The sequence below is a fragment of the Humibacter sp. RRB41 genome (genome assembly GCF_022761015.1).
Lineage (GTDB): Bacteria > Actinomycetota > Actinomycetes > Actinomycetales > Microbacteriaceae > Humibacter.
Genome location: NZ_JAKWJQ010000005.1, coordinates 1 through 226,707, shown reverse-complemented (window position 1 = coordinate 226,707; position 226,707 = coordinate 1). Strand labels below are relative to the sequence as shown.

General features: G+C 66.8%; 211 protein-coding genes, 3 tRNA genes and 1 pseudogene (1 of these 215 only partly in view). 86 read left to right on the top strand and 129 right to left on the bottom strand.

What is annotated here, in order from left to right:
- The 3 genes in view from MJ603_RS14710 to MJ603_RS14700 are tightly spaced (at most 8 nt apart) and all read left to right on the top strand, a layout consistent with a single transcriptional unit that may run on beyond the window.
- Window positions 1–401, top strand: partial view of a hypothetical protein gene (locus MJ603_RS14710; protein ID WP_243064493.1) — the 3' portion only. Its footprint begins 169 nt before the window's first position; 401 of the gene's 570 nt are visible here — the last part of the coding sequence; its start codon lies beyond the left edge, outside the window; the stop codon is at window positions 399–401.
- Window positions 398–1,009 (top strand): molybdopterin-dependent oxidoreductase, encoded by a 612-nt coding sequence (locus MJ603_RS18800; RefSeq protein WP_243064492.1) that lies wholly within the window; start codon window positions 398–400, stop codon window positions 1,007–1,009. The genes MJ603_RS14710 and MJ603_RS18800 overlap by 4 nt, the downstream gene beginning before the upstream one ends.
- 8 nt (window positions 1,010–1,017) lie before the next feature.
- Window positions 1,018–1,470 (top strand): hypothetical protein, encoded by a 453-nt coding sequence (locus MJ603_RS14700; RefSeq protein WP_243064491.1) that lies wholly within the window; start codon window positions 1,018–1,020, stop codon window positions 1,468–1,470.
- Here MJ603_RS14700 and MJ603_RS14695 read toward each other — a convergent pair.
- Genes MJ603_RS14695 through MJ603_RS14685 form a run of 3 tightly spaced genes read right to left on the bottom strand, consistent with a single transcriptional unit; the run spans window position 1,406 to window position 3,422 of the window.
- A complete protein-coding gene (locus MJ603_RS14695; RefSeq protein WP_243064490.1) occupies window positions 1,406–2,122 on the bottom strand; it encodes a methyltransferase domain-containing protein in 717 nt (238 codons plus the stop codon). The two genes, MJ603_RS14700 and MJ603_RS14695, sit on opposite strands and share 65 nt — an antisense overlap.
- The gene (locus MJ603_RS14690; RefSeq protein ID WP_243064489.1) at window positions 2,119–2,760 is read right to left on the bottom strand and encodes a DUF2064 domain-containing protein; all 642 of its coding nucleotides are present in this window, start codon (window positions 2,758–2,760) and stop codon (window positions 2,119–2,121) included. Before MJ603_RS14690 ends, MJ603_RS14695 begins: the two co-directional genes overlap by 4 nt.
- Complete coding sequence (locus tag MJ603_RS14685; protein ID WP_243064488.1) at window positions 2,757–3,422, bottom strand: glycosyltransferase family 2 protein; 666 nt, start codon at window positions 3,420–3,422, stop codon at window positions 2,757–2,759. Before MJ603_RS14685 ends, MJ603_RS14690 begins: the two co-directional genes overlap by 4 nt.
- 112 nt (window positions 3,423–3,534) lie before the next feature.
- Here MJ603_RS14685 and MJ603_RS14680 point away from each other — a divergent pair, with 112 nt between their 5' ends.
- Both MJ603_RS14680 and MJ603_RS14675 read left to right on the top strand, forming a co-directional pair.
- Entirely contained in the window at window positions 3,535–4,275 is a 741-nt protein-coding gene (locus MJ603_RS14680) for a response regulator transcription factor (protein WP_243064487.1), read from the top strand.
- Window positions 4,272–5,426 (top strand): sensor histidine kinase KdpD, encoded by a 1,155-nt coding sequence (locus MJ603_RS14675; protein ID WP_243064486.1) that lies wholly within the window; start codon window positions 4,272–4,274, stop codon window positions 5,424–5,426. The genes MJ603_RS14680 and MJ603_RS14675 overlap by 4 nt, the downstream gene beginning before the upstream one ends.
- 53 nt (window positions 5,427–5,479) lie before the next feature.
- On the opposite strand, the gene MJ603_RS14670 is transcribed toward MJ603_RS14675, so the two are convergent.
- Together MJ603_RS14670 and MJ603_RS14665 are read right to left on the bottom strand one after the other, a co-directional pair.
- Window positions 5,480–6,100 (bottom strand): response regulator transcription factor, encoded by a 621-nt coding sequence (locus MJ603_RS14670; RefSeq protein ID WP_243064485.1) that lies wholly within the window; start codon window positions 6,098–6,100, stop codon window positions 5,480–5,482.
- 4 nt (window positions 6,101–6,104) lie between these two features.
- Window positions 6,105–7,307 (bottom strand): sensor histidine kinase, encoded by a 1,203-nt coding sequence (locus MJ603_RS14665; RefSeq protein WP_243064484.1) that lies wholly within the window; start codon window positions 7,305–7,307, stop codon window positions 6,105–6,107.
- 151 nt (window positions 7,308–7,458) lie between these two features.
- On the opposite strand from MJ603_RS14665, the gene MJ603_RS14660 reads away from it, so the two are divergent.
- The gene (locus MJ603_RS14660; RefSeq protein ID WP_243064483.1) at window positions 7,459–8,538 is read left to right on the top strand and encodes an ABC transporter permease; all 1,080 of its coding nucleotides are present in this window, start codon (window positions 7,459–7,461) and stop codon (window positions 8,536–8,538) included.
- The gene (locus tag MJ603_RS14655) at window positions 8,535–9,272 is read left to right on the top strand and encodes an ABC transporter ATP-binding protein (RefSeq protein WP_243064482.1); all 738 of its coding nucleotides are present in this window, start codon (window positions 8,535–8,537) and stop codon (window positions 9,270–9,272) included. The genes MJ603_RS14660 and MJ603_RS14655 overlap by 4 nt, the downstream gene beginning before the upstream one ends.
- Before the next feature lie 24 nt (window positions 9,273–9,296).
- Here the strand turns inward: MJ603_RS14655 and MJ603_RS14650 are convergent, their stop codons facing one another.
- Window positions 9,297–9,818, bottom strand: a complete 522-nt coding sequence (locus MJ603_RS14650; RefSeq protein WP_243064481.1) for a hypothetical protein — start codon at window positions 9,816–9,818, stop codon at window positions 9,297–9,299.
- 73 nt (window positions 9,819–9,891) lie between these two features.
- Between MJ603_RS14650 and MJ603_RS14645 the strand changes: the two genes are divergently transcribed.
- From MJ603_RS14645 to MJ603_RS14625, 5 genes are all read left to right on the top strand, one after another.
- Complete coding sequence (locus tag MJ603_RS14645; protein ID WP_243064480.1) at window positions 9,892–10,260, top strand: metalloregulator ArsR/SmtB family transcription factor; 369 nt, start codon at window positions 9,892–9,894, stop codon at window positions 10,258–10,260.
- Window positions 10,257–11,264, top strand: a complete 1,008-nt coding sequence (locus MJ603_RS14640; RefSeq protein WP_243064479.1) for a cation diffusion facilitator family transporter — start codon at window positions 10,257–10,259, stop codon at window positions 11,262–11,264. Before MJ603_RS14645 ends, MJ603_RS14640 begins: the two co-directional genes overlap by 4 nt.
- A gap of 87 nt (window positions 11,265–11,351) precedes the next feature.
- Window positions 11,352–11,753 carry a VOC family protein gene (locus MJ603_RS14635; protein WP_243064478.1) on the top strand — a complete coding sequence of 134 codons (402 nt, stop codon included), beginning with the start codon at window positions 11,352–11,354 and terminating at the stop codon, window positions 11,751–11,753.
- Window positions 11,753–12,094 carry a helix-turn-helix transcriptional regulator gene (locus tag MJ603_RS14630; protein ID WP_243064477.1) on the top strand — a complete coding sequence of 114 codons (342 nt, stop codon included), beginning with the start codon at window positions 11,753–11,755 and terminating at the stop codon, window positions 12,092–12,094. The genes MJ603_RS14635 and MJ603_RS14630 overlap by 1 nt, the downstream gene beginning before the upstream one ends.
- Complete coding sequence (locus tag MJ603_RS14625) at window positions 12,091–12,513, top strand: SRPBCC domain-containing protein (RefSeq protein WP_308220603.1); 423 nt, start codon at window positions 12,091–12,093, stop codon at window positions 12,511–12,513. The genes MJ603_RS14630 and MJ603_RS14625 overlap by 4 nt, the downstream gene beginning before the upstream one ends.
- 117 nt (window positions 12,514–12,630) lie before the next feature.
- Here MJ603_RS14625 and MJ603_RS14620 read toward each other — a convergent pair whose 3' ends face one another.
- Both MJ603_RS14620 and MJ603_RS18875 read right to left on the bottom strand, forming a co-directional pair.
- Window positions 12,631–13,446 (bottom strand): substrate-binding domain-containing protein, encoded by an 816-nt coding sequence (locus MJ603_RS14620; RefSeq protein WP_243064475.1) that lies wholly within the window; start codon window positions 13,444–13,446, stop codon window positions 12,631–12,633.
- A gap of 63 nt (window positions 13,447–13,509) precedes the next feature.
- Window positions 13,510–13,632: pseudogene (locus MJ603_RS18875) on the bottom strand (LacI family DNA-binding transcriptional regulator); the annotation flags it as partial.
- Window positions 13,633–13,829: 197 nt separating this feature from the next.
- Here MJ603_RS18875 and MJ603_RS14615 point away from each other — a divergent pair.
- Window positions 13,830–15,020 (top strand): glycoside hydrolase family 76 protein, encoded by a 1,191-nt coding sequence (locus MJ603_RS14615; RefSeq protein WP_243064474.1) that lies wholly within the window; start codon window positions 13,830–13,832, stop codon window positions 15,018–15,020.
- Between the two features lie 164 nt (window positions 15,021–15,184).
- Here the strand turns inward: MJ603_RS14615 and MJ603_RS14610 are convergent, their stop codons facing one another.
- On the bottom strand, window positions 15,185–16,090 hold the full coding sequence (locus tag MJ603_RS14610; RefSeq protein ID WP_243064473.1) for a hypothetical protein: 906 nt from the start codon (window positions 16,088–16,090) through the stop codon (window positions 15,185–15,187).
- Window positions 16,091–16,463: 373 nt separating this feature from the next.
- Entirely contained in the window at window positions 16,464–17,063 is a 600-nt protein-coding gene (locus tag MJ603_RS14605) for a TetR-like C-terminal domain-containing protein (RefSeq protein WP_243064472.1), read from the bottom strand.
- A 52-nt stretch (window positions 17,064–17,115) separates the two neighbouring features.
- On the opposite strand from MJ603_RS14605, the gene MJ603_RS14600 reads away from it, so the two are divergent.
- From MJ603_RS14600 to MJ603_RS14580, 5 genes are all read left to right on the top strand, one after another.
- Window positions 17,116–18,000, top strand: coding sequence for an NAD(P)-dependent oxidoreductase (locus MJ603_RS14600; RefSeq protein WP_243064471.1), 885 nt, complete (start codon window positions 17,116–17,118; stop codon window positions 17,998–18,000).
- Window positions 18,001–18,016: 16 nt separating this feature from the next.
- Window positions 18,017–18,748: a YoaK family protein gene (locus MJ603_RS14595; protein ID WP_243064470.1), complete on the top strand. Its 732-nt coding sequence runs from the start codon at window positions 18,017–18,019 to the stop codon at window positions 18,746–18,748.
- 163 nt (window positions 18,749–18,911) lie between these two features.
- A complete protein-coding gene (locus MJ603_RS14590) occupies window positions 18,912–19,211 on the top strand; it encodes a hypothetical protein (protein ID WP_243064469.1) in 300 nt (99 codons plus the stop codon).
- Window positions 19,212–19,335: 124 nt separating this feature from the next.
- Window positions 19,336–19,494 carry a hypothetical protein gene (locus tag MJ603_RS14585; protein ID WP_243064468.1) on the top strand — a complete coding sequence of 53 codons (159 nt, stop codon included), beginning with the start codon at window positions 19,336–19,338 and terminating at the stop codon, window positions 19,492–19,494.
- Window positions 19,495–19,540: 46 nt separating this feature from the next.
- On the top strand, window positions 19,541–20,041 hold the full coding sequence (locus MJ603_RS14580) for a histidine phosphatase family protein (protein ID WP_243064467.1): 501 nt from the start codon (window positions 19,541–19,543) through the stop codon (window positions 20,039–20,041).
- Window positions 20,042–20,051: 10 nt separating this feature from the next.
- On the opposite strand, the gene MJ603_RS14575 is transcribed toward MJ603_RS14580, so the two are convergent.
- Window positions 20,052–20,528, bottom strand: coding sequence for an SRPBCC family protein (locus MJ603_RS14575; RefSeq protein ID WP_243064466.1), 477 nt, complete (start codon window positions 20,526–20,528; stop codon window positions 20,052–20,054).
- A 16-nt stretch (window positions 20,529–20,544) separates the two neighbouring features.
- Between MJ603_RS14575 and MJ603_RS14570 the strand changes: the two genes are divergently transcribed.
- Window positions 20,545–20,880 carry a helix-turn-helix transcriptional regulator gene (locus MJ603_RS14570; protein WP_243064465.1) on the top strand — a complete coding sequence of 112 codons (336 nt, stop codon included), beginning with the start codon at window positions 20,545–20,547 and terminating at the stop codon, window positions 20,878–20,880.
- Window positions 20,881–20,892: 12 nt separating this feature from the next.
- Here MJ603_RS14570 and MJ603_RS14565 read toward each other — a convergent pair whose 3' ends face one another.
- Window positions 20,893–22,755, bottom strand: coding sequence for a glycoside hydrolase family 15 protein (locus tag MJ603_RS14565; protein WP_243064464.1), 1,863 nt, complete (start codon window positions 22,753–22,755; stop codon window positions 20,893–20,895).
- A 48-nt stretch (window positions 22,756–22,803) separates the two neighbouring features.
- A complete protein-coding gene (locus tag MJ603_RS14560; RefSeq protein ID WP_243064463.1) occupies window positions 22,804–22,986 on the bottom strand; it encodes a hypothetical protein in 183 nt (60 codons plus the stop codon).
- Between the two features lie 174 nt (window positions 22,987–23,160).
- On the opposite strand from MJ603_RS14560, the gene MJ603_RS14555 reads away from it, so the two are divergent.
- The gene (locus MJ603_RS14555) at window positions 23,161–24,459 is read left to right on the top strand and encodes an MFS transporter (RefSeq protein ID WP_243064462.1); all 1,299 of its coding nucleotides are present in this window, start codon (window positions 23,161–23,163) and stop codon (window positions 24,457–24,459) included.
- Here MJ603_RS14555 and MJ603_RS14550 read toward each other — a convergent pair.
- Together MJ603_RS14550 and MJ603_RS14545 are read right to left on the bottom strand one after the other, a co-directional pair.
- On the bottom strand, window positions 24,437–24,790 hold the full coding sequence (locus tag MJ603_RS14550; RefSeq protein ID WP_243064461.1) for a YciI family protein: 354 nt from the start codon (window positions 24,788–24,790) through the stop codon (window positions 24,437–24,439). The two genes, MJ603_RS14555 and MJ603_RS14550, sit on opposite strands and share 23 nt — an antisense overlap.
- An 86-nt stretch (window positions 24,791–24,876) precedes the next feature.
- A complete protein-coding gene (locus tag MJ603_RS14545; protein ID WP_243064460.1) occupies window positions 24,877–25,047 on the bottom strand; it encodes a hypothetical protein in 171 nt (56 codons plus the stop codon).
- A gap of 269 nt (window positions 25,048–25,316) precedes the next feature.
- Between MJ603_RS14545 and MJ603_RS14540 the strand changes: the two genes are divergently transcribed.
- Window positions 25,317–25,874, top strand: a complete 558-nt coding sequence (locus MJ603_RS14540) for a hypothetical protein (protein ID WP_243064459.1) — start codon at window positions 25,317–25,319, stop codon at window positions 25,872–25,874.
- A gap of 70 nt (window positions 25,875–25,944) precedes the next feature.
- Here MJ603_RS14540 and MJ603_RS14535 read toward each other — a convergent pair whose 3' ends face one another.
- The 9 genes from MJ603_RS14535 to MJ603_RS14495 all read right to left on the bottom strand — a co-directional run bounded on the left by MJ603_RS14535 (window position 25,945) and on the right by MJ603_RS14495 (window position 36,670).
- Window positions 25,945–26,547 (bottom strand): GNAT family N-acetyltransferase, encoded by a 603-nt coding sequence (locus MJ603_RS14535; protein ID WP_243064458.1) that lies wholly within the window; start codon window positions 26,545–26,547, stop codon window positions 25,945–25,947.
- Window positions 26,548–26,603: 56 nt separating this feature from the next.
- Window positions 26,604–27,929: a multidrug effflux MFS transporter gene (locus MJ603_RS14530; protein ID WP_374230940.1), complete on the bottom strand. Its 1,326-nt coding sequence runs from the start codon at window positions 27,927–27,929 to the stop codon at window positions 26,604–26,606.
- 564 nt (window positions 27,930–28,493) lie between these two features.
- On the bottom strand, window positions 28,494–29,393 hold the full coding sequence (locus tag MJ603_RS14525; RefSeq protein ID WP_243064457.1) for a PfkB family carbohydrate kinase: 900 nt from the start codon (window positions 29,391–29,393) through the stop codon (window positions 28,494–28,496).
- Between the two features lie 84 nt (window positions 29,394–29,477).
- On the bottom strand, window positions 29,478–30,686 hold the full coding sequence (locus MJ603_RS14520) for an ROK family transcriptional regulator (protein WP_243064456.1): 1,209 nt from the start codon (window positions 30,684–30,686) through the stop codon (window positions 29,478–29,480).
- 163 nt (window positions 30,687–30,849) lie between these two features.
- Window positions 30,850–32,286, bottom strand: coding sequence for a GH1 family beta-glucosidase (locus MJ603_RS14515; RefSeq protein WP_243064455.1), 1,437 nt, complete (start codon window positions 32,284–32,286; stop codon window positions 30,850–30,852).
- 159 nt (window positions 32,287–32,445) lie between these two features.
- Complete coding sequence (locus MJ603_RS14510; RefSeq protein ID WP_243064454.1) at window positions 32,446–33,540, bottom strand: Gfo/Idh/MocA family protein; 1,095 nt, start codon at window positions 33,538–33,540, stop codon at window positions 32,446–32,448.
- Complete coding sequence (locus MJ603_RS14505) at window positions 33,537–34,283, bottom strand: ThuA domain-containing protein (RefSeq protein ID WP_243064453.1); 747 nt, start codon at window positions 34,281–34,283, stop codon at window positions 33,537–33,539. Before MJ603_RS14505 ends, MJ603_RS14510 begins: the two co-directional genes overlap by 4 nt.
- Before the next feature lie 53 nt (window positions 34,284–34,336).
- Window positions 34,337–35,344, bottom strand: coding sequence for a sugar phosphate isomerase/epimerase (locus MJ603_RS14500; RefSeq protein ID WP_243064452.1), 1,008 nt, complete (start codon window positions 35,342–35,344; stop codon window positions 34,337–34,339).
- A gap of 144 nt (window positions 35,345–35,488) precedes the next feature.
- The gene (locus MJ603_RS14495) at window positions 35,489–36,670 is read right to left on the bottom strand and encodes a Gfo/Idh/MocA family protein (protein ID WP_243064451.1); all 1,182 of its coding nucleotides are present in this window, start codon (window positions 36,668–36,670) and stop codon (window positions 35,489–35,491) included.
- A 129-nt stretch (window positions 36,671–36,799) separates the two neighbouring features.
- On the opposite strand from MJ603_RS14495, the gene MJ603_RS14490 reads away from it, so the two are divergent.
- The 6 genes from MJ603_RS14490 to MJ603_RS14465 all read left to right on the top strand — a co-directional run bounded on the left by MJ603_RS14490 (window position 36,800) and on the right by MJ603_RS14465 (window position 45,941).
- The gene (locus tag MJ603_RS14490; RefSeq protein WP_243064450.1) at window positions 36,800–37,870 is read left to right on the top strand and encodes a LacI family DNA-binding transcriptional regulator; all 1,071 of its coding nucleotides are present in this window, start codon (window positions 36,800–36,802) and stop codon (window positions 37,868–37,870) included.
- Between the two features lie 256 nt (window positions 37,871–38,126).
- A complete protein-coding gene (locus MJ603_RS14485) occupies window positions 38,127–39,452 on the top strand; it encodes an ABC transporter substrate-binding protein (RefSeq protein ID WP_243064449.1) in 1,326 nt (441 codons plus the stop codon).
- A 95-nt stretch (window positions 39,453–39,547) separates the two neighbouring features.
- Entirely contained in the window at window positions 39,548–40,510 is a 963-nt protein-coding gene (locus MJ603_RS14480; RefSeq protein WP_243064448.1) for a carbohydrate ABC transporter permease, read from the top strand.
- On the top strand, window positions 40,507–41,403 hold the full coding sequence (locus MJ603_RS14475) for a carbohydrate ABC transporter permease (protein ID WP_243064447.1): 897 nt from the start codon (window positions 40,507–40,509) through the stop codon (window positions 41,401–41,403). The genes MJ603_RS14480 and MJ603_RS14475 overlap by 4 nt, the downstream gene beginning before the upstream one ends.
- Window positions 41,390–43,486, top strand: coding sequence for a GMC family oxidoreductase N-terminal domain-containing protein (locus MJ603_RS14470; RefSeq protein WP_243064446.1), 2,097 nt, complete (start codon window positions 41,390–41,392; stop codon window positions 43,484–43,486). Before MJ603_RS14475 ends, MJ603_RS14470 begins: the two co-directional genes overlap by 14 nt.
- Before the next feature lie 85 nt (window positions 43,487–43,571).
- Window positions 43,572–45,941 (top strand): glycoside hydrolase family 3 N-terminal domain-containing protein, encoded by a 2,370-nt coding sequence (locus MJ603_RS14465; RefSeq protein ID WP_243064445.1) that lies wholly within the window; start codon window positions 43,572–43,574, stop codon window positions 45,939–45,941.
- Window positions 45,942–45,978: 37 nt separating this feature from the next.
- On the opposite strand, the gene MJ603_RS14460 is transcribed toward MJ603_RS14465, so the two are convergent.
- From MJ603_RS14460 to MJ603_RS14435, 6 genes are all read right to left on the bottom strand, one after another.
- The gene (locus MJ603_RS14460) at window positions 45,979–47,865 is read right to left on the bottom strand and encodes a beta-L-arabinofuranosidase domain-containing protein (protein ID WP_243064444.1); all 1,887 of its coding nucleotides are present in this window, start codon (window positions 47,863–47,865) and stop codon (window positions 45,979–45,981) included.
- A 35-nt stretch (window positions 47,866–47,900) separates the two neighbouring features.
- Window positions 47,901–49,031: a Gfo/Idh/MocA family protein gene (locus tag MJ603_RS14455; RefSeq protein ID WP_243064443.1), complete on the bottom strand. Its 1,131-nt coding sequence runs from the start codon at window positions 49,029–49,031 to the stop codon at window positions 47,901–47,903.
- A complete protein-coding gene (locus tag MJ603_RS14450) occupies window positions 49,028–49,825 on the bottom strand; it encodes a ThuA domain-containing protein (RefSeq protein WP_243064442.1) in 798 nt (265 codons plus the stop codon). The genes MJ603_RS14455 and MJ603_RS14450 overlap by 4 nt, the downstream gene beginning before the upstream one ends.
- A 44-nt stretch (window positions 49,826–49,869) precedes the next feature.
- Complete coding sequence (locus MJ603_RS14445) at window positions 49,870–50,730, bottom strand: carbohydrate ABC transporter permease (RefSeq protein WP_374230935.1); 861 nt, start codon at window positions 50,728–50,730, stop codon at window positions 49,870–49,872.
- Window positions 50,727–51,680: a carbohydrate ABC transporter permease gene (locus MJ603_RS14440; RefSeq protein ID WP_243064441.1), complete on the bottom strand. Its 954-nt coding sequence runs from the start codon at window positions 51,678–51,680 to the stop codon at window positions 50,727–50,729. Before MJ603_RS14440 ends, MJ603_RS14445 begins: the two co-directional genes overlap by 4 nt.
- Window positions 51,681–51,745: 65 nt before the next feature.
- Window positions 51,746–52,984: a sugar ABC transporter substrate-binding protein gene (locus MJ603_RS14435; RefSeq protein ID WP_243064440.1), complete on the bottom strand. Its 1,239-nt coding sequence runs from the start codon at window positions 52,982–52,984 to the stop codon at window positions 51,746–51,748.
- A 236-nt stretch (window positions 52,985–53,220) separates the two neighbouring features.
- Between MJ603_RS14435 and MJ603_RS14430 the strand changes: the two genes are divergently transcribed.
- The gene (locus MJ603_RS14430; RefSeq protein ID WP_243064439.1) at window positions 53,221–54,255 is read left to right on the top strand and encodes a LacI family DNA-binding transcriptional regulator; all 1,035 of its coding nucleotides are present in this window, start codon (window positions 53,221–53,223) and stop codon (window positions 54,253–54,255) included.
- A gap of 12 nt (window positions 54,256–54,267) precedes the next feature.
- Here the strand turns inward: MJ603_RS14430 and MJ603_RS14425 are convergent, their stop codons facing one another.
- The 3 genes from MJ603_RS14425 to MJ603_RS14415 are packed head-to-tail and all read right to left on the bottom strand — an operon-like array spanning window position 54,268 to window position 61,165.
- Window positions 54,268–56,784, bottom strand: coding sequence for a glycoside hydrolase family 3 C-terminal domain-containing protein (locus tag MJ603_RS14425; protein ID WP_243064438.1), 2,517 nt, complete (start codon window positions 56,782–56,784; stop codon window positions 54,268–54,270).
- On the bottom strand, window positions 56,781–59,093 hold the full coding sequence (yicI, locus tag MJ603_RS14420; RefSeq protein WP_243064437.1) for an alpha-xylosidase: 2,313 nt from the start codon (window positions 59,091–59,093) through the stop codon (window positions 56,781–56,783). The genes MJ603_RS14425 and yicI overlap by 4 nt, the downstream gene beginning before the upstream one ends.
- Complete coding sequence (locus tag MJ603_RS14415) at window positions 59,090–61,165, bottom strand: beta-galactosidase (protein ID WP_243064436.1); 2,076 nt, start codon at window positions 61,163–61,165, stop codon at window positions 59,090–59,092. Before MJ603_RS14415 ends, yicI begins: the two co-directional genes overlap by 4 nt.
- A gap of 158 nt (window positions 61,166–61,323) precedes the next feature.
- On the opposite strand from MJ603_RS14415, the gene MJ603_RS14410 reads away from it, so the two are divergent.
- Window positions 61,324–62,352 carry a LacI family DNA-binding transcriptional regulator gene (locus tag MJ603_RS14410; RefSeq protein WP_243064435.1) on the top strand — a complete coding sequence of 343 codons (1,029 nt, stop codon included), beginning with the start codon at window positions 61,324–61,326 and terminating at the stop codon, window positions 62,350–62,352.
- A 16-nt stretch (window positions 62,353–62,368) separates the two neighbouring features.
- Window positions 62,369–62,968 (top strand): YesL family protein, encoded by a 600-nt coding sequence (locus MJ603_RS14405; protein ID WP_243064434.1) that lies wholly within the window; start codon window positions 62,369–62,371, stop codon window positions 62,966–62,968.
- Between the two features lie 110 nt (window positions 62,969–63,078).
- On the opposite strand, the gene MJ603_RS14400 is transcribed toward MJ603_RS14405, so the two are convergent.
- From MJ603_RS14400 to MJ603_RS14385, 4 genes are all read right to left on the bottom strand, one after another.
- A complete protein-coding gene (locus tag MJ603_RS14400; protein ID WP_243064433.1) occupies window positions 63,079–64,842 on the bottom strand; it encodes an ABC transporter substrate-binding protein in 1,764 nt (587 codons plus the stop codon).
- A 36-nt stretch (window positions 64,843–64,878) separates the two neighbouring features.
- On the bottom strand, window positions 64,879–65,838 hold the full coding sequence (locus MJ603_RS14395; protein ID WP_243064432.1) for a carbohydrate ABC transporter permease: 960 nt from the start codon (window positions 65,836–65,838) through the stop codon (window positions 64,879–64,881).
- A 14-nt stretch (window positions 65,839–65,852) separates the two neighbouring features.
- Window positions 65,853–66,857 (bottom strand): sugar ABC transporter permease, encoded by a 1,005-nt coding sequence (locus MJ603_RS14390; protein WP_243064431.1) that lies wholly within the window; start codon window positions 66,855–66,857, stop codon window positions 65,853–65,855.
- 340 nt (window positions 66,858–67,197) lie between these two features.
- The gene (locus MJ603_RS14385) at window positions 67,198–69,534 is read right to left on the bottom strand and encodes a glycoside hydrolase N-terminal domain-containing protein (RefSeq protein WP_243064430.1); all 2,337 of its coding nucleotides are present in this window, start codon (window positions 69,532–69,534) and stop codon (window positions 67,198–67,200) included.
- Between the two features lie 162 nt (window positions 69,535–69,696).
- Here MJ603_RS14385 and xylA point away from each other — a divergent pair, with 162 nt between their 5' ends.
- Both xylA and MJ603_RS14375 read left to right on the top strand, forming a co-directional pair.
- Window positions 69,697–70,887, top strand: coding sequence for a xylose isomerase (xylA, locus tag MJ603_RS14380; protein WP_243064429.1), 1,191 nt, complete (start codon window positions 69,697–69,699; stop codon window positions 70,885–70,887).
- A 255-nt stretch (window positions 70,888–71,142) separates the two neighbouring features.
- Window positions 71,143–72,645: a xylulokinase gene (locus MJ603_RS14375; protein WP_243064428.1), complete on the top strand. Its 1,503-nt coding sequence runs from the start codon at window positions 71,143–71,145 to the stop codon at window positions 72,643–72,645.
- A gap of 44 nt (window positions 72,646–72,689) precedes the next feature.
- On the opposite strand, the gene MJ603_RS14370 is transcribed toward MJ603_RS14375, so the two are convergent.
- From MJ603_RS14370 to MJ603_RS14345, 6 genes are all read right to left on the bottom strand, one after another.
- Window positions 72,690–73,559, bottom strand: coding sequence for an LLM class flavin-dependent oxidoreductase (locus MJ603_RS14370; RefSeq protein WP_243064427.1), 870 nt, complete (start codon window positions 73,557–73,559; stop codon window positions 72,690–72,692).
- Between the two features lie 36 nt (window positions 73,560–73,595).
- The gene (locus tag MJ603_RS14365; RefSeq protein ID WP_243064426.1) at window positions 73,596–74,258 is read right to left on the bottom strand and encodes a PadR family transcriptional regulator; all 663 of its coding nucleotides are present in this window, start codon (window positions 74,256–74,258) and stop codon (window positions 73,596–73,598) included.
- 140 nt (window positions 74,259–74,398) lie between these two features.
- Entirely contained in the window at window positions 74,399–75,520 is a 1,122-nt protein-coding gene (locus MJ603_RS14360; protein ID WP_243064425.1) for a glycerate kinase, read from the bottom strand.
- 107 nt (window positions 75,521–75,627) lie between these two features.
- Window positions 75,628–76,485: a sugar phosphate isomerase/epimerase gene (locus MJ603_RS14355; RefSeq protein WP_243064424.1), complete on the bottom strand. Its 858-nt coding sequence runs from the start codon at window positions 76,483–76,485 to the stop codon at window positions 75,628–75,630.
- Window positions 76,482–77,690 (bottom strand): dihydrodipicolinate synthase family protein, encoded by a 1,209-nt coding sequence (locus MJ603_RS14350; protein ID WP_243064423.1) that lies wholly within the window; start codon window positions 77,688–77,690, stop codon window positions 76,482–76,484. Before MJ603_RS14350 ends, MJ603_RS14355 begins: the two co-directional genes overlap by 4 nt.
- Window positions 77,687–78,880, bottom strand: coding sequence for a Gfo/Idh/MocA family protein (locus tag MJ603_RS14345; protein WP_243064562.1), 1,194 nt, complete (start codon window positions 78,878–78,880; stop codon window positions 77,687–77,689). The genes MJ603_RS14350 and MJ603_RS14345 overlap by 4 nt, the downstream gene beginning before the upstream one ends.
- Window positions 78,881–79,147: 267 nt before the next feature.
- Between MJ603_RS14345 and MJ603_RS14340 the strand changes: the two genes are divergently transcribed.
- Complete coding sequence (locus tag MJ603_RS14340) at window positions 79,148–79,954, top strand: ThuA domain-containing protein (RefSeq protein WP_243064422.1); 807 nt, start codon at window positions 79,148–79,150, stop codon at window positions 79,952–79,954.
- Between the two features lie 286 nt (window positions 79,955–80,240).
- Complete coding sequence (locus tag MJ603_RS14335; protein WP_243064421.1) at window positions 80,241–81,227, top strand: type IV toxin-antitoxin system AbiEi family antitoxin domain-containing protein; 987 nt, start codon at window positions 80,241–80,243, stop codon at window positions 81,225–81,227.
- Between the two features lie 136 nt (window positions 81,228–81,363).
- Here MJ603_RS14335 and MJ603_RS14330 read toward each other — a convergent pair whose 3' ends face one another.
- From MJ603_RS14330 to MJ603_RS14310, 5 genes are all read right to left on the bottom strand, one after another.
- Window positions 81,364–82,056 carry a hypothetical protein gene (locus MJ603_RS14330; protein ID WP_243064420.1) on the bottom strand — a complete coding sequence of 231 codons (693 nt, stop codon included), beginning with the start codon at window positions 82,054–82,056 and terminating at the stop codon, window positions 81,364–81,366.
- Complete coding sequence (locus MJ603_RS14325; RefSeq protein ID WP_243064419.1) at window positions 82,053–82,964, bottom strand: carbohydrate ABC transporter permease; 912 nt, start codon at window positions 82,962–82,964, stop codon at window positions 82,053–82,055. Before MJ603_RS14325 ends, MJ603_RS14330 begins: the two co-directional genes overlap by 4 nt.
- Window positions 82,964–83,917 (bottom strand): carbohydrate ABC transporter permease, encoded by a 954-nt coding sequence (locus tag MJ603_RS14320; protein WP_243064418.1) that lies wholly within the window; start codon window positions 83,915–83,917, stop codon window positions 82,964–82,966. The genes MJ603_RS14325 and MJ603_RS14320 overlap by 1 nt, the downstream gene beginning before the upstream one ends.
- 105 nt (window positions 83,918–84,022) lie before the next feature.
- The gene (locus tag MJ603_RS14315; protein ID WP_243064417.1) at window positions 84,023–85,303 is read right to left on the bottom strand and encodes a sugar ABC transporter substrate-binding protein; all 1,281 of its coding nucleotides are present in this window, start codon (window positions 85,301–85,303) and stop codon (window positions 84,023–84,025) included.
- Between the two features lie 147 nt (window positions 85,304–85,450).
- The gene (locus MJ603_RS14310; protein ID WP_243064416.1) at window positions 85,451–86,470 is read right to left on the bottom strand and encodes a hydroxyacid dehydrogenase; all 1,020 of its coding nucleotides are present in this window, start codon (window positions 86,468–86,470) and stop codon (window positions 85,451–85,453) included.
- Window positions 86,471–86,634: 164 nt separating this feature from the next.
- Here MJ603_RS14310 and MJ603_RS14305 point away from each other — a divergent pair, with 164 nt between their 5' ends.
- From MJ603_RS14305 to MJ603_RS14295, 3 genes are read left to right on the top strand one after another with little or no spacing between them, the layout of a single operon-like run.
- Entirely contained in the window at window positions 86,635–88,680 is a 2,046-nt protein-coding gene (locus MJ603_RS14305; protein ID WP_243064415.1) for a heparinase II/III family protein, read from the top strand.
- Window positions 88,677–89,837 carry a substrate-binding domain-containing protein gene (locus MJ603_RS14300; RefSeq protein ID WP_243064414.1) on the top strand — a complete coding sequence of 387 codons (1,161 nt, stop codon included), beginning with the start codon at window positions 88,677–88,679 and terminating at the stop codon, window positions 89,835–89,837. Before MJ603_RS14305 ends, MJ603_RS14300 begins: the two co-directional genes overlap by 4 nt.
- The gene (locus tag MJ603_RS14295) at window positions 89,834–91,777 is read left to right on the top strand and encodes a DUF2264 domain-containing protein (RefSeq protein WP_243064413.1); all 1,944 of its coding nucleotides are present in this window, start codon (window positions 89,834–89,836) and stop codon (window positions 91,775–91,777) included. The genes MJ603_RS14300 and MJ603_RS14295 overlap by 4 nt, the downstream gene beginning before the upstream one ends.
- Window positions 91,778–91,916: 139 nt before the next feature.
- On the opposite strand, the gene MJ603_RS14290 is transcribed toward MJ603_RS14295, so the two are convergent.
- The 8 genes from MJ603_RS14290 to MJ603_RS14255 form a co-directional block, all read right to left on the bottom strand.
- Complete coding sequence (locus MJ603_RS14290) at window positions 91,917–92,981, bottom strand: LacI family DNA-binding transcriptional regulator (RefSeq protein WP_243064412.1); 1,065 nt, start codon at window positions 92,979–92,981, stop codon at window positions 91,917–91,919.
- A gap of 93 nt (window positions 92,982–93,074) precedes the next feature.
- On the bottom strand, window positions 93,075–93,977 hold the full coding sequence (locus tag MJ603_RS14285; protein ID WP_243064411.1) for a carbohydrate ABC transporter permease: 903 nt from the start codon (window positions 93,975–93,977) through the stop codon (window positions 93,075–93,077).
- On the bottom strand, window positions 93,967–94,890 hold the full coding sequence (locus MJ603_RS14280; RefSeq protein WP_243064410.1) for a carbohydrate ABC transporter permease: 924 nt from the start codon (window positions 94,888–94,890) through the stop codon (window positions 93,967–93,969). Before MJ603_RS14280 ends, MJ603_RS14285 begins: the two co-directional genes overlap by 11 nt.
- Window positions 94,891–95,080: 190 nt before the next feature.
- Complete coding sequence (locus MJ603_RS14275) at window positions 95,081–95,815, bottom strand: cupin domain-containing protein (protein ID WP_243064409.1); 735 nt, start codon at window positions 95,813–95,815, stop codon at window positions 95,081–95,083.
- Window positions 95,812–96,981 (bottom strand): Gfo/Idh/MocA family protein, encoded by a 1,170-nt coding sequence (locus MJ603_RS14270; protein WP_243064408.1) that lies wholly within the window; start codon window positions 96,979–96,981, stop codon window positions 95,812–95,814. Before MJ603_RS14270 ends, MJ603_RS14275 begins: the two co-directional genes overlap by 4 nt.
- A gap of 1 nt (window position 96,982) precedes the next feature.
- Window positions 96,983–97,963 carry a PmoA family protein gene (locus tag MJ603_RS14265; protein ID WP_243064407.1) on the bottom strand — a complete coding sequence of 327 codons (981 nt, stop codon included), beginning with the start codon at window positions 97,961–97,963 and terminating at the stop codon, window positions 96,983–96,985.
- Entirely contained in the window at window positions 97,960–99,315 is a 1,356-nt protein-coding gene (locus tag MJ603_RS14260) for a BNR-4 repeat-containing protein (protein WP_243064406.1), read from the bottom strand. The genes MJ603_RS14265 and MJ603_RS14260 overlap by 4 nt, the downstream gene beginning before the upstream one ends.
- An 89-nt stretch (window positions 99,316–99,404) precedes the next feature.
- Window positions 99,405–100,739, bottom strand: coding sequence for an ABC transporter substrate-binding protein (locus tag MJ603_RS14255; RefSeq protein WP_243064405.1), 1,335 nt, complete (start codon window positions 100,737–100,739; stop codon window positions 99,405–99,407).
- Between the two features lie 235 nt (window positions 100,740–100,974).
- Between MJ603_RS14255 and MJ603_RS14250 the strand changes: the two genes are divergently transcribed.
- From MJ603_RS14250 to MJ603_RS14230, 5 genes are all read left to right on the top strand, one after another.
- Window positions 100,975–102,003 (top strand): LacI family DNA-binding transcriptional regulator, encoded by a 1,029-nt coding sequence (locus tag MJ603_RS14250; protein WP_243064404.1) that lies wholly within the window; start codon window positions 100,975–100,977, stop codon window positions 102,001–102,003.
- 206 nt (window positions 102,004–102,209) lie between these two features.
- Window positions 102,210–105,596, top strand: a complete 3,387-nt coding sequence (locus MJ603_RS14245; RefSeq protein ID WP_243064403.1) for a carboxypeptidase regulatory-like domain-containing protein — start codon at window positions 102,210–102,212, stop codon at window positions 105,594–105,596.
- A gap of 223 nt (window positions 105,597–105,819) precedes the next feature.
- Window positions 105,820–107,160 (top strand): ABC transporter substrate-binding protein, encoded by a 1,341-nt coding sequence (locus tag MJ603_RS14240; RefSeq protein WP_243064402.1) that lies wholly within the window; start codon window positions 105,820–105,822, stop codon window positions 107,158–107,160.
- Window positions 107,157–108,239 (top strand): dienelactone hydrolase family protein, encoded by a 1,083-nt coding sequence (locus tag MJ603_RS14235; RefSeq protein WP_243064401.1) that lies wholly within the window; start codon window positions 107,157–107,159, stop codon window positions 108,237–108,239. Before MJ603_RS14240 ends, MJ603_RS14235 begins: the two co-directional genes overlap by 4 nt.
- Before the next feature lie 23 nt (window positions 108,240–108,262).
- On the top strand, window positions 108,263–110,905 hold the full coding sequence (locus MJ603_RS14230; protein WP_243064400.1) for a glycosyl hydrolase: 2,643 nt from the start codon (window positions 108,263–108,265) through the stop codon (window positions 110,903–110,905).
- Window positions 110,906–110,945: 40 nt separating this feature from the next.
- On the opposite strand, the gene MJ603_RS14225 is transcribed toward MJ603_RS14230, so the two are convergent.
- From MJ603_RS14225 to MJ603_RS14215, 3 genes are all read right to left on the bottom strand, one after another.
- Window positions 110,946–111,458 (bottom strand): DinB family protein, encoded by a 513-nt coding sequence (locus tag MJ603_RS14225; RefSeq protein ID WP_243064399.1) that lies wholly within the window; start codon window positions 111,456–111,458, stop codon window positions 110,946–110,948.
- 130 nt (window positions 111,459–111,588) lie between these two features.
- Window positions 111,589–112,761, bottom strand: a complete 1,173-nt coding sequence (locus MJ603_RS14220; protein ID WP_243064398.1) for a cystathionine gamma-synthase — start codon at window positions 112,759–112,761, stop codon at window positions 111,589–111,591.
- Window positions 112,762–112,819: 58 nt separating this feature from the next.
- On the bottom strand, window positions 112,820–114,184 hold the full coding sequence (locus MJ603_RS14215; protein WP_243064397.1) for a cystathionine beta-synthase: 1,365 nt from the start codon (window positions 114,182–114,184) through the stop codon (window positions 112,820–112,822).
- Window positions 114,185–114,354: 170 nt separating this feature from the next.
- On the opposite strand from MJ603_RS14215, the gene MJ603_RS14210 reads away from it, so the two are divergent.
- A complete protein-coding gene (locus tag MJ603_RS14210) occupies window positions 114,355–115,026 on the top strand; it encodes a metal-dependent transcriptional regulator (RefSeq protein WP_243064396.1) in 672 nt (223 codons plus the stop codon).
- A 31-nt stretch (window positions 115,027–115,057) separates the two neighbouring features.
- Here MJ603_RS14210 and MJ603_RS14205 read toward each other — a convergent pair whose 3' ends face one another.
- Window positions 115,058–116,326, bottom strand: coding sequence for an MFS transporter (locus MJ603_RS14205; protein WP_243064395.1), 1,269 nt, complete (start codon window positions 116,324–116,326; stop codon window positions 115,058–115,060).
- A gap of 321 nt (window positions 116,327–116,647) precedes the next feature.
- Between MJ603_RS14205 and MJ603_RS14200 the strand changes: the two genes are divergently transcribed.
- Together MJ603_RS14200 and MJ603_RS14195 are read left to right on the top strand one after the other, a co-directional pair.
- Window positions 116,648–117,328, top strand: coding sequence for a GntR family transcriptional regulator (locus tag MJ603_RS14200; RefSeq protein WP_243064394.1), 681 nt, complete (start codon window positions 116,648–116,650; stop codon window positions 117,326–117,328).
- A 41-nt stretch (window positions 117,329–117,369) separates the two neighbouring features.
- Window positions 117,370–118,251: a LysR family transcriptional regulator gene (locus MJ603_RS14195; protein ID WP_243064393.1), complete on the top strand. Its 882-nt coding sequence runs from the start codon at window positions 117,370–117,372 to the stop codon at window positions 118,249–118,251.
- Window positions 118,252–118,283: 32 nt separating this feature from the next.
- On the opposite strand, the gene MJ603_RS14190 is transcribed toward MJ603_RS14195, so the two are convergent.
- Window positions 118,284–119,258 (bottom strand): aldo/keto reductase, encoded by a 975-nt coding sequence (locus MJ603_RS14190; RefSeq protein ID WP_243064392.1) that lies wholly within the window; start codon window positions 119,256–119,258, stop codon window positions 118,284–118,286.
- Window positions 119,259–119,553: 295 nt separating this feature from the next.
- On the opposite strand from MJ603_RS14190, the gene MJ603_RS14185 reads away from it, so the two are divergent.
- The 10 genes from MJ603_RS14185 to MJ603_RS14140 all read left to right on the top strand — a co-directional run bounded on the left by MJ603_RS14185 (window position 119,554) and on the right by MJ603_RS14140 (window position 129,732).
- Window positions 119,554–120,849 (top strand): ABC transporter substrate-binding protein, encoded by a 1,296-nt coding sequence (locus tag MJ603_RS14185; protein ID WP_374230931.1) that lies wholly within the window; start codon window positions 119,554–119,556, stop codon window positions 120,847–120,849.
- A gap of 122 nt (window positions 120,850–120,971) precedes the next feature.
- Window positions 120,972–121,991, top strand: a complete 1,020-nt coding sequence (locus tag MJ603_RS14180) for a carbohydrate ABC transporter permease (protein WP_243064391.1) — start codon at window positions 120,972–120,974, stop codon at window positions 121,989–121,991.
- Window positions 121,988–122,911: a carbohydrate ABC transporter permease gene (locus tag MJ603_RS14175; protein WP_243064390.1), complete on the top strand. Its 924-nt coding sequence runs from the start codon at window positions 121,988–121,990 to the stop codon at window positions 122,909–122,911. Before MJ603_RS14180 ends, MJ603_RS14175 begins: the two co-directional genes overlap by 4 nt.
- Before the next feature lie 4 nt (window positions 122,912–122,915).
- On the top strand, window positions 122,916–123,191 hold the full coding sequence (locus MJ603_RS14170; protein ID WP_243064389.1) for a hypothetical protein: 276 nt from the start codon (window positions 122,916–122,918) through the stop codon (window positions 123,189–123,191).
- A 7-nt stretch (window positions 123,192–123,198) separates the two neighbouring features.
- On the top strand, window positions 123,199–124,203 hold the full coding sequence (locus tag MJ603_RS14165) for a LacI family DNA-binding transcriptional regulator (protein WP_243064388.1): 1,005 nt from the start codon (window positions 123,199–123,201) through the stop codon (window positions 124,201–124,203).
- 363 nt (window positions 124,204–124,566) lie between these two features.
- On the top strand, window positions 124,567–125,910 hold the full coding sequence (locus MJ603_RS14160) for an ABC transporter substrate-binding protein (RefSeq protein ID WP_243064387.1): 1,344 nt from the start codon (window positions 124,567–124,569) through the stop codon (window positions 125,908–125,910).
- A 75-nt stretch (window positions 125,911–125,985) separates the two neighbouring features.
- Window positions 125,986–126,945: a carbohydrate ABC transporter permease gene (locus tag MJ603_RS14155; RefSeq protein WP_243064386.1), complete on the top strand. Its 960-nt coding sequence runs from the start codon at window positions 125,986–125,988 to the stop codon at window positions 126,943–126,945.
- Window positions 126,946–126,947: 2 nt separating this feature from the next.
- Window positions 126,948–127,784, top strand: a complete 837-nt coding sequence (locus tag MJ603_RS14150) for a carbohydrate ABC transporter permease (protein WP_243064385.1) — start codon at window positions 126,948–126,950, stop codon at window positions 127,782–127,784.
- On the top strand, window positions 127,781–128,827 hold the full coding sequence (locus MJ603_RS14145) for a LacI family DNA-binding transcriptional regulator (protein ID WP_243064384.1): 1,047 nt from the start codon (window positions 127,781–127,783) through the stop codon (window positions 128,825–128,827). The genes MJ603_RS14150 and MJ603_RS14145 overlap by 4 nt, the downstream gene beginning before the upstream one ends.
- Window positions 128,828–128,925: 98 nt before the next feature.
- Window positions 128,926–129,732, top strand: coding sequence for a dienelactone hydrolase family protein (locus MJ603_RS14140; RefSeq protein WP_243064383.1), 807 nt, complete (start codon window positions 128,926–128,928; stop codon window positions 129,730–129,732).
- Window positions 129,733–129,759: 27 nt separating this feature from the next.
- On the opposite strand, the gene MJ603_RS14135 is transcribed toward MJ603_RS14140, so the two are convergent.
- The 4 genes from MJ603_RS14135 to rplJ form a co-directional block, all read right to left on the bottom strand.
- Window positions 129,760–131,001: an MFS transporter gene (locus MJ603_RS14135; protein WP_243064382.1), complete on the bottom strand. Its 1,242-nt coding sequence runs from the start codon at window positions 130,999–131,001 to the stop codon at window positions 129,760–129,762.
- 11 nt (window positions 131,002–131,012) lie between these two features.
- Window positions 131,013–131,513 (bottom strand): MarR family winged helix-turn-helix transcriptional regulator, encoded by a 501-nt coding sequence (locus MJ603_RS14130; RefSeq protein ID WP_243064381.1) that lies wholly within the window; start codon window positions 131,511–131,513, stop codon window positions 131,013–131,015.
- Window positions 131,514–131,811: 298 nt separating this feature from the next.
- Complete coding sequence (gene rplL / locus MJ603_RS14125) at window positions 131,812–132,207, bottom strand: 50S ribosomal protein L7/L12 (protein WP_243064380.1); 396 nt, start codon at window positions 132,205–132,207, stop codon at window positions 131,812–131,814.
- Between the two features lie 67 nt (window positions 132,208–132,274).
- A complete protein-coding gene (gene rplJ / locus MJ603_RS14120; RefSeq protein WP_243064379.1) occupies window positions 132,275–132,790 on the bottom strand; it encodes a 50S ribosomal protein L10 in 516 nt (171 codons plus the stop codon).
- Between the two features lie 371 nt (window positions 132,791–133,161).
- Here rplJ and MJ603_RS14115 point away from each other — a divergent pair, with 371 nt between their 5' ends.
- Window positions 133,162–133,653 (top strand): MarR family winged helix-turn-helix transcriptional regulator, encoded by a 492-nt coding sequence (locus tag MJ603_RS14115; protein WP_243064378.1) that lies wholly within the window; start codon window positions 133,162–133,164, stop codon window positions 133,651–133,653.
- A gap of 23 nt (window positions 133,654–133,676) precedes the next feature.
- Here MJ603_RS14115 and MJ603_RS14110 read toward each other — a convergent pair whose 3' ends face one another.
- Genes MJ603_RS14110 through MJ603_RS14100 form a run of 3 tightly spaced genes read right to left on the bottom strand, consistent with a single transcriptional unit; the run spans window position 133,677 to window position 137,030 of the window.
- Complete coding sequence (locus MJ603_RS14110; RefSeq protein ID WP_243064377.1) at window positions 133,677–134,522, bottom strand: NAD(P)-dependent oxidoreductase; 846 nt, start codon at window positions 134,520–134,522, stop codon at window positions 133,677–133,679.
- A gap of 5 nt (window positions 134,523–134,527) precedes the next feature.
- On the bottom strand, window positions 134,528–136,234 hold the full coding sequence (locus MJ603_RS14105) for a cell wall metabolism sensor histidine kinase WalK (protein WP_243064376.1): 1,707 nt from the start codon (window positions 136,232–136,234) through the stop codon (window positions 134,528–134,530).
- Window positions 136,235–136,271: 37 nt separating this feature from the next.
- A complete protein-coding gene (locus tag MJ603_RS14100) occupies window positions 136,272–137,030 on the bottom strand; it encodes a response regulator transcription factor (protein WP_279239419.1) in 759 nt (252 codons plus the stop codon).
- Between the two features lie 208 nt (window positions 137,031–137,238).
- On the opposite strand from MJ603_RS14100, the gene MJ603_RS14095 reads away from it, so the two are divergent.
- On the top strand, window positions 137,239–138,810 hold the full coding sequence (locus tag MJ603_RS14095; protein WP_243064375.1) for an ABC transporter permease: 1,572 nt from the start codon (window positions 137,239–137,241) through the stop codon (window positions 138,808–138,810).
- Between the two features lie 86 nt (window positions 138,811–138,896).
- The gene (locus tag MJ603_RS14090; protein ID WP_243064374.1) at window positions 138,897–139,568 is read left to right on the top strand and encodes an ABC transporter ATP-binding protein; all 672 of its coding nucleotides are present in this window, start codon (window positions 138,897–138,899) and stop codon (window positions 139,566–139,568) included.
- Between the two features lie 53 nt (window positions 139,569–139,621).
- On the opposite strand, the gene MJ603_RS14085 is transcribed toward MJ603_RS14090, so the two are convergent.
- On the bottom strand, window positions 139,622–140,458 hold the full coding sequence (locus MJ603_RS14085) for a TetR/AcrR family transcriptional regulator (protein ID WP_243064373.1): 837 nt from the start codon (window positions 140,456–140,458) through the stop codon (window positions 139,622–139,624).
- A 90-nt stretch (window positions 140,459–140,548) separates the two neighbouring features.
- On the opposite strand from MJ603_RS14085, the gene MJ603_RS14080 reads away from it, so the two are divergent.
- Window positions 140,549–141,730, top strand: a complete 1,182-nt coding sequence (locus tag MJ603_RS14080) for an FAD-dependent monooxygenase (RefSeq protein WP_243064372.1) — start codon at window positions 140,549–140,551, stop codon at window positions 141,728–141,730.
- A 44-nt stretch (window positions 141,731–141,774) separates the two neighbouring features.
- Here the strand turns inward: MJ603_RS14080 and MJ603_RS14075 are convergent, their stop codons facing one another.
- The 3 genes from MJ603_RS14075 to MJ603_RS14065 are packed head-to-tail and all read right to left on the bottom strand — an operon-like array spanning window position 141,775 to window position 144,730.
- Window positions 141,775–142,872 carry a Gfo/Idh/MocA family protein gene (locus tag MJ603_RS14075; protein WP_243064371.1) on the bottom strand — a complete coding sequence of 366 codons (1,098 nt, stop codon included), beginning with the start codon at window positions 142,870–142,872 and terminating at the stop codon, window positions 141,775–141,777.
- Complete coding sequence (locus tag MJ603_RS14070; protein ID WP_243064370.1) at window positions 142,869–143,984, bottom strand: Gfo/Idh/MocA family protein; 1,116 nt, start codon at window positions 143,982–143,984, stop codon at window positions 142,869–142,871. The genes MJ603_RS14075 and MJ603_RS14070 overlap by 4 nt, the downstream gene beginning before the upstream one ends.
- Complete coding sequence (locus tag MJ603_RS14065) at window positions 143,981–144,730, bottom strand: sugar phosphate isomerase/epimerase (protein ID WP_243064369.1); 750 nt, start codon at window positions 144,728–144,730, stop codon at window positions 143,981–143,983. The genes MJ603_RS14070 and MJ603_RS14065 overlap by 4 nt, the downstream gene beginning before the upstream one ends.
- A gap of 193 nt (window positions 144,731–144,923) precedes the next feature.
- On the opposite strand from MJ603_RS14065, the gene MJ603_RS14060 reads away from it, so the two are divergent.
- Both MJ603_RS14060 and MJ603_RS14055 read left to right on the top strand, forming a co-directional pair.
- Window positions 144,924–146,102 carry an ROK family transcriptional regulator gene (locus MJ603_RS14060; protein ID WP_243064368.1) on the top strand — a complete coding sequence of 393 codons (1,179 nt, stop codon included), beginning with the start codon at window positions 144,924–144,926 and terminating at the stop codon, window positions 146,100–146,102.
- 70 nt (window positions 146,103–146,172) lie between these two features.
- Window positions 146,173–146,841, top strand: a complete 669-nt coding sequence (locus MJ603_RS14055; protein ID WP_243064367.1) for a YqaJ viral recombinase family protein — start codon at window positions 146,173–146,175, stop codon at window positions 146,839–146,841.
- A 37-nt stretch (window positions 146,842–146,878) separates the two neighbouring features.
- On the opposite strand, the gene MJ603_RS14050 is transcribed toward MJ603_RS14055, so the two are convergent.
- The 3 genes from MJ603_RS14050 to aceA all read right to left on the bottom strand — a co-directional run bounded on the left by MJ603_RS14050 (window position 146,879) and on the right by aceA (window position 150,628).
- Complete coding sequence (locus MJ603_RS14050; protein ID WP_243064366.1) at window positions 146,879–147,421, bottom strand: GNAT family N-acetyltransferase; 543 nt, start codon at window positions 147,419–147,421, stop codon at window positions 146,879–146,881.
- 154 nt (window positions 147,422–147,575) lie between these two features.
- Window positions 147,576–149,234 (bottom strand): malate synthase A, encoded by a 1,659-nt coding sequence (gene aceB, locus MJ603_RS14045; protein ID WP_243064365.1) that lies wholly within the window; start codon window positions 149,232–149,234, stop codon window positions 147,576–147,578.
- A 53-nt stretch (window positions 149,235–149,287) separates the two neighbouring features.
- Window positions 149,288–150,628, bottom strand: coding sequence for an isocitrate lyase (aceA, locus tag MJ603_RS14040; protein WP_243064364.1), 1,341 nt, complete (start codon window positions 150,626–150,628; stop codon window positions 149,288–149,290).
- 210 nt (window positions 150,629–150,838) lie between these two features.
- Between aceA and MJ603_RS14035 the strand changes: the two genes are divergently transcribed.
- Window positions 150,839–152,338 (top strand): XRE family transcriptional regulator, encoded by a 1,500-nt coding sequence (locus MJ603_RS14035; protein ID WP_243064559.1) that lies wholly within the window; start codon window positions 150,839–150,841, stop codon window positions 152,336–152,338.
- A gap of 46 nt (window positions 152,339–152,384) precedes the next feature.
- Here MJ603_RS14035 and MJ603_RS14030 read toward each other — a convergent pair whose 3' ends face one another.
- From MJ603_RS14030 to MJ603_RS14010, 5 genes are all read right to left on the bottom strand, one after another.
- Entirely contained in the window at window positions 152,385–153,593 is a 1,209-nt protein-coding gene (locus MJ603_RS14030; RefSeq protein WP_243064363.1) for an MFS transporter, read from the bottom strand.
- A gap of 155 nt (window positions 153,594–153,748) precedes the next feature.
- Complete coding sequence (locus MJ603_RS14025) at window positions 153,749–154,471, bottom strand: tyrosine-protein phosphatase (protein ID WP_243064362.1); 723 nt, start codon at window positions 154,469–154,471, stop codon at window positions 153,749–153,751.
- 126 nt (window positions 154,472–154,597) lie between these two features.
- Window positions 154,598–156,250 carry an amidohydrolase gene (locus MJ603_RS14020; protein ID WP_308220602.1) on the bottom strand — a complete coding sequence of 551 codons (1,653 nt, stop codon included), beginning with the start codon at window positions 156,248–156,250 and terminating at the stop codon, window positions 154,598–154,600.
- Window positions 156,247–157,413 (bottom strand): acyl-CoA dehydrogenase family protein, encoded by a 1,167-nt coding sequence (locus tag MJ603_RS14015; protein WP_243064361.1) that lies wholly within the window; start codon window positions 157,411–157,413, stop codon window positions 156,247–156,249. Before MJ603_RS14015 ends, MJ603_RS14020 begins: the two co-directional genes overlap by 4 nt.
- Window positions 157,410–158,618: a CaiB/BaiF CoA-transferase family protein gene (locus tag MJ603_RS14010; RefSeq protein WP_243064360.1), complete on the bottom strand. Its 1,209-nt coding sequence runs from the start codon at window positions 158,616–158,618 to the stop codon at window positions 157,410–157,412. The genes MJ603_RS14015 and MJ603_RS14010 overlap by 4 nt, the downstream gene beginning before the upstream one ends.
- Before the next feature lie 119 nt (window positions 158,619–158,737).
- Here MJ603_RS14010 and MJ603_RS14005 point away from each other — a divergent pair, with 119 nt between their 5' ends.
- From MJ603_RS14005 to MJ603_RS13995, 3 genes are all read left to right on the top strand, one after another.
- Window positions 158,738–159,529, top strand: coding sequence for a FadR/GntR family transcriptional regulator (locus MJ603_RS14005; protein ID WP_243064359.1), 792 nt, complete (start codon window positions 158,738–158,740; stop codon window positions 159,527–159,529).
- Window positions 159,504–160,286 carry a cache domain-containing protein gene (locus MJ603_RS14000; protein ID WP_243064358.1) on the top strand — a complete coding sequence of 261 codons (783 nt, stop codon included), beginning with the start codon at window positions 159,504–159,506 and terminating at the stop codon, window positions 160,284–160,286. Before MJ603_RS14005 ends, MJ603_RS14000 begins: the two co-directional genes overlap by 26 nt.
- A 109-nt stretch (window positions 160,287–160,395) precedes the next feature.
- A complete protein-coding gene (locus MJ603_RS13995; RefSeq protein WP_243064357.1) occupies window positions 160,396–161,763 on the top strand; it encodes an NAD-dependent succinate-semialdehyde dehydrogenase in 1,368 nt (455 codons plus the stop codon).
- 138 nt (window positions 161,764–161,901) lie between these two features.
- On the opposite strand, the gene MJ603_RS13990 is transcribed toward MJ603_RS13995, so the two are convergent.
- The 9 genes from MJ603_RS13990 to MJ603_RS13950 all read right to left on the bottom strand — a co-directional run bounded on the left by MJ603_RS13990 (window position 161,902) and on the right by MJ603_RS13950 (window position 169,623).
- A complete protein-coding gene (locus tag MJ603_RS13990; protein ID WP_243064356.1) occupies window positions 161,902–162,246 on the bottom strand; it encodes an iron chaperone in 345 nt (114 codons plus the stop codon).
- 84 nt (window positions 162,247–162,330) lie between these two features.
- Window positions 162,331–164,298: a protease pro-enzyme activation domain-containing protein gene (locus tag MJ603_RS13985; RefSeq protein ID WP_243064355.1), complete on the bottom strand. Its 1,968-nt coding sequence runs from the start codon at window positions 164,296–164,298 to the stop codon at window positions 162,331–162,333.
- 247 nt (window positions 164,299–164,545) lie between these two features.
- The gene (rplA, locus tag MJ603_RS13980) at window positions 164,546–165,235 is read right to left on the bottom strand and encodes a 50S ribosomal protein L1 (protein WP_243064354.1); all 690 of its coding nucleotides are present in this window, start codon (window positions 165,233–165,235) and stop codon (window positions 164,546–164,548) included.
- 19 nt (window positions 165,236–165,254) lie between these two features.
- Entirely contained in the window at window positions 165,255–165,683 is a 429-nt protein-coding gene (gene rplK / locus MJ603_RS13975) for a 50S ribosomal protein L11 (RefSeq protein WP_243064353.1), read from the bottom strand.
- Window positions 165,684–166,089: 406 nt separating this feature from the next.
- Complete coding sequence (gene nusG, locus MJ603_RS13970; protein ID WP_243064352.1) at window positions 166,090–167,118, bottom strand: transcription termination/antitermination protein NusG; 1,029 nt, start codon at window positions 167,116–167,118, stop codon at window positions 166,090–166,092.
- Window positions 167,119–167,206: 88 nt separating this feature from the next.
- Window positions 167,207–167,482, bottom strand: a complete 276-nt coding sequence (gene secE / locus MJ603_RS13965; protein WP_243064351.1) for a preprotein translocase subunit SecE — start codon at window positions 167,480–167,482, stop codon at window positions 167,207–167,209.
- Window positions 167,483–167,521: 39 nt separating this feature from the next.
- A tRNA-Trp gene (locus tag MJ603_RS13960) sits at window positions 167,522–167,594 on the bottom strand.
- Between the two features lie 185 nt (window positions 167,595–167,779).
- The gene (locus MJ603_RS13955; protein WP_243064350.1) at window positions 167,780–168,439 is read right to left on the bottom strand and encodes a response regulator transcription factor; all 660 of its coding nucleotides are present in this window, start codon (window positions 168,437–168,439) and stop codon (window positions 167,780–167,782) included.
- Window positions 168,436–169,623: an ATP-binding protein gene (locus MJ603_RS13950; protein WP_243064349.1), complete on the bottom strand. Its 1,188-nt coding sequence runs from the start codon at window positions 169,621–169,623 to the stop codon at window positions 168,436–168,438. Before MJ603_RS13950 ends, MJ603_RS13955 begins: the two co-directional genes overlap by 4 nt.
- Window positions 169,624–169,776: 153 nt before the next feature.
- On the opposite strand from MJ603_RS13950, the gene MJ603_RS13945 reads away from it, so the two are divergent.
- Together MJ603_RS13945 and MJ603_RS13940 are read left to right on the top strand one after the other, a co-directional pair.
- On the top strand, window positions 169,777–171,339 hold the full coding sequence (locus tag MJ603_RS13945; protein WP_243064348.1) for a PspC domain-containing protein: 1,563 nt from the start codon (window positions 169,777–169,779) through the stop codon (window positions 171,337–171,339).
- Window positions 171,336–171,809 carry a hypothetical protein gene (locus MJ603_RS13940; RefSeq protein WP_243064347.1) on the top strand — a complete coding sequence of 158 codons (474 nt, stop codon included), beginning with the start codon at window positions 171,336–171,338 and terminating at the stop codon, window positions 171,807–171,809. Before MJ603_RS13945 ends, MJ603_RS13940 begins: the two co-directional genes overlap by 4 nt.
- A 24-nt stretch (window positions 171,810–171,833) precedes the next feature.
- Here MJ603_RS13940 and MJ603_RS13935 read toward each other — a convergent pair whose 3' ends face one another.
- The 3 genes from MJ603_RS13935 to MJ603_RS13925 are packed head-to-tail and all read right to left on the bottom strand — an operon-like array spanning window position 171,834 to window position 173,895.
- The gene (locus tag MJ603_RS13935) at window positions 171,834–172,985 is read right to left on the bottom strand and encodes a UDP-N-acetylmuramate dehydrogenase (RefSeq protein ID WP_374230938.1); all 1,152 of its coding nucleotides are present in this window, start codon (window positions 172,983–172,985) and stop codon (window positions 171,834–171,836) included.
- Window positions 172,986–173,020: 35 nt separating this feature from the next.
- A complete protein-coding gene (locus MJ603_RS13930; RefSeq protein WP_243064346.1) occupies window positions 173,021–173,449 on the bottom strand; it encodes a MaoC/PaaZ C-terminal domain-containing protein in 429 nt (142 codons plus the stop codon).
- On the bottom strand, window positions 173,449–173,895 hold the full coding sequence (locus tag MJ603_RS13925) for a MaoC family dehydratase N-terminal domain-containing protein (protein ID WP_243064345.1): 447 nt from the start codon (window positions 173,893–173,895) through the stop codon (window positions 173,449–173,451). Before MJ603_RS13925 ends, MJ603_RS13930 begins: the two co-directional genes overlap by 1 nt.
- A 173-nt stretch (window positions 173,896–174,068) precedes the next feature.
- On the opposite strand from MJ603_RS13925, the gene MJ603_RS13920 reads away from it, so the two are divergent.
- On the top strand, window positions 174,069–175,742 hold the full coding sequence (locus MJ603_RS13920) for a TIGR03767 family metallophosphoesterase (RefSeq protein WP_243064344.1): 1,674 nt from the start codon (window positions 174,069–174,071) through the stop codon (window positions 175,740–175,742).
- 65 nt (window positions 175,743–175,807) lie between these two features.
- Here the strand turns inward: MJ603_RS13920 and MJ603_RS13915 are convergent, their stop codons facing one another.
- On the bottom strand, window positions 175,808–175,912 hold the full coding sequence (locus MJ603_RS13915) for a ribonucleotide-diphosphate reductase subunit beta (protein WP_243064343.1): 105 nt from the start codon (window positions 175,910–175,912) through the stop codon (window positions 175,808–175,810).
- 334 nt (window positions 175,913–176,246) lie between these two features.
- Between MJ603_RS13915 and MJ603_RS13910 the strand changes: the two genes are divergently transcribed.
- Together MJ603_RS13910 and MJ603_RS13905 are read left to right on the top strand one after the other, a co-directional pair.
- Window positions 176,247–177,206 (top strand): hypothetical protein, encoded by a 960-nt coding sequence (locus MJ603_RS13910; protein ID WP_243064342.1) that lies wholly within the window; start codon window positions 176,247–176,249, stop codon window positions 177,204–177,206.
- A gap of 134 nt (window positions 177,207–177,340) precedes the next feature.
- Complete coding sequence (locus MJ603_RS13905) at window positions 177,341–178,726, top strand: hypothetical protein (RefSeq protein ID WP_243064341.1); 1,386 nt, start codon at window positions 177,341–177,343, stop codon at window positions 178,724–178,726.
- A gap of 131 nt (window positions 178,727–178,857) precedes the next feature.
- On the opposite strand, the gene MJ603_RS13900 is transcribed toward MJ603_RS13905, so the two are convergent.
- The 6 genes from MJ603_RS13900 to MJ603_RS13875 all read right to left on the bottom strand — a co-directional run bounded on the left by MJ603_RS13900 (window position 178,858) and on the right by MJ603_RS13875 (window position 185,403).
- Window positions 178,858–179,808, bottom strand: a complete 951-nt coding sequence (locus MJ603_RS13900) for a carbohydrate kinase family protein (RefSeq protein ID WP_243064340.1) — start codon at window positions 179,806–179,808, stop codon at window positions 178,858–178,860.
- Window positions 179,805–180,695, bottom strand: a complete 891-nt coding sequence (locus MJ603_RS13895; RefSeq protein WP_243064339.1) for a carbohydrate ABC transporter permease — start codon at window positions 180,693–180,695, stop codon at window positions 179,805–179,807. The genes MJ603_RS13900 and MJ603_RS13895 overlap by 4 nt, the downstream gene beginning before the upstream one ends.
- A complete protein-coding gene (locus MJ603_RS13890) occupies window positions 180,695–181,639 on the bottom strand; it encodes a carbohydrate ABC transporter permease (protein ID WP_243064338.1) in 945 nt (314 codons plus the stop codon). The genes MJ603_RS13895 and MJ603_RS13890 overlap by 1 nt, the downstream gene beginning before the upstream one ends.
- 22 nt (window positions 181,640–181,661) lie before the next feature.
- Window positions 181,662–182,975: an ABC transporter substrate-binding protein gene (locus tag MJ603_RS13885; protein WP_243064337.1), complete on the bottom strand. Its 1,314-nt coding sequence runs from the start codon at window positions 182,973–182,975 to the stop codon at window positions 181,662–181,664.
- Between the two features lie 58 nt (window positions 182,976–183,033).
- Window positions 183,034–183,915, bottom strand: a complete 882-nt coding sequence (locus MJ603_RS13880; RefSeq protein WP_243064336.1) for an SIS domain-containing protein — start codon at window positions 183,913–183,915, stop codon at window positions 183,034–183,036.
- A gap of 171 nt (window positions 183,916–184,086) precedes the next feature.
- The gene (locus tag MJ603_RS13875; RefSeq protein ID WP_243064335.1) at window positions 184,087–185,403 is read right to left on the bottom strand and encodes an alpha-glucosidase/alpha-galactosidase; all 1,317 of its coding nucleotides are present in this window, start codon (window positions 185,401–185,403) and stop codon (window positions 184,087–184,089) included.
- Window positions 185,404–185,595: 192 nt separating this feature from the next.
- Between MJ603_RS13875 and MJ603_RS13870 the strand changes: the two genes are divergently transcribed.
- Window positions 185,596–186,342: a DeoR/GlpR family DNA-binding transcription regulator gene (locus tag MJ603_RS13870; RefSeq protein WP_243064334.1), complete on the top strand. Its 747-nt coding sequence runs from the start codon at window positions 185,596–185,598 to the stop codon at window positions 186,340–186,342.
- 23 nt (window positions 186,343–186,365) lie between these two features.
- On the opposite strand, the gene MJ603_RS13865 is transcribed toward MJ603_RS13870, so the two are convergent.
- The 3 genes from MJ603_RS13865 to MJ603_RS13855 all read right to left on the bottom strand — a co-directional run bounded on the left by MJ603_RS13865 (window position 186,366) and on the right by MJ603_RS13855 (window position 190,317).
- Window positions 186,366–186,755, bottom strand: coding sequence for a VOC family protein (locus MJ603_RS13865; RefSeq protein WP_243064333.1), 390 nt, complete (start codon window positions 186,753–186,755; stop codon window positions 186,366–186,368).
- A gap of 77 nt (window positions 186,756–186,832) precedes the next feature.
- A complete protein-coding gene (locus MJ603_RS13860) occupies window positions 186,833–187,936 on the bottom strand; it encodes an IS1249 family transposase (protein WP_308220601.1) in 1,104 nt (367 codons plus the stop codon).
- A 377-nt stretch (window positions 187,937–188,313) separates the two neighbouring features.
- Complete coding sequence (locus MJ603_RS13855; RefSeq protein ID WP_243064331.1) at window positions 188,314–190,317, bottom strand: aldo/keto reductase; 2,004 nt, start codon at window positions 190,315–190,317, stop codon at window positions 188,314–188,316.
- A gap of 112 nt (window positions 190,318–190,429) precedes the next feature.
- Between MJ603_RS13855 and MJ603_RS13850 the strand changes: the two genes are divergently transcribed.
- Entirely contained in the window at window positions 190,430–191,395 is a 966-nt protein-coding gene (locus MJ603_RS13850; protein WP_243064330.1) for a LacI family DNA-binding transcriptional regulator, read from the top strand.
- Between the two features lie 12 nt (window positions 191,396–191,407).
- On the opposite strand, the gene MJ603_RS13845 is transcribed toward MJ603_RS13850, so the two are convergent.
- The gene (locus MJ603_RS13845; RefSeq protein WP_243064329.1) at window positions 191,408–192,187 is read right to left on the bottom strand and encodes a metallophosphoesterase; all 780 of its coding nucleotides are present in this window, start codon (window positions 192,185–192,187) and stop codon (window positions 191,408–191,410) included.
- Between the two features lie 21 nt (window positions 192,188–192,208).
- Entirely contained in the window at window positions 192,209–194,695 is a 2,487-nt protein-coding gene (locus tag MJ603_RS13840; RefSeq protein WP_243064328.1) for an MMPL family transporter, read from the bottom strand.
- A 133-nt stretch (window positions 194,696–194,828) separates the two neighbouring features.
- Here MJ603_RS13840 and MJ603_RS13835 point away from each other — a divergent pair, with 133 nt between their 5' ends.
- On the top strand, window positions 194,829–195,428 hold the full coding sequence (locus tag MJ603_RS13835; protein WP_243064327.1) for a TetR/AcrR family transcriptional regulator: 600 nt from the start codon (window positions 194,829–194,831) through the stop codon (window positions 195,426–195,428).
- Window positions 195,425–195,844 carry a nitroreductase/quinone reductase family protein gene (locus MJ603_RS13830; RefSeq protein WP_243064326.1) on the top strand — a complete coding sequence of 140 codons (420 nt, stop codon included), beginning with the start codon at window positions 195,425–195,427 and terminating at the stop codon, window positions 195,842–195,844. Before MJ603_RS13835 ends, MJ603_RS13830 begins: the two co-directional genes overlap by 4 nt.
- A gap of 3 nt (window positions 195,845–195,847) precedes the next feature.
- Here MJ603_RS13830 and MJ603_RS13825 read toward each other — a convergent pair whose 3' ends face one another.
- From MJ603_RS13825 to MJ603_RS13815, 3 genes are read right to left on the bottom strand one after another with little or no spacing between them, the layout of a single operon-like run.
- Window positions 195,848–196,084, bottom strand: coding sequence for a hypothetical protein (locus MJ603_RS13825; protein WP_243064325.1), 237 nt, complete (start codon window positions 196,082–196,084; stop codon window positions 195,848–195,850).
- A gap of 57 nt (window positions 196,085–196,141) precedes the next feature.
- Window positions 196,142–196,672, bottom strand: coding sequence for a hypothetical protein (locus MJ603_RS13820; protein WP_243064324.1), 531 nt, complete (start codon window positions 196,670–196,672; stop codon window positions 196,142–196,144).
- A gap of 54 nt (window positions 196,673–196,726) precedes the next feature.
- The gene (locus MJ603_RS13815; protein ID WP_243064323.1) at window positions 196,727–197,572 is read right to left on the bottom strand and encodes a Cof-type HAD-IIB family hydrolase; all 846 of its coding nucleotides are present in this window, start codon (window positions 197,570–197,572) and stop codon (window positions 196,727–196,729) included.
- A gap of 141 nt (window positions 197,573–197,713) precedes the next feature.
- Here MJ603_RS13815 and MJ603_RS13810 point away from each other — a divergent pair, with 141 nt between their 5' ends.
- Window positions 197,714–198,613, top strand: a complete 900-nt coding sequence (locus tag MJ603_RS13810; protein WP_243064322.1) for an NADP-dependent oxidoreductase — start codon at window positions 197,714–197,716, stop codon at window positions 198,611–198,613.
- On the opposite strand, the gene MJ603_RS13805 is transcribed toward MJ603_RS13810, so the two are convergent.
- From MJ603_RS13805 to MJ603_RS13795, 3 genes are all read right to left on the bottom strand, one after another.
- Entirely contained in the window at window positions 198,610–200,886 is a 2,277-nt protein-coding gene (locus tag MJ603_RS13805; RefSeq protein ID WP_243064321.1) for an FUSC family protein, read from the bottom strand. The genes MJ603_RS13810 and MJ603_RS13805 overlap by 4 nt on opposite strands.
- Window positions 200,887–200,989: 103 nt before the next feature.
- Window positions 200,990–201,559, bottom strand: coding sequence for a YceI family protein (locus MJ603_RS13800; RefSeq protein ID WP_243064320.1), 570 nt, complete (start codon window positions 201,557–201,559; stop codon window positions 200,990–200,992).
- A 201-nt stretch (window positions 201,560–201,760) separates the two neighbouring features.
- Window positions 201,761–202,354, bottom strand: a complete 594-nt coding sequence (locus MJ603_RS13795; protein WP_243064319.1) for an N-acetyltransferase — start codon at window positions 202,352–202,354, stop codon at window positions 201,761–201,763.
- A 117-nt stretch (window positions 202,355–202,471) separates the two neighbouring features.
- On the opposite strand from MJ603_RS13795, the gene MJ603_RS13790 reads away from it, so the two are divergent.
- Window positions 202,472–202,888, top strand: coding sequence for a TIGR03668 family PPOX class F420-dependent oxidoreductase (locus tag MJ603_RS13790; RefSeq protein WP_308220600.1), 417 nt, complete (start codon window positions 202,472–202,474; stop codon window positions 202,886–202,888).
- A gap of 41 nt (window positions 202,889–202,929) precedes the next feature.
- On the opposite strand, the gene MJ603_RS13785 is transcribed toward MJ603_RS13790, so the two are convergent.
- From MJ603_RS13785 to MJ603_RS13775, 3 genes are read right to left on the bottom strand one after another with little or no spacing between them, the layout of a single operon-like run.
- Window positions 202,930–203,571, bottom strand: a complete 642-nt coding sequence (locus MJ603_RS13785; protein ID WP_243064317.1) for a hypothetical protein — start codon at window positions 203,569–203,571, stop codon at window positions 202,930–202,932.
- Between the two features lie 37 nt (window positions 203,572–203,608).
- Complete coding sequence (locus MJ603_RS13780) at window positions 203,609–204,064, bottom strand: EVE domain-containing protein (protein WP_243064316.1); 456 nt, start codon at window positions 204,062–204,064, stop codon at window positions 203,609–203,611.
- A gap of 58 nt (window positions 204,065–204,122) precedes the next feature.
- Window positions 204,123–204,491: a VOC family protein gene (locus tag MJ603_RS13775; protein WP_243064315.1), complete on the bottom strand. Its 369-nt coding sequence runs from the start codon at window positions 204,489–204,491 to the stop codon at window positions 204,123–204,125.
- Between the two features lie 61 nt (window positions 204,492–204,552).
- Between MJ603_RS13775 and MJ603_RS13770 the strand changes: the two genes are divergently transcribed.
- On the top strand, window positions 204,553–205,005 hold the full coding sequence (locus MJ603_RS13770) for a MarR family winged helix-turn-helix transcriptional regulator (RefSeq protein WP_243064314.1): 453 nt from the start codon (window positions 204,553–204,555) through the stop codon (window positions 205,003–205,005).
- Window positions 205,006–205,372: 367 nt separating this feature from the next.
- On the opposite strand, the gene MJ603_RS13765 is transcribed toward MJ603_RS13770, so the two are convergent.
- From MJ603_RS13765 to MJ603_RS13750, 4 genes are all read right to left on the bottom strand, one after another.
- Window positions 205,373–205,600 (bottom strand): RNA-binding S4 domain-containing protein, encoded by a 228-nt coding sequence (locus MJ603_RS13765; protein ID WP_243064313.1) that lies wholly within the window; start codon window positions 205,598–205,600, stop codon window positions 205,373–205,375.
- A 102-nt stretch (window positions 205,601–205,702) separates the two neighbouring features.
- Window positions 205,703–205,779: transfer RNA gene (locus MJ603_RS13760), tRNA-Met, on the bottom strand.
- A 24-nt stretch (window positions 205,780–205,803) separates the two neighbouring features.
- Window positions 205,804–205,875, bottom strand: a tRNA-Thr gene (locus MJ603_RS13755).
- A gap of 47 nt (window positions 205,876–205,922) precedes the next feature.
- Entirely contained in the window at window positions 205,923–206,432 is a 510-nt protein-coding gene (locus MJ603_RS13750) for a MarR family winged helix-turn-helix transcriptional regulator (protein WP_243064312.1), read from the bottom strand.
- An 87-nt stretch (window positions 206,433–206,519) separates the two neighbouring features.
- Here MJ603_RS13750 and MJ603_RS13745 point away from each other — a divergent pair, with 87 nt between their 5' ends.
- On the top strand, window positions 206,520–206,744 hold the full coding sequence (locus tag MJ603_RS13745; protein WP_243064311.1) for a hypothetical protein: 225 nt from the start codon (window positions 206,520–206,522) through the stop codon (window positions 206,742–206,744).
- A gap of 142 nt (window positions 206,745–206,886) precedes the next feature.
- Here the strand turns inward: MJ603_RS13745 and MJ603_RS13740 are convergent, their stop codons facing one another.
- Window positions 206,887–208,785: a glycoside hydrolase family 13 protein gene (locus MJ603_RS13740; RefSeq protein ID WP_243064310.1), complete on the bottom strand. Its 1,899-nt coding sequence runs from the start codon at window positions 208,783–208,785 to the stop codon at window positions 206,887–206,889.
- A gap of 153 nt (window positions 208,786–208,938) precedes the next feature.
- Window positions 208,939–209,976: a LacI family DNA-binding transcriptional regulator gene (locus MJ603_RS13735; RefSeq protein ID WP_243064309.1), complete on the bottom strand. Its 1,038-nt coding sequence runs from the start codon at window positions 209,974–209,976 to the stop codon at window positions 208,939–208,941.
- Window positions 209,977–210,163: 187 nt separating this feature from the next.
- On the opposite strand from MJ603_RS13735, the gene MJ603_RS13730 reads away from it, so the two are divergent.
- Both MJ603_RS13730 and MJ603_RS13725 read left to right on the top strand, forming a co-directional pair.
- Window positions 210,164–211,480, top strand: coding sequence for an ABC transporter substrate-binding protein (locus tag MJ603_RS13730; RefSeq protein WP_243064308.1), 1,317 nt, complete (start codon window positions 210,164–210,166; stop codon window positions 211,478–211,480).
- The gene (locus tag MJ603_RS13725; protein WP_243064307.1) at window positions 211,477–212,973 is read left to right on the top strand and encodes a glycoside hydrolase family 43 protein; all 1,497 of its coding nucleotides are present in this window, start codon (window positions 211,477–211,479) and stop codon (window positions 212,971–212,973) included. The genes MJ603_RS13730 and MJ603_RS13725 overlap by 4 nt, the downstream gene beginning before the upstream one ends.
- A 139-nt stretch (window positions 212,974–213,112) precedes the next feature.
- Here MJ603_RS13725 and MJ603_RS13720 read toward each other — a convergent pair whose 3' ends face one another.
- From MJ603_RS13720 to MJ603_RS13710, 3 genes are all read right to left on the bottom strand, one after another.
- On the bottom strand, window positions 213,113–214,000 hold the full coding sequence (locus MJ603_RS13720) for a sugar ABC transporter permease (RefSeq protein WP_243064306.1): 888 nt from the start codon (window positions 213,998–214,000) through the stop codon (window positions 213,113–213,115).
- The gene (locus MJ603_RS13715; protein ID WP_243064305.1) at window positions 214,000–215,685 is read right to left on the bottom strand and encodes an ABC transporter permease subunit; all 1,686 of its coding nucleotides are present in this window, start codon (window positions 215,683–215,685) and stop codon (window positions 214,000–214,002) included. Before MJ603_RS13715 ends, MJ603_RS13720 begins: the two co-directional genes overlap by 1 nt.
- Window positions 215,686–215,751: 66 nt before the next feature.
- Complete coding sequence (locus MJ603_RS13710; RefSeq protein WP_243064304.1) at window positions 215,752–217,014, bottom strand: maltose ABC transporter substrate-binding protein; 1,263 nt, start codon at window positions 217,012–217,014, stop codon at window positions 215,752–215,754.
- Between the two features lie 299 nt (window positions 217,015–217,313).
- Between MJ603_RS13710 and MJ603_RS13705 the strand changes: the two genes are divergently transcribed.
- Window positions 217,314–219,074, top strand: coding sequence for an alpha-amylase family glycosyl hydrolase (locus tag MJ603_RS13705; RefSeq protein ID WP_374230927.1), 1,761 nt, complete (start codon window positions 217,314–217,316; stop codon window positions 219,072–219,074).
- 75 nt (window positions 219,075–219,149) lie between these two features.
- Window positions 219,150–220,193: a LacI family DNA-binding transcriptional regulator gene (locus MJ603_RS13700; protein ID WP_243064303.1), complete on the top strand. Its 1,044-nt coding sequence runs from the start codon at window positions 219,150–219,152 to the stop codon at window positions 220,191–220,193.
- An 11-nt stretch (window positions 220,194–220,204) separates the two neighbouring features.
- On the opposite strand, the gene MJ603_RS13695 is transcribed toward MJ603_RS13700, so the two are convergent.
- Together MJ603_RS13695 and MJ603_RS13690 are read right to left on the bottom strand one after the other, a co-directional pair.
- A complete protein-coding gene (locus tag MJ603_RS13695) occupies window positions 220,205–220,615 on the bottom strand; it encodes a DUF6855 family protein (RefSeq protein WP_243064302.1) in 411 nt (136 codons plus the stop codon).
- A gap of 64 nt (window positions 220,616–220,679) precedes the next feature.
- Entirely contained in the window at window positions 220,680–221,495 is an 816-nt protein-coding gene (locus tag MJ603_RS13690) for an inositol monophosphatase family protein (protein WP_243064301.1), read from the bottom strand.
- Window positions 221,496–221,630: 135 nt separating this feature from the next.
- On the opposite strand from MJ603_RS13690, the gene MJ603_RS13685 reads away from it, so the two are divergent.
- On the top strand, window positions 221,631–221,909 hold the full coding sequence (locus tag MJ603_RS13685) for a hypothetical protein (RefSeq protein WP_243064300.1): 279 nt from the start codon (window positions 221,631–221,633) through the stop codon (window positions 221,907–221,909).
- A 46-nt stretch (window positions 221,910–221,955) separates the two neighbouring features.
- Entirely contained in the window at window positions 221,956–222,438 is a 483-nt protein-coding gene (locus MJ603_RS13680; protein WP_243064299.1) for a DUF805 domain-containing protein, read from the top strand.
- Window positions 222,439–222,459: 21 nt separating this feature from the next.
- Here the strand turns inward: MJ603_RS13680 and MJ603_RS13675 are convergent, their stop codons facing one another.
- The 5 genes from MJ603_RS13675 to MJ603_RS13655 all read right to left on the bottom strand — a co-directional run bounded on the left by MJ603_RS13675 (window position 222,460) and on the right by MJ603_RS13655 (window position 225,552).
- Entirely contained in the window at window positions 222,460–222,768 is a 309-nt protein-coding gene (locus MJ603_RS13675; protein ID WP_243064298.1) for a DUF3467 domain-containing protein, read from the bottom strand.
- A gap of 63 nt (window positions 222,769–222,831) precedes the next feature.
- Entirely contained in the window at window positions 222,832–223,458 is a 627-nt protein-coding gene (locus MJ603_RS13670; protein WP_243064297.1) for a response regulator transcription factor, read from the bottom strand.
- Window positions 223,455–224,513: a sensor histidine kinase gene (locus MJ603_RS13665; protein WP_243064296.1), complete on the bottom strand. Its 1,059-nt coding sequence runs from the start codon at window positions 224,511–224,513 to the stop codon at window positions 223,455–223,457. The genes MJ603_RS13670 and MJ603_RS13665 overlap by 4 nt, the downstream gene beginning before the upstream one ends.
- A gap of 44 nt (window positions 224,514–224,557) precedes the next feature.
- Window positions 224,558–224,740 carry a hypothetical protein gene (locus MJ603_RS13660; RefSeq protein ID WP_243064295.1) on the bottom strand — a complete coding sequence of 61 codons (183 nt, stop codon included), beginning with the start codon at window positions 224,738–224,740 and terminating at the stop codon, window positions 224,558–224,560.
- A 95-nt stretch (window positions 224,741–224,835) separates the two neighbouring features.
- Entirely contained in the window at window positions 224,836–225,552 is a 717-nt protein-coding gene (locus MJ603_RS13655) for an MgtC/SapB family protein (protein WP_243064294.1), read from the bottom strand.
- 284 nt (window positions 225,553–225,836) lie between these two features.
- On the opposite strand from MJ603_RS13655, the gene MJ603_RS13650 reads away from it, so the two are divergent.
- Window positions 225,837–226,094 carry a hypothetical protein gene (locus MJ603_RS13650; protein ID WP_243064293.1) on the top strand — a complete coding sequence of 86 codons (258 nt, stop codon included), beginning with the start codon at window positions 225,837–225,839 and terminating at the stop codon, window positions 226,092–226,094.
- Between the two features lie 171 nt (window positions 226,095–226,265).
- Complete coding sequence (locus MJ603_RS13645) at window positions 226,266–226,466, top strand: hypothetical protein (protein ID WP_243064292.1); 201 nt, start codon at window positions 226,266–226,268, stop codon at window positions 226,464–226,466.
- The last annotated feature ends 241 nt before the right edge of the window (window positions 226,467–226,707 follow it).

Sequence of the window (226,707 nt, the reverse complement as noted above, 5' to 3'; positions counted from 1 at the left end):
TGCAGGATCCGCTTCCGGGGATGCGGTTCGCCACGACGCCTTCCTGGCTCTATCAGGTGACCCAGGGTGTGCACATCACGGTCGGCCTCGCGCTGCTTCCGCTGCTGCTGGCCAAGTTGTGGACCGTCTACCCCGTGCTGTTCCGGTGGCCGGCGATCACCTCGTGGCGGGACGTGGTCGAGCGCGGACTCATCGCGGTGCTGGTGTCATCCGCTCTGCTGGAGCCTGTGATCGGACTGATCAACACGTTCCAGTGGTATCCATGGCCGTTCTCGTTCCGCCGAGTGCACTACGGGCTCGCGTGGCTGATCATCGGAGGGATCGCCCTGCACGTCGCGTTCAAACTCCCGATCATCGTCAGGCACTGGCGATCAGGTCACGATGACGAGGACCCGGTGTGAGTGAGCACGGGAGAACGACTCGACGCGGATTCCTGTTCGGGATCGGTGCCGCGGCCGCCGCACTGGTCGCACTCACCGCCGGACAGTCCTTCGGCGTGCTCTCACCGCTGAATCTGTTCGGTCCACGTAGGCAGGGCGCCGGGCCGCAGAGCCTGCCGGTGAATCGCACGGCCGAGCAGGCGAAGGTCTCCTCCAGAGCACTGGATCCATCATGGCGGCTGAAAGTCGTCGACGGGCCGTCGACTCATGAGTACTCACGGGAGCACCTGCTCGCGCTGCAGCAGAGTGAAGCCGAGCTGCCTATCGCGTGCGTTGAGGGGTGGAGCACGGATGCCTCGTGGCGCGGTGTACGCCTGCGCGACTTGCTGGCATCTGTTGCGGCTCCGCTCGATTCCGCAGTGCGTCTGACGAGCCTCGAACCGAAGGGCCACTACCGAGTGACCACGATGGGCCCCGAATTCGCGCACGACCCCCGCACGCTTGTGGCACTCAACGTCAACGGCGAACCGCTCGACCTCGACCACGGCTTCCCTGCACGCATCATCGCCCCCGGCCGCCCTGGCGTCTTGCAGACGAAGTGGCTGAGCACGATCGAGGTGCTTCGATGAGGGCGCGGATGCGACGCGCCGTGCGGATCGTGTGTGCGATTCTCGGCGTCGCGCTCACCGCCACCGGCCTCTACTTTCTGCTGACCACCGAGCCCCCGGCGGCCCTTCTCGGGCTCGCGGTGTGGCTCGGCGCTGCCGTGGTCCTGCACGACGGGGTGTTCGCGCCCGCCGTGTACGTGGCGAACCGGATTCTTGCGCGCGGCACGGCCCGGCTCCCCGCCGCCGCCACGACATCGGTGCGCATTCTCTTCGGGATCGGCACGATGCTCACGCTTGTCGTTGCACCCGAACTGGTCGCACAATCACGTCCTCACTCCAACCCGACGATCCTGGTCGGCGACTACGCGTTGAGGCTCGGCGCGGTGTGGGGCGTGATCGCGACCGCAGCCGTCATCGTCATTCTGTGGTCGGCACGGCGTACTCGCAGAAGAAGCGACCGTCTGCGCTCCACTCGCGTGTGAGACGCAGCCCCGCGCGTCGCGCATGTCCACGAAGCGCATAGGAGCCGACGCGAGCCCATCGGAACGATGTGCTGCGGCGGCCCAGGTCGTCGAGCAGCATCGCGGTGATAGACGTGTCCGTTGTGGCATCCGTGTGTGCTTCGACGATCACCGTCCCTCCTGGTTCCGCGAGGGCAGCGGCTCTGGCCAGAAGCACGGCGGGGTCGCCGCCGATGCCGATGTTGCCGTCGATCAGCAGCACCGTGCCCCAGCGGCCCTCGCCCGGCAATGGGTCGAAGAGCGACCGGTGAAGCACCGGCAATCCCTGGGCGACGGCCAGTTCGCATGCCGCGCGCGACAGATCGACGCCGAGTGCTGGCCTGCCTATCGTCATGGATGCCTTCACCATTCGCCCCGGCCCGCATCCCAGGTCGAGCAGTGGCCCGGTTCCGCGTTCCAGGAGCGCCCTCTCGTGCCGATCGGCCGTCGAGCCGAACCGCCAGACAGGCACGACGTCCACTCGTGTGGATGCGACGACGTCGTACAGGTAGAGGTGCCGTCCGCCCTCCAGCAACGCCAGATCGTACGGACCATCGGAATCCGCACCGAAGCCTCCGGCCGAGCTGGAGAGGGCATCCATGCCTGTCATGGCGGCGGAATTCAGATGGCTCATCGCGGCAGACCGTCCACGGCGCGGCCACGCGTCACCGAGTGCCACGGCCACGGCGCATCCACCAATGGGCCGACGACCTCGAGATCCTCGATGGTGTCGATGTCGCGCAGCGTGCGGAGGTCGCGCACGTTGAGTCCTGCTTCCTGCAGACGAGCACGTTGGAGCGCACCCGTGTCCGGCCGGGACATCGCGACTCCCCTGACCAGTGAGCCCTGGGGAGAACGAAGGCCAAGAGCCCAGAAGCCCCCGTCCAGTGCCGGCCCGAACAACGCGTCCGCTCCGTCGGGCCAGTGCTCGAACGCACCCTCGAAGTCGGCCATGGCCAGCTGTGGCGTGTCCATGCCGATCAACACCGTCGGCTCGTCCATCAGGTCGAACAGGTGGCCGAGACGCCTGTCGAGGGTTCCGGCCGGCTGGTTGATGACCTCATAACCGGCCGCCTCCGCCGGGACTTCGGAGACCCTCCCGTCGAAGAACAGGATGCGCCGGCTCGCCGGCACGGTGTTGGAGGTCCTCAACGTGACCGCCAGCGATGCACGAGCGACGTCGGCAGCCTCGGCAAGCGTCAGCGGCGGATTCAGACGGGTCTTGACCTTGCCTTCGACGCATTCCTTGGCGATCACGACCAATGCGGTCATCGAGTCTCCGCATGGAGCAGGCGCGACATGTCCCGTACCGCGCCCAGATATCCGCGAGCCGTGCCCGTGACCTTGGATCGACCGATCCTCGGCAGGTAGCTCACGTCGACCTCTGCAATGCGCCAGCCGGATGCGTGCGCTTTGAGAAACATCTCCAACGGATATCCGCTGCGCCGGTCACGCAGGTCGAGCTCGAGCAGGTCGTCACGGCGGGCGGCACGCATCGGGCCGAGGTCTCGCACGGGAACACCGGTGAGGGAACGAAGACGCGCGGCCAGCAGGCGGTTGGCCATTTTCGCGGGCAACGGCCACGATCGCGGTGTCGACACCCGCCGGCCCAAGACCAGGTCAGCAGCACCATCGCGCACCGGCTCCACGATCCTCGGCAACTCGGCGAGATCGAACGACCCGTCGCAATCGCAGAAGGCGACAACCGGTGCTGCTGAGGCGAGCAGACCGGTATGCACGGCCGATCCGAAACCACGCACCGGTTCACGCACCACTGTTGCGCCCAGCCGCGTGGCCACCTCTGCCGACCCGTCGGTCGATCCGTTGTCGACCACGATCGCGCGATATCCGCATGGAAGTGCCGAGAGAAGTCCCGGCAAGGCCGGCGCCTCGTTCAGGCACGGCAGCACGACATCGACGATCGGGATCTTCACCTACCCGACGCTAGGGAGCCCACGCACAGCGAGGCAGTGCGCAAGTCTTACGAACCGAAGACGGCTCCACGATCTCGACTCCGGTGCCGGCCGGGGAACCTATCGTTGGAATATGTCTTCCGTGCCTGCTTCGATCGCGGTGCGAAACAACGGCCTCATCGATCGTCGGGTGCTCGTGGTCGAAGACGACCCGACAGTACTCGAGGTGGCGTGCAGCTACCTTGCAGCGGCCGACTTCCTCGTGGACCAGGCGGTGGACGGATTCGAGGCGCTCGATGCCGTTCGGCGCCGCATGCCCGACTTCATCGTGCTCGATCGCATGCTCCCCGGGATCGACGGAGCCGAGGTATGCCGTCGTCTGCGCGCCGACTCCGACGTTCCCGTTCTCTTGCTGACGGCGCTCGGTTCCGAGGAGGCGAGGATCGAGGGCCTGGAGGCAGGCGCCGACGACTACCTGACCAAACCGTTCTCGCCGCGGGAGCTCGTGCTGCGCGTGCAATCCGTGCTCAGGCGCAGCCTCGACACGCTGGCACCGGAGTCGTCGATCGACCTCGGGCCCTTCCACCTCGAACCGTCTGCCCGCACGATCAGCGAATACGGCGAGGCACTGTCGCTCTCGGCTCGCGAGTTCGACTTGCTGTCCTTCCTCGTCAAGCATCCGGCACGCGTCTTCAGCCGCGAGGAACTGTTACGGCTGGTGTGGGGCTGGGACTTCGGCGATCGGTCGACGGTCACCGTCACCGTGCGCAGACTCCGCGAGAAAATCGAGCAGAACCCGGCGGAACCCGACCTGCTGCGCACGGTATGGGGTGTCGGCTATCGCCTTGATGTCGATACGGCGGCTCAGCCGTGATCGCCGCCAACGACCTCGCGTCGATCGTCGCCATAGCCCTTGGATGCGCTGTGGCCGTCGGCATCCTCGGGCTGATCGCGCTCCTGGCGTTGAGGCGTCGGACCCTTCTTCTCCAGGTGTGCGTGATCGTGCTCACCGCCGTGGCCTCCACGGTCGCAGGGTTCATCGCCGTCGCGAACGCGATGTATCTGTCGGCGCACGACCTGACCGTCGTGTTCTACGTCGCCGGCGCTTCCGGCCTGATCACCATGGCCCTTGCGATAGCACTCGGCGCCTGGCTCACGTCGAGCGCCAGACGACTCGTCGGCCTCGCACGAACATTGAGCGAGACCACGACCCTCGACTCGACGGATGCCCATGGCTGGGCGTCCGAGTTCACCGCCGTCGCGGACCAGCTGGCCGACACGAGCCGTCGCTTGGCCCGGTCGCGGGCAGAGGTGGCCGCCATCGACGAGTCGCGACGTGAACTCATCGCCTGGATCTCCCACGACCTGCGCACCCCCCTGGCGGGTCTGCGGGCTATGGCCGAGGCGCTGGAGGACGGCCTCGCCGCCGACCCACTGCGCTTTCATCGCCAGATGCGCTCGCAAGTCGACCATCTTTCCACGATGGTGGACGACCTCTTCGAGCTGTCGAAGATCCAGTCAGGAACCCTGCGCCTTGCTCTGGAACCGGTACGCGTGTACGACCTCGTCAGCGATGCCGTCGCCGAGCTGACGCCGCTTGCCGCCAGCCGTTCGATCACGCTCGTCGAGCGGCCCGGCCCGGACGTGCTCGTTCTCGGTGATGACCGAGGACTCGCGCGCGTCATCGGAAATCTCCTCGTCAACGCCATTCAGCACGCACCTGAGGGCAGCAGCGTCACGATCGGAACCGAGACCGATGACGTTCACACCGTCGTTCTCTCGATCGCCGACCGCGGCGGCGGTATTCCCGAGGAAGACCTCGCCCGCGTATTCGAGGCCGGGTGGCGAGCATCCGCGTCGCGCACCCCGGTGCCGCTCTGGGGTACCTCACCAGGGGCGGGCCTCGGGCTGGCGATCGCCCAGGGCATCGTCGAGGCTCACCGGGGAGAGATCTCCGTGCGCAACGAGGACGACGGATGCCGCTTCGAAGTCAGCTTGCCGCAGCACGCCTCAGCCGGGCATTGATTCGAGTGCGGGCCTCACAGCTCGGGAGATGACTCACCACCACGTGGCTCCGCTCAACGCAGGATGCCGAGGTTGCGGGCTGCAGAGACCGCCGCGGTGCGAGAGGTCACTCCAAGCTTCGAGAACACGTGCACGAGGTGGGACTTCACCGTTGAGTCTGTGATGTGCAAACGCTCGGCGACGTCCGTGTTCGATGCACCTGAAGCCACCAATTGCAGCACCGCGATCTCTCGGGACGAAAGACTGATCTGCGGCGCACGCATGCGCTCCATGAGCCTCCCCGTGATGGCGGGGGCCAATGCGCTCTCCCCGAACGCCGCGGCGCGCACCGCGGTGACGAGTTCTGCGGGCGGGGTGTCTTTGAGCAGATATCCGCTTGCTCCTGCCTCGACGGCGCCGAGAATGTCACCGTCGGTGTCGTAATTGGTGAGCACGAGCACGTACGGCGCAGCGTCGAGCGCTCGGATGCGACGGGTGGCGTCCGCTCCAGTCGCGGCGGTCCCGAACTGCAGATCCATCAGCACGAGTTCCGGAGTCAGCGTTCGCGCGAGCTCGACGGCCTCATCCGGTGTGGCGGCCTCGCCCACCACGGAGAGGTCGCCTTCGCCTTCAAGAAGAGCGCGGATGCCGGCCCGCACGACGGGATGATCGTCGGCGATGACGATATGGATCATGAGATCAGTTCCCCTTCATCTCGACGACGATCGATGTTCCTCGCCCCGGCGCGCTGATGACCTGCAGATCACCGCCGAGTTGGTGAACCCGCTCGGCGATCGCACGAAGACCGAAGGAGTCGGATCCCGCCGCCTGCGCGGCCAGCCCGTCCGGTTCGAAGCCGATGCCGTCGTCGGTCACTTCTAGTCTCACTCGGTCGGCGGTCGGTTCGACATCGACGGTCTCGACACCGATCGTCTCGACCCTGATCGTCGCCTGGGTGGCGTGGGCGTGCTTGACGACATTGGCGACAGTGCTCTGCGTGATCCGCAGCAAAGCGGTCTGCACGTGCATGGGGAGGTCCAACGCCTGGGGAACATCCACAACGACCCGAAGACCTTCGGCGGTCCATTCCCGCTCTGCCAGCCGCAGCAATGCCCCGCGAAGGCCCTCGTCCAGAGCCGGTGGAGAGAGTTCACGAATGAACCGGCGCGTGTCGGCGAGACTCGCGGCCGCCGCTTCTCTGGCGAGTCGCAGATGCTCGGCGCCCGGCCGTTCGGGGTCGGCACGTTCGGCAGCGTGCATCAGCATCTGGATGCTCGACAGCGACTGCGCCACTGTGTCATGGATCTCTCGGGCGAGCCGCGCCCGCTCCGCGAGCATCCCCTGCTCGCGTTCCGACGCGGCAAGCAGGTCTCGCGTGGCGAGCAGTTCGCTCAGCAACGCTTCACGCTCCGCGGCATCCCGTGCCAGTTCTTGATAGCCCAACCCGATGAGGAGGGCCACGCCGGCGCCGAGGAGCGGGCCGACGATTCCGCCCACCGTGAACCCGCTGTGCAGACCGAGAGCGACGATGGACACCGCGGTGGCGGCCAGTACCGTTGCAGGCCCCGCTACGCCGGTCAGCAGGTGGAGGTAGAGAAAGAAGAGCGGAAAGACGAGGTACGCGGCCTCCGGTACGAGCACGAGCAACCCGATCCAGATGAGGGACAGCACGCTCAGCCACAGTGCGCTTGCCAACCGACGATGAGGGACCGGAACGTGGATCACCCAGACACCCGCTGCGTACACGAGTCCCAAGAGCAGTGACAGCGTGAGACCCAGCCATACGTATTCGGTGTCCACCAGGAGCAGACGCGCCACCACGAGGGCCAGCAGTGCGATGAACAGCACGTGCAGGCCGATGCGCAGTACGAGGAAGACGTGTGTGAGGTTGCGGTGCACCATGGCGCGTCCAGCCTACAAATCCGACCCAGCCGCTGGCATCCATCGAAAGTGGGAGCGGAAAGGTGAACGCCTTGGCGATGGCACAGCTCCGTCGGCGAACGAGGCTGGATGACGTGGCCCGCTCCGCGCGTGTCACGGAAAGGGATTCATCGTGTTCGTCGCCTGGCGCGACCTGCGTTTTGCTCGGGGCCGCTTCGTACTCATCGGAGCGGTCGTTGCGCTCATCACCCTGCTCGTCGGCTTTCTCGCCGGTCTCACCGGAGGGCTCGCATCACAGAACGTCTCCGGCATTCTCGAACTGCCCGGTGACAGGGTCGTGCTGCAGCACCCATCGTCAGGTCAGGCGAGCTTCAGCGAGTCATCCATCTCATCCGACTCCGTCCAGAAATGGCGGGACGCGTCAGGTGTGACCCACGTTCTGCCCGTCGGCATCGTGCAGGGCAAGGCCGGCGTGCACGGCACGACGACTGCGGTCGCCCTCTTCGGCATGCCTCACGGCGCTGCGACGTCGACCGTCACCGATCTCGCCCCGCGAGCCGACGACGAGATCGGGCTCTCCGCAGGAGCCGCGAAGGCCCTGGGCGATGCTACGGCCGGCGACACCGTGAGCATCCTCGGATCGAAGTACCGAGTGTCATCGGTCGGCGGCGACGCCTGGTACAGCCACACACCCGTCATCGCGCTGACACCGGATGCCTGGGCGCGGGCCGACAAGAGCATGGGCGGCGACGGTTCGGTGACGATGCTCGCCGTGAGCGGTACTCCAGACTGGGGTGCCGTCGCGACAGCGAGCGGCACCGTCGCTCAGGTTCCGCTGCTGAGCCTTTCGGCGCTCGACGCGTTCAAATCCGAGATCGGCTCCCTCGGTCTCATGATCGTCATGCTGTTCGGAATCTCCGCTCTCGTCGTCGGCGCGTTCTTCACAGTCTGGACCATGCAGCGCTCCGGGGACGTGGCGGTACTCAAAGCGCTGGGCGCAACCACACGATCTCTCCGGCGCGACGCGCTCGGCCAGGCGCTCGTCGTGCTCATCATCGGCATCGGCCTCGGGATGCTCGTGGTCGTCGCCCTCGGCACGCTCGCCGGCGGCGCACTCCCCTTCCTGCTGAGCCCACTCACCACTGTGGCGCCCGCCGCTGCGATGGCAGTGCTCGGGCTGCTCGGCGCGGCCGTCGCACTGCGCACCGTCACCAAATCCGACCCCCTCACCGCACTCGGGAGCAACCGATGATCACCCTCGACGATGTCACCCTCACCTTCCCCGACGGCTCCTCGCGCGTCACCGCCGTCGACCGCGTGTCGCTCACGGGCAAGGCCGGTGTGCTCACGGGCATCACGGGCCCATCCGGCTCGGGCAAATCGAGCCTGCTCGCCATCGCCGCAACACTCATCCGCCCGGACTCAGGACGGGTCATCGTCGGTGATGTGGATGCGTCGACACTGTCGAAGGACGACGCGACCACGCTCCGACGCGAGCAGATCGGCATCGTCTTCCAACAGTCGAACCTGCTGCCCTCACTCACCGCTCGCGAACAGTTGGCGGTGATGGCCGAACTCGGCGGCCGCAATGCTCGGCGACGCAGGAGGCAAGTGCGCTCACGCACCGACGAGCTGCTGGATGCCGTCGGTCTCGCCGACCACGCGGACAAGCGACCCGCACAGCTCTCCGGCGGTCAGCGCCAGCGCGTCGCCATCGCACGCGCCCTGGTCCACGAACCCGAAGTCCTCCTCGTTGACGAGCCGACCAGCGCGCTCGACCAGGAAAGAGGCGCAGCGATCATGGAGTTGATCGCTCATCTCACTCACGAACGCGAGACGGCGACCCTTCTCGTGACACACGACCTGGTGCACGAGCACCTGCTCGACACGCTCGTCACGGTCGTCGACGGCCGGATCGTGTCCAGGACGGTCGGCTCGGACGCCATCATGGACGACGACCTCGCCCATCGACTCACCGAGGTTTGACCGAATGACCGGTTGACTTCATCCCTACCATTCCGCGGCGTACACGAATTCAGCTGCTGGTCGGTGTAGCGCCTGGGTGGCCCGCATGGCTGTCTCGATCCCGGCGCCGAACTTCGCCGTACGCAGACCGGTCAACTGACTCGGAGTGCGATGAAGACGCTCTGCCGTCTGCTGCCAGGTAGCGCCACGGCTGATTCGCGCGGCATTCAACGTGGCGTACAGCTTGCCCAGATTCCACCTGAGTCGGTGGCCGGAGTCAGTCATCGGCAACGCGACCGCGGCGGTGCCGAATACCGGCGAGTCGATGAACGCTTCGGGCGGGAGATCCAGCCATCGCAGAACGAAGAGTGCGTGCTGACAACTCAGGCTCTTGCCGGTCGCGAGTTTGCCGATCGTCGCCGGAGCGATCGGATGGTCGTTTCTTCTCGCATTGAGCACATCCGATTGGTCCCAGATCACGCCGACCAGCCCTAGCCAGCTCAACGCTTCTTCTCGCCGACGCCGGTCGATGGCCGCGTAGAAGGCATCAATGTCGAACACGCTCATGTGGGTCCAGAGTAGGCCCGATGCCGCCGAGAACGGGCGGGCGGCGAGAGGCCGCTTACATTAGTATCTGCATATGGATGCAGATAAGCCGATATGCGGTCGGGACGTCGACAGCCAGTATGTCGAGTTGGCGGTCGAGGTGTTCTCGATGCTTGCCGACGCCACTCGGGTGCGCATCGTACTGGCGTTGCGTGATGTGGAGGAGTTGTCGGTGAATCATCTGGCGGACATTCTGGACAAACCACCGTCGGCGGTGTCGCAGCATCTGGCCAAGTTGCGTCTGGCCAGGATCGTGACCACCCGGCAGGACGGGCAGCGCGTGTTCTATCGGTTGGAGAACGAGCACGCCAAGCAGTTGGTCTCGGACGCGATCTTCCAGGCCGAGCATTCGCTCGGCGGGATTCCCCGTCACCACCACGCGAAGACCGACGAAAGCGCATGACTGACCGACGCGCGCATGAGCACACCCACACCCATGACGAGCACGAGCACGAACATCCGCACGATGGGTTCAGAGGGCTCCTTTACGACAGGTTCGTGCCTCACACGCACGACTCGGCGGATGCGATCGACGATGCGCTGGAAGCGAGTGCGGCCGGCGTCCGTGCGCTGAAGATCTCCATGTTCGTGCTCCTGGGGACCACCGTTCTGCAAGCACTGGTCGTGGTGTTCACGGGATCGGTCGCTCTGTTGGCGGACACGATCCACAACTTCGCGGATGCGCTGACGGCGGTGCCGCTGTGGATCGCGTTCGTTCTTGGTCGCCGTGTATTCACCCGCCGCTACACCTACGGGTATGGCCGCGCAGAGGACCTTGCCGGCATGTTCATCGTCTTCGTCGTCGCGCTCTCGGCCGTGGTGGCGGGGTGGGAGGCGATCGCCCGTTTCTTCCACCCTGTCGACGTGCGCAATGCGTGGCTGTTGATCGTTGCGGGTCTGATCGGATTCGCCGGAAATGAGATCGTCGCCATCTACCGCATCAGGGTGGGGCGTCGGATCGGGTCGGCGGCCCTGATGGCCGACGGCGTGCATGCACGTCTCGACGGGTTCACATCGCTGTCCGTCGTGATCGGCGCGATCTTCGTGCTCGCCGGCCTACCGATCGCGGACCCGATCATCGGACTGTTGATCGCCGTGTCGATCCTGATGCTGCTTTGGGGCACCGTGAAGCAGATCGGCCGCCGCCTGATGGACGGCATCGACCCGCACCTGGTCGACAACGTCGAGCATGCATTGGAGCACACGCCAGGGGTCGTCCGGGTGCGAGTGGTTCAACTGCGCTGGATCGGCCACCGCCTCACCGGCGCCGCGACGATCGAGACGGATGCCGTCACTCTGCACGACGCCGCGCAGATCGCCTTACACGCACACGAGCACGCACACGACGCACTGCGCAACCTCGACGACTTCACCGTCACCCCGGCCTCGATCGACCAGCCGAACTGATCCCCTGCGCACACCCCGATCCTTGACTCCTTGACGTCTTCGACACGCCGCTTGACTCGTAAGTAGTTCCTTACCAATATAGAGGGCATGTCGATTGCAGGTGTTCAGGTGGTTTCGGTCCCCGTCTCCGATCAGGATCGCGCCAAAGATTTCTACGTCGCAACGCTCGGTTTGACGCTTCTCGCCGACCAGCAGTTCACGCCTGAGATGCGGTGGGTCATGGTGGCCCCGCCGAGCGGCGCTTCCCTGACTCTGGTCACATGGTTTCCGACGATGCCACCCGGATCCCTGAAGGGCTTGGTGTTCGAATCCGACGACCTCGAAGGTGACGCAGTGACGTTGGGTGCAAGAGGCGTCTTGGTGAGCGAGATCCAGAGCGCGCCGTGGGGCCGCTTCGTGACCTTCGATGATCCGGATGGCAACGGCATCGTGCTCCAGGAGTCCGTTCCGGATGCGCCGCAGGTGGATGCCGCCGGCTGGGGGGAATGATGCCTGAACCGGATGTCTTCCAAGCGATCGCGCATCCCGCCCGTCGACAGTTGCTCGACGCATTGCGCGAGCGGGAGCAGCCGGTGCGTGAGCTCGCCGCCCGATTCCAGGTGAGCCGCCCGGCGACCTCGCAGCACCTGCGCCTCTTGCTCGATGCCGGCCTGGCGACCGAGCGTCGCGCAGGGCGGGAGAACTTCTACATGCTCACGCCGGAACCGCTCGTCGAGGTGAGCGAATGGCTCGCCTTCTATGAGACCTTCTGGAGCGACCGGATGAAGGCGCTCCGCCGTACGCTCGCGGAGCTCGAGGGTAGCCGCTCAGATCGGGAATCACGGCAGTGACTGCGATCGAGACCGACGAATTTCTTCCGCACCCTCCCGAGTTGGTCTGGAGCGCATTGACCGAACCGGCGTTGCTCGCGCGCTGGCTGATGGACAACGACTTTCGGCCGATCGTCGGCCACCGCTTCACCTTCACCACACGGCCGGTGCCCGCACAAGGATTCACGGGGGTCATCGACTGCGAAGTGCTCGAAATCGACCCGCCGCACACGTTGAAGATCTCGTGGGCGAGTGCTCATCTCGAAACCACCGTCGAATGGCGGCTGGAACCGCAAGGAAACGGGACACGTCTCTTCCTCACGCACGATGGCACCGACCCGATTCAGGCAATCACCCTGAAGACGCTCCGCGGTGGCTGGCGCGGCCACATGGTGACCCGAATGCGGACGCTGCTCGACGAGCTCGACGCGAGACGATAAAGGTGCCGCGAGCAACACACTCGCGCGCACCAACGAAGTCCGACTTCCTGTTTCGTTCAGTGGTCGAACGCCGCCGTGGCACTCGGAGCATTTCGCTGAGGATCTCTGGCGGGACGATCAGGCCGGCTCTGCGGTTGGAGCTGCCTCCCCGCTCCCGCGTTCATGCAGGCTCACTTCGAGCACGATATGCGCCGGAGGCAAGTCGCGTTCTTCAAGTCTCATGAAGAGACGCTCGACTCCGACACGGCCGAGTTCTTCGGGGTTCGCGGCGACAACACTGATGGGAGTCGGCAGCAGATCCGCATGGGGAAAGTCGTCGAAGCCCACGATGGCGGGCCGATGCGAAACGCTGCGCATTGCCCGCAGCGCCCCCAAGGTGACGAAGCTGGTTGTGGTGAAGAGGGCGGTCGGGGCATCCCCGCGAGCCAGTAGCCGCCTGCTTCCCTCCTCCGCGGATGCAGGCGACCCATTCGCCAATCGAAGCACCAGCGACTCATCGACACCGACTCCTGCGTCTCGCATGGCGCTACGAAACCCGCGAAGCCGGCGCCCGGTCGTGTAAAACGACGGGGCGACGAGAACTCCGATCCGGGTATGTCCGTGACCGAGCAGGTGCTCTGTCACCATCTTTCCCGCCGCTTCGTTGTCGAAGAGCACGACGTCGCGCTGCACGCCGGAAGCCGGACGGTCGAGCATGACGGTCGGCACGCCCATTCCCTCGCCCCGCTCGTCGAGATATCCGTGGTCGCCTTTGTCGGGAACGAGAAGCAGACCGGCGACACCGCGGGAGAGCAACCCTCGCACGGCGGTTCGCTCGGCATCCGGGTCCTCGTCCACCATCGCGATCAGCACCGCGAATCCACGGCGGGATGCCGCGACCATCGCGCCCTTCGCGAGGGTCGCATAGAACGGGTTGGTCAAGTCGCCGGCCACTAGGCCTATCGTCTTCGGCCCTTGACCAGGACGCAAAGAACGAGCGATGTCATTCGGATGGAAGCTGAGTTCGCGGATCGCCCGTTCGACCCGCTTCGTGGTTTCAGGACTGACCGGTGCCGAGCTGTTGACGACCCGAGACACGGTTCCGACGCCGACCCCAGCGCGCGTGGCCACGTCCTTCATCGTCGGGGGCTTCTCCAGCCCGCCACTCGCTTCAGCCACGTGCCCTCCAACACGGGCCATTGTGCCAGCACCTCAGCAATTGACCCTTGACCCCCGAAGGGGTGCCGCCGCTACTATCGAGTGCTGGAAACGTTTCCGAGCGTGGAATCGCCACCCGCACCGTTCGCTCCATCCACCGATTCAAAGGAGAACTATCGATGTTGAGCAGAAGAACTGTCCTGAAAGCAGGGCTGGGCGCAGCGGGAGCCGCGGCGTTCTGGGGTGCCACGACAACCGCGGCGACGGCATCGCCGGCATGGCCGCCCGTTCACGGTGGCAACCCGGCGGCCTCACGTGCCCTGCAGTCGTGGGCGGCGTTGCAGCGTTACGTGTTGGCGGACGATGGATCCAACCTCGTTCACGAGACCTACCCGGCACAGTCGGGCGATCCCGCGTACGGCTACGAGTGGTCCCATTCACAGGTGCACGTCGCTGCTCTGGATCTCGTCGCCATGCGTTCGAGCGGGGCAGCACGTGCCGCACTCGCGTCACTGGCAGCAGGACAGGAACACTACTGGGAAGCCACGAGCACATCCGGGAAGCCGGGCTATGCCTCGGGCGCACAGGCACCGTACGGCAGCAGCGGCGACCTCTTCTACGATGACAACGCGTGGGTCGGCCTGGAGAAGGTCCAACTGTTCCTCATGACGCGCGATCGCGCAGCGCTGCAACGCGCCGAGCAGATCTTCGCCCTTCTCCAGTCCGGTTGGGACAACGATCCGACCCATGCGGATCCCGGCGGAGTCTTCTGGACCCAGGCATCCTGGAGTCAGGATCGCAACACCGTCTCCAACATGCCGACAGCGCTGCTGGGGGCGCGTCTTTACGCGATCACGAGGAATCGCGACTACCTCACGGGCGCGCTGCGATCGTACGACTGGACCAACAAGTATCTCCTCGACAGCGACGGACTCTACTTCGACCACGTGAGTCTGGACGGAACAGTCGAAAAGACGAAATGGTCCTACAACCAAGGCATCCCGCTCGCCGCCGCGTATGCGCTGTACCTCGCAACGCACGATCGCGCCTACCTGAACCATGCTGTCGACGTTGCCGAGGCCAGCTATTCGTACTACGTCGGGGCGGGGACCATCGGACAGCAGCCGATCTACTTCAACTCGATCTACTTCAAGTCGATGCTGCTTCTGGCCTCGGCCACGCACTCGGGCAAGTACTACGACGCGATGAGCGACTACGGAGACCTGCTCTGGATCTCCCGTCGAGACGCATCAACTGGCCTGTTCTCGCAGGACATCAGCGGCGCGACGAAGGCCTTGGAACAGGGAGCTGCCGTGCAGATCTACGCCACCTTGGCTTCGCGTCCATCGAATTGGTCCCAGCTGTACTGACCACCGATCGCGCCGGCTCCCGACGAGATCGACCCGAACGTTTGCGTCGGGGGCCGGGAAACAATTCGCATCACCTGAAACTCGTCCTCGAAGCGACGCCCCTCTGGTCTCCAAGTTCACGATCGGCAGCGCACGTCAATCAAGGTAGTTCGCTAAAGGATCCCCTACTTGCTTGTTGTGTTTCGTCTGCGTGGCGTGATCCGTCGGGTGGCGAGGACGAGGGCGACTCCGGCGAGCAGGACGCCGGCGGGGATCCACAAGGGTGCTGTGGTGCTTCCGGATTCAGCAAGCTGCTCGGTGCTTGATGGTGTGGTCGTTCTGCCTGGTGCAGTCGTTCCGGCTGGTGTGGGTGCAGTAAAGGTCACGGTGCCGGTAGCGATGCTCACGTCTTGCGCCGTAACGCTGACGCTCGTGCTACCGAATGGAACGTCCAGCGTCGCGGTGGCCATGTCACCTGCCGCGACGGTTCGTTCAGTCGTCTGAATAGTCCCGTCGGGAAGGGTGCTGGTGATCGTGAAGACCACCGAACCCGCGGCAACGGACGACGCGTTCAAGGTGACTGTTACCTGCCCTCCGGTGCTGGTCTGGCTCCCTGGCCGAATGGCCGCGGTCGAATTCGAGGACGCCGGAACTTCGAAGTCGTACGCGTAGGACGTAACGCCGTGAGTGGCTGACACGGCGTCTGCGAATCCCTGCGCTCCGGCTGCTGCACCGCTGCCCAGCCCGATCTGCATTTGGCCCCATAACCCGGTCGGGTACCGCGCGAGGAAGGCGCCGAACGTACACGGGCTCGCCTGAACACAGAATCCCGCGTCACTGGCATTGGACTGGAACACCAGCGAATCGGTGCCGAGTGTCCATGTCTGCCACGCACCCGAAGATGCGGCACCGTTGCCAGGCTGTCCGAACGAGAGCGTCGTGAATTGGGCGGTGCCGGCCTGCCAGCCGGCGAACTTCATCAGCGGAAGACTGCTGCCTGGGTTGACCGCCGCGAACGTGAACGTGGAGAAGCTCTCACCGTTCAGGGAACTCCAACTGGAGACAGTCGCACCGGCGGGGTTGGTATACACCTGGGCTCGATCGGTGGAAGCCGGAGTCGTCAACGCCAGACTGCCGCGCCCTGACGGTGGGGTACCCGGGCCTTCCACAAGACGCTCCACCCCACCACCCCCCGGGTTCGCGGGATCGATAGCCCATCCGTTGCCGGCATCCGCGTCCGCAGTCGACACCAACTGTTCGATGACGTTCGCACCCGGTGCCGCGGCCGCAGACCCCGAAACCGACGCAACACACAAGGCGGTGCCGGCAGCAACGACTAACACAGCGCCCGCTGTCCGTGCAGCACGCATGACACCCCCAATGCCCGCCACCATCGTACGTACCCTCGTGCTCAAGGCAAAGGTCCCGCTCGAATTTCCCATAGCGGACTGACCGCAATTGCATTCATTCGGATGCGGCGATACCCGGCCAGCACACGGCCATGATTTCTGCCGACAGTCGATCGGTGAGGGGCTGGTGTGCATACATCAGGCGGTAGTAGATCGGCGCGAAGAGAACGTCTGCGACGGCGTCGTAGTCCAGACCGGCGCGCACTTCACCGCGCCGCACGCCCTCCGCGAGCAGGTGCACGGCAGCCGCTCTCCGCGGTGCGAGCCACTCGTTGATGAGGGCGTGACCGACGACCTGGTCGGTCACGGATGCCGCCGTGAGTCCCCGAAGGAGGGCGCCAGGCGGCGTGTCGCGGATGAGCGCTATCAGCCTGGTGAGGTAGTCACCCAGAGCCTCACGAGTGGTTGCCGAGACCGGCGACTCGATCGTGTCGTGTGTGCGCTCGAGAAGTCCTTCGAGCAACACCGCTGCTGCTGACGGCCACCACTTGTACACAGTGGTGCGACTGACTCCCGCCCGCGCGGCTATCGCGTCGATACCCGCACCGCCGGCACCCTCAAGCGCCAGTTCCGCAGCCGCATCGAGCACGGCACGTCTTGCGTTCTCGCTTCGAGGGCGGCCCCGGCGGGAGGTGGGTTGTGCATTACTGGACATAGCGTACAGTATATGAAATCAAGATCGTAAACACAACGAATCGAGGAAGGCCATGTCTGATCCATCGAGCACTGCGAAAGCTGATCTCAGGGTGGCGGTACTCGGAACGGGGACGATGGGAGCGGCGATCGCTCGCTCGCTCCTTCGTTCGGGATTCGAGGTTTCGGTGTGGAACCGAAGCCCCGAGAAGGTGAAGCCACTCTCGGACGCGGGCGCACGAACAGCGTCCGACCCCTCCGATGCTGTTCGTGACGCGGATGTCGTGCTCACAATGCTGTTCGATGCAGACGCCGTGCTGAGCGTTGCGACGGAATTCCTCCCGAACGTGCGCAAAAACACCATCTGGATGCAGAGCAGCACCATCGGTGCCCAAGGCATGCAGGCGGTAGCTGCGGCAGCATCTTCGAATCACGTGCCAGTGGTCGACGCACCTGTTCTCGGGACGAAGGACCCCGCGGAACACGCGGCACTGACAGTGCTCGCTTCCGGCGAAGAGAGAGCCGTCTCCGCCCTCCGACCAGTATTCGACGCAATCGGGTCGAAAACCATCGTCGTCGGCGACCGCTTGGGAGCTGCGTCGGACCTCAAGCTGGTCTGCAATACGTGGATCGGCAGTCTCACGGCCGGCACCGCACTGTCACTCGCGCTCGCTCACAGGTTCGGACTCGAACCAACCCTATTTCTCGACGCCATCGCAGGGTCAGCATCCGACAGCCCGTACGCCCACACCAAGGGTGCGACGATCATCGACGACGAACGTACTCCGCAGTTCGCGCTCGACGGCCTCCTGAAAGATCTCCGTCTCGCCCAGGCGACAGCCGGTTCCTCGAGCAGTCCCATGTATCTGAATGCGCTCGAACGCCTCTATTCGTCCGCAAGCGACGCAGGTCACGGCGACGAGGACGTCGCGTGGGTTTACGACGTGATCGAGTCGTGAAGCACGGGAAACAGGCATGGCACCCACTCGCACATCGCACGCTCTCAACTACTTCGCACATCCAGCGCACGGTCCGCTGCCCGCAATTCTCCTCGTGCTCACCTTTGGAACCGGACTCGTCGACGCGACAAGCATCATCGGCCTGGGACGCGTATTCGTCGCCAACATGACCGGCAACATCGTGTTCATCGGATTCGCCCTGGCCAGGGTGCCGGGCTACAGCCTGTGGGGGTCGCTAGTGGCACTCGCCGGCTTCCTCGTCGGGGCATCGATCGGCGGTGTCGCAATCACTCGGTTCAGCACGCATCGAGGCAAGCTGCTCCGCAATGCCCTCGTTGTTCAGCTGGCACTCTTTGCCGCCGTGCTCGCTATCAGTATCTCGGGCGAGGCACCACTCCACCTCGGCCATCAACTCTTGATCCTGACGCTGGGTGCCATCGCTCTCGGCATCCAGAATGCGGTCGTACGCCATCTCGCCGTGCCCGACATGACCACCACCGTCCTCACGATGACGCTCACAGGCATCGCATCAGACCTACGCAAGCGCGACCTGACGACCGCAACGCGACGCCTGATCGCGGTACTCGCAATGCTCATCGGTGCCGTGATCGGCGCCATCCTCGTTGTCAACCTCGGAGTCAGCGCCGGGATCGCCGCAGTGACCATCGTGCTTGCCGCGGCCCTGGTCGGAGCGACCTTCGCCGCCCGCGGAACCCCGAGCTGGACAGCAAGCGCGGCTGCGGCCTAGCGTCCTGCGCCGGGCAATTCGTTCGTTGTCCCGAACACTGCTAATCGCCTCTCCGATATCGGTGGGTCCCTGGGCGGGGCGCGACGTGCTGCACTGCAACTGCACCAGAACCGGCTCTCGTCAAGGCCTCGATTCCGGCGCCGGGATGCTGTCAGGTAGATAGGTGCGACGAATCACCTACAGCGGAACCGTCTTTCTGACCGGCAACCGCATTGCAGAGGCGTTCGTGGCGTACGCACGAGCACTTGCGAGACGCGGACTCGCTGACACTGTGTCCCTCCCCACGCGTACGAGCGCAGGCGGGACCCACGTGATCGACGTTCTCGTCGGGCCCGCCAGCCAGCTCGTCAGTGAGCCTTGGGACGACGGGGACGACTTCGGCCGCGAGATCGAGGATGCGAAGAAGGTCGAACAGATCGAGCGTCTCACCGTGCAGCTCAACGAATCCGACGGCAGCGCGTAGCGCGACTCTGTCCGCTGCTTCGACATGGCTCGAACGCCTGCCAGTGGGGGCGAAGCCCAATCACATCTGCGGGTGCAAGCGCAAGGGGTTATCTGAAGACGTCGACCAGGGAAGAGTTGCCTTCATGATTGCTCTCGCCGCCATACTCCTCATCGTCGGAGTCGTCTTGCTTCTGTTCGGCATTTTCGTCGCCGCCGCGAAGTTCCTGCTCTGGATCGGAATCATCGTTCTGATCATCGCCGTGATCATCGGTCTGGTGCGCTTCCTGCGCAGAAACGTCTGAACGCCCCAGCAGCGCCGCAAAGGCGCTCACGTGCAAGGCTTGCGGCGTGAAGACCCTGTTCATCGTTCGGCACGCCAAGTCCGACTGGAGCGATGAGACGCTCGGCGACCACGATCGTCCGCTCAACGCACGCGGACGACGCGAAGCACCGGCGATGGGCCGTCGACTCGCAGAACGCGCAGTCGCACCGGATCTCATCGTGTCGAGCACCGCACTCCGCGCCAGAACCACCGCGGATGCCTTAGCCGAGGCGATCGCGCCGCAGGGTGCGGCATCCGTGCAGCTGGATGCCTCGCTCTACGCGACGACGGCGACCCACCTGCTCGAGACCGTCGCATCGTTCGGCGACGCTGTGCGGGCGGCGATGCTGGTCGGACACAACCCCGAGATCAGCGAGCTCGTGAGGCGTCTCACCAGGGAGGCCGTCCAGTTGTCGACGTGCGCTGTCGCCGAGTGCCGAATCGATGTTGAGCATTGGGCCGAGCTCAACGACCCGCAGAACGAGTCGCGGGCCGTGCTCGTGCGCCTGGACACCCTGAAAAGGTGACAGGGCTCTGCTAGGCGTAGAACCCCTCGCGAAGATTGATCCCGTGCTCGAGCCACGCCTTCAGCGCAGCGAGCATGCCCGTCCAGCCCTCGCAGTTGCCGAACGCGCTCTTCGCACCTGCAGTCGTCGCTCGCCAGGATGACTCGGTGATCGTGACGAGCGTGCGTGTTCCGTCGTCGATCGGCTCGAACTCGAACGTCGTGGTCGTCACCCCGTTCGGATCGGTCGTCTCACGTCCTGCCCAGCGGATCACGATCTTCGTCGGCGGCACGGCCTCGACGACCGTGACCGGGAATGCGCCAGGAAAGTCATGGAAGTCCCACGAGACCACCGCACCCACGGCCAACCGTCCCTTGGCTCCTCCTGTCGTGAAGTAGTGGGACAGCTGCTCCGGGTCGGCAACGGCTTCGTAGACCTCGGCCGGCGGTCTGGCGACACGCCCGGACACGGTGAAGCGCAGTTCCTCGAGCCGATCGTCATTGCTCATGTGATATTTTTACAACGTGACGCCAGACGATGTCAATGCCGAGGATGACGATCTGGTGTTCAAGGCGTTGGCATCGTCGACGCGAAGAAGGATGCTCGACGCGCTCAAGCAAGCACCCTGTACTACCGGCGGCCTGTGCGACGCGTTTCCCGAGTTGGACCGGACGACGGTGCTTCAGCACCTGCGCGTTCTCGAGCGCGCCTCGCTCGTGACCGGCCGCAGAGTCGGGCGCGAGCGCCATCTGACGCTGGCCCCGCTGCCGATCAAGCGCATCCATGACCGGTGGATCGGCGAATATGCTCGGGCGGCCGTCGAGCTCCTCGACCGGCTGGACACCCTCGACCCGCGGTGAGACTCGGGCGTGCTATCGCGCGCTTCCGTGCCTGGCTGGAGGCACGGCATCCAGCGCCTTGTCGAGCACGAGCGCCGCGTTGATCAGCGCCAGGTGCGTGAACGCCTGCGGAAAGTTGCCCAGTTGCTCGCCGGTCAACCCGATCTCTTCGGCGTAGAGGCCGAGGCTGTTCGAGTACGTGAGCATCTTCTCGAACGTGATCCTGGCATCATTCAACCGTCCAGCGCGGGCGAGCGACTCGACGTACCAGAACGTGCACAGTGAGAACGTGCCCTCTGATCCGCGCAGCCCATCGGGCGACGCCTCCGGGTTGTAGCGGTACACGAGGCTGTCGGAGACGAGCTCCTCTTCCATCGCGGCGAGCGTCGACGTCCACATCGGGTCATCCGGCGCGATCATGCCGACCGTGGCCATGCGCAGAACGGATGCGTCGAGAACCTCTGTCGTGTAGTGCTGCGTGAACGCACCGCGCTTCGCATTCCACCCGCGCTCCATCACCTGGTTGTAGATCTTGTCGCGCTCCACGACCCACTGTTCGACGTTGCCTGGACGCCCGTGCACCGTGGCCAGACGGATGCCGCGATCGAACGCCGCCCACGAGTTGATGCGCCCGTAGGTGAAGTTCTGTCTGCCACCCCGCGTCTCCCACACGCCTTCGTCCGGCTGGTCCCAGTGTTCGGAGAGCCAGTCGAGCATCGCCGAGAGCTCCGTCCAGGTCTGATGTCCGAGGCTCACCCCGTGCTGGTCGGCGAAGTAGACCGCATCGAGCGCCTCGCCGTAGATGTCCAGCTGGAGCTGATCGGATGCGCCGTTCCCGATCCTCACCGGCCGGGAGTCCCGATAGCCGGCCATGTCGGTCAGCGTCTGCTCGTCGAGCTCCGACGAGCCGTCCACGCGATACATGATCTTCAACGGGCCGGAGGCCGAGCCGACGTGCTCGCGCATCCGATCCGAGAGCCAGCTGATGTACGAGCGCGCCTCGGTCACGAATCCGAGACCGAGGAGGGCGGAGACCGAGAACGACGCGTCTCTGATCCACGTGTAGCGGTAGTCCCAGTTGCGCTCACCGCCCACCTGCTCGGGCAGTCCGGCGGTCGGCGCAGCCACGAGCGCACCGGACGGCGCGTAGGTGAGAAGTTTCAGCGTGATCGCCGAGCGGTTGATCTGCTCGCGCCAGCGACCGCGATACGTCGACTGCGCGAGCCAACCCCGCCAGAAGTCGATGGTCTCGTTGAAGAGGCGTCGCCCCTCCTCTTCGGAGAAGCGCCGAGGCTCTCCCACCGGGCCGAACTCGAGCATCCCGCCGCCCAGGTCGCCGACCTTCAGCGTTCCGGATGCCCGCAAGCGCGGACCTGTCGGGCCGTCGCTCTGCTCCAAGTCCAGCTGCTCGAAGAGGATGCCCGCCAGATGCGCCGTGAGCTGCTCATCGCCCGCGCGGAACACGACGCCGTTCTCCGTGGCCTCGAGGGTGTGATCGTGGCGGGCGTAGTCGAATGCCGGCGCCAGGTCGAAGGAGAGAGACATCTGGCCGCGTACGACGCGCACGATGCGCACGAGGCGGTGGTGCTTCGAGGACTCGCCCTGATCGGAGACCGGCATGAAGTCGATCACCTCGGCGACGCCCTCCTCTGTCATGAATCGGGTGACCAGGATGGCGGTGTCGGGCAGATAGAGCTGCCTTGCGATGTAGTCGTCAGTCGTCGGACGAATCTGGCAGAAGCCGCCACGCTCTGGATCGACCAGCGATCCGAACACAGAGGGCGAGTCGAATCTCGGAAGGCACAGCCAATCGACGCTGCCGTCGGTCGACACGAGCGCTGCAGTCTGCAGATCTCCGATCAATCCGTGGTCTGAGATCAGGGGTTCCTTGGCCAAAGCGAATCCTCTCGAGCGGACTATCGGACGGGTTCGGACTCGGGCCGATCAGGCATCCGTCTTGTTTCTGGCGCGGCGGATCTCCATCGGAATGATGACAAGAAGAACGATGGCGATGAGTGCGATCGGGACCAGCAGGGCGATCAGCTTCGCGATCAGCACGCCGACGACGAGCAACGCGCCGATCACGCCGAGCACCCAGGCCAGAGCGCGCCACCTCAGAGATGCCATGTCGCGATCGTACGCCCGGGCCCCGGTGATGAGCCGTGCGTCTCGTCGCGGCGACCCGGTCAGCGGATGCCGATCACCGCTATGACAGACTGGAAGCTACCCACGTGTATCTACCTGGCCGGCGGCTGACGCCCGGTCGGTCAAGGCGGCACGAATCGCCGCCTTGGAGAACACATGAGCACGCCGTCCGAAGAACGCCCGATCACGCTCGTGCGTGCAACGGGACTCGCGTACTTCCCCGTCGCGCTCCTTGCACGACTGCCGTTCGCGATGATGGTCGTCGGCGTGATGACCCTCGTGGTCTCCGCGCGCGGCGATCTGGCGCTGGGTGGTCTGAACTCCGCGGTGACCGGAATCGGCACGGCGATCTTCGGGCCGTTGATCGGCGCAGCTGCCGACCGGTTCGGTCAGCGGCTCGTGATGCTGCTGAGCGGCGTCGTGAACAGCCTGGCGCTGCTGGCCATGGCGTGGGTGGCGTTCAGTTCCCTTCCGGATGCCGCGGTGCTCGTTGTGGCCTTCGTCATCGGCGCCACCGCTCCGCAGGTCTCCCCTATGTCGCGAAGTCGCCTCGTCGGCGTCATCTCCCGCGCCATCCCTGCCGACCGTCGCCCAAGCACACTCAACGGCACGATGGCGTACGAATCCGCGGCCGATGAGAGCGTGTTCGTGTTCGGGCCGTTCATCGTCGGCCTGCTCGCCACGACGCTGAACCCCGCCGCACCGGTGATCGGGGCTGCAGTGCTCACGCTCGTGTTCGTGACGGCGTTCGCCTGGCATCCGACTGCCAAGACCGTGCGGCACGCCCACGACGGCGGGCACGTGATGCAGGCGCCGGCATCGGAACTGTTCCGGCCGGGAATAGTCACGGTCGCCATCGGCGTGCTCGGCATGGGGTTGTTCTTCGGGGCCATGCTGACCGCGCTGACGGCGTTCCTGACCGATCGAGGATCGCCGGAATCGGCCGGCCTGGTCTACGGCGTCATGGGCGTCGGGTCGGCTGCGCTCGCGCTGAGCGTCGCCTGGTTCCCGCGCCGCTTCGGGCTGAACGCCCGCTGGCTGACGTTCGCCGCCATCCTGATCGCCGGCTCTGCCCTTCTGCCACTGATGCACTCGGTGTTCACGGTCGCCATAGCCCTGTTCGTCGCGGGCATCGGCGTCGGCCCGACCCTTGTCACGCAATACAGCCTGGCCGCGCAGCGGAGCCCGATCGGCCGGTCTGCAACGGTGATGACCATCCTCGGCTCGGGGGTCATCGTCGGCCAGTCGACGTCGTCCGCGATCGTCGGGGAGCTGGCGCAGTCGTCCGGCACCGCGGCCGCCGCGTTCGCTCCGCTCGCGGCGGCCCTCGTCGTTCTCGCGGCCGGCGTCGCCAACGCACTGCTCCAACGACCGGCCGCCCACGCCGAATCGGATGCCTCGCCGAGCACGCCGAGGGCGACGCCGGTCGCCGTCAGTGCACCACGAGCGGAATGACCTCCACGCCGCTGTGATCGGCGCGGGTCTCGGCGAGCTCTCTTGCCAGTGAGACCGCCGCTTGCTTGTCGGGCACGTCGATCACGTAGAACCCGCCGATCATCTCCTTCGTCTCGGCGAAGGGTCCGTCGGCAGCCGTCTGCGCGCCGTCGGCTCCGGCACGCACCGTCGTCCACTTCGAGGAGTCCTCGAGCTGGCCGTCGGCGAGGATGCCGTCACCTGCACGCTCCCGCAGCCTGCGATGCCCTTCGTCGATCGCGTGCCACTCGTCGTCGGCCATGCTGTTCCAGCGTTGCTCGTTGCCGACCATCACCAGCAGGTATTTCGCCATGATCTTCCTCGTCTCGTGAGTGCGGGGCTGATCAGCCCTCACAATCACGTCGAACGGGAATGCGAGGTTTCGACGGGCCCAGCGCCCTAATCGAGCTTGCCGAGCACGTGCACGGGAATGGCGAAGGCGAGCGCCACCGCGATGATGCCGCTGATGAACGTGATGCCCTCCCAGCCGGTCACCTCGGATGCGAATCCCATGATCACCAGGCCCCCGATGAACAACACGAACGACACGATCAATGCGATCACATTCACGGTCGGAACACCTCTCCCGTTGTACCGGCGCCGACGCCGGCGTCTCTCTGCAACAACCTACTCGTAAGGATTCGTCGCGACATCGAGCAAATTCGTCGCAAAGGGCGGAATGGGGGTTCTATCCAGGCGAGATCCCCGCTAATGTGACCCAGGACGGCGAGGCACCCGAACGCATCAGCCTCACGCTCTGGTTCACGGTCGAGACCGTAGTCGACCGACATCGTCAAGCAGGATCAGCCGCTGGCCATCAGCGGGGTGGAGGGGCGTTTGTGCTTTCCGAGCAGGTGAGAACGACCGGCACGCATGTGCTGCACCCGCACCGTCACCTGCTTGTGAACGGCGTGATCGCCACGCTCGCACTCACGACTCCGGTCTTCGCCGTGGCGTACTGGCTCACGATCCCCAGCGGCTCGTGGCCATGGGTAGTCGCCCTGCACGGACTGACCGCCGTGTTCGTGCTGATCCTCATCCTGCTTTTCCGGCGCACCACCGTCACGGTGTCTCCTGACGCTGTTCGCGAACGCGGATTCCTCGGCCAGATCAACGAGATCTCGAACTCCGAGATCGGCTCCATCTGCCTTCTCGAGATCTATCGCGACAACTCGCTCGACACGCAGCCGAATCTCTTCGTGCTCGACAAGTCGGGCGTTGTGAAGGTGCGGCTGCGGGGTCAGTACTGGTCGCGTATCACGATGGAAGACCTCGCAGAGGTGCTCGACCGCCCCATCGTCAACGTCTCGGACTCGATCACGCTCTCCGAGATGCGATCGTCGCGTCCTGAGTGGCTGTACTGGTTCGAACGGGTTCCGCTTCTCTCTTGGATCTGAGCACTGTGCCGCTGTGATCGCCGGGCCGGCTCCGATCGCACTGCGCATCAGATCGGGCCGCGAGCGCACGTCAGACAGTCGCGTCGGTGCGCAGTCCGACCAGGGTGCCCTTCGTGCTCGACGGAAGCGGAAGGAAGCCCAGTCGGCGGTAGAACGCAGCGGCACTGACGTTGTCGGCTCCGTACTCGAGCCACACGCCGGGAACGCCACGAGTCGCGAGCCGACCGATCAGCGTGCGCACGAGCATCCGTCCGAGTCCCTGGCCCTGCAACTCGGGCAACAGGTCGATGTGCAGATGAGCCGGATACTCGGCCAGCTCGGGAATGAGCAGGCGATCAGGGTCGCGACCATCCGCCACGAAATGCTGCGTCGGCGTGTCCTCGTGCGTGACCGGGTACTTCGCCTCGAACCCTGGCAACCAGGTGCGGCGCAGCTCCGTCGCGAAGGCCGCCGTGTCCGGGACGCCGAGGATGTATCCGCGTGCGCGGCCGTCGACATCCACCACGAACGCGAAGTCGGGCTCGAGGTCGACGTAGGGCAGAGCGTAGATGTCGGGAAGCAGGTCATCGGAGTCGAGCCAGCCGGTGGCATCCGTGCCCGACTTGCCCGTCTTCACACAGATCTCGTAGATGTCGTCGCGATCGCTCGGCCGGTAGGGGCGGATGTCTGCCACGGTCTCGTCCTGTCTCTGCTGCGGGTCTCTGCTACGGGTCTCTGTTGCGAGCCGGCCTAATGCGCGAGCGCGGGGACGGTCTTCGGCCGAACGACGAACCACAGTGCGCACACCGACACCAGCGAACAGCCGAGCATCACGATACCCATCGGCGCCGCGCTGGCCACGCCGAGCAGGCCGACGAGCGGGGAGAGAAGACCCGCGATGGAGAAGTTGGCTGCGCCCTGGAGGGATGCCGCCGTGCCCGCCTCCGCGCCGTGGCCGTTGAGCGCGAGCACCTGCACGCAGGGAAAGCCGAAGCCGCACGCGGTGATGAAGAACCAGAGCGGAACGATGACGCCCCAGATGCCGACACCCGAACTGCCGAGCACGACGATGAGTGCCGCTGCAACGGTCATGACTGCCGTTGAGACCGTCAGCACCCACTGCGGTCCGACCCGCTTCGCCAGCCGCGCAGCCGACTGCACCCCGATGATGATGCCCACCGAGTTGGCGGCGAACAGCGCACCGTACTGCTGTGCGTTGAAGGAGTACACGGTCTGGAACACGAACGAGCTCGACGACAGGTAGGCGAACAGGCCGGAGAAGTTCATGGCACTGACGATGACGATGCCGACGTAGACCCGGTCGCTGAGCACGACCTTGAACCGCTGGGCGACGGTCGACTGTGCGGTCGCGTTGCGCGCAGCCTTCGGGCGGGTCTCCCTGATCCAGAGCACCAGACAGACCAGCATGACCGCGCTGTAACTGGCGATCACCCAGAAGATGCCGCGCCAGGGCATGATCAGCAGCAGCTGCGAGCCGAGAACCGGCGCGATCACGGGCGCCAGCCCGTTCACCAGAGCGAGGCGCGACAGCATCGTGACGAGGCGATGCCCGCTGAACAGGTCGCGAACCATCGCCATCGCGACCACACCGCTCGCAGCGGCGCCGAGACCCTGCAGCAGACGGAAGAGGCTGAGCAGCTCGATGTTCGGCGCGAGCGCGACGCCGAGCGACGCGAGAATGTGCACCGCTGTTGCGAGGATGAGCGGCATGCGTCGCCCGACCTTGTCGCTCCACGGACCGACGATGAGCTGACCCAGCCCGAAGCCGACGGTCGTCGCGGTGAGCGTGAGCTGGATCACGGCGGTCGACACGTTGAAGTCGGATTCGAGCTTCGGCATCGACGGCAGGTAGGTGTCCATCGTGAACGGTCCGAGCGCGGTGAGCGCGCCGAGGATCAGGATGTACGCAACGCGTCGCCTGTTCGGCAGCGCGTCACCCGGGTGCACCACCGAGGTGGCCGCGGTGCGTGGTCCCCTGTTCGACCTCGACGCGCGACGGGACGTCTGCGGCTCGAGCGTCGCGATGCCTCCCGTCGGCACTCCGCCAGTTGGCATGCCGGCCGTGATACCGACCACGGGGATGCCGGCGGTGGCGGTCTCGACCTCGTCCGGGCGCACATCGGCGCCGGTGTCATGAGCGCCGCGTGCGACGCGCACCGGCTTGGTCGTCGGATGCGCGCTCTGACCGTGCGAACGCGACGGATCGGTCGAGCGGCCGTCGGTGCCGCGGTGCTCCGTGCCGCGGTGCTCCGTGCGGCCGTCGGATCCATGGTGCGACGCGGCGTTCTCTTCGGAGGGGTCGTTGATGACGGGAAGTGGCTGAGTGGCGGTAGACATTCGTATCCGGCGGGGTCGACGTGGCGGAGGGTGCGGTATGGCCCGGGTCGAATGCGAGGTGCTGGCATCCGATCGCGGCGCTGGAGGAGTTGGGAGACGAAACGCATTCATCCGGGCCGGCTGGATCAGCCACGTCGAATCGATTCGAGAATCATTCTATCGGATGCCACCCGGGTGAACGCCAGACCCTTCACAGGGATTTTCGCCCGCCACGATGCGCCCCAACCTGGGTCACGCAGTGCAGTCCAGCTCGCCTCACGCGCTGCGCGACACAGCGTGGCGTCACCCCAGCGGAACGAGGCGTCCCTGCCCTGGCACCATCGCGTTGCGCTCCCCCGTTTCGGCTGCCGCAGTCAACGCTTCCAATGGCGATGCGCCCCGGTCGAATGCGGCGAGAAGCCCGCCGAGGAACGCGTCTCCGCTGCCCGCCGGAAAACGTCCGAACGTGCCGGGCGCGGGCGCCGAGCCCTCGACGCCGCCGATGAGCGCGGACGATCCGGCCACACCGTCGGTGACGACGGCATCGACGCGGAACCGCTCCCGCAGCGCGCGGCACGCCTCGGCCGCCGTGCCCACAGCGACGCCAAGGAGCTCGGATGCCTCTCGCCTGTTGACCTTGACGAGATCCGCTGCGCCGATCGTTGCCCGCAGCCCCTCTCCCGAACCATCGACCGCGATGCGCGCCCCTCCGGCGCACAGCCGCTCGAGCAGCGCAGCGAGCTCGTCGAGCGGGACCCCGCGCGGGATCGACCCGGAGAGAGCCACCCACGGTGTCGCGCCGCGGGAGACCGCGGCGGCGACCGTCTGTTCGGTCGCGCTGGCGTACGCCTGCCACTCGTCACGATCGAGCGGAGTCGCGGGCTCGTAGACATCCGTGCTGGTGGCGGAACCCGCAGCCTCGACGATCGCGATGCAGGTGCGCGTGACTCTGCGCAACGGCACGACGGTCGACGTGACACCGTCGTCGGCCAGCATGCTCGCCACCCAGTCACCCGTTGCACCGCCGAGTGCAGCGACTGCGTGCACCTCGGCACCGAGCGCGGATGCCGCACGCGCGACGTTGAGCGCCTTGCCGCCGGCGACCTTGGTGACCGCTGCCGGTCTGGTGATGTCGCCGAGATGCAGCACATCGACCTCGTAGGTCACGTCGAGACTGGCGGAGAGCGCGAGGGCGATGATCACCCCGGCAGCCTAAGGGGTGTTCGCGAACAGCTTTCGTTCGCGCACCCGCGTGACGGATCGCTCAACGCCGCAGCGCCGATTCGCTCAGCGCAGCAGCGCAGCCGGCTCCGCGATCAACCTGGTGAAGGCGAGCTCTGCCGCACCGATCGTGAGCACGTCGGAGCCCAGCTCGGCGCGCACGATGTCGACCTGCTCCGCGGATGCCTTCAACGATTGCGCGCGTACCTCGGCTTCCAGCAACTCGGGCGCTGCATCGAGCAGCACGCCCAGGAATCCGCCGAGCACCACGCGCTTGGGGTTGAGGATGTTCACGGCGTTGCGGATGCCGACGGCCAGGTAGGTCAGCTGCCGCTCGACCTCCGCCCTGCCCTTGGCATCGAGGTGACGCACCGCTTCATCCAGGATGTGCGGGTCGTGCATGCCGAGTGCCTCGAGAAGGCGCGCCTGCGAGACCTCGGTCTCGAGGCATCCGATCGCGCCGCAGTGGCACCTTCCGCCGGCGGAGTTCACCACGGTGTGTCCGAGTTCGCCCGCGTATCCCGACCCGCCGAGGAGCGGCAGACCACGCGTGATGACGCCTCCGCCGATTCCGCCCGCACCGCCGTTGAGGTAGATCAGGTCGCCGATGCCGCGCCCCGCGCCGAACAGGTGCTCGGCGTTCGCGCCGAGGCTCGCGTCGTTGGCGACAAGCGCTGGCAGGCCGGTGGCATCCTCGAGCAGCGCCGCGAAGGGTTCGTCCACCCACTCGAGGTGCGGGGCCATGCGCACGACGCCGTCGACCTCGCGAACACTGCCGGGCACGGCCGCGCCGACGGCAACGGTGCGGAGTCCGGTGTCGAGAACGGCACGAAGCCCGTCGAGCACGTTCGCCACGATGCGGGCGGCCTCCTGGGCACTCGGCGGCGCGTCGGTGGCATGCCGAACCTGCCTGTGCACGGTGCCGTCGAGTCCCACGACACCGACGGAGACGCCGTCGACCTCAGGGTTCACGGTCACCGCGACGATCGTCGAACTGGCCCGCACCACAGGACTCGGCCGCCCGACACCGGTGGATTCACGTGGCTCCGTCTCGGAGACCAGGCCAAGGGCCGACAATTCCCCGACCAGCGCACCGATCGTCGAACGGCTCAGACCCGTTGCGCGCGTGAGCTCGGAGCGCGAACGCCCCTGCATGCCATGCACAAGTCGCAGGACGGTGCCGAGATTGTGCTGACGCACGCCATCGAGATTGCTCCCGAGCGGAGGGCGCATCGGTGCGGCGTCCGGCGGCTGCGCCGGGAGTGCTTCAGTCACGCAGGGAAGCCTAACGGTATACACGTTCGCTGTTCGAACTTATTCGACCAGCCTGTTCATCTCACGGTCACGTTCCGTTCGGATCCCCGACACGGATGCCCCATTCCGTCACTCGTTGCATCAAGAGACGACGGAAACCGGCATCCGTGCCGGATGACGCCCGTTACTCCGGGATGCGCCGCGACTCGGCGAGCTCCGCATACCAGGCGGCGCTGTCCTTGGGCAGGCGCTCCAGCGTGTCGTAGTCGACGCGCACGATGCCGAACCGCTTGGAGTAGCCGAAGCCCCATTCGAAGTTGTCCATCAGCGACCAGACGAAGTACCCGCGAAGGTCGACGCCGTCGTGCAGCGCGCGGTGCGCAGCCGTGATGTGACGGCGCAGGTAGTCGATGCGGTCGAGGTCGTGAACCGCGGCGCCGCCCTCTCCGTGCGAGACCGCATCCGCGAAGGCAGCGCCGTTCTCGGTGATCATCAGAGCCTGATCGGGGAACTCGTCGCGCAGCGAGGTCAGCAGGTCGTAGAGACCGGACGGCTCGATGTTCCAGCCCATCTCGGTGTACGGGCCGGGCTGCTCGAGGAACTCGACACGGTCGGCTCCTGGCCACGGCGAGGCACCGACATCCTTGTGGCCGTCGGCGTGCTGGCGTTCGCTCCTGCCGTCCCAGAGCCGTACGCGGTTCGTCGAGTAGTAGTTGACGCCCAGCACATCGATCTTCTGGTTGATGTCCTCGAGATCGCCTGGCTGCACGAACGACCAGTCGGTGAGCGACTTGGTGTCCTCGATCAGGTCGGCGGGATACTCGCCCTTGAGCAGCGGATGCGTGAACGCGCGGTTCCCGAGCGCATCGATCTGCCTCGCCGCCTCCGCTCCGGTGTCACCCTCCGGGCGGATCACGTGCAGGTTCAGCGTGATCGAGTACTCCGCCTCCGGGTTGGCGACGGATGCCTTCAGCGCCTGAACCGCGAGGCCGTGCCCGAGGTTGAGGTGATGCACCGATCGCAGTGCGTCTGCGCCGTCGGTGCGGCCTGGGGCGTGAGCACCGGATGCGTAGCCGAGGTAGGCGGAGCACCACGGCTCGTTGAGCGTCGTCCACACGGCGACCCGGTCGCCGAGCCGTTGGCCGATCGCCTCTGCGTAGTCGGCGAAGGCGTACGCGGTCTCGCGGTTCGGCCAGCCGCCCTCATCCTCGAGCACCTGCGGCAGATCCCAGTGGTAGAGGGTGGCGACCGGCGTGATCTCGCGCTCGAGCAGCCCATCGACGAGGCGCGAGTAGAAGTCGACGCCCTTGAGATTCACCTGTCCTCGCCCCGTCGGGATGACGCGCGGCCACGCGATCGAGAACCGGTACGCATGCAGGCCGAGGTTCTTCATGAGGTCGAGATCGGAGTCGAGCCTGTTGTAGTGATCGTCGGCGACATCACCGGTGTCACCGTTCCACACCTTGCCGGGGGTGTGGCTGAAGGTGTCCCAGATGGACGGCAAGCGTCCGTCTTGCTTCACCGCGCCTTCGACCTGGTACGACGCGGTGGCCGAACCGAACACGAAGGAATCCGGAAATTGCAGACCGCTGTCGCGGTAGTCGTCACTGCCTTGAGTCATGTCTTCCTGCCTGATCGACGCGCGAGCGGGGCACGGACGCCTGGCGCCTTGGTGAACGTGAATCGCAACCGAGAGAGCGGTTGCACCCCGTCACCATAGCGCGGCATCCGTGCCGGAGCCCATGGCGATCGAAACGATTCGTGACGACGACGCCGCCGGCTACCAGGTAGCAGGCGTCGAGTCGAGCGGCACGGGTGCCGGGCGTTCGACCGTGCTGACGATCTCGACCACGGCGTGGTCCGCGGCGGCGCGCAGGATGCCGTCCATCACCTCGAGCACATGGAACGCGAGCTCGCCGCTCGCCCTGTGCGGCCGGTCGGTCTCGATGGCACGGGCCATGTCGGCAAGGCCGAAGCCGCGGCCGGAATCCGCCCAACCTGCCGAAACCTGAACGGTCTCCCATTCTCTTGTCGCCGCCGACGCGATCTCGACGTCCCCGTCGAACCGGTTGGGGTCAGGCACGGCCATGGTGCCCTCTGTGCCGAACACCTCGAACAGCGGAGCGCGGGACTTCCACACGTCGAAGCTCACCGTCAGGGTCGTCGTCAGCCCGTTCTCGTGCTCGAGCAGTGCGCTGACGTGAGTTGCGACATCCACCGGGATCGCCTGGCCTGCGAGCGGACCGGTCGCGACAGAGCGCTCGCGGTTCGAGACCGTCGCAACCCCCGAGACCCGCGCGACCGGGCCGAACAGCGTCACGATGCTGGTGAGGTAGTACGGCCCCATGTCGAACAGCGGCCCGCCACCCGGCTGGTAATAGAAGGCAGGGGCCGGATGCCACAGCTCGTGCCCCGGCGCGCTCCAGTGGATCGCCGCGGCGATCGGCTCTCCGATCGAACCCGCGTCCAGCACCTGACGTGCGGTCTGGATGCCCGTGCCGAGCACCGTGTCGGGCGCGCTCCCGACGCGCAGGCCCCGCTCCGCTGCAAGCGTCAGCATCGGCTCGGCCTCAGAAGTGTTCAGCGCGAGCGGCTTCTCGCCGTAGACGTGCTTGCCGGACTCGAGCGCACGGATGCCGACGGCAGCGTGCACCGCGGGAATCGTGAGATTGAGCACGGCGTCGATGCCGGCATCCGCCAGCAGTTCGTCCACCGTGAGCGCACGAACTCCCTGCTCCGCCGCGACCTCACGGGCGCGCTCCTCGTTGACGTCTGCGACGGCGACGAGCTCGAGGTTCGGCAGCGATGGGATGTGCGCGAAGTATTGCGCACTGATGTTTCCGACGCCGATCACGCCGACGCGCAACGTGCTCATTCTGCGACCTCCGCCGCGGAAGGCGCCGGCTGTCCCGAACCGCGGGCCGCCCAGAGCAGGCCGCGCTCGATGATCGTGCGCACGTTGGGGTCGTCGACGACCTCGAGCTTGTGGCCAGGGGCGGAGACGAAGATGCGGCCGTCGCCCCACAAGCGGGTCCAGATCGCGGGGGCGGTGACCGGCCGGTGCCAGGCATCCCACGGACGAACCGCCTGCGTGGTGGTGGCGAGCACGTCGTTCAGTTCGTCGCTGAGCACCCAGTACTGCTCGGTGACGAGATCGAAGTCCGCGATGCCCTGTGTGATCGGGTGCACCTTGCCGAGCTCGGTGATGTGCACGGTGTAGGGGATGTAGTTGTCGGACTGCTCGCCGGCCAGCTGGTCCTTCGGCGCCTTGTTCGCGTGGTGCGCGAACTGGCCGCCGATCATGTGCAGGTAGTCGGCGGTGTTGCGGTAGGAATCCGCGATGCCGCCGTGCCAGCCGGCCATGCCCATGCCGTTCCGAACAGCGCGATCGAGGCCCTCCATCTCGTCCTTCTCGATGGAGTTCATCGTGTTGACCTGCACGAGCAGGTCGACGGTGTCCATGTACTCCGCGTCGGTGTACACGGCCGGCGATTCCTCGACCCGCACCTCGAAGCCGTTCGCCTCGAGGAAGGGGATGAAGGATTCGGTGGTCTGGACGGGCTCGTGGCCGTCCCAGCCGCCGCGCACGATGAGCGCGCGACGCGTTGCGTCAGTCATGTCAGGCTTTCTGTTCGTTTGATGGATTTCCGCTCCCTCAGGGAACTGAAATGTCAGCGGCTCTGCGAGAAGGCGGCGTCGAAGGCGGCCGCAGGCGGCGTGATGGTGGCGAGGTTGCGCACGAAGGCGAGCGCCTCCGGTCCGCCGACCAGGCGGTCCATGCCGGCGTCCTCCCACTCCACGCTCGTCGGACCCTCGTAGCCGATCCAGTTCAGGGTGCGGAAGATCGGCTCCCACGGAACCTCGCCGTGCCCGGTCGAGACGAAGTCCCAGCCGCGGCGGGGGTCTCCCCACGGCAAGTGCGAGGCGAGCCGGCCGTTGCGGCCGTTGAGCTGCGTCACCGACTCCTTGCAGTGCACGTGGTAGATCTTGTCGGCGAAATCCTGAAGGAATGTCACGGGGTCGATCTGCTGCCATACGAAGTGCGACGGGTCGAAGTTGAACCCGAAGGCATCCCGATTGCCGATCGCCTCGAGCGTGCGCTTCGACGACCAATAGTCGAACGCGACCTCGCTCGGGTGCGGCTCGAGGGCGAATCTCACACCCACCTCGTCGAAGACGTCGAGGATGGGATTCCAACGGTCCGCGAAGTCCTGGTAGCCGTCATCGATCATCGACTCCGGCACGGGAGGGAAGCCGGCGATCGTCTTCCAGATCTTGGACCCCGTGAAGCCGGTGACGGTCTTCACGCCAAGCGCTGCCGCCGCGCGCGCCGTCTGCTTGAGCTCCTCGGCCGCCCGTTGGCGCACACCTTCGGGGTCACCGTCGCCCCACACATGCGGGGGAACGATGTCCTGGTGGCGCTGGTCGATCGGGTCGTCGCACACGGCCTGGCCGACCAGGTGGTTCGAGATCGTGAAGACCTTCAGGCCGTTGCGCTCGAGGATCTCCAACCGATTCGCCACATACGCCGGGTCCGAGACCGCACGGTTGACGTCGAGGTGGTCACCCCAACTGGCGATCTCGAGGCCGTCGTAGCCCCACTCGCCTGCGAGGCGAGCGACCTCTTCGAACGGCAGATCGGCCCACTGGCCGGTGAACAACGTGATCGGACGAGTCATCGTCCCTCCTCCTTCTTGATTGCCTCGACTTTTGTCATCCCCCGTGACCCACCCGTTCAGGTCGCGCAAAGTGGGCTTTACGAGGGCCTCGAACCCCACTTTTCGCGACCTGAAGGGGGAACGTCGGCGAGTGCGGCGGCAGCGTCACGAGATGGCGTGCCATGTCGAGCGATCGCCGGCAGATGCCTCGACCGCTGCCAGCACCCGCTGCACCCGTAGCGCATCGTCGAACGACGGCCGCGGCTGCTCGCCGGCCGAGATGGCGTTCACGAGGTCGACGACCTGGTGCGTGAAACCGTGCTCGTAGCCGAGCCCGTGGCCTGCCGGCCACCAGTTGCCGACGTACGGATGCACCGGCTCCGTCACGATGATGCGCCGGAATCCCTGCGCGGCCTGGTCGTCCGAACCGTCGAAGTACTGCAAGACGTTCGACTCCTCGAAGTCGAACGCGATCGCCCCCATCGAGCCGTTGACCTCGATGCGCATCGCGTTCTTGCGGCCGAGCGCGAATCGAGTCGCTTCGAACACCCCGATGGCCCCGTTGTCGAAGCGCGCCGTGAATGCCGTCGCGTCGTCGACGGTGACCGGGCCCTTCTCGGCGTCACTTGCGCCCTTGCCACCGAGCCCGACGAGGTCGCCACCGACCGGTCGCTCGCCGACGAATGTCTTCATGATCGCCGAGACGCCGGCGATGTCGGAACCGGTGATCCACTGCGCCGTGTCGATGCTGTGGGCTCCGATGTCACCCAGCGCGCCGCTGCCGGCCTTCGCCTTGTCCATGCGCCAGGTGAGCGGGGCATCCGCGTCGCTCAGCCAGTCCTGCAGATACTGCGCGCGCACGTGACGGATTTCTCCGAGCCGCCCCTCGTCGACGAAGCGCTTCGCGAGCGTGAGCGCCGGCGTGCGGCGATACGTGAACCCGCACATCGCGAACACGCCGTTCGCCGCTGCCGCTCGCGCGACATCCGCCATCTCCTCCGCTTCCTCAACGGTGTTGGCCAGGGGCTTCTCGCAGAGAACATGCTTGCCAGCCTGAAGAGCGGCGATCGCGATCTCGCGGTGGGTATTGCCGGGCGTGCAGATGTCGATGAGGTCGATGTCGTCGCGCTCGACCAGCCGACGCCAGTCGGTCTCGACACTCTTCCAGCCCTGTCGTTCCGCGGCTGCAGTGACCGCGGCGAGGTTGCGGCCGGCGACAGCGGTCAGCTCGGGCGTGAGCGGAAGGTCGAAGAAGCGGTGAGCGGTGCGCCAGGCGTGCGAATGAACCGCGCCCATGAACGCGTACCCCACCATGCCGATACGTAACCGCGGCGTGTTTTCTGCCATTGCGACTCCCTTGTTGCGCAAGTTGACGAGACCGTGCGACGCGGTCTTCCCAATCTTCGCACCGATCATCACCGCAATCAAGCGACAGCCATCCTCGCAAGTTGCGCAACTTCCTATTAGGATGCCGACATGAGCGATCCGGGGGCGATCACACCGTGGAGCGCACACGCCGACGGCATCGATGCGCCAGGCGGTGTCACGATGGCAGAGCTCGCGCGCCTCGCTGGAACGACGGTGCCGACGGTGTCGAAGGTGCTGAACGGCCGCTCCGATGTCTCGGTCGCCACCAGGGAACGCGTCATGCGGCTCGTCGAGCAGACCGGCTATCGTCGACGCCCTCGCTCCGGCCGAGCGCCAGACAACGAGACCGGCGGCCTCGTCGACCTCGTGATCAGCACAGTGCGCGGCTCATGGGCGAACCTCGTGATGAGCGGGGCAGAGAGCGCTGCGGCCGCTGCGGGGCTCGACCTGGTCGTCACCGTCTCGCGCCCTGGCCAGGACGCGAGTTCCGACTGGGTCGCCCGCCTGCTCGCCCGACGCTCGCGCGGCGCAACCCTGGCGCTTCTGACTCCGTCGAGCGCCCAGCTGCAGACGCTGAACGCCGCGGGCATCCCTCTGGTGCTGCTCGACCCGTCCGCCGACTCGGCGGCCGGCGCGCCGAGCATCGGCACCACGGACTGGGCAGGCGGTTACGCAGCTGCCGTGCACCTGGCATCTCTCGGCCACCGCCGCATCGGCCTGATCGCAGGCGAGGGCGACTACCGCTACGGCAGAGCGCGAGTCGACGGGTTCAGGGCCGGCCTGGAGCAGGCCGGCATCGAACTGCAGCACAGGCGCATCGGTCACGCCCCCTGGAACCGCGACGCAGCGGCATCCGTCGCGGAACGGATGCTCGCCTCCGCCTCTCCCCCGTCGGCCGTCTTCGCGTGCTCCGACGAGATGGCCCTGGGCGTCTACCAGGCGGCCGGCGCGTTGGGTGTCGCGATTCCCGATCGGCTGAGCGTGGTCGGGTTCGACGATCTTCCGGAGTCTTCGTGGATCACGCCGGCGATGACCACGGTGCGGCAGCCGATAGAGCAGATGGCGGCTGCCGCGATGCGCATGCTGCTGCGCATGCGCTCCGGGGGCCACTCGGGATCGGCACGCGAAGAGCTCTCGACCGAGCTGGTGGTCCGGGGATCGACGACAACGGCTCGGTAACGGGTTTGGCGCGGTGAGATTTTGTCGTATAGCGTGTCCGTGAGAGCGCTCCCACACTTTCATCACATCTTGATCTCAGTTAGCCGCAACCCCCGTGGGAGAGCACTTGTAAATGTTGACACGCCCAACAAAAGCCTGAAAGATAACCAACACGGCCGTGGAAGGCGTGGCCACGACAAACGCACCAACACCTGACATTCAACGAAGAATCTCCGGCCGACGCACTCGCGCCGACTGGACGGAAAGGGATCTGATAATGGCATCGGAATCCACTGGCGCAGCCTTCACCCGACGAGGCTTTCTCGGCCTCGCGGGCGGCGTCGCCGCGACAACGCTTCTGGCAGCCTGCTCCGGCGGTACCAGCGGCGGCGGAGGCGGCAGCAGCAAGCCGCTGAAGTTCTGGAACATGCCCTGGGGCAGCACCGCGTTCAACCCTCTCGACAAGAAGATCACGCTGGCTTACAAGCCGAAGAGCAGTCTTCCGTCGGCGACCTATCAGGAGATCCAGTGGGCTAACTTCACCCAGACGTTCTCCTCGGCTGTCGCATCGAACACGGGTCCCGCAGTGAGCTCGGGCGGTGGAACCCAGGCGTTCCAGTTCGCCCACCAGGGCAAGATCGCCTACGCGGACGACCTGATCAGTTCGTGGAGCAGCAACGGCCTGAAGGACGACTTCCTCGACGGCCTGCTCGACACGATGAAGACCGACCAGGGCTATGCGGCTGTGCCGTACAACCTCGACGTTCGTTGCTCGTGGTACAACAAGACGCTGCTTTCGCAGGCGGGCGTCGATGTGCCCACCACCTGGGACGAGTACACGAAGGTCTGCGCGGCGCTCAAGAAGATCGGCGTGTACGGCTTCGGCCTCGGCGCGGGTGCCGGCAACTTCACCGGCAGCCACATCCTCACCGCCTTCATGATCAACAACGGCGGCGGCCTGTTCAACAAGAGCAAGGAGCCGGACTGCGTCACCGACGTCAACGTCGAGGCGATGGAGTACGTGCTCTCACTCGTGAAGAACGGCTACTCCGACCCAGCGGGTGCGACCTACACGAGCGCGAACGTGCAGTCGCAGTGGAAGGCCAAGAAGTTCGGCTACGGCTGGGACGGCGCGGGCCTTGCAGCCAGCGTCGGAGGCGATGTCGCTGCCGACATGGTCGTCGGCGACCCGCTGACCGGTCCGCACGGAACCAAGGGCGGTCTGTACTTCCCGAACAACATCATGATGTACAAGAACACCCCGAGCCAGAAGGGCTCAGAGGCGTTCGTGACGTACTACTACAAGAACATGTCGAAGCTGTGGACGGAGAAGACCGGTATCGGCCTTCCCCCTCTGAAGTCCATCGCGAACACTTCGGTTCTCAAGGCCGACCCGGTGACGGTGAAGATCCTGAAGGACTGGAACCCGATCTACGGCACCTGGGCAGCCCCGGGCGGAAAGGGCCTGTTCTACAACATCGCGAACACCGTTGACGGCACCCAGCCGATGATCACCTTCTCGCAGGCGATCCTCGGTGGTAAGACGGATGCCAAGAGTGCTCTGACGACGTTGCAGAACGCCATCGAAGGTCTGATGAAGTAAGGACCGGATTCGGGTGGGCCTCGGCGCGAGCAGAGGCCCACCCGTTTTCACTCTTCAAGGTTTTTACTGAGAACAGCTGTCAAAGGAGAAGCTCAATGTCGACCGAGTCCGTGGCCGGTGCGCTGAAGAAGGCGCGGAACGGTGTGGGAGTGGCCGGTTCGGGGCGCTCGCCTGGTAAAGGCAAGCGTGGCCGTGCGATGTCCCACACGTGGACGTTCTTTTTGTTCGCTCTGCCGTCGTTGGTGCTTCTGGTTCTGTTGAACCTGTACCCGGTGATCTACGCCGGATGGCAGTCCACCCGTAATGGGGATCTGATCGATTCCGGCGCGTTCGTCGGGTTCGCGAACTACATCGACGTGGTGCAGCAGCCGGGGTTCTGGCATGCCGCGTTGTTCACCCTGGTCTTCACCGTGGTCGGTGTGTTCGGTTCCTGGGCTGCCGGGCTGGGGCTGGGGTTGCTGCTGCGCACCCGGATCCCTGCCGGCGGGCTCTTCAAGGTGCTGCTGCTGTTGCCGTGGGTCGTTCCCACTGTGGTGTCGGCGACGTCGTGGAACTGGCTCGTCGCCACCCCGCAGTCTCCGCTGCCCCTCCTGGCGCACGCGTTGGGCTTCGGGAACGTGCTCTTTCTCGCGGATCCGCTTCTCGCCCAGATCACGGTGTGCGTGTTCAAGGTCTGGATCAGCTTCCCGTTCATGATGATGATGATGTCGTCTGCACTGGCGTCGGTGGACACCAACGTGTACGAGGCATCCAAGGTCGACGGCGCGGGAACCTGGCAGACGTTCACACAGATCACGCTGCCGATGATCTCCCGCACCACGTACGTGTCGTGGATCCTGATGACGATCTTCTGCGTCAACGACTTTCCGACGATCTTCCTGTTGACCGGCGGCGGACCGGTCAACGCCACCCAATCCCTGGTCGTGCTCGCCTACCAGACCGTGTTCCAGAACTACCAGGTCGGCCCCGGTGTCGCGATCGCGTTCCTGATGACCATCGTCTTGGTGATCATCTCGGTGCTGCTGTACCGCCAGATTAGGAAGGTGAACATCGAATGAGCACCGAAACCGCAACCGGCCTGCCCATCACCGGTGAGCTGCACGTCGGCGTGAACGCCGGCGGCAAACGTCGCTCCTTGTCCGAGTTGGGCGAGCGCGGCAAATGGTGGCGTCTGCTGGCGATCTTCGTCATCACCGCGGTCGTGCTGGTCCCCATCGTCGCCGTCGTGATCCTGTCGCTCACCCCGTCGCTGGGCTCCACCGCGACCGGGCTGACGTTCGAGAACTTCGGCGCCGTGTTCACCCAGACCTCCGTCGGCACTTGGCTGGGCAACAGCCTCCTCGTCGCCCTGGTCACCGTGGTCGCCGCCGTGATCATCGCAGCGCCTGCCGGCTACGTGCTCTCACGAGGACGCAACAAGCTGGTCTCCTCCTACTCGCTGATCCTCTTCATCGTGCAGTCGCTGCCTGTGGTCACCGCCGTCATCCCGTTGTTCTTCCTGTTCGCGAAGTTCGGACTGGTCGACAACCTCGTCGGGATCATGATCATCTACACCGGCTCCACGATGAGTGTCGCCTGCTGGATGATGGCCGCCTACTTCGACTCGATCCCGATCACCCTCGAAGAAGCAGCCTGGATCGACGGCGCCAGCGTCTGGGGCAGCTTCATCCGCATCGTGCTCCGCAACTCGCTGCCCGGCGTGCTCTCCACCGCGATCTTCTCGTTCCTGCTGGCCTGGAACGACTACCTCGTCGCCGTGGTCTTCCTCCGATCCGACCAGAATTACACCCTCCCCATCGGCCTGAACACGTTCTTCCAGCAGAACCAGACCAACTGGGGACTCGTGATGGCCGTCGCGGTCGTGATGATGCTCCCGCCGATCATCATCTTCTCCGTGCTCAACAGATACTTCTCGGTTGGCGGTATCGGAGGGTCGCTTGCCGGACGCTGACAACGCCGGCGACATCCAGGAGGGCGGGCGCACATCACGTGCGGCCGCCCTTCCGGCTCTCCGCGCGGCTATCGACCGGATCATTCCGGCGGATGCGTGGCCCGCAGGCTGGGAGGGCGGCGTCGCCGAGTACCTGACGCTCGACCCGATCGCGGCGGACCGGGATCTGCTGTGGGCGTGGCCGTCGCTGATCTCACTCGCTGCACGGCTCGACGACGAGGCGCAGCGTGCGGGGGCCGCGGGCTTTGCCCACCTCGGCGCACAGGCGCAGGACGGCATCCTGACCCGGATCGCCGCCGGCTCGAGCGCAGCGGCGTTCGACGTGCTCCGCCGCGTGAGCTGGGAAGGGTACTACGCGTCGTCGGATGCACGGCATCCTGCCGGCCTCGACATGGTGGGATTCCGCGGGGTGCCAGAGGGCGTCACTCCGGTCGAGCCCGAGCCGCCTGCTGCAATCGCACCGTCTCAGGTGCACGCGCACTACGACGCGATCGTCGTCGGCTCCGGCCCGGGCGGTGGCGTCGCCGCGCAGGTGCTGACGGCCGCCGGCAAGCACGTGCTGCTGGTGGAGCGCGCTCCCAATCTGCGTGATGACGAGATTCGCGGCGACCACCTGCATGGCAAACGCAACGCCGTGTACTGGCCGACGGTCGGGCCTGGGCCGGGGCATCCGCGGGTCGCACAGCTACCGGACGGCGACCGCGTTCTCGACGGCACCGACGACGCGTCTGTCTACGGACTGAATGCCGACACTGTCGGTGGAGGAACCCGCATCTGGCAGGGCATGGCCTGGCGATTCATGCCGGAGGACTTCCGGATGCGCACGCTCTATGGCGACCCGGACGGCGCGAGCCTCGCCGACTGGCCGGTGTCGTACGACGAGCTCGAGCCGTATTACACGCGGGCCGAGTGGGAGCTCGGTGTGGCAGGCGAGGAGGGCGGTCTCACGCGCCGCACGCCGCGCTCGGGCGGATATCCGATGCCCGCGATGGGTACCGAGCCGTCCCGCGAGCTGCTCGGCGCGGCGGCCGACACCCTCGGCTGGGGCTGGGGTCCGATTCCGCTCGCCATCAACTCGGTGCCCTGGGGAGGCCGCGCGGCGTGCGTGCGCTGCGCCCAATGCATCGGCAATACGTGTCCCGTGAACGCGAAGAACGGTTCGCAGTCGACGTTCATCCCCCGTGCCTTGGCGACCGGACTCTGCGATCTGCTGGCCGACGCGGAGGTGGTGGAGGTGCGGGACGGCGTCGGAGCAGCCGGCGTCACGATCATGGCGGATGCCTCGAGCCACCCCGTCGAACTCACCGTCAGCGCCGACGTGGTCGTCGTCTCGGCCGGCGCCGTCGAGACTGCCCGGCTGCTGCTCGCCAGCGGCATCGGCAACGATCACGTCGGCCGCTATCTGCACGACCACCGCACCGCGACGGTGCTCGGACGGTCGGCGAGCCCCGTGAAGCCCTACATCGGCCCCGGACACTCCGTCGCGACGCTCGACCACGTGCACGGCGACACCATTCCATGGGGCGGCGGCGTGATCGTCGATCTGATGAGCCTGCTTCCCCTGACCTCGGCCGGGCAGCCGGATCCGGGCGTTGCAGGCTGGGGCGCCGGCCACAAGGAATGGATGCGCGAGGGCCGCGCTAACCTGTTCGGCGTCTTCGCGATGGGACAGGAGATCCCACTGCCCACCTCGCGCGTCACGCTCGCGGCGGTGCGGGATCGTTGGGGCCGCCCCGGCGCAGCCCTGCGCAAGGACGTGCACTGGACCAGCCAGCAGGTCGAAGACGGCATGGCCGTGCAGGGCGCGAAGTGGCTCGAGGCCGCTGGGATCACGGACATCAGGAGGCAGGGCGGGCCGGCGACGGCATCCGCTGCCGGCGAGCACTCGTGCGGCACCGCCCGCATGGGCACGTCGACGGAGAACTCCGCCACCGACCCGTACGGACGTGTGTGGGGAACTGGCCGCATCGTGTGCTGCGACTCTTCGCTGCACCCGACGAACGGTTCGGTGAACCCGACACTGACGATCGTGGCGAACGCGTTCCGCGTCGCCGACAACCTCGTGGCCGAGTGGCCACGGTGAGAAGTCACCCTTCAACTCGCCGCCGGATCGCTCAGGGACCTGCAGCGATCGCAGCCGGGCGAAGGACAACAACGAGGAGAACGACATGGCCGCTGGCCAGCGCTGGCACGACACCACCCTTTCGCCGATGGAGCGCGTCGACGCGCTGATCGCTCAGATGACGCTGCGCGAGAAGGTCGCGCAGCTCTACGGGGTGTGGGTGGCGTCGTCACCGGTCGGCGATGACGTCGCCCCGTTCCAGCACGACATGAGCGAAGATGCGGTCGAGCTCGACGAGCTGCTCCCCCACGGCCTCGGTCAGCTGACGAGGTCGTTCGGGTCGACGCCCGTCGATCCGGCGGTTGGACTGGTGTCGCTCGCCCGCAGTCAGAAGCGCATCATGGCGGCGAACCGATTCGGCATCCCCGCGATCGCTCACGAGGAATGCCTCGCCGGATTCACCGCGTGGGGTGCGACCGCGTACCCCGTGCCGCTGTCGTGGGGTGCCACGTTCGACCCGGCTCTGATCGAGAAGGTCGCCATTCGGATCGGCACCGGCATGCGCGCCGTCGGCGTGCACCAGGGACTCGCACCGGTGCTCGACGTGACGCGCGATCCGCGCTGGGGTCGCACTGAGGAGACCATCGGCGAGGATCCGTATCTCGTCGGTACGATCGCGACAGCGTACGTTCGCGGGCTCGAATCCACCGGCATCGTCGCGACGCTGAAGCACTTCATCGGGTACTCGGCGTCGAAGGCCGCCCGCAATCTCGCTCCCGTGTCGATGGGCAGACGCGAGTTCAACGACGTGATGGTTCCGCCATTCGAGCTCGCCGTGCGCGACGGCGGCGTGCGCAGCGTGATGCACGCCTACACGGATGTCGACGGCGTCCCCTCCGCCGGCGACGAGACCCTGCTCACCGGGCTGCTCCGGGACACCTGGGGTTTCGACGGCACCGTGGTCGCCGACTACTTCGGCATCGCCTTCCTGAAGACGCTGCACGGCGTGGCCGGCACCTGGGGCGAGGCAGCGGCAGCGGCGCTGAAAGCCGGAGTCGACGTCGAGCTTCCGACGGTGAAGGCCTATGGCGACCCGCTCGTCGAGACCGTCTCGGACGGCGACCTCGACGAGTCGTACGTGGAGCGCGCGCTGCGCCGCGTGCTGCTTCAGAAGGCGGAGTTCGGCATGCTCGACCCCGACTGGTCGCCGATTCCCGACGGCTGGAGCGAAGCCGACCTGACGAACATCGACGCCGCGCGGGGACGCATTCGGCTGGACAGCGACGAGGACCGCGCGCTCGCGCGTACCGTCGCCGAGCGTGCCGTGGTTCTCGTGCGCAATGACGGGGTGCTGCCGATCGCGTCCGAGGCGGGCATCCGTATCGCCGTCGTCGGGCCGTTGGCGGACGACATGTTCGCGATGCTCGGCTGCTACTCGTTCCCGAGCCACGTCGGCACGTTGCACTCCGAGGTGCCGATCGGCATCGAACTCCCGACCGTGCTGGAGAGCCTGCGGGCCGAGTTCCCGAACGCGACCTTCACCGTCGAGGCCGGCGTGAGCGTGGACGGCAAGGGTGACGGGGTGGCCGAGACGGATGCCACGGGCATCCGTCTCGCCGTCGACGTCGCGCGAGAAGCCGACCTCGTCGTCGCGGTGCTCGGCGATCACGCGGGCCTGTTCGGCCGCGGCACCTCCGGCGAAGGATGCGACGCCGCCAGCATGCGCCTGCCAGGTCGCCAGCAGGACCTGCTCGACGCTCTCGTCGACAGCGGCACCCCCGTGGTGACGACGCTCGTGGAGGGACGTCCGTACGCGCTGGGATCCGCCTCCGACAAGGCCGGAGCGATCGTCACGGCATTCTTCCCCGGCGAAGAGGGCGGACCGGCGATCGCCGGCGTGCTCAGCGGTCGGGTCAACCCGAGCGGGCGTCTGCCCGTGAGCATCCCCGCCACGGAGGGCGGCCAGCCTGCGACGTATCTGGCGGCGGCTCTCGGCGGGCCGACCGGTGTCTCCAACCTCGACCCGACGGCGAAGTTCCCGTTCGGACACGGACTCTCGTACACCTCGTTCGCGTGGTCGGATGCCCGCCTCGACGCCGACTCCACCACGACGTCCGGCGCCGTGAACGTCTCGCTGCTGGTGACCAACACCGGCGAGCGGGCGGGCATCGAGATCGTGCAGCTGTACCTGCACGATCCGGTGGCATCCGTCGTGCGACCGGTGAACCGGCTCGTCGGCTACGCCTCGGTGCCGCTGGAAGCGGGAGAGTCGAAGACCGTGTCGTTCGAGGTGAGCGCGGACCTCTCGGCGTTCACGGGGCGCGACTACACGCGCGTCGTGGAACCCGGAGAGCTCGAGTTGCGACTCGGTGCGTCGAGCGGCGACATCCGCTTCGCACTGCCGGTGACGCTGACCGGACCGGTGCGGGTCGTCGACCACACGCGCGAGCTGCGGAGCGCGGTGACGATCCGGTAGATGCGATCGACCTCTGGCGCGCGAGAACGTGCTGCGGTCACACTGATGCCGCGGGCACCCACACTCGCATCGCGCCGGGCCGGCCGTTGCCCCAGGTGGCATACGGACGCAACCGCACCTGCGACGCGGTCTGCTCGGCCGAGCTCGAGGCATCCCATCCGGCGTAGAGCCGATCGTCGTCGCCGCGCACGTGTCCGACGGCGTCGAGGATCGGGCCCAGCTGCGTTGTGTCACCGCTCAGCGCGATCGGGCTCGTCGGATCCAACACGACCTGGTCGATGTCGGCCTGGTTGTCGCCCTGCTCGAGGCAGTAGACGATCGGTCCGCGACGCACGGCGACGGATCCGCGCACGGCGTCGATGCGGGGGTTGCCCGACAACACCTCGGGCGCCAGGTCGAGGTCGAGCCGTACGACGGTGCCCGTGGCGAGCGCACCTGGCAGGTGCAGCCACCCGTTCTCAAGGGCTGCCTCGATCGGGCGGCCGTCGACCGTCACACTGTGACCGGTGCTCCACCCCGGCAGGCGCAGCGCGAGCGTTCCGCTGTCGAAGCCCTCGACGACCGTGATCAGGATGCCGCCGTCGACCGGGTAGTCCGTGTCGACATCCAGCACGACGCGTCCGCCGTCGAGCGCGGTGTCGATGCGCGATCTCGTGTACTGGAACAACTGCAGCTCGTCGCCACGCGTGCCGGCGAGATAGCCCTCGATGCTCGCGAACGTGCGCATCAGGTTCGGCGGACAGCACGCGCAGAAGTACCAATCGAGCCGTCGCGCTGCAGCCTCCTCTTGCACCGAGATGTGGTCTGGGCGCAGCTGGAGCGGGTTGCTGTAGAAGAAGGATGCCCCGTCGTCGGAGGTGCCGTCGGCGACGACGTTGTAGAGCGCGGTCTCGAAGAAGTCGCCGTACTGCGCGTCACCCGTGGCCTGGTACATGCGCCACGCCCAGTGCATGGCGCCGATCCCGGCGCACGTCTCCGCGTAGGCACGGTCGCTCGGAAGCTCGTAGGCGTCGCCGAAGGCTTCGTCCCTGTGGCGGGATCCGGTGCCTCCGGTGAGGTAGCTGCGGCGGGTGACCATGTCGTCCCATTGCGCCTTCAGCGCGGTGAGCAGGGTGTCGTCGCCCGTCTCGAGGTAGACATCCGTCGCCCCGCTGTTCAGGTAGAGGGCGCGCACCGCGTGCCCGCGCATGACGGCGGTCTCGCGCACTGACGCGTCGTCCTGGAAGTAGGCGGTGCCGAATGCGCCGCGCCCGAGCCATCCGGAGCCGCGGCGGTCGACGAACGCCTTCGCCGTGTCGAGATACTCGGTGCGGCCGGTGAGTCGGTAGAGCTCGACGAGGGCGTACTCGACTTCCGGATGCCCCGGGTACGCCTGCGACTCCGCCCCGCCGAACAGCCGCACGATCAGGTCGGCCGTGCGGCTGGCCACCGCCAGCAGCCGGTCGTCACCCAACGCACGCACTGACGCGATCGCGGCTTGGATCAGATGACCGGCACAGTACAACTCGTGGCCCGATGCGAAATCGGTCCACCGCTCCTGCACGCGGTCTGCACGCTGGAATGCAGAGTCGAGATAGCCGTCTTGGTCCTGCGCGGCGGTGAGCAGCGCGACCGTCTCCTCGTAGAACGCGCGGAAGTCTGACTGTTCCTCGTGGCCCAGTTCCCAGGCGACCGCCTCGAGCACCTTGTGCACGTCGCTGTCGGCGAAGACCGGGCCGCGAAAGGGTGCATCGGTCCCGCCGATCAGCCGGCGGAGGTTGTCGAGCGCGCCATACGACTCCAGCCGTTCGATGCCGTGCGGGATCGTCGTCTGCCGGTTGCGGCGCTGCCACAGCCCGAGTGTTCCATCGCCGAGCACGACATCACCCTTCACGGGAGTGACGAGTCCAAGGCGCGATGCCTGCGTCGGTCGAGCCGTTGTCACCAAGTCTGTTCCTTCCTCTGCCGGCGCGTGCCGGTTCACGATCGCGAGGACGCCGCAGCCAGGTTCTCCGCCACCGAACCCCACGATTCGAGCACTGCCTTCACGTCGTCGCGGCGTTCCTGGGCGACGGCCGTGCGGTAGGCATCCTCGAGCACACTATCGAGCGTGACCGTGCGCGACGTCTCGGCGGAGAGCACGGCGGCCTCGACCATGGCGAGGCTGTAGACGTTCGAGTGCACGTCGCCTGCCGGCGTGCGCCCGGTGCGCAGTGCGTCGATGAAGTCGTCGAGGGCTCCCGCGATCTCGGAGCGCTTCGTCGAGACGCTCGTCGGCCGCAGCGATCCTTCGCCCGCGAGTTCGATCTCAGGATGCCCCTCGCCGTCCCAGCTCGCGCTGCCCAGAGCGCCGCTGACGCGCCAGCGTCCGTTCCAGGAGGTCTCGAGGCCAGGGCTGCACCAGCTGCCTGTGAAGGTGTAGCGCGTACCGCCCTCGAACTCGAAGACAGCTGTCGCAGCCGCGTCACCTCGGTACCAGCTCCAGCTCGGATTGAAGGTGCGGCAGTCAACCGAGACCGGGTCGGCATCCAACAGGTACCGCGAGACATCGAACGCGTGGATGGCCATGTCGACCAGCAGAGGCTGCGCCATCTCGTCACGGAACCCGCCGAAGTGCGGCGCCTTGAAGAACTCCGTCGTGACGATGCCGATGTCGCCGAGGCCGGCGATGGCATCCTTCAGCTCGGCGAGCACGGGATAGTACCTGCGCGACTGGCTCGTCATGAGCAGTTGTCCCGACAGCTCTTCCGCCGCGATCAGCGACAGGGTCTCTGCAACGGTCGGCGCTATCGGCTTCTCGCACAGCACGGGAAGCCCGGCGAAGAGCGCCTCCGTGTTCACGGCGTGGTGGGCCGGCGGGACCGTGACGTCGATGACGGCCTGTGCCCCCGACCTGGTGGCGACATCCGCCACCGAGGCCCCGATCTCGATGGCCAGCCCTCGATCGGCGACGACGCCCCTAGCGAGGTCGAGATCAAGATCGACGAGCCCGACGAGTTCCACCTGCGACGTCTCGGAGATGACCTGCAGCCAGTGCCTTCCCATGGAGCCCGCGCCGACGAGCACGACGCGCACAGGGGCATCCCCTTCAAGCGTGGCGAACGGGCTCATTCGTCGTCGGCCCGGTTGCTCATGGCACCCTGGTACCCGCGCCCGTTGAAGAAGTCGCCGGTCTCGTAGCGCAGAAGTGTCGGCAGGGCCCGGTTCGGTCGATCGGATGCCGCCCACGCGACGCCGTTCGCGATCACCCTGCGCACGTCCTTGTGGTGATACACCGGGAAGTCCTGGTCGCCGGGACTGAAGTAGAAGATCTTGCCGTTGCCGCGGCGGTACGTGATGCCACTTCGAAACACCTCTCCCCCGGTGAACGAGCTGATGAAGACGATCTCGTCCGGCCGCGGAACGTCGAACTGCTCGCCGTACATCTCCTGCTGCGGAATCTCGATCGGATGCGGCACGCCCTGCGCGATCGGATGCGTCGGGTCGACGGTCCAGACCAGCTCGCGGTCGTTCTCGCTGCGCCACCGCAGCGTGCACGTCGTGCCCATCAGCTTCTGGAAGATCTTGGACCAGTGGCCGGAGTGCAGCACCAGCAGTCCCATGCCCTCCAGCACGTGACGGTGCACACGCTCGACGACCTCGTCCGACACCTCGGAGTGCGCGGCGTGACCCCACCAGGTGAGCACGTCCGTTTCGGCGAGCCTCTCGTCGCTGAGACCGTGCTCGGGGTCGTCGAGCAGCGCCGTCGAGACCGAGACCTTGTCGCCGAGGTTCTCCTCGATGCCCTGTTTGATGGCGTTGTGCATGCCCTCCGGGTAGAGCTCGGCGACGTGCGGTTCCACCTGCTCGTGCCGGTTCTCTCCCCAGACGACGACGCGCAGGGGGCGGTCGGCAATGGCGTTCATGAGTGCTCCTTCGTGGTTCTGCGTGACGGTACGGCCGTGCCGCGTCACTTGATCGCGCCGCCGAGTGCTCCGGCGGCGATGTACTTCTGGGCGATGATCAGCAGGATGCCCGCCGGGACCGACGCGATCACGGCCGTGGCCATCACCGGTCCCCACTGGGACACGTTGGCGCCCAGGTAGTTGTAGATGCCGAGCGTGATCGGCCGCACGGCGGGCGTGCTCGTCAGGGTCAACGCGAACAGGAAGTCGCCCCACGCCCCGAGGAACGTGAAGAGGGCGGCCGTGATGATCGCGTTCTTGCTGATCGGCACGACGATCGCGATGAACGCCCTGAAGTTGTTGGCGCCGTCCACAAGAGCGGCCTCGACGAGGCTCTCCGGAAGGGATGCCATGAAGGCGCGCATCAAGATGATCGCGAACGGAATCTGAGCTGCGCTGTCGGCCAGGATCAGGCCGATGTACGTGTTGAGCAGACCCCAGTTGTTGAACAGCGTGTAAAGCGCATTCGCGATGACGATCGTCGGGATCATCTGCGTGATCAGCAGCACGAAGACGAAGACCGTCATCCCCTTCATCTTGAAGCGGGCCAGCCCGTATGCGGCAGGCGTTGCGATCACGAGGGTCAGCACGACGGCGCTGAGCGAGATGATCAGGCTCGTGATGAGGTTCGGCCACTGCTGCGCGATGGCGGCCTGGTAACCGGCGAAGGTCGGATGGATCGGGAACCACTCGGTGTTCGCAGCACCGGAGTTGCCTTGCAGGCTGCTGTTGATCATCCAGTAGATCGGAAACACCATGACGGCGAGGAAGATGATGCCGAGCACCGTCAACGGCCACTTGCGGGCGTGCTTGCGCCGGTTCGCCTGAGCTCCGGCAGGCAGCACCATCGCCTGTGTCGCGGTCATTCGTCGACCCCCTTGCGGTTCATGTAGAGATAGACGATCGCGAACACGAGCGAGATCACGATCAGCACGTTGCTCACGGCAGCGCCCTGTCCGAACAGGAACTGCACGAACGAGTTCTGGTAGGCCCAGGTGGCGAGCGTCTGCGTGGAGTTCGCCGGTCCACCGCCGGTGAGGCCGAGGATGATGTCGACCACCTTGAGCGTGTAGACGACGCCGAGCACGATGACCACGCTCACCACCGACCGGATGCTCGGCCACGTGATGTGCCAGAAGGCCTTCCAGCCGGTCGCGCCGTCGAGCGCCGCAGCTTCGTACAGCTCCTCTGGAACGGCCTGCAGGCCGCTGTAGAGGATGGTCGTGTTGAACGGGATGCCGAGCCACACGTTGACGCCGATCACCGCGACGAGCGCGAGGCTCGGGCTCACCAGCCACGGAACAGGCTGCACCCCGAAGATGCCGAGGAACTGGTTCAGCGCGCCACTGCCCTGATCGAGGATCCACTTCCAGACGGCGGCAGAGGCGATCAGGGGAAGCAGCCACGGCAGGAGCAGCAGCGAGCGCAGGAATCCGCTCAGCGGGAAGTGCCGCTTGAAGAACAGAGCGAGCGCCAGCCCGATGCCGAACTGCAAGACGATCGAGCCGATGGTGAACAGTGCCGTGTTGAGAAGCGTCGTCGAGAAGATCGGGTTCGTGAACACGTTCACGTAGTTCTGCAGCCCGACCCAGGGCGCTTCACCCGTGTAGAACGTGGTCGTCGTGTAGTTCTGCAGCGACATCACGACGTTCTGCACGATCGGATAGCCGAAGAAGAGCAGCACGAACACGATCGCCGGTGCGACGAACAGCCACCTGGTGAGGTAGCGCCCGGCATGCGTCCTTCGGCGCGGTGCTCGCCCTGTGCTGGTCTTCTGCACGGTGCCCTGATCGAGGCCGGCGTCGACTGAGGTCATCTCACGCTCCTTTGCGATTCGGATGCCGGGCGGGCTCGGAAGGGATCAGCCCGCCCGGCACCGGCCTACTTGTTCTGCGACTGCGCCTGCTGCAGCGCTGCGGTGGGCGTCGCTTTGCCCGTCAACGCCAGCTGCACAGCGGTGTAGATGGCTGTCGCCGCGGTGGGCCACTTCGATCCGAGCTCCGCGGTGCGAGCGCGAGCGGTCTTCACCGTCTCGACGAACGCCGCCACGTCGGGGTGCGTCTTCACCCACGTCGCTGCCGACGCCTGGTCGGCGGGCACGTTGCCGGAGATCTTCGCGATCTTCAGCTGCGTGGCCGGCTTGTTCAGGCACTCGACGAACTTGGCGGACAGCGCCATCTTGGTCTTGTCACCGGTCTGCGGCACGTTGAACGTCTCTCCACCCAACGGGGAGACGACCTTCTGCGAGCTGGTGCGCACGGGGATCGGCACGCTGGCGAAGTTCAGGCCCTTCGTCGTCGTCAGAACCGGCAGCTGCCACGGGCCGTTGATCATCATGGCCGCCTTGCCTGCCACGAACTGGTTGTTGACATCCTGCTGGCTCCAGTTCACGGAGCTCTTCGACATCGAACCGTCGTTCTGCAGGTCGACGTCGAACTGGAGCGCCTGAGCGGCCTTCGCCGTTGAGATGTCCTTCTCGTTGCCGCCGTTCGTCCAGAAGAACGGAAGGAACTGCCAGGTGCCCTCGTAGGTGTTGATGTTGCTCATGGCGAAGCCGTAGACGCCCTTGCTCGAGTCGGTCAGCTTGACCGCAGCGGCCTTCAGCTCATCCCAGGTCTTGGGCGGGGTGACGCCGGCAGCCTTGAGCATGTCGACGTTGTAGTACAGCGCGATCGAGTTGATCACAGGAGCCAGGCCGTACAGCTGCCCCTTGTACGTGCCGGCCTTGACGACGGAAGGCACGTCACCAGACGGCGCGCTCACTCCGAAGTTCTTCAGCGGGGCGAGCGCTCCGGTCGCTGCGATCTGCTGCACGTCCGGATTGTCGAGCATGAGCACGTCAGGCAGCGTCTTCGAGGATGCCTGCTGCAGCACCTTGGAGATCAGCGAAGCGCCTGCGATGTGCACGGTGTTGACCTTGGCCCCGATCTCGGTGCCGCACTGCTTGTAGATGGTGTTGTACCCGCTCATGCTCGGGTTGGCGGTGTAGTAGTCCTCGACGGTCAGCGTCTGCTTCGCACCCGAGGTGCTCGAGCCGTTCGAGCCGGAGGAACAGGCGGCCAGTGACAGCGATATGGCTGCCACCCCGGCGACCGCCGCGATGATGCGTGACTTCTTCACGAATGAGCTCCTTTGCTTCTTCTCAGAAGGTGATCGCCGTCGAAAGACAGCAAGGTAAAGCGCTTGACCGGAGGCGGAAAAAATAAGACCGGGAGGTCTTCACTGAAACTCCGGCAAGTGCTTGATTGGCATTCTGTGCGCGCTCCGAACAAAAAGTCAAGCGCTTTACCGAAATCGTGATGTCGGGTGCGATACTTACCCCAACCCAAGCCAGAGAGGCACCGATCGTGGTCACGATGCAGCAAGTGGCGGACCGCGCCAAGGTTTCGATCTCGACCGTGTCGTTCGTCGTGAACAACACGAAGCCGGTCGCTCCCGAGACCAGGGAACGCGTGTTGAGTGCCATCGACGAGCTCGGTTACCGGCGCAACACGATGGCGAGGGCGCTCGCGAGTCGCAAGTCGCGCGTGCTCGCGTTGATCTACCCCCTGCTCGACCACCGCAACCACCACGCGTTCGTCGACGCTGCGGCGACGGCGGCCGAGGAGCACGGCTACAGCCTCGTGCTCTGGCCGATCCACAGTGACAACGTCACGACCGAGATCACGTCGCTGATCCAGGCCGGTTTCGCCGATGGCGTGCTGCTGATGGAGGTGCAGTTCGAGGACGAGCGGGTCACTCACCTGCAACAGGCGGATGCTCCGTTCGCGCTGATCGGACGCACCGGCGACCTTGCGGGCATCGACTACGTCGACATCGACTTCGAGCGCACGACCGAGCTGGCGATCGACGACCTTGCCGGGCTCGGGCATCGGAACTTCAGCCTCGTCATCGAAGACCTCGACGGCACTCCGTTGGCGCGCTACAGCCCTCCGATCCGCACCGAGGCGACGTTCCGCGCGGTGCTCGCCGAACGCGGACTGCACGGCAGCGTCTTTCGCGTTCCGCACGAAGCCACAGCGATCTCCTCCCTCACCGATGATCTGCTGCGCGAGGCACCGCAGACCACCGCGATCATCTCCATGCATGACGAGGCGAGCTATGCCCTGATGGGCAGGCTCAGGCACAGGGGTCTCGAGATACCGAGGGACATCTCGATCGCCGCGATCGCCTCATCGACGGCGATCGGCGATCTGATGGATCCGCCCCTCAGCACCTACGACGCCCCTGGGCACGAGCTCGGACGACGCGCGGCCGAAGCGTTGATCGCGCGCCTCGAGGGACGGGACGGCCCCGCGACGCAGGTGCTCATCGCGTGCACCCTGCACGGAGGAGCCTCGATCGGCCCGGCTCCGTCGCGACGACCCGAACTCGACGTCGCGACGGGGTGACGGGGTGACGGCCTAAGGGCGCACGGTCAAGACATCCTCGACACGAAGCTCATCGGCGGACGGGCCGGACGCGATGCGATACGCCCCCGGTTGCACGCGGAGGGCACCGGCATGCAGCCAGTCCTTTGGCGCATTCTGCAGCCGGATCGACTCGTCCCACACGGCCAGCCGCCCGGGCTCGAAGTCGAGCTCCACCGTGCGGTACTCGCCGGGGGCGAGGTGCAGCCGCCTGTAGGCGACGAGTAGTCGCAACGGCGCGGCGATCGGAAGATCCGCAGGGGGAAGCACGTACAGCTGCACCAGTTCTTCCGCCGCACGGTCTCCCCTGTTTCGCACCCCGACGATCGCTCGCACCATTGCAGCTTCGCGCGCAGGTTCGAACGAGGTGTGCCGATGGGTGGGCGCAGGGGCGACGATGCTGTGCTCGACGAGGCCGACCGCCTCGTAGGTGACGGGAGAGTACGTGCAGCCGTGGCCGAGGGCGAACGCGTACGGTTCGGGCTGGTGACGATAGGTCGCCCGCTGCCTTGTCGTGTCGTAGTCGAACAGGTCGCCGGCCTGCTCGGCGCGCGCCGGCCAGGACTGGGTGAGGCGGCCGCGCGGTTCGCGGTCGCCACTGAGCACGTCGACGACGCCGTGACCGAGTTCCTGCCCGGCATGGCTGGACCACACGACGGTGGGGGCGTCGCGCACGCCGTCCGGAAGCACGTACGGGTAGCTCGAGATGATCGTGAGCACCGTCTTCGGGTTCGCAGCGCGCGCCGTGCGATAGAGCTCGGCCTGGGACTCCGGCAGCATGAGACTCCGGCGATCCTGCGTCTCCCGGCCGGCGAGGTGCGGCTCGTTCCCCACCGCCACGAAGACGACGTCGGCGGATGCCGCTGCCTCGGCCGCAGCGGCCTGTCCGGCCACCACGATGCGAGCCGTGAACCGCTCGGCGTCGTCCACCGTCACGGCCTCGGCGACGAGCAGTCCGGAGTCGCGGAGCACCCGCACCCAGCGCCCGGTACCGAGATGGAACAGCGACCACGAGCCATCCTCGTGCGCGTGGCGACGGAAGCTCTCCTGCACTACCCATTCGCCGACGCGGTCGGCGTCCGCACGCATCGGGTAGTGCGCCCCCGTGAGCAGTCGTCCGCTGGAGTGCGAGCGGAGCGTGAGGATGCCGTCGCCCCAGTCCGTCACATCGAACAGGGTGTGGTCGCCGAAAGTCTCGGCGTCGGCGACGACCCTCGACCCGTCGGGCGAAACCGCCACGTAGCATCCGCTGGACGTCGACCGCAGCGCGATCGTGTCGGCCCCGGTGACCACCTCGACCCGTGCCCCCTGGTAGCGTTCCGCCAGCCCGGTCGCCAGCCCGATCTCATAGGACGGCGTGCCCGAATACCAGTCCATCAGAACCGCGTCGGCCAGAGGGCCGATGACGCAGATCGAGCTCGGTTCGGCCAGCGGCAGCACAGCGTCGTCGTTGCGGAGCACGACGAGCGAGTTTGCGACGACCTCACGGGCGAGTTCGCGCGATGCCGGCAGATCGAGGTCGTCCGCCGTGATCGCCGCATAGGGATCGTCGTCGCCGTCGAATTCCCCCGTTCGCACCCTCAACTCGAGCAGGTGCAGCACGGCCAGGTCGATGTCGTCGATCGTCAGGTGCCCTGCGGCGAGCGCATCGTTGAGATAGCCGATCGTGGGTGCGGCGTTCGCGTCGTCGTCGGTGAACGAGTCCACTCCGGAGCGCACCAGCGCCGCGGTGGCGGACACGTGGTCGGCCTGAGCACGCTGCACCGTCACGAGCAGGGTGGGTGCACCGGCATCCGACATCACGGCGATCGACCGGTCGGACCATGACCGCACCTCAGCGACGAGCTCGGGCTGCGTGTGCGCGGGGATGCCGTTCACACGGTTGTAGGCGAGCATGATCGCGCCTGCGACGCCCGCTTCCAGTGCGCCGCGGAAGGCGGGCAGCTCTTCCTCATGCAGTGTGCGGAGCGACATGTTCGACGAGGTCGTCGACCGGTCCGTCTCGTTGTTGTAGGCGAGGAAGTGCTTGAGCGTCGGCACGGTGCGCCAGACTCGCTCGTGATCACCGCGCAGCCCACTCGAGTAGGCGCCTGCCAGATGGGCCGTCAGGTGCGGATCCTCCGAGTACCCCTCTTCGTTGCGACCCCACGCGGGATGGCGCAGAGTGTTGACCGCAGGAGCCCACACGTTCAGGCCGACGACGCCGTCGGAGGCGCGTTTGGCCCGCACCTCGATGGACGTGACCTCGCCGACAGCGCGCAGCAGGTCGGCATCCCAGGTCGTCGCGAGGCCGACGGGCTGAGGAAACGTGGTCGCCGTTCCGAGCCACGCGACGCCGTGCAGCGCCTCACTTCCGGTGCGGAAGGCGCGGACGCCCAAGCGCTCGATCGCCGGCGCCCACTGGTGCAGCATCGCGATGCGCTCGTCGCGGGTGAGCCGCTGCAGCAGGTCGCGGGCGCGCTCGCGCGTCGGCACATCGGTGCGGCGGAACACCCCGTCATGCTGCGTCATCGCTCCCCTCCCGCCCTGATCCCCGTGCCGCCCGGGCCGGACACCGTCACGCTGATCTCACCGACGCCGTCGGCCCGCGCGATCGCGTCACCGGCCTGCAGCGCCCATGGGGCATGCGCGTTCTCGCTGACGGCGGTGATCACGTCGCCATCGCGCCGTACACGGAACGTCGTCTCGGGTCCGCCGTCAAGTCCCGGCACGACCGTCACTGCATCGAAACCGTCTGCGAGCTCGAAGCAATGCAGCGTCACGCCGTTCGCCCAGTCGTAGTCGGGGCGGTCGTCGACGGCACCCAGTGGCAGCACCGTGCCGGGTCGCACCCGCAACGGCAGCGAGTGATAGCCGTGCGACTCGGCGACCCAGCGGTATCCGTCTTGCACCGAGGCATCCAACAGCGAAGTCCATCTGCCCTCGGGCAGGTAGTACTGCACCGATCCGTCCGCCGTGAAGATCGGCGCCACCAGCAGGGCGTCACCGAGCATGTACTGGCAGTCGGCGTCGTAGCCGCCACGATCGTCGGGGAACTCGAGCACCATCGGCCGCATCATCGGTGTGCCTTCGGTGCTCGCCTGACTCGCGGAATGCGCGAGATAGGGCATCAGCCTCATCTTGAGCTTCGTGAACTCCCTGGCGATCACCACCGACTCCTCGTCGAACGCCCACGGCACACGCACCGAGTCGGAGCCGTGCAGTCGGGAGTGCGAGCTCAGCAGTCCGAACGCGAGCCATCGCTTGAAGAGACCGGGGTCGGGCGTGCCCTCGAACCCTCCGATGTCGTGGCTCCAATAGCCGAAGCCCGACATCGCGAGAGACAGGCCGCCTCGCAACGATTCCGCCATCGACGCGAACGAGGAGTCGGAGTCGCCGCCCCAGTGCACCGGGTACTGCTGGCATCCGGCGGTCGCCGATCGCGCGAACACGATCGCGTCTCCCTTGCCTCGCCGCTTCTCGAGTGCGTGGAAGACGGCGCCGTTGTAGAGCTTCGCGTAGTAGTTGTGCATGCGGCGCGGATCGGAGCCGTCGAACCACACCACATCGTCGACCGGGATGCGCTCCCCGAAGTCCGTCTTGAACGCGTCGATGCCCTGGTCCATCAGAGTCTCGAGCTTGCGGATGTACCACTGGCTCGCTGCGGGATTGGTGAAGTCGACCAGGCCCATGCCCGCCTGCCACAGGTCCCATTGCCAGATGCTGCCGTCGGTGCGCTTGAGCAGATAGCCCGCTTCTGCGGCCTCGGCGAACAACGCCGACCGTTGAGCGATGTACGGGTTGATCCAGGCGGAGACGTGCAGGTCCTTCTCGTGCAGGCGTGCGAGCTGGCCCTCCGGGTCCGGGAAGTAGCGGGCGTCCCACTCGAAGTCGGTCCACTGGAACTCGCGCATCCAGAAGCAGTCGTAGTGGAAGACGCTCAGCGGGATGTCGCGCTCCGCCATGCCGTCCACGAAGGCGTTCACCGTCTGCTCGTCGTAACTCGCCGTGAACGACGTGGTCAGCCACAGTCCGAACGACCAGGCAGGAACCTCCGCCGGTCGTCCCGTGAGTGCTGTGTAGCGCCGCAGCACGTCCTTCGGCGTCGGCCCGGCGATCACGTAGTAGTCGAGCGACTCTCCCTCGACAGAGAACTGCATCCGCGAATTGACCTCGCTGCCCACCTCGAACGACACGTTCGCCGGGTCGTCGACGAAGACGCCGTAACCGCGGCTGGAGAGATAGAACGGAATGTTCTTGTAGGCCTGCTCGCTCGAGGTTCCGCCGTCGGCGTTCCAGGTGTCGACCACCTGCCCGTTCTTCACGAAGGCGCCGAAACGCTCGCCGAGACCGTAGATGCGCTCGCCGGGCTCGATCGACAGCTGCTGGTGCACCCACGTTCCGTCGGCGCCGGTGATGTGGCCGACCGAACGCGGAAGGGAGCTGGTCAGCACCGTGTCACCGAGCTCGAAGTCGAGGTGCCACGGACCACTGCGTGAGACGCGCGCCCGCAACTCGCCGGACTGGAAGACTCCGCCGTCGTCGTCGACCGTGATCGTCGGAGAGAAGGATGCATCGACGAGCTTCACGAAATCCGGACCGTGCTGCGCGGCGCCGGCATGGCGCTCCACGTGCACCTTGATGACCCCTTCGCGCGGAGCGGAGAACCTCAGTGTCAGCATCGCCAGGTTGAGGGTGTCGCCCCTATGCCGCACGGCGGCCGTCGGGGCATACACCGACAGGGTCCCCGCATCGTCGTCCCCGCGGAGGTCATCGACCTCGACGGCGTACAACGGAGTGAGACCCGGCCTGGTGAGCCAGTATCCATCGGTGAATTTCACTGAGTGAGCCCTTCGATCAGCACCATCGCCGCGCCGGGCTGTACTGCCACGGCTCGGCCGACTTCAGAATTGGTCAGGAGGTCGTGCATCGTCGCGGGGAGCGTGACCTGCGCCGCCTCCGAACCGTGGTTGAGCAGAAAGAGCGCCGATCCGCGTCGTACCGCCTCGAGCCCGACGGGCAGCGGCCGACCGGGCAGCACCGCCTCGCCGAGCGCGTTCTCGACGCCGGCATCCTGCAACGCGTCGTCGATCACGGCCGACAGCAGAGCGTCCGACACGATCGCACCCAGGTACCAGACGCGACCGCCGGCGAACCGATGACGCGTGACCGCCGGATGCCCGGCAAGAGCGCCGTCACCGAACATCGCCAGCACCTCTGCACCGTCGGAACGAAGCCGCTCGGCGAAGACGCTCGCAGTAGCGGCGACGGGGGCCCCGACATCCCACGCCTCGTCTACCTGCAGGAGTGTCGGACCCTCCGGCAGAGCCGTCCACTCCTCACCACTGGCGCCGATCAGCTCGTGCAGCAGCACGGGCGATCGGCCCTGCAGGATGCGGCCGTTCCGGTCGGCGACTCCGCTGAAGGGACCGATCACCACGCGGGTACCCGCGGCGACGGCGCGGTGCAGGGCGGCCGCGGTATCCGGCTCGATCAGGTAGCTGTGCGGGACGAGCACGACGCGATAGACGTCGAGCTCGGCGCCCGGCCGAACGACGTCGGCGGCCACGCCACGTCGCCACAGCTCGCGGTACCAGCGTTGAACCTGTTCGAGGGTGCGGAGTCGCCCGGTCGGTCGCGCGGGCTCCTCGCCTGCCCACCACGACGGCCAGCCGAAGAGGATGCCGACGGATGCCTCGACACTGTGGCCCACGACGGGCTTCAGCCGCCGCAGGTCCGCGCCGAGCCTCTCGACGCCGCGGAACACCTCGGTGTCCGCGCCCGCGTGCGGGACCATCGCCGAGTGGAATCGCTCCGCACCACTGTGCGACTGTCGCCACTGGAAGAAGGCGACGCCATCCGCGCCATGGGCGACGGCCTGGAGCACCCCCAGCCGGGCCGCGCCAGACGTCTTCGGCAGGTTGTGCTCGCGCCACGAGACGGCGCCGATCGTCTGTTCCATCAGCATCCACGGTCGGCCGTGCCCGAGTGAGCGCATCAGATCCTGCACAAGGGCGATGTCGGCGGCCGCGTGCTCGGAGGCCGGATCGGGATACTCGTCGTCAGCGACGACATCCACCTCGTCGGACCACGACCAGTAGTCGACGTGCGGAAAGAATCCCATGAAGTTGGTGGTGATCGGCTGCCGAGCCCCCGTCGCCCGGATCGCATCGCGCTGCTCGGTGTAGCAGAGCAGGAGCTGGTCGGATGTGTAGCGGCGGAAGTCGAGCGACTGCGCAGGGTTCACCAGGTAGGGCGTGCGACGCGGGGGAAGGATCTCATCGAACGACCGGTAGGCCTGCGACCACACGGTCGTCCCCCACACGTCATTGAGCCGCTCGATCGTGCCGTAGCGACGTTTCAACCAGCCGCGGAACTCCCGTGCAGCCTCGTCGCCGTGGTCGAGCTGCCCGTATTCGTTGCCGACGTGCCACATGCGCACGGCCGGGTGGTCTGCATAACGCTCGGCGAGATCCCGTGCGATGGCGAGCGCGTGCGAGCGATAGACGGCGGATGCCGGCGAGAACTGATTGCGCGAACCTGCCACCAGCCTCACGCCGTCGGCGTCGACCGGGAGCGTCTCGGGATGCAGATGTCCCAGCCACGGGGGCGGTGACGCTGTCGGAGTGGCGAGGTCGACAGCGATGCCGTTTCGGTGCAACAGGTCGAGCACGTCGTCGAGCCAGCCGAAGGCGCGCTCCCCGGGGGACGGCTCTATGGCGGCCCAACTGAAGACGCCGACCGTCACCAGGTTGACGCCCGCCCGCACCATGAGCTCGACATCGTCATTCCAGACCGAACGCGGCCACTGCTCGGGGTTGTAGTCGCCGCCGAAGCAGAGGCCGAGGTCGTCGCACAGTGCCCTGAATCCCGCCGAGGTCGATGGATCGGCCCGTTGTGCCATTCTCGTCATGCCTTCTGCTACATCGTCGAAGCGTTTCAACAGTCAGAGACTATAAGATGCTGCAAGGCGTGTCCACGCCGTGTCGAAACGCCTGCACACGACCGCGATAAGGCCGCAGCGGAGGCGCGAGGTGGAAGCGCGAGCGCACGAAGGGCGGGGTAGCTCGGATGGTCACGATTGCCGACGTCGCAGAGGAGGCAGGGGTCTCCATCTCGACCGTGTCGTACGTGATGAGCGGCAAGCGCACCATCTCGCCGACGACACGACAGCGCGTCGAGCGGGCGATCGCCACTCTCGGCTTCAGCCCGCACGCGGGGGCGCGGTCACTGGCATCCCGATCGACCAACGTCATCGGCCTGCAGATCCCGTTGCGCTCCGGTGTCGACGTCCATGTGGTGATGGAAGTGGTCACCGGGGTCGTGGCTCAGGCGCGCACGCACGGCTACGACATCCTGCTGCTCACCAGTGACGATCCTCGGGGCATGGAGCGTGCTGCCAAGGGATCGATGGTGGATGCCCTGCTCGTCATGGACATCGAATCCGACGATCCGCGCATCGGCGTGCTCACCCATCTCGAGCAACCGACAGTGCTGATCGGGCTGCCGGAGGGCAGGCGCACGATGCCGTGCGTCGACTTCGACTTCGAGGAGGCGGGCTGGCTGGCGGTCGACCGCCTGCTGGCGCAGGGGCACCGACGTCTCGCGCTGATCGGCTCCCCCGCCGAGGTGCTGGCACGGCACACGTCGTACGCGGATCGCCTGGCACGTGGATTTCTCGCTGCCTGCGCTGCGGCGAACGTCGTCGGGAGCGTTCACGCGTGCCCGAGCAGCGCGGATGCGACGGCCGTCGTCGACGAGGTGGTCGCCGCCGATCCGAGCGTCACGGGGTTCCTGGTGCACAACGAGTCGGCTCTCCCCCACGTCTTCGCCCGGTTGGTCGAGACCGGCAAGCACTCCTCTGCGAAGCCGGGGATCGTCGCGCTCTGCCCCGAGGATGTCGCGCTCTCGGTTCCAGGCCCCGTGGACAGCATCGCCGTTCCGGCCGAAGCCATCGGGTCGGCCGCGGCCGACGTGATCTGCGACATGATCGCAGGCGGGACGCCCCCCGGAGTTCGGCTCATCGCGCCGACGCTCACCGTGCGCACGTCGACAGACGTGGTCGCGACGAAGCATCCGTCCACGACACGGGCAACGTGAGCCGGACTGCACGCGCATGAGGATCGACACCACTGGAAAGACGTATCAGGGCGTCTCGACGTTCCTGAGTTTCATCGCACTGAATCTGCTGTACCTGCTCACGTGCATTCCCATTGTCACGATCGGCATGGCGACCAGCGCGCTCTTCGAGGTCACGCTGCGCTACTCGGATGACGACGGCCGGAGCCTCATCGCCGACTACTTTCGCGCGTTCAAGACGAACGCCTGGCGAGCCACCGCCGTGTACGCGTGCTTGGTGATTCCGATGTTCGCATTGGCCTTCAGCGGATTCTTCTGGATGTTCCAGGGCGGCTCGGTCTCGCTCATCGCGACGATCATCGCCTTCCTCGGCACCTTGTACCTGTTCGCCGCGTTCCTGTACGGCATGGCGCTCGTCGCGCGGTACCGCAATTCGTTCCTGCAGACGATGAAAAACGCGCTCCTATTTCCGGCAGCGGAGCCGTGGCGCACATTCGTGCTGGTCATCATCCCGGCCACGGTCGTGAGCATCACGGCGATCTTCCCGGTGTTCATGGTCATCCTGCTCACCGTGGGGTTCTCGGTCGGCGTCTACGCGAGCGGATTTCTCCTGCGGAACGTCTTCGCCAGGCACTGAGCACGGAACGCGTCGGGTGCGTCGGAGCACGGTCACCGGTATCTCGACGTCGAGAAAGGGGGCCAGGACATCAGTCCTGGCCCCCTTCCGGTTCCGCTGAGGGGATCGGCTCAGCCGAACTTCTTCGCGACGGTGAGGCGTGTCGCGTTCTGCGCCTTGGCGTGCTCCATGTCGACCTTGAGCACCTTCTTGTACCCGAGGCCGTTGACTGTGTTCTGCATGTCTTTGAGAAGCGAGTTGAACTGGGACGTGCTGGTAGCCATCGCCATCTTCCAGGAATCCTGAACGATGATGGTCTTGATCTGATTGCGGAGCGTCTGCGTCTCGGAGTCGTCGACAGGGGCGACATAACCGGAGCCCGGCGCCACGATGATCTTCTTGTGGTCCCGCAGGTACTCCATGGTCGTCCCGGCGCCGCCCATGTGCGACGACCAGCTCTTGGTGAGCGGGTTGGCGATCAGCTTCTCGTAGCTCGGCCACATCTGGTAGGCGAACGAGTAGCCCGTCGACGGGTCGACGTCGACCGCCGTCACCGTGGTCACATTCAGTGCTGAGACTCCCTTGGTGAACGTTCCGGTGCCCCAGTCGGCCGGCACCTGCTTGGTGGAGCCACCGAGGAAGGCATCCTGACCGAAAGCGTTCAGCTCCGGCTTCTTGGACGAAGCGAGGGTCCAGGTGAGATCTTTCGGACCGGCGGCAGAACCGGTCTGGCTGCCGTTGGCATAGACGCCATCGACCGAATAGAGCCAGTCGAGGAAGGCGGCCACCCGCTCTGGGTCGCTCGCCTTCGCCCCGATCCCCAGCGAGTAGTTGCTGTTGCCGTAGACCTCGGCACCGTAGGAGAAGATCTTCATGTCCTTCAGCGGTGCGATCTCGAAGCCGCGTCCCTCCTGCATGTTCGCGGTCGTGTTGTACGCCGGCTGCGCCAGCCATGGCCAGAACGCGAACAGCACCTGCCCGGTCTGGTACTTGGCGAACATCGTCGAGTAGTTCTGCGTCGGCGAGTCCGGATCGACGAGCCCCGCCTGGCTCGCCTTGCTGAAGAACCGCAGGGAGCGCACGTAGTGCGAGTCGGAGTCGACGATGCTCTCGTAGGACGAGCCGTCGGCCGCGGCGAGCACGAAGCCCATCTCGTCGAAGCCGTAGTAGCACGCCGGCTGCTTCGCGTTGTTCATCATGTTGCCGTCCCAGTCCTTGAACAGGGACAGCCCGTAGACGGGCTTGCCGTTCGGAGCCTTGGGGGCCGACTTCTGCATGTCCTGAAGCACGGGGACGAGGTCTTCCAGCGTGTTGATCTCGGGAAAGCCGGCCTCTTTGTAGAGGTCCCAGCGCAGATACGGACCGAATGTCGGCTCGGTGCTTTCGGAGGACTGGGTCGGCTTCAAGGCCGACACCGACGTCGGGAAGGCGAACGTACCCTTCTTTCCCTTGTTGGTGAACGTCACTGCCGTGTCGTACTTCTTCACGTTCGACATGTTCTTGTAGTACGACGCTGCGTCGAGGAGCAGGCCGCCCTTTAGAGACTCATCGAGATGCTGAGACGAACCGAGCACCACGAGGTCGCCGAGCTCCCCGGCCGCGGCGCGCGTGTTGAAGAGGGTCTCACCGCCGCCCGCCACGTTCGGGGCGATGACGTTGAGCTTCATGTTGAACTTGTCTTGCACGAGCTTCGCGAACCATCCGGTCTGGATGCCCTGGTAGTTCGCGAGGTCGTCGAAGACATCGATCGTGATCGGCTTCTTCCACGTCTTCGGGAAGGCGCCTCCCGCCGACGTCGCCTTGGGCGTGGTGCCGCTGATGAGAGAGCAGGACGACAACGTCACCGAGGCCAAGGCCCCGACGCCTGCGAGTGCGAGGAACTCTCTACGCTTCATTGCTGCATTCCTTTCTTGGTGCACGGTGGCGGCGGGTCAGCCTTTGACCGCGCCGAGCATGATGCCCTTCACGAAGAAGCGCTGGAACAGGGGATAGATGAAGATGATCGGCAGCACGACGACCACGGCGACCGTCATCTGGATCGAGGTCGATGTCTGCGAGGTGGCCGCGCTGGCGATCGAGCTGAGACTGCCGCCCGCCGCGTTCTGCGCTGCGGTCGCGAGGCTGTTCGCCTGGTTGATGAACATGTAGAGCAGGTACTGCAATGTGTACAGGCTCTGATCGGTGATGTAGATCAGCGTGTCCTGGAACATGTTCCATTGAGCGACGGCCGAGAAGATCGCGACCGTCGCGAGGATCGGCGTCATGTTGGGCAGGTAGACGCGGAAGAACACCTGCAGGATGTTCGCGCCGTCGATCTCCGCAGCCTCCTGCAGTGACCGTGGCATCGACTCGACGAACGTCTTGACGAGAATGATGTTGAACGGCTGCACCAGGTACGGGATCACGTAGACCCAGAAGTTGTTCGTCAGGCCGAGGCCCTTGATGATCAGGAAGACCGGGATCAAGCCTGCGCTGAAGTACATCGTGATGACGGTGAAGCGGTACCAGAATGCCCGGCCCCACATGCGTTCCTGCGTGAACATGAACCCCAGGAAGGCCGAGACGAGCACAGTACCCGCCGTTCCCAGAACCGTGCGCGCGACGCTCACCGCGGTCGCCAGGGTGAGTCCCTGGAGCTGGAACACCTGCCCGTAGTTCGAGAGATGGAATCCGATCGGCCAGAATCGCACGTCTCCCAGCGCCGACAGGTTGTTGGCGCTGACGGAGTTGATGATCAGGTAATAGAAGGGGTAGGCGCAGATCAGCGCGAAGATGGCGAACATCGCGTAGTTGAAGACGGCGAAGGCCTTCTGACCCTTCGTGCGCCGCACTCGTTTGCGGCGCGGAACGGTCGTGGTGCGTTGGGGGCGGGCATCCGTTGCAATGGCCATGGCTGCAATCGCTCCTAGATGATCGAGGTGCCGCGAGCACGCTTCGCGATGAGGTTGACGGTGAGCAGCAGGATGACCGAGATGAGGCTCTTGAGCATGCCGATGGCCGTCGCGAGCGAGAGGTTGTTGCCGGTCAGACCCACGTTGTAGACGTAGAGGTCGAGCACCTGGATGTGCTGCATGTTGAAGGCGTTCTGGAACACGTAGTACTGGTCCATGCCGTTGTTCAGCAGGTTGGCGACCGACAGCATGAGCAGCACGACATAGGTCGGCATCAGCTGCGGGATGGTGATGAACCGCATCAGCTGGAACCGGCCGGCGCCGTCGATGCGCGCCGATTCGTAGAGCGCCGGATCGATGCCTGTGATCGCCGCCAGGTAGATGATCGCTCCCCAGCCGAGCCCCTTCCACAGGCTCCACAGCAGCATCGTGATCCAGACGTGGTCGCCGGAGTCGAGGAACTTGACAGGCGTGGTGATGATGCCGGAATCCGTGAGCACGCTGTTGACCAGACCCGAGCTGGAGAACAGCGAGAACGCGATCATGTAGACAAGCACCCACGAGATGAAGTTGGGCAACGTGGTCAACGTCTGCACGATGTTCCGGAACCACGGCGCCTTCACCTCGTTGAGGAAGACGGCGAAGATCAGCGGCAGGATCGACGTCGCGATCCCGAGGAAGCTCATGGCCAGGGTGTTCGCGAGCACCTGGAGGATCTGGGCCATCTGCGTCGGTGAACTGACCAGCATCTCGAACCATTGGAATCCCACGAACGCGCTGCCCTGCAGCCCGAGCGCCGGCTGGTAGTCGTACAGCGAGAAGATCCAGCCGTACAGCGGCAGGTACGAGAACACGAAGATCAGGACGAGGAACGGCAGGATGCATAGGAACATGCCGATCGACTTCTTGCCGTTCGGTTTGCCTCCCACGCGCTTGCGGCTACCGCGCTTCAGCGTGTTCTCCTGCTCGCGAACGAGGTTGGACGAAGCCGCCTCCTGGAGAACCGCTTGCGTGGTCATGCGAGTGCCACCGTCGCCGCGTCCGCGACCGCCGAAAGGTCGCTCCTAGCCGTGTGCCGTTTCATCTCACTCCTTCGTGCGGTGCCCCGGGCGCCGGGGTGCGAGGTGAATCGGGCCGGGGGGAATGACGCCGATATTCCTCACTTCGCGGGTCGAAATCATCGAACCGCTTCGATGACCATAGACAATATCCGGCCTCCGCGTCAAGAAACTTTCGCTCGAATCCTGGCCATCGGCGGATCGAAGCGATGCCACTCAGGGAATGGGTCCGGACACGGGGTCACGCGCACACCGCTGTGTCCCCTGAATCGCCTGCCCGTCCACGGGCGTTCGGATGCCCTCAGCGCCGTCCGTCCACGAACGAGACGCCGTCACCGGGAGCGGACCACCGCCACCGTACGCATCCGTCGACCGCGGCAGGCAGCATGGCGGCCTCGATCACGTCGCCTGCGGCATCCGTGACGCGTGGCTCGACATCGCGACCCAGTTCGACGACGACCTCCGCCGCCGCCACCGAGCGGACCACCGCCGACGCGAATCGCCCGTCGCGCCACACGATGTCGACGACGCATCCGCCACGCGCACGCAAGCCGCGCACCGAGCCGGCCGGCCACTGCGCCGGCAACGCCGGCAACAGCGAGATCGCACCGTCGTGACTCTGCATCAGCAGTTCGGCGATCCCGGCGATCGCACCCAGGTTCCCGTCGATCTGAAAGAGCACGCCGCCGGGGCGTTCACCGTGCGGGTGGAGGTCGAGCAGCGATGACGAGCTGAGTTCGTGCACCAGCACGTCGAGCGACGTGGCCGCCAACGCGGAATCGCGGAGCCTCGCAGCGAGGCAGAGCACCCACGCCTGGCTCCATCCGGTGTAGCCACTGCCGTTGACGAGCCGTTCTTCGAGCGCGGCACGTACGGCCGCGAACTCCGCCGGTGTCGTCGTCGGCGTGATGCGCGAGCCCGGGAACGCGCCGTAAAGGTGGGACAGGTGCCGGTGGCCCGGCTCGGTGGCCTCGAGACCGTCGGCCCACTCGCGCAACCGGCCTGCGGAGTCGATGGCGGGCATCCGCAGTCTGGTCAGGGCTGTCGCCGCGCGCTCGCTGAGTTCGTCGTGATCGTCGAGCTGGGCGGCGAGCCGAATTAGCCTGCTCAGCGCTTCGTGTGCGAGTTCCTGGTCGATCGTGGTGCCGGCGGTGACGGCGCCGACCACACCCAGCGCATCGCGGAACCGGTGCTCCGGCGAACTCGACGGACTGACGATGAGGCCATCACCGCCATCCACCAACTGGTCGAGCACGAACGCCGCGACCTGCCGCGTGACGGGAAGTGCGACGTGGCGTGCGAACTCGTCGGACCAGGAAGCGTCGAGTCGCAGGCCGAGGTGGGTGGACATCCAGACCAGCCCCATGCTCCAGTTCGACCACTGGGGGTCACCGTCGAGCGGTTCGGTGAAGCGCCACAGGTCGGTGTTGTGATGAGTGGTGGCGCCCGCTGCCGCGTAATACGAGCGCGCCGTCGACGCACCGGCCTCAGTGAGATCGGACACCAAGTCGAAGAACGGCTCGTGAGCCTCGGCGAGCCCTGCGACCTCGGCACCCCAGTAGTTCATCTCGGCGTTGATGTTCGTGGTGTACTCGCTCCCCCACCCGGGGCGAACATCGTCGTTCCAGATGCCCTGCAGCGTGGCAGCCTGCGTTCCAGGACGCGAACAGGAGATGAGCAGATATCGCCCGAAGTCGAAGTAGCGCTGCGCCGCGATCGCGCTGGTACTCGCAGACGGTGTCAGATCCAGCCGCACTCGGTCGAACAACGAACCGAAGTCGCGTTCGTGCGCTTCCCTGAGGTCGACGGTGCTGCGCTGCAACGCATCGGCCACCCGCGATCGCGCGCGCGACGCGATCGTCGGCAGATCGGCCGATGGCCGCTTGGACCAGCCGCGGAAGCCGGTCTCGACCGTCATGATGAGTCTGGCGCCGTCACCCGTACGCTCTACCGCTGCCACGACGGCCCAGCCCATTCCGGCGGCCACAGTGCCGTCGGGCTGCAGGCCCTCCGAGTCGTAGCGCACCGGATGCTCGTCACGCGCGTATTCGGGAACGACGTGAGCGGGTGCGCGGCCCACTGCGGTCAGCCAGGTGACGCTGTCCAGCTCCTGCACGGTGACCTCGGCATCCCGATGCGGGGTGTGAAACCCCGGAGCCCATTCACCGGGATGCGAGCTCTCCGCCACCAGCACGCCGCGCGGATGAGAGACGAATGTCGTCAGCGTCTCGCCGCCGTTCAGCAGCTCCGATCGGGCGCGGCCGATATCAAGAGCACGCAGGTAGTCGCTCGCCACCGAATCGCTCTGCTGCCATCGCCACAGGATCCTTCCGACGGGCTGATAGGACTGCGTCCAGCCCGCGGCCTGGAAGCGGCGCGCCAGGGCATCGGCGGCCGCATGGTCGCCGCAAGCGATCGCGTCGCGAAGATCGTGCAACACGTCGTGGCGAGACGAAGGCTGTCCCGATGACGGGCCTCCCGACCAGAGCGTGTCGTGGTTGAGGTCGAACTGCTCGATCCCTGGACGGCCGTGCACGGTCGCGCCGAGCCATCCGTTTCCCAGGAGGAACGCGTCGTGGAAGTACTCGGCCGGCTGCGTGAGCTGCACTCGGCCGGGGTTCTCGCTGGGGGAAGGCATCCACCGTGTCTAGACCATCGCCGAGCGCAGGCACAAGCGCGAACGGAGAGCGCTCACATATTCTCCCGACCACCTCGACCGCAGCCCTCGCCCTTCACCCCGTAGTCTGATATGTTTGACCGCGCAACAAATACTCACCAACGACGCTGAAGGACTCATTCCATGGCAGCCACGCCCACTCGCGAGGACAAGTTCTCGTTCGGTCTCTGGACCATCGGTTACAACGGCACCGACCCGTTCGGCGGCCCCACTCGACCCCCGCTCGACGTCGTCGAGGGCGTCGAGAAGCTCAGTGAACTGGGCGCATACGGCCTCACGTTCCACGACGACGATCTGTTCGCCTTCGGCTCGACCGATGCCGAGCGCCAGAAGCAGATCGACCGTCTCAAGCAGGCTCTCGCCGACACCGGCATCATCATTCCGATGGTGACCACCAACCTGTTCAGCGCTCCGGTGTTCAAGGACGGCGGCTTCACCTCCAACGACCGTCAGGTGCGTCGCTTCGCGATCCGCAAGGTGCTGCGTCAGCTCGAGCTCGGGGTCGAGCTCGGCGCGAAGACCTTCGTGATGTGGGGCGGCCGCGAGGGTGCAGAGTACGACTCGTCCAAGAACATCCAGGCCGCACTCTCGCGCTACAAGGAGGCCGTCGACTTCCTCAGCGAGCACGTGCTGTCGCAGGGGTGGGACATCCGGTTCGCCATCGAGCCGAAGCCGAACGAGCCGCGCGGCGACATCCTGCTGCCGACCGTCGGCCACGCCCTGGCCTTCATCGACTCGCTCGAGCACCCCGAGCTCGTCGGCGTCAACCCCGAGGTGGGTCACGAGACCATGGCCGGCCTCAACTTCGCCGCCGGAATCGCCCAGGCGCTGTACCACGGCAAGCTCTTCCACATCGACCTCAACGGTCAGCGCTCGATCAAGTACGACCAGGACCTCGCGTTCGGCCACGGCGACCTGCACAACGCGTTCGCCCTCGTCGACCTTCTGGAGAACGGTGGCCCGAACGGCGGCCCCTCCTACGACGGACCTCGTCACTTCGACTACAAGCCGAGCCGCACCGAGGACTTCACCGGCGTGTGGGACTCAGCCGCAGCGAACATGCGCACCTACCTGCTGCTGAAGGAGCGCGCCGCGGCATTCCGCGCCGACCCCGAGGTACAGGAGGCGTTGGCGGCTGCCAAGGTCTTCGAACTCGAGCAGCCCACGCTGAACGACGGCGAGACTGTCGCCTCGATCACGGCCGACCGGTCGGCATACGAGGACTTCGACACGGATGCCTACTTCGGCGGCAAGGGCTTCGGCTTCGTCCGTCTGCAGCAGCTGGCGACCGAGCACCTGCTCGGCGCGCGCTGATCCGCACCTGACGTACTGATTCAGATGACGCACCAGGCGGCAGTCGATTCCTTTCGGCTGCCACCTGGTGCGTCCGTCCTGCGTCAGGCGGCCGGGTCGACATCGGCCGGCGACCACGATTCAGGACATGGGGCGCGCGGCCGCTCTATCCGACTCGGCTGACCAAATAGCCCGATCCGTGGCGAGGTCGCTCTGCAGCGAACGCCCCGGAAACCGGCCGCAAGCCTCTGAACGTCGACCAGAAAAGGACAATCCATGACTCTCATCGCCGGCGTCGACTCCTCGACGCAGAGTTGCAAGGTCGTGATCCGGGACCTCGAGAGCGGGGAGCTCGTGCGCTCCGGCCGTGCCGGGCATCCCGACGGCACAGAGGTCGACCCCGCAGCGTGGTGGAAGGCCCTTGGCGAGGCGATCGCCGAAGCGGGTGGACTGGACGACGTCGCGGCGATCTCGATCGGCGGGCAGCAGCACGGCATGGTGGTGCTGGATGCCGACGGCCACGTCATTCGCGACGCCCTGCTCTGGAACGACACGCGAAGCGCCGACGCGGCGACCGCGCTCACCCAAGAGGTGGGTGCTGCGGCCTACGCGTCGCGCGCGGGGTTGGTGCCGGTCGCCTCGTTCACCGCGACGAAGCTGCGCTGGCTGCGCGATGCCGAGCCGCAGAACGCAGCGCGCGTCGCAGCGGTCGCTCTCCCGCACGACTGGCTGACCTGGCGTCTGCTCGGTTACGGCCCGGCCGACGAATCACCGCTCGGCCCCCAGCTGGACGCACTGGTCACCGACCGCTCCGACGCGTCGGGCACGGCCTATTGGTCGCCCGACGACAACGGTTACGACCTCGCGCTCTTCGAACTGGCACTCGGACGAGCCGGTCGTGAGGCGCGAGGCGCCGACGCGGCGACGGACGAGGGAGGCGAGGCATCCGACACTGTGGTGCTGCCACGCCTGCTGGGCCCGGCTGAGTCGGCAGGCACGACCGTCGAGCAGAGTGGAGTGGTTCGGGTACGTGCTGGCGTCATCGTCGGGCCGGGCGCAGGCGACAACGCGGGCGCCGCGCTCGGGCTCGGGGCGGCATCCGGCGATGTGGTCATCTCACTAGGCACCAGCGGAACGGTCTTCGCCGTGACGGACGGCTCGGCACACGACACTTCCGGTGCCGTCGCGGGGTTCGCGGATGCCTCCGGCCGATTCCTGCCGCTCGTCGCCACCCTGAACGCCGCACGTGTGCTCGGCTCGATCGCCGACCTGCTCGATGTGGACTTCGACGGGCTCGCCGACCTCGCGTTGCGCGCACCGGCAGGCTCGGAGGGCGTCGTGCTCGTTCCGTACTTCGAGGGAGAGCGCACCCCGAATCTGCCGAACGCGAAAGCGAGTCTGCACGGCCTCTCGATCGCCTCGACGCGAAGGGAGAACATCGCCCGCTCGGCCGTCGAGGGCATGCTCACCGGACTCGCCGCCGGTCTCGATGCCGTGCGCGCCGTCGGCGTGCGCGAGCGACGCCTGCTGCTGGTCGGCGGCGCGGCGCTCAACCCGGCGGTTCAGGCCGTGGCCGCGCAGGTGTTCGACGCGCCGGTCGTGATTCCGGCGCCGGGCGAGTACGTAGCCGACGGCGCGGCCGTGCAGGCGGCGTGGGTGCTCACCGGGTCGCGGCCCGAGTGGCCGCTGGACGTGGTCGCGCGGCCGGAGCCGGACCACCGGCCGGTCATCCGCGAGCAGTACGACCGGTACGCGGCGCTGGCAGCGTCCGGAAGCTGAGCAGCCCCACCATCCCACCAACCGTGCCGACTGAGCCCTGCTGTTCAGATGAGCGCCGCCACCTCACCGACCCTGCTGTAGTACGCCGCCAGATCCGGCTCGCTGCGCGGCGGCAGCAGGATGACGCGGTCGACGCCCGCATCGGCGAAGCGACGCACCCCGGCAGCGACCTCGTCCACCGTGCCGGTCAGGATGCGTTCGGCCGCGTCCGCAGGAGCGCCGCCGTCCCAGTCCGCGACCGCCCGCGCCAGACCATCCGCGCCGAAGGTCGTCGCCGCATAGGCCACGACATCGTGGGCGCCGCCGCGTCCCTCGTCGACGCGTCCCGCGCGCACCTCAGCGGCGGCATGAGCGACCTCATCGATGGTGTGCCTGCTGTCGAGCACCGTTCCGTCGGCGACCGCACCGCTGAGCCGCAGCGTCTTCGGGCCTTCTGCCGAGGCGTACACCAGCGGTACGACAGCGGGCGGCCAGTCCAATCGCACGCGATCGAGCGTGACGTAGCGGCCGGCAGTCGTGATCTCGTCGTCGGCCAGCAACGCACGCAGCGCGGGCACGTACTCGCGCATCAGCGTGAGAGGTGAGGCGACGCGTGCGCCGACCTGCGACATCCAGGACTGCACGCCGTGCCCGAGGCCGGGGAGCAAGCGGCCGGGAAACATCCTGGCCAACGTCGCGATCTCCATCGCGGTCACCGCGACATTGCGCAGCGGCATCGGAGCGATGCCGATCCCGACGCGCAGCGACGACGTGACGGACAGTGCAGCGGATGCCGCAGCGAACGCCGACTCGCGAAAGCAGTCCTCCCACAGCCAGAGCTCGGCTACGCCGCCCTGCTCCGCCGCGATCGCGGCCTCGAGCAGCGCCTCAGGCGGATTCGGATACGGGTTGAAGATGGCACCGACGCTGGTCATGCCCCGACTCTGCCACGCACGGGCGACGTCCGGGCGTCAAGGTCTGAGCACCACGGCTTCTGCGCGTGAGGCGTCCGCGCGTTCGGAGCCGGATGCTTCGTCTGCCGCTCGATCACGGAACGGCCGACCGCGCTTCGGTGTCTCCGTGCTCAGGGGAAGCGGCTTCACGGCGGCGGCCGCCGCCCGCGCAAGCAGGCCCTCGGTGTGGTCCAACCAGCGCAGCTCGCCGTCGAGTCGGAAGATCTGCCCGTCCACGATGAGCAGATAGGCCAGGTCTTCCGGCGTCGTCGGCTCGTCGATGGCTTGTTTCGTGCGGGTCAGGTCGCGGAGGAGCGCGAGCGTCGACATCCGCTGCACCTGCAGCACCTGCGCCACGTCGACGCCGGGCAGTGTCGAGGCGATCGCCAGTTTGATGGCGAACTCGTCGCGTGTGGCCGACTGCCGATCGACCGGAGAAGCCAGCCACGATGCGACCGAGGCGTGGCCGGCATCCGTGATCTCGTAGTAGGCACGACCCTCAGCGTCTGCCTCACCCTTCGCGATCAGGTCGTCGCGTTCGAGGCGATCGAGGGTCTGGTAGATCTGGCCGACGTTGAGCGGCCACGTTCCGCCGGTGCGGCGATCGAACTCCGTTCGCAACTGGTACCCGTAGCACGGGCCTTGATCCAGGATCGCGAGAAGGCTTTGACGAATCGACATGGCATCTTTATATACCGAGTAAGTGCATACCCACGATAGCGGGGCGCGTGTCGCAACGGATGTCGCAGCGCATGTCTCAAGCGCATGTCTCTGCCGAACGATGCCGCCGACCCGGCCGGAAGCCGCTCGGATACCGGGGGCTACGCCACCAGGCTGCCGGCCGCGAGCACCGCACCCGCTCGATGCAGCCACGTGGTCGGCTCTGCGATCGCCGCCGCGACGTCGCCCGCGAGTTCCGTAAGAGACGCGGATGCCGTGAATCCCCTCGGCTCGACCGCGAGCGACCCTGCGACGAGGGCGACCGGCACTCCCCGTTCCCCGGCCCGCCGAGCGACGATGGCGGGCGCCTTTCCCCCATCGGTCTGGGCGTCGTAGCGACCCTCGCCGGTGATGACCAGGTCGGCTTCGGCGAGCGCGGTGTCCAGCCCGATCGCGTCGGCGACAGTGGAGGCGCCCGAAACCAGCTCGGCACCCCACGCGAGCAGACCGAACCCGGTGCCGCCCGCGGCGCCCGCGCCCGGTGCCGTCGGATCGGCTGGCACCCCCGTATCGCGCAGAACCTCCGCCCAGTGAGCGAGCGCGGCATCGAGCAGGGCGCGCTGGGCGGCATCCGCCCCCTTCTGCTCGCCGAAGACGTTCGCCGCGCCGGATGCGCCGAGCAGCGGATTCGTGACGTCACTGAGCACGAGCGCACCGCCTTCAGGCAGCGCGCGAAGCTTCGACAGATCGACGGTGACGACCTCCATGAGCGCGCCCCCGCCCAGCAGCACGGAAAGCCCTTCGGCGTCGAGCATTCGAGCACCGAGCGCTGTGAGCACACCGCCGCCGCCATCCGTCGACGCGCTGCCTCCGATGCCCAGGAGCAGTCGGGAGACGCCGTGGTCCAACGCCGCGGCGATCGTCTGCCCGAAGCCGAGCGTGTTCGCTGCCAGCGGGTCGAGTCTGCCCATCAGTGGCAGACCGCTCGCCTCGGCGAGTTCGACCACCCCGGTTCCCCCCGGCAATTCGGTGGTCGGCGGGAGCAACACCCAGGATGCCTGCGCCACCCGCCCGTCCGGCCCCGTCACACGCACGGGAAAGCGCCGGGCTCCCGGCACGGCCAGCAGGAACGCATCGAGCGTGCCCTCGCCACCGTCGGCCATCGGAAGCTCGACGATCTCGTCGTCCGGGCGCACGGAGAGCCATCCGTCGGCGATCGCCTTCGTCACCTGCACGGCGGAGGCCGAGCCCTTGAACGAGTCCGGTGCGATCACGATGCGCATGGGTTCACTCTGCCGTTCAGGTCGCGAAATCTGTCGATACTCCGGTCGGATGCCAACAGATTTCGCGACTGGAGCGGGTGTGCGGGTGTCGGGGTGTCGGGGTCTCGTCAGAGGTACGGCGCGACCACGCGGGTGAACGCCTCGGAGACCTCGCACGCGACGTCGTCGTAGGGGCGGGCCCAGACATCCGCGTTGAAGATCTCGCACTCGATGTCGCCCGTGTAACCCGCCTCGACGACAGCGTCGGTGAGCGAGCGAAAGTCGATGTGTCCGTCGCCCGGCACTCCGCGCCCGAGCAGAACGTCGGCAGGCAGCGGCGTCAGCCAGTCGCACACCTGATACGACGCGATGCGGCCGAGCCTGCCGGCCCGGGCGATCTCGGCGAAGACGTTCGGATCCCACCACACGTGGTACGTGTCGACGACGACGCCCACCGCCGGCCCCGCGGAGACCGCGAGGTCTATCGCCTGGCCGAGGGTCGAGACGACGGCGCGGTCGGCGGCGAACATCGGGTGCAGTGCTTCGACGGCGAGCGTCACGCCGGCGGATGCCCCGAACGGCTCCAACGCGCCCAGAGCGTCCCGCACCCGCTCGCGTGCGCCGACCAGGTCGCGTGACCCATCGGGCAGACCGCCAGCGACCAGCACGAGCACCGCGGCCGAGCCGTCTGCTCCTGCTGCGGCGAGCGCTGCAGTGTCGTCGATCGCGCGACGGTTGTCGTCCAGCGCCGCGTTGCGTTCCGGTCCGTCCGGCGCCGTGAAGAATCCGGCGCGGCACAGGCTGGAGACCCGCAGGCCGGAGTCCGCGATCAACCGCGTCGCGGCATCCAGCCCGATGTCGGCGACCGGCTCGCGCCACACCCCGATGCTCTGGATGTCCGCGCTCTTCGTCGCCGCGATCGCTTCGGCGAGCGACGCGAACTTCACCGTCGCCTGGTTGAGCGAAAATCTCGGGTGCGCGCTCACGCCACGACACCGTTCAGCGCGAGCAGCCCGCTCCAGCGCGCGGCGGCGAGCTCGGGACGTTCCAGCGCGCCGGATCCGTTCGCCAGCCGTACGATCTGCGACAGGTGCGGCAGGCTGCGTGCGGAGTGCAGGCCGCCGACCATGGTGAACGATTCCTGATGGCCGTTCAGCCAGCTGAGGAACGCGACACCGGTCTTGTAATAGAAGGTCGGGGCGGCGAACACGTGCCGGCTGAGCGCCTCGGTCGGGCGCAGGATGCGCTCGTAGGCACCCGCATCGCCGTCGTCGAGTGCGCGGATCGCCCTCGCCGCCACGGGAGCTACGCCCGCGAACGCTCCCAGCAGAGCGTGCGAGAAGTGCCCGGGTTCCTCGGCGCCGACCGGGCCGGTTCCGTCGCCTCGGATGAGGTCGACGTAGTTGAAGTCATCACCGGTGAACATGACCGCCCCGCTCCCGGACGACACGTGCGGGAGGCGGGCGCGTACCGCGATCTCGGCGTCGGCATCCAGCAAACTCATCTTCACGCCGGAGACCGTGCCTAGGTTGTTCTCGATGATGCGCAGCAGGGTGTCGGTTGCGGCGTTCAGGTCACCGTCGGGGCCGGCGAAATAGCCCCTCAGCGCCGGGTCGAACGCCTCGCCGAGCCAGTGCAGGATGACCGGGCCGTTCGCCCGAGACAGCACCGCGTCGTACACGCGCTCGTAGTCCGCCGCCGACTCCGCGGCCCTGGCCAGATGACGGGATGCCATCAGCACGACCCCGGCGCCGGTGCTCTCCGTGTACTCGAGTTGCGAGACGTACGCGTCGATGACGGCATCGATCGAGATGACCTCGTCGTCCACGTGGTCGGTGTTCACGCCCACCACGAGCGCGCCGTCGACGGATGCCGCCTCCCGCGCACTGCGCGCGATCAACTCGCGCGTCGCCGCAGCGTCGAGACCCATGTTGCGCTGTGCTGTATCCATCGCATCGGCCACGCCAAGGCCTTGCGACCACACGTGATGCCGGAATGCGAGGGTGGCGTCCCAGTCCAGGTCGGCCGGAGCGCCCGGCACATTCTCGGCGTACGGCTTAGGAATGACGTGGGCGGCGGCGTAGGCGGTGCGGGAGCGTAGCGGCGTCGCAGGCGTGAGCGTCGGCTCGTGCTCGACGAGCGGCTCCGTGCTCACGGCGCCAGAGGCATCCAGCAGCAGCAGATCTGTCATCGCGCGGCCCCGGCGAGCTCGCCGTTCTGCCCGGACTGAGCGTGCTGCTCGAGGCGCCCGAGGTTCGCGGCGGTCACCTCCGGCACGACGACGCGTGCGCCGGTGCGGGAGCTCTCGAGCCCCTTCTCCGCCGTCAGCACGCCCCGCGCTCCGGAGAGGAAGTCGTACGGGAACGGCGCGTCCTCGGCGACGTGGCGGATGAACTCCTCCCACTGCACCTTGAATCCGTTCTCGAACACCTCGGTGTCCGGCACCTCGTGCCAGTCCGACGCATAGTCGTGCGTGTCGGGGATGTCGGGGTTCCAGGTCGGGCGCGGCGTCGCGTTGCGCGGCTGGATCTTGCAGCCGAACAGCCCGACGACGGCGCTGCCGAGCGTTCCGTCCACCTGGAACTCGACCAGTTCGTCGCGGTTCACGCGTGTTGTCCAGCCGGAGTTGAGTTGCGCCGTGATGCCGCCTGCCAGGTCGAAGACGGCGTAGGCGGCGTCATCCGCCGTCGCCTTGTAGGTGCGGCCGTGCTCGTCGACGCGCTCCGGAATCTCGGTGACGGCCCGCGCATAGACGGACTCCACGCGGCCGAACAGGTACTCCAGCACGTAATTCCAGTGCGGGAACATGTCGACGACGATGCCGCCGCCGTCTTCGGAGCGGTAGTTCCAGCTCGGGCGCTGGGCGGGCATCCAATCGCCTTCGAACACCCAGTAGCCGAACTCGCCGCGCACCGAGAGGATGCGGCCGAAGAACCCGGAGTCGATCAGGCGGCGCAGCTTGCGCAGGCCCGGCAGGTAGAGCTTGTCGTGCACGACGCCGTTCTTGATGCCTGCTTCGTCGGCGAGGCGGGCGAGCTCGAGCGCCTGCTCGAACGATTCAGCGGTCGGCTTCTCGGTGTAGATCGCCTTGCCCGCTGCGATGGCCTTCTTGATGGCGGATGCTCGCGCCTTCGTCACGAGGAAGTCCGCGTACACCTGCCACCGGTCATCCGCCAGCGCGGTGTCGAGATCGGTCGTGTAGTGCTCCAGTCCGTGACGCTGGGCGATCTCGGCGAGCTTCGCCTCGTTGCGGCCGACCAGCAGCGGCTCGACCTGCACGCGCGTGCCGTCGGAGAGCTCGACGCCGCCCTGCTCGCGGATGGCGAGAATGGAGCGCACGAGGTGCTGTCGGTAGCCCATGCGTCCGGAGACGCCGTTCATGATGATGCCGATGGTCGACTCTGACACGGTGGTTCTCTTTCGATCGGTGAGGATTTCAGCACGGCTGGAAAGCGCTTACCGATAAGATAGCAGGCACGATGGAGCGTGTACAGCCGCGGGTGCCGCCCCGCGACCACAACCCCATGACCACGGCGCCATGACCGCAGGCCGACGGCCGACAGCCGCAGTCCAGCGCAACGACCGCACTTCAGCGACCGCAGTCCAACCGCAGTCCACCGACCGAAGTCCAACGACCGAAAGAGCATCGTGCCCGCCAGAATCACCGTCGTCTCGGGATCGGGACGCTACGCCGACCCGTGGCATCCGTTCGCGACCACGTCGGCTCGGGTCGCCGAGATTCTGCGCGATGCCGGTCGCGACGTGACGGTGACCGACGACGTGGATGCCAGTCTCGCCGCCCTCGCCGACCCAACGGGCCTCGCCGACTCAGACGACCTGCCCGAGCCGGCCGGCCGCACCCACCCGGCCGGCCTCGCCCATCCACCCAGCTCCATCGACCCGGCTACGCACGACCCCGACCTGCTCGTGCTCAACGTGGGCGCCGGCAGCACGCCGGAGGACCGAGCCGTTGTTCAGAGTTCCGACGAGCGCGCCGCGCTTCCCCTCTCCGCCGCGGATGCCGCCACACGCGACGGCCTGCTCGGCTACCTCGGCCGCGGCGGCGCACTCCTGGTGCTGCACGTCTCGTCGACGAGTTTCGGATACATGCCGGAATGGGAATCCATCCTGGGCGGCATCTGGCTTCGCGGAACGTCCATGCATCCGCCGTACTCGCTCGCCCACATCGAGGTGGCGACGGATGCGCACCCGATCGTGGCAGGCATCCGCGACTTCGACGTGAACGACGAGCGATACTCGCACCTGCGGGTTTCACCCGACGTGACCGAGCTCGCCTGGCACGACCTCGACGGCGCTCGTCACCCGGTGCTCTGGGCGCGCGAGCGCGGCTCCGTCCGGGTCGTCTACGACGCCCTGGGTCACGACTCCGCCTCGTATGACGCGCCGGCGCATCGCGCGCTGCTGCGCCAGGCCGCAGCCTGGTTGCTGGGCTGACCTGAGTTTGCATCGCCTCACCCACCAGCCACCCACCCACCCTCCCACCCACCCACCCACCCTCCCACCCACCCACCCAAAATCGTCGAACCCCCACGAAGCTGCCGAGCCACCACGATGTTCGCGCGAATATAGGGGGTGGCTCGGCAGGTTCGTGGGGGTTCGACGGCTTCGTCGAGGCTGGGCGGCTCGACGTGCCTCCAGCACTCTGCCTCCACACGGGCCGCGCTTCCACAGTTCTGGGTTCGGCCGCCCTGAGCCCCTTCGGGGCGCAGATCATCTAGCCATGCCTCGTGCGATCACCCTGGCGGAAGTACCGAAACTGCTTCGGTCTCGCAGCGACCTCATCGAACTCGGGATGTCCGACCGTGCGATTGCGAGAGCCGTCACCCACGGCGAGTTGCACCGCGTTCGACGCGGTTGGTTCGTCTCGCGCCAAGAGTGGGACGATCTCTGGCCGGAGGGAAAGCATCTTGTCCATGTGGTGGCCGTCGCGCGAGACTCGCGCGGGTCCGATCCGGTTCTCGCGGGTGTCTCCGCGGCCGTCCTACACGAGCTTCCGCTCTACCGGCTCGCCCCGAAGCGTGTCGACCAGCTCGTCGCGGACCCGCGTCACGTTCGCAATTCACGAGATGTGATGCGCCACGAAGGCACGCTTCCGAACACGGACATCACGCGCATCGGTGGTGTGCGCGTGACCACTCTCGAACGGACGCTGGTCGACCTGGCACGCACAGTCACGGCGGAAGCAGCGGTCTCCGCTGCTGATGCCTCGCTTCGGAAGGCAGCCGTTCGACGCAACGTTCCCGACGATGACCTCACAGATGCCTGGCGAGATTCGATGGAGAAGTTGCTTTGCGACGCGCGTGGGCAGCGCGGCATCCGTCAAGCACGCTGGGTGATCGCGTTCGCCGACGGGCGGGCGCAACTGCCGGGCGAGAGCGTGAGCCGACTGCAGTTGCACCGGCTCGGGTTACGAGACGTAGACCTCCAAGTGCGTGTCCCGGCTCCAGACACAGGCAACTATTGGGTTGACTTCGGCCTCAACGAGTTCGATGTCTTCGGCGAGTTCGACGGCAAGGGCAAGTACACGGACGCGGCACTCCGGTCGAACCGGACTATCGAGCAAGTGATGCTGGACGAGAAGCACCGGGAGGACTGGATCCGCGGAACCACTGGTCGCAAAATCATTCGCTGGGGCGACAAGCACGCCGCAAGTACGACCGCACTCGCCGCCCGCCTCACCTCATTCGGGCTGAAGCTTCCCCGGTGACCACACCCATCCGCCCGGCGCGGCGAACCACCACATTGCTGCCGAGCCACCCCCTGAATCACGCAATTACGGTGGTGGCTCGACAGCAATATGGGGGCTCGGCAATACAGTGCCGGGTCGACGCAGGAGCTCCAGCTCAGGCCCTCGCGTCGTCGACTGCGCGACGGAAGGCGTACTGCGCGTTCGCGAACACCGCGTACAGCAGGATGCCCGGCGCGAGCGCCGCCCCGACCACCGGCTGCATAAGCACCGCCGTGCCGATCAGCCCGACCATCGCCAGGGCGACGAGGCTGAAGTACCAGCGCCGCACGGCAAGGAAAACGGATGCCTTCGCCACCGCCTTCAGCGACGCCCGCTCGAAGACGACGAGGCCCGTAACGACGAACAACGTCGTCGCGACCGAACCGAGGCTGAGCACGACCAGCAGCGGTCCGAGCAGCGGAGCCCACACGGTGCCCGCCATGACTGTCGCGTCGAAGAGCGCGAGGCCGACGATCACCGCTGTCGCAAGGCCGGCGACGAATGCCGTACCCGCGCGTCGCCGATATCCACGCCAGAACGCGGCGAACGGACGAGGCGGTCCCTGGCGCAGCGAGCGGAACACCTCGAACGCGCCGGCCAACGACGGCGCGAGCGTGAGCGACAATGGCAGGAAGAACGGCCAGGATGCCAGCGGGTCCACCGTCACGAACAGCATCGCCGCCAGCGGCAGGTTGAAGACGACCAGCAGCACGTCGACCATGAGCATCGCGTACGCGTAACCGAAGATGGTCTCGACGGTCTCGTGCTGCAGGAAACGCGGCTTGCGCCGGGGCGCGAGCGCGGTCATCCCTTCATTCCGCTCGTCGCGATGCCGCTGATGAAGTAGCGCTGACCGAGAAGGAAGATCACCAGGATCGGGATGATCGAGATCACCGATCCGGTCATGATCATCGCGTACTGCGCGGAGTACTGGCCGATGAACGACCGCAACCCGATCTGCACCGTCCACAGTTCGTTGCTGGAGAGATAGATGAACGGCCCCATGTAGTCGTTCCACGTGTTCACGAACGTGAGCAGCGCGAGCGACGCGAGCGCGGGCTTCGACAGCGGCAGGATGATGCGGGCCCAGATTCCGTAGTCGCTCAGGCCGTCGATGCGGGCTGCCTCGTTCAGATCGTCCGGGATGGTCATGTAGTACTGCCGCATCAGAAAGACGCCGAACGCGCCGAACGCCTGCAGCAGGATGAGCGCGGTGAACGTGTTCGTCAGCCCCACCTTCTGCATGATCACGTACTGCGGGATCATGTACGCCTGCCACGGCACGGCGATCGTGGCGATGTAGGCGAGGAACAGGGCATCCCTTCCGGGGAAGCGCACCTTGGCGAAGCCGTACGCGGCGAAGCTTCCGGTGAGCACCTGCAGCAACGTGATCACGATCGCGAGGAAGGCGGAGTTCGCGAGGTATCCGGCCATCGGAATCTGCTTCCAGATGTCCGAGTAGTTGCTCCAGACGAACTCCTTCGGAATCCACTGGATGGGCACCGTGAGCACGTCGTTGTCGTGCTTGAACGACGATGACAGCATCCAGATGAACGGCAGCAGCACCACGACGAGCAGCACGATGAGCACGAGATACATCAGCATCCGGCCGAGGCGTGAACGGATGCGACGCCTCCCGCGCCGCTGCGGCGTGCGGCTCGGATGCGTCGTTCCGGTCTCGAGCTCCTGCACGAGGTCCGAGGTGAGGGTGGACATCAGCGCTCCCTCCTCTGCTGGATCCTGAATTGGAAGACGGTGACGATCAGCACGATCACGAAGAGCACGAGCGAGATCGCCGACGAGTAGCCGAACTGGCCGTTGATGATGCCGTCCTGGTAGATCAGCTGCGACAGCACGAGGGTCGCACGCCCCGGCCCGCCTTGCGTCATCACGAAGATGAGGTCGAACACCTTGAAGCTCGAGACGCTGAGCAGCACCAGGACGAGGAAGGTGGTCGGCCGCAGCGACGGCAGGGTCACGTTCCAGAACTTGCGCCAGCGGCCGGCTCCGTCCATCGACGCCGCCTCGTAGTACTCGTTCGGAATGGCCTGCAGTCCGGCGAGGAACAGCACCATGTAGTACCCCATGTCGCGCCAGACGCTCGTGATGATCACGGCGGGCAGCGCCCAGGTGGTGCTGGCGGTCCAGCCCGGCGCGTTGGCGATGCCGATGGCGTGCAGGAACTGGTTGATCGGACCGCTCGTCGGGTCGAACAGCATGTTCCAGACGATCGCGATCGCCACGAGCGATGTGATGTACGGGAAGAAGATGGCAACTCTGAAGAAGGCGATGCCGCGCAGCTTCTGGTTGAGCAACAGGGCGAGGCCGAGCGACAGGGCGAGCGTCAACGGCACGTGGCCGAGCGCGTAGAGCAGCGTGTTCCCGAGCGCGACGTGAAAACTGTCGTCGCCGAACAGGCGCACGAAGTTGTCGATGCCTGCCCAGGTCGGCGGGTTGTAGGCATCCCAGTTCATGAACGCGAGCACGAAGGCCGCGATCACGGGCACCAGGGTGAAGAGGGCGAACCCGAGGAAGTTCGGCAGGATGAAGCTCCAGCCGATCAGGATGCTGCGACGGCGCATCCTTCGACTCGCCGCTTTGCGAGTCGGCGTCGGTGCCGGTGTCGGCGTCGACGCTGCCGGCTGAGTCCGTTCAGTGATGGTGGTCATGGTGTCGTCTCCGGCTCGGCGAACCGCTCCGTTCTCGTGAGGGGATAGGGGCTGCGGCCGACCCGGGCACCTTGCTTCCCAGGTCGGCCGCCGCGCGGTGGAAGGCTACTGGTTCAGCACTTCCGACTTGACTCGGCTCTGCATCTCTGCGAGCCCGGCATCGACCGACTTGCTGCCGGTCATGATCAGCTGGTGCTCCTGGTTCAGGATCGTGCCGATCGCGGCTGTGTTCGAGGCGACCGGGGCATCCAGCTCGATGGTGTTCGGGTTGAAGGCCGTCTTCGACAGTGCGTCGGAGGGCATTCCTTCGAGGCCGAAGTAGGCCTTCGTGATGTCGGCGCTGTGGTAGGCGGGAACGATGCCGATGGATGCCACAGCCTTGGCGCCGTCAGCACCCGCAGCGAACTTGATGAACTTCTTCGCTGCTGCGACGTTCTTCGAGTTCTTGTTGATGCCGAAGCCGGTCGGCCCGCCGTCGGTGGTGACCTTTCCGTTCGCCTTGATCTGGGGCAGGGGGGCGATGCCCCAGTCGATCTTGGTCGTTCCGGTCTTCCCGTCAGCGAGCAGAGGAGCGATCAGCCAGGTGCCCATCGGAACCATGGCAGCCTTGCCGGTCTCGAACATGGTCTGGTAGCTGGTCTGCTGGCTGTTCGCCGTCGCCCAGTCCATGGTCGTTCCGGCCTTCTGCATGCCCAGCGTGGTGTTGTACTGGTTCTTCATCCAGCTGTAGTCGCTCGGGTCGTTGGGGTTGCCACCTGTCTGCGCCGCTGCGATGCCCTGAACCATCGAGTTCCAGGTGTGGATGTATGCGCCGTAGACCTTCGAGTCGCCCGTGCCCTTGGTCAGCTTGGCCGCGTCGCTCGCGAATTCCTTCCACGTGAGGTTCGTGGGGTCTGCGACACCGGCGGCTTTGAACATGTCCTTGTTGTAGAACAGTACGGAGAAGTCCTGGCGGTACGGGATCGCATACGTCGTGCCTTTGAAGTCGTACTGCGACAGCGCCGGGATCTTGTCGGACGGCAGCGCCTTCGCGACGTCGTTCAGGCTCACGAACTGCTTCTTCGCGGCGTACCCCGCGTAGTCGGTCAGGTTCTTCACCGTGATGATGTCGGTCGTGTCACCGCCGGCGAGCATCGTCGTCACCTTGTCCTCGTAATTCGCGGCGAGGATGTCGACGGGCTGGATCGTGATGTCGGGATTCGCCTTCTCGAAGGCATCGAACAGCGCCTTGAACTCCGGCGTCTGCTTGTAGTTCCACACCGAGATGCGCAGCGTGGTCTTGCCTCCCGAGGCGGATCCGCCCGACGACGAGGTTCCGGCGCAGCCGGAGAGCGCGAGCGCGAGCGCGGCGGTGATCGCGCCGGCGGCGATCAGTGATCGTTTCATGAGGAATAACTCCCTTGTTATCTGTGACTGACTACGTGGTCGATGGTGCTGTGCGCCGCAACGAATGCGGAACGTGCTGTGGAATGTGCTGCGGAACGTGCTGGGCTGCCTCCCGGGTTTCGTGCTCGTCTTCGTCTCGCGGCCGCGTCAGGCGCTCAGCCGCAGGTCCTCGCTCGTGATCTCGTCGATGAGCGGTTCGCCCGACGCATAGCGCTGCAGCTCATCGAGCGCGGCATCCGTCATGCGATGCAATTCCGTGCCGAGCGACCCTGCGAGGTGCGGCGTCACCATGACGTTCGGGAGCGTGAACAGTACCGAGCCGGCGTCAAGCGGCTCGGGATCGGTGACGTCGAGTACCGCGTTCAGGCGTCCCGCCGCGCACTCGCGCTCCAGCGCGGTCGTGTCGACGAGGCTCCCGCGGGCGGTGTTGATGACAGTGGCGTGGTCTTTGAGGGCCGCCAGTTCCGCCGCTCCGATCATGTGGCGCGTCGACGGCAACTCAGGGGCGTGCAGCGACAGCACGTCGACCTGCGGGAGCAGCTCCTCGAGCGGGACGAGCCGCGCTCCTGCCGCAGCGACCTCCGCAGGGTCGGCGTAGGGATCGGCGACGAGGCAGGTCACGTCGTCCAACTGGCGCACCAGGTCGACGACGCGACGGCCCACCCGGCTGAATCCGACGACGCCGATGGTGCGGCCGAGGTTCGACAGTTCGCCGTAGCGTTCGAGAACGGCGCCCTGTCCGCGCCGCGCCTCGGGGTCGGCCGCGATGAACGGGGCCTTCTTCCCGGCGAAGATGATCGCAGCGAGCGTGAACTCGGCCACCGGCACGGCGTTCGTCTCGGCGACGCTCGACGCGCGGATGCCGCGCAGCCAGAACTCGTCGGTCACCTGCGGCCGGATGGTACCCGCGCAGTGCAGCATCGCCCGCAGCCGGGGCATCCTGTCGAGCGTGCGGGCATCCAGCCGCGGAGCTCCCCACCCGGTGAGCAACACCTCCACGTCACGCAGACGACCGGCCAGTGCCGGGTCGTCGAGATCGTCCGCCCACACGGGCTCTGGCACCCTGGCCAGTCGCTTCAGACGTGCGAGTCGTTCCGCGTCGAATTGACGCTCGAAGACGTCGCCGGCCATCACGACAAGCGCTTCGGGTCTGCTCGGGTTGGTCATTCTTGTTCGTGCTCCAGCGGATTCATCGGGTCGATCACTGCGACTGAATCGCCGTTGCGTCGTCGCGATGAACAGTAGATACTCAATCCCGATCGCAAACAAACAGAGCGATCATACTCGAACATAAACGCAACAAAACAACCGGATTGCAGAGAACAGCACCGATGCTGGAAACACCTCCGTCCACGTCCGCAACCACCGAGAACGGAGCCGCACGGCGGTCCCTGGCCACGGCTCCGGCAAGCCCTCCCGCCGGCATCTGCCTCGATCCCGCCGAATTCCGCGGCCCGCTCTTCGAGCACTGGGCCCAGCGGATGCGCATCGAAGGCCTCGTGAGGTCACTCCCGGAGTCGCTTGCTGCGTTGCGCGCCAGGGTCGGCATCCCGTCGAGCGCTGACCGCGCGACGTGGCTCGGCATGGACGAGCCGACCGTGCGGGCCGTCGAAGACATCGCAGCCGGCCTGCGCGGCACGCCGTGGCCGCAGGCGAGCGCCACCCGGTTCGCGCGCTACGTGCGCGACGGCGATCGCGTGGAGTACGAGGCCGCCGTCATGGCCAGGCGGGACCGCCTGGCGGCGGCCGTGGTGACCGCCGCCGTCACGGATGCCCAGGAGTGGCTCGACGAAGCGGCCGACGGAGTCGTGATGATCTGCGAACAGAGCACCTGGTGCTGGCCGGCGCACGACGACGCCCACGAACGGCGCGGCTTCGTGCTCTCCGACGCCGACTCCCCCTATCTCGACCTCGGCGCGGGAGAGGTCGTCGCCCAGTTGGCCGTGGCCGACCACGTGCTCGGAGAGCGGTGGGATGCCTCGTGGCCGGGCCTTCGGGAGCGCATCCGCCGCGAGGCCGACGTGCGCGTGTTCACGCCGTTCGAGTCCCGCGACGACTTCTGGTGGCTGGGCTTCTGGCGCGAGGTCAACAACTGGAATCCGTGGATCATCGGCAACGTGCTGCTCGCCGCGGTGCTGTTGCTCGACGACCGCGACCGCGTCGCGCGCATCACCGCGCGAGCGCTGGAGAGCCTCGACCGCTACGTGGCGACGCTGCCGGACGACGGTGCGATCGACGAGGGCGTCGCGTACTGGTGGAATGGTGCCGGACGCATGCTCGAGTGCCTCGACCTGATCGCGAGGATCACGGGTGGTGACCTCGATGCGTCGGGCATCCCTGTCGTGCGCGAGGTGCTTCGGTTCCCGATGCGCATGCACCTCGGGGGCGACTGGTACGTGAACGTCGCCGACGGCCCGGCGAGGATCTCGGGTCAGCAGCCGTGGCAGCTGCCGTTCCGCTGGGGCACTCGGCTCGGCGACGATCGCATCGTGGCGTGGGCGAGGGCGGCGCGACGGCCCGGACTGCCTGCCGGCGATGTCGGGTCGGGACTTCCCCGCCTGCTCCGATCCTTGAGCGACGCCGAATGGATCGCGACGACGCCGTCAGCCCCGCCACTCCCCCGGTGCGTCTGGCTGCCGTCCGTGCAGGTGCTCGTCGGCAGGGCGCACCCCGGCGCAGTCGACGGCCTCACGCTCGCGGCCAAGGGCGGCACGAACGGCGAGAACCACAACCACAAGGACCTCGGCTCCTTCATCGTCGCCGTCGACGGACTCCCGCTGATCGTCGACATCGGCAAACCGACCTACACCGCGCAGACCTTCGGTCCCGATCGCTATGACATCAGGGCGATGCAGAGCGGATGGCACAACGCACCGACACCGTTCGGGCTCGAGCAGGGCGACGGCGCCGGCTTCCACACCGACGTCGTGCGGGCGCCGTCGGTGGCGGCTGAGCCAGGAAACACCCCGCGCCAGGGGGCGAACGACGAGACGCTCCCGATCGAGCTGGAGCTCGAGCTGGGTGCTGCGTATCCGCTGCGGGAAGGCGACAGCTGGCGGCGCACGTTCCGGCTGGCATCCGCTCGCCGCATCGAGATCGATGATCGCTGGCTGCTTCATGGCGAGCCGGATGCCCCGGCGCTGGCGCATCTCGTCGTCGCCGGCGTCGTCGAGGCGGCGGGCACGGGCATCCGTGTCTCCCATGATGGCGCGGGGATCGTCATCACGACATCCGAGGAGGTCACGCCCACCGTCGAGGTGTGGGAGCTCGACGACCCGGAGCTCATCGCGGTGTGGGGCGCTCAGCTGACACGTCTCACGTACGAGATGCACGCATCCGCCGGCAGGCTCACGACGATCATCGAGGAGGCGCGATGAGCGGCACGGGCGACCAGCTGTTCGCGCTGCAACGGCGCGAACGGATCATGGACGAGGTGCGCGAGCACGGTTCGGTCAGCGTCAGTGACATCGCGCCGAAGCTGGGCGTGAGCGAACTGACGATCCGCCGCGACATCAACGCCCTGGCAAGTCAGGGGCTCGTGACCAGGGTGCACGGCGGCGCGACGCTGCGCAGTTCGATCGAGCCGGGCATCTCCCCCGGGCTCGCCGGCTACGACCCAGCGGTGACGAAGTACACGATCGGGCTCGTCGTGCCATCGCTCGACTACTACTGGCCGCCGATCGTGAACGGTGTTCGGGCTCAGGCTGCCCAGCTGCGCGCCCGCGTGCTGCTGAGAGCGTCGACGTACGACGTGCGCGACAACCGGCGACACGTACTGGCGCTGCTGAACTCTCCCGGCATGCACGGGCTGATCGTTGCGCCCGACACCGCTGGCGACGAAGGCCTCGAGATGCTGCGCTGGCTGGATTCCCTGCCGGTCCCCGTCGTGCTCGCCGAGCGGCGGGTGCGGCCGGCGGCCGCCGCGCACCGGCTGGAGTCCGTCGTCACCGACCACGTGACAGGTGCTGCGCAAGCGGTGCGTCATCTGCACGCGGCGGGCCACGAACGCATCGGGCTTCTCACCCAGTCCCAGAATCCGACCGGGCGATACGTGCGCAAGGGCTGGCTCGCCACCCTGCGCCTGCTCGGGCTGCCGACCGATGTGGCCACGATGGACGACATCCACTTCGACGCGTCGGGCGGCGAGCGCGCCATGAACGAAGCGCTACGACTGTGCAGGGCGACCGGAACGACAGCGGTGATCGTGCTGTCCGACCCGCAGGCGCTCGCTCTCGAGCAGCACAGCCTCGACCGGGGCATCCGTGTGCCTCACGATCTGGCGATCGTCGCGTACGACGACGAGGTCGCCCGGTTCGGCGACCCGGCGATCACCGCAGTGCGACCGCCGAAGCACTACGTGGGCCGTGAGGCCGTCAACCTGCTGATCGCGCGCCTCGAAGCCGGCGAGGGGCGCCCGACCCACCGGGTCAAGCTCATGCCGGAGTTGCACGTTCGCGACTCGTCGCTGCCCACCACCATCAGCCAAGGCGAAGCGGATGCCACGCCGAGAACAGACGAGGACGTGACGGCGTGATCATCGACCTTCCGCCCGAGAACCGTGAGCTCTCCCCCTACACGGGCTGGACCCGCGATCACTGGGCCGCGATCGCCGACCATCTGCTGCTGTCGCTCCGGCCCTACTTCTCCGCGACGCGCAGCCGCGTACTGCCGCCCGGGCGGGCCAGCTGGAGCGGCATCGACAGCGACGGCCTCGAGGGATTCGCGCGTTCCCTGCTGCTCTACGCGTTCCGGTCGAAGGGCGAGAACGGGCGCGATCCGCACGACTTCACCTCGTGGTACCGCGCCGGACTCATCGCCGGAACGGATCCGGCCAATCCCGAACGCTGGCCGACGGCGCGCGAGGTGGGTCAGGCGAAGGTGGAGGCGGCATCCATTGCGCTCGCGCTGCAGCTCACCCGTCCTTGGTTGTGGGAAACCCTCTCGGATGCCGACCGGCAGCACGTCATCGACTGGCTGGCGCAGGCTGCGGAGGGCTGGTATCCGGACAACAACTGGCTGTGGTTCCGCATCACGGTCGAGACGTTCCTCGCGTCGGTCGGCGGCCCGCACGATCCGCGTCGCATCTTCGTCGATCTGGCGACCATCGAGTCGTACTACCGCGCAGACGGCTGGTACGCCGATGGCGAGCTTCGCGCATTCGACTACTACTGCGGCTGGGCGATGCACGTGTACCCGCTGCTGTGGGCGACGTCCGCCGGAGCGGATGCCTTCGGTTCGGCGGCATTGGATCCCGTGTTCCGCGGCCGCCTCACCGAGTTCCTCGACGACTACGTGGCACTCGTCGGCGCCGACGGGATGCCCGTGCTCCAGGGACGCAGCCTGATCTACCGGTTCGCGACCGCGGCGCCGCTGTGGATGGGCGCCGTCACCGGCGCGACGCGACTGTCGGCGGGGGAAACCCGGCGGGCGGCATCCGGCATTCTGCGCGCCTTCGTCGAACACGACGGCATCGACGAGCGTGGGCTGCTCACCCTCGGCCTGCTCGGTGAGTGGCCGGCGATGGCGCAGACGTACTCGGGCTCCGGATCGCCCTATTGGGCGTCGAAGGGGATGCTCGGACTCATGCTTCCCGCCGACCACGAGGTCTGGAACGCCGTCGAGGAACCCCTGCCTGTCGAGCGTGTTGACGTGCGGCGGGTCATCCGCCCGGCCGGTTGGCTGGTGAGCGGCACCGCGTCGGACGGCGTCGTGCGCGTCTACAACCACGGGACCGATCACGCCCTCGCCGGTGATCAGGCAGGGGACTCGCCCCTCTACGCGCGGTTCGCTTACTCGAGTGCGACGATTCCGCCGCTGGTCGGCGAGACGATCGACTCGCCCGTCGACAACTCGGCCGGCGCCCTCGACGCCGACGATCGCTCGACGCACCGCACGGGCTTCACTCGGGGCGTGATCGGAGACGACGGCATCGCCGCCTTTGCCACGTCGGCGGCGGACGCGCACTGGGTGGACTCGTCCGCCGTCACCGCTGCGCCGGACCACGGATCCGGACGCGAGGGGGAGGTCACCAGTGGGCCGCGTCTTGCGACGGCGTCGGTGGTGCGCGGAGCCTGGGAAGTGCGGGCGGTGCTGGTCGGCGGCGAACCAGGCGGGGCATCCAGAGCGGTCTCGCTCCGCGTCAGCGGATGGCCGATCGCGTCGGATGCCGTCCCGCACGGGTTAGTCGAAGAGGGCTCATCCCGCGTGGAAGCAAATGCCCTCGTCGCCGAGTTGGTCGCGCTGACGTCCGGCTCGTGCGCATCCGTGCACCGCGAGGCAGGAACGTCGCCTCTCGGAGCGAACGTCGCCGTGCCGTGGCTCACCTTCGACGATGCGGCTCCCGGCGACGCCGTGATCGTCGCCTCACGCCTCGGCCGCGACGACTCCGAGCCGCCCGTCGCCCGCGTCACCCCCGCCCGCACCCTCGAGGTGACCTGGCCCGACGGCGCAGCCACAGCGGTCGCCCTCCCCTGACCTCTCTCCCCCTTGTCGTCGACCCGGCACTGTATTGCCGAGCCGCCCCTCTGTTCACGTGAATACGAGGGCGGGCTCGGCAACACAGTGCCGGGTCGACGTCGGTGGTGGGGTGGGGTGGGGAGAAGGGGGGTGGGGCTCAGCGCGCGGGGGTGCTGGCGCGCAGGCGCACCTCGCCTGCGAAGGGGGTGCTGAGGGCTTCCGTGTCGTCTTCGGCCAGCGCCAACTCCAAGGCCCGCTCTCCGAGCTCGCGGAGCGGGAGCGCGACCGTCGTCAGGCTCGGCACGACGTCTTGCAGGGTCTCGATGTCGTCGAAGCCTGCGACGGCGATATCGACGCCGGGGGTGAGTCCGCGCTCTCGGATCGCCGTCATGGCACCGACGGCCATCACGTCGGTGACCGCGAAGACGCACTCCGGCCGGATGCCGGCATCCAGCACCGCGAGCATGTCGCTGTAGCCCGCTTGCCGTGAGAATCCGCCATGGACGACCGCGCGCGAATCCGGCTCGATCCCGTGTCGCCTCAGCGCCTCGGTGAAGCCGCGCGCTCGGTCGGCCGGGGTGACAAGACTCTGCGGCCCGGCGAGCACGGCGAAGTCCCGGTATCCGAGCTCGACCAGCGCGTCGGCGAGGCGTCCTGCACCGTCCGCATTGAGTACAGGCACGGCGCGGAACGCGTCGGCCTGCGCGCCGATCAGCGCCACCCGCCCGCCGTGCTGCTCGACGACGTGCAGCTCGGCCGAGACGGCGGCCTCGGTCTGCTCGTCGACATAGCGGCTGCCAGCGACGATCACCGCGGTCGGACGCTGACCGCGCAGAGCGGCGATCGTCTCCAGGACCTGCTCAGGCTCGGTTCCGCCCGACGACATCGTGACGACGAGGTTGTGCTGGTGCGCCGCCTCGACCACTCCGGCGGCAATCGCCGAGAAATAGGGATCGGCGATGTCGCCGACCACGAGCGCCACGGTGCGGCTGGTGCCGCGCGCAACAGCCTGCGCCTGAACGTTGGCGGTGTATCCGAGCTCCCGAGCGGATGCCTCCACGCGCTCCTTGAGCCCGGGAGCCACCGTGCGCACGCTGCCGTTGAGCGCGCGCGACGCAGTGGCGAGGGACACACCCGCGTGCTTGGCGACATCCGAGAGCTTGGCCACGCCCTGTACCGGCGACCCGTCGTGCGTCGCTGCGTCCTCTTCTCGTGCGGTCACACTGCCACTCGCCTTCCCATCGTCCCTATTCTCACGGCGCAGACGGCGCGACGACGACCTGGCACGCCCTGCGGCCGCGCGAGGTGCGGCGACCTATTTGATGCCGGTGGTGGCGATACCCCTGATGAGGAAGCGCTGGCCGACCAGGAATGCGATGAACACCGGCACGAGTGAGACCACCGACATCGCGAACAGGGCGCCCCAGTTGCCGCCTGTCTGGTTGTCGATGAATTGACCGAGCGCGACCTGCACCGTCCAAGTGTGCGGCTGCGTGAGGTAGACGATCGGACCGAAGAACTCGTTCCACATCCAGATGAACGTGAAGATCGTCGTGGTCGCGAGCGCCGGCGTCATCAACGGCAGGATGACGCGGAAGAAGATTCGCGGATGCCCGCAGCCGTCGATGCGCGCCGCTTCGTCGAGTTCGCGTGGGATCGCGCGGATGAACTGCACCATCAGGAAGATGAAGAAGGAGTCGGTACCGAGCACCTTCGGCAGAATCAACGGCCAGAACGTGTTCAGCATGTGCACCCACGAGAACATGATGTACTGCGGCACCAGAGTGACCTGGAACGGCAACATGATCGTCAGCAGCATGATCGTGAACGCGACACGCTTGAAGCGGAACTCGAGGCGCGCGAACGCGTAGGCCGCCAGGGAACACGCGAACAGGTTGCCGAGAATCGCGCCGATCACGATGATCACGGAGTTGCCGAGGTAGAGACCGAACGGCGACGCCAACGCGTTCCAGCCCGCTGTGTAATTGCTCCAGTCGAAGTGGTCGGGAATGATGCTCGGATTCGTGAAGATCTCGTCGTTCGGCCGAAGCGAGCTGACGACCATCCACAGCAGCGGATAGATCATCACGATGGCCAGCGCGATCATGATGACGTGCTTGACCACGCTCCGAACCGGTCGTCGCAGACCGCGCGACGATTCACGCCCCCGACGCTTCGCCGGCACGAGCAGGGCCCTGGTTGCGGTGTCAGTTGTCATAGAAGACCCAATACTTCGAGGTGACGAACGTCACAGCCGTGATGATCGCGATGATGATGAACAGCAGCCACGCCATCGCGGAGGCGTAACCCATATCGAACTGGTTGAAGCCCTGCTGATACAGGTAGAGGGAATAGAACATCGTCGAGTCCGACGGTCCTCCCGTTCCACCGGAGACGATGAACGCCTGCGTGAAGGACTGGAACGCACCGATCAACTGAAGAATGATGTTGAAGAAGATGATCGGCGACAGCATCGGCAGCGTGATCCGCAGGAATCGCATCCATCGGCCGGCCCCGTCGATCGACGCAGCCTCGTAGTACATCTCCGGAACCTGACGCAGACCGGCGAGGAAGATGATCATCGGTGCGCCGAACGTCCAGATATTGAGCAGGATGATCGTGCCCAGCGCGAACTGCGGGTCCGAGATCCAGCCGGGCAGGTTGTGCAGCCCGACGAGTCCGAGCAGCTGGTTGACCAGCCCACCCTGGCCGAAGATCTGCCGCCAGAGGATGGCCACCGCAACCGAGCTGCCCAACAGCGACGGCAGGTAGAACACCGACCGATAGAACGGAAGCGCACGCATCCCTCTGTCCAGAAGCATGGCTGCAGCGAGCGCGACGATCAGCTGGATCGGCACCGACACGAACACGTACTCGAACGTCACCCTCAGTGAGTTCAGCAGCCGCGGGTCTTGGAACATGCGGATGTAGTTCTGCACGCCGATGAACTGCGGCGACTGGATCAGGTTGTAGTTCGTCAACGAGATCCACAACGACGCGATCATCGGCCCCGCCGTGATCAAGACCACGCCGAGCAGCCACGGCAGCAAGAAGAAGAAGGCCGCTTTGTTGTCGCGCTTGCCCGTCGTCTTGGATGAGCGAACCGATCGCAGTTCTTCGAAGACGCTCACGGGAGCCCCCTAGTAGTCGACGTTGAAAACATGGTGTAGATCGTGAGCCGATGCACCCGGGCAACAGTTGCCAGGGCATCTTCGCCATTCCATCGGAAAGCGCTTCCCCGTGGATGTTCGAGCAAGGCTACCTGCGAAGCCCTTCTCGAGTCAAGCGAGAGCGGAAAACGCTTTCTGGCCAAGGGTAACATCAGGTATCGACGTCCCAGACCGTGAGCATGCCGCACATGCCGTAGCGCTCGTCGGGCCCGGCCACGGCGCTTCGAATACCGGAGTCCGCCATGTCGCCCGCAAGTCCCGCGGCCAGCTGCACGAGTTGCCGTGCTGTCGCCTCCGCCTGGGCGGCGGGCCCGGACGCGACGATCCCGCACCACGACTCCACGCGATCGGCGACCAACGCGGACGCCGACATGTAGAGCTCGGAAAGGGCGGCGTCGAGATCCGTCGCGGCGCGCTCGCAGAGTTCGGCGAATCCGCTCAGAGCCAGATCACGTCGCCGGAGGGCTGCCTCGGCGAGCTCGTATGGTGTGCCGGCAGCCGGGAGCGCCGCATGCCTCGTGTACTCGTCGGGATCGACCAGGATGCCGGCGGGGAATGTCAGCACTGCATCTCCAGCCTCGGGGAGCCCGGCGTTCGACATCACCGTGAGAATCTCCAGAGCACCGTCGTCGTTGACGAGTCGATGAACCGTACCTGGAGTGAACCATGCCAACGTTCCCGGCACGAGTTCGGTGATCGCGAGCCCTTGCGTACTCAACGTCTGAACGCTGCCGTGTCCGGCGAGCACGACATACCCCTCGGTGGATGCCGTGTGCAGGTGGGGCGATCCGCCCATCACCCCCTCCGAGTCAGGCCAGTCGTAGACGCGGAGCCGCGACACGGCCACGCCGCCGGGGAGGCCGCGTCCCAGCGCGATGTCGCTCATCTCGAATCCGCTCCGGCGCTCCACGGGGTTCCGTTCCCCGCCATGCTGCGATAGAACGGCGAAGCTGGACCGATCTCGCCCGCAGCGACCGGGACGCGTGTGAACGCCGAGGCATAGATGCCCGCGATGAGCTCCAGCGTGTTCCTCGCATTTTCAAGGGGAACCGGCAGAGGGTCGTCGTGCTCCAACGCCTCCACGATCGCGGCGAACTGAGCGGCGTGGCTGCTCGCTTCGCCAGCCGGCCCCAGCGCCCAGGCCGCGGCCACTCGGTCCTCGTGACCAGGCGCCGGTGTGACGCGCCATGAGTCATCCGAATACCCGTAGAGATGCTCGAGCTCGACCGTCGCGAACTCGAAATCGAAGCGAAGATAGCTCGTCTCGCGGGGAGACAACAGGCTGTTGATCACGCTGACCACGGCACCGTTGTCAAGCGTGACAATGGCGTGCGAGATGTCCTCAGTGGCTACCGGCCTGGCCGCGCGTGCCGCCACTGCTGTCACCTGCGACCACGGCCCGAGAATGGACAGCATGGTGTCCATCTGATGGATGCCGTGCCCCATGGTCGGCCCACCACCCTCGGTGTCCCATCTTCCACGCCATGGGACGTCGAAGTACTCGTCCGGCCGATACCACAGTGTGTTGCAGATAGCGGTCAGGGGCCGACCGAGCGATCCGTCCGCGACCCGATCGCGCAGCCACATCGCGCGGGAGCCGAACCTGTGCTGAGACACCGTCGCGAAGCGGGCCCCGCCCGCCTCCTCTGCCTCGGCGATCTCGTCCAGCTCGGCCAGTGACAACGCTGGCGGCTTCTCGCTCAGAACGTGGATGCCACGGCGCAGCGCCACGATGGCCTGCTCCTTGTGCAATCCGGGCGGCGAGCACAGGTGGACGATGTCGAGGTCGATCTGGTCGAGCAACCCCTCGAGATCGGTCGCTCCGACGGCGACGTCCCACGCGCGAGTGAAGGCGTCGACCCGCTCCGCGTCGATGTCGCACGCACCGACAATGCGCACCCTTCCGTCGAGGGTCGCGAGATTCCGAGCGTGTGCGCCCGCGATCCCTCCCGTCCCCACGATTCCCACCCGCAAGGGGCTCTCGGGCGTGAAGACCCTTCGCTTCGCGGTGTCCTCGCGCTCCACGACCCTGATTCGACTGTCTGCTGTCATGTCATCGCACCTCCTCGGCGACGGCGTCGGCGCGCTCGGCGGCGACGAACGCTGATGTGGCGAGCGCGGACATCCGGCTCGCATCGGATGCCCCGTCCGCGATCAGAGCCGTGTAGCGAAGCTCGATGCTCTCCCCCGGCTGCACGACGCGGACGCGGTCGAAGAACGGCGCAGGATTGAGGCAGGCGAACGGGTCGGATCGCGCGAACCACTTCGTGTCGAGATCCTGGTCGGTGGTGCGGTCGACGATCAGCACGGTCGATGCACCGTCTTCGCCGTCATGTCGACCGCTGAAGCCGGCCCAGGCTCCGCGCGTGCCGCGGACATCCTCACCGCTCGTCCCGTTGGAACCGATCACGTCTCCGCCGGTGAACGAGCGCGGCCCTCGCCAGAACAAGCCGCCGTATCCGGCGTTCTCGCGCCCCTCGGTCGTCGGGGATCCCATCGCGATCGGCTCCCCCGACACGTTGGTCAGGCGGGTGGACCAGCCGAGCGCCCAGGCATCCCCCTCTGGCAGGAGCGACGTCGTCAGCGCGCGGCTCTCCACGAAGGCGGATACGCCGACGGAGTCCGGGTCGAGCGGCTGACGGCGCCAGACCAGTTCGTGACGGATGATCGCCATGCCGTCACGCTGCACGATCTCGCTCATACGGTCGTGGTCCTGAGATCCGTTGTTCGGCAGATCGATGTATCCGTCGACGCTGCGCCGATAGCTCGGACCGCCCCAGAAGTTGTCGGCACCGACGACCGGCAGAGCAAGACAGATGCCTTTGTGCCAGACGTGGTCCCACGGCCTGAACACGGTGACGAGCCGACCGCCGAGCGTGCGGAGCGGATGCACGTAGGGTTTCGGCGACTCGTACGGCGCCTCGTCGGGTCGATAGACGTAACGCATCAGCTCGACGTCGGAGGCTGCAACGCTCACCGCTCTGTCGGAATCGTGCCGCACGTCGAGCGGTCCTCGCGAATGCTCGTCGGTCACAGAGCCGGTCCCTTCACTGGTTCACGTCTCTGGTGCGCGGTCCGCGCTCCGCAACGAGGAGTGTCATGCAGCACGATCTCGCAGCTGAAGTGCTGCGAAGCGGTCATCTCGCCGCGGAACCAGAGCAGCGCGATTCTGTCGGGATCGCCAGGGGCGACGATCGGTCGCAGGTTGTCGACGGTCGAGTTCTGGGTGATCGCGTCCCACACCCAGTGCTCGCCACCGTCCGTCGTCTCTCCGCGATAGATCTCATGATGTTCGGTCGGCCGCCCGGTTCGAGGGTCGAGCGGAGTCGAGACGAACACCACGTCGAGGTCGTATGGATCGATCACTCCGAGGCCGGTGTAGTCCTGCTCGTGCGGCAGGAGCCCGGCGCCGGCAACGGCCAGCGGATGTCTGACCCAGGATCCGTCCGCCTCCTTACGCGCGTAGACGAACCGATGGTCGAGCACCGGACGCAGTCGCGCGAACTCCTCGTCGGGGCCGGACGGATCGTCATCGCCCCGAGCCGTGACGATCGCGGCGATCGTGCCGGTGGCATCCGTGCGGATGTCGGATGTCCAGGCGTGCGTGAGCCGCACGCCACCGATCCACTCGCCGGCCCCGAGCACCGTCGTCAACGCCACCTGAGAGGGCGCGGCTCCTTCGGGATCGAACGGGTGCTCGTCGACGACGGAGCCATCGGAGCGACGAAGGGCACCGTGCTCGAAATAGCCGTGATAGATCGAGTTGTCGTAGTCGCGAGGATGATGATCGGTCGTGACGAGGTCGATGCGACCGTCGCCGGCGGCGTAGCGCGTGTACCCGTTGACGTACCCGAGCTTCGGGCGGGTGAAGATCTTGCCTGCGTAGTTCCAGGTGTCGCCGTCGTCATCCGAGACGAGTGCACAGGGGTCGTCGTTCACCGCCCTGCTGAAGCAGTAAAGGCGTCCGTCGAACTCATGGAGGTTCACGTAGGTGACGCCGCGTCCGGCCGTCAGCTGCGCCCAATTGAAGGTGCGCTCCTCACCCCAGTCGGTTGGATCGTTCGGCGCGCTGATGCGCCAGCGCATCAGATCGTCCGTCTTGTGCTTCGTGTAGGCGGCGAGCCACCGGCCGTCCTCGCGTCGCCACAGGCCGGGCACATCGTGGTCGTCGACCTCGAACGCTTCGTGCAGAACCACCACCTGCGCCTCCCGCGTAGCGAGGTCGACGACGGTGAGCTCCACATTGCCCGCGCGGTCCTCACCGCCACTGCCCTCCGCCGCCGCGACGGATCCGACCACCAGTGTCTGCGTCTGCGGGTCGACGAGCGCACGCTCATCCTGGAACCAGCACCAGGCGCCGTTCTCGTTGATGACGTATTCAGTCATGGGTTCCTTTCACGTGCTGAACGAATCGCGGCGTGACCGTGCCCGGCCGAGGACGGCCCTCGGCCGGGCCAGTGGAGCCGCTGGGACCGCTAGTTGCTGGCGAGGAGGCTCTCAACCTCGGTCTTGAACGCTGCTGCGGCGGCAGCGGGAGTCGCGCGCCTGAAGATCACGTCCTCCGTGTGTCGCTGCGACACCGAAGCCACGGTGCTGGTGCCTTTCGGCGGCACGGGAGGAACCCACTTGATCTCGCTCTTGATGTTCTCGAGATAGTCGACGGCGTTCTGGTCGTATTTCGACAGCAGCGGCTTGATCGCGGCGACGACGGCTGCACCAACGGGAACCCCGCGCTCCGAGAGCTGGATCTTGTTCGCCGAGATGTCGTTGAGAAAGTAGTTGATCAATGCGCCGGCCTGTGCCGGGTACTTCGTCTGCGAACCGATCGACCAGTACATCGACGGTTTGAAGTACAGACCGTTCTTGGTAGCGGACCCGGCAGAGCTCGGTGGACGAAGCAAGACGCAGTCGCCCTTGTTGGCTGCCTGGTACGACGTGATCTGCGTGTTCCACAGCCAGGCGAGGGCCGCCTTGTTCGTGCCGAACAACGTCTGCTGCGTCGATGCGACGATGTCGTTCGTGTACTGGTCGGGAGTGAGGGAGCCTCCCGATGCGAAAAGCTTCTGCACCATCGTGAGCCAGCTCGTCACACCACCGGTGGTGAAGCCGATCTTCCCCTTGTCGGTGTACAGCTGCTCGCCACGTTGATGCAGCCAGATCTGCAGGTCCTGGTCGCCGCCGTACCAGTTGGTGCCGGTGAAGGCACCGTTGCTCCCGGAGGCGAGCTTCTTGCAGATGCTGAGATAGTCATCCCACGTCCACGTCTTGTCATCCGGTACGTCGACGCCCGCCTTCTCGAAGAGGGTCTTGTTCGCACAGATGCTGTACGCCGTCTCGCCGATCGGGATGCCGTAGAGCTTGCCGCCGAGTGTTCCGTCGGCGAGCGACGACTTCACCGGGGTGGTGTCGATGCTTGCCACGGTGGACATGTCGAGGAGTGCGCCGCGGCCTCCGTACTCCGCGATGTACGCCTGGTCCATTTGGATGACGTCGGGCTCGGTCTGACCCGCGACCTGCGTCGACAGCTTGGTCCAGTACGTAGCCCACTGGCCCGGCTGCTGATTCACCGTGATCGGCCGATGTGCCTTGGTGTATGCCTGCACCATCTTGTTCGTGTTCGCCGAGCGCACCGGGTTCGTCCACCAGGAGAAATTGAGCGTGGCCTTCTTGAATGCATCGCCCGCTGCTGCGGTGGATGTCGAGCCCGCCGATGGCGTGGCCGACGTTCCGCATCCAGCGAGCAGGAATGTGGTCCCGATTCCGGTCAGCGCGAGGGCGCCGAACTGACGCCGGGAGAGCTGCTGTGACATGTGGCCTCCTTGCCAGGTTGTGCTTGCCAGGTGATCGAGCGGTAACCGCTTTCCCGATCGCAGACACGTTAGCATGAAAAAGTGATCGTTCACTATCGGAGTGCAAATAGTGCTGCCGACTGGCGATAGGGTTCCTACGACGCGAGTGCGGCCACGTAGAACGGCTCTGCAGCCCTCGGGCAATCGAGCGATCGGCGCCTGCTTCTGCAGGGAGGCCACAGGCGGAGGGACAGGAATGCAGAGCGACGACGCAGACTCCGGCACACCTCGACGCAAACGCGTGACCATCATGCAGGTAGCCGAACTCGCCGGGGTGTCCCATCAGACGGTCTCGCGCTACCTGCGATTCAACGGTGGTCTGAAACCCGCCACGGTTGACAAGGTCGAGAAGGCGATCCGCAACCTGGATTATCGGCCGGATCTCATCGCCAGGTCGATGCGCACCCGGCGAACGAATCGCATCGCGATCGTTCTTCCCGAGCTGACCTACTTCGTGCCGACACCGTTCCGCGGCGCTGCATCCGCTGCCCACGAGGCTGGATATCAGATCGACGTGGTCAGCCTTGAAGGCGATGAAGCTCGCCGCCGACAACGAGTCCTCACTCTGATGGACAGCGAGCGAGTGGAGGGCATCCTGTCGTTCACCCCGCTCGGCGATATGCTCTCGCCGCTCCCGGCGTCATCCGTGCCCATGCAGGTGATGGGCCAATACGACGAGAAGATGCGCTCGACCGGTGCCTTCGCGGACGGAGCGTTCGCAGCGGAAGTCGTGCAGCATCTGGCCGATCTGGGACATCGTCGATTTCTGCACGTCGCAGGCAATCAGGATTGGACGTCGGCCCGCAATCGGCGCACCGTCTATCGCGAGACCGTCGACAGACTCGGATTGGAGTCTTACGGCGTGGTCGGGGGCGACTGGTCCGTCGAGTCCGGCTACCAGGCAGGGCGCGATCTCCCGGCGAACTCGGGGGTGACGGCCATCGTCGCCGCCAACGACTTCGTCGCGTTCGGGGTCATCCGCGGCCTTCAGGATCGCGGCATCCGCGTTCCCGACGATGTCAGCGTCGTCGGCTGGGACAACGAGGAGATCGGACGATTCCTCTCCCCGACCCTCACGACCGTGGAGCTGAACCTGGAGCTGATCGGACGGCAGGCGATGCTCGAGCTGATCGCAATGGTCGAGGATCGGGAACCTCCGAGCTTCGAGCACCAGGTCATGGGCAGGCTCATCGCGCGCGGGTCGAGCGGACCTGCCCCACGGTGAGCCACGGCGAAGCTCCTGCGTCATCGCGCTCGCGTTCTTGCCGCAACCGTTGACAGAAATAGTGAACGATCACTAATGTCAGCGTCGGCCGCCTGTCGATGTGCAACTCGCTGTGTGGCCCGAGTACGACGACGTATCCAATCTGGGTCTCGTCGCTGCGCGCAGCCATGCGCCTGCGACAGCGCCCGAAGCGCAAGGGGTTCCTCATGAAGCACCTCATCGGCACGGCGATTCGCGCGACGGCCACCGCGTGTGCGGTCGCACTCGTTGGAACGGCTCTGGCGTTCACTGCGCCGCCGCCCGCTCGTGCCGCCGCAGCGGGAACGACGTACTACGTCGACTCGCAGCTCGGTAGCGACAGCAATCAGGGGACGAGCTCGTCTGCGCCGTGGAAGTCGCTGGCGAAGGTGGACGCGACCACGTTCCAGGCCGGCGACCGCATCCTGCTGGCGGACGGGTCAGAGTGGTCGGGCACCACCCTGTGGCCCAAGGGCTCCGGCGATGCCACGGCGAACATCACGATCGGCGACTATGGCTCTGGCGCGCAGCCGCGCGTCGATGGTGCCGGTCAGGTCGCAAACGCCGTGGAGCTCTTCAATCAGCAGTACTGGACGATCGAGAACATCGAGGTCACCAACGACAACCCGTCCGCGGGCGCGGACGGGACCAACCTCGGCGACTTCCGCGGCATCTTCGTCGGCGGCGACGACGAGCAGACGCTCTCCGGCTTCACGATCGACGGCGTCTACGTTCATGACGTCACCGGCGAGGTCGACTGGATGGGTGGCAGCACCTCGGGCAACAAGCCGGGGATAACGTTCGACACCGGCTGGGACGGCATGAAGAACACCGGCGGCATCGTCTTCGAGACGACAGTGCCGGATGAGGCGGCACCGGGTCAACCGACCATCTTGAACGACATGACCATCGAGAACTCGAAGATCGAGAACACCTCGTTCGGCGGCATCGTGACCAAGCAGTACGCCGGCACGAATGCAGGGGCGGTCGCCACCGGGTGGGGCACCCGCGCGTCGGCCGATGACCCGGACTACGCGCCGTTCACCGATCTCACCGTCGAGAACAACTACATCACCCAGAACGGCACGGAGTACGGCGCCAACGGCATGCTCCTCAACAGCGTGCGCGGCGCCGTCGTGCGCGACAACCTGGTGGATCGCACCGGCACGTCGGGCATCGAGTACGACTATTCCGACAACGTCGTCACGGAGCACAACGAGGTCATGGGCACCACTGTCAAGGCCGGCGGCGGCGATTCGAACGCCATCGACCCTGACATGGGAACGACGAACATGACCGTGCAGTACAACTACCTGCACAACAACGACGTCGGATTCCTCGACTATCAGATCCACTTCGGAAGCAGCGTCTGGCGGTACAACGTCGTCGCGAACAACTCCAAGTACGCGATGCAGCTCGGTTCGGCCGCCAGTGCGACCGCTCAGATCTACGGCAACACGTTCTACAACACCGCGACCTCGATGGCGTGGCTGATGACGGCGAGCAATTACGCGTTCACGGACAACGCGTTCTATTCGACACAGGCCGCCGTCGCCATGCCGACCGCATCGAGCATCGCCTACCAGAACAACTACTACGGGGGACCAGCCGCGACCGTTCCCGCAGCGGACTCGTCACCGGTCACCGGAGACGCGCGATTCACGGACCCTGACGTGACCGGCCCGTACGGCACAGCGACATCCGGACCGGCGTTGGCGACTGCCGACGCCTATGCTCCGCTGGGCGGATCCGCCCTCATCGACACCGGGACCGACGTCACCGATAACGGCGGCACAGACTACGCAGGAGACCAGCTCTACAACGGTGCAGCCGATATCGGGGCGTTCGAGTACTCGACCGCGCCCGGCGCGACAACAGAAGCGATCGACGGAACGATCACCTCCGCCTCCGGCAGCCCGCTGAGCGGTGTCGCCGTGTCTGTGTCGGCTGCGGGAACCACGTTCGCGACGACGACGGACGACAACGGATATTACGTGGTGCCGAATGTGCCCTTCACCTCGGGCGCGACGGTGACAGCATCCAAGACGGGGTATAAAGCGGTGTCTTCGACCGTGAACGTCGCGAATGGCGACAGCACGCGCTTCGACATCTCCCTCACCTCAACGGCGACCACCGGCGCTCTCGAGGGAGCGGTGGACGACGATCACGCGAAGCCGTTGGATGGTGCGCGCGTGACGCTCAGCAAGGGCGCCGTCACGGTGGCGACCACCACCACGGACAGCGACGGCGACTACAACTTCCCTGCCCTCGGCCCGGGAGGAGGCTACACGCTGACGGCCTCGCTCAGCGGCTACCGGAACGCCAGCGTCTCACCCGGCCCGATCGAGATCGCCGAGACCACGACCTCGCCGACGCTCCTGATGGCGACCACATCGGGAACCGTGCTTCTGACGAGCGACTTCACGTCGATTCCCGATGGTCCGTTGACCACCGGCACGGACGGCTGGACCACCTCGACCTCCGGAGGCGGGGTGGACGTCATCACCGACGCTCCGGGCGCCAATCGTTCGCTTCAGGTCACACGCACGACGAACAGCGGAAGCACGAACGCCGACCTGGACTTCGCCACGCCGCTGAAGGGGCTGGTGACCGTTGAAGCCGACGTGCAGCGCACCGACGATCCTGCGGCGAACAAGGCGGACTACTTCAGCGCGCCCTACATCTACGGCACGAGTTCGACGCCCAGCGTCGCCGTCGCCACGACGAAGGGATCCATCGAGGCGTACGAGGGCACGTCGCTGGCAACCGTCGGTGCATACACGACGGGACACTGGTATCACCTTGCGCTCGTTATCGACACCGTGAACCAGACGTACGACCTCTACGTCGACGGAGCCGAGCTCGTCGCCGACGCCGCGTTCCGCACGTCGATGACGGGGATCAGCCGCATCTCGTATTACGCCAACAGCAGCAACTATGGAACCGAACTGGTCGACAACGTTCGCGTGGGCTATGGCGTGAACGTGCAGCAGAGTTCCCGGCCCGCTCAGGCATCGCTCTCGACGACTCAGGGCTGGGAGACGGGCCTGGCCGACGGCTATTACACCGTGCAGCTCAACAACTGGTGGGGCAGCAACGCCACGAAGTACTCGCTCTACCGCGACGACACCCTTATCTACAGCGAGCCACTGCTCGCGAACGGCGACCAGCCGCAGTCCGCGTCCGTCGCGATCGAGGGGCAGCCGAACGGTCGCTACGTGTACACGGGGGTGCTCAGTAACAGCGCCGGGCAGACGGGGACGACGTCGGTCACGGTGGACGTCACCGATGCAAACCCTGGCCCGCCCGTTGTCAGCGATGACGGCTACGCCGGAACGTCGACGACGACCGTGACTACGAACATGTGGTGGGGAACGAACGCAACCGGATACCAGCTTTATGTCGACGGGGTCCTCGCCGATCAGCAGATGCTCACGGCGGGCACGCCGGGCGCTCAGAAAGTCACGACGACGTTGACCGGCCTCACTCCAGGTCACCACCAGATCGTCGCCGTACTCACGGACTCGTTCGGTTCGACGTCGAGCCGGCCGCTCACCCTGAAAGTCTCAGGGTAGAGGGAAGGTCGGCGGGGAGCCGAGAAGTCTGGATCGGTTCTCCGCCGAACAAAACCTCAAGCCACGACCGGCGGCACATCCCCATCGTCTGCGCCGATCCAGAAAGCGATTTCTGAATGTGCCCCCGAACCCTTGACACGGTCGAAACGGTCACCATAATGTGGGGCACACGAGCACGGGAAAGCGTTTCCCCGTCGTGAACACAGCATGGCAAGGAGGCCACATGTCACAGCAGCTCTCGCGGCGCCAATTCGGTGCGCTCGCGTTGACCGGTATCGGCACCACATTCCTGCTCGCCGGGTGCGGAACCTCCGCCACACCGAGCGCAGGCGGGGCGTCATCGACCGCCGCAGCAGGCGACGCCTTCAAGAAGGCGACGCTGAACTTCGAGTGGTGGACCAACCCGGTGAGATCCGCCTACACGGACAAGATCATCCAGGCCTACACCCAGGCCCATTCGAAGGTCACCGTCGATCAGGCTCCTGGTCAGTGGGCGACGTACTGGACGAAGCTCTCGACCCAGGTGGCCGGGCAGACCGAGCCAGACGTCATCCAGATGGACCAGGCGTATATCGCCGAATACGGCGGACGCGGTGCACTGCTGGACATGTCGAAGGTGGCGAGCATCGACCTCACGCCGCTCAAGTCGTCGTTGGCCGCCGGAACGCTGGACGGCAAGCTGTACGGCATCCCGACCGGCAACAACGCCTATGGCATCGCGGCGAACAAGACGCTGTTCGACAAGGCGGGCGTCGACGTTCCCGACGACAAGACGTGGACCTGGGACGACTATCTCGACATCTGCCAGAAGCTCAAGAAAGGATCGGGCGGAGCATTCACAGGGTCGAGCTGGCAGAGCAGCGATCAGGACCTGCAGCTCTGGCTGCACCAGCACGGACAACAGCTCTACACCGACAAGGGCAAGCTCGGATTCACAACGGGCAACCTGGCGAGCTGGTTCACCATGGTCAAGAAATTCTTCGACGCCGGCGACGGGCCGACTCCCGACCAGTTCACCACCGATGTGTCCGCCGCCCTGGAGCAGACCCTGTTCGGCACCAACAAGCTCGCGCTCGGATGGATGTGGAGCAACCAGGTCACGGCGTATCAGCAGAACAACGGCGGAGACCTCGTGCTGCTGCGTCCGCCGAGCATCGCCGGCGCGGCGACCAAGAACGGTGTGTATTACAAGCCGTCGATGTACTGGTCGATCGGCTCGCAGACGAAGTACCCCGCTCAGGCAGGCGGGATCATCAACTACTTCCTCAACGACACGTCGTCCGCCAAGCTGCAGTTGGCCGAGCGCGGCGTCCCGGTGAACCCGAAGGTGCTCGCCGTGGTCAAGCCCATGCTCTCGGCGACCGACCAGCAGGGTGTCAAGTACCTCGAAGACATCAAGAGCGAGATCAAGTGGGTGCCGCCGGTGCCGCCGAAGGGCACCAGCACCGTCGCCACCGTCCTTCAGCGCCATACGCAAGACGTGATCTTCGGCCGGGCGAAGCCTGCCGACGCGGCGACGGCGTTCAAGACCGAGGTGCAGGGGTTGATCGACTCGGCGGCATGATCCGACCCACCGCATCACCGATCGCCGGCTACGAAGGCTGGCCCGAGCACGCGCTCGCGGCCGACGCCTTCGTCGCCGGCGATCCGGCGTCTCAGCAACTCGCCGACGTGCTCGGCTTGCGACGACGATTCCCTACGCCGGATGTCGAGCGCGTCGCCTCGTCCGTCTCGGCCGACGGCATCCGCACGACGGAGTTGCGCTGGCAGTTGCCCTACGGCCCACCCACGCGGGCGTGGGAGTTGCGTCCCAACGCATCCGGCGACAGCCTGCCGGGGGTTCTCGCGCTGCACCCGCACGGCGGACGCCGATCGGTGGGGGCCGAGGCACTCGTCACGGATGGCTCGGGCGAGAGCATCCCTCTTGCACTTGCCTTGGCCCGCAGTGGATTCGTCGTGCTCGCGCATGACACGTTCTCGTGGGCGAGTCGTCGCTTCGACCTCTCCGATCCGCCCCTGAAACTCGCACACACGCTGGCCGCCCAGCGCACGTGGTGGGCGGCTCAGCGCCACGTTCCGACCGACGACGAGGTCTTCGACACGATCTCGAGTGCACACGAAGACGTGCTCGCGAAGATCGCAGGTTCGCTCGGCCAGACCTTCGCAGGCATGGTGCTCGCGGATGACCTCGTCGCTCTCGACCTGCTCGCCGGCCTTCCCGACGTGGACTCCAGCCGCATCGCCGCCATCGGCTTCTCGGGAGGAGGTGGCAGGGCCCACATGCTCGGCGCGCTCGATGATCGCGTCGGCGCCGTCGTGATCGCATGCATGATGGCGACGTTCGCCTCCCTCATGCCGCGGTACATGGAGACCCACTCGTGGCTCCTGCACAGCCCGGGACTGGCGCGGTTCAGGGAGTGGCCGGAGCTGGCGACCGTTGGTTCCCCGCGTCGGCTGCTCGCGTTGTACGGCGAAACCGACGAGCTCTTTCCCCTCGACGGCATGCGCGATGCCCACCACCTGCTCGAACGGGTCGACGGATACGACGGCCGGTTCTTCCCCTCAGGCCACGAGTTCAGCGACGAGATGGTGCAGACGGCGGCGGCTTTTCTGCGCACCTGGGCATCCGACTCCGCCCGATGACCGCCCATACACACGAGGATCACATGCCTTCGACGCCCATCGACGAGGCGACAGCGCTCGCCGCGCTCTTCGACACATTCGTGACGCCGCCTCCCGAGAGCCGGCCGATGATGCGCTGGTGGTGGTTCGGACCCGACGTCGAGCGCGACGAGCTCGTTCGCGAGCTGACGGCGATGCGGGATGCCGGCATCGGCGGCGTCGAGGTGGCGTTCACGTATCCGTTGTCGAAGGTGGAGGATCCGTTCCTCTCCCCCGCCTTCCTCGACGACCTCAGATTCGCCGCGGAGACCGCAGGCGATCTCGGACTGCGGTTCGACCTGACGCTGGGCAGCGGGTGGTCGTACGGCGGACCTCACATCACCGACGCGACGGCTGCGCGGGCACTGCGGTGGGATGTGCGCGACATCGGCCCCCTCTCCGCAGCGGTCCGCCTCGCACCGACTCATCCCGGTGACGAATTCGTCGCCGCTTACCTGGGCGACGGCTCGCTGCAGGAGCCTCCGCTCGACTTCGAGCCGTTGGCAAGGACCAACGGCGTCAACGGCGAGCCCCTCCTCGAGATCGCGCCGGCCACCGGGCCACGCGTGCTCGTCGTCGTCTGGTCGAGCGTGACGGGGCAGCAGGTGAAGCGCGCGGCATCCGGCGCAGAGGGACCGGTGCTCGACCACTACTCCGCCAGCGCGACCCGCGATCACCTGCGAGCCGTGGCCGACCCGCTGCTGCGTGCAGTGCCCGCCGAGTTGCTGGGGTCGGTGTTCTGCGACAGCCTCGAGGCGTACGGCGCGAACTGGACCACGGACCTGCCGGCGGAGTTCGAGCGCAGGCACGGGCATCCGCTGCTCCGCGACCTCTGGCGGCTGCGGTTCGACTCCGATGCGTCGAACGCGTTCCGCGCCGAATACTACGAGACCCTCGGCGAGCTGTACGAGGAGAACTTCCTCGACGTGGTGCGCGCGTGGTCGGCCGACCACGGCGTGCCGTTCCGGGTTCAGAGCTACGGCGCGCCGCCCGCCCGCCTGCGCAGCTATCGTCACGCCGACCTCACCGAGGGCGAGGGATGGGGGTGGCGCGGCATTCCGCAGACGAAGTGGGCGTCATCCGCCGCGCACCACGGCGGCAGGGCGGTCGTGTCGTCCGAGACCTGGACGTGGGTGCACTCGCCGTCATTCCGCGCGACGCCGCTCGACCTGAAAGGCGAGGCGCACGAGCACTTCCTGCTCGGCATCAACAAGCTGATCGGGCACGGCTGGCCGTACACTCCGCCGGATGCCGCCGAACTCGGCTGGTTCTTCTACGCGTCCGGCGCATTGGATGATCGCAACTCGTGGTGGGCGGCCATGCCATCGCTCACCCGCTACCTCGCGCGGCTGAGCCATCTGCTGCAGCAGGGCGAACCGGTGCGCGAGGTTCTGCTCTACCTCCCGGCGCAGGATGTCTACGCGAAGCTCGGTCCGGAGCAAGGCGGCACGCTCGATCTGTGGCGACAGCTCCGTGACCGCATCGGCCCCGACATCCCCGCTGCGATCAGGGATGCGGGCTTCGACTTCGATCTTGTCGACGACGACACGCTCGATGAGCTCGTCGTAGGAGAGTCGACGATCGTCGTGCTGCCGTTCGTGTCGAGCCTCCCAGAGCGAATGGCGCGCGTACTCCGGGCAGTGCACGACGCAGGCGGAACCGTGCTCTCCGTGGTCGACAACACGGCTCAACACTCGACCCGGATCCCCGGCGATCGCGTCACGGCACCGCGCCTGCGCGACGAGTTGCTGACGCGACGCGACGCCGACCTCACACTCGAACCGGATGCCCCGGCCATCGGATTCGTGCATCGCGCGCTCACGGGCGGCGACGTGTATGTCGTGGTCAACACCGGTAGCGCGACGGAATCGTTCGTCGCGCACCCGCGAAGTCTGCGCCGAGTGCCCACCGATCGGTGGCAGCTGTGGAGCCCGGACTACGCGACGGTGATCGCCGAGGGCGACTCGGAATCTCTCATCGAGATCCGGCTCGCGCCTTACCAGGCCGTCGTGCTCGTCACCGGCAACTCCCTCTCACCGGCCTCCGTCACGTCCGCGGCCTCCGAGCCCACCCGCGAGAGGGCGCTCGAAACAGGATGGACCGCTCGGTTCCTCGACGCGGGTGAATCCGGCGAGGCGTCCGTCGAGCTGCCGCACGTCTGGGAGCCGGAGCGCGCCGGTTATGCGGGTCGCGTCGAGTATCTCCTCACGCTCGACTCGAACGACGTGTGGCCGCAGGGGCTTCCGGAGCGTGTCGTGCTCGACTTCGGCCGAGGAGAGCCCGAACGACAAGGCGAAGACGGCGAGGCGGGCATCCGCGGATCCTCCTACCGCGCACTGCTCCGGCCACCGGTGGGCGAGATCGTGGGCGTCGAGGTGAACGGCGCGGAGTTCGGCGTTCTGTATGCGCCGCCGTACGAGGTCGACATCGCGTCGGCACTCGTCGTCGGGGCGAACACGCTGCGACTCGTCGTGGCGAACGTCACGGCATCCGCGTTCACCGACGACGGCGTCCGCCGTGCCGTCGACGAGATGGTCGCACTCTCGCGCGAGCTTTACGGTCAGCGGTTCCGCATGCAGGATCTCGACGCGGCGACCGACGGACTCCGGTCGGGACTGCTCGAGGTGCCGCGGCTGCGGTGGGTGTAAATCGGTCTGCGCACAACCGCGTGAGCGGCGGAGCGAGCCGTCACTGAGCGGCGCGACGCGCAAGCCCCTTGACGAACTCCGCCTGCCCCAGGTGCTTCACGTCATCGTCGATGATGCTGATCAGCCGGACGCCCAGCGTGACCGGCGGGTTCCAGTGCGCGTCGACGACGCGATCGAGGTCGGCATCGCTCGTCGCAGCGAGCTGCGCGAGCGTGACCTTCTGCGTCGCCTCGTAGTAGCCGGCGAGCAGTTCGGCCGAGACGTCGACGGCACCGACCTCGTCTCGCGACTGCCCGTAGCCGCTGGCGCTGCGTGGGAACGGAAGGGCGAAGCGGTCGGCCCAGCCCTCGGTCTCCCAGACCTGCTCCAGCCCGTATGCCGCAGCGATCTGGGCATCCTGGCCGCGTGTCAGGTGCCACAGGAGCCATGCGATGGTGTTCGCGTCGGAGTCGGCCCTGTATGTCAGCGTGTGGTGGTCGATCTCGGTCAAGACGCGGTGCACGCCCTGTCCGATGCGTTCTACGGCGTCTGCCAGAAGGTCTCTCGTGTCCATGCCGTCTCCCCGTGCTCGTTGTGTGGTCGCGCCTCTCGGCAGTCCGCCGACCACGCTACGCGTCGGGACCGACGGTCAGCACGCACGATGTCGACCTCGAGCTCGAACCGTCGGCTCATGCCCTTCGAGCTCAGCCCTCCAGCGCCTGCCCAACGTCGGCGATGAGGTCGTGCACGTCCTCGATGCCCACAGAGAGCCGCACGATGTTCGCCGGCACCTCGAGTTCGGTGCCGCGCACGGAAGCGTGCGTCATGTCACTCGGATAGCCGATCAGCGACTCGACGCCGCCGAGCGACTCGGCCAGCTGGAAGACGCGCGTGGACTCGGCGAAGCGGTGCGCGGCATCCGCACCGGCACGCACGGCGACCGAGAGCATGCCGCCGAACCGTGACATCTGTCGCCCGGCCAGTTCGTGCGCGGGGTGGTCGGGCAGGCCTGGGTAGTAGACGCGCTCGATCGCAGGATGCTCCGCCAGATACTCCGCGATCGCCTGCGCGTTCTCGGAGTGGCGTTGCAGCCGCACGTCGAGCGTCTTGATGCCGCGCACGGTCAGCCACGCCTCCATCGGCGCAGCGATCGCGCCGGCTGCGAATTGCTGGAACCTCACCTTCTGCGCCAACTCGCCGTCGCGCAGCACGAGCGCCCCGCCGATCACGTCGGAGTGTCCGCCGAGATACTTCGTCGTGGAGTGCACGACCACGTCGGCGCCGAGCGACAGCGGCCGCTGCAACGCGGGCGACGCGAACGTGTTGTCCACGACGACGACGGCGCCGACCGCGTGCCCGAGTTCGGCGAGAGCCGCGATGTCGCTGATCTTCATGAGCGGGTTGCTCGGGGTCTCGATCCAGAGCAGCTTCGTTCCGTCGGCGGCGAGCGCGTCGCGCACGGCGTCGAGGTCGGTGAGATCCACGGCGGTGTGCTTGATGCCCCACTCGCCATGGATGCGGTTGATCAGCCGGTGCGTTCCGCCGTAGACGTCGTTCCCCATCACCACGTGGTCACCGGGACGGAGCGCACTGCGAAGCAGGGCATCCTCAGCTGCGAGGCCCGACGCGAACGCCAGACCGGTGTCGCCGCCCTCGAGCGCCGCCAGCAGGGTCTCGAGCGACGACCTGGTCGGGTTGGCCGACCTGCCGTACTCGTAGCCGCCGCGCAGCCCCCCGATGCCGTCCTGCACGAACGTCGACGACTGGTAGATCGGTGGAATGATCGCTCCCGTCGTCGGGTCGAATTCCTGCCCGGCGTGAATGGCCAGGGTGGCGAACCCGTCGTTCGCGGTGTGGGTGTCCTGGGCGTCGGTCATGGTTCTCCTGTCGTCGGAGTTCGGAAACTGAAGTCGTGTGGCGGTCAGAGCCGATGCGTCATCGACTGAGGAACTCGAGCAGGTCGGCGCGGGTGATCACCGAGACAGGCTTGCCCCCGTCGGTGACCAGCAGGGCACCCGTGTCGCTGAGCGCTCCGCGCGCTGCACCGACCGTCTCGTTCACACCGATGAGTGGCAGCGGCTCCCCCGTCACAGAGCGCACGCTGTCTGCCATCGCGACGCGTCCGGCGAACACCGAGTCGAGCAGTGCTCGCTCGTCGAGCGATCCGACGACCTCACCGATCACCACCGGCGGCTCCGCGCTCAGCACCGGCAGCTGGCTCACTCCGAACTCGTTCATGATCGCGATCGCATCGTGCACCGTGTCGGTCGGATGCACGTGCACCAGATCGGGAAGCTGGCCGGACTTCGTCGCGATCACCTCGCGCACCGTCGCCTCGCCCGAGACGTCGCTGAAGCCGTACGAGCGCATCCACGAGTCGTTGAAGATCTTGCCGAGGTAGCCGCGTCCGCCATCCGGCAACAGGACGACGACGATGTCGTCGTCTCCGAGATCGCGAGCGGCGCGCAGCGCCGCGACCACGGCCATTCCGCTCGACCCGCCGACGAGCAGACCCTCTTCGCGGGCGAGCCTGCGGGTCATGGCGAACGAATCGGCATCCGAGACGGCGATGATCTCGTCCGGGACCGACGGGTCGTACGCCGACGGCCAGAAGTCCTCGCCGACACCCTCGACCAGATAGGGCCTGCCTGTTCCGCCGGAGTACACCGAGCCCTCGGGGTCAGCACCGATCACCCGCACCCGGCCGTCGGAGACCTCCTTGAGGAACCGACCGGTTCCCGTGATGGTTCCGCCGGTGCCGACGCCGGCGACGAAGTGCGTCACCCGGCCGTCGGTGTCGCGCCAGATCTCGGGGCCGGTGGTCTCGTAGTGACTGCGAGGTCCGTTCGGGTTGGCGTACTGGTTCGGCTTGAACGCGCCGGGAATCTCCCGCGCGAGGCGATCCGAGACGCTGTAGTACGAGTCGGGGTCGTCGGGAGCGACGGATGTCGGCGTCACGTGAATCTCGGCGCCGTACGCCGTGAGCACGTTGCGCTTGTCCTCGCCCACCTTGTCAGGCAGCACGAACACGCAGCGGTATCCACGCTGCTGGGCGACGAGCGCGAGGCCGACGCCCGTATTGCCGCTGGTCGGCTCGACGATCGTGCCGCCGGGCTTCAGCAGTCCGTCACGCTCCGCCGCGTCGATGATCCGCTCGGCGATGCGGTCCTTGCTCGACCCGCCGGGGTTCAGGTACTCGACCTTCACGAACACCGTTGCACCGATGCCCTCGGTGACGTGATTGAGCCTGACGAGGGGCGTGTTACCGATGAGGTCGGTGATGGAGGCGGCGAACTTCATGGTCTTCCTGACGTGTTCGAAGGTGGTCGTCGACGGGACGCGGCGCGCTCACCCACTCGGGCGGCAAGGCCGTCAGTGACGACAACAGCTCAGGAACACGTGCACCACCCTATGCCACGGAGGTAGGGGCGGGCCACCCGCCGCCATCGCGCGCTTCTAGACTGAACCGCATGTCCGTCTCGTCGCTCACGAACACGGCACAGGATTACCTCAAGGTCATCTGGGCCGCGACCGAGTGGGAAGACGGCGCCGTCACCGTGACGGCACTCGCCGCGCGAATCGGGGTGCGAGCAGCGACCGTCTCCGACGGCATCCGCCGCCTCACCGAGCAGGGACTCGCGGTGCACGAGCCGTACGGCGCCGTCGAGCTCACCGCAGCGGGCCGCACTCATGCCGTCGCGATGGTGCGCAGGCACCGGCTCATCGAGACGTTCCTCGTCGAGACGCTGGGTTACCCGTGGGACGAGGTGCACGACGAGGCCGAGGTGCTCGAGCACGCCGTCTCAGACACGCTCGTCGACCGCATCGACGCCGCCCTCGGGCATCCCGTGCGCGACCCGCACGGCGATCCCATCCCCACCGCCGATGGAGATCCGCGCACCCCGAACGCCTTGCGGTTGACGGATGCCGCACAAGGCGTGCCCCTCACCGTCGTCCGCATCTCGGATGCCGATCCAGCGGTCCTGCGCTACCTCGCCGAGCGAGACATCAGGCTGGATGCCCGGGTCACCGTGATCGAGACGCGCCCGTTCGCCGGCGACGTCGTGGTCTCCATCGACGACACTCAGCAGATCACTCTGGGATCCGTCGCGGCCTCGTCGATCTGGGCCTCCGCCGCCTGAGCCCAGTCGCTGCGCCCCCGTCCCGCGAGCATCAGCGAGCCGCCGCCGCCGGCGCACCGTCCGGTTCCAGGCGTGCATCCTCAGCGGCGCTCCGGAGATCACGCGGTACCAGCGGCACCGCCGCGATCGGCGCGAGGGCGACGGCCGCGAACGCGAGGGGAAAACCGACCAGTGTGATCAGCCCACCGACGGCCGGCCCGACGATCGACGCGGCCAGGAACTGACCGGTGTTCTGCGTACCGAGCGCCCGCCCCGACCAGAACGGGCCCGCCAACTCGGCCACCGCTGTGTAGGCCAACCCGTTGTCGGCGACCGTCACGGTGGCCGCGACGATCAGCAGCGCGGCCCCGATCCACGCGGGAGCCAGGTCGCCGAAGGCCAGCGCGAGCATCACGGCCGCCGCCAGCCACGCCACCCAGCGCAGTGGTCGCAGCCTGCTGCCGACGCGGTCCGACAGCACGCCCACCGCGACGCGGCCCAGCGCCCCGATGAACTGTGCGACCCCGATCACGATGCCGGCGGCCGTCTCGTTCATGCCGCGGTCCACCGTCAGCCACACCAGTCCGAAGATGGACACCGTGAACTGCGGCACGACGAGCAGGGCGGATGCCGCATGGATGCGCACCAGCGTCGCGCTCCCGCGGTACGGGTTGGCGGGCTTGGATGCTCCGCCCGCGGCATCCGCTCGCTTCGGACGCGGCGGATCGACGATCACCACGGCGCTCAACACGGCGAACACCGCGGTCAGCACGAGAGGCAGCGTCATCGCGGCGCCGATGCCGCCCGACCTCGCCAGCGGCGGTATCGCGACAGCCGCGACAGCCACACCGAGCGGCTGACACATCTGCCGGATGCCCATGGCGAGCCCGCGCCGCTCCTTGCGGAACCAGCCGACGACGACGCGACCGCTCGCCACGTTCGTGCTTGCGGATGCCGCGCCGCCCAGCAGCAGGAATCCGCCGAGCCCCACGTACCCGGATGCCGTGACCGCGCCGATCGCAGCCACCGCCGTCAGCGCCATGCCGGCCGCGATCACCCAACGCTCGCCCACCCGGTCGGTCAGGGCTCCCCACGCGACGAGCGTGATCACGAGGCCGAGCGTCGGCGCTGACGCCAGCAGACCCGCCTGCGCCAACGGGATACCCCGCTGCGTATGCAACAACGGAATCAGGAATGCCGGCGCCGACTGGAATACCGTGCCAGCGGCCTGCGCCAGAACCGCCGTTGCGAGCATGAGCCACGGCCGCAGCGATCCCGTACGGGGCTCCGCTGCGGGGTGTGCTGGCCGTCTCGTCGCCATGAGGCCTTCTCCTTGCCGTTCGGGGCCGGTCGGCCGTGGCTCCTACTCGTCACGGGATACCGTACTGGTATACCAACTCGGAGTGCAAGTCGTGCCCTGCGCTCGCCTTCCCCCATCCGGCCCTCCCCGTCCGACCCTCCCCATCCACCGAGACTGCACGCCCACGGCCAGGCCGCGGGTTATGCCCGCTGCTTCGCCGCGGGCGTGCAGTTTCGCCGAAGAAGGGGGTGCAGTCGCGCGGGAGAAGGGGCGCGGTCTCGCAAGAACGGGACGAGCACTCGTCATACTTGATCGAACGGACGAAAGCGGGAACGAGCATCCATGCCGGAACGATCACAGACCGAGCTCGTGTACGAGCAGGTGCGCCAGGCCATCCTTTCGCTCGACATCGTGCCGGGTGCACGACTCAGCGAGCGCGGCCTGGAGGGTGACTTCGGGGCATCGCGCACTCCGGTGCGCGCGGCGCTGATGCGGCTGCAGTCAGAGGGCCTCGTCGACCGCGACGGACGCAACTGGCAGACGACGCCGATCGACCTCGACGAGGTCGCCGCCCTCGCCGAATACCGCGAAGCCGTCGAGGCCGCGGCCGCGAGACTGGCGTGCGTTCGGGCATCCGACGACGACATCGCGGCGTTCGCGGATGCCACGAAGCGGCACCCCGACGACTCCCCGGGCGACGAGCACGAGGGCATGCGACGCGGGTCGGACTTCCACGGCGGCCTCGCCGCACTCAGCGGCAACCGGTTCATCGAGCAGGCCGTGCACGACGCCGTGACACGGATGGCGCGCGCCCGCTGGCTCGAGATGCGCACCGAGGAGGGCCGCATCCAAGCGTGGCGTGAGCACTCGGCGATCGTCGACGCGATCGTGCGCCGCGATCAGGATGCCGCGGCAACGGCGATCGCGCACCATTCCCAGGCCAACCTCGAGCGCCTGCTCGCCTCGATCCGGTCCGATCGCAGGGCGTTCGGTGCAAGGGGCCTGCGCATCGTCGGAGAGTGACGCCGGACACGCCGCTGAGTCCCGGAAGGTAACTTCGAGACGTGGAACTGCGCCAACTCGAACACTTCATCGCCGTCGCCGAAGCGCGGCATTTCACCAAGGCCGCGGGCACGCTGAACATCTCGCAGTCCGGACTGTCTGCGTCGATCCGCGCGCTGGAGAGCGAACTGGGCACCGAGCTGTTCCTGCGCAGCACGCGGCGGGTCGAACTGACGCAGGCCGGGCAGGCCCTGTTCGCGGAGTCGGTCCGCACGATCGCGAGCGCGGCAGCGGCGCGCGATGCCGTCACAGCCGTGAAGGGCGTGCTCTCCGGCACGCTCAGCGTCGGCTCCGAGCAGTGCCTCGGCGTGTGTCATCTGCCTGCGGAGCTCGCGACGTTCCGTACCAGGCATCCCGGCGTCGGGGTGCGGCTGGGCTTCGCCGGCTCGGCACGCCTGCTCGAGGATGTCGCGGCGGGACGCATCGACGTCGCGCTGATCGCCGAGTGCGGGCTGACTCCGCTCGGGGTCACAGTGCGCCGCGTCTCGAGCGAGCCGTTCACCGTGCTCTGCAGCCCGTCGCATCCGTTCGCCGCCCGGCGTTCGCTCACGCTCGCCGACATCGCCGATGAGACGATCGTCGGATTCCAAAGCGAGTGGGGAGCGCAGGTACTCGTCGCACGAGCGCTCGCCGGAATCGGCGTCTCGCAGCGCGTCGAGCTCGAAACGAACGACGTGCCGTCGCTGCTCGACCTGGTCGAGCACGGCCTCGGCATCGCCGTGGTTCCCGAACACTTCTCCCAGAAGCGCCCGTCAGCGCTGGCATCCGTTCCGCTCGATTCCCCGGGCCTCGAGTGGTCCGTGGGCATCGCGACCGCGGGCGTGGTCAGTCCTGCGGCACGTGCATTCCTCACCCAGCTCGACACCACCGCCCTGGCGGCCTGAACCACCAGGGCGGCACCAAACGCTTGCGTCGCCTACCAGGCGTAGTCCTCCGGCGCCGTCTTGTGACCGGGGAACAGCTCATCGAGGCGGGCGAGCACCTGTGCGTCGAGCTTCACGTCCAACGCGCCGAGGATGCCGTCCAGTTGGTCGGCCGTGCGCGGTCCCGTGATCGGTCCGGTCACCGCCGGCTGGTGCAGCAACCATGCCAGTCCCAGCTGCGCGGGTGTCGCACCGAGCTCGTCCGCCAGCGCCTCGTACGCCTCCAGCTGCGGCCGGTGCGCCTCGATCGACTCCGCGGAGCGGCCCTCGTTACGACGCGCGGTGTCGGAGTGCCCCTTGATCACGCCTCCGAGCAGGCCGCCCTGCAGGGGCGACCACGGAATGATGCCGAGACCGTACTGCTGCGCGGCAGGGATGACCTCGCGCTCGATGTCGCGAACGATCAGGTTGTAGAGCGACTGCTCGCTCACCAGGCCGAGGAAGTGGCGTGACTTCGCCGCTTCCTGCGCCTGAGCGATGTGCCAGCCGGCGAAGTTGCTGCTTCCGGCATAGATGACCTTGCCCTGCTGAACAGCGATCTCGACCGCCTGCCAGATCTCATCCCAGGGGGTCTCCCTGTCGACGTGGTGGAACTGGATGAGTTCGACGTGGTCGGTCTGCAGGCGGCGCAGGCTCGCGTCGATCGAGTTGCGGATGTTCAGGGCCGAGAGCTTGCCGCTGTTCGGCCAGGTCTCTCCCATGTCGCCGTACAGCTTGGTCGCGAGCACGGTCTTCTCGCGACGCGAGCCGCCCTTCGCGAACCAGTTGCCGATGATCTCTTCGGTGTGGCCGTGGTGGTCGGGACCGCCGTAACCGTTGGCGGTGTCGAAGAAGTTGATGCCGCTCGCCTGTGCGGCATCCATGATGTCGTGTGCGTCGGGCTCGGAGGTGCGGGGGCCGAAGTTCATCGTGCCGAGAACGATTCGGGAGACGACGAGTCCGGTACGGCCGAGATGTGTGTAGTCCATGGGTCAAGCCTGATGCCGACGGCATTATCGCGTCCAACGGGAAGATTCGATGTATTCGTGCGCTCGACCTTCTGAATGAAGAGCAATACACCCTGCAAGCGTTTGACGCAAGCGCTTACATTTTGCACTGCCCGCGCCTATCGTTGCCATAGGAGATGCCTGGCGGTCACGAAGCACCCGGGCGCATCGGAGTCCACGAAGAGCCCACCGCCTCATCCCCTTCCACCGCCGCCCTCACAACGACCGCGGCGGCCATGCACAGCACACGAAGCATCACGCTCGAAGAGGAGTGGATATGAGAAGAGCACGCACATCCGCCATGCGCCTCAGCGCTCTGGCAGGCGTCGCCGTACTGGGAATGGTCTTGGCCGGCTGTTCGGGAAGCGGCGGCAACAGCTCGGACCCCCAGTCGCAGAACCTCGACGGAAAGGGCCCGATCACCTACGTGCAGGGCAAGGACAACAGCAATGTCGTCCGCCCGTTGATCGCCAAATGGAACAAGGCGCATCCGGACGAGAAGGTCACGTTCAAGGAGCAGTCCGACCAGGCCGACCAGCAGCACGACGATCTCGTGCAGAACTTCCAGGCGAAGAACGTGCACTACGACGTCGTCGACGTCGACGTGGTGTGGACCGCGGAGTTCGCCGCGAAGGGATGGCTGCAACCGCTCACAGGCTCGATGGCGGTGAAGAACTCCGACCTTCTGAAGCCGACGATCGCCACCGGCAACTACAACGGCACGCAATATGCGGCGCCGCAGACCAGTGACGGCGGCCTGCTCTACTACCGGACCGATCTGGTCAAGACAGCGCCGACGTCATGGGACGACATGATGAAGGACTGCACGATCGCCAAGCAAGCCGGAATCGGATGCTACGCCGGCCAGTTCGCGCAGTACGAAGGTCTCACCGTGAACACAGCAGAGGCGATCAACACCGCGGGCGGCACGATCGTGGCCAAGAACGGCAAGACGCCGACGGTCAATTCGCCTGAGTCGAAGGTGGGCCTGCAGCGCCTGGTTGACGGCTTCAAGGACGGCAACATTCCGGCCGACGCCATCACCTATCAGGAGGAGCAGGGCAGGCAGGCCTTCGAGGCAGGCAAGCTGATGTTCCTTCGCAACTGGGCGTATGTGTACAACCTGGCCAAGACCGACGGATCCAGTGTGGTCAAGGACAAGTTCGCTATCGCACCGCTGCCTGGCAATGGCGACGGACAGCCCGGCGCGTCGAGCCTGGGCGGTCACAACGCGGCGATCAGCGTGTACTCGAAGCACAAGCAGACGGCACACGATTTCGTCGAGTTCCTGCAGAGCAAGGAGACGCAGAAGTTCTTCCTGACGCAGGGTTCGCTGGCCCCGGTGATCGGATCCCTGTACACGGAACCCGACCTCGTGAAGCAGTTCGGCTTCCTGCCGACGCTGAAGAAGTCGATCGAGAGCGCGGTCCCTCGTCCAGTCAGCCCGTTCTACCCGGCTGTCACCAAGGCGATCCAGGACAATTCCTACGCCGCCCTCAAGGGAGACAAGACCGTCGATCAAGCACTGAAGGACATGTCCGACGCCATCAGCGCGGCGGACACGGGAAGCTGACCGCTTCCGTCAGGCGGTGCCGGCATCCGCTCGGGCACCGCCTGACACCCCTACCTTTGACGACCGGCGACACGCACCATGTGTGAGCGACGGTCGATGGCTCGAAATCACTGGAGGCGTGCATGTCAACGGAGACGGCGACACCCCTGAGTAGCAAGAGGCCCGCGCCGCGCGCGAGCTTGAAGAAGCGGCAGCACGGACAGGTGCGTACGGCGCTCTGGCTCATCCTGCCGACGATGGCGCTGTTGGCGGTGGTGATCGGATACCCGATCGTCAGCGCCGTGGTCATGTCGTTCCAGAAGGATGCCGGCCTCGACCCCGCGACAGGCATGTTCGTACAGGGCGGGTTCGCAGGTTTTCAGAACTACACGCACTGGCTGTTCCAGCAGTGCACCTCGGCGAGCGGCACCGTCGCCTGTCCGCCGGGAAGTCTCGGCGCCCAGTTCTGGAACGCCGTCGGCGTCACGTTCCTCTTCACGGTGGTGACCGTCGTACTGGAGACCGTCTTCGGTTTCTGGATGGCCATCATCATGAACCGCGCCTTCAAGGGTCGCGGAATCGTTCGTGCGGCCATCCTGGTGCCGTGGGCCATTCCCACGGCGGTCACCGCGAAGCTCTGGTACTTCATCTTCGCGACGACAGGCATCGCCAACGCGATCCTGCACGTCAATGTGCTGTGGGTCAGCGGCGAGTGGTCGTCACGATGGGCGATCATCATCGCCGACACCTGGAAGACGACGCCGTTCATGGCGCTGCTCATTCTGGCCGGCCTTCAGCTCATCCCCGATGAGGTGAACGAGGCGGCCAAGATGGACGGCGCATCCACTGTTCAGCGGTTCTGGCGCGTCACGATTCCCCTGGTGAAACCGGCCTTGATGGTTGCGGTCCTGTTCCGCGTTCTGGATGCCCTGCGCATCTACGACCTGCCGGCCATCCTCACGAGCGGCGGCGGCGGTAGCGGCAATGCGACGACCACGCTGTCGATCCTCGTCGTGGATCAGATCAGGCAAGGGCCGAACAGCGCCTCGGCCCTGTCGACCATCACGTTCCTCATCATCTTCCTCGTCGCGTTCATCTTCGTGCGGTTCCTCGGAGCGAACGTCGTACGAACACAGGAGTCCCAGCAGAAGGGCACGCTATGAGCGCGATAGCAGGGCCGGCCACGACGCAAGCCGAGACCAGCGCACTCCGTGGCGAACGAACGACGACCGCGCACAAGGTGGGGCGGCGCAAGCGGCGCAGCCAGAGCACCCGCACGATCGTCAGCGCGATCGTCATCTCGCTCTGGTGCCTCCTACCGTTCTACTGGATGATCGTCACGTCGTTCCGCGACGTCGGCTACACGTTCGACACGACGCCGTGGTTCACCCATTTCACGTTCGACAACTACGTGACCGCGCTGTCCACCAACCTAGGCAACCACCTCGGACTCGCCTTGCTGAACAGCCTCATCATCGGCGGCGTGACCACCGTCGTCTGTCTGCTGTTCGGCATCTTCGCCGCGTACGCGCTCGCACGCCTTGACTTCAGGATGAAGGGCATCGTGATGGGCGTCATCCTCGGCGCCTCGATGTTCCCGGGAGTCGCGTTGCTCACGCCGCTGTTCCAGCTCTTCACGAGCTGGGGTTGGATCGGCACGTACCAGGCGCTGATCCTGCCCGACATCTCGTTCGCGCTGCCGCTCACCGTCTACACCTTGGTGTCGTTCTTCCGCGAGATGCCGTGGGATCTCGAAGAAGCTGCACGCATCGACGGCTGCACCCAGGCGCAGGCGTTCCGCAAGATCATCCTGCCGTTGGCCGCTCCCGCGGTCTTCACGACGGCGATCCTGGCCTTCATCGCCAGCTGGAACGAATACCTCATCGCCAGTCAGCTCACGACGGATGCCACGCAAACCGTCACCGTCGCGATCGCCGGTTTCACCGGAAGTCAGCCGCACCAGGAGCCGTACACCGCGGTGATGGCGGCCGGCGTCGTCGTGACCGTACCGCTGGTCATCCTGGTGCTCATCTTCCAGCGCCGCATCGTCGCGGGACTCACCGCCGGCGGCGTGAAGGGGTGATCCGATGAAGCGCATCAGGGTGCTGCCGAACAACCAAGCGCGCGATCCGCGTGAGGGGGTCGACGTGATGCTCGGGGCCGTCGGATTCTTCGGCGTCGGATTCTTCGTGATCACCGTGGTCAGCGAGATCACCGGAGCGGATGCTCTCGGCTGGGCGCTCACGCTGCTGGCGTTCGTGATCGCGTTCGCAGGCCTCCTGGTGGTGCGACGTCGCATCACCGACCGCGTGACAGCGACACGATCCGCGGAAGAGGCTGCCGGACACCGCTCGTCCCCCTGACGGCCCCATGACAAGCATCGACGACGTCGCCAGAGCGACGGGAGTCTCCACCGCCACGGTCTCGCGGGCCCTGCGCGGCCTGCCGAACGTGGCGGAGTCGACCCGCGAGGCCGTTCGCCTGGCGGCTGACGATCTCGGATACGTGGCGTCGTCGAGCGCCTCCGGCCTGGCATCCGGTCGCACACTCGCCATGGGCGCTGTCGTGCCGTCGGTGAGCAGGTGGTTCTACACCGCGGTGCTCGAAGGCATCGACCACGAGCTTCGCGCGGCGAGCTACGACCTGATCCTGTTCAATCTCGGCGGACGCGGCGAGGATCGCTCGAGGGTGTTCCATCGATCGATCCTGCGCAAGCGCACCGACGCCCTCGTCGCACTCTGCCTCGACTTCAGCGCAGAGGAACGCAGGCAGCTCACCTCGGTCGGGCATCCGGCGATCGTCGTCGGCGGTCCGGTGCGCGGCCTGCGTCATATCGGCATCGACGATCTCGGCGCGGCGAAGCTGGCCGTCGAGCATCTCATCGCGCTCGGGCATCGCGACATCGCGCACATCGGCGGCGAAGACGAGGCCGGGCTGAACCGCTCGGTGCCCGAGGCGAGACAGGCCGGCTGGCGCGACGCTCTCACGACGGCGGGTATTCCGGTGCGCGGTGACCGCTTCGTGCTCGGCGGCTTCAACATCGACACGTCCAAACAGGCGACCGATGTGCTTCTCTCCTCAGGGGAGCGGCCAACTGCGATCTTCGCGGCGTCGGACGAGATGGCCGTGGGTGCGATGCTGTCGATCTGGGCGCACGGGCTTCGCGTTCCGGGCGACATCTCCGTGATCGGTATCGACGGGCATCCGCTGGCACGCACGTTCGGTCTCACGACGTTGGAGCAGCATCCGTTCGCCCAGGGCGCCACCGCCGCCCGGATGCTGCTGGACGAGCTCGCGGGCAACCCGCCGCGTTCGCGCTCGGTACGGCATCCGGTCACCTTCATCGACCGGGGAAGCACGGCGCGCCCCGCCTGAGCCCTGGGCGCAAACGCGGAACCGGGTCTTCGTACCTCAGGGTCGGCGGAACCTGAGAGAACCCTCCGGAACTCGTTATCGGCCCTCTACCGGAAACGCTTGCAGCGGCCGAGCGACCGACCTAATTTCGCAGATGTGCCGGGAAATCGTCCCGGAGCACACCGTTCAACGGGGGCGACCCGATGAACCGGCGCAACGCAAGGTTGCCATCCGGCTGACGCTGAAGCGGCGTCGATCGACCCCTCGCCCACGCGCACCATCGGTGTGCGGTCAGAGCCGCGCCCTGCGGTGAACTCCGACGTCTCTGGGATGCCGCCGTCCACCGTCCGCGGCATTTCGGTGGAAGACGAGGAGATCATGTCGATGAACATCGCACGTCACCACGGGCACTCGAGACGCACCCTGAGGGTGACGGCGATCGCCACAGCGATTGCCACGGTGGCCGTACTCAGCGCGTGCAGCTCGGGCGGAGGCGGGTCGACCTCGACCGGCACTCCGACGGGAAACCCGACCAAGGGGTCCATCACCTGGTGGGCGAGTCCCATCACGACCAGCGGAGCTGATCCGCGTACCGTGCTGATCAACGCGTTCGAGAAGGCCTACCCGAACATCAAGGTCAAGCTGATCTCCGCACCGAATGACACGGACACCAACCGTGCAACGCTGACCACGCAGATCTCCGGCGGCGGCGGACCCGATGTCTATATGGGCGACGTGATCTGGCCGGCGCAGTTCGGAGCACACCAACTCGCGCTCCCCCTGTCGAAGTACCTCGGCTCGAGCTACTGGAACACGTTCGCGAGCGGACTGGTCGCCGGCGCTACGTACAACAGCCAGGTCTACGGGGCGCCGTTCTTCGAGGACCAGGGATTCCTGTACTACCGCAAGGACATTCTCGCCGCTGACGGGTTGAAGGTGCCGACGACATGGGAGCAGCTGGTCTCCGACGCCAAACTCGCCCAGTCCAAGGGGCAGGTCAAGTACGGCTACGTGTTCCAAGGCGCGAACTACGAGGGCGCGACCTGCGACTACATGGAGTTCCTGGCCGACGCGGGAGGAAAAGTACTGAATACCAAGGGCGACGCCTCGGCGATCGACAGCGCCGCTGCGACCAAGGCGTTGACCTTCGAGCAGTCGCTGGTCACCAGCGGCGTGAGCCCGCAGGCGACGTCGACCTTCCAGGAGACGCAATCGATGAACGCGTTCTCGGCCGGTGACTCGCTGTTCCTGCGCAACTGGGACTACGCGTACTCCACGTCACAAGCGTCCGGTTCGGCCGTGATCGGCAAGGTCGGCGTTGCCCCGATGCCGACGTTCCAGGGCGAGTCGACCCCCGGCTACTCGAACATCGGCGGATGGAACCTCTACGTGAACCCGCACAGCAAGAACGTTGCGGCCGACCTGACATTCATCAAATGGATGACCGGCAAGACCGCGCAGACCGACCTTGCGACCCAGTTCAGTGAGATTCCGACCAACGCGGCGGTGCGCTCGTCCTCGACCGTGAAGAACGCGAACCCGGTACTGGCGATCGTCTCGACGACCAAGCTCGTCCCCCGTCCCGCGCAGACCCCGAACTACCCCGAGGTGAGCCAGGCGATCTACTCGAACGTCAACGGGGTGCTCGCCGGCTCGCTGACACCGAAGGCCGCAATCCAGAAGGCGAACAGCCAGATCAACACCGCCGTCAAGAACGGCGGCCTGTAACGACCGGCGTGAGGCCGGGGCGGAACCTGATGCGCTCCGGCCGCATGCGGCCATCTACTGGCTGAGGAGAGCGCCATGACAACAACGAAGGTCGCCGCGCCGGCTCGTCGCAGCGGACCCAATCTCGGCGAACAACGCAAGAAGGACGTCTACCGACGAACGATGGCCAGGCTCGGCTGGGGCTTCTCGGCTCCGGCGCTGATCGTCATCGCCGCGGTGACGATCTTTCCCATCGTGTTCTCGGTCGTGATGAGCCTCAGCAACGTCAATGTGCTGGGATCCGGATTCCAGATCGACGGATTCACCCTCGACAACTACAACGTCGTTTTCACCGATTCGACGTGGCAGTACGCGTTGGTGTTCACCGTCGGCTACACCATCGTCACGGTCGTGGTTGAGATCGTGCTCGGCACGTTGATCGCGCTCGTGCTCGAACGGCTTCAAGCAGGACGAGGCTGGATGATGGCGATGCTGCTCGTCCCCTGGTCGCTGATCACGGTGATCTCCGCCACACTCTGGGATTACATCTACGACCCGCTCGCCGGAGTCGCGACCCAGATCCTCTCGGTACTCGGGTTCGGACATCCCGTCATCCTCGGCTCTCCAGCGTCGGCGATCATCGCCATGATGATCGCCGACATCTGGAAGACCACGCCGTTCGTGGCGATCATCGTGCTCGCCGGCCTGGTCATGCTGCCGGGCGACGTGTACGAGGCGGCGGAGCTCGACGGCGCGAACGGCTGGAAGACCTTCTGGCAGGTGACCGTTCCGCTGCTGAGGCCCACCATCGCCCTCGCCGTGCTGTTCCGTGTGCTGCAGGCGTTCGGCGTCTTCGATCTGCCCTTCGTGCTGACCCAGGGCGGCCCGCAGAATGCCACGACATCTCTGGCGATCCTCGGTTACAGAGCCATGTTCACCGACCTGAAGTTCGGTCCGGGCGCGGCGGTGGCGACGACCACAGCGTTGCTCGTGGTGCTCGGATGTCTGCTCTTCCTGCGCGTGTTCCGATCGCAGGTCTCGGAAACGGAGATGTGACGATGCGCAATAGACGAACCGTCGGGGGCCGCATCGGCCTCGCCATCTCGTCGACCCTCGTCATCCTGTTCGTGATGGCGCCGATCTACTGGATGCTCGCCACGAGTCTGAAGACCACGGCCGGTGTAGCCGCCTCGCCCCCGCAGTGGTTCCCGATTCCGGTCTCGGTCGTGAACTACGTGACGGCGTTCACGCAGTACAACTTCGGGCAGTACATCCTGAACTCGGTCATCGTCGCCGTCGTGTCGACCGCGCTCGTGCTCGCGCTCGGCACGTTCGCCGGGTACGCGCTCGCACGCCTGCCGATGCGCGGGCGTTTCACGATCATGGTGCTGCTGCTGATCATCTCGGTGTTCCCGGCGATCGCTCTCATCGCTCCGCTCTACCTGCTGATGCGCAACCTCGGCTGGCTGAACAGCTACCAGGCGCTGATCGTGCCGTACACGGCGCTGAATCTGCCGTTCGCGATCTGGATCCTGCGCAACTACTTCATCGGGGTGCCGAGGGAGATGGAGGAGACCGCGCGCATCGACGGCGCCGGTCCGTTCCGCACCGTCTGGCAGGTCGTGCTGCCGATGACACTGCCGGGTCTCTTCACTGCGGGCATCTTCGCCTTCACGGCGTGCTGGACCGAGTTCCTGATGGCGCTGTCGTTCAACAGCGCGGATGCCTTCCGCACCATCCCGGTTGGCATCGCGCTCTTCGGCAATGCGCACATCACGCCATACGGCACGATCTTCGCCGCCAGCGCCGTCGCCGTCGTTCCGATCGCCATCCTGGTGCTGATCTTCCGCAAATCGGTCGTATCCGGGCTGACCTCGGGAGCAGTCAAGGGGTGATCCCACCTGTCGACGGGAGCATGGTGCCGGCACGCAGCATCACGGATGTCGCCAACGCCAGCGGTGTGTCGATAGCGACCGTCTCCCGCGCGCTCCGCGGGCTTCCCAACGTGTCGGAGCGCACGAGGGCGATCGTGCGGCAGGCTGCGGAAGATCTGGGGTACGTCGCATCCTCCAGCGCGTCGGGACTGGCATCCGGGCGCACGATGGCGATGGGCGTGATCGTTCCGTCGCTGGATCCGTGGTTCTGCACCAGGGCACTGGAGGGAGTGGACGACGTCCTCCGCCCGGCCGACTACGACCTGGTTCTCTTCACTCTCGGCCACCGACGCGATGAGCGCGAGCGCCTCTTCCGCCACACTTTGCTTCGTCGACGCATCGACGCTCTCATCGCGCTCTGCATCGATGTCAGCGCGAGCGAGCGAGAGCTGCTGACCGGTATGGGGCATCCGATCGTCTGCGTCGGTGGCAGAGCTCCGGGCCTGCGGCACGTCGACATCGACCAGGCAGATGCCGCGAGAGTCGCCACGAAGCACCTCATCGACCTCGGCCACACCCGCATTGCGCACCTCGCGGGCACGATCGCTCCCGGACTCACCGAAGACGCCATCGGACTGCGCCGCCGTGGCTACGAGCGAGCTCTTCACGATGCGCACCTCGCGCCTCTCGACCAGTCGACGATCCCCGCCGCCCTCGACATGGCTGGGGCGCACCGCATCGTCGTCGCCATCCTGCGCAGGCAGGATGACAGGCCAACAGCCGTTTTCGCCGACTCCGACGATCTGGCGGCCGGAGCGGTCCTCGCGGCAAGGACCGTCGGCCTGCGCGTTCCCGATGAATTGTCGGTCATCGGGTTCGGGGATCAACATCTCGCCGAGGCGTTCGACTTGACCACCGTCGCCGTTGATCCCTATGAGCAGGGCGCCGCGGCAGCTCACACACTGCTCCACGAGGTGAAGACCGGCACTCAGCGAGCGAAATCCATCCGGATGCCCGTGCGCTTGGTGGAGCGCGGCAGCACCGCACACGCCTCCCCACGCTGAGCATCACCGATCGGAGCGGCCGCATCCCGCTCGTACAAGGTGCCGCCTGTCGCGCGTATGCTGCTCGACGAACTCGCGTTCCACGAGAGGACCGACGAATGCCAACCGGCTCCGCCCCCACCGCCACTCTGGACGGATGGACGATACGAGCCTTCACCGGTGGCGGCAGCACCTACGACTGCTTCGAGAAGGGCGAAGGCCCTGGCGTCGTGCTCATACCCGAGGTTCCGGGAATCACCCCCGAGGTGCTCGGACTCGCCGAACACCTCGTGACCGAGGGCTTCACCGTCGCTCTGCCCTCACCGTTCGGAGAGCCCGGCCGAGCCGCAACCGCCGGATACACGATGCGCACCATCGCCCGGCTGTGCGTCTCTGCCGAGATGCGGGCCTTCGCGGTCGGCGCGCACCGTCCGATCACGGACTTCCTGCGTGCACTGGCCGCCGACCTCGCGAAGAGAACGCCGGGGCGTGGTGTCGGCGTGATCGGCATGTGCTTCACTGGCGGGTTCGCTCTGGCCGCGGCAGTGGACGACGTCGTGCTCGCACCGGTTCTGGCGGAGCCGGCCGTTCCTTTCCCGGTGAGCCCACACCGACGTGCGGATGCCGGCGCGAGCGTGTCAGAACTCGATCGCATCGCCGCCCGCGCCCGCGACGACGGACTCTGCGTGCTCGGCTTGCGTTTCAGCCGCGACTCGGCCGTACCCGCCGCACGGTTCGCCACCCTGAAGGAACGTCTCGGCGACGCGTTCGAGGTGATCGAGCTCGATTCATCGCGCGGCAATCCCGACGGCTACTCCGGCTCTGCGCACTCCGTGCTCACCGCCGAGGTACGCGAAACGCCGCCGAACAGCGCTTTCGCTGCCCGGCGGCGTGTCGTCGAGTTCCTGCGGGAACGCATCACCTGAACGCTCCGAAGGCGTTCCCTGTCACGATCAGTTGGCGTCCGCGATGGCCAGAACCTCGGCTTCTTGCTGCTGCGTCTCCTCGAAGCCGTCAACGCGGCGAAGCCGACGCGATCCGATGATGATGATCACCGCGGCGACAAGCACCGAAACCCCACCGGCGAAATACGGCGTCGACGTCGCGAACGTGCTTGCGAGCAGTGTCGCCCCAGGAGGGGCGATCGCGCCGCCGATGAAACGCACCCCCGAGTATGCGGAGGATGCGACCGAGCGCGGCAGGTCCGTCGCCTCCATCACGCTCTCGGTGAGCACCGTGTTCATCACGCCGAGCAGCAGACCGCCGACGATGACGCAGACGATGATGCCCACCGCGGAACTCGCCAGAAATCCAGCGACGATGAGGTCGATACCGAGCAAGGGGAGCACGATCCACATGGTCCGCGTGCGCGGCAGCCGGCTGGTCAGCAGCGGCGCGCCCCAGACCGACGCGACGGCCACGGCGACGCCCCACCCGAAGAAGATGAAGCCGAGCGTCATGGCGTCGCCGAGCCCGAGCTTCTGCAACGCGAACGGCGTGTAGGCGAGAAGAACGAAGAATCCGATGTTGTAGAACAAGGCCGCGCCGGCAAGCGTGCCGAGAGCCGGATTGCGCAGCGCACGGAACGGCGCCGAGAGTCTTGTCGGCTTCGGCTTCTCCGGATTCGTCTTCAGCATCGTGACGATCGCGATGAATCCGATGGCCATCAGCACGGCGGTGCCGAAGAACGGTCCGCGCCAGCTGATGCCGCCGAGCACACCACCGAGCAGCGGTCCGATCGCGATCCCGAGCCCGAGCGCGGCCTCGTAGAGGATGATCGCGCTGGACGTTCCACCGCTCGCCGCACCGACGATTGTGGCGAGCGCGGTCGAGATGAACAGCGCATTGCCGAGGCCCCACCCGGCACGGAATCCCATGATGGCTTCGGCGTTCGGGCTCAGCCCTGCTGCTGCGGCGAAGACCACGATCAGGATGAGCCCGATCATCAGTGTGTTCTTCGCACCGAGGCGGCTGGACACCCAGCTGGTGAAGAACATCGCGACGCCTGTGACTGCGAGATAGGTCGTGAAGAGCATCTCGGTCTCGGTCGGAGTCGCCTTCAGGTCGGCCGCGATGGCCGGGAGGATCGGGTCGACGAGGCCGATGCCCATGAACGCGATGACGCTCGCGAAGGCGACGGCCCAGACTGCGAGAGGTTGTTTGAGGATCGATCCAGAGGATTGCTGGTGTGCCATGCGGGGGTTCGTCAGTCCTTTCCTGCCACGGGGATGGCCGTGGTACCTAGATCGATGCGGGGGCGCAGAATGTCGATCGCCGTGCGAACCGTGCGGCGATCGTCCTCTGTGAGGTCCTCGAAGAGCGGCATGAGCGCGGTCGCGAGGTTGGCGCGCCACTCGGTGAGTTTCAGGATGCCCTTGGCCGACAGCCCGATCTGCCAGGCTCTGGCGTCGTCGGCATCCGCGATGCGCTTGACCCACTCGCGCTCGACGAGTCCGGCCACGATCTTCGTCATGGTCGGCTGGGCGACCTGGCTCATCGCAGCGAGTTCGCCGAGGCGCATCGGCCCGGACTGCTGCAGCACGGCGAGCGTGCGCCAGGTTGCGGGGCCCTCAGGGCCCTGGGTGACGCGGTGGGCCAGGCGGGTCACGCGACCGGAGAGCTGCACGATGTCCGACAGGATGAAGTGCAGGTCGAGGTCGACGTCCGCATCGCCCCGCACAGGAAGGGAGATCGGTTCGGTAAGCATGTCTCCAGTATATATAGCCAGGCTATATATACGCAACCCGAGTCCCGCACTGTGCCGCTGCGTTACCTTCGGGCACCCCCCGTCCGCCGTGCTGGATATCGGAGATTCACCGCGACATGCGGGCATCCGCTCGGAACACGCCGGGCCGCATCGCAAATCTCCGACATCCGGCATGCCCGGTTGGACTGTCCCCGCAGACGACGAAGGGCGCCACCCCGTGCGGGATGGCGCCCTTCGACTTTCGTCCCGCGGCGCGTGAAACGCGACCGCGAACGCTGTGCCCCTACCGGGGCGGGAACTACTTGAGCGTGACGGTCGCGCCAGCGTCTTCGAGGGACGCCTTCGCCTTCTCGGCGGTCTCCTTGTTCGCACCCTCGAGCACGGCCTTCGGAGCGCCGTCGACGACGGCCTTCGCCTCGCCCAGGCCGAGCGAGGTCAGCTCGCGCACGACCTTGATGACCTGGATCTTCTTCTCGCCAGCGGCCTCGAGGATGACGTCGAATGCGTCCTTCTCCTCGGCCTCTTCGGCACCGGCACCCGCGCCACCGGCGGCCGGGGCAGCGGCCACGGCGACGGGAGCGGCGGCGGTGACCTCGAAGGTCTCCTCGAACGCCTTGACGAACTCCGACAGCTCGATGAGCGTCAGACCCTTGAACTGCTCGAGCAGCTCCTCGGTGGACAGCTTTGCAGCCATTGTTTCTTCTCCTTGGTTGTAGTAACTCACCGCGACGAGCATCCGGCCCCGTTAGGGGAGCGGATGCCTACGCTGCGGACTCCTGCTTCTGGCGCAGCGCGTCGACCGTGCGAACGGCCTGCGACAGCGGTGCGTTGAACAGATATGCGGCTCCGAACAGCGAGGCCTTGAAGGCACCGGCCAGCTTGGCCAGCAGCACCTCACGGGACTCGAGGTCGGCGAGCTTGCCTACCTCTTCGGCGGAAAGGGCGGAACCGTCGAAGTACCCGCCCTTGACCACGAGAAGAGGGTTCGCCTTGGCGAAGTCGCGCAGACCCTTGGCGACGTTCACGGGGTCACCGTGCACGAAGGCGATCGCGGACGGTCCGGCGAGCTGGTCGTCGAACGCCGAGATGCCGGCGTTGTTCGCCGCGATCTTGGTCAGCGTGTTCTTCACCACGGCGTAGGTCGCGTCTGCACTGATAGACCTGCGGAGCTCTTTGAGCTTCGCAACAGACAGACCGCGGTACTCGGTCAGCAGAACGGCAGTCGAGCTCTGAAACTTCTCTTCAAGCTCGGCAACCGTGGCTTCCTTGTTCGCCATGGCCACTCCTCTTACGTATGAAACGCGAGACGGCTGCCTCGCGTCGCCATCGACCACCGGCATCCGGGGCAAAGAAAAAAGCTCCGGCGCACAGGCTCGGAGCTCGGGATTCCGCTCGACGAGTCGAACGGAGGAGATCTCTTCACCTGCGCGGGCCGTCTCGAACCGGGCTTGCACCCTGTAGGAGAACCTTCGATCGGATGCCTGCTTGCGCGGGCACGCCGACGACCGGCGGTCTTTGGCTCCGTCAAGAATACGCGACGTCTCCCTGATGCCCAAATCGGGCATCCCCGTCGCCGGCCGCGCTCGCGCCCGGCGTCCGGCATCCGAGCCACAGAAACCGGCGAACCCCCGTCGCTATGATGCGCAGCATGACCGAGAGCGATCGCGCCGTCGACTCCCCCGGCGAATCGGCCCCATCGGGGCTTGGTTGCGGGGACGCCGACGGCGCGATCGCCGCCGTCGAGCAGGAGTTCGCGGCGATGTTCGTGAAGCTGCGCAACAGGATGCGCGCGCAGTCACTCGAACTGCACCCGCAGATACAGCCGTTCGGGTACCTCATGCTCGGCGTGCTGGCCCGCAAGGGCCCGCTGCATGCTGGGGCGCTGGCCGACGAGCTGTATGCGGACAAGAGCCTTGTGAGCAGACAGGCATCCCATCTCGAACAACTCGGAATGCTGCGACGTGAGCAGGATCCGGCAGATCGCCGTGCGACCTACTTCGCGATCACCGACGAGGCGCGTCGTGGCTGGGAGGCCATCGGCTCGCGCACCCGTCAGGAGCTGCGCGACGGCTTCGCCGACTGGAGCGTCGACGACGTCACCCTGTTCGCCGGCCTGCTGCGCCGTCTGAACGAGATGTGACTAGACGTGTGGGGTGTGCGCCCTTAGCCCCGCCACGAATGCTGCGGGTCGTACCCCAGCACGCGCCGAGCCTTGCCGATCGAAAGCAGTGTGTCGTGCTCGCCGAGTTCGCCCTTGACAGGCACGTTCGGAAACTCCGCCGCAGCCAGCTCGGCGTTCGGACGGTCTGACACCGTGTCGGCCGCCGCGATGATGAACGCCTCGAAGCCCGTGCCGCCCCACTCCAGCGCCTTCAGGATCGCCTGCGATCCGTCGCGCGCGTCGATGTAACCCCACGCGTTCCACCGCCGGTTCTTCGTGTCGACGTCGTAGCCGGGGAACGCTGCGTAGTCCTCGGGGTCCATCACGTTCGAGAAGCGGAAGCCCACGATCTTCAACGTCGGGTCCCACCGAGTGAACTGGGTGGCCATCTGCTCCTCGAGGTGCTTTACCAGGGAATACGTCGACTCGGGGCGGGCCGCGTACTCCTCGTCGATCGGCAGGTAGGGCGGATCCTCGTCGAAGGGCAGTCCGAGCACGGTCTCGCTCGACGCGTAGACGATGTTGCGGATGCCCAACGTTCTGGCCGCCTGGAACACGTGGTAGGTGCTCAAGATGTTGTTCTCGAACGTGGCGACGTCGCTGCGGATGCCCGGCGCCGGGATCGCGCCGAGGTGCACGATCGCGTCGTACCCCGACTGCCTGGCGCCCTCGTGCACGCCCGCGAGAGCGTCCACCACCTGTCCGTAGTCGGTCAGCTCAAGCTGCAGAAAACCGGGCCCACGGATGCCCGCCACATCGAAGGACGTGACGTCGTGCCCTGCCTCTCGCAGAACCCGCACCGCGGTGCGTCCGAGCTTTCCTGATCCACCTGTGAGAGCGATTCGCATGAAGGTCAGTCTGGCACTGGCGCCGCGGACTCGGGCTTCTCGGACTGTGCTCCGGCCTGTGTACTGGCATTCTCCGCAGGCTCGTCAGCCTCGAGCTGCCCGGCCTGCGACGCGACCGTCCCAACCTCGTCGATCTCCGGCTCCTCGACGTCGTCCGCCTCATCCGGTTTCACCAGCGGCAGCCGAACGATGAACCTCGTGCTGCCCGGCTCGCTGTCCACTTCGACGCTCCCGCCGTGCGCGACGACCACGGCCTGCACGATAGCGAGGCCGAGACCGGTCGATCCGGTGTGGCGGGAACGCGACGAGTCTCCCCTGGCGAAACGCTCGAAGAGAAGAGGCTGCAGATCGTCAGGGATGCCGGGCCCGTCGTCGGCCACCACGATCACCGCGTCATCGCCGTCGACGCCGAGTTCGGAGGTCACCGTCGTGCCCTCCGGCGTGTGCACCCTGGCATTCGTCAGCAGGTTGGCGATCACCTCGTGAAGTCGCGGCTCATCGCCGTCGACGATGACCGGTCGCGACGGCAGATCCATCTTCCACACGTGGTCGCGGCCGGCCGCGTGAGCATCAGAGACGGTGTCGATCACGAGGCGCGACAGGTCGACCGGATCATGGTCGAGTTCGCGGCCCTCGTCGAGCCGGGCGAGCAACAGCAGGTCTTCGACCAGGCCGGTCATCCGCTCGGCCTCGGATTCGATGCGACCGAGCGAGCGCACGGCATCCTCTGGCAGCGTCTCAGGGGCACGACGCGTGAGTTCCGCGTAACCGCGGATCGAGGCGAGCGGCGTTCGCAGCTCGTGCGAGGCATCCGCCACGAACTGCCGCACCTTGTTCTCGCTCGCCTGTCTGGCCGTCAGAGCGGATGACACGTGGCCGAGCATGTGATTGAACGCCGCTCCCAGCCTGCCCACCTCGGTGTGCGGGTCGGTGTCCTTCTCCGGAACTCGCACTGCGAGCGCCACCTCGCCCCGATCGAGCGGCAGGCGGGACACCTCGGTCGCGGTGCCCGCCATGCGTTCCAGCGGGCGCAGCGAGAGCACGACGATGAGCAGGCCGATGCCGCCCGCGATGACGATGCCCACCAGCGTCACCGCCAGGATGATGGTCAGCAGTTGCGCCGTCGTCGATGTCACTGTCGACAGAGGAAGACCGACGAGAAGCTCCGCCGATTGCGGCAGCTCCACCGCGACGAAACGATATTGACCGAGAGCTGTGCCGAAGTCCACATCTGTCGGATACCCTCCGACCGGCACAGCGGCGATCTTCGAGTTCTCAGCGTCGGTGATGGTGCGTTGTGTCGCGTTCGGATCGTTGTTCAGCGAGAAGGTCTGCATCTGCCCTGCAGAGGTGACTACCGACACGACAGTGCCCGGAGGAAGACCGGATGCCCGCCCGACGGCGCCGGCCAACTGCGCGGTCGTGATCGACCCCGACCCTAGAGTCTGCACGGCAACCATGTAACCGCGCTCCGCGGCGCTGTTCAACTGCTTGTCGAGTTGACCGACCAGGTATTGCTGCAGGAACAAGGCGCTGACCAGGCTGATGATGACGCCCAACACCGCAACGAGCGCCACCACGGCGAGCACCAGCCGGGTGCGCAACGTCATGTGCCGCCACGACCACCAGTGCCGGCGGCCCGACGGCGTTTCTGAGCGTGGCGTGCGCGTCCGGTCCGTGCCGGCATCCGGCGCGGCGCTGGCCGTGCTCACGATCGTGTTCCTCTCAAAGGGATGGTCTGGTCTACGGTCACTCCGCCGTTTTGACCATGTAGCCGGCGCCGCGCACGGTGTGGATCATCGGGGGGCGGCCTGCGTCGATCTTCTTGCGCAGGTAGGAGATGTACAGCTCGACGACACTGGAGGTTCCTCCGAAGTCGTAGCTCCACACCCGGTCGAGAATCTGCGCCTTCGAGAGCACACGACGCGGGTTGCGCATCAGGTAGCGCAGCAGCTCGAACTCGGTGGCGGTGAGCGAGATCGGCTCGCCGGCTCGCGTCACCTCGTATGAGTCCTCGTCGAGCACGAGGTCGCCGACGACGATGCGCGGATCCTGGGTGTCAGCGATCAGCGCGCGGGAGCGACGCAGCAGCGAGCGCAGCCTGGCGACCAGTTCTTCGAGGCTGAACGGCTTGGTGACGTAGTCGTCGCCCCCGGCGGTGAGGCCGGCGATGCGGTCGTCGAGCGAGTCCTTCGCCGTGAGGAACAGCACGGGGGTCTCGCCGCCGCTCTCGCGCATCCTGCCCATCACCTGCAGCCCGTCGATGTCGGGCAGCATCATGTCGAGCACGACGGCGTCGGGATTGAACTCGCGGGCGGCGGTCAACGCTTGATGGCCCGTCGCAGCGGTTTTCACCTCCCAGCCCTCGTAACGCAGTGCCATCTGCAGAAGGTCGGTGAGGGTGTGCTCGTCGTCGACGACGAGAATGCGGATCGGCGAGCCGTCTGCGTGGTGCAACGGCGCCGCCAGCGGACGGGTCTGGGTGCGCTCGGTCGGGGTGCTGGACATATACCCATTATCGGAAGCGCGGTCCGAAGCGGCTGTGCGGAACTTATGCGAATTCTGAGAGACAGCAATCCGCGCGGTCAGGGTGCGATTTCAGCCGCGATATCGCCGAACGTCACGACTTGATTTCACAAGGCCAACTCACAAGATCGCCATAGCAGCGGCCTAACACGGATGCCTACCTTTTCATCGACCTCACCCAAGGAGCCCCATGTTCGGAACCTACCTGCGCCGCGAGCTTCTCGGCCGCCGCAGACAGACCATCATCATCGCCATCGGCATGGCGTTGGCCATCGCCCTCGTCATCATCGTCAACTCGGTCGCGGCCGGCGTCAAGAACGCGCAAGCCGAGGTGCTGCAGTCCGTCTACGGAGTCGGTACCGACATCACAGTCACACAGCCCGTGAGTGCGCCGACCACGACCGGTGGCGACGCTGCCGGTGGACAGGGCGGCCAGCGCTTCGCCTTCGGCGGCAACGACGGCACAAAATCCGGCACGTCCCGCAAGGTCGACTCGTCGCGGCTCTCCGTCGGATTCGGCACCAACACGCTGGCCGACTCGGCACTGGCCAAGGTGGAGGCCACGAGCGGCGTCACGGGTGCATCCGCCGTTCTCTCGCTCACCAATACCAGCTTCAGCGGCACGCTGCCGGACTTCAGCCAGGGCCAGCAGGGCGGTCGGGATGCCCAGGGCGGCAAGTCGACGCAGTCCGGCGGAACCGGCGGCAGCTCGTTCTCGGTGAACTCGTTCAGTGTCATGGGCATCACGCCGGGCGGCAAAGCGGTCGGACCGATCGCATCCACCGCACTCGCCAAGGGACGCACCCTGACGTCGAGCGACAAGGGCGACAAGGTCGCGGTGCTCGACGCCAGTTATGCGAAGTCCAAGAGCCTCTCCGTCGGCGGAACCCTCAACATCGGCGGCAAGGACTTCACGATCGTCGGAACGGTGAAGCCGACCGGATCCGATTCCGCGACAGCATCGAACGTCTACATTCCGCTCGACGTGGCACAGACCCTCTCCAGTGAGGCGAACAAGGTCACCACGATCTACGTGTCGGCGAACTCGGCGAGCGACGTCGACGGTCTCAAGGCATCCCTGCAGAAGACGCTGCCGAAGGCCACCGTCTCGACGCAGGCCGACCTCGCGTCGAGCGTCTCCGGATCGCTCGGCAGTGCAAGCCAGCTGGTGTCGAACCTCGGCACGTGGCTCTCGGTCATCGTTCTCGCAGCGGCCTTCCTCATCGCCATCCTCTTCACCATCTCGGGCGTGACCCGCCGCACCCGCGAGTTCGGCACCCTGAAGGCGATCGGCTGGTCGAACGGCCGCATCGTCGGCCAGGTCGCAGGCGAGTCGGTGGTGCAGGGCGTGATCGGCGGCGTCGTCGGAGTCGTGGTCGGACTGGCCGGCGTGTTCATCGTCAACGTCGTCTCCCCCACGCTCACGGGCGGCGTATCGAGCGGCGGAATCGGCGGCGCACTGGCCGACGGAGCCCGCCGCGCGTTCGGCGGCGGCGCAGGTGGCGGCAGTGCTGCACCTACCGGCGGCACCGGCGGTGGCTTCGGCGGTGCCGGTGCAACAGGTGGAACCGGATTCGGCGGCGCCGCACGCTCCGCAGCGAGTTCCGCGACCACTCAGGTCGACCTCAGCGCACCGATCACGGTCTGGATCATCGTCATCGCCGTTGGCCTGGCCATCGTCGGCGGCCTGCTCGCAGGTGCGATCGGCGGATGGCGTGCCTCGCGCCTGCGTCCGGCCGAAGCCCTTCGCTCGGTGCAGTAAACGAATACAGCCCAGTGGCGAACAGCGCGGCAGCGACCAGCGCAGCAGCAACGGCATCCTCCGGCTCAACGACAAGGACCTTCTAGATGTACACGCTCAAGAACCTCACCAAGCAGTACCCGGGCAAGGGGCGAAAGGTGACGGCGCTCAACGACGTCACCCTCGACATCCCGAACGGTCAGATGGTCGCGATCCAGGGGCCGACTGGCGGCGGCAAGTCAACGCTGCTGCAGATGCTCGGCGCACTGGACCGGCCGACATCGGGCACGATCGAGCTCGACAAGTCGAGCCTCGACAAGCTCGGCGACAAGAAGCTCGGCGGCTTGCGCGGCAAGGAGATCGGCTTCGTCTTCCAGGGCTTCAACCTCATTCCGACGTTGACCGCTCAGGAGAACGTAGAGACGGCACTTGTACCGCTTGGAGTTCCGGCGGCGGAGCGCAAGGAGCGCGCGGTGAAGGCGCTCGAGTCCGTTGGGCTCGGGGACCGCGGTGATCACCGGCCGGCCGAGTTGTCTGGCGGACAGCAGCAGCGCGTCGCGATCGCTCGCGCCATCGTCAAGGAGCCCGAGGTGCTGCTCGCCGACGAGCCGACGGGAAACCTCGACGAAGAAACCCGTGACGAGATCATGGATGTGCTCGAGGGTCTGTGGCGCGAGCGCGGGCTCACGCTCGTGATCGTCACGCACGACTCCGCGGTCGCGAGGCGCGCTCAGCGTCGCCTGCACATCAAGCAGGGCAAGGTGAGAGAGGTCTCCTGACCTCGCAACGTGGCCGTCTGATGCAGCCACGTGCAGTCGGTCGTGACTCAAGGTCACTTCGGCAGAGCAGCGGACGGCGCAGCGGACGCTCTTCGCTGCATCATCGCCTCCACCCCGTCGAGGGCTCGGTCGATGCCGAACCGCAGGCCGGCGTCGCGGCCGCCGTCTGAGGCATCCGCGAAGGCAGCAGCCGTGAACGGATACGCGTCGGCGTGTATCGCCAGGATCGGCACGATCGAGCCGGCCAGGTCGTCCTCCGGCGAACTCGAGACGGTGCTGCGTCGAACCAGCGACAACACGTGACCGGACAACAGGGCGAGCACATCGAGCTTCTCCGCTGAGGCGAGCGGAAGCCCGGTCATCGCCGCGAGCCCGACCTCGAACCACTGCAGTTCGCGCGGACCCGGCGTGTGGGTGCGCTGGGCGAGCTCGACCGACCACGCGTGTGCGACGGCTCGCTCGAAGAATTCCATGGCCCACTTGGTCAGGGTCTCCCGCCACTGCACGCCGGCGATCTCGCCCGGTGCGCCGAGGGCCCGATCGAGCATCAGTGCGTCGAGTTCCGCGCGAGACGGCACGTACCGGTAGAGCGCCATCTTCGTCGCTCCGAGGCGGTCTGCCAGGCGCTGCATTGTGACGGCCTCCAGCCCATCCTCGTCGGCGATCGCGATCCCGCCGTCGACCACCTGGGCGAGGGTGAGCTTCGGCTTGGGTCCGCGTTTGACGGGCCGTTCCTCGCTCCACAAGATGGCCACCAGACCCGTCGGCTCGACCCGTTGGGCGTCAGCGTGCGGGGCATCCTCATGCCCGGCATCCTCACGCCCAACGGATGCCGTTGTGCCGGACACCGTGCCGCTCCCCCTCGCGGAGATCGCGTCCCCTGCAGCCACCGTGGGCTCCCTCCACTTGTAATTGCGTCTATCATACGCTATTTATTAATTGCGTCTTAAAGACACAACTAATCGATGAAGGGACGATCCATGAGCCGCAACAAGGTCCTCATCTCGGGAGCGAGCATCGCCGGACCGGCGCTCGCTCGCTGGCTCGGCAGGAACGGCTTCGACGTGACTGTGGTCGAGAAGTCGCCGGCGATACGCCCAGGAGGCCAAGCAGTCGACTTCAAGGGCAGCACGCACCGCGCCGTGCTCACCAGGATGGGCGTGCTCGACGACCTGGTGGCCGCCCAGACCACGAAGACCGACTGGCGGCTCGTCGATGCCTCCGATCGCGTCAAGGCCGTCGTGCCGGGCGAGTTCATCGGCGGTGACCTGGAGATCTTGCGCGGCGATCTCGCGGGCATCCTGCACCGGCACAGCCAGATGGACGCCGAGTACCTCTTCGGCGACGAGATCACCGCGATGCGCGAGTCGTCGAACGGCGTCGACGTGGAGTTCGCGCATCGCTCGTCGGAGAAGTTCGACCTCGTGATCGGCGCAGACGGCATGCATTCGGCGGTTCGCCGACTCGTCTTCGGTCCAGAGGAACGGCACGTGCAGTCGCTGGGCCACTACTACGCGGTCGCGAACAGCACAGCGTCGTTGCACGATCTCGTGACCCGGCTACCCGACGGCAGGGCCGTCGCGTACGCCTATAACGAGCCTGGACGGCTTGCCGTGCTCGGCGGGCAGAAGGCGCCCAGCCTGTTCCTCTTCCGAGCCGGCCACGCCGATTACGACCGGCGCGATGCGGCATCGCAGTTCGACTTTCTCGAGAGGAGCTTCCGCGGCGTTGGATGGCGGGTGCCCGAGGCGCTCGAAGCGTGCCGGTCGGCATCCGATTTCTATCTCGACGCGCTCGCACGCACCCGCATGTCGTCCTTCACCCGCGGGCGGGTGGCACTGGTGGGCGACGCAGGGTACGCCAACACGCTCGGCGGATTCGGCACCGGCCTCGCCATGGTGGGCGCGTACGTTCTCGCGGGCGAGCTCGTGGCGGCTCGAGGCGACCACGCCGCGGCGTTCGCCGCCTATGACAAGGTCATGCTGAAACCGACGAAGGTCGCGAGGTCGGGCAACGCCGGCGGATTCCTCGCCCCACCCTCACAACTGCGCATCCGTCTGCGCGACTTGTCGTTCGCCAACCGCTTCATGTTCCGCTCCATGATGTGGATGACCGAGCGCTTCGCCACTGAGGACGCGATCCGCGACTACGGCCTGCGGTGAAGAGACCATCGGGCCTCCCCTTTGTCGCCGTGTGCACGGGAAGGTCAGGCGGCGACGTCGACCCAGGCGCCGGCATCCACCGATTCCAGCACGGCCTCGGTGATGCGTGCGGCGCGAAGCCCGTCGACGAAGCGGGGCAGCCCGTCGGGGGTCGCGCCTCCGATCGCGGCGTAGGTGTCGGCGACGAACGCGTTGAAGGCATCCTGGTAGCCCTGCGGATGCCCGGACGGCGTGGTCACGAGCCGCGCGGCATCCGGTGCGAGCTGGTCGGCGTCGCGCGGGATCAGCAACGATCCCTTGCGCCTGCCAACCCAGAGCGTCTCGGGCTGCTCCTGGTCGAAGACCACCGACTCGGTCGAGCCCGACAACTCGACGTGCAGCCGGTTCTTGCGCCCCGGCGCTGCCTGCGAGACCAGGAGCGTGCCGATCGCGCCGCTCGCGGTCTGCACGGCGACGGCGACGGCGTCCTCCGTTGTGACCTCGGCGTGCTCGGCACGCGAGCCGAAGAACGTGCGCTTCGTCGCCGCCACCCTCGACACCTGATCGCCCGTGACGAACTCGATGAGGTCGACCAGGTGGGAGCCGATGTCGGCGAACGCACGCGACCGACCGCCGGCAGCGCTGTCGACGCGCCAGTTGTCGTCCGACGAGTCGAGCAGCCAATCCTGCAGGTAGGTCCCGGCGATGGTCAGCAGCCTGCCGGTCTCCCCCGACGCGAATCGCGCCCGAGCCTCACGTACGAGCGGGTGGAAGCGGTACACGAAGGGCACGGTGGCGGTGAGACCGGCGGATGCCGCGGCATCCGTCAGCCTCACCGCGTCGGTCACCGTCGTGGCCAACGGCTTCTCGCACACCACGTGCTTGCCCGCCTCGATGGCGGCGAGCGCCTGACTGACGTGCAGGGCGTTCGGCGTCGTGACGTGCACCACGCCGATGCGCTCTTCGTTCAGCAGGTCGTCGAGCGACGCGAACGCGTGCTCAACGCCGAGCTCCTCGGCGGCGATCGCAGCCTTCTCGGGCTGTGACGACACGATGCCGACGAGCTCGGCCCGTGCGGCGCGAGCCGCCCTCGAGTGCACCGTCGCCATGAAGCCGCCGCCGACGATGCCGACGCCGAGCGGTGCCTTCTGTGCCGGAATCATCGCGTGAGCGTGGCCTCTGCCGGGTCCCAGCCCTCCGGCAGCACGGGCGTCGGCGTGAACGTGCTGACCACGTCGATCCATTCGCCGCGCTCGGCAGCCTCGATCGTGGAGACCATGATGTCGAGGGCGTGGTACGCCTGCTCGCCGCTCGCGCGCTCCGGCACGCCTGCACGGATCGCACGCGCCAACTCCACTACACCGGTGCCGCGAGCCGCCCGCTCGCCCTCGACCGTGATGGTCTTGGGCTCGTCCGCGCCGGCGTGCAATACGAGGTCGCCGACGAACATGTTCGGGTCGTTGAGCTCGAGCGCACCGTCGACGCCGGTGACCTCGAACAGCGTGCGCGGGATGCGCGAGTCGAAGCTGAAGATGCTCTGCGATGTCTGGCCGCTCTCGAACTCGAACACGGCGGTCACGTGCGAAGGCACGGTCACGTCGAAGTTCTGGCCGGCGAGTGGTCCGGAGCCGATGGTGCGCACCGGCTTGGCCGTCGATGCCACTGCGGCGACGCGCTTGACCGGTCCGAACAGCTGGATGAGGGCCGTCACGTAGTACGGGCCGACGTCGAACAGCGGACCCGCGCCCTCCTGGAACAGGAACGCGGGGTTTGGGTGCCACGACTCCGGTCCCGGCTGCTGCATGAGTGTCAGGGCGGTCTGCGGCTTGCCGATCGCGCCCTCCTGCAGCAGGCGACGCGCGGTCTGGATGCCTGCCCCGAGGAACGTGTCGGGCGCGCACGCGACGCGTAGTCCGGCAGCCTCCGCCGCCGCGAGCAGTCGCTTTCCGCTCTCACGGTCGAGCGCGATCGGCTTCTCCGTCCACACGTTCTTGCCGGCCTCGACGGCCTGAAGCGCGACTTCGGCATGCACCTTGGGAATGGTCAGGTTGACGACGATTTCGATCTCGGGATCGGCGAGCAGCTCCTCGACGGTGCCGTGAGCTGGAATGCCGAACTTCTCTGCCTGCGCCTGCGCGGCCTCGGGGATGAGGTCAGCGATGAAGCGCACCTCGACATCGGGGAACGCGGTCAGGTTGGTCAGATACTGAGTCGAGATGTTGCCGGCACCGATGACGCCGACACCGACCGGACCAGTCTTGCCGGACTCGCTCATGCGAGGCCCTCCTTCGTGAGGAATGCGAAGCTGTCTGCGACAGCGGTGAAGCGGTTGTCGCGCGAGTCGTCGAGCTCGATCACGCGCAGAGCGTTCGGGGCGGCCTCGATGATCTCGCGGATCGGCAGGCTGCCGGAGCCGACGGCGACCTGGTCCTTCGTCTCCTTGGTCGCCGGACCGTCCTTGATGTGCAGCGCAACGACCCGATCGCCGAGTCGACCGAGCACGTCGACCGGGTCCTCGCCGCCGACGGCGACCCAGTAGGTGTCGAGTTCGATGACGACCTCCGGGTCGAGCTTCGACGCGAGGTATTCGAGTGCGTTCTGCCCGTCGATCTTGTTCTCGAACTCGTGGGCGTGGTTGTGGTAGCCGACGCGCACGCCGTGCTCGGCCGCGATCTTCGCGGCCCGGTTCAGTTGCGCCGCGGTCGTCTCGACCCCCTCGGCCGTCGTCCAGCGCTCGTCTGCCACGTGCGGATCGATGACGGTCTGGATGCCCAGCTCACGCGCCGCGTCGAAGATCTCCGCGATCTGCTCGTCGCTCTCGCCGACGAAGTGCGCATGCACTGTCGGGGCGGTGAGACCGGCCGCCACGAGGGCGTCGCCGAGTCCGGGGAAGTTGGTGAAGGCGAACGGCTCGACCTGGGTGAAGCCGACCTCCGCCAGCTTGTTCAGGGTGCCCTGCAGATCGTCTTGCAGGGCCTCGCGCACGGTGTAGAGCTGCACGGAAACCGGTGAGGTGGTCACGTTTCTCCTCGTCGAGAGCCTCGGCACACGACAGGGATGTCGCGTGCGGCGACCGCAGGGATGCGCGGCACATCGAGGCAGGAATGTTCTGGGATCGAATCGATTGAATCATACTTCTGTCGCGAGTCAAGCAAAAGTTGCGTGACATCCGTCAACTTCCGCCGCGTCATCGACCGTGTGATTCAATCGGTCTATGTCGGCCCCCTCAGCGCCCACCGGCCCCGTGCCGGAGACGCTCGTGCCCGGTGAGGCGGCCGAACTTCTGGCGATACTGCGGGACGGCATACCGCGCACGCGCGCCCAACTCGCCGAGCAGACCGGCCTCGCCAGGTCGACTGTCGCCTCCCGGCTCGACGCGCTCATGGATGCCGGCCTCATCGCGCCAGCATCCGACGCCGCCTCCTCCGGCGGGCGTCCTCCAGCCCGCGTGGCGTTCAACGCCGCCGCCCGCATCATCCTCGCCGTCGACCTCGGAGCGACCCACGGTGTGGTGGCCGTCGCCGATCTCGCCGGCGCGGTGCTTCTCACCGAGGCGGCGGAGCTGACGATCGCCGACGGCCCCGACAAGGTGCTGGACTGGGCTCTCGCCGTCGCGAAGCGCCTGCTGAAATCGAGCGGGCGCCCGGCGTCCGATCTGGTCGGCGTGGGCATCGGCCTGCCGGGCCCGGTCGAGCACTCAACAGGCATGCCGATCGCGCCGCCGATCATGCCGGGCTGGGACCGCTTCGACGTTCCCGGTTACGTGCGCCGCACATTCGACGTTCCGGTGCTCGTCGACAACGATGTGAATGTGCTGGCGCTCGGCGAACACGCGGTGTCGTGGCCACGGGAGAGCGATCTGCTCTTCGTCAAGGTGTCGACGGGCATCGGACTCGGCATCATCGCCGGCGGCGCGCTGCAGCGAGGCGCGGCGGGATCCGCAGGCGATCTGGGCCACGTGCGCGTCCCGTTCACCGGGGAGACTCCTCGCCACGGCGACGCCGACGCCGATCTCGAAGCGCTGGCGAGCGGCCCGGCGATCGCGCGGTACATCGCTGAGCGCGGCACCTCGGCATCGTCGAGCGCCGACGTGCTTGCACTGGCCAGAGCGGGGCATCCGGATGCCGTCGCAGGCGTGCGCCAGGCAGGTCGCGACCTCGGCGAGGTGCTGGCCACCTGCGTGAACCTGCTCAACCCGTCGGTGATCGTCGTGGGCGGCTCGATCGCTCGCGCCGGCGAGCACCTACTGGCGGGCATCCGCGAGGTGGTCTACCGGGAGTCGACACCGCTGGCGACGCAGCACCTGCAGATCGTGCCTGCGGCCGCCGGCGAGACGGGCGGAGTACTGGGCGCCGCGATCATGGTCGCGCAGCGGCTGCTCGACCCCGCGTGAATATCGGTCCCGTCCTCGACTTCCCGCTTGACCGGCCGGGAATCGACCCGCCACGCGGCAGAATGGAGCAGTGACCGACACGATGCTCTCCCTGTTCGAGGAGGAGCAGTCGGTCACCGATTCCGGTGGAGCGGATGCCTCGACCGCCCGGGCACCGGGGATTCTGCTCGCGCACGAGCGTCGCATCCTTGCGCACGCATCCGATCGGGTCGCCTGGCTGCGCGCCCGCTCTCGCGGCATCACGGCGACGGATGTCGCGAAGCTGTCGACGCCGGCATCCATTCTCGCTGCGGCGCGGCAGAAGGTGCACGGCACGGGGTTCACCGGCAACGTCTACACGGAGCACGGAAAGGCGCGTGAGCCGCAGATCGCCGCGTGGGTCAAGGGCGAGTACGGCATCGATCCGAGCGACGCACTCTTCCATGCGGTGCGCGACCACCGACACCTTGCAACGCCGGACGGACTCGCTCTGCGCGCGGATGGGCAGCTCGAGCTCGCCGAGATCAAGACGACGAACAAACCGTGGCGGAGCATCCCCAGGCACTACCTGCGACAGGTCTGGTGGCAGCAGTACGTGCTCGGCGCCGAGCGCACGTTGTTCGTGTGGGAACTCCACGACGGCTTCGTGCCCGTCGGCGACCCGGAATGCCGCTGGATCGACCGCGACGAGAACGAGATCGCCGCGCTGGTATCCCTGGCGACGCAGCTCATCGCGACGTTGGCCACCGGCCGAGTCTGAGCCCACCCCCGCGACCGCTCCATACCGACGACCGCGGCTACCCCTCGGTCAGCGGGCGCTCGAACACGTAGTCGTCTTCCCAGTTCTCGCCGACGAGGAATCGCTTGCTTCCGACCCGCTCGAACCCGCTCTTGGCGTAGAACCGCTGGGCGCGGGAGTTCTCCTCGTTCACGCCGAGCCACATGCCGACAGCCCCGTGCTCGCGTGCTGCGCCAAGGGATGCCTCCATCAACCGCCGCGAGACGCCCTGCCCGTGATAGCCGGGAACCACGTAGCACTTGCTGAGTTCACTGGTGGGGCGGATGGCCACCGCGGCCGCCACGTCGGGATCCGAGGGTGATCCGAGGACGACCATCGTGTAGCCGATCGGCGTTCCGTCGTCTTCGGCGACGAGAAGGACGCGGTTCGGATCAGAGAGATAGTCCGCGAAGGAGTCCGGGCCGAGATGCTCGATGACGAACGTCGCGGCCGCCTCCCTCGTGGTGTGCGGAGGGCACGCCAGCGGAAACGTGACGGCGGCCACGAAGGCGAGGGCGTCGACATCCGCCGGCGTCGCGGGACGGATGGTCACTTCGGTCATGGCGATCACGCTAGCGGCTCGCACGTCGCGCCGGTGGCCCGACCCCCACCTGCTGGTCGAGTAGCGCCGCCGAGGCGACGCGTATCGAGACCCGATCGCCGCAGTCGGGTCCCGATACGCGAGCCTGCGGCGCGCTACTCGACCAGCCGAGAGGTCACGCGGCCAGAGGCGACGCGAGCTGCGCCGGGGCCGCGTCGTCGACCAGGTACCGCCGGTAGGCCGTCACCGTGAGGAACGTCGGAAACTCGGGCCGCAGCGCGACCTCGTCGAGGATCTCCGCTGCGTCGTCGAATCGATCGTCGCTCGTGCGGGTGAGCCCGGCCAGGATCTCGTCACGCAGTCGGTGCGCGAGCTCGACGTCGACCAGCTCCCCCTCCGCCGTGACCACACCGTTCTCGATCCACTGCCAGAGCTGCGACCGGGAGATCTCGGCGGTGGCGGCATCCTCCATGAGGTTGTCGATCGCGACAGCCCCTGTGCCGCGAAGCCATGCCTCCACGTAGCGCAGCGTCACCTGGATGTCGTCGCGCACGCCCGCCAGCGTCACGTCACCGCTGGCCCCCGTGAAGTCGAGCAGATCGGATGCCTCCACCGCCACGTCCTCCCTCAACCGACCCAGCTGATTCGGCTCGTCGCCCAGCACAGCGTCGAATTCGGCCTGCGCCACCGCGATCAGATCCGGATGCGCGACCCACGTGCCGTCGAACCCGTCTCCCGCCTCGCGGCGCTTGTCGTCCGCGACCTTCGCGAGTGCGCGTTCCGTGACGTCCGGGTCACGCCGGTTCGGGATGAACGCGCTCATGCCGCCGATGGCATATGCCCCGCGCTTGTGGCAGGTGGCGACGAGCAGTTCGGTGTACGCGCGCATGAACGGGACCGTCATCGTCAGTTGCGAGCGGTCAGGAAGCACGTATCGGCGCCCCCGCGAGCGGTACGTCTTGATGATGCTGAACAGGTAGTCCCAACGTCCAGCGTTGAGTCCTGCGCAGTGCTCACGCAGCTCGTAGAGAATCTCCTCCATCTGGAACGCGGCCGGCAGCGTCTCGATCAGCACCGTCGCCCTGACCGTGCTGCGCGGCATCCCGATTCGCTCCTGAGCGAAGAGGAAGACATCGTTCCACAGCCGCGCCTCCTCGTGGTCCTCGAGCTTCGGCAGGTAGAAGTACGGGCCGCGCCCCGCATCGACGAGGCGCTGCGCGTTGTGCCAGAAGTACAGGCCGAAGTCCACGAGGCTGCCGGATGTCGGCAAGCTGCGGCCCTCCCTGTCGACGAACTGCAGGTGCTTCTCCACCAGGTGCCAACCGCGCGGACGCATCACGATCGTGGGCGTTCGCTCCGCCGTCACAAGATACTCGCGACCGTCGGGGCTCGTGTACGAGATGTCGCCGCGCACCGTGTCGTACAGCGACAGCTGCCCCTCGATCACGTTGTGCCAGGTGGGGCTCGTGGCGTCCTCCTGGTCGGCGAGCCACACTCGTGCTCCCGAATTGAGCGCGTTGATCGTCATCTTGCGGTCGGTGGGACCTGTGATCTCGACGCGGCGGTCCTCCAACCCAGGGGCCGCACCAGCCACGCGCCAGCCCGGGTCGTCTCGCACCCATGCCATTTCGGGCATGAACTGCGGATCGCGGCCGTTGGCGACGTCGACGCGGCGTCGCATCCGTGCTGCCAGCAGATCGTGCCGCCTGCCGGCGAACCTGTCGTGCAGTTCAGTGAGGAAGCCGATGGCTCCAGGCGTGAGGATGTCGTCGTGCCGCTCCTCGACCGGTCCCGTGATCTCGATGCGCGGCTCGTGCTTCTCGATGGTGTTCATGATCGTCTCCTTCGTTGTCGATCAGTTCTCCGCCTCGCCCAGGGGCTGGAGGATTAGAACTGTTCCTGTTCGGTCGAACCGGCGAGCGCGAGCGTGGCGCTCGACGGGTTCAGTGCCGTGGCGATCAGATCGAAGTAGCCGGTACCGACCTCCCGCTGGTGGCGGGTGGCGGTGTAGCCGTCGCGTTCGGATTCGAACTCGGCTTCTTGCAACTCGACGTATGCACTCATCTGTCGCTGCGAGTAATCGCGGGCGAGCGTGAACATCGAGTGGTTCAGGGCGTGGAAGCCGGCGAGGGTGATGAACTGGAAGGCGTATCCCATCGCCGCCAGCTCGCGCTGGAATCGAGCGATGGTGTCGTCATCCAGATGCCGCTTCCAGTTGAACGACGGCGAGCAGTTGTATGCCAGTCGCTTGTTCGGGAAGTCCCGATGGATGCGCTCGGCGAAGGTGCGAGCGAGCTCGAGGTCGGGCTCGGCGCTCTCCACCCAGAGCAGGTCGGCGTACGGGGCGTACGCGAGGCCACGGGCGATCACGGGGTCGATGCCGTTCCGCACCTCGTAGAAGCCCTCGGCGGTGCGGGTGCCGGTCACGAACTCCCGATCGCGCTCGTCGTGATCGCTCGTGATGAGGGTTGCGGCGAGCGAGTCGGTACGCGCGACGATGATCGTCGACACGCCCGCCACGTCGGCGGCGAGCCGGGCCGCGTTCAGGGTGCGGATGTGCTGCGACGTCGGCACGAGCACCTTGCCGCCCATGTGGCCGCACTTCTTCTCGCTCGCCAACTGGTCTTCCCAGTGCACGCCGGCCGCACCCGCCTCGATCATCGACCGCATCAACTCGTAGGCGTTGAGCGGTCCGCCGAAGCCGGCCTCGGCATCCGCCACAATCGGCGTCAGCCAGTCGATGCCTGACGATGTGTCGCTCGTGGAGTCGATCTGGTCTGCACGCAGCAGCGCGTTGTTGATGCGTCGCACGACCGCCGGTACCGAGTTCGCCGGGTAGAGGCTCTGGTCGGGGTAGGTCTGGCCGGAGAGGTTCGCGTCGGCCGCCACCTGCCATCCGGAGAGGTAGATCGCCTCGAGGCCGGCACGCACCTGCTGCACGGCCTGATTGCCGGTGAGGGCGCCGAGTGCCGCGACCCACTGCGGGTCGTCCGAGCCGGTGCCGTCCGACGACGGCACCTCGGTGCGCTGCAGCTGCTCCCACAGCCGCTCGGCTCCGCGCCGTGCGAGCGTATGCTCCTCGGCGACCCGTCCGCGCAGTGCGATCACGTCGGCGGCGGTGTAGTCGCGACGGATGCCGTCCCATCGCGGGTCCGCGCTCCACTCGAGCTCCAGCTCGTCGGCGGTCTGCGTCGTCTCGCCTGGACGGCGAGCGTTCTGTGCGGTCATCGTGTCCTCCTGGTGCTGCGTCGTGGAACGTGGAACGAGGTCTGCATCCAGACTGGGACGACTGGGCAGCACCGATCGCAGATTCGGAAGAAGAAGGTGCGCACGAGTTCTGCCTGGCAGAAATTCCCGACAGTCCCTGCGAATCGCAGAAGATTGCAGGTTCTTCTGTTTGCCGCCTGGAGCGTGCCGTGACAGCATCGGGACATGGTCATGGTCGATCGCGCACCTGCCGCCGCATCTGCGGCGAGCACGGGTGCGCGTGCCGCAGACGAAGCGGACGAGCTGGATGCCCTGACGCTCGGCCGCCGAATCCGCGAGCGTCGCCAGCAGCGCGGCATGACTCTCGACCAGTTGGCCTCGGCCGTCGATCGTGCACCGTCGCAGGTGTCGATGATCGAGAACGGCAAGCGTGAACCTCGGCTCACGATGCTGCGCACGATCGCGACCGCCCTGGGCACGACAGTCGATGAACTGGTGAAGGCCGAGGCGCCGAACGAGCGCGCCGCGCTGGAGATCGCAGTGGAGCGCGCAGTGCGCGGACCGGTGTTCGCCTCGTTGGGCCTGCCGGTCATCCGTGCCTCGAAGTCGCAGAGCGACGACGTGTTGAAGGCGCTCCTCGGGCTGCACGGCGAGATCGAGCGGCTGCACAAGGAGCGGGCATCCACGCCCGAGGAAGCACGACGCGCGAACGCGGAGCTGCGACAGGAGATGCGCGACCGCGACAACTACTTCGCCGAGCTCGAGCAGCAGGCATCCGCTCTGCTCGAAGTGGCCGGCCACGCGGGCGGTCCTGTGTCGCAGCAGACGGTCAGCGACATCGCGGGCCGCCTCGGCTACACGCTCCACTACGTGAACGACCTGCCGTACGCCACGCGCTCGGTGACCGACAAGCGCAATCACCGCATCTACCTGCCCGTGCAGCAGTCGTCGTCGCGCGACTCGCGCACCCCTGTGCTGCAAGCGCTGGCGAGCCAGGTGCTCGGGCACGACGAGCCGCGCAGCTACGCCGACTTTCTGCGTCAGCGTGTCGAGACCAACTACCTCACCGCGGCAGTGCTGTTGCCCGAGAAGGATGCCGTGCGCCTGCTCACCGAGGCCAAGAATCTTCGCCGCATCTCGATGGAAGACCTGCGCGACGCCTTCGCCGTCTCGTACGAAACCGCGGCGCATCGCTTCACCAACCTCGCGACGAGGCGGCTGGGCATCCCGGTGCACTTCATGAAGGTGCACGAGTCGGGAACCATCATCAAGGCGTACGAGAACGACGCCGTGCGCTTTCCGTCGGATGCCACGGGTGCGATCGAGGGCACCACCGTGTGCCGCAACTGGACCGCGCGCACCGTGTTCGAGGCATCCGACCGCTTCAGCCCCTGGTACCAGTTCACCGACACCCCCACCGGGACGTACTGGTGCACATCGCGCATAGAGAAGGCCAAGGAGGGCGAGTACTCGGTGAGCGTCGGCGTGCCTTTTGCGCACGTGAAGTGGTTCCGCGGCAGGGAGACCACCAACCGCGCGGTGTCACGATGCCCTGACGAGAGCTGCTGCCGCAGAGCGCCGGCCGAGCTCGCGGATGCCTGGGCCCCCTACGCCTGGCCCGCCGCGCGCACGCCGACGTCGCTGCTCGCGGCACTCCCGACCGGCAGCTTCCCCGGCGTGGACGAGACCGAGGTGTACGCGTTCCTGCAGGGGCACGCGCCGGTGGATTGAGTCGGCACCAAGGGCGTGGAACCCTCAGGGTGGGTGCGCGGAGCTCTCACGATTCCTGCGCGGTGCTCATGCGTCGTCCCAGTACTGCCAGCGCCGGGATGGCAACGAGGTTGAGCAGCAGAACGGCGACGAACGGTGCGCTTGGGTTCGCGACGAACAGGCCGGTGAACAGTATGGGGCCGACTATCTCTGCCGCCATGAAGGAGTACTGGAAGACGGCCAGGTAGTTTCCGCGGGCGGCCGCAGGCGCCATGTCACTGACGACGGCCATGGATGTCGGCGCGTGGAGTACCTCCGCGAGACTGAATGCGATCACCGCCAGCGCGAGCACTCCCGCAGCCGACGGGAGAGCGACGGCCGCCGCGACCGCGAGGAACGCGCATCCGGCCGCCCAGGCGAGGGCGGAAACCCCCAGCACCCGGAACGGCGAGTGAGCGGATGCTCGCCGCGCCCCGAAGACCCCGAAGATCGACACCAGCACGGCGTTGCCGACCAGCAGAAGCGAGGTCAGCCACCCGGGACCGCCGAGTGCTGCTTTGATCACCACCGGGATCGTCAGGCCCAGCAGCAGAGTCGAGATCGCGAAAACCGAGTTGATCGACAACAGCGCCATGAACTGCGCGTCACGGAAGACGAGGCCCTGCCGCCGCTGAGCGCGAGACGCCGCGGAGGATCGATGTCGCGAGACCGGCAGCATGAGTCCCACTGATATCGCAAGACAGCAGGCGGCGCAGAGAGCGAGGGTCAGATACGTCGCATCGCCGGGAATCGTCAAAGCGATTCCGGTGATGAGGCCGCCTGCCGCGATTCCGGCGGTGCGGGCGGTGTTGGCGATCGCGAACCACCGTTGTTGCCGTCCCTTTCCCTCGGCTTCGGCGTGATCGGCGAGAGCAGCGAAGATCGTCGACCAGAACATCCGGCCGCCCAAGGCCATGAGCGCGCTGACGAGGAACACATCGAGCGGACCGCGCGCGAGCATATACCCGACGAAGGCGATCGCCTGCGCTGCTTGCGCGACCATAACGAGCCGTCGCGCGCCGTACCGATCCGCCAATCGTCCGACCAGAAGGGGCACGGGCAGCGCCAGCAGTCCGGACAACCCCACAATGGCGCCCAATGCGGCCAGCGGAATGGTGGTGAGTTCGGCGAAGAACACCAACGAAAGCGGCAGGAACAAGCCGCTTCCGATCGAGACGAACACGAGAGACGTGACGAGCGAGGCGTCGATCAAGCGACGTTGAACAACAACAGACATGGACAGTCAGCATTCGAGAGAAGGTGGGCAGGGCAGCATTCATCGGCCGCACACCTCGACGATGCGCGGGAGCTAGCCCTGTCTGACGTCCATCACGGGTCTCAATCTACGTCGCCTGCGTGGGCAGCGCCAATTCCGTCGGATGCCGCCGAGCATCACACGACGAGCAAGTCCCGCAATCGATTCCGCGCCGCGGGGGCCACTCGGAGCGAATCCATGGTCGCGTCTGCGTTCGCCGCGACATCCCGCACAATCGGCAGCTTGTCCTGCAGCCACTCGTCCACCTGAGCCGACGTCCAGGTCGACTGGCGATCGGTCGTCGGGGCGTGCTGCACCGCGCCGGCCATGGCGCGAACGGATGCCGCGTAGTCGTCGGCGACGGCATCCGCTTCGACTCCCGCGTTGCCGAGCAGGATCGTGGAGATCATGCCGGTCCGGTCACGGCCCGCGCTGCAGTGCACGAGCATGCCCGGTTCTGCGGCGGCGATCGCTTCGAGCGCCCCGCGCACGAGTTCGGGCTGCAGCCGCCAGTTGTGCCGCCAATACTCGGGCGAATCGAGGATCGGAAAGCACACACGCTGGAATTCGGGATCGTCCTGATCCTCGGTCGGGGCATTGACGATCGTGACGCGCCCGATCGCCGTGGTCGGGACCTCCGGATCATGGTCGCGTCGCCCCGCCTCGCACTCGTTGCGCAGGTCGACCACCGACTTCAGGCCCCAGGCACGGGCATCCAGCCAACCCTTCGCCGTCAGCCGCTCCCGACGCGGCCCCCGGGCGATCCGCCCGTACGCCGTCTCGCCGGTCGCCGACAACGGAGTCGGCAGCCCGCCGAGGTCCCGCGCGTTGATGTAGCCGTCCCAGGCGAGCGTTCTCATCCGCGCAGTCTACGAACGCGTCTCCGCCGTCGCCTCCACGAGATGTCGTTTCAACTGCAGAAATGGAGCGACCGCTCGAACCATGGAGCTATTTCTGCAGTTGAAACGACATCTCGACCGTCGTTCTCACGCGCCGTACGCGCGCTGGCCGTCGACCCAGGTGCCGACGACGACAGCATCGGCGATCTCGTCCGCCGGCCGGCGGAACGGGTCGCGATCGAGCACCGCGAGGTCCGCCGCGTAGCCGACTGCGAGGTGTCCGGTCGTGGCGTCGCGGTGGTTCACCCACGCGCTGCCCGCGGTGTACGCGGCGAGGAAGGTGCCGAGGTCGAGCGCCTGCTCCGGGCCGAGCGGAGGAACATCCTCACCGCTGTCGACCCGGTTGACCGCGGCGTGCGCCGCTTCGAGCGGATCCGCCGTGCTCACCGGCCAGTCGCTGCCGCCCGCCAGGCGAGCGCCGGCATCGCGGAGTTCGGCGAACACGTACTGCCGATCCACCAACGACGGGTCGAGGAACGGAATGGTCAGCTCGTCCATCTGCGGTTCGTGGCTGGCCCAGAACGCCTGAATGTTCGCGGCAGCGCCCAGCGCCGCGAACCGAGGAACATCCACGGAGTCCACCACCTGCAGATGCGCCAGATGGTGCCGCCCGTCGGTCACTCCGTTCGCTCCACGCGCACGTTCCAGCGCGTCGAGGCCCTCACGCACCGCCCTGTCGCCGAGAGCGTGCAGGTGCACCTGCAGCCCGGCCGCGTCGATGGCGACGACGGCATCGGCGAGCGCCTCCGGATCGAGAAAGCTGTGGCCACTGTTCTCCGTCGCGTGTCCGTGGCCGTCGAAGTACGGCTTGGTCATCGCTGCGGTGAAGTTCTCCGCGACGCCGTCGAGCATGATCTTGACGCTGTCGAGGCGGAAGCGCTCCGGATGTCCCAGCGCGCCGGCAGCGTCGCGTCGCGTCAGCATCTCCTCGAGTTGCTCCACACCGCGGTCGCGCTCCCACCACTGCGCACCGACCACGCGTGCGACCAGCGCGCCCTCCTCCACTGCACGATGGTACGTATCCGCGATGTCGGGCAGCCCGAACACCGCGCCGACCATGGCGTCCTGCCACCCGGTGATGCCGAGTGCGAGCAGCTCCCGCTGCGCCCGGAGCAGGCCGGAGTAGGCGAAATCGGCGTCGATCGGCGGGATCAGCCTCTCCACGAGCGCCGCCGCCCCCTCGTGAAGGGTGCCCGTCGGCGAACCGTCGGCATCGCGCTCGATGCGCCCGTCGGCGGGATCGCGCGTCGACGCGTCGATTCCGGCGAGCTGCAGGGCACGCGAGTTGACCCAGACCCCATGGTGATCGCGGTTGTGCAGCATGACGGGCCGGTCGGTGATCACCGCATCGAGCGCAGCTGCGGTCGGTGTACCACCGGTGAAGAACTCCATCGACCAGCCACCGCCGGTGATCCATTCCTCGTCGGGATGCTCGCGCCGATACGCCGCCACCCGCGCGACGCACTCTGCTGCATCGGCGGCACCGACCAGGTTGCACTGCAGCAGTTCGACTCCGCCCTGCACAGGATGCGCGTGGGCATCCTGGAACCCTGGCAGCAGCAACCCGCCGTGCAGGTCCACCACCCGCGTGCGCGGTGCGACCAGCCCGCGCAGCTCGTCGTCGTCCCCCGCCGCGACGATCAGCCCGTTCGTGACGGCGACTCCCCCTGGGCGCGAGACGGTCATCCCCTCGCTGAAGATGGAACCGCCGGTGAAGACGGTGTCGGCCGCCCGCGTCACGCGAACGCTCCCATGCCCGTGAGCTCGCGCCCGATCACGAGCTGGTGGATCTCATCCGTCCCCTCGTACGTGCGCACCGCTTCGAGGTTCGCCGCGTGCCTCATCACGGGGAACGCATCGGTGATGCCGTCTCCGGCGAGGATCGCGCGGGAGGTGTGCGCGATCTCCAGCGCCTCGCGCACGCTGTTCAGTTTGCCGACGGAGATCTGTACAGGGGTGATGGACCCCTTCTCCTTGAGCCGCCCCAGGTGCAGCGCGGTCAACATTCCCTTCTCGTATTCGACGAACATGTCGGCGAGCTTGGCCTGGATGAGCTGGCGGGAGCCGATCGGCGCGCCGAAGACCTCCCTGCCCCTGCTGCGCTCGATCGCCGCCTCGAGGCAGCTGCGTGCAGCGCCCATCGCTCCCCAGACGATGCCGTATCTCGCCTCGTTGAGGCACGCGAACGGCGCGGAAAGTCCCTTCGCCTCGGGTAAGCGGGCGGACTCCGGCACCCTCACACCCTCGAGCCGCACGTCGCACTGGATCGACGCGCGCATCGAGAGCTTGCCGTCGATGGGTGTCGCGGCGAAGCCCGCGGATTCCGTCGGCACGATGAATCCGCGCACCACACCCTCGTCGTCCTTGGCCCACACGATCGCGATGTGCGCGACGGACGCCAGGCCGATCCACCGCTTCGCGCCGTCGATCACCCAGTCGTCGCCGTCGCGTACCGCGCGGGTCGTCATCGCCGCAGGATCGCTGCCGCCTGCGGGTTCGGTGAGGGCGAAGCATCCGATCACCTCGCCGGCTGCCATGCGCGGCAGCCATGCCGTCTTCTGTTCCTCCGAGCCGTGCTTGGCGATGGCGGACATCGCCAGCGATCCCTGCACCGAGACGAATGTGCGCCACCCGCTGTCGGCGGCCTCGAGTTCATTGCAGACGAGACCGTACGCGACGGGGCCCGCGCCGGCGCATCCGTGGCCCGTGATGTGCATGCCGAGGAAGCCCGCCTCCGCGAGCTCTGGGATCAGTTCCCGCCTGAAATGCTTGTTCTCGAAGTCGTCCTCGATGATCGGCAGGATGCGCTCGGTCGCGAACGCGCGCGCCTTGCGCCGCCATGCGATCTCGTCGGCACTGAGCAGCGCGTCGAGGTCGAAGACGGAATCGACGATGAGGGTCATGGTCTTCCTTCGTTCGGATATGGGCGCCCTTCGACTCGCTGTGCTCGCTCAGGGAGCCGACCGGTTTCGCGCCAGTCGGCTCCCTGATGCTCGCCGAGCCGGGGCGGCAGGCTCTCGTAGATGGTGGCGATGCCGTCGATGCGTACCGGATCGGCGACGAACCTGCCGTCGCGATCGCCGTCGCCGATCGATACCGTCGGCTGCAGACCGAGTGACTCGGCGAACGCGATAGCCTCGCCGACTGTGTTGACAAGCCCAGCAGGGACTCCGACCGCGGTCAGCCGTTCCACCCACTCGGCCGCCTCCGCGGTGCCCAAGCGCTCGTCGATCAGCGCGTGCAGTTCGCGTCGAAGCGTGGCACGCTGCGGGTTGGTCGCATATCGATCGTCTGGGCCGATCCCGATCTCCTCGGCCAGCGCCGCGAACTGCCGGTCGTTGCCGACGGCGATGACGAGCTCCCGGTCGGATGCCCGGAACAGCTCGTACGGCGCGATGCTGGGATGCGCGTTCCCCATCCTCGCCGGCGACACCCCTGTCGCGAGGGTGCCGGATGCCTGATTCACCAGGGCGCTGAGCAGGCTCGACAGCAGGTCGACGCGCACCCTCGTTCCGACTCCTGTGCGGTCGCGATCGCGCAGCGCGAGCAGAATGCCGCTCAGCGCGTTGAGCCCGGTGATCACGTCGACCAGCGCGACGCCCGCCTTGCTCGGTTCCCCCTCCGGCGCACCCGTCACACTCATCAGGCCGCCGACCGCCTGCACGAGTAGGTCGTAGCCGGGCAGAGACGCGCCCGCGCCGTCGCCGAACCCGGTCACCGAGCAGTACACGACGCGTGGATTGAGCTCCCGCACGGAGTCGAAGCCGAGCCCGAACCGCTCCATCACGCCGGGCCTGAAGTTCTCGATCACGATGTCGGCGCTCGAGGCGAGCCTGCGGGCTTCGGCGAGGCCGGCATCCGTCGTCAGATCGCACACCACAGAACGCTTGTTGCGGTTCACGCTCGCGAAATAAGTCGAGTCGCCGTAGCGATCGCGGGGCGGCGCCCAGGCACGGGTGTCATCACCGGTCGGCGATTCGATCTTGATCACGTCGGCGCCGAAGTCGGCGAGCATCATCGTCGCGTACGGGCCGGCGAGCACCCGCGAGAAGTCGGCGACACGGATGCCGTCGAGCGGCAGCGCGCCACTGGAGTGCTTCTCACCCATCCATCCGCCTTCGCATGACCCGTGCCGCAGAACGGCGTAGGGACTGTCATTCATCCTAGATCGCATGATTCTGCGCACCAGCGCCATGTGCCACACAGCCCCGCGATACGGTGTTGCTCATGGGCAAAGATCAGCCATCGGCCACGCGAGTGGGACCGGCGGCGCGCGAGGCGATCTTCGCCCAGCTGGCCGACGCCGGACGCGCCGAGCAGGTGGCGAGGCGCCTCACCGATGCGATCATCCTCGGCGTGCTCGAAGACGGCGAGCGCTTGCCGAGCGAGACGGAACTCGCACGACGCTTCGGCGTCGCGGTGATCACCGTGCGCGAGGGGCTCGGGATGCTCCGCGAGAGCCAACTCGTCGAGACCCGTCGCGGCCGCGACGGAGGCAGCTTCGTCACCTCGGGCACCGGCCACGAGGGCGCACTCGAGGCCAGGCTCCGCACTGTGTCGCGGGTCGAGCTCGCCGACATGGCGGTGTACTTCGCGACGATCCTCGGCGGATGCGCCGAGCGTGCCGCGGCACGCTCCACCGATGAGGAGGGCGACCGGCTCGCGACCTGGCTGAGCGGGGCATCCTTCGACTCCCCCGCTGCGGCACGTGCGAACACCGGCGGCTTCTACCTCGAGGTTGCCGTGCTGAGTCAGTCTCCGAGGCTGGTGCGCGAGCAGATCCGTGTGCAGGCGGAGTACGGCCCTCTGCTTCTGTTGGCGTTGGACGACGGAGCGGAACGCGAGAGCACGGCGCGCGTCAACGCGTTGATCGCCGACGCGATCCGGGCGCACGACGGCGACCGAGCGCGTGAACTCGTGCTCGGCCAGCTGGATGCGCACAGTCGAGGGCTGCTCCGGGCCAAGGACGCCATGGATCGCGAGGCGGTGAGCCGTGGTCGCACGCGCACCCACGCCTGAGAAAGGCGCGCCCACCCAGCTCCCTGAGCGACCCGCAGCGGAGTCGAAAGACGCCACGTCGGTCGCCCACGAGATCTCCACCCTCTTCGCCGCCGTCTTCGACACGCTCGAATCCTGGCGCACCAAGATCCTGAGCACACTCGGCACCAGCACGACACAAGCAGCACTCGACGACGTCGTGTCGCGCCGGGTGCTTCCCCTGCTCACCGACGACGCACTCGTGATCGGCGCGGGGTTCATCGCCTCGCCCGACTACGTGCACGGTCGCAACGTGCACTTCGCGTGGTGGCTCGGGCCGCTGGAGTCCGGTCCGATCTTCGGCAGCACGCAGGAGCCGACGCGGCTCGACCTCTCCACGCGTGGGTACGCCGACTACCTGCGCGACGTGCGCGGCCTCGAGTGGTACGCGACACCGGCCGCCACCATGCTGGGCCACGTCACAGGTCCGTACGTCGACCACCTCTGCACGTGCGACTACATCCTCACGCTGACGCTGCCGGTGCAGGCGGACGACCGCATGCTGGGCGTGGTCGGCGCGGACATCGCCGTGCGAAGGCTGGAACGGGAGGTCATTCCGGACTTCCTCGCCTCGGATGAACCGCTCGCTCTCGTCAACGCCGACGGTCGCGTCGTCGTGTCGGGCGAGGCATCCGTCGCTGCTGGATCGCTCGTGCGCGACGCCTCAGAAGGCACAGTCTGCGCCGGAACCCCGCTGCGGGTCGTCTCCCTCGGCACGATTCACGACAACCCGTCCTAGCAATCATTGCAAACCGGATGATTTAGCGCGCGCCGTTCGCCTAGGCTGGCGTCGAGCGTGCACCGGCGGACGCCTCTGCGGCCGTCACGAGATACGAGAAGGGGCTCTCATGAGCTACTACGCAGTGGTCGATCCTGCCACCGGAGAGACGATCAAGGAATACCCGACGATCACGGATGCCGAACTCGGCGACGCGATCGCCCGTGCGGATGCCGCCTACCGCGGCTGGGGCCGCACGACGACGCCCGCCGAACGCGCGGAGCTCATCCGCAAGGTCGGCGACCTGCACACGGAGCGCCGCGACGAGCTCGCTGCGATCATCGTGCGCGAGATGGGCAAGCCGCTCGAGCAGGCCTACGGCGAGGTGGATTTCGCCGCCGACATCTACCGCTACTACGCCGACACCTCTCCCGATGTGCTCAAGGACGAGCCGATCACGTTGCTCGCCGGTGAGGGGAGCGCGATCATCCGCCGCACCCCGCTCGGAGTGCTCTTGGGCATCATGCCGTGGAACTTCCCTTACTACCAGGTGGCCCGCTTCGCCGGACCTAACCTGATCATCGGCAACGCGATCCTGCTCAAGCACGCTCCGCAGTGCCCGGAGTCGGCGGCGGCCATTCAGCAGATCTTCGACGACGCCGGCTTCCCCGACGGTGCCTACGTGAACATCTATGCCACGAACGAGCAGATCGAGGACGTTATCGCCGATCCGTGTGTGCAGGGCGTCTCGCTCACCGGCTCTGAGCGTGCCGGCTCCGCGGTCGCGGAGATCGCCGGCCGCAACCTCAAGAAGGTCGTGCTCGAGCTCGGCGGGTCCGACCCGTTCGTCCTGCTTTCGACGGACGACATCGACAAGGTCGTGGAGGATGCCGCGGCCGCACGCCTCGACAACTCCGGCCAGTCCTGCAACGCCGCCAAGCGCTTCATCGTTGTGGACGACCTCTACGACACGTTCGTCGACAAGTTCACGGCCAAGCTCGCGGAGTCGCAGCCGAGCGACCCGACGTCAGACGACAGCGTGCTCGGACCACTGTCCAGCACCGCCGCCGCCGAGCGACTGCAGGCGCAACTCGATCGCGCCGTCGCGAACGGTGCCACCGCACATGCCACGGGCGAGCGCCGCGGCAACTTCTTCGCGCCGATCGTGCTCACGGACATCGCGCCCGACAACCCGTCGCGCCACGAGGAGTTCTTCGGCCCGGTCGCCTCGGTGTACCGCGCTGCCGACGAAGCGGATGCCGTCGCCAAAGCCAACGACATCCCGTTCGGCCTCGGTTCCTACGTCTACACGACCGATCCGGAGCAGGCCGAGCGCGTCGCCAACCGGATCGAGGCGGGCATGGTGTTCGTCAACCTCACGCTCGCCGACGGCGTCGAGCTGCCCTTCGGAGGTGTCAAGCGCTCCGGCACGGGCCGCGAGATGGGTCGCCTCGGGGCCGACGAGTTCGTCAACAAGAAGCTCATCCGCACCGCGTAGTCCCGCCCCGCCCCGCTCCACCCGGCCCCGTCGACCCGGCACTGTATTGCCGAGCCACCCTGCTGTTCACGTGAATACGATGCAGGCTCGGCAACACAGTGCCGGGTCGACGTCTTCGGGTGGGGTCGGGCGAGCGCGTCAGCGCTCGATCTCAGCAACCCGCAAGTTGATCACGTCGTCGAGCACGTCTGGTGGGATCGGCTTCTCGAGGCTGAACCGGATCGCCCCTGTCGAGAGCACGAATCCATCGAGTCGATCCGCCACCGCTCCGACCACCTTGCCGCTGAACGGATAGTTGGCCAGGTGGTTCTTCGCCTGCACGACAGCGATCAGGCCCTTGCCGCGGTACAGAAGCGCCGCCATACCGTAGCTGCGACCCTCGACGGCGTCGGGCACGAGCTCGAGCGCCCTGATACGGATGCCGTCGAACAACTCGAACACGTCGGGCGGCAGCGTCGCGTAGTAGTCGGTGACCTCCCCCATGTCTCCGTTTGTACTCGCCTCGCGCACGCAAAGCGAGGGGCGGCCCTCGATCGGACCACCCCTCGCCGGGTCAGACGTGCTCGATCAGTGTCTGCCCTGGGCCACCCCGTGCGCGATGCCGAACGAGAGTGCACCCAGCCCCGTCACGTCGTCGTAGCCCTTGGTGACCGTGAGCGACGTGTCGCTGTTGAGCGTGATCAGGTAGGAGTTGTGGCTCACCTGACCGGTGTATGCCACCGCCAGCGGACCGGCAGGCGGCTTCACGTCGCGGAACGTCGACGGAGACACGCGGTAGAGCGCGTACAGCGTCGGGTTCGCGAACCCGATCGTCGAGTGCGTGAGCTGTTGCGCCAGCGCCATCTGCGCCGCTGTCAACGGCGACGCCAGCGATGTTCCGCCGTACGTCTCGTTCACGTACGCGCCGGTCTCCAGCGTCGTGTCATCGACGATCGGGCTCAGGCCGATCTCGAAACCCGTGTACGGATCGGCGAGCGCCGACACGTCGGGTGAGACGCGCATCCCCTTCGCCAGCGAGTTCGGAACGACACCCGCCTGATACCAGGGCTGCTTGCTGATCGCACTCACACCACCACCTGCTCCGCCGGCGAAGATGCTGCCGGGGATCGGGTCGGCGTACGAGAGGTTGCCCGAGGCATCCGTCAGGATCTTGTCGAGCTGGTCACCCCAGCCGACCTCGGTGACGAGCTTGCCGTTCTTGTCGACGCCGATCGAGGTGCCACCGACCGAGGTGACGTACGGCGAGGATGCCGGCCAGTCCGGAGACGCGTACCCGAGGTTCGCAACCTCGTCGCCGTTGTCACCGCTCGAGTAGTACAGCCCGATGCCCTCACCCGCTGCCTGCAGGTGGAGGTTCTCTTGTCCCGCGAGCACGTCGGTCGGAACGTCTTCTCCGATGTCACCCCAGCTGTTGCTCACGATGTTCGCGAGCTTCTTGTCCAGGATCGTCGAAGTGGCCAGATCGAGTCCGCCTTCGCAGTTGTCGCCGCCGACGTAGAGGATGTTCGCCTTCGGTGCCACGGCGTGCACGGCTTCGACGTCGAGGGTCTGCTCGCTCTGCCATCCGCTGGGCTCCTGGCAGAGGTCCTGGTCGGTGAACTGGTCAGCGCTCGGAACGATCTGCGAGTACTGGTTGCGCGTGAGCGACGGCTCGCCGTTCTGCGCCGAGTACTGGTTCACGTCACTGACGATCGACGGCGAGGCGTAGGCATCCGTGATGGCGACCGTCTGCCCCGACCCGTTGACGCCGAGCTTCGACCAGGTGTCGAGACCGTAGCCCGAGCGGATCTGCTTCGGCGTGTACCCGCAGATGTTCGTCGGGTACTGCGTCTGGCCGTTGTAGGCGGCGGGAACGGTCACGCTCTTCTGCGCCCAGTACGTCGAGCACGGCGCATTGAACGCGGGCGTCGTCGACGGCGTCGCCATGCGCTCCTTCGGCGTGGTCGGGCCGGTGGCCGACGGGATGTCGCCCTGCTGAATGGAGTCCGGCCTGGTCAGGGTGCGTGACTGGTCGACGCTCACGGCGCTCACGCTCGAGCCCACCGACTGAGGCAGGACCGGGGCAGACGACGGCGCGACGAGCTGCCGCCCGGCGTGGCTGTAGGTGTGCAGCGATGTGGAGAATGCCGCTCCCACCTGGTCGGGAGTGCCGCGGAAGACGACGTACTCACGACTCGCCGGTGTTCCGGTGACGGTGAGTCCCTGGGACTTCACGTAAGCGACCACGGCGTTGTAGGTACGCTGCGTCGGCGAGAAGCGGCTGATCCACTGCTGCGGCGTCAGCCAGCGGCGGTACTGCGGATTGCCGGGAGTGGAGACCGCCTTGGCGAGGCTGACCGCGCCCTGCGGGTCCTTCAGATTGAGGTAGAGCTCGCCTTCGACTGTGGTGTCTGCTGCTGGTGTTCCGGTGTCGTTCGCACTGGTCGCCCAGTTCGGCACCGATCCCGTGTAGTCGACGCTCTGCGCGGCATTCGCCGCGCCCATACCCGTGAGTGAAAGCGCAGCGATACTGACGCCTGCGGCCAGAATCGCCATCGTCCGCCTTGTGAGCGGGCGACGGGCTTTTCGTGTCGTCATCCCATTCCCTTCGAATCGGTCGCGTGCCCCCCTATGGCGCGCGTGATTCGGACACTATGCCCCCGCATACGTCCCCCACAAGAGGCACAACAACGAAGGAACGAAAGGCGAACGTTCTCCCCGGGTTCGACGACAGGATCGAATGCCAGGGGATACGACGAAGGCCCCGCCGGATCAACCGACGGGGCCCTCGAAAGTGGGATGCCTAAATGGCGTTCACATCGAGCGGGATGCCGGGGCCGAACGTGGTCGACACGGCGCCCTTCTGGATGTAGCGGCCCTTGGAGGCGGACGGCTTGAGCCGCATGACCTCTTCGAGCGCAGCGTTGATGTTCTCCGAAAGCTGCTCGGGCGTGAACCCTGCCTTGCCGACGACGAAGTGCACGTTGGAGTGCTTGTCGACGCGGAACTCGATCTTTCCGCCCTTGATGTCGGACACGGCCTTCGCCACGTCGGGCGTCACGGTGCCGGTCTTCGGGTTCGGCATGAGGCCACGGGGGCCGAGCACCTTTCCGAGACGGCCGACCTTGCCCATCAGCTCCGGTGTGGAGACGGCGGAGTCGAAATCGGTCCAGCCACCTGCGACGCGCTCGATGAGCTCGTCGCCGCCGACCTCGTCGGCACCGGCTGCGATCGCGGCCTCGGCCGCTGCACCGGTGGCGAACACCACGACGCGGGCGGTCTTGCCCGTGCCGTGCGGCAGGATGACGGTGCCACGCACCATCTGGTCGGCCTTGCGAGGGTCGACACCCAGCTTGAGAGCGACCTCGACTGTGGAGTTGAACTTCGACGACCCGGTCTCGCGCGCCAGCGCGACGGCCTCGTCGGGGGTGTAGAACTTGCCGTCTTCGATCTTGGCGGCGGAGGCCCGGTAGGCCTTGGACTTCTGTGCCATGGTTCTGACCTACCTTTCTTTACTCGACCGTGATGCCCATGGAGCGGGCGGTGCCTGCGATGATCTTGGATGCGGCATCCAGATCATTCGCGTTCAGGTCGACCAGCTTCTGCTCGGCGATTTCGCGCACCTGCGCCGCGGTCAGCTTGCCGACCTTGGTGGTGTGCGGAACCCCGGAACCCTTGGCCACGCCTGCGGCCTTCTTGATGAGCTCTGCCGCCGGAGGGGTCTTGAGGATGAACGTGAACGAACGATCCTCGTAGACGGTGATCTCCACCGGGACGACGTTGCCGCGCTGCGACTCGGTCGCCGCGTTGTACGCCTTGCAGAACTCCATGATGTTGACGCCGTGCTGTCCCAGCGCCGGGCCGATCGGCGGGGCGGGGTTGGCGGCGCCGGCCTTGATCTGAAGCTTGATCAGACCTGTGACCTTCTTCTTCGGTGCCATCGATTTTCCTTTCCTCGAGGCGGATGCCGTTGCATCCCCTCTCCCACGAACCTCGGACTGTCCGAGACGTGGTGAATCTGCGCGAATGCACAAACCACACAATGATACCCGATGCGGATGGGCAGCCTTGCCAGCCCCCGGCCCTGCGCGATCGGCCGTCCGCAGCCGGCCGTCCGCCGACCGACCGCCCGCCCGCCGACCGACCGCCCGCATGCCAGGCCATCGTCAAGTCGCCAGACTCGCATGCACCCAGGGACCTGCCGCAACACGTTTTCAGGACCTCCGGCGAGGCACCGACACAGTCTGGATGCTTCACAGCATGTCCTGAAAACGAGCTGCGCTGAGTGACTCGTGGGATGCGAAAGGGGCCGCCCACCCGAGGTGGACGGCCCCTTTCGAAGAGTCGCTACTGCTTGTTGACCTGGTCGAAGCTGAGCTCGACCGGCGTCTCGCGCTCGAACAGGGAGACGAGCACGGTGAGCTTGCCGCTCTCCGGCTTGATCTCGCTGATCGAACCGGGCAGACCCGCGAACGAGCCTTCCTTGATCGTGATGGTCTCGCCGATCTCGAAGTCCACCTCGATGGGGGCGACACGCGTTGCGGCCTTCGCACCCTTGCCGGATGCCGCCTTGCCGGTGGCGACCGGCTCGACCTGCACGAGCGACTTGAGCATGTTGAACGCCTCGTCGAAGCGCAGCGGCGTCGGGTTGTGCGCGTTGCCGACGAACCCGGTGACACCAGGTGTGTGACGCACAACGGACCAGCTGTCTTCGTTGAGGTCCATACGCACCAGCACATAGCCGGGGATGCGCACACGGTTGACCATCTTGCGCTGGCCGTTCTTGATCTCGACGACGTCTTCCATCGGCACCTCGACCTGGTAGATGTAATCTTCCATGCCCATGGTGTTCGTGCGGTTGGCGAGGTTCTGCTTCACACGACGCTCGAAGCCTGCATACGAGTGGATGACGTACCACTTGCCCGGCAGGTAGCGCAGCTCGCGCTTGAACTCGTCGTAGGGGTCGACCTCGGTCTCGTCCTCGTCGTCGCCCTCTGGTGCAGACCCGTCAGAAGCTGGCTCGTCAGAAGCCGACTCGTCAGACGCTGACCCGTCGGAGTCGGAGTCTCCGTCCACCTCTTCTTCGTCTTCGATCGCCTCGAACGCCGCCTCGGCCTCGTCGGCGTCGTCGACCTCCAGTGCGTCGTCAACCGCGGCATCGGCCTCGGGGTCGGCGGTCTCTGCGATCGCGTCGAGTACGGCATCCAGATCGATGTCGTTCCCGTCGGCGTCGGTCACGTGCAGGGCTTCGTGCTCGGCGGCATCCGACGACTGCTCCTCGGCAGCGAGCTGGTTGCCCTCCTGCGCCTCGTCGTCTCCGGCAGCCTGCTCAGCAGCGGTCGCCCAGTCGACGTCATCGCGCTCTCGTTCAGACACTTGCTGTTACCAATCCATTCCTGTTGTTGCGCGTAAGGCACGCGCCGCCGATTCATCCAGGCCTCTTCGCCCCACGGCCTGCTCGGTGTCAGGACCCCGGGGTACCGAAGACGAGGATCACCAACCAGCTGAACAGCTGGTCCAGACCGTAGACGATCGCCATCATGATGATCACGAAGACCAACACCACGCCCGTGTAGCTCAGCAGTTCCCCGCGTGTGGGTGTGACGACCTTCTTCAGTTCCGCGAAGACCTGCCGGATGAACAAGGCGATCCGAGAAAACGGGTTGCGTTTGGCTGCCCGCTCCTTCTTGGCGTTGGCGACGACATCCTCGCTCGGTTCGTCGATAACTTTCCGCGCCACCTCATACCTTTCGTGGGTCGGAGCCAGAGCACCGACTTGCAGGGCGGACAGGACTCGAACCTGCAACCTGCGGTTTTGGAGACCGCTGCTCTACCAATTGAGCCACCGCCCTTCGGGAAGAAATCACACGACTCTATCCCGGAAGACTGCCTTATTCGCCGGGAGTTCTGAGCCGTGGTGTGCAAGCCCGTCACGACCACGCAAAATGGGCGCAAAAAAGCTTGGCTGACTTCAACAACCTCGGTCAAGTGTAGGCGAGCGGCACCCGGCGCGCAAAGCGGAGCACTCGCCACCGCGTCACAGCAGACGGCGGGCCAGCGCCCACGCCGTGAGCTCGTGACGCGACGACAGCTGCAGCTTGCGCAGCACGGCTGAGACGTGGGTCTCGACGGTTTTCACCGAGATGAAGAGCTCGGTCGCGACCTCTTTGTAGGCGTATCCGCGCGCGATCAGACGCATCACCTCGCGCTCCCGACCTGTGAGGCGATCGAGCTCATCGACACTCTCGGCCTGCTCTCCGGATGCCGCGCCGAAGGCATCCAGCACGAACCCGGCCAGTCTCGGAGAGAAGACCGCGTCGCCACCGGCGACGGCGAGCACTGCCTTGGTCACGTCGCTGCCCGAGCTGCCCTTCGTGATGTAGCCGCGGGCGCCGGCGCGGATGACCGCCACCACGTCCTCCGCCGAATCCGAGACGCTCAGTGCGAGGAAGCGCGTGCCCGCCGTCGATCCTGCGCACCGGCGAACGACCTCGGCGCCCCCGCCGCCCGCACCACCGGGAAGGTGCACGTCGAGGAGTACGACGTCGGGGAGCAGGGACGTGACGGCCTCGACGGCGGAGTCGACGGCATCCGCTTCGCCGAGCACCCGGATGCCTTCACCCAGGTCGGCGCGCAGCCCTGAGCGGAAGATCGAATGGTCGTCCACGATCACGACAGTGACGTCGGATTCGGTCACGCCTCATCTCCTCCTCGTTCGAAGTGCACCCGCACCTCTGTGCCCTCGCCGCCTGCTCCCGGCCCGACGGAGGCCGTGCCTCCCGCGCGGCGCATGCGCCCCACGATCGACTCTCGCACGCCCATGCGGTCGCCGGGCACCGTCTCGAGCGTGAATCCCGGCCCTCTGTCGCGCACGAAGACATCGACGGATGCCTCGCTCCCCTCGACGTAGACGCTCACCTCGCCCCCTGCGTGGCGTGCTGCGTTGAGCATCGCTTCGCGCGATGCCGCCGCCACCTCGCCTGTCGACCGCTCTCCCGTCGCTCCCACGACGACGACGTCGAACCGCACCGGATAGTCCAGCTCGAGCGCGGCCGCCGTCTCGCGAAGATCGCTGATCAGGTCGTTGTCCTCACGACGCTCACCCGAGTACAGCCATTCCCGCAGCTCGCGCTCCTGCGCTCGCGCGAGCCGGGCGACCTCGCTGGATGCCCCCGCCCTGGTCTGGATCAGCGCGAGCGTCTGCAGCACGGAGTCGTGCAAGTGCGCCGCCATCTCGGCGCGCTCCTCCTCGCGCACCCGCTTGGTGCGCTCGGCGATCAGTTCCCGCCAGAGTCGCAGTGCCCACGGGCCTGCCAGCACGGCCACCCCGGCCAGCAGGGCGATCACGAAGAGCACCCACGCCCATCCGGGTGCACCGCTCCCCCACACCAGAGGGCCGAGGATTCCCACCGCCACCAGCACGACGCCGCTCGAGATCCGCAGCCACCGCGCGGTCGTCTCGCTGCGCGGCGTCGCCGCGTCGACGAGCTGATCCCACAGAACGGAGCCGGCACCGCACACGACAGCGCCGACGATGACCGGTACCAGGCTCGCCGAGGCGACCACCCCAGACCTGAACCCGATTCCGAGCGTGAACACGAGCAGACCGAAGAACACGGCGGCGCCGAACAGCAGCCACGGCACGGGGACCCGGCGATGCACGACGCCGAGCGTGTCGGGCTCCGACGGCTCGAGCGGCGTCATCGCCCAGAGCCAGGCATAGAGCAGGATGCCCACCCCACCGCACAGCGCGAGTGCGATGGCCAGCCACCTGGTCGCCTCGACACTCCACCCGAGGTGCCGCGCCGTCGCGGCGCACACACCGCCGAGCACGCAGTCGCGCGGGCGCAGCAACGGCGGTCGCTGCACGGGCGGCGACATCGGCGGCCGCCTGGGCGCGCGGGCGGATGAGGACGGCATACAGGCATCCAATCATCAGGCCGCGCACCCCTGATCACCGGGCGGAACATCTCAGGGGTCGATCAGGGCGATCCCCCATCGCGGACGGGGCGGCGACTCGGGCACGATCGAGACATGCCTGAAGACGCCACACAGACGCCCCGCCCGCCGGAATACGGTTCAGCCACCCCCGGTGCCGCTCCCGGCGCGACCCCCAGCAGTGCAGCCACCGGTTCCACCCGCTTCTTCGGCTGGCTCCGCGGTCTGGGCATCGTGCGCCAGAACGGCTGGGCCGGCGGGGTCTGCGGCGGAATCGCCGCCAGGCTCGGCATCGATCCGATCATCGTGCGCGGCATCGCCGTTGTCGTCGCCACCCTCGGCGGCCCTGCGTTCCTGGTGTACGCGGCGGCATGGCTGCTGCTTCCTGACGCGAGCGGAGACATCCACCTCGAGCGCCTTATCAAGGGTCACTTCGAGCCGGCGACGATCGGCATCATCGTGCTCGCGCTGTTCTCGTTCCTCCCGTTCGCGCAGGGCTTCTGGTGGGCGGGGGCGCAGTTCTGGGGCGGGTTGTCGTGGTTCGCCTCCGTCGGGCGCGCGCTCTGGGGCCTTCTGGTCATCGGACTCATCGTGGCGTTCGTGATCTGGGCAGCACGCAGCGGGCGCATCACACCCGTGTCGCCCCCGGCATCCGCTGCTCCGACCTATCCCTCTTCTCCGTCTCCCTCCCCGACCACGCAGACTTCACCGACGGATGCCGGTGGCGGCGCCGCGCATTCGGCTTCCGCGAGCGCCGCCCCGGCATCGACTCTCCCCGACCCGTCGACGGGCGGTGGTGCGTCCTACGTCGCTCCGCCGGCGGGCCAGCCGGGCGCCGATCAGGATGCCGTTGCGGACTGGCGGGCGCGACAGGATGCCTGGCGCACGGAGTACGCGGCCTGGAATGCCCAGCAGGCCGACGCCCGAGCCATCAAGCAGCAGCGCACCGCCGAGATCCGGGCACAGGCGCAGGCGCTCGCAGCGGAGTCGGAACGGGCGCGTCGAGAGCGCAGAGCCGCGAATCCGCGCACCAGTGCGGCCTACGTCGGCATCGCGCTCGGGCTCGCGCTCGTGCTGGGCGGCGTGGGCTCTGCCGTGGTCCTCGGGTCGAGCGCATCCGACTACTCCATACCGATCGGGCTGGCGATCGCCACCGCGGTCATCGGTGGATCGATCGTGCTCGCAGGAGTCCTTCGCCGCCGGAGCGGGTTCCTCGGCTTCGTCTCGATCGTGCTGATCGTCGCGTGCCTGGTGACCGTGCTTCCGCCCCGCGGGAGAGACCTCGTGCTCCTGTACACGTACTACCAGGACCCCTCGGCGGTCTCGATCTACCAACCTCTCGGCTCGACTCGCGTCAGCTTCGACGACGCTGCGGCGAGCGGGCACGTCGACATCTCCCAGGGCGTCGGCTCCACCGAGATCGATCTCGTCGAGGGCCTCTCGGCACGGGTCGTCATCACCCAGCACGCCGGGCGCAGCTCCGTGAATGCCGACCGCATGGATGCCGACGGCAACTCCGAGGTCGTCTCACCGTCAGTCGCGACGACCGGTGACGAGAGGATCTCCACCTTCGTGATCGGCGACGGACAGCCGACGGTGACCATCAAGGTCGACCAGGCTGTCGGATCCGTCTACGTGGCGCAGAGGGAGTCCCTGTGAGCGACGCACCTGACACCCCCAGCACGCAGCGGCCCGACCCGCACAAGAGCGAGGACTCGACCATGACACCCGAGAGCGACACCGCACCCACCGAACGCCTCACGGAGACGACCCCCACCGAGCGCATCGACGACGCCGCCACCGCCGCGCAGCCGGAGGCGACTCCGACGCTCCGCATCGACGAGCCGCCGCTCGCGGACCGCTACGCCGCGGCCGCGACGGGCGGGACGCGGCCGCGCATCCGCTCCGGTGCGATCGCGTGGGGCGTCATCGTGCTGGCGTTCGCGGCGGCGGTGATGATCGTCACCGCCGTACCCGGCAATGCTGCGGCGTTCGCCGCGTGGACCGCCTCATTCACGCCCGTGACGATCGGCGTGCTCATCGTCGTTGCGATCGGCGTGCTCGTACTGCTCTTCGCCGGCCTCTCGGCCATCCGTCGGGCTCAGCGTCGGTCGGCCGTGCGCGGCTGAACCACGTGCGGCGCGGGCGGGCGGCTAGAGTTCCAGGCCGACCAGCACCGGCTCCGGCCGCAGCAGCACGCCGAACTCGGCCTGCACCCGCCCCTGCACGTACGACGCCAGCTGCGCCACATCGAGCGCGGATGCCCCGCCCCGGTTCGTGATCGCCAGCGTGTGCTTGCTCGAGATGGCGGCGCCCGATCCCGGCAGTGCGAATCCGCGTCGAATGCCGGAGTGCTCGATCAGCCACGCGGCACTGAGTTTCACTCCGGGCCCCGTCGACTCGGCCTGTGCCCGATGCCTCTCGCGGTCCACAGCGGCCTCTGCCAGCAGCCCGACAGCGACGCTCTCCTCGGCGAAGGCGGCGTCGAGCGGCGCGACGAGGTCCGGCTCGTCCGGCACGAGCGGCCACCTCGGCATGTCGGCCGGCAGGGTGTGCGCGAACTGCGTCGACACGATCGGGTTGGTGAAGAACGAGCCTGCGCTCACCGAGTCGGGGTCGTCCGGGTCGAGAACCATGCCCTTCGACGCCCTCAGCGACAGCACGGTGCGCCGCAACTCACCGAGCGAGACCTTCGTCCCGACATCGACAGCGAGCGCGTTCGCGAGCTGTCCGTACGCGATGGGCTCGCTCAGCGCCGCGCCGACATCCTGCCGCTGCGCAAGCTCGAGCTCGACGGCGACCACGACCCCCTGCAGACCGCGCTTGAGCAGCGAGGTGCGGTAGCCGAGCTCGAGCTCCGCCGCGGTCATCCTTCGCACGTCGCCGGTCGCCGCGTCGAGAAAGTCGACGGCGACGAGAACCGACGAGAGCTCCTGCCCGTACGCGCCGATGTTCTGCACCGGCGCAGCTCCGACACTGCCCGGGATGCCCGACAGCGCCTCGATCCCCGCCCACCTGTTGCGCACGGCCAGCGCCACGAGGCCGTCCCAAGGCTCTCCCGCCTGCACGCGCAGCCGAACGGCATCCGGACGCCCGATGCGTTCGCCGCCCTCGATCCGCTCGACACCGCGGGTGGCGACCTGGATGACCGTGCCGTCGAACCCGTCGTCGCTGACGATCGTGTTCGAGCCACCCCCGAGCAGCAGCACATCGTCGTCGCCCGCGTAGGCGTCGCGCGCGATCGCGACGAGCTCGTCCTCGCTGCGCGCGGCGACGAGGTGCTGGGCAAGGCCGCCGACGCGCATGGTGGTCAGCTGCGCGAAGGTGGGTGCGGCCTCCGTCAAATCAGCGACACCCACGCCTGCGCCTTGCCGAGCACTGTCTTGCCGTCCACGCTCGCGACGATGTCGATGCGCGCCCTGCCTGCATCGGCCTCGATGACGGCGACCTTGGCTGTGACGTCGAGCGTCGCGCCGTCCTGGCGATCCACCACGACGGGACGGGTGAAGCGCACCTGGTAGTCGACCACCCTCGCCGGGTCGCCGACCCAGTCCACGACGGCCTGCGACGCGATGCCCATCGTGAGCATGCCGTGGGCGAGCACGCCCGGCAGTCCCACGAACTCCGCGACGTCGTCACGGTAGTGAATGGGATTGAAGTCACCGGAGGCCCCGGCATACCGCACGAGCGAATCGCGCGTCACGAGGTGGCGAACGCTCGCCACCTCGTCGCCGACGGTCAACGAGTCGAGTGCCGGAGTCGCGGCCATCAGTCCTCTCCCCTCACCACGAGCGTGGAGGTCGCCGTCACGACGTGCTCCCCCGTTGCGTCGTCGATCACGGTGCTGGCGGTGATCATCGAGTTGCCGCCGAGCGACTTCACCGAGGTGACGGTGAGATGCGCTGTCAGCTCGTCGCCCGCCACCACGGGACGCGAATACTCGAAGCGCTGGTCGCCGTGCACCACTCGACCGAAGTCGATCCCGGCATCCTCGTCTCCGAGCAGCTGGGCCAGCGTGGCCTCCTGCACGACGACCGGGAACGTGGGCGGCGCCACGACGTCGGCGTGGCCGGCAGCGCGGGCGGCCTCGACCTCGAAGTGGATGGGATTCGTCGCGAACACGGCGCGTGCGAACTCCCGCACCTTCTCTCGCCCGACGAGATAGGCGTCGACCGGAGGGTAGCTCCGGCCCTGGATCGCGGGGTTCACTGGCACGCGCTTCATTCTACGGACCGAGGATGCCCGGCTCAGCCCGGGCGAAGCCCGGGCGGCACCGCCCGGCTCACCCTTGTTCACCTCGCTCGGGCCGGTCATTCACGACCTCGCCACGTGCGCGGTGGAGCCTCGTCACGGATCGACCAAGACCCCTCACAACCGAGAGGAAAGCCGTGGCGAACCTCACTCGCCGTACCCTCCTGATGGGCAGTGCTGCCTCCCTCGTCCTGATCGGCGCCGGCACGTTCGCCGGTCGCCGCGACGCGGCGCTCGCACTCGCCGAAACCCGCGCGCTGTCCGTGCTCGGCACGACGATGGAAGCGGCATCCGCACCCGTCGGCACGGTCGGTTACCGTCGGCTCGGCGCCGGGCCCGGCATGCCGACCGTCATGCGCACAGAACTGCGCACTGCCGATTCGGGTCGCGACGACCGCCGCGACGCCCTTGCCGCCTTCGTGCAACTGACCGACCTGCACATCGTCGACGCGCAGTCTCCGATGCGGTTCGAGTCGTTCCTCGATGTGGACAAGACGGCGTTCCGTCCGCAGGAGGCGCTCGGCACGCATGGCACGGCACAGCTCGTGCGGCGCATCAACGACATCGCTGCCGGTCCCTTCACCGGCAGATCATTCGACTGCGCCGTGACCACCGGCGACAACACCGACAACGGCGAGACCATCGAGCTCGAGTGGTTCCTGACCCTGTTGAACGGCGGGGAGCTGCGCGCCGACTCGGGGGCGGTCGGCACCTGGGAAGGCGTGCAGACGGGCGACGACGAGCGGTTCTACCGGCCGGGGTCTGCGCATCCGGACGCCTATCAGAAGGTCGGCTTCCCGATCGTCGAGCGCATGCTCGATCACGCGATGGCTCCGCATGCCAGCGACGGGCTCGCGATGCCGTGGTACTGCGTGTTGGGCAACCACGACGACTCGATCGGCGGCACGGTGCCCGCGGCGTGGACGGCACTTGCGGATGCCTACACCGGCACGACGAAGTTCACCGGCTTTCGCGACGAGCGCGCGAACCGCGCGGTGCGCGCCGCCTTCGAAGCGGGTACGGCCGCGGCACCGGATGCCCGTGCGGCGCTCGATCCGCAGTGGACGGTGACCGCGGACGAACGACGCGCGCCGTTCACCCCTGCACAGTTCATGGCGGCTCACCTGGCTTCGAGCGCGGAGGGCTCCGGTCCGGTCGGACACGGTTTCACGACCGAGGCGATCGCGGAAGGCCGGTCGTGGTACCGGTTCGACATCTCCGACGCGGTCGCGGGCCTGGCACTGGACTCCACCGACAAGGCGGGGTTCACCTACGGATCGATCGGCGACACGCAGCTGACGTGGCTGGAGTCGGAGCTGGCTGCGGCATCCGGTCGATACGTCGTCGTGTTCAGCCATCACACGAGTCGTTCGATGACCAACCTGCACTCCGATCCGACCACTCCCGGCCAGAAGCGCCACCACGGCGACGAACTCGTCGAGGTGCTCGCGCGGCATCCGAACGTGATCGCGTGGGTCAACGGCCACTCGCATTCGAACACGATCACGCCGCACCCTGGCGCCTCACCTCGCCACTCGTTCTGGGAGATCAACACCGCGTCGCACATCGACTTTCCGCAGCAGGCACGCGTGATCGAGGTGTGTCGCGACGGGAGGGGATCTCTGTCGATCTTCACGACTCTGATCGAGTCGGCCGCGCCGCAACAGGCGTCGTACTCGGACGGGTCGCAGGCCGCACTCGCGTCGCTGTATCGGGAACTGTCGTACAACGATGTGTCGTACGCGTCGCGCCACGCCGGAAGCGCGGGTGATCGCAACACCGAGCTCCTGCTCGCCGATCCGTTCGTCTGACATGGGAAGAGCCCCCCGGCATCCGCCGGAGGGCTCTTCTTCGTCTGTCTGTCAGTGCAGCATGCCTACTGGCAGCTGTCGCACTGCAGAAGGTCCATCGGGTCGACGGGTACTGCGTAGCCGCCGACGGTCTCGTTCTCATCCATGATGACCTCCCCAAATTGCTTCATGATCGGAACCATCGAGTGAATCGAAATGGCTTCCGATCCACCCGCCGCAACCAGTCCCCTCGTGCTTACGGCTGAGGTGTTCCGCGCGGTGTTCACCCACTATATAACGTGAATGACACGATTGTCATTCCACTAGATGTTGTGTTTTGCGGATTTCTTCTCGTCACTTGACAGGCTAGGCGGAACCCCTGACAACCAAGGGATTCCGGCCGGTCGAGGTGGCCACGAGCACCTCGATCGACACCGGCTGTTCGGCGTGTCGCCACGTGCCCTCCCTTCCTGAACCCTCCCAATGAGGTTTAGAGTCGAGCGAGGTTCACACAGAGGGGGCTCGATGGACCGCGTCGAGGCACGCACGCCTTCGACGATGCTGCGCCTGCTGTTCTGCGGGCTCGGTGTCGCGGGCGGTCTTGTGCTGCTCGGACTCGCGTTCGGTGCCCACTCGGCATCGGCCGACGAGCCCGGTGCGACTCCACCGGCCTCGAGTTCCGCTCCGCCCACGCTTCTCGGCTCGGTCGGGTCACTGGTCGGCTCGGTCACCGCTCCGGTGGAGAATACGGTGAGCACGCTGACGGCCACTGTCTCCTCGGTGGTCGACCCGCTGACGCAGTCACTGCCCGCTCCGGTTCAGCAAGTAGTGGAGCCCGTGACGAGCACGGTCACCTCGACCGTCGGATCAGTCTCCGTGACCCAGACCCTCTCGCCGGTCACCGGCGCGGTCGACCACATCATCGGGTCCATCCCCGTCGTCGGTTCGACGCTCGGTCCGATCTCGGACGTCACGGCTCCCGTGACGGGAGCCGTCGACTCGGTGCTCGGGTCGGTGGCGCAGACGACCGGCTCGGTCTTCGGGCCTCCACCCGTGACATCGCAGCCGACTCCGCCGGAGTCAGGGACGAGTACACCGGCAGGCGATTCACCGGATGGCTTGGCACTCACTCCGTCCGTCTCCGCCGCCTCGAACGCGTCGCTCGAGGCGTTCGAGGGCATCGGTTGGCCGCCCCAGGCGTCAAGCTGGTCTTCACGGCACGGCACACCGTCGACGAGCTCCAGATTCGCCCCATCACCGGGGACATCTCCGTCTCCGGGAGACACCGGTGACGCCCCACCGCCTGCGAACGGATCCTCCGCTACCGGAACCGGTTCCGGTAGCGGTCCTGGTGGCGCCGGCTCCGCTGGCACGCCACCGTCCGGCACTTCTTTCGCTTCGGCCTTCGGTGTGCTCGCGAGTACACCGCTCGACGACGATCTTCCGACGACACCCACGTACGAGACCGACTCGACACCTGACTGAGCTGGTTCGCTCCGCCCCACGCCACGGCATCCTTTTGCGATGCGGCGCGTCGATGGGCGGAAGAAGCGACCTCAGTCTTTCGCTGCGCCCTGCGCTGCGGAAGCGACCACACGCTCGATCAGGAGTCGAAAATCATGAACAAAATCGTGTCGAGGGGACTGTGGTTCACAGTCATCCTTGGCGGTCTATCACTGGCGGGGATCGGTGCGGCCAACGCTGCCGAACCCTCAACGAGCGGCACCGACGGAGCAGCTTCCGGCGATGTGCTCGGCATCAACCTGAGCGCACCGATCTCGCTGGCGGGCAACGCCATCAGCGCGGTCGGCGACGCGCTGTCGAACGCCGCGACCACGTCGACGCCGGCAGCAGCATCACCACCAGCATCGTCCGATCCGGCCACGTCGACGTCGTCGACACCGGCCGCATCGACATCGGGGAATGGAGGCATCGCCTCCGGTGACATCGTCGGCGGAACCGTCTCGGTTCCCGTCACGGTGTCGGGCAACGCCGTGAGCGTCGCGGGTGATTCGACGAGCACGGGTGCCGCCACATCCGCTGCGTCGCAACCGACGGGGACCGAGGGCCCCGCAGCTGCGACGACCAGCGGAGACGACAGCGTGCTCGGCGGTCTCGTGGCTCCGATCACGGTGAGTGCACCGATCACGGTCAGCGGCAACGGAATCAGTGTGCTGGGCGACGCGACATCCGACAAGGCGGATACGTCGACCAGCGGGGGCTCCGTTGCCGCTGTTGCCGGGGCACCGGCCACCAGCGGAAACGACGGCGTGCTCGGCGGCCTGCTCCTGCCGATCGGTGTGAGTGCTCCGATCACGGTGGGCGGCAACGCCATCAGTGCGGTCGGCGACTCCGACACCTCGGATCCGGTCACCACGACGACGTCCGACGGTGGAGGATCCGGCGGCGGTTCCGGCGGTTCCGGCGGCACCACCACGGGCGACGGCAGTGTGCTCGGAGGCCTGCTCGCGCCGATTGACGCGAGTGTGCCGGTGACAGCGGGCGGCAATGCCATCAGTGGTGTCGGCGACTCGACGAGCACCGGCGCGAGCACCACTGTTGCCGACCCGGCAGGAGCGTCCGGCGGCAGCACGAGCGGCGACGGAAGCGCGGTGGGCGGTCTGCTCACCGATGTGGGGCTGAACGTCCCCGTCACGATCGGCGGCGATGCCGTCAGCGTGATCGGCGACTCGACCACGACGGGTGCCGGCACCTCGGTTCCGAGCGGTCCGACCGGTCCAACAGGTCCGACGGATCCGACCGGGCCCACCGGACCGACGGGCCCGACCGGACCCACGGGATCCACCGGAACGACCGGTTCGGTTCAGCCTGTGGTGTCCACTCACGCGGTAGGCGGCGTCTCGGCATCCGCGGCGACATCCGACGCGAACGACCTGGCCGACACCGGGTCGAACGTGGTCGGTGCCTTCGGTGCAGCGCTTCTGGTGCTGCTCGCGGGACTCGGCGCGCTGCTCTTCACGCGCCGCCGCACCGTGCGGGCGTGATGCCCACGCGTCGCTGACGCATCATCGATCGGCGGATGCCGGTGCCCGGTCCTCGGACCGGCGCCGGTCTCCGCCGATCGGCGCGCCCGCACAGAGGCCGCACCACTCGGCTGGCAGCGGACCAGTCGCCGTCATGCCGGCCGCCGTGCGACCCGTTCGAGTTCGTCCTGCGTGGCTTGTGCCGCTGTGCCGCCGCGACCTCGCACCGAGAGCGAGCCGGATGATGTCGCCCAGCTGAGGCGGTCCGCCTCCGTCGGAAGACCCATCGACAAGGCTGCGAGATAGCCGGCGTCGAAGCTGTCGCCGGCACCCGTCGTATCGACGAGGTCGACGGTGAGCCCCGGCGCACGGGTGATCGTTCCCGCGTCGATCGTCACGCCGCCCGCGGCACCGACCTTCACAACGACCCGCGGGCCCACCTCCGCAAGGCCGCCTGCGGCATCCTCGACGGAACCGTCGCCCGCGCGTCCGAGAGCCCTCGCGATCGCGATCAGCTCCTCCCGATTCGGGAAGAACAGGTCAACGCGTGAGAGCACGTCGGCCATGCCCTGCCAGGTCTCGCTCGGATCCCAGTTCGTGTCGATGCTGGTCGTGATTCCCAGGTGCCGGAGCCGGTCGAGAAGCGCCGGCAGCTGAGCGGCGAGTCGGGGCTGCAGGTAATAGGACGCGAAGTGCACGTGTGCCGGGTGACCGGACTCGACGGCATCCAACACGTCATCCGCCGTCAGCTCCGGGATGGCGCCCGGCAGCGTGAGTATGCCGCGATCCTCTCGCTTGAGGAGCACGACGGTGAGGCCGGTCGCACGATCGGGATCGATCCGGATGCCCGACACATCGACCCCACGGTCGGCGAGACGACCGGTCATGAACTCGCCGAACGAGTCGTCGCCGACCACGGCCGCGAGCGTCGTCGGGATCCCGAGACGGGCGAGGCCGCACGCCACGATCGCGGCGCTGCCACCGATCACGAGGTCCGCAGAGTCCAAGAGCTGCTCGGCCTGGCCGAACCGTGGGACGGTGTCGCCTGCGAGGATCAGATCGGGATTGGCGTCGCCGACGACGAGCACGCCACGAGCCGTCATCCCTTCAGACCGGAGAACGTCATGGTGGCGATGAACTGCCGCTGGGCGAACAGGAAGAAGATGATGAGCGGGGCCGTCGCGATGACGTTGCCCGCCATGATCAGGCTCCAGTCCGTGCGGTGACCGCCCTGGAAGTTGGCGATCCCCAACTGCACGGTGAAGGCATCCTGGTTGTTGATGGCGATGAGCGGCCAGACCAGGTCGTTCCACGCGCCGAGCAGGGTGAAGATGGCGAGCGTCGCAAGAGCGGGTCGGGCAAGCGGCAGCACGATGCGGAAGAACACCTGCCACTTGCTGCAACCGTCGATCATCCCCGCCTCTTCCAGTTCGACAGGGAGCGAGAGGAAGAACTGCCGCATCAAGAAGATGCCGAATGCCGTGGCGAGCCACGGCACGATCGCCGCACCGAGGCCGTTCAGCAGTCCGAGCTTCGAGAACAGGATGTAGGTCGGGATCATCAGCAGCTGGGTCGGGATCATGATCGTCGCGATGATCATGAGGAAGCCGAAGTTGCGCCCCGCGAACTTGAGACGCGCGAACCCGTAGCCGGCCAGCGAGCAGAGCACGATGTTCGACACGATCGCCGTGATCGAGACGATGGCCGAGTTGCCAAGCCAGAGGAGGATCGGCGTCGTCTGGAACAGCCGCACGTATCCGTCGATCGTGAAGTGCGACGGGACGAATGGCGGAGGAAAGGCGACGAGCTCCTTGGCGGGCGAGAACGACGCCAGGATCATCTGCAGGAAGGGAATGAGGAACAGGAGCGCGATCGGCATGAGCACGAAGTGCCAGGCGCTCAGCCGGTGCCTCCTCGGGCTGCGCGCCCGGGCGACCGGCGTCGCCGCCTCTTCCGCCGCGTGCGCGGCCGAGTCGAGGATCGTGGTCATCAGAACGCCTCCATTCCGCGGCGACGCGAGTAGATCACGACGCCGATCGTGATGGCCAGGGTGACGATGAAGAGCACGTAGGCGGCCGCAGACCCGTACCCGAACTGCAGCGCCGAGAACGCCTTCTGGTAGAGGAAGTAGACGATCGTCGTCGTGGCATCCAGCGGCCCGCCGCGGGTCGTCGTGTAGACGAGGTCGAACAGCTGCACCGCCTCGATCATCTGCCAGATGGTGACGAACACGGTGACCGGCGTCAGCTGCGGCCAGATCACCCGCCAGAACGCCTGCCACGAGTTCGCGCCGTCGATGCGTGCGGCCTCGACGAGCTCGGACGGCACGTCTTGCAGTGCTGCGAGGTAGATCACCGTGGTGAACGCCGCCGAGCCCCAGAGCGACATGATCGCGATCACGAGCATAGCCTGGTGCGGATCGTCGAGCCAGCCCTGCTGGGGCAGGTGCAGCACGCGAAGCACGTTGTTCACGAGGCCGAACTGCGGACTGAACAGATAGGTGGACAGGATGCCGGTCGAGGCCGCCGACGCCACGAACGGCACGAAGATGGCCGTGCGGTAGAACCCCATCAGCCTGATGCGCCGGTTCAGCGCCACCGCGAGGAACAGCCCGAGCAGCACGGATGCCGGCACGAACAACACCGTGTACCCGAACGTGTTCCAGACCGCGGTCCAGAAGTCGGAGTCGGTGATCAACTGCGCGTAGTTCGCGCCGCCCACCCAGGTGGCCTGGCTGAAACCGTCCCAGGACTGGAACGAGAGGATGAACGCCCAGATGGCGGGGAAGATCGACAGGCCGAGGATGATGATGGTCGCCGGCGCGACGAATCCCCATCCGGTGGCCGCCGACTTGAGGCCGATGACGCGCCGGACGCGGCGCTTGCGCGCGGCATCCGGCACCCCACGATGATCGGTTACGACGGTGTCTGCCATGTCAGTTGTGCCCGATCTCCGGTCACTTGCCGAGCTGGGCGTCGGCCGTCGTCGCGGCCTTCTTCAGGGCATCCGACGGCGTGCCCTGACCCTGCAGCACCTGCGAGATCGCCTTGCCGATCGCCACGGAGAGCGCCGCATACCCCTTGGAGGTCGGCCTGGCGTTCTTGACGTTCTTCGCATTCTCGGCGAACACCTTGTAGCCCGGGTACTCGGCCTCCTGCTTCTGCGCCGCCGCCGAGTTGGCCTCCGAGGAGCGAAGCGGCAGGTTGCCGAGGGCGACGTTGAACTTCTCGTCCTGCGCGGCCGAGGTGAGCCACTCCGCGAACTGGTACGACCAGTACGCACGGTTCTTGTCGTGGTGGTCGAAGAGGGCCCAGACATCCGGACCGGACACGGTCTGGTGGTCGCCGTTCGTTCCCGGCAGCTGAACGACGCCGTACTTGGTGCCGCCCGTCTTGAGATCGCTCAGTTCCCAGGGGCCAGAGGTGATCATGCCGATCCGGTTGCTCACGAAGAGCTGGCCGAACTTGGTGTCGGTCTGGTCGAGGTACACGCTCTTGTCGTCGACGGCCATGTCACGCAGGAAGGTCAGCGACTTGTCGCCGGCATCCGAGGCGAAGGTGGCCTTGGTCTGCGCGTCGTTGAGAATCGTGCCTCCGTTCTGCCACAGGTGCGGCCAGAACTGCCACGTCGTCTCCTCCGAGCCCGACACCGAATAGCCGTACCCGTAGATGTGGTTGGCCGAGTCGGTCAGCTTCTTCGCCGCTGCGCGGAAGTCCTCCCACGTCCAGTCGTTCGTCGGGTAGGCGAGACCCGCCTTGTCGAACAGGGTCTTGTTGTAGAGGAGGCCGATGTTGTCGACGACCGCGGGGAATCCGATCGTCTTCTTGCCGGTCGGCCGCGCGGTCTCCCGTGCGGCAGCGGTGAACTCGTCCCACTTGACGCCGGGCTGCTCGACCTGCTTCGTGATGTCGAGCGTGCGACCGGATGCCTCGAGCTGGCCCGCCCATGAACCGAACGCGTACGAGACGTCGGGGTACTGGTTGCCCGCGAACCCGGCCGAGAGCTTCTGCAGCAACTGATCGGTCGACGACGCCCCTGGCGACATGTCCACCGTGACGTTCGGGTGCAGCTTCTCGAAGTCCTTGGCCAGCCCCTCGATCAGCGTCTCCGCCTGGTCGTCCTGGCCGGACCAGACCTGAATGGTCACCTTCGCGCTCTTGTCCAGCGTCGTCGCTCCCTGCGACGATCCGCTGCAGCCGCTGAGTGCGACGGTGAGGCTCGCGGCGACGGCGAGCCCGCTGATGACCGCGCGGCGGGATCTGCGGTTCATGGGTGACTTCCTCTCGGGTGGGTGTCGCGGGTGGGTATCGCAGGGTAGGTCGAGGTGCTCAACCGAGGACGATCGACCGGGTCAGGTGACGCGGGGCATCCGGATCGAGGCCGCGCCGCTCGGCGACGGCGACGGCGAGTCGTTGGGCTTTCGCGAGCTCGACAAGCGGGTCGTCGATGCTCGTGATGACCGTGGCGCCCGTTGCGCGGATGTCGTCGACGAGTCGTTGTTCCGTCGCGCCGAAGATCCAGACCAGCGAACGCTCGTCGGCGACCGCCAGCGGCCCGTGCCGGTAGTCGAGCGCCGGGTAGGACTCCGCCCACGCTTGCGCGGCCTCGCGGATCTTCAGGGCGGCCTCCTGAGCGAGGCCGTACGTCCAGCCGCTGCCGAGATAGACGAAGTGGCTGCGGTCGGCCAGTGTCGGGTCGGCCGGCTCTGCGAGCGCAGTGACCGCCGCTGCCGGCAGGTCGGCGACGTCATCGCCGAAGGCCGCACGAGCGAGCAGCAGCACCGTCGTCGGGAACCGCGTCTGCACGACGGAGCTCTCGTCGGCGAAGTCGAGGAGCAGAACATCGTCGACCATCCGGGCCACCGGAGAATCCGCGACGCCCGTGATCGCGATCGTTCGCACCCCGGCGGGCAGCGCATCGAGCGCCTCGATCACTTCGGTGGTGGTTCCCGATCGGGTGAGCGCGATGACGGCGTCGTAATCGCGCCAGACGCGAGGCTCAGAGGCATAGGCGGCATCCGTCTCGCCGAGGCCCGCCTGCTCGCGCAGAGCGGCAAGCGACTCGGCCACGAAGGCGGAGGTACCGCAACCGATGATCAGCACCCGGCGGCCGTCAAGACGCAGCAGCTCGGATGCCTGTCCGACGCGCTCGTCGAGCGCTCGCCGCCAGATCTCGGGCTGGCTGTCGATTTCGGTGACGGTCAAGCTCACTGCTACTCCTGTGTAGTGCTTCGGCGAGCGACTGTTCGCTCGGCTCTTGGGACTCATCATGAGCACGGACTGCGCGTTTGACAAACGTTTTGTGCGTTTCGCTCAGTCTTGGTGATCGTTGATTACAGACGTATTACGCACGGGTCGATCGGGCCGAACGTCGCCGCACGGTCAGGGAAGGACGAACTCCCTCTCGCCGCCCAGCTGCTTCGGCAGCAGTGGCGCGTGCGCAGCCGTGAGCTCGTCGCAGAGCGCCCAGATCTGGGCGGGGGTCAGCGTCGAACTCGCGTTGGGGTCGACGAGAACGGCTCGCCGCACGAGCTCGGGGTCACCGGTTCGTGCCGCCTCGATGGCGAGCTCCGCCACCGAGAGATAGGTGCGGTTCAGGGCAGCACCCTGTGTCGGCACGCTGCCGAACGGCATCGCGTGCACCCCGTCCGCGTCGACCGTCGCCGGCACCTCGACCACGGCGCCCTGAGGCAGGTTGTCGATCAGTCCGCGATTGACGACGTTGGCGTGGATGACGCGTTCGGTGCCGGTCAGGATCGAGTGGATCACCTGCGGCGCGTACTCGGCCGCGCCCTCCTCGAGCTCGAGATCCCGGTTCGTGGCGAGTGCTTCCTTGGCGTGCTCGTACTCGGCGACGTTCTCCTCGGAGATGCCGATGTACTGCAGTGGCTCGATGCGGAATCGTTCGATCTGAGCATCCGATCGCAGGAACCACGAGAGGTACTCGGAGGAGTGTTCGCTCGTCTCCGTCGGGTAGTAGCCGATGCGTCGGAACATCTCGACGCGCACCCGTCGCCCGAGCTCTGGGTCGGCCGCGATCTTCTCGCGCAGCAGCGGATAGAGGCTCTCGCCGTCCCTGCTCCACTCGGTGAGCCATGCCTGATGGTTCACGCCGGCAGCACGGTAGTGGGTGCCGTCCAGCGGCACGCCGATGAGCTCGCACAGGTCGTGCACCGTCCAGTACACGCTGTGGCAGAGTCCGACCGTGCGGATGCTGGGGGCGACCACCGACATCCACCAGACGTTCATCGCCATCGGATTCGTGTAGTTGAGGAACCACGCCTCTGGGCACAGTTCGAGCATGTCGGCCGCGATCTCGGACAGCACCGGAAAGGTGCGAAGGCCGCGGAACACTCCGCCGACACCCGTCGTGTCACCGATCGTCTGGCGCAGACCCGCTCGTGCCGGCAACTCGAGGTCGACCCTGGTCGCATCGATGCCGCCGACCTGGATCATGTTGACGACGAAGTCGGCACCGGCGAGCGCCTCGCGCCGGTCGAGCGTCGCGACGATCTCGGCCTCGCGGCCGAATCGGCGAAGCAGCTGCTCTGCTGTTCCCTTGGCGACTGCGAGTCTCTCGGCGTCGATGTCGTGCAGCATGAGCCGAAGCGCAGGCAGATCATCGAACCGGAAGAGGTCGGCGAGCAACTGACGGGTGAACACGACGCTTCCCGCGCCGAGAAAGACAACCTGTGGCATAGGCCGATCATCGAGCACTCGAGCAATGTGCGCAATAAACTGCACGGAACATCCCTACAATGAGCATTCTGGTTGCACGGTTGACGGTTACCGCGCAGGAAGCGAAGAACGGACGACGACGTGATCGCACCGACTGCTAGAACGACAAGGCCGCTGCCTCGGTTCAGCGCCTCTGCCAAACGGACGACCCGCATGGTCGCCATCCTCGATCTGGTCGCTGACCGCCGTTCGATCAGCCTCGCTGATCTTTCCGAGACGCTCGGCGTCTCGGCAGCCACCGCCAGACGGGACCTAGCGGAGCTCGCCGACCAGAATCTTCTGCTGCGCACCCACGGCGGTGCGAATGCGATCGACCGCGGCAACGAGCTGCCCGTCACGCTTCGAGACACTCGCGCACACGAGGCCAAACGTGCCATCGCGAGAGAGATGGCAGCGCGCCTGCCCAGCGAGCGCTACGCCATAGCCTTGAGCGGCGGCACGACGACGGCCGGCGTCGCGCGTGAGCTCGACGGTCACGGCAACCTCACCGTCGTGACGAATTCCGTCGCCATCGCCCAGCTTCTCGCGGCCTCTGCCGGCGTGCGTGTCGTGATGACGGGCGGATTCCTGCGCCCACAGTCGCTCGAGCTCGTCGGCGCTCTCGCCGAGAGCACGTTCAGCGCGGTCAACGTCGGCACGGCCATTCTCGGTGCCGACGGCATCAGCGCGGAGGCGGGTGTGACGACCCACGACGAGACCGAGGCCCGAACGAATCACGCCATGGTGCAGAAGGCTCAGCGCACCGTCGTGGTCGCCGATGGTTCGAAGGTGGGACGCGTCGCGTTGGCGCAGATGGCGCCGATCGAGCAGATCGCCATGCTCATCACCGACCCGTCAGCGGACGTCGATCAGCTTGCGGCCATCCGTGCTGCCGGCGTCGAGGTGGTCATCGCCGAGTAGCCGTGCGAAGGGGTCAGCCCACGTCAGGCCTGGATGACCGACAGCACGTTGCCGGCCGGGTCGCGGAACCACGCGATGTCGGGACCCCACTCGGGGTTCTTCGGACGCGCGATGCCCTTCGCATCGGTCGGCACCTCAGCGTCGTCGTAGATCTTCGTGACGACGCCTGCCGCGTTGAGCTCGTCGACGGACGCCTCGATGTCGTCGACGACGAAGTTCAGGATCGTGAACGACGCCGGCTGATGGTTCGGCTTCTCGTACACGAACACCTCGGCGCCGCTCGGCAGGGTGAGGCGGATGCCCATGTCTCCCTCCGCCACGACCGCGAGCCCCAGCGTGCTGCCGTAGAACTCTCGCGCGCCGTGCAGATCGTCGACGCTGAATCCACTGAACGAGTCGATCGCACTGAACATGCCCTCACCCTACGGCGTCCCTCCGACCGATGGGAGGGAGGGTTATAGGCCAGAACGTGTGGATGGGTTCGGGCGTGTCATGTTCGTCCTGCCCATCCTTTGCGGGGGTAGAGGCCTTCTTCTGGGGTGAGGCCGGTGTCGTAGAGGGCTGGTCCGTCGGGTTCGGGGGCGGGGTTTGGTTGTCGTTTCTCGGGCTCGTTGGTTGTCGTGTTGATCGCGGTGTCGAGGTCGGTTTCGTGGAGGGTGAGGAACCATTCGACTGCGCGTCGCCGGTGGGTTTCGCTCATGCCGCGGTGGTGGCGTAGGAGGTCACGGATGCGACTGTTGATGCCGCCTTCCAGGGGTGAGGTGGTGCGGGGGTTGCCGTAGCTGATCCAGGTGAACAGGACGCCGTCGCGGGTGACTTTGCGGATCAGTAGCCAGGCTGTGCGGAGTCGGTCGTGGGTGAAGCTCCAGCGTCCGTTGCGTAGCAGGGTGCGTTCCCTGGTGAGGTGCCCGAAGGTCTGCCACCACTGTTCGAGGTGGAGTTGCCAGGCGATCGCTTCGTCTTCGTCGGTGACTGTGCTTAGTTGCATGACCAGTTTCCGGAGGGCTCGGCCGGCGTCGGTTCTCGGAGTGCGGGTCAGGTGCCGGGTCACGTTCATCTGGAGGTGGAAGATGCAGCGTTGATGTTTCGTTTCCGGCCAGCAGTGATGGAGCGCGGTCGGCAGGCCGCTGCCGCCGTCGGAGACGATCACTGCGGGGGCGGGGATCTGGTTCAGGAGCGCTTCCCACGCCGCAGTGGTCTCTCTGGCGCACCATTGCCAGGCCAGCACGTGACCGGTGTCGTTGATCGCGATCAGCAGGCACCAGGTCCCGATCCAGATCCCGTCGACCAGGACGGCGTGATCGGTCTTCGTGGCCCTCGGCAGGCAGGGTTGCAGCCGCCAGCACCAGGCCGTCTCACGTCGGAACGTGCGCCCGGTGGCAGTGCCATCCAGCTCCGCCTGGGTGCGCTTCCCCGTGATCCACAACGCGAACCGTCGTGTCTGTTCCCGACGCGTGACATCGGGTCGCTTCCGCACGCTCGAGGCTCTGCACGAAGAACACAACCACCGTTGCGTGCCGGCCGCGGTCTGGCCATTCTTCACGAGCTTGGCAGCGCATACCGGACACGTCGTCGAGTTCGTCGGAAGACCCACGACTAAGCATCGCGAACCATAACAACCCCGAAATCACCCCGGAACCACGCCCCAAAACCCCGAACCCATCCACACGTTTTGGCCTATAAGCCGGGAGAGGGAGGGCTCGGAGTGGAGACCCAAAAACGCCCGACGGGCCGGTATTCCGGCTCCTCGGGCGTTGAATTGGGGTAAGCGGGCGAGTTATCACGGGCCGCCGTTCTCCGCCCCCACGGAGAACTGTGAACGACCTAAGAGAAGCTTCGTCCCGGCGCCGTGACGTTGTCAAGCATCCGTCGAACGTCGCGCCCGTTGGATGCCCACCCCGTTGGTGGGGCTGGACGCGACGGCCGGAACGTGCAATGGGCACGTCCCGGCCGAGTGCCGCTGCTGCGACGTCAGGCGCGCAGATCGAGCCAGCGCACCTGCTCATCGGAGAGCTCGATGTCGAGCCCTGCGAGCGAGGTACGAGTCTCCTCGATGCTGCGCGGGCCGATCACCGGGAACGTCGGGAACGACTGTGCGAGCACGTATGCGAGGGCGATCGCGGTGGGAGCGACTCCCAACTCGGAGGCGAGCTGACGCGCCCTCGCGAGACGCTCGAAGTTCTCGTCGCTGTAGTAGCAGCGCACGAGTTCCGCGTCCGATGTGTCGTCGCGGTCGGCGCGGGCGAAGAACCCACGCGCCTGCGACGACCACGGCAGCAGCGTCGTGCCGGTGCGCTCGAGCCACTCCCTGTCTTCCACGTCGGTGACATGACGACAGCCCTCCCACGGCACGTCGAGCGCGTGAGCGAGACCGAAGTGGTCGCTCAGCACGGCGAAGCGCTGCCGGCCGTTGGCATCCGCGTAGGACTGGGCCTCCTCGAAGCGGGAGATCGACCAGTTCGAGCCGCCGAAGACGCGGATGCGCCCGGCCCGCGCCTGCTCGTCGAGCACGTCGACGAACTCCCCCACCGGGATGTCCGGGTTGTCGCGGTGCATCAGATAGAGGTCGACATGGTCCGTCTGCAACCGCTCGAGGGTCTCGTCGAGCTGGCGAACGATCGACTCGGGGTCACAGTGCGGAGTGTGGGCGCCTTTTCCGACGATCACCACGTCGTCACGCAGGCCCCGGTTCGCTACCCACTGGCCGAGCAGGCGCTCCATCAGGCCGCCGCCGTAGATGTACGCGGTGTCGAAGGCGTTTCCGCCTCGCTCGACGAAGTCGTCGAACATGGCCGAGGCGTGACCGAGCGTCGTCTGGTTGTCGACGCCCAGCACGAGGCGCGACACGTCTTTGTCGAGGCCGGGGATGCGGCCATACCGCATGGGGGCATCCTGCCTGCGCACCGGCGGTCGACCGCTCGCCGGAGGAACGTTCGCCGTCTCGGCCTCGAACGGGTACTGCAGCCCGATCGCTTCGCGCCAGCTGTCGAGCGCACGGGTGTTGCCGAGAGTGTCGGCCCAGCCCATCTGCGGGCTCTGGCCGTCGGCTGCGTACTCGGCAACGGCATCCGCCTGCAGGGCGTACTGATATGCCGGTTCGACACGGATGCTCTCGGTAGCGGCATCCACCGGGCTCACCTCGATGAAGCTCGGCTCCTGGGTGCTCGGCAGCCACGGCTGCGGCACGACGATGCGCCCCCGCGAACCGGAAACGACGACCCGGTTGTCGTCTTCCACCCGCACGCCGCAGGTCAGGTGCGCGGTGACGCCGGAGGCGAAGACCGCGGATGCCGTCGTCCATTCGTCGACACCGGTCTCACCGAGGGTGCCCTTCGCGGTCAGTGAGACGGGGTCCGCGAACACACCGCCGGTCGCCGCTCCCGCCACGAGTCGTGCGATCGACATCGGGTATCCGCCGACGTCGAGGATGCCGCCGCCCGCTAACTCCGGGTTGAGCAGACGATGCTCGGCCGGAACGTCGGCGCGGAACGCGAACGACGCCTCGATATGTTGCACGTCGCCGATCGCACCGGAGGCGACGAGGTCGGCGAGCCTGGCAGTCTGCGGGTGGAATCGGTACATGAAGCCTTCAGCCAGGTACCGGCCGCTGCGGCGGGCCGCCTCCACGACGACCATCGCGCCTGCATGGTCGACCGACAGCGGCTTCTCGACGACCACGTGCTTGCCTGCCTCGAGCGCCTGGACGGCGAGTCGCACATGCCCCGTGTGCACGGTCGCGATGTACACGGCATCCACCTCGGGGTCGGCGAACAGCTCGTCGTACGAGCCGTGCACCCGGATGCCGCCGGGCGCGCTCTCGAACTCGGCCGCGAACGCCCGCCCGCGATCGGCGTCCCTGCTCGCGACGGCGACCAACTCGCCGGTTCGGCTGTGCGGAAGCTGCTCCGCGAATCGATGGGCGATGCCACCCGGTCCCACGATTCCCCATCGCACGTGCTGCAGTGCCTCGGCCATTGCCGTCCACCTTTCGTCGTCATCGATCGTTTCGGAAGAACTCCGGGCGCTCCGTCAGTCACAAAGGCCGTGAACGTTCACGGTTTGCGACTTTATCAGTACGATTCCTTGCATGGCAACACGCGCCAAGGCACCGACGATCAATGACGTCGCTGCGGCCGCCGGGGTCTCGCGGCAGACCGTCACGAGGGCGCTCAACGACATGGCCGATGTCAGTCCTGCCACGAAGCAACGCGTGATGGATGCCGCAGCAGACTTGCACTACCGGCCCAATCGCGCTGCACAGCGACTGGTACGCGGTCGCGACGTGACGATCGGCTTCGTCGTCGGGGATCTGCGCAATCCGTACTATCCCGAGCTGGCGTCCGAGCTGTCACGGCGCGCCGCCGCACGCGAGTGGGGACTCGTGATGGTCGACCTGAGCGGCCAGGGCGGCGATGAGCGCGTGGCATCCGTCGCCGGGCGCGTCGATGCGGTCATCGGCCACATCGCCACGGAACACCGCTCCGCCATCGACGCACGCACCCCGACCGTGCTCCTCGCTGACGACCCCGTCGCTGGCGATGCGTGGGTTCGGTTCGACTACGAACGAGGCATCCGCGACGCCGTCGCCCACCTGTTGGCCACTGGTCGCAGACGCATCGCGACGATCGACCACGGCGGTGTGTCCTCTCTGCGTATGTCGCTCTTCACGCGGGTTCTGAGCGAGAGCGGGCTCGCGCCGGTCGCCGAGGTCTTCGCCGCCGACACGCATCAGGGCGGGGTGGAGGCGGCCACCGGACTCGCCGCATGCGGAAGCCGACCGGATGCCGTGCTGTGCTTCAACGACGTGCTCGCGGTCGGCGCTCTGAAGGGGTTCGCGCGGGCGGGGGTCCGTGTTCCACAGGACGTCGCGGTCATCGGCATCGACGGGCTCGACATCGGCACCCTCGTCACGCCGGAGCTCACGACCCTGGCGGTCGACATGCCGGAGCTCGCCGACCGCGCGCTCGAACTGGTCGACGCGCTGCTTTCCGGACGCGGAGGCGACCTGCACCGCACCGTTGCTCACACGCTCGTGCTGCGCGAGTCGGCCTGACGCGCGCCGGCTTCAGGCCGAGAGCACTTGCGTGCCGACGAGCCCGGTGCGCAGCGCGTGCGCGACATCCGGCCGGGAGTTGCGGTGCGCCAACGCGATAGCCGCGTCGTAGTCGTAGTCGATCGCGCGGTGCTCGACGGTCCAGCCGTCGTCGCTCCGCTCGACGATGCTGTACCTCGCCTGCGGGCTTCCCGCCTCGACGCGATGAGGAGCAGGCGCATCGTCCTCGTAGGCCGGCCAGCCGACGCTTCCCGGGTTCACCACGACCGATCCGTCGGCGAGCACGCGAGAGCGCTGAAGATGAGTGTGTCCGCACGCGAACAGTCGGTATGGGCCCACGGATGCCCCGAGCCGGCCGACCACCTCCTCATCGGTCGCCTCCCGCAGGTGGTTCGCCGTGTCGTCGTCCGTCACCGTCTCGAGCAGATAGCAGAGGTCGTCGTCTGGGGCGCCGTGGAAAGCGAGCGCGCCGGGGGCGAACTCCAAGCGGGTCGGCAGGCTGCTCAACCACGCGCGGTCGGAATCGGTGAGCTGGTCGGACGCCAGGCGATCCGACGCGCCCATGCGTTCCCGAGGGAGCGTGAGCAGTTGCCGCTCGTGGTTTCCCCTGACGTGCCGGATATCCGCTCGCGTTCGCAGCACATCCAGGGTGCCGCGCGGGTCGACCCCGCCCGACGCGATGTCACCCAAGTCGACGATGAGGTCGACCGAATCGCGTCCGATGGCGTCGAGTACGGTACGAAGCGCAGGCGTGTTGCCGTGGATGTCCGAGATCAGTGCGACGCGAGGCATCCCGTCAGCCTAGACACCGTCTCAGGCAGGGGCCGCGATCTTGGGCTCCTCTGCGGCAGCGCCGTGCAACTCGTGCGTGCGCTCGAGCGCCGCGCCCTCCACGTCGACGTCGGGGACGATGCGATCCAGCCACTTCGGCAGCCACCAGGCTGCCTTGCCGAAGAGGTGCATGAGCCCGGGAACCAGCAGCATGCGCACGACGAACGCGTCGAACAGCACCCCAGCCGCGAGTCCGAAGCCGAGCGGTCTCACCATGGAGAGATCCGAGAACACGAAGCCGCCGAACACGGAGATCATAATGATCGCCGCCGCAGTGACGACCGCACGGCCGGCGCGCAGGCCGGAGACGACAGCCGCTCGAGCCTGCAGCCCGTGCACATATGCCTCGCGCATGCCGGAGACGAGGAACAGCTGGTAGTCCATCGCAAGCCCGAACAGCACGCCCATGACGATGATCGGCGCGAAGCTCAGAACCGGCCCAGGATCGTGCACACCGAACACGCTGCTGAACCAGCCCCACTGGTAGACGGCCGTCATGCCGCCGAATGCCGCGAAGAGCGACAGCACATAGCCGCCCGTGGCGATGAGCGGAACGAGCAGCGACCGGAACACGATGATCATGATGATCAGCGACAGGCCGATCACGACAGCGAGATAGATCGGGAGCACGTTCGCGAGGATCTCGGAGACATCGATGTTCGCACTGGCCTGTCCGGCGACGCCGATCGTCACGCCGCCCGACAAGGTGGATGCACCGCGCAACTCGTGCACCAGAGTCTCCGTCGACTGACTGCTCGGTCCGCCCTTCGGCACGACCTCGAACGCCATGAAATCGCGGGCGTCGGAGGTGCCGACGGGTGCCACTGCGACGATGTCGGAGTTCTTCATGAGCTCTCCGGCGATCTGCGCCTGCGTGGTCGTCACGTCGTCGGCGCTCACGGCATCCGGAAGCGTGGCCGTCACGATGAGCGGACCGTTGATGCCTGCACCGAACTTGTCGGCCACCGTCATGTAGGCGCGATACTGCGTCGAGCTCGTCGATTCGGCCGATCCGTCCGGCAGCCCGAGGCGCATCGACAGCGCCGGGATGGCGACGACGAGCAGGCCGACAACGGCCACCACGACCGTGAGAACGGCGCGGCTCGTGCGCATCGGCCGAACGGCGGGTGCCCGGTGCTCCGCCTGTCCGATGCGGGCGCGAGCCTTGCGCCCGAGCACTCGCATGCCGAGCATCGCCAGCAGGGCGGGGGTCAGAGTGACGGCGATCAGCACGGCGATCAGCACGCACACGGCGCCGACGGTACCCATGACGCCGAGGAACTGGATGCCCGTGATGTTCAATGCCAGCAGCGCGACGAGAACCGTCGCACCTGCGAACACGACCGCGTTGCCAGCCGTACCGTTCGCGAGACCGATCGAGTCACGCACCTCCATGCCCGCCAGCAGTTGACGTCGATGCCTGTTGATGATGAAGAGCGAGTAGTCGATGCCGACGGCCAGTCCGAGCATCACGCCGAGCACGGGCGTGACGGATGACATGTCGATCACACCCGAGAAGGCCATCGCGCCGGCGACTCCGACGCCGACGCCGATGAGTGATGACACCAGGGGCATCAGAGCGGGCCGCAGCGCGCGGAGCATCAGAACGAGAACGAGAAGCGCGATCACCACGCCGGTGACTTCACCCGGCCCGATGAGTCCGGAGACCGATGTGGCGATCTCCGACGAGTAGTTGATGGTCACGCCCGAGATGTGCGCGGCATCCAGCTTGGACGCCACCGCGGACTTCACAGAATCGGGCAGGTCGAACTGGCTGTCCTTGAACTGCACCATGCCGAGGGCTGTCGTGCCGTCCTTCGAAACGGTCTTGATGCCTGCGGAATCGTCGAGCAGTTGCTGCGCTGCGGTCAGCCGGCTCTTCGATGCGTCGAGGGTCTTCTGCGACGCATCGAGCTGAGCCTTCGACTCGTCGAGCTGTTTCTGCTGCGCATCGAACTGTGCGGATGCCTGGTCGTAGGCTCCGGCAGCCTTCGCCTGCGCGATGGCCGCGTCGAGTTGCTGTTGGCCGGCATCCAGCTGCTGGCGGCCAGCGTCGATCTGCTGCTGCCCCGACTGGAGCTGGGCAGCGCCGTCGGAGACCTTCTTCGCCTGCGCGTCGCGCTGCGTAGCCGTGCTGAACGGATCGACGATCGAGTCGACGCCCTTGACCGTTCCGACGGACTTCAGAAGTTTCGTGATCTGCGTCTTCTGGGCGTCGTCGAGCGCTGCGCCCTTCGACGTCTGGAACGTCACCGTTCCGGTGGCGCCACCACTCTCATCCAGCTGCTTCTGCAGCTGGCTGGTGACCTTCGAGGTGGTGGTCCCGGGAATGTTGAAGCTCGTGGCCAGCGTTCCGCCGAACGCGAGGAACGCTCCGCCCGCCAGGGCGAGAACGATCAGCCAGCCGACGAGCACCCTCCAGGGGTGACGGACGGAGAAGAGACCGAGACGGCTCAGCAGATTGGCCAACGACGTGCCTTTCTTCAGGTGGAGGTGCGACGCACCATCGAGCCGCTCATCACGCTATCCGACACCTGTTGGATAACCGTCAGATGTGGCAGAACTCACAGGCAATGCCCCGTTTCATGACAGAATCCGGTGCATGGATGCCCGCATCACCCGAACCCGCAGGAGCCTGCAAGACGCCCTGCTGGCGTTGGCGCGCGAGCGCAGCCTCGACGAGATCACGGTCGCCGACATCGCCGACCGCGCGGAGGTGAACCGCAGCAGCTTCTACCAGCACTACTCCGACAAGGATGTGCTGCTCGCCGACGCGCTCGACGAGGCGGTCGAGGATGTCGGCGCCCCTATTCTCGAGATCGTCGGCCCGGTCTCGGGGCCGCCCAAGGAGTTGTACGGCTATCTGCAGCACATCGAGCAGAACGCGGACCTCTACCGTCGGGTGCTCGGCGACCACGGATCACCGCTCGTGACGGGGAGAGTGCGCGACCGCATCGAGCGGCTCGCGACCGAGGCGATCCAACGTGCGGGCATCCCCGGCTTCGACGGAGTGCCCATCGACGTGCTCGCAGCAGGCATCACGGGCTCTGCGCTCGGTGTCGTGCGTGCCTGGTTGGAACGCGATCCGCTCCCTTCCGTGGCAACTGTCACAGACTGGCTCTGGCGCGTGCTGCTCGGCCCGGGCGGCGCGTGGACCGAGCAACCGGCCGTGACGGCCCCGGGAAAGGCGAAACGATCGTGAGTGGATACGACGACTTCAACCAGCCCATCATCGACGAGTTCCGCGCCAACGGCGGCACCGTCGCGACGAACGGCTTCGGCGACGGCCTCGTGCTGCTGCATCACACGGGTGCGAAGAGCGGCGCTGAGCGGGTAAGTCCGGTTCGCGGGCTGCGCATCGATGACGACACGTGGTTGGTGGCGGCATCGAAGGGCGGCGCCCCTGAGAACCCGGCCTGGTACCACAATCTCCTTGCGCATCCCGACGTCACCATCGAGACCGGAGACGCCGGCTCCATCTCGGTGCACGCCGAGAACCTCACGGGTGCACGACGAGCGGATGCCTGGAAGACGTTCACCGCCGCGAGTCCCGGATTCCTCGACTACGAGAAGCGCACGTCGCGTGTCATCCCGGTGATCGAGCTGCGTCGCCGGTAAGCCCTAGAGCGCCTGCAGCAGAGCTTCGCCGGGAGTCGCGACCTTGGCGACGTAGGTGCACGCGTCGAGCATCGGCCAGACTCCCCATCCGCCGCCTTCCGCACGGAACAGCGAGCCGAGCAAGGTGTCGCCGCGCACGATGTTCCACGGTTCCCCCTCCTCGGTCTGTACGAGCGTGTACGGGGTGTTCTTGACCACCACGACCTGCGTGCCGGGCTGCGGCTGGAAGTTCTCAAGCATCGTGCTGGCATCCTACGGGGAACATCGTCAACGAGGTGCTCTCCATGGTGCTGCTCCCTATCGCCTGAGTGCACTCGGGCGCGGCATCCCGAGGTCTTCGATCAGGTCGCCGAGAGCTCGGTCGAGCTCGGCGCCGGCCTGCGTGATCTTGTTGATGCCGAATCCGCTCAACTGCGCGCTCGGCACGTCGAAGCTCACGACGGTTCCGGCCTGAGCGGATGCGTGCGCCTCGATGCGGATCGGCGAGTACAGCAGCGCCCCGGGGTCGTGCCGGAACAGGCGTGCTGCGACACCGTGGTTGACGATCAGCCACAGGATGCTCGGCGTCGCGCTCCCGGCGAATCGCATCAACTCATCCGGCCGCGACGACCACACGCGCACGAAGCCGCTCGGCGCCTCCCACTGCAGGCCGCGCACGAAGCCGGACCAGTCGCCGTCCTCGGCCAGCCGGGCAAGGGCATCCGGGTCGGGCAGCGAGGGAACCGCCTGTTCGAATGCCTCGGCGAAGGATTCGAAGCGCGCGTTCGTCGCCAGCTGCACGCGCTTCGCCTGATAGTCGGCGATGCTCTCGTCGGCGTCATAACTCACCGCACCATCCTCGCAGTGGAGTCACTCCTGCGCGGCGCCCCCGCACCTCGTGCTTCAGTCGCTCGTCTCCGGCGGTAGGAGCAGATTCAGCATGTCCACCACACCGTGGTCGCGGTTCGACGGCGCGCGATACAGGGCGTGGGCGAGCACGTCGGGGTGGGCATCCTGCATCGCGAACGACCACCCGGCGGCGTCGAGCATCTCGATGTCGTTGAGGTAGTCGCCGAACGCGGCGGTCTGGTCACGCGATATGTCGAGCCGGCCCTGCAGTTCGCCAACTGCGACACCCTTGTTGACGCCGGCGGCGAGCACGTCGATCCAGTGCTCACCGGAGACGACCACCTGATGCGTGTCGCGCACGTCGGCGAGGTGCGGCGCGACGCCGGTCTCCGCGTCGCCGAAGTCGAAGATCGCGACCTTGACGATGTCGTCCTCGACCTGGAGGAGGTCGTCGACGTGCGTCAACGCCACGTGGTACTTGCGCGCTTCGGAGACGAACGCCTCGTCCGTGCGCTCCACGTAGGCCAACCTTTTCCCGCTCAGCACGACGCCGATGTCGGCTGTCGACAGCGAACGAAGCCGCAGGACGAGTCGGCGCACGAAGTCCGCCTCGAGAATGTGCGACGACAGCTCGACTCCGTCGCGCACAACGAACGCACCGTTCTCGGCGATGACCACCATGCCGTCGCGCACCCGTTCGAACAGCCTCGCGAGCGTCGCGTACTGCCGACCGCTCGCCGGCGCGAAATACACGCCTCGCCGATGCATCCGCTCCAGAACGGGCCAGAACGTGTCGGGAATGCGCCCATCGCCGTCGAGGAGGGTGCCGTCCATGTCGGCGACGACCAGGCGGATGTCGGGGACTCGCTCTGCCCACGGGGCTGCGGCATCCGTCGTCATGGTTCTCCCCTGCTTCACGATCGGCTGAGTCCAGACTATGGGGCGTGCTGGCGGGCCAGCCGCGCCGGAGTCGCGGCCGCGCGCACCGTACGCTGGCGGAAGCGCAGTGCGCGCATCCCGTTACGGAGATCGGAGCGAACCATGAAGGCAGCGCGATTCACCCGGTTCGGCGGACCGGAAGTGCTGGAGATCGTGGATCTTCCCGATCCGCACGCGAATGCAGGCCAAGTGCGGATCGTGGTGCGTGCAGCGGGCGTGAATGCGAGCGACTGGAAGAAGCGCAGCGGTCAGATGGATCCGGAACTGCCGCAGACCCTCGGATACGAGGCCGCAGGCGTCATCGACGAACTCGGCGATGACGTCTCCGGTGTCGCCATCGGCGATCGCGTGTTCGGGTTCTCAGCGGAAGGCGCGGCCCAGGCCGAGCTGGCCGTGCTGTCGGACTTCGCCCCGATCCCCGCTTCGCTCGACTTCGTGCAGGTCGCGGCGCTGCCGGCCGCTCTGGAGACGGCGGCTCGAGCGCTCGATGAACTGGGAGTCGCCGCGCACAGCACCTTGCTCGTCAGCGGCGCCTCGGGGAACGTCGGCAGTGTCGCCGTGCAGCTCGCCGTGGCACGCGGTGCTCGCGTGATCGGCACCGCGAGTGCGGCGAACCACGACGGTCTGCGTGCGCTCGGCGCCGAGCCCGTCAGCTACGGGGACGGACTCGTCGAGCGGGTGCGAGCGCTCGCGCCTGCGGGGGTGGATCGTGCTCTGGATGTCGCGGGCAGCGGCATCCTGCCGGATCTCATCGAGCTCGCAGGCGGAGCAGAGAACGTCGTCACGATCGCCGACTTCGTCGGAGCCCGAGAGCACGGTGTGAGGTTCAGCAGAGGGGATGCCGGCCGTGCGCTGTACGTGCTCGGCGAGGTCGGTGAGTTGGTCGAGTCGGAGCGTCTGACGATTCCGCCGATTCAGACGTACTCTCTCGCGCGGATCGCCGAGGCTCACCGGGCCGGAGAGGCCGGCGGAGTGCACGGCAAGATCGTGCTCGTGCCCTAGGTTCGGGCAGCCTTCGCCGCTTCGTCGCCGAGGTCGTCGGTCGATCCGACGATAACCGGCTGCTGACGCCGCACGACGTCGAGGTAGTCGCCGGTCCAGATGATCCGCACAGCGGTCGCCGTCGCGTTGCCCGAGTCATCGCTGAGGTCGCGGGCGACGGCATCCGCCAGCCGCCTCTCGACCACCGGATCCTGCGGCAACGGCCGTGGCGGATCGCCCCGGTCCACCAATTGCCTGCCCAACTCGCGATACCACTCGTTCAGTCGATCGGCTGACTCGTTCAACGCACGGCGGGCGGCTCCGCGGTCGCCTTCGACGCGCCGCTGCCCTCGCCAGATGTCCACGATCGCGTCGCTGGCGAGCCGCAGGCCGGCGACTCCCGTGACGGATGCCGTGACTTGGGCCAGCGGCCGCCGCTTGGCACCGCGCTCGGCCAGGTACGTGCGGAACGTGTCGTCGAGCCGGCGCGATGACGCCGCTGCGCGCAGGGACTGGGTGACCGGCTCCGGACCGAACGGCGCGGTCTCGTCACAGTGTCCCAAGCCGTACGCGACCGATGCGGTGAGGTACTGCACCCCGTCGTCGTACGCCTCGGCGAGGGACTGCCGCAGAGCAGCGGATGCGCCGCGCGGCCAGAAGAGCAGGCCGACGAAGAGGCTCACGACGCATCCGAGCGCGATGTCCTCGATGCGCAGGAGGCCGACGGTCCAGCCGGTGGGGGCGATGATGTTGAACAGCAGCACGAGTGTTACCGTGAAGCCCGCTTGCCCTGCGGCGAACGAGATGGCCGCCGGCGCGACGCCCGCCACCAGGATGGCGATCGGCAGCAGCACCCACAGCACGATCGAATTCCCGCCGATCACGAACAGCAGAGCGGCGCCGATCACAACGCCGACGACGGTTCCGAGCACGCCCCGCAACACGGTCTGGCCCGTGCTCAACGCGTTCGATCGCAACACGGACAGCGTTCCGAGCACGACCCAGAACGAGTGCTCGACGCCGGTCAGGTCTGCGAGCAGAACGGCGAGCCCTAGAGCGACGGCACCACGGATGCTGTTGCGCAGCCAGACCGAGTGCCATTCCAGGTATCCGCTCGCCCGTTGCACAGCGGCGGAGAACGGTCCGAGCAGGTTGCCCGGCTGTCTGCCGAGAACCCGTTGCATCCAGGTGCGGCGTTCAGACTCCGCCGTGAGAGCGATGTTGCCGGCGACCTGAGTCACCGCGTGACTGAGTTCCTGCGCGCGGAATCCCGGGTCCAGCGCCGAGATGAACGCGCCCGCGACATCCTCGTCGGCCATCTCGGCATGTGCCGCTCGCTGCGTCATCGCCGTCGTCTCGATCTCGGTGCGCGCCACCTTGAGGCGCGCCACCGCGGCTTCGAGTTCTGCCGGGTCGCCGCCGATCTGCGAGAGAAGCGTCGCACCCTGCTCCAGCACGGATGCCGCTGCGCGCTTCACCTTGCACGCGGCCTTGTGCGCGGGTGTCGCCGACGGTTGAAGCGAGCGCGACTGCGCGATCACCGTGTTCAGCCAGTTGAGTTCGTCGACCAGCCGCACGACCGTTCTCGCCGACGTGCTGAGCCCGGTCGGACGATAGGGGGTGGCGAGGAATCCGGCGTGCAGGGCGCTGACAGCGGCATCCGCGTCGGCGATGGCTCGCTCACGATCGGCCGCTACGTCTTGTTCTCCGTCGCCGAGCATGTACGCGACGTCGGCGCGGAGGCGCGCGGCGAGGGCTCGGCACGCCTCTGCAGCCGGGCGACGGAGGGGCTCCCTCGCCGGTGCGGGCCACAGAACCGTGATCGCCACGATGCCGGCGACGGACGCGATTCCCCATCCCAACAGTCGTGGCCCGATCGAGTCGACGGTGGCGGGGATGGTCACGGGAAGGATGAACGCCAGCAGCAGAGCTGTGCTAGCGGACGCCAGCACCGAGCTCACGGTGCCGACGAACAGCACCGCGAAGGCGACGATCGCCATCGCCACGGCGGCGAGCCAGACCGGATGCGAGGCGAGAGTGCCGAGGCAGACGAAGACCGCTCCCGTGATGGCGAGCGCGACCTGCGCCTGGACGCGGTCGCGCAACGGGCCGCTGAAGTCGACGAGCAGCAGCATGGCGAAGGACCCGAAGGCAGAGAAGGTCGCGACATCCGCGTTGCCGATCACGGCGGTGCCCAGCGCGAAGAGCAGCGGCATGACGATCGCGGTCCTGGCCGCGCGCCGTAGCGCCGTGTATCCCGGATCGTGCCGGCTCAGCCAGGTCTTGAAACGCACACGGCCTCCCGCGCATCGCGTTGCGGCGCCTGACGATGCACAACGCCGCCGTACCCGCACACACTATCCAGGTCTGCGCCCGGATGACGTGGAGTGGAGCGCCTCAGGCCGCCTGCTCGTCGGCGACCCGCTTGATCGCCGAGATCTCGAACTCGAGAGTGATCTTCTCCGACACCAGCCAACCGCCCTGGTCGAGGGCCATGTTCCACTCCAGGCCGAACTCGCGACGGTCGATGCGGCGCGTGCCCTGGAACCCGGCGCGAAGGGCACCGAAGGCGTCGGTCTGCACGCCGGTGAACTCGATCGGAATGGTGAGCGGCTTCGTGATGTCGCGGATCGTCAGATCACCGGAGACGACGAGTGCGTTCTCGCCGACCTCCTCGATCCGGGTGCTGTGGAAGACGATGTCCGGCCATTGCTCCACGTCGAAGAAGTCGGCACTGCGCAGGTGATCGTCGCGATCCGAGCTGCGCGTGTCGACGCTGGCGACCTTGAGAACGATCTCGGCGGTCGAGTTGGTCGTGTCCTCGAAATCAGCGTGCAGCGTGCCGGTCACGTCATTGAAGGCCCCACGCACGTTCGCCACCATGGCGTGCTTGGCCGAAAAGCCGATGCGCGTGTGTGCGGGGTCCAGATCCCAGTCGCCGCTCAGGTCGGGTCCGTTGTCGGTCATGATCTCCCAATCCATCATCGCGCGAACTTCCACAGTCTCTCATCCGGTGGATGTTCGAATGCTCAACGGCCAGGTCCGGATCCGATCGCGACGACTTGCCCACGAATCCGAAGAGCAGCCGGCCCGTTCATCGTATGAGTAACGGCCCCCGTCCGGGGGAGTTCGCCGAGGACGGGCTCGGCGGGACACGGAGCGCGCACCTCAGCCGAAGGCCAGGTACGTGCCTGCCTTGCCTGGTTCGACGATCTCGAACCTCAGCTCCAGCCCCGCACGGATGACGAGGTCGACCTGATGCCGGAACTGTTCGTTCACGACGTAGACGGTTCGCTTGAGCTTCCATTCCTCGTCGAACCAGGCGCGGAGCGTTGCCAGAAGGCGCTCGTCCATTCGCGTCTGCATGCGCGACGTGCGCACCCAGAAGTAGATCACGGCATCCGTGTCGGCCCATGAGTCGCTGCCGACCGGCGTCACTGCTGACCTCGCGAGGAATGCTGCGGTGGTGGGAAAGATGTAGACGCAACCCAGGCATTCGACACCCTCGGGGTCCTGCACCGTGTACGTGAACGCACGATGCTCGGCATGGCGACGTTCGAGGCCGACGAGATCTTCCCGGTTCGCCTCCACCGTGAAGTCGTCGGCCGGCCACGTCGACTGCTCCCACAACCGCAGGTCCTCACGCGTCTCCATGATGGCGGCATGATCAAGTTCCGCGTCATCGGCCACGATCGGACGCAAGACGAACTCGTCGGTCCTCAGCTCGGCGGGAACAGGCTCTTCCGGATCGGTGAACGACACGGACGCCCTCCTTCGGCACGCAAGTCTCGCCCCGATTCACGGACGCGGGTATGGAGGAAGGCTATCGAGGCGAGAGCGAACTGTCCCCTCGAGGGGCAGACGAGGACAATCGTTGCCGTGAGGCTGAGTGAAGATGACGCGCGAACGCGGTTGAGATCCGTGCGGGTGGCAACGCTCGCTACGGTGGGGCCCGACGGGAATCCGCATGTGGTACCCATCACGTTCGCCGTCGAGGACGACTTCATCTTCACCGCTGTCGACCACAAGCCGAAGTCGACGTCGAAGCTCCAGCGGCTCCGCAATATCGGGGAGAATCCGCGCGTCGCAGTGCTCGCTAGCCAGTACAGCGACGACTGGGGAGAGCTGTGGTGGGTGCGCGTCGACGGGTCGGCGGGCGTGACGACGAACGGCGAGGAGATGCGGCATCCGATCGACGCCCTCGTCGAACGCTATGGGCAATACCGGGAGCGCCGTCCCGACGGACCGGTGATCGTGATCCACGCTGAACGCTGGAGCGGCTGGGCGGGCTCGTGAGGGCGGCTCCTTCCCCGTCAGACGCACCTCAGGGTTGACCGTCAGCTGAACTGTTCGAGCGCGGCCAGATAGCGAACGGGATCCGCGCGTGTTTCAGCCGTGACGAGCATCCCGTGCGGGCCGACGACGCGCGTGAAGGTGCCGCGGCAGGGGATCTCGACGATCTTCGTCAGCCCCAGCCGCCACGCGGGGACGAGAGCATCGAGTGCGAGCGGTTCCGGTTGCACTCGGTACGGGAGCGAGCTGCGCTCCCTGTGACGCTCGAAGAAGTCGTGCTGCCATTGCTCGTACTCCTCGACGAAGACGTCGCCACCGAATCGGTCTCGCCACGATGGCCCGGTCAGCTCCGCCAAGAGGCGCATCCGTTCGTCGGATCCCAGCGGGGATGCCTTCAGCAGCTCGATCGTGCGCGGATCGGTCGGCGTGCCCGCGTGAAGCAGGCATGCGTGCCAGAGCTCGGGCCAGGCATCCTGCCACTCCGCGATCGGCGCCTTCGCGCGCTCGGAGGCACTGACGGATGCCGGCGTCTCGACGAGTGCAGGCGGAAGATCGTCGCCCACCGGTTCGAGCGCCCACGCCTGACGAACCCACAGCAGATCGAGCAGCTGATGGGAGGTGTCTTCGATCGTGATCACCATCTCACGGGGCCACGGATTGTCGGGATCGGGACGGGACGACAGCACAGGGCGCTCCTTCGGTCGGCTGATCAGATGATGGCAGTCAGGCCCGCATGTGGGCGGCTATCCTCGCGAAATCGTCGCGGGGGATGGTGAAGAGTCCTCGGCGAAAGGGAAGGCCCCAGTGGGTAGCGTCGGGGATGAAGGAGAGCTCCTCGACAAGTGGCTTCGCATCCACCGGGGTGCAGGGGTGGAAGGTGGCAGCGAGTCGCCATGGCCGAAAATCATCGCTGACGAAGGCCTGGAAAGGCTCGGTGCCGGTGATAGTGGCCAGGGCCGTGAACTGGCGAACGGGTCTGCCTCCCTGCAGGCTGGTGCGGGGAGAGTAGAAGACCATCTCGTCGCCGGGCTGAGGCCGAGCGAGACGCGTTCTCGCGCCGTGGTCGGCCTGCGTGAAGCCACCCTCCACGGCGGCTTCGACGTGGTCGAGGGTGACGGTGTTGACCCAGAACCGCTGCTCACCCGGGAGGGCGGCGGTCGCAGGGTATCTCCCTCGCATGTGCTCGCCGTTCACGCCGCCTGCTCCGTTGTGAGCCCCTCGACGAGGCGCGTGACTTTCAGGCACGGTCGTGGAGGGTGATCTGATACCCGTCGAGGTCGGCGAGGGTGAACGTGTGGCCGAAGGGACCGTCGATCGGGGCTGAAACGATCGTCTCGCCATCTGCAACGAGGGCGTCGTGGATGGCCTGCGTGTCAGTGGCGTGCAGCCAGATGGCCGCGCCGATCCCGGGCTGCGGTGCAGCGTCGAGGTCGACGCCGGGGACGAGATCGCGGAGCGCGAAGGCGATCGGCGTGGTCTCGAACACGACCGCGTGCGGTGGCCCTGCCTGAGAACGAACGAGGCCGAGGTACTGCTCGTAGAACGCCTGGGACGCATCGAGATCGCGAACCTGGAGGGAGATGAAGTCGGGGCCGGTGACAGCCATGGTGATGCTCCGTTTCGTTGTCAGTTTGTTGACATACGCCAATGTATGTCAGACTACTGACATGCGTCAAGCTCGCGAGGGTATCGACCTGGATACGTCTCTGGGGTACTTATTGAAGGAGGCCTCCAGTGCGCTGCGCACTGCCATGGAGGCTGTTCTCCGACCCCTGGGAATGACTGTGACCCACTATGCGTGCCTGGAGCTGTTGGCCCAGCGCCCTGGGCTGTCGAACTCCGACCTGGCGCGGGGCGCGTTCGTGACACGGCAGTCGATGAACGTTCTCCTGCAGACGCTGGAACGCGACGGCTATGTGACCAGGCCAACGGAAGCACCGGTCGGGAAGGCACTACCAGCCACCCTCACGCCTGCGGGACGTCGAAGCCTGGCTCAGGCGACCGTTGCCGTGAGGTCTGTCGAGCAACGCATGGTGGCGGATTTGACCGACCGGGACGAAGCCGATGTCCGACGAATACTGTCGAGCATCGTCGCCTCCCTGACTCGATCGATGTCCTGACGACGAATCATCCGGGTGGCGACGGCGATGAGCACGGCGGTGAGCACGATGACGCGTTCGTCCCACCATCGGCCTCGCAATGCGCCAATATCGAGCCGGTCGATCGAAGTAAGGGACCGGCCAATCAGTCGAGGACGACCGCATCCAGCACATGCTCCGCTGAGAGTGCATGCGTGGTCGCCTGCCAGAACGGCGCTCGGGTGACCATGCCATGCCCGCGGCCACCGACACCGAATTGCGCATGGAGCCGGGGCCGACAAGTGCACGGCGAGACGCCGACAAGAAGAACGCAAGACATGCGGCCTCATGGGCGACGCTGATCAGCAGAGGGTATATGTCGATCCACGCCTCGAACGCCACGGGAATTTCATGAACAGACGCGGACCCTGCGCCCCTCGAAGCTGACGATGTCACCAAGCTGCAACTGCCGTCCGCGTCGGAGATCGACCTCGCCGTTCACGAACACATGGCCCTCGATGATGGCCTCTTTCACGTTTCCACCGGAGTCGAGGAGCCCGGCGAACTTGAGGAACTGCCCGAGGCGGATCATCTCGCCGCCGATCGAGATGTCGTCGATCGGAGCCGGGTTCGTCATGCCGGAATGCTAGTTGATCGGGTTCCCGCATTCCGGTGGTTACCGCGAGCCGACCGCATCAGACGGCACGAAAGAAGCCCCGGAATGGCGAGATTCCGGGGCTGGTAGCGGGAGCGGGACTTGAACCCGCGACACCACGATTATGAGCCGTGTGCTCTAACCACCTGAGCTACCCCGCCGCGGACCCGCTCTGAGCGGATCTGAGCCCCGAGTCAGGATTGAACTGACGACCCCTTCCTTACCATGGAAGTGCTCTACCACTGAGCTATCGGGGCGACGCCGATCGACCGTAGACCGTTTCGGCAACCGTACGAGGATATCATCATCCGGATGCCGGTTCGCCCGCGTTACTCTCCCCCGTCGCGGCCCCGATCACACGGTGCAGAACGGCGCGAAGGTCCTCCAGTTCCGACAATTGCATGCCGAGTCGCTCAACGATTTGGGGCGGGATGCCGAGCGCTTGCTCGCGCAGCCTGCGGCCGGTCTGCGTGAGGCCGACGCGGAGCATCCGTTCGTCGTGCGGGTCGCGCACGCGGTCGATCAGCCCAGCAGCCTCAAGCCGTTTCAGCAGGGGCGACAGTGTCGCCGGCTCCAACTGCAAGGCTCGCCCGATCGCACTCACCGTGCGCGGGTTCTCCTCCCACAGCGACAGCATCACGAGGTACTGCGGATGCGTCAGACCGAGCGGCTCGAGCACTGGACGATACAGGGCGATCACGCTGCGCGACGCCACGGCGAGCGCGAAACAGACCTGATTCTGCAGCTTGAGCAGATCGTCGCCGGCCGTCTCCACTGCCACGTCGGCCGGCTTGTTCAGTGTCCCTCGACTCATCGCATCCTCCTGCCAGCATGTTACGCTTGCCCTAATCATTAGTGCACTAACTATTAGTGTAGACGCAAGTGCAACGAGGAGGATGCCGTGGCCCGCGGTTTCTGGAGCTGGTACGAGAAGTTCAACAGCGTCGTGCGCACGTTCACCGGACCCGCGCAGCTGGGGGCCGGGCATCCGGAGGCACCGGACATTCGGCGAGCGGATGCCGCGTGCCCGATCTGCGGCCGCCCGATGACCGAGCACGTTGTCGAGCGCTCAGCCGACCAGCGCACCGCCAGTCGCCTGGTCTGCCCTGCACCCCGCGCCGCCTGACGGCGCGACGCCCCTCCCCCTCCGATCGCGAGACTGCACGCCCGCGCCGAGACTGCGGGTAATACCCGGTGTCTCGTCGCGGGCGTGCAGCTTCGCGGAAGGGGCGGGGAGGGGCGGGCGGCACGGGCTCCGCACGGGCGAGTCAGCCGCGCGCGACGCCCAGGAGCTGCACCGCCGCGAACCGCGGGCCGTCGACGCGCAGACGGACGCTGCCCTCGTCCTCGTCCCCTGGCGGGTCGAGGTCGATTCCGATGTCGCCGAACAGCACGTGTGCGGCATCCCATCCGGCGACCGCGGCGAACGGCAGCCGCACATCGGCCGCCGTCCGCGACGCCACGATCAGCACGGACTCCTCGGCCGCCTCGCGAATGAAGACGAGCACGTCGTCCCCGACGTGCAGCCACCGCATACCGCCGTCGTTCAGCGCGGGGCAATCTCGACGCAGCCGGATCAGCTCGCGGTAGAGCGCGTACGTCGTCTGCACCTTCGCGGCTGTGGCCCCCGTCGCGCTGTCGACTGTCGGGTCGTCGATCGGGGCGTCGAGCAGGTGCCATGGCATGGGCATCCGTGACGCCTCGCCATCGTCGGCGGTCAGACCGAACTCGTCGCCCGCCCAGACCACAGGAATTCCCGGCAGCGTCACAGAGAGTCCGAACGCCACAGGTACAGCACCGGGCAGAGCATGTGCGCCGAACCGCGGAACGTCGTGCGTGTCGAGCGCGTTCATCGTGCCCTGCAGCACGCGCCACGGGAACGCGGCGGCGAACCGCGTGTGGGCATCCACGAGTTCTCGTCCCGTATAAGAAGGGATGACACCGACCGGCTGCCCGAAGTACGTCGACGGGCTGCCGGGCTGCGACAGCCAGCCCCACACCGGACGCGTGAAGTTGGCGTAGGTCATGGCACCGTGCCAGGCATCTCCCTGGAAATCCGGCGCGGCGTCGTTGGTCGATTCGCCGAGCAGGATCGTGTCGGGATTCACCTCGACCATCGTGTTCCGGATGATCCGCCGCACCTCGGTGTTGAAGTCGTCGTCCCGGTACCTGCCTGTCATGTTCGCGACGTCGATGCGCCATCCGTCGAAGGAGTACGGGGGCTTCAGCCAGTGCGCGACCACCGAGTCCGGCCCCTCGATGAACCTGCGGCGCAGCTCGGCGGATGCCCAGTTCAGCTTGGGCAGGCTGGGCACGCCGAGCCACGCGACGTACCGCGTGTGCTCGTCGTTCAGCCAGTAGAAGAACTCGCTCTCGGGCGCATCCGGATGCCCGTACGCCGCCTGGAACCACTCGTGCCCGTCCCCGCAGTGGTTGGTCGTCAGATCGCCGATCACCTTCAGCCCGCGTTGGTGCGCCGCTGCCGCGAACTGCGCGAGGGCGTCATCGCCGCCGAGCAGTTCGTCCACGTGCTCGAAGGATGTCGCGTCGTAGCGATGGTTCGACCGCCCGGGGAACACGGGCGTGAGGTACACGAGCGTGACGCCTAGATCGGCGAGGTAGTCGAGCCGCTCGGCGGCCCCGTCGAGGTCGCCGCCGTAGAACTGCTGCGCGCGGCCGGGCGGCACGTCGTCCACCGGTGCGTCCCAGCGAGCGGGGATCGCCCACTCGGGAGCGGGGCGAGAATCCGCCGCCAAGGAACGCGCGAACCTGTCGGGGAAAACTTGGTACAGAACGCTGGACCGCACCCACAGGGGCGGCGCCGCGTGGGCGACGATGCGGAAGTCGTCGGCATCCAGCGTCTCGGTGCGCGATAGTCCCGTCGCGTTGAGCCACACACTCGAGCCGTCACCGCGCGTTATGAGGAACCGGTAGCCGTGCACCGGGTTCTCGATCTCGAGGGGTGCCTCCCACCAGTCCCAGCCGGAAGCGGACGCGACGAGCGAGGCATCCGTGAACCGTGGCTCGCGGTCCGGGTTGGAGCGGGTGCGCACCGCGCTCACGGGGCCGAACTCGTGCGGGATGCGCACGCGAACGCGAACGCTGTCGCCGAGCGCCGGGGCATCCTCGGAGACGTACAGCGGAGAGCCATCGTGGTGGGGCTGCATGCACCGACAGTACTGTGGCTCTCCTTCCCCGCACCCCGTCGACCCGGCACTGTCTCGCCGAGTGGCCCCTCTATTCACGTGAATCGAGTGCCGGGCCGGCAACACAGTGCCGGGTCGACGCGGTATGGCGGGGTGCGGTAGGGCGGGGTGCGGTCAGGGTTCGATAGGTGCGGTCGAACGCCGCACGATGAGTCTCGTGGCGAGTTCTTCACGGGGCGCGTGGCCGTCGGAATCGGTGGTCGACCGACCGATCCGCAGCAGCATACGCAATGCGGATGCCGCCATCTCGGCGATCGGCTGCTGCACGGTCGTCATCGGCGGGGAGGCCCAGCCCGCCTCGGGCAGATCATCGAATCCGACCACACTCACGTCACCGGGAATCGACAACTTCAGCTCCGCCGCCGCATCGTAGACGCCGAGCGCCAACGTTTCCGTGATCGCGAACACAGCCGTTGGACGGCCGGGCCTCGACAGCATGCTGACGGCGGCGACCCTCGCCGCATCCCGCTCCCAGCCGACGTGGACATGGTCGACGGGAGCCAGCTCGAGCCCTGCTGCGGCCAATACGGATCTGAAACCGTCGAGGCGTGCGCGGCTGTACTCGTATGCGTCCGAGACATCGATGACGGCGACCCGCGTGTGACCGAGTTCGACAAGATGTTCGGCCGCCGACCTTCCGCCCTGCCAGTTCATCGCTCCGACGCTGCCGACGCCCCGCGGCGGCGACACCATCGGGTCGAGGAGCACGACCGGCCTTCCCGCCTCAGACAAACGTCGCCACTGATCGAGAGTCGGCTCGACGACCGCCAGGATCGTCCCGCACGACGCACGTCGCAGCACACGGTCGGCCCAATCCGAGTTGGGGCGCACCAACGTGATCACCACGTCGAGGTCGGCGTCGCTGGCCGCGCCCTCCACACCGCTGAGAGCCCGGTTCGTCCATGAGCTCTCGCCAGACGCCAGTACGAAATCCACCAGGCCCGGCCCCGGCTCGGTGCCAGCCGCCGACGCGACGTCCTTGGGCTGGGTGTAGCCGAGCTCCGACGCGACCCGCAGAATCCGCTCCCTGGTCGCGGCCGCGACATCCGTGCCGCCGCGCAGCGCCTTCGACACCGTCGGGATGCTTGTTCCTGCACGATCCGCCACTGCGGCAAGCGTCGGGCGCACGTCGCGAGGTTTCTTGTCAGGCACGCGGTCATCTTATGGCGAACAGAGATTTGCGCAAATCTTGAGGCCTTGAATATGTTGCACACAAAGACATATCGGGGCATAGTTCGGAAGGCATCGAAAAGTCAGGCGCACATATTGCGCAATGTTTTGTGGTCCAACCGGCCACGTTCAACGACGAACACGCGGCGCACGCCGCAAGGAGGAACCAATGTCGACGTCGACACCCGCCAGCGCCTTCAGCCGGCGCACCTTTCTCTCTGTGGCCGCGGCCGGTATCGCCTCGGCCGCTCTCGCCGCCTGCAGTTCGGGCGGCTCCGGCGCATCCGGCGGAACGCTGAAATTCTGGAACATGCCGTGGGGCGGAACGGCCTTCAACCCGCTCGACAAGAAGATCACCCTGGCCTACAAGCCGGCGAGCGGGCTCCCCTCAGCCACGTACCAGGAGATTCAGTGGTCGAACTTCAATCAGACGTTCTCCTCCGCTGTCGTCTCAGGCACGGGTCCCGCGGTGAGCTCAGGCGGCGGGACGCAAGCGTTCCAGTTCGCCACGCAGGACAAGATCGCGTACGCGGACCATCTCATCGACAGCTGGAAGTCCAACGGCCTCTACGACGACTTCCTCCCTGGCCTGCTCGATGCCATGAAGACCGACAAGGGCTACGTCGCGATCCCCTACAACCTCGACATGCGTGTCTTCTGGTACAACAAGGCGTTGCTCGAGAAGGCGGGGGCTGACGTCCCGACGGACTGGCAGAGCTATCTGGACACCTCTGCGGCCTTGAAGAAGATCGGCGTATACGGTTTCAGCCTGAGCAGCGCATCGAGCAACGGCAACAGCTTCCAAACGCTGACCGGCGTTTTGATCAACAACGGCGGCGGACTCTTCGACGAGGAGCAGAAGCCGAACTGCGTGACGCAGACGAACATCGATGCGCTCGACTGGGTGGTCGAGATGGTGAAGAAGGGGTACGTCGATCCTGGCAACCTCGGCTACTCCAGCACGAACACGAACACGCAATGGAGCAACCGCACCTGCGCGATGGGTATCGACGTCCCGGGGCTGCCGCAGAACGTGACGGGAGCCGTGCAGCAGGAGCTCGTGCTCGGCGACCCTCTGGTGAGCGCCGCAGGCAAGAAGGGCGCCCTGTACTTCCCGAACAACATCATGATGTACAAGAACACGCCAAGCCAGAAGGGCTCGGAAGCGTTCATGACCTACTACTACAAGCACATGTCGAAGCTGTGGACGCAGAACACCGGCATCGGTCTGCCTCCGCTCAAGTCCATCGCAGAGACGACCGAGTTCAAGTCGAACGCGAGCAACGTGAAGCTCGTGGATGTCTGGCAGCCGATCAGCAAGACCTGGGCGGCTCCCGGCGGAACGGCTTTGTTCGCGAACGTCTCCCTCGTCGACAGCACTCCAGCGATGACGACCTGGGCCCAGTCGGTCATCTCGCTCAAGGCCACGCCGAAGGAGGCACTCACGACCCTGCAGGCGACGCTCACGTCGCAGCTGAAGAAGTGAACGCACCCGGCCGCGTCCCGATCAACCCGATACTGCCCGGGTTCTACCCGGACCCATCGATCTGCCGGGTCGGCGACCGGTACCTGCTGGCGAACTCGACCTTCGAATACCTGCCGGGCATCCCGCTGCACGAAAGCACCGATCTGATCCACTGGCATCCGATCGGCTCGGCTGTGACCCGACCGGAAGCATTCGGTCTCGAAACGGCGCGCGATTCAGGTGGCCTCTATGCGCCGACGATCCGCTTTCACGACGGCGTCTACTACCTCGTCGGATCGCAGGTCGACCGCGGCCCCGACGCTCAGTTCATCCTCACCGCCTCCGACCCGTCCGGTCCGTGGTCCGACCCTGTGTGGGTGAGGGGGGCCGAGGGGTTCGACCCCTCGATCTTCTTCCACGGGGATGCCGTGTACTGGTGCGCTGCACGCCCGGCGGAACCAGCCGAGCTCGAGGGCCAAACGGAGATCTGGGTACACGAGGTCGATGTCGCGACCGGCCGGCTCCTCGGCGACGAGACCGTGGTCTGGCGGGGCGCGGCGCGCGACGCGGTCTGGTCGGAGGGCCCGCATCTCTTCGAGCGCGATGGTTGGTTCTACCTGCTCACGGCGGAGGGCGGCACGTACCGCGACCACGCTGTGGTGATCGCACGCTCCAGATCGGTGAGCGGACCGTACGAGGGATGCCCGCGCAACCCGATCCTGACGCATCGCCATCTCGGCGGCACGTACCCCGTGCAGAACGTCGGCCACGCCGACCTCGTCGAGCGGCAGGACGGAACCTGGGCCGCTGTCGTCCTGGGCGTGCGCGTCGACGGAGGCAGGCACATCCTCGGACGCGAGACCTTCCTCGCCGAAGTGACCTGGGAAGACGGCTGGCCGGTGGTGAACCCCGGTGAGGGCGTGCTTCGCGACGTCGGCGACCGGGCGGATGTCTGGGCGCAGCACCCCCCTCGCGCCGATGGCGCCCTCACGGTGCGCGGCGCCGCCGACTTTGCGAAGGAGACGGCAGACGGTGTCGTACTCACCACTCCGGTCTCCGCGTCGGGAACGCCGCGGCGACCTTCAGGCTTGTTCCATCGCCTGACGCATCGCGCCGCACGGATGCGCGTGGACTTCGCCGAGATCTCCCCGGGTGCGATTGCCGGGCTGGCTCTTCGTCAGAGCGACACGTACTCGATCCGCGCGGAGGTGGACGACGGCTCCGTACGGGTCATCGAGCGGGTCGCCGGTGTGGACACCGAGCATGACAGCTGGACCGTCGACGACGCGAAGACCTTGTCCGTCGTCGCCGAGCTCGATCCAGCGCAGGTGAGATTCCGCCTCGGCTCCCGTTCGTCCGTCCCGATCGACACAGCCGTGCTGAGTTCGGAGGTCGCCGGCGGCTTCGTCGGGACCGTCTGGGGTCCGTTCGTGGCAGGAGCCGCAGGCTCGCGTGCGTGCGTGACCGGCGTCGGTTACCGCGGCCTCGGGTCCGTCGCGGGTGAGGCATCCTGAACCGGCGGCTCCCGTAGTCCCCGTCGACCCGGCACTGAATTGCCGAGCGGCCACGCTATTCACGTGAATTGAGGTCCGGCTCGACAGTTCAGTGCCGGGTCGACGCTTAGGGTGTGGCGGGGAGTGGGCAGAAGGGCGCCTACTTCACCGAACCTGCCGTCAGACCACCGACGATGTACTTCTGCAGCAGCAGGAAGACGACCATCACGGGCAGCGCGGCCAGCACAGCGCCCGCGGCGAAGATAGACCAGTTGTTCGAGAACTGCTGCGACACGAAGGTGTAGAGGCCGACCGCGAGGGTCTGAGTGTTCGGGTCGGTCAGCACGATCGACGCGATGACGTACTCGCCTGTCGTCGCGATGAACGACAGCAGCCCGACGACCGCGAGGATCGGCGCGACCAGCCGCAGGATGATCGTGAAGAAGATCTGCGCGTGACTCGCGCCGTCGATCTTCGCGGCCTCGTCGATCGACATCGGAACAGTGTTGAAGAATCCGTACATGAGATAGGTGTTCACGCCGAGCGCGCCGCCGAGGTAGACGAGCATCAAGCCGAGCTGGCTGCCGAGCCCGAGCACGGGGAAGACGTCGCCGAGCGCTGAGAGCAACAGAAAGATGGCGACTACCGCGAGGAACTGCGGAAACATCTGGATCAACATCAACGAGAGCAGACCGATGCGCCGGCCCGTGAACCTCATGCGCGAGAACGCATACGCGGCGAACGCACCGAGGAACACGGTGCTGACCGCCGTGACGACGCCGATCACGAGGGTGTTCGCGAACCAGAGCGCGAACGGTTGGTCGGGGTTCTGGAACAGCTTCACGTAGTTGCCGAAGTTGATCGTCTGGAACAGGTCGTTCGATCCGACCAGCGAACCCGACGGGTTGAGAGATGCCGACAGCACGTAGAGAAGAGGGAACACGGCGAACACCACCATCACGATCGCCACGAGGTGCCGCCACCCGGTCTGCGTGAACCAACGGCCGAGGTTGAAGGGACGACGACGCGTCGTCTGCGCTGCTGACATCAGTTGATCTCCTCGAGTGCCTTCGTGCGCCGGAACGCGATGATCGAGACCACCGCGACAAGGATGAAGATGAGGATCGACAGCGCGCTCGCAAGACCGTAGTCACGCACTCCGCCCTGACCGAACGCGATCTTGTAGACCATGGTGATGAGCAGGTCGGTGGACCCGATGTCGAGCGTCGTGTCGGTGAACCTCGGCCAGCCCCTGGTGAGCATGTAGATCACGTTGAAGTTGTTGAAGTTGAACGCGAACGACGCGATCAGCAGGGGTGCGACCGAGACCAGCAGCAGCGGGAGCTTGATGGCACGGAAGATGCGCAACGGGCTCGCGCCATCCACCTTGGCCGCCTCGTCGACCTCCTCAGGCAACGACTGCAGCGCGCCGGTGCAGACCAGGAACATGTACGGGTAGCCGAGCCACAGGTTGACGAGGATGACGCTGACTCTGGCCAACCACGGATCCGTCAGCCAGGGAATCTGGGCACCACCGAACAGCACTTGGTTGATGAAGCCGAACTCCGGGTTCATCATGCCTGCCCAGACCAGGCCGGAGAGGAAGGCGGGGAACGCGTACGGCAGGATCACCAGCACCCGGTAGATCTTCTTGCCGCGCAGCTTGGGATGGTTGAGCACCATCGCGAGGAAGAGGCCGAGCGCGAAGGTGGTGATCACGGACAGGATGGCGAAGGCGAACGTCCACAGGATGACGCGCCACAGCGGTCCCGCGAGCTGGCTGTCGGTGAACGCCTTCGCGAAGTTGGCGAAGCCGACATCGATCTTCCAGCCGGGACTCAGCGCCTTCGAGCCGTCTTCGGTGGCGAACTCGCCCTGACCGTTGTCGACGAACACCGTGCCCGCCGAGTTGGTGAACGTGTCGTCCTTCTGGTTGTAGACCAGGTCGGAACGGTACACGTAGCCGGTACTCGCGTCGTCGGTGCGGAGCGATCCGTCGTTCGGATCCGTACTGAGCGGCACGGAAAGGCTGGTGATCTCGTCCTGCCGGTCGAGCACCTGGGCGAGGTTCAGAGTGGTGTAGCCGGGAGCCTTCGTGGCTTTATCGTCTGCGAACGTGGCATCCTTCACGACCCTCATGGGCTGGCCGGTCGTGCCGAGCAGCGCGGTGCCGTCCTTCGGGTCGGTCGCCAGCAGGTACAACCGGCTTCCTCGCTCGAGGATGCTCACCGGGTACGCTGCAGAGTTCGGCACGCGCTTCAGGCCGTTCGCGCTGATCGCGGCGATGGCATCCGTCTTCGATCCGTTGTGACCGTCGCTGTAGTTCGTGAACGCGATGTAGCCGCTGTACAGGATGACGAACACCTGGAACACCAGCAGAAAGACGACGCCTGGCGTGAGGTATTTGGCGGGGAGTCGCTTGCCACGGCCGAGGTAGATCCAGTTGATCGCACCCGTGATCAGCAGCACGATCACGATCGGGATCCACATGTGCAGCCCGGCCATCACGAAGACGGCCCAGACCACGATCGCGTCGAGAAGTCCCAGCAGAATGATCTTCGCGAGGAGGCCGCCGATGCCGCTGCCTCCGGCGTTCAGGCGCTGGATGTCCACGCGCCCGGCTCCGCCCCTGCCCTTTCGCCGTGGCGGCTTGCCGCCGGTGCGCGGCACGGATGCCGGTTCCGCTTCGTCCGCATGCTCCGCTTGCAGCGTGCCGGCCTCGTCGTCAGCCATGTCTGGTCCTCGTGTCATACGGGTGGGGCCGGCTCGACGCCGGCCCCACCGCGCCCGCAGAACGGGCTATTTGATCTTCGACTCGATGTTGGTCACCGCGGTGTTCCACACCGTGGTCGGGTCGCCCTGACCCTTGATCAGCTGCAGCTCTGCTGCGCCCCAGTCCGCCCAGACGGACGCCATCTCGGGGATCGCGGGCATCGGAACGCCGTTCAGGCCGATGTCGCCGAACGACTTGATGTCGGCGTCGGTCTTCGCGACCGTGGCGTAGGCGGTCTTCAGCGCCGGCGGGCGTCCGCCGACCTTGTACAGGGCCTCCTGTGCGCTGTCGGTGCCCAGGTAGTCGATGAGGAACTTGGTCGCCGCGACCTTGTTCGGGCTCTTCGCGCTGATGAAGAACGCGTTCACGCCGAGGAACGGCTTCGCGGTCTCGCCGCCGGCCGAGGGCAGCGGGTCGATCGCGTACTTGATGCCGGCCTTCTTGATGGCCGGAATGTTCCAGGGACCGGTCAGGTAGTACGCGGACTGGCCCTTGTCGAATGCGTCGAGCGCGATGTCGCCGGTGATGTTCGCGTTCAGGATGCCGCTCTGCCCCCACTGCTTGACGGCCGCAGCGAACGTGAGCCCGTCCGCGTCGCCGAGGGTGAGCTTCGTGGCGTCGTAGGACCCATCAGTCTTCTGTGCGAAGACAGACGAGCCGTACGAGGTCTGCAACGGATACATGTGGTAGGGATCGCCCTGCTTCGGGTCGAGGCCGAGAAGAAACGGGTATTTGACGGTGCTGGACTGCGCCGCCTTGCCCTTCGCGATCACCTCGTCGAACGTGGCCGAGGCTTCGGGGACGAGCACCGTGTTGCGCACCAGCGCGACGTTCTCGATCGAGTACGGCAGACCGTAGACGTTGCCGTCGTAGGTGACGGCCTGGATCGCCACGTCGGCGTAATCCTTCGTCTTGTCGCCGAGCTGCAGCGGCGCCACGACGCCGTTCTGCACGTAGGCGCCGAGCTTGTCGTGCGGGCTGACGATCAGGTCGGGGCCTTTGCCGGTCGGAACCTGGCTGATGAAGTCCTTGTCGACGTTCGCGAAGTCCTTGACGACGAGCTTCACCGTGATGCCGGTGTCCTTCTTGAACTTCGCGGCGATCGGCTTGATGGCCGGAGCACGCTGAGTGTCGAGCCAGATCGTGATGGTCTGGCCGGAGCCGGACGTGCTTCCGCCCGAATCCGGCGTGGCCGAGCAGGCCGCAAGCGCCACGGTCGTCAGCCCTGCTCCGGCCAGCCCGAAGAACGTGCGGCGGCTGAACGCGCTGCTGCTGGGTGTCACCGTCATTGGTGTGCCTTTCGTGTATCTGTGAGAGGGAGCGGGGCGGCCGTCGCACGGAAGGAGAGGGCCGATCTCCCGAGGGGATGCAAGCGCTTCCATCTATAGCAAACGCTTGCAATCAATTCCAAACGGCGTTACCGAATCGTGGCCGAGGTCATGACAATCCGCAGAATGTAAGGAGATACTACGAATGAATGCATTGCAAGCGTTTGCATGATTCTCGTACAGTGGCTCCCACTACCACGTGCAATGAGGGAACATTGCGGTGCACGTGCATGTAACGAAACGAACCAAGGACTTCACTCGTGACCACGCCAATCACTTCGAGCACTGCCCCTTCGAGCACTGACGCGTCGAGCAGTGCCACAGCGACGAGCACGGCTGCGCAGTCGCATCCCTCCGGCGAGAAGGAGTGGTGGCGCACCGCCGTCATCTACCAGGTGTATCCGCGCTCTTTCGCCGATGGAAACGGCGACGGCGTCGGCGATCTGCCCGGCATCACCGCGCACCTTCCTGCTCTGCGCACGCTCGGCGTCGACGCGATCTGGCTCTCTCCGTTCATGACCTCCCCGCAGCGCGACGCCGGTTACGACGTCGCCGACTACCGTGACGTCGACCCGCTCTTCGGCACGCTCGACGACTTCGATCGGATGCTCGCGACCGCCCACGAGCTCGGCCTGCGCGTCATCGTCGACCTGGTGCCGAATCACACCTCGTCGGAGCACGCCTGGTTCAAGGCCGCGCTGGCATCCGCAGAGGGCAGCGAAGCACGCGAGCACTACTACTTCCGCGACGGCAAGGGGGAGAACGGCGACCTTCCGCCGAACAACTGGGAGTCCGTCTTCGGTGGTCCCGCATGGACGCGCATCACGAACCCCGACGGCACTCCCGGCCAGTGGTACTTGCACCTGTTCGACACCTCGCAGCCCGACCTCAACTGGGCGGATCAGTGGGTGTGGGAGCAGTTCCGCGGCATTCTGCGGTTCTGGCTCGACCGCGGTGTCGACGGATTCCGCATCGACGTCGCCCACGGCATGGTCAAGGTCGCCGGTCTGCCCGATTACACGCCGGCCGAGCACGAGGGATCGCTGAGCGGCGCGAGCGTCACGCTCGAGCCCGACATCAGCGACGAGCCGCCCGGCGCACCGTTCTGGGGTCAGGAGGGCGGACACGAGATCTTCCGCGACTGGCACAACGTGCTCGCCGAATACGACGGCGACCGCGCGCTGTGCGGCGAAGCGTGGGTGAGCCCGCCCGCCAAGCTCGCCCGCTACGTGCGGCCCGACGAGATGCAGCAGACCTTCAACTTCTCGTACCTCGAGACGCCGTGGAACGCCGACGCGCTGCACAAGGTGATCGACGACTCCCTCGAGGCGTTCGGCGAGGTCGGTGCGCCCAGCACCTGGGTGCTGTCGAATCACGACGTCGTGCGCCACGCTACCCGGCTCGGATTCTCCGAGGAGAGTCCGCAGGGCCACGGCCTCGGCCCCAAGACACCCTTCCGGCCTGACGCCGTTCTCGGCCTGCGCCGCGCCCGCGCCGCGACCACGCTGATGCTGGCGCTGCCCGGCTCCGCCTACCTCTACCAGGGCGAAGAACTCGGTCTGCCCGAGGTGATCGACCTGCCGGACTCGGCGCGACAGGACCCGACCTGGTTCCGCACGAACGGCGAGCGCTATGGGCGTGACGGATGCCGCGTGCCGATCCCCTGGACCGCCGACGGCCCGTCATACGGGTTCAACGAGACCGGCGCGAGCTGGCTCCCGCAGCCTGCAGAGTGGGCGAAGCTCGCCCGCGACGTCGAGGCGACGGATCCGCAGTCGACACTGTCGCTGTACGAACGACTGCTGTCGGAGCGCGAGGCACGTTCGCTCGGGGCGGGAACGCTCGACTGGGTCGATGGCCTCGGCGACGAGGTCGTCGCGTTCCGCAACGGCGACGTGACGGTGATCGCGAACCTGGGGCAGGCATCCGTGCCGCTGCCCGACGGCGACGTCATCGTCTCGAGCGAACCCCTGGAAGGTCGCGAACTGCCGGTCGACACGACCGTGTGGCTGGCATTCTGAGTCGTGCTCGACTCGCCGGTACGATGACGGCAGGAGTGCGCCGGCACACGTCCCGGCACGGACGCAGGTGAGGCGATGGCAGGCATCGAAGAGGTCGCCCGGCTCGCCGGCGTCTCGACCGCGACCGTCTCGCGTGCGCTGAGCGGCAACGGCCACGTCTCCCCCACCACGCGCGAGCGCGTACAGGCCGCGGCAGCCGAACTCGGCTATGTCGTGTCGTCGAACGCGTCGAGCCTGGCATCCGGCCGTACCCGCAACGTCGGGGTGGTCGTGCCGTTCCTGTCGCGCTGGTACTTCTCGTCCGTCGTCGACGGCGCGGAGGCGGCGCTGCTGAGCAAGGGCTACGACCTGACGCTCTACAACCTGAGCGGCGGCGAGGAGCCGCGGCGCAGCGTGTTCGAGCACTTCCTGCTGCGCAAGCGAGTGGATGCCGTGATCGCCGTCGCGCTCGAACTCACCGACGACGAGGTGAAGCGGCTGCTCGACATCCACAAGCCGATGGTCGGCATCGGCGGCCCGATACCCGGGGTGCGCACGCTCACCCTCGACGACGTCGCCGTCGCGCAGCTGGCCACCGAACACCTGATCTCGCTCGGCCACACGCAGATCGCGCACGTCGGGGGCGCAGTCGAGCTCGACCTGGACTTCCACCTCGGGTCGACACGGCGCCGCGGGTTCGAGCGGGCGATGCATGAGGCGAACCTGCCGATCAGGGACGATCTCTACCAGCCGGCCGATTTCACCATCAACGGTGGTTACGCGGCGGGCAAGCAGCTGTTGGGTCGGCCGTACGACCGCCCGACCGCGATCTTCGCGGCATCCGACGAGATGGCGATCGGATGCCTGCTCGCCGCCCGCGACCTCGGCCTGAGCGTTCCCCGTGACGTGTCGATCGTCGGCATCGACGACCACGAGCTCGCCGAGTTCTTCGGCCTCACGACAGTCGCGCAGTTCCCACGTCAGCAGGGCGAACTTGCGGTGGATGTGCTCATGGGCGAGCTGATGCCGGATGCGGGTGCGCCCGCCGCGCTCGACACCGAGCTGCCGTTCCAGCTGATCGTGCGATCAAGCACGGCGCGTCCGGCCGAAGCGGACGCCCGACCGTCAAGCGTGTTCTGAGACCACGGGAGCTACAACGCGCGAACGCGATTGTTGCGCGCGTCGTGCGTCAATTCGACCAGTCCCAGCCGCTCCAGCAGCGGCGGCAGGTACATGCCGAATCGACCCCGGTAGCCCTTGCGCAGTCCGTACCATCCGCCGACCGGATTGGCCTCCGACCGTCCCCACGCCTCGACCGTGCCGTCGGCCGCCGGCTTCTGTTCGTCCGCTGCTCCGAGCGGAACCCAGTCGCCCTGCGAGCGCAGCCACTCCGCGAGATCATCGATCGCGCTCCCCCGGTAGCGCAACTGCGTCGAGCCGACCTGGCAGACCAGCTCGTCGCCATCTCGGTACATCGTGTAGTCGGACGACCCGGGTGCCGTCTTCAGGCGCCACGGATTCTCTTTCGTTCCCTCGCCTTGTGCGCTCGCTGCGTCGGCCATCGGAACACCCCCTTCGACGGGTCCCCGTCGACACCGTCATTGCAACGGTAGACCTGAGCAGAGCTCAGCGGTCGACGACGCCGAGTTCGTCCAGGATCGGTTCGAGCTGAGCCCAGAGCCCTGGTTCAGCCGCGATGGTCAGGGCGCGGCTGGCGGGAACACCGTGAAGACCCGTCACCTTCGCACCAGCCTCGGAGGCGACGAACGCGCCGCCCGCGTGATCCCAGGGCTTCAGGCCCTTCTCGTAGTAGGCATCCAGCCGGCCGGCCGCGACACTGCAGAGGTCGAGTGCTGCCGAACCGATGCGACGGATGTCCCTCACTCGCGGAATCAGCCCGCTCACGGCCTCGGCCTGCAACCCGCGTCGCCGCGAGTCGTACGAGAATCCCGTGCCGACCAAGGCGAGCGAGAGCTGCTTGCCGGTCGCCACCTGCAGCCTGGACGTGCCGAGGTACGCGCCGCCGCCCGCACTGGCGGTGAACACCTCGCCGGTGGCGGGCTTCACGACGGCGGCGGCCAGTGCGCGCCACGTGTTCGGGTCAGGGTCGCCCTCGACGACCGCGATCGAGACCGCGTAGTCGGGGATGCCGTAGAGGTAGTTCACTGTGCCGTCGATCGGGTCGACGATCCAGGTCAGCCCGCTCTTGCCGGCCGTCGCCTCGCTCTCCTCGCCGAAGAACCCGTCGTCGGGGCGTGCCGCGGCGATGCGGCCGCGGATGAGATTCTCCGACTCGCGATCGGCAGCCGTGACGATGTCCTCTGGCGCAGTCTTGGTTGCAGCGACCTCGACGCCCTCTTCACGCCGGGAGCGCACGAGTTCGCCTGCCTCCAACGCGATCGATCTGGCCAGGTCGAGGAGCTCTGCGTTCACGTCGGGCATGCCTTCGATGCTAGGCCGTGCGCCTCGGCGCTCCGTAGCCGACCCGTGCCCGGGATTCTCTTTGGCGTGTCGCGCAAGCCCGACTTATGCTCCCTTCATCGAATATTTCTTCGAGTCAATTCGAGGAGGCATGCCGTGAGCATCACTCATACCACCGACATCGTCGCAGTCTGGGTCAACCCTGGGGGAGCGCCGACACGGATGTTCTGGGCCGGTCGCCGCTATCGCGTCACTGACACCCCGACTCGCCTGGGCCCGGGTGCCGACCTGCTGTTCAATCCGGCGCTCACGCATCCGCCATCACCGTTGAGCGGGTGGCGGTTCCAGGGATCCAGCGACGACGGGGACACCAGGGTGTTCGACGTGCGATGCGCCGACGGCGGTGCATGGCAACTCATCCGCGTGATCGATTGAGCGATGCGAGCGCGCCCACGACTCTCGCTGTGCCAGCATTGCGTACGTGACCAGCCAATCCGACGACTACGACCAAGACGCGGTGGATGCTGCGGAGATCGCCGCGTCACGGCATCCGTCTGACAAGCCGATCTACCGTGCCACTCCGCAGGAGGGCATCAAACGCTTCTTCACGAAGTACGCGGTCTTCCACGGACGTGCGAGCCGTAGCGAGTTCTGGTGGGCTGCCGTGCTGGCCATCGTCGTCTTCCTCGTCGTCGGCATCGCTGTCGAGATGGTGAACGCGATCACGGACCCGTCCGATCCGCGCCCCACCCCGGCGAGCACGGTGATCGGCATCGTGTACCTCGTCTACGCGGTGGCGACGCTGGTGCCGAGCGTTGCCGTGTTCGTGCGCCGCCTGCACGACGCGAACCTGTCGGGGTGGTGGGTGCTGCTCGTCATCGTCCCGTTCTTCGGGGTGGTGATCGGCGTCATCTTCGCTGTGCTGCCCAGGCAGAGCTACGGCAAACGGTTCGACCGGGTGTGAGTCCGCCGCATACGTTCCGCGCTACGGCGTGGCCGTTCGGCCGGTCTGCTGCTCCCACAGCTCGAGTTCACGGGTGAGCGCCTTCGCCAGCTCGAACACCTGCTCGGGCGGAATGCGGATGCGCGTGACGACGCGAGCGTTGACCGCACGTTGCGCGTTGCCGTGCTCGTCACGAGTCTCGGTGGCTGGGCCCCGAAGCGATGCGAAGTCGAGCACGAACACGTTGTCGGTATGCCAGATGCTGGCGAAGTCGGCGAACCCACCTGCTTCCACTTCCGGCGGGATCTCGAAGTTGATCTGGGTGGGTACGTCGCCCTGCTCGTCGGCCACTGCGCCTCCTCATTCACAGCGAGCCTAGGCGGTGCCCCGCACCGGGCCCACCGCGCCGTGCAATCAACCGAGCGTCGCCTGCGAGGGGAGGATGCCGAGCCTGGTCGCCTTGCGCACCGCGTCGATGCGCGAGGTCGCTCCGAGCTTGATGTTGATGTTGTTCGCGTGCCGCTTCACCGTGCCCTCTGCGATGCTCAGCTCTGCGCCGATCTCCTTGTTCGAGTACGCCTGGGCGATCAGACGCAGCACCGCGTACTCGCGCTCGGACAACAGGTCGCTGTGCCCCTCCTCCGCGCCGGGCGGGATCTGAGGCGAGTCGGTGGTCGCCGCGTGCAGGATCGCCGCGACCACGTCGCTGCTCGGCGCGGTCTTCGTCAGGTATGCGGAGGCGCCGGCGGCGAGCAGTTCAGACTGCAGGCGGACATCCTGATGCATGGTCAGCACCACCACCCGCAGGTCGGGCTGCATGCGCTTGACCCTGGCGATCGTCATGCGTGCGGGATCGCCTGGCATGCTCACGTCGAGCAGGAGCACGAGCGGATGCCGCGCCCGCACGAGCTCGAGTGCGCCGTGGCTGTCGGATGCCTGTCCGACGACGCGCAGGCGGGAGTCGCGCCCGAGCAGCGCGACGAGGCCCTCACGGAAGAGGTCGTGGTCGTCGGCGATGCCGACGTCGATGCGGCCGGTCATGTGTCGGCATCCGTGAGCGGGATCGTGAGCCGCACCACTGTGCCGGGACCGGCCGAGGTGGCGATGCTCAGGCGTCCGCCGATCGAGTCGGCGCGTTCGCGCATGTCGAGCAGTCCGATCGATCCGGTCGTGACATCGTCGTGGCTGAAGCCAGGGCCGTTGTCCGCGATCGTGACCGCCAGGGTGCGTCGGCGCCAGTCGATGCCCACCGACACCATCGTCGCGCCGACCGCGTGGGTGCGTGCATTGCGGATCGCTTCGAGCACGATCATGAAGACTTCTTCGGCGGTCGACGCCGTCAGCGGTCTCGAGGGTCCGGCGGAGGAGACCACGACGCGAGGCGGCATGGTCGACGTCTCCGCCGCGTAGTCGGAGATCGCCTTCTCGAGGGTGCGGGAGCCGACGAGCTGTCGAAGATCGAGTGCCATGTTCTGCACGTCCATCAGGGTCTGGCGCAACGTGTGCGCTGCGGCCGAGAGGTCGGAGGCATCCTCGCCGTCGTTCAGCGAGCTGAGTTCGATGCGCTGGATGCCCGCCGCGATGCCGTGCGCCACCCGGTCGTGCAGATCACGCGAGAGCCGAAAGCGGCTCTCCTGATGGGCGGTGGAGAGTCGCTCGCGCATGGCCTGCGTGTAGGCGACGGCGCCGGGTGGGAAGCGGCGGAACACGGCGTGGTGCAGGATCCTCGCGACGCGCACCGCACGAACGGGTGGCTGGAGCAGCTCCGCCCAGGATGCCAGTGGCTCGATCGCCTGATCGAACAGCACCTCGGCCGCGAGAAGACTCTCGGCGGGATGGCTGTCCTGTCCGGCGCGCAGCCGGCCGAGCGCTTCGAGATGTCGCGGCTCCAGTAGATCGGCGGTGGTCGGCGGCAGATGCTCGCCGCTTCCATCGGCGATCGAGGCCGTCGCCTCTGCCAGGATGGCGATCGCCTGTCGCTCGAATGCGGGATCCAACGTGCCGCCCTCGCTGAGGCGACTGCCGTGCTCGTGAAGCGCGTCTCGCACGCTGCGCATGATGCCTGCGCGGACATCCGTCAGAGTGCTGCCGTTCACTCCGCGGAGACTAGCATCTGCGGATTCGATGCGAGGGCTCCAGCTCACGCAGCACCGCTCGTCGACGCGCCGCCCCTGGAACGTGCGAGCGCAGCCTCGGCGAGAGCCGTGAGGTCGACCGAGATCGTGGCCGGCAGCAGCGGAGCGCTCGCGTAGCCGAAGCGGATGGCCGGTTCGGCAGCGGTCTGCGGTGCCGCTGTCGTGTTCGGTGTGGTGTCCTCAGACATGTGCGCCCTCCCGATCGGTGCCCTCACTACGAAGGTAGAGATGGCCGGCGCTCCGCCGCATGTACCGAAGGGTGCAAGAGGACGAGAGTTGCGGACTACTCGAGGTCGTTCTCCGCCAGCACTTGAATGCTGTGGACGCCGTCGATGGCGTTCAATGCGCTGAGAAGCGTGTCGGTCTTCTCCGGTCCGTTCAGCTCGAGAAGAACCGTCACCGATCCCCCTTCGGCCTGGTGAGGTTCGGTGCGACTCACCACCCAGCCACTGGTCGTGATCGCGCCCAGCACGTCGCGCAACAGGCCCTTGCCATCCTGGTAGACGACCTCGACCTCCAACTCGGCCTCCCGTCCGCCTGGCAGGTGTCGGGTGATCGCGGTGAATCCGTACACGACGACGAAGTGCAGTGCGGTGACCGCGAGGGCGAGCAACCAGAGCCCGGCGCCCGCTGCCATGCCGATCGCAGCGGTCTCCCACACGGATGCCGCGGTCGTCAGCCCGCGCACCGTGCCTCTTCTGGTGAGAATGAGGCCCGCACCGAGGAATCCGATTCCGGTGACGATCTGCGCGGCCACGCGCGACGGGTCGAGCACGACGTGATCGGAAAGCACGTCAGTGAACCCGTACTTGCTCACCAGCAGGAAAAGAGCGGATGCCGTGCCGACGATCGCCTGCGTGCGGAGGCCGGCGCTCTTTCCACGCAGCTGACGTTCGAGTCCGATCAGTGAACTCAGCACGAACGCGAGAGCCAGCTCTCCCAGCTGGAGGCAGCCCTGACCTTCGAACGGTGGAACGGAATCGACCACGAGATGAACCATGACTGATCCAGGCTAGACGTGTGGCCGCGGAGAGCGATGCGCGGCGCCACTGCGCCGGGCCGCCGTCGCGCACGGTGAGCACGAGAAGAGCATCGGTCACGAAGACGAGAACTGGCCGGATTGGTACGCGGAGTACATCGTGCGCGAGGCCGCCGGCCAGCAACTGCGGGAGTGACTCCCGGCGACGCCGACGACGCGCGCGACCTGGAAAGGCTCGTCATCGTCGAAAGCCTCCACGGGCTGCAGGCACGCCTCTGCCGCTACGCGTCGTTGAAGACGCGGGTATGCGCAACAGACCTACGAAGGGCACGGCGGCAGATGGCGCATCCGCTCGATCGAATTCACGCACCATGCGTGGCTCGTGGACGCAGTTCGCGGCCGTCGGAGCTCCCGCCACCGCGGCTCAGCACTGGCCGAAGTTCGACATCCTGCACCACACGATGCTCTCGCTGGTCGCACCGACACCGCACGTGAAGACGGACTTCGCGGCCGCCCACCATTGCGGGTTCTGGGCGACCGTTGCCCTGACCACTGGGTGGTAGGTCTTCACCGATTGGCGAGGCGCTGGGGCGGGATAGCGAAAGCCGAACCGGCCCTGGCGTCCCGCTCCTGAGCGGGGGCGAGCATCCTGCTGCCTGCCACGGCTATGGGACAGCTACCGCCCGAATGCTCGAGAACGCCCACCCATAGGCGCCGGCGGTACGATCGGCTGCGTGAGTCGCCAGCCGAAGGACACCAGCCCCATGTGGGTGATCGGCGTCGCAGGGCTCGTGATCGGCGTCATCGTCGCCATCGCCGGGTTCGTGCTCGCCTTCTTCAACGGGGCCGCGACCATCGTCGTCGGCCTCGTCATCGTCGCCGCAGGTCTGGGCGCGCTCGCGTTGGACCGCGCAGAGCAGCGCAGTCGGCTCTAGCGGGCTGATGCGTTGCGGCGGCCTGCACGCTGCACACGCGAGACTTCGCCGAACCCGTCGAGCATTGAAATGCCGAGGGGCCCAGACACGCTACTTCCGCGTGATTCCGGGCCTCTCGGCGGTTGTGGCGAGTGAGGTGCCGGGGGTCGCGACATAGGTGACAGGTGATACGTGACAGGTGAGTCGCGACATATGCGACAGGCTGGCGGGTGTCGAAGAACCGTGTCGCTGTGCTTAAAGT

What these genes read in the sequence shown, in the direction of transcription:
- MJ603_RS14700 (WP_243064491.1), top strand. Translation starts at nt 1,018, where the DNA reads ATGCGACGCGCCGTGCGGATCGTGTGTGCGATTCTCGGCGTCGCGCTC.
- MJ603_RS14695 (WP_243064490.1), bottom strand. Translation starts at nt 2,122, where the DNA reads ATGAGCCATCTGAATTCCGCCGCCATGACAGGCATGGATGCCCTCTCC.
- MJ603_RS14690 (WP_243064489.1), bottom strand. Translation starts at nt 2,760, where the DNA reads ATGACCGCATTGGTCGTGATCGCCAAGGAATGCGTCGAAGGCAAGGTC.
- MJ603_RS14680 (WP_243064487.1), top strand. Translation starts at nt 3,535, where the DNA reads ATGTCTTCCGTGCCTGCTTCGATCGCGGTGCGAAACAACGGCCTCATC.
- MJ603_RS14670 (WP_243064485.1), bottom strand. Translation starts at nt 6,100, where the DNA reads ATGATCCATATCGTCATCGCCGACGATCATCCCGTCGTGCGGGCCGGC.
- MJ603_RS14665 (WP_243064484.1), bottom strand. Translation starts at nt 7,307, where the DNA reads ATGGTGCACCGCAACCTCACACACGTCTTCCTCGTACTGCGCATCGGC.
- MJ603_RS14655 (WP_243064482.1), top strand. Translation starts at nt 8,535, where the DNA reads ATGATCACCCTCGACGATGTCACCCTCACCTTCCCCGACGGCTCCTCG.
- MJ603_RS14650 (WP_243064481.1), bottom strand. Translation starts at nt 9,818, where the DNA reads ATGAGCGTGTTCGACATTGATGCCTTCTACGCGGCCATCGACCGGCGT.
- MJ603_RS14645 (WP_243064480.1), top strand. Translation starts at nt 9,892, where the DNA reads ATGGATGCAGATAAGCCGATATGCGGTCGGGACGTCGACAGCCAGTAT.
- MJ603_RS14640 (WP_243064479.1), top strand. Translation starts at nt 10,257, where the DNA reads ATGACTGACCGACGCGCGCATGAGCACACCCACACCCATGACGAGCAC.
- MJ603_RS14635 (WP_243064478.1), top strand. Translation starts at nt 11,352, where the DNA reads ATGTCGATTGCAGGTGTTCAGGTGGTTTCGGTCCCCGTCTCCGATCAG.
- MJ603_RS14630 (WP_243064477.1), top strand. Translation starts at nt 11,753, where the DNA reads ATGCCTGAACCGGATGTCTTCCAAGCGATCGCGCATCCCGCCCGTCGA.
- MJ603_RS14615 (WP_243064474.1), top strand. Translation starts at nt 13,830, where the DNA reads ATGTTGAGCAGAAGAACTGTCCTGAAAGCAGGGCTGGGCGCAGCGGGA.
- MJ603_RS14605 (WP_243064472.1), bottom strand. Translation starts at nt 17,063, where the DNA reads ATGTCCAGTAATGCACAACCCACCTCCCGCCGGGGCCGCCCTCGAAGC.
- MJ603_RS14600 (WP_243064471.1), top strand. Translation starts at nt 17,116, where the DNA reads ATGTCTGATCCATCGAGCACTGCGAAAGCTGATCTCAGGGTGGCGGTA.
- MJ603_RS14595 (WP_243064470.1), top strand. Translation starts at nt 18,017, where the DNA reads ATGGCACCCACTCGCACATCGCACGCTCTCAACTACTTCGCACATCCA.
- MJ603_RS14585 (WP_243064468.1), top strand. Translation starts at nt 19,336, where the DNA reads ATGATTGCTCTCGCCGCCATACTCCTCATCGTCGGAGTCGTCTTGCTT.
- MJ603_RS14575 (WP_243064466.1), bottom strand. Translation starts at nt 20,528, where the DNA reads ATGAGCAATGACGATCGGCTCGAGGAACTGCGCTTCACCGTGTCCGGG.
- MJ603_RS14560 (WP_243064463.1), bottom strand. Translation starts at nt 22,986, where the DNA reads ATGGCATCTCTGAGGTGGCGCGCTCTGGCCTGGGTGCTCGGCGTGATC.
- MJ603_RS14555 (WP_243064462.1), top strand. Translation starts at nt 23,161, where the DNA reads ATGAGCACGCCGTCCGAAGAACGCCCGATCACGCTCGTGCGTGCAACG.
- MJ603_RS14550 (WP_243064461.1), bottom strand. Translation starts at nt 24,790, where the DNA reads ATGGCGAAATACCTGCTGGTGATGGTCGGCAACGAGCAACGCTGGAAC.
- MJ603_RS14530 (WP_374230940.1), bottom strand. Translation starts at nt 27,929, where the DNA reads ATGCCAACTGGCGGAGTGCCGACGGGAGGCATCGCGACGCTCGAGCCG.
- MJ603_RS14515 (WP_243064455.1), bottom strand. Translation starts at nt 32,286, where the DNA reads ATGACTCAAGGCAGTGACGACTACCGCGACAGCGGTCTGCAATTTCCG.
- MJ603_RS14510 (WP_243064454.1), bottom strand. Translation starts at nt 33,540, where the DNA reads ATGAGCACGTTGCGCGTCGGCGTGATCGGCGTCGGAAACATCAGTGCG.
- MJ603_RS14505 (WP_243064453.1), bottom strand. Translation starts at nt 34,283, where the DNA reads ATGACTGACGCAACGCGTCGCGCGCTCATCGTGCGCGGCGGCTGGGAC.
- MJ603_RS14500 (WP_243064452.1), bottom strand. Translation starts at nt 35,344, where the DNA reads ATGACTCGTCCGATCACGTTGTTCACCGGCCAGTGGGCCGATCTGCCG.
- MJ603_RS14495 (WP_243064451.1), bottom strand. Translation starts at nt 36,670, where the DNA reads ATGGCAGAAAACACGCCGCGGTTACGTATCGGCATGGTGGGGTACGCG.
- MJ603_RS14490 (WP_243064450.1), top strand. Translation starts at nt 36,800, where the DNA reads ATGAGCGATCCGGGGGCGATCACACCGTGGAGCGCACACGCCGACGGC.
- MJ603_RS14485 (WP_243064449.1), top strand. Translation starts at nt 38,127, where the DNA reads ATGGCATCGGAATCCACTGGCGCAGCCTTCACCCGACGAGGCTTTCTC.
- MJ603_RS14480 (WP_243064448.1), top strand. Translation starts at nt 39,548, where the DNA reads ATGTCGACCGAGTCCGTGGCCGGTGCGCTGAAGAAGGCGCGGAACGGT.
- MJ603_RS14475 (WP_243064447.1), top strand. Translation starts at nt 40,507, where the DNA reads ATGAGCACCGAAACCGCAACCGGCCTGCCCATCACCGGTGAGCTGCAC.
- MJ603_RS14465 (WP_243064445.1), top strand. Translation starts at nt 43,572, where the DNA reads ATGGCCGCTGGCCAGCGCTGGCACGACACCACCCTTTCGCCGATGGAG.
- MJ603_RS14455 (WP_243064443.1), bottom strand. Translation starts at nt 49,031, where the DNA reads ATGAGCCCGTTCGCCACGCTTGAAGGGGATGCCCCTGTGCGCGTCGTG.
- MJ603_RS14450 (WP_243064442.1), bottom strand. Translation starts at nt 49,825, where the DNA reads ATGAACGCCATTGCCGACCGCCCCCTGCGCGTCGTCGTCTGGGGAGAG.
- MJ603_RS14445 (WP_374230935.1), bottom strand. Translation starts at nt 50,730, where the DNA reads ATGACCGCGACACAGGCGATGGTGCTGCCTGCCGGAGCTCAGGCGAAC.
- MJ603_RS14440 (WP_243064441.1), bottom strand. Translation starts at nt 51,680, where the DNA reads ATGACCTCAGTCGACGCCGGCCTCGATCAGGGCACCGTGCAGAAGACC.
- MJ603_RS14430 (WP_243064439.1), top strand. Translation starts at nt 53,221, where the DNA reads ATGCAGCAAGTGGCGGACCGCGCCAAGGTTTCGATCTCGACCGTGTCG.
- MJ603_RS14425 (WP_243064438.1), bottom strand. Translation starts at nt 56,784, where the DNA reads ATGACGCAGCATGACGGGGTGTTCCGCCGCACCGATGTGCCGACGCGC.
- MJ603_RS14415 (WP_243064436.1), bottom strand. Translation starts at nt 61,165, where the DNA reads ATGACGAGAATGGCACAACGGGCCGATCCATCGACCTCGGCGGGATTC.
- MJ603_RS14410 (WP_243064435.1), top strand. Translation starts at nt 61,324, where the DNA reads ATGGTCACGATTGCCGACGTCGCAGAGGAGGCAGGGGTCTCCATCTCG.
- MJ603_RS14405 (WP_243064434.1), top strand. Translation starts at nt 62,369, where the DNA reads ATGAGGATCGACACCACTGGAAAGACGTATCAGGGCGTCTCGACGTTC.
- MJ603_RS14400 (WP_243064433.1), bottom strand. Translation starts at nt 64,842, where the DNA reads ATGAAGCGTAGAGAGTTCCTCGCACTCGCAGGCGTCGGGGCCTTGGCC.
- MJ603_RS14395 (WP_243064432.1), bottom strand. Translation starts at nt 65,838, where the DNA reads ATGGCCATTGCAACGGATGCCCGCCCCCAACGCACCACGACCGTTCCG.
- MJ603_RS14390 (WP_243064431.1), bottom strand. Translation starts at nt 66,857, where the DNA reads ATGACCACGCAAGCGGTTCTCCAGGAGGCGGCTTCGTCCAACCTCGTT.
- MJ603_RS14385 (WP_243064430.1), bottom strand. Translation starts at nt 69,534, where the DNA reads ATGCCTTCCCCCAGCGAGAACCCCGGCCGAGTGCAGCTCACGCAGCCG.
- xylA (WP_243064429.1), top strand. Translation starts at nt 69,697, where the DNA reads ATGGCAGCCACGCCCACTCGCGAGGACAAGTTCTCGTTCGGTCTCTGG.
- MJ603_RS14375 (WP_243064428.1), top strand. Translation starts at nt 71,143, where the DNA reads ATGACTCTCATCGCCGGCGTCGACTCCTCGACGCAGAGTTGCAAGGTC.
- MJ603_RS14370 (WP_243064427.1), bottom strand. Translation starts at nt 73,559, where the DNA reads ATGACCAGCGTCGGTGCCATCTTCAACCCGTATCCGAATCCGCCTGAG.
- MJ603_RS14365 (WP_243064426.1), bottom strand. Translation starts at nt 74,258, where the DNA reads ATGTCGATTCGTCAAAGCCTTCTCGCGATCCTGGATCAAGGCCCGTGC.
- MJ603_RS14360 (WP_243064425.1), bottom strand. Translation starts at nt 75,520, where the DNA reads ATGCGCATCGTGATCGCACCGGACTCGTTCAAGGGCTCGGCCTCCGCC.
- MJ603_RS14350 (WP_243064423.1), bottom strand. Translation starts at nt 77,690, where the DNA reads ATGACAGATCTGCTGCTGCTGGATGCCTCTGGCGCCGTGAGCACGGAG.
- MJ603_RS14345 (WP_243064562.1), bottom strand. Translation starts at nt 78,880, where the DNA reads ATGAACGGCGTCTCCGGACGCATGGGCTACCGACAGCACCTCGTGCGC.
- MJ603_RS14335 (WP_243064421.1), top strand. Translation starts at nt 80,241, where the DNA reads ATGCCTCGTGCGATCACCCTGGCGGAAGTACCGAAACTGCTTCGGTCT.
- MJ603_RS14330 (WP_243064420.1), bottom strand. Translation starts at nt 82,056, where the DNA reads ATGACCGCGCTCGCGCCCCGGCGCAAGCCGCGTTTCCTGCAGCACGAG.
- MJ603_RS14325 (WP_243064419.1), bottom strand. Translation starts at nt 82,964, where the DNA reads ATGTCCACCCTCACCTCGGACCTCGTGCAGGAGCTCGAGACCGGAACG.
- MJ603_RS14320 (WP_243064418.1), bottom strand. Translation starts at nt 83,917, where the DNA reads ATGACCACCATCACTGAACGGACTCAGCCGGCAGCGTCGACGCCGACA.
- MJ603_RS14315 (WP_243064417.1), bottom strand. Translation starts at nt 85,303, where the DNA reads ATGAAACGATCACTGATCGCCGCCGGCGCGATCACCGCCGCGCTCGCG.
- MJ603_RS14310 (WP_243064416.1), bottom strand. Translation starts at nt 86,470, where the DNA reads ATGACCAACCCGAGCAGACCCGAAGCGCTTGTCGTGATGGCCGGCGAC.
- MJ603_RS14305 (WP_243064415.1), top strand. Translation starts at nt 86,635, where the DNA reads ATGCTGGAAACACCTCCGTCCACGTCCGCAACCACCGAGAACGGAGCC.
- MJ603_RS14300 (WP_243064414.1), top strand. Translation starts at nt 88,677, where the DNA reads ATGAGCGGCACGGGCGACCAGCTGTTCGCGCTGCAACGGCGCGAACGG.
- MJ603_RS14285 (WP_243064411.1), bottom strand. Translation starts at nt 93,977, where the DNA reads ATGACAACTGACACCGCAACCAGGGCCCTGCTCGTGCCGGCGAAGCGT.
- MJ603_RS14275 (WP_243064409.1), bottom strand. Translation starts at nt 95,815, where the DNA reads ATGAGCGACATCGCGCTGGGACGCGGCCTCCCCGGCGGCGTGGCCGTG.
- MJ603_RS14270 (WP_243064408.1), bottom strand. Translation starts at nt 96,981, where the DNA reads ATGACAGCAGACAGTCGAATCAGGGTCGTGGAGCGCGAGGACACCGCG.
- MJ603_RS14260 (WP_243064406.1), bottom strand. Translation starts at nt 99,315, where the DNA reads ATGACTGAATACGTCATCAACGAGAACGGCGCCTGGTGCTGGTTCCAG.
- MJ603_RS14255 (WP_243064405.1), bottom strand. Translation starts at nt 100,739, where the DNA reads ATGTCACAGCAGCTCTCCCGGCGTCAGTTCGGCGCCCTCGCGCTGACC.
- MJ603_RS14250 (WP_243064404.1), top strand. Translation starts at nt 100,975, where the DNA reads ATGCAGAGCGACGACGCAGACTCCGGCACACCTCGACGCAAACGCGTG.
- MJ603_RS14245 (WP_243064403.1), top strand. Translation starts at nt 102,210, where the DNA reads ATGAAGCACCTCATCGGCACGGCGATTCGCGCGACGGCCACCGCGTGT.
- MJ603_RS14240 (WP_243064402.1), top strand. Translation starts at nt 105,820, where the DNA reads ATGTCACAGCAGCTCTCGCGGCGCCAATTCGGTGCGCTCGCGTTGACC.
- MJ603_RS14235 (WP_243064401.1), top strand. Translation starts at nt 107,157, where the DNA reads ATGATCCGACCCACCGCATCACCGATCGCCGGCTACGAAGGCTGGCCC.
- MJ603_RS14230 (WP_243064400.1), top strand. Translation starts at nt 108,263, where the DNA reads ATGCCTTCGACGCCCATCGACGAGGCGACAGCGCTCGCCGCGCTCTTC.
- MJ603_RS14225 (WP_243064399.1), bottom strand. Translation starts at nt 111,458, where the DNA reads ATGGACACGAGAGACCTTCTGGCAGACGCCGTAGAACGCATCGGACAG.
- MJ603_RS14220 (WP_243064398.1), bottom strand. Translation starts at nt 112,761, where the DNA reads ATGACCGACGCCCAGGACACCCACACCGCGAACGACGGGTTCGCCACC.
- MJ603_RS14215 (WP_243064397.1), bottom strand. Translation starts at nt 114,184, where the DNA reads ATGAAGTTCGCCGCCTCCATCACCGACCTCATCGGTAACACGCCCCTC.
- MJ603_RS14210 (WP_243064396.1), top strand. Translation starts at nt 114,355, where the DNA reads ATGTCCGTCTCGTCGCTCACGAACACGGCACAGGATTACCTCAAGGTC.
- MJ603_RS14205 (WP_243064395.1), bottom strand. Translation starts at nt 116,326, where the DNA reads ATGGCGACGAGACGGCCAGCACACCCCGCAGCGGAGCCCCGTACGGGA.
- MJ603_RS14200 (WP_243064394.1), top strand. Translation starts at nt 116,648, where the DNA reads ATGCCGGAACGATCACAGACCGAGCTCGTGTACGAGCAGGTGCGCCAG.
- MJ603_RS14190 (WP_243064392.1), bottom strand. Translation starts at nt 119,258, where the DNA reads ATGGACTACACACATCTCGGCCGTACCGGACTCGTCGTCTCCCGAATC.
- MJ603_RS14185 (WP_374230931.1), top strand. Translation starts at nt 119,554, where the DNA reads ATGAGAAGAGCACGCACATCCGCCATGCGCCTCAGCGCTCTGGCAGGC.
- MJ603_RS14180 (WP_243064391.1), top strand. Translation starts at nt 120,972, where the DNA reads ATGTCAACGGAGACGGCGACACCCCTGAGTAGCAAGAGGCCCGCGCCG.
- MJ603_RS14175 (WP_243064390.1), top strand. Translation starts at nt 121,988, where the DNA reads ATGAGCGCGATAGCAGGGCCGGCCACGACGCAAGCCGAGACCAGCGCA.
- MJ603_RS14170 (WP_243064389.1), top strand. Translation starts at nt 122,916, where the DNA reads ATGAAGCGCATCAGGGTGCTGCCGAACAACCAAGCGCGCGATCCGCGT.
- MJ603_RS14165 (WP_243064388.1), top strand. Translation starts at nt 123,199, where the DNA reads ATGACAAGCATCGACGACGTCGCCAGAGCGACGGGAGTCTCCACCGCC.
- MJ603_RS14160 (WP_243064387.1), top strand. Translation starts at nt 124,567, where the DNA reads ATGAACATCGCACGTCACCACGGGCACTCGAGACGCACCCTGAGGGTG.
- MJ603_RS14155 (WP_243064386.1), top strand. Translation starts at nt 125,986, where the DNA reads ATGACAACAACGAAGGTCGCCGCGCCGGCTCGTCGCAGCGGACCCAAT.
- MJ603_RS14150 (WP_243064385.1), top strand. Translation starts at nt 126,948, where the DNA reads ATGCGCAATAGACGAACCGTCGGGGGCCGCATCGGCCTCGCCATCTCG.
- MJ603_RS14140 (WP_243064383.1), top strand. Translation starts at nt 128,926, where the DNA reads ATGCCAACCGGCTCCGCCCCCACCGCCACTCTGGACGGATGGACGATA.
- MJ603_RS14135 (WP_243064382.1), bottom strand. Translation starts at nt 131,001, where the DNA reads ATGGCACACCAGCAATCCTCTGGATCGATCCTCAAACAACCTCTCGCA.
- MJ603_RS14130 (WP_243064381.1), bottom strand. Translation starts at nt 131,513, where the DNA reads ATGCTTACCGAACCGATCTCCCTTCCTGTGCGGGGCGATGCGGACGTC.
- rplL (WP_243064380.1), bottom strand. Translation starts at nt 132,207, where the DNA reads ATGGCTGCAAAGCTGTCCACCGAGGAGCTGCTCGAGCAGTTCAAGGGT.
- rplJ (WP_243064379.1), bottom strand. Translation starts at nt 132,790, where the DNA reads ATGGCGAACAAGGAAGCCACGGTTGCCGAGCTTGAAGAGAAGTTTCAG.
- MJ603_RS14115 (WP_243064378.1), top strand. Translation starts at nt 133,162, where the DNA reads ATGACCGAGAGCGATCGCGCCGTCGACTCCCCCGGCGAATCGGCCCCA.
- MJ603_RS14110 (WP_243064377.1), bottom strand. Translation starts at nt 134,522, where the DNA reads ATGCGAATCGCTCTCACAGGTGGATCAGGAAAGCTCGGACGCACCGCG.
- MJ603_RS14100 (WP_279239419.1), bottom strand. Translation starts at nt 137,030, where the DNA reads ATGTCCAGCACCCCGACCGAGCGCACCCAGACCCGTCCGCTGGCGGCG.
- MJ603_RS14095 (WP_243064375.1), top strand. Translation starts at nt 137,239, where the DNA reads ATGTTCGGAACCTACCTGCGCCGCGAGCTTCTCGGCCGCCGCAGACAG.
- MJ603_RS14090 (WP_243064374.1), top strand. Translation starts at nt 138,897, where the DNA reads ATGTACACGCTCAAGAACCTCACCAAGCAGTACCCGGGCAAGGGGCGA.
- MJ603_RS14080 (WP_243064372.1), top strand. Translation starts at nt 140,549, where the DNA reads ATGAGCCGCAACAAGGTCCTCATCTCGGGAGCGAGCATCGCCGGACCG.
- MJ603_RS14075 (WP_243064371.1), bottom strand. Translation starts at nt 142,872, where the DNA reads ATGATTCCGGCACAGAAGGCACCGCTCGGCGTCGGCATCGTCGGCGGC.
- MJ603_RS14070 (WP_243064370.1), bottom strand. Translation starts at nt 143,984, where the DNA reads ATGAGCGAGTCCGGCAAGACTGGTCCGGTCGGTGTCGGCGTCATCGGT.
- MJ603_RS14060 (WP_243064368.1), top strand. Translation starts at nt 144,924, where the DNA reads ATGTCGGCCCCCTCAGCGCCCACCGGCCCCGTGCCGGAGACGCTCGTG.
- MJ603_RS14050 (WP_243064366.1), bottom strand. Translation starts at nt 147,421, where the DNA reads ATGACCGAAGTGACCATCCGTCCCGCGACGCCGGCGGATGTCGACGCC.
- aceB (WP_243064365.1), bottom strand. Translation starts at nt 149,234, where the DNA reads ATGAACACCATCGAGAAGCACGAGCCGCGCATCGAGATCACGGGACCG.
- aceA (WP_243064364.1), bottom strand. Translation starts at nt 150,628, where the DNA reads ATGACCGCACAGAACGCTCGCCGTCCAGGCGAGACGACGCAGACCGCC.
- MJ603_RS14035 (WP_243064559.1), top strand. Translation starts at nt 150,839, where the DNA reads ATGGTCGATCGCGCACCTGCCGCCGCATCTGCGGCGAGCACGGGTGCG.
- MJ603_RS14030 (WP_243064363.1), bottom strand. Translation starts at nt 153,593, where the DNA reads ATGTCTGTTGTTGTTCAACGTCGCTTGATCGACGCCTCGCTCGTCACG.
- MJ603_RS14025 (WP_243064362.1), bottom strand. Translation starts at nt 154,471, where the DNA reads ATGAGAACGCTCGCCTGGGACGGCTACATCAACGCGCGGGACCTCGGC.
- MJ603_RS14015 (WP_243064361.1), bottom strand. Translation starts at nt 157,413, where the DNA reads ATGACCCTCATCGTCGATTCCGTCTTCGACCTCGACGCGCTGCTCAGT.
- MJ603_RS14010 (WP_243064360.1), bottom strand. Translation starts at nt 158,618, where the DNA reads ATGGGTGAGAAGCACTCCAGTGGCGCGCTGCCGCTCGACGGCATCCGT.
- MJ603_RS14005 (WP_243064359.1), top strand. Translation starts at nt 158,738, where the DNA reads ATGGGCAAAGATCAGCCATCGGCCACGCGAGTGGGACCGGCGGCGCGC.
- MJ603_RS13995 (WP_243064357.1), top strand. Translation starts at nt 160,396, where the DNA reads ATGAGCTACTACGCAGTGGTCGATCCTGCCACCGGAGAGACGATCAAG.
- MJ603_RS13990 (WP_243064356.1), bottom strand. Translation starts at nt 162,246, where the DNA reads ATGGGGGAGGTCACCGACTACTACGCGACGCTGCCGCCCGACGTGTTC.
- MJ603_RS13985 (WP_243064355.1), bottom strand. Translation starts at nt 164,298, where the DNA reads ATGGCGATTCTGGCCGCAGGCGTCAGTATCGCTGCGCTTTCACTCACG.
- rplA (WP_243064354.1), bottom strand. Translation starts at nt 165,235, where the DNA reads ATGGCACAGAAGTCCAAGGCCTACCGGGCCTCCGCCGCCAAGATCGAA.
- rplK (WP_243064353.1), bottom strand. Translation starts at nt 165,683, where the DNA reads ATGGCACCGAAGAAGAAGGTCACAGGTCTGATCAAGCTTCAGATCAAG.
- MJ603_RS13950 (WP_243064349.1), bottom strand. Translation starts at nt 169,623, where the DNA reads ATGTCGCCGCCCGTGCAGCGACCGCCGTTGCTGCGCCCGCGCGACTGC.
- MJ603_RS13945 (WP_243064348.1), top strand. Translation starts at nt 169,777, where the DNA reads ATGCCTGAAGACGCCACACAGACGCCCCGCCCGCCGGAATACGGTTCA.
- MJ603_RS13935 (WP_374230938.1), bottom strand. Translation starts at nt 172,985, where the DNA reads ATGCGCGTCGGCGGCCTTGCCCAGCACCTCGTCGCCGCGCGCAGCGAG.
- MJ603_RS13930 (WP_243064346.1), bottom strand. Translation starts at nt 173,449, where the DNA reads ATGGCCGCGACTCCGGCACTCGACTCGTTGACCGTCGGCGACGAGGTG.
- MJ603_RS13915 (WP_243064343.1), bottom strand. Translation starts at nt 175,912, where the DNA reads ATGAAGCAATTTGGGGAGGTCATCATGGATGAGAACGAGACCGTCGGC.
- MJ603_RS13910 (WP_243064342.1), top strand. Translation starts at nt 176,247, where the DNA reads ATGGACCGCGTCGAGGCACGCACGCCTTCGACGATGCTGCGCCTGCTG.
- MJ603_RS13905 (WP_243064341.1), top strand. Translation starts at nt 177,341, where the DNA reads ATGAACAAAATCGTGTCGAGGGGACTGTGGTTCACAGTCATCCTTGGC.
- MJ603_RS13900 (WP_243064340.1), bottom strand. Translation starts at nt 179,808, where the DNA reads ATGACGGCTCGTGGCGTGCTCGTCGTCGGCGACGCCAATCCCGATCTG.
- MJ603_RS13895 (WP_243064339.1), bottom strand. Translation starts at nt 180,695, where the DNA reads ATGACCACGATCCTCGACTCGGCCGCGCACGCGGCGGAAGAGGCGGCG.
- MJ603_RS13890 (WP_243064338.1), bottom strand. Translation starts at nt 181,639, where the DNA reads ATGGCAGACACCGTCGTAACCGATCATCGTGGGGTGCCGGATGCCGCG.
- MJ603_RS13885 (WP_243064337.1), bottom strand. Translation starts at nt 182,975, where the DNA reads ATGAACCGCAGATCCCGCCGCGCGGTCATCAGCGGGCTCGCCGTCGCC.
- MJ603_RS13875 (WP_243064335.1), bottom strand. Translation starts at nt 185,403, where the DNA reads ATGCCACAGGTTGTCTTTCTCGGCGCGGGAAGCGTCGTGTTCACCCGT.
- MJ603_RS13870 (WP_243064334.1), top strand. Translation starts at nt 185,596, where the DNA reads ATGGTCGCCATCCTCGATCTGGTCGCTGACCGCCGTTCGATCAGCCTC.
- MJ603_RS13865 (WP_243064333.1), bottom strand. Translation starts at nt 186,755, where the DNA reads ATGTTCAGTGCGATCGACTCGTTCAGTGGATTCAGCGTCGACGATCTG.
- MJ603_RS13855 (WP_243064331.1), bottom strand. Translation starts at nt 190,317, where the DNA reads ATGGCCGAGGCACTGCAGCACGTGCGATGGGGAATCGTGGGACCGGGT.
- MJ603_RS13850 (WP_243064330.1), top strand. Translation starts at nt 190,430, where the DNA reads ATGGCAACACGCGCCAAGGCACCGACGATCAATGACGTCGCTGCGGCC.
- MJ603_RS13845 (WP_243064329.1), bottom strand. Translation starts at nt 192,187, where the DNA reads ATGCCTCGCGTCGCACTGATCTCGGACATCCACGGCAACACGCCTGCG.
- MJ603_RS13835 (WP_243064327.1), top strand. Translation starts at nt 194,829, where the DNA reads ATGGATGCCCGCATCACCCGAACCCGCAGGAGCCTGCAAGACGCCCTG.
- MJ603_RS13825 (WP_243064325.1), bottom strand. Translation starts at nt 196,084, where the DNA reads ATGCTTGAGAACTTCCAGCCGCAGCCCGGCACGCAGGTCGTGGTGGTC.
- MJ603_RS13815 (WP_243064323.1), bottom strand. Translation starts at nt 197,572, where the DNA reads ATGACGACGGATGCCGCAGCCCCGTGGGCAGAGCGAGTCCCCGACATC.
- MJ603_RS13810 (WP_243064322.1), top strand. Translation starts at nt 197,714, where the DNA reads ATGAAGGCAGCGCGATTCACCCGGTTCGGCGGACCGGAAGTGCTGGAG.
- MJ603_RS13800 (WP_243064320.1), bottom strand. Translation starts at nt 201,559, where the DNA reads ATGACCGACAACGGACCCGACCTGAGCGGCGACTGGGATCTGGACCCC.
- MJ603_RS13780 (WP_243064316.1), bottom strand. Translation starts at nt 204,064, where the DNA reads ATGCGAGGGAGATACCCTGCGACCGCCGCCCTCCCGGGTGAGCAGCGG.
- MJ603_RS13775 (WP_243064315.1), bottom strand. Translation starts at nt 204,491, where the DNA reads ATGGCTGTCACCGGCCCCGACTTCATCTCCCTCCAGGTTCGCGATCTC.
- MJ603_RS13770 (WP_243064314.1), top strand. Translation starts at nt 204,553, where the DNA reads ATGCGTCAAGCTCGCGAGGGTATCGACCTGGATACGTCTCTGGGGTAC.
- MJ603_RS13765 (WP_243064313.1), bottom strand. Translation starts at nt 205,600, where the DNA reads ATGACGAACCCGGCTCCGATCGACGACATCTCGATCGGCGGCGAGATG.
- MJ603_RS13750 (WP_243064312.1), bottom strand. Translation starts at nt 206,432, where the DNA reads ATGAGTCGAGGGACACTGAACAAGCCGGCCGACGTGGCAGTGGAGACG.
- MJ603_RS13740 (WP_243064310.1), bottom strand. Translation starts at nt 208,785, where the DNA reads ATGCAGCCCCACCACGATGGCTCTCCGCTGTACGTCTCCGAGGATGCC.
- MJ603_RS13730 (WP_243064308.1), top strand. Translation starts at nt 210,164, where the DNA reads ATGTCGACGTCGACACCCGCCAGCGCCTTCAGCCGGCGCACCTTTCTC.
- MJ603_RS13720 (WP_243064306.1), bottom strand. Translation starts at nt 214,000, where the DNA reads ATGTCAGCAGCGCAGACGACGCGTCGTCGTCCCTTCAACCTCGGCCGT.
- MJ603_RS13715 (WP_243064305.1), bottom strand. Translation starts at nt 215,685, where the DNA reads ATGGCTGACGACGAGGCCGGCACGCTGCAAGCGGAGCATGCGGACGAA.
- MJ603_RS13710 (WP_243064304.1), bottom strand. Translation starts at nt 217,014, where the DNA reads ATGACGGTGACACCCAGCAGCAGCGCGTTCAGCCGCCGCACGTTCTTC.
- MJ603_RS13700 (WP_243064303.1), top strand. Translation starts at nt 219,150, where the DNA reads ATGGCAGGCATCGAAGAGGTCGCCCGGCTCGCCGGCGTCTCGACCGCG.
- MJ603_RS13695 (WP_243064302.1), bottom strand. Translation starts at nt 220,615, where the DNA reads ATGGCCGACGCAGCGAGCGCACAAGGCGAGGGAACGAAAGAGAATCCG.
- MJ603_RS13690 (WP_243064301.1), bottom strand. Translation starts at nt 221,495, where the DNA reads ATGCCCGACGTGAACGCAGAGCTCCTCGACCTGGCCAGATCGATCGCG.
- MJ603_RS13670 (WP_243064297.1), bottom strand. Translation starts at nt 223,458, where the DNA reads ATGACCGGCCGCATCGACGTCGGCATCGCCGACGACCACGACCTCTTC.
- MJ603_RS13660 (WP_243064295.1), bottom strand. Translation starts at nt 224,740, where the DNA reads ATGTCTGAGGACACCACACCGAACACGACAGCGGCACCGCAGACCGCT.
- MJ603_RS13655 (WP_243064294.1), bottom strand. Translation starts at nt 225,552, where the DNA reads ATGGTTCATCTCGTGGTCGATTCCGTTCCACCGTTCGAAGGTCAGGGC.
- MJ603_RS13650 (WP_243064293.1), top strand. Translation starts at nt 225,837, where the DNA reads ATGCGCAACAGACCTACGAAGGGCACGGCGGCAGATGGCGCATCCGCT.